207 protein-coding genes, 2 tRNA genes and 3 pseudogenes (2 of these 212 only partly in view) are annotated in these 226056 nt (G+C 67.9%); 128 read left to right on the forward strand and 84 right to left on the reverse strand.

Annotation, left to right across the window (positions count from 1 at the left end; genetic code table 11):
* From UAA55_RS20955 to UAA55_RS20980, 6 genes are all read right to left on the reverse strand, one after another.
* A protein-coding gene (locus UAA55_RS20955; RefSeq protein ID WP_322955116.1) for a helix-turn-helix transcriptional regulator crosses the window boundary here: on the reverse strand, window positions 1-510 show its 5' end (the start). The gene continues 528 nt to the left of window position 1, outside the view; 510 of the gene's 1038 nt are visible here — the first part of the coding sequence; its start codon is at window positions 508-510; its stop codon lies beyond the left edge, outside the window.
* A gap of 135 nt (window positions 511-645) precedes the next feature.
* The gene (locus UAA55_RS20960; RefSeq protein WP_322955118.1) at window positions 646-3489 is read right to left on the reverse strand and encodes a serine/threonine-protein kinase; all 2844 of its coding nucleotides are present in this window, start codon (window positions 3487-3489) and stop codon (window positions 646-648) included.
* A gap of 138 nt (window positions 3490-3627) precedes the next feature.
* The gene (locus tag UAA55_RS20965) at window positions 3628-5673 is read right to left on the reverse strand and encodes an alpha/beta hydrolase domain-containing protein (protein ID WP_322955120.1); all 2046 of its coding nucleotides are present in this window, start codon (window positions 5671-5673) and stop codon (window positions 3628-3630) included.
* A 71-nt stretch (window positions 5674-5744) separates the two neighbouring features.
* Window positions 5745-6929 carry an AGE family epimerase/isomerase gene (locus tag UAA55_RS20970; RefSeq protein ID WP_322955122.1) on the reverse strand — a complete coding sequence of 395 codons (1185 nt, stop codon included), beginning with the start codon at window positions 6927-6929 and terminating at the stop codon, window positions 5745-5747.
* A 25-nt stretch (window positions 6930-6954) separates the two neighbouring features.
* The gene (locus UAA55_RS20975; protein WP_322955123.1) at window positions 6955-7224 is read right to left on the reverse strand and encodes a hypothetical protein; all 270 of its coding nucleotides are present in this window, start codon (window positions 7222-7224) and stop codon (window positions 6955-6957) included.
* Complete coding sequence (locus tag UAA55_RS20980) at window positions 7221-8447, reverse strand: ROK family transcriptional regulator (RefSeq protein WP_322955125.1); 1227 nt, start codon at window positions 8445-8447, stop codon at window positions 7221-7223. Before UAA55_RS20980 ends, UAA55_RS20975 begins: the two co-directional genes overlap by 4 nt.
* Window positions 8448-8670: 223 nt before the next feature.
* Between UAA55_RS20980 and UAA55_RS20985 the strand changes: the two genes are divergently transcribed.
* Together UAA55_RS20985 and UAA55_RS20990 are read left to right on the forward strand one after the other, a co-directional pair.
* Entirely contained in the window at window positions 8671-10347 is a 1677-nt protein-coding gene (locus UAA55_RS20985) for an alpha-L-fucosidase (RefSeq protein WP_322955126.1), read from the forward strand.
* A 140-nt stretch (window positions 10348-10487) separates the two neighbouring features.
* Window positions 10488-11489, forward strand: a complete 1002-nt coding sequence (locus tag UAA55_RS20990; RefSeq protein WP_322955127.1) for a glycosyltransferase family 2 protein — start codon at window positions 10488-10490, stop codon at window positions 11487-11489.
* A gap of 238 nt (window positions 11490-11727) precedes the next feature.
* Here the strand turns inward: UAA55_RS20990 and mgrA are convergent, their stop codons facing one another.
* From mgrA to UAA55_RS21010, 4 genes are all read right to left on the reverse strand, one after another.
* Window positions 11728-12771, reverse strand: coding sequence for an L-glyceraldehyde 3-phosphate reductase (gene mgrA / locus UAA55_RS20995; protein WP_322955128.1), 1044 nt, complete (start codon window positions 12769-12771; stop codon window positions 11728-11730).
* A gap of 98 nt (window positions 12772-12869) precedes the next feature.
* Window positions 12870-14558 carry a methyl-accepting chemotaxis protein gene (locus tag UAA55_RS21000; RefSeq protein ID WP_322955129.1) on the reverse strand — a complete coding sequence of 563 codons (1689 nt, stop codon included), beginning with the start codon at window positions 14556-14558 and terminating at the stop codon, window positions 12870-12872.
* A gap of 284 nt (window positions 14559-14842) precedes the next feature.
* Complete coding sequence (locus UAA55_RS21005; protein ID WP_322955130.1) at window positions 14843-16525, reverse strand: methyl-accepting chemotaxis protein; 1683 nt, start codon at window positions 16523-16525, stop codon at window positions 14843-14845.
* Between the two features lie 186 nt (window positions 16526-16711).
* The gene (locus tag UAA55_RS21010) at window positions 16712-17221 is read right to left on the reverse strand and encodes a MarR family winged helix-turn-helix transcriptional regulator (protein ID WP_322955132.1); all 510 of its coding nucleotides are present in this window, start codon (window positions 17219-17221) and stop codon (window positions 16712-16714) included.
* 152 nt (window positions 17222-17373) lie between these two features.
* On the opposite strand from UAA55_RS21010, the gene UAA55_RS21015 reads away from it, so the two are divergent.
* The 4 genes from UAA55_RS21015 (at window position 17374) to UAA55_RS21030 (ending at window position 20717) form a co-directional block, all read left to right on the forward strand.
* On the forward strand, window positions 17374-17757 hold the full coding sequence (locus tag UAA55_RS21015; RefSeq protein WP_322955134.1) for a tautomerase family protein: 384 nt from the start codon (window positions 17374-17376) through the stop codon (window positions 17755-17757).
* Window positions 17754-18449, forward strand: coding sequence for an SDR family NAD(P)-dependent oxidoreductase (locus tag UAA55_RS21020; protein ID WP_322955135.1), 696 nt, complete (start codon window positions 17754-17756; stop codon window positions 18447-18449). The genes UAA55_RS21015 and UAA55_RS21020 overlap by 4 nt, the downstream gene beginning before the upstream one ends.
* A gap of 106 nt (window positions 18450-18555) precedes the next feature.
* The gene (locus tag UAA55_RS21025; RefSeq protein ID WP_322955136.1) at window positions 18556-19893 is read left to right on the forward strand and encodes an LLM class flavin-dependent oxidoreductase; all 1338 of its coding nucleotides are present in this window, start codon (window positions 18556-18558) and stop codon (window positions 19891-19893) included.
* A 152-nt stretch (window positions 19894-20045) separates the two neighbouring features.
* Complete coding sequence (locus UAA55_RS21030) at window positions 20046-20717, forward strand: hypothetical protein (protein ID WP_322955137.1); 672 nt, start codon at window positions 20046-20048, stop codon at window positions 20715-20717.
* A gap of 118 nt (window positions 20718-20835) precedes the next feature.
* On the opposite strand, the gene leuA is transcribed toward UAA55_RS21030, so the two are convergent.
* The 3 genes from leuA to UAA55_RS21045 all read right to left on the reverse strand — a co-directional run bounded on the left by leuA (window position 20836) and on the right by UAA55_RS21045 (window position 26039).
* A complete protein-coding gene (gene leuA, locus UAA55_RS21035) occupies window positions 20836-22503 on the reverse strand; it encodes a 2-isopropylmalate synthase (protein WP_322955138.1) in 1668 nt (555 codons plus the stop codon).
* A gap of 551 nt (window positions 22504-23054) precedes the next feature.
* On the reverse strand, window positions 23055-25199 hold the full coding sequence (locus tag UAA55_RS21040; RefSeq protein ID WP_322957733.1) for a TonB-dependent siderophore receptor: 2145 nt from the start codon (window positions 25197-25199) through the stop codon (window positions 23055-23057).
* A gap of 177 nt (window positions 25200-25376) precedes the next feature.
* Window positions 25377-26039, reverse strand: coding sequence for a TetR/AcrR family transcriptional regulator (locus tag UAA55_RS21045; protein ID WP_322955140.1), 663 nt, complete (start codon window positions 26037-26039; stop codon window positions 25377-25379).
* A 77-nt stretch (window positions 26040-26116) separates the two neighbouring features.
* On the opposite strand from UAA55_RS21045, the gene UAA55_RS21050 reads away from it, so the two are divergent.
* Window positions 26117-27100 carry an MBL fold metallo-hydrolase gene (locus UAA55_RS21050; protein WP_322955142.1) on the forward strand — a complete coding sequence of 328 codons (984 nt, stop codon included), beginning with the start codon at window positions 26117-26119 and terminating at the stop codon, window positions 27098-27100.
* Between the two features lie 581 nt (window positions 27101-27681).
* Window positions 27682-28584 carry an alpha/beta fold hydrolase gene (locus UAA55_RS21055; RefSeq protein WP_322955143.1) on the forward strand — a complete coding sequence of 301 codons (903 nt, stop codon included), beginning with the start codon at window positions 27682-27684 and terminating at the stop codon, window positions 28582-28584.
* Between the two features lie 236 nt (window positions 28585-28820).
* Here UAA55_RS21055 and UAA55_RS21060 read toward each other — a convergent pair whose 3' ends face one another.
* The 6 genes from UAA55_RS21060 to UAA55_RS21085 form a co-directional block, all read right to left on the reverse strand.
* Complete coding sequence (locus tag UAA55_RS21060) at window positions 28821-29819, reverse strand: hypothetical protein (RefSeq protein ID WP_322955144.1); 999 nt, start codon at window positions 29817-29819, stop codon at window positions 28821-28823.
* A 37-nt stretch (window positions 29820-29856) separates the two neighbouring features.
* A complete protein-coding gene (locus tag UAA55_RS21065; protein ID WP_322955145.1) occupies window positions 29857-31890 on the reverse strand; it encodes a S9 family peptidase in 2034 nt (677 codons plus the stop codon).
* A 124-nt stretch (window positions 31891-32014) separates the two neighbouring features.
* On the reverse strand, window positions 32015-33595 hold the full coding sequence (locus tag UAA55_RS21070) for a S10 family peptidase (RefSeq protein WP_322955146.1): 1581 nt from the start codon (window positions 33593-33595) through the stop codon (window positions 32015-32017).
* A 244-nt stretch (window positions 33596-33839) separates the two neighbouring features.
* Window positions 33840-35405 (reverse strand): S10 family peptidase, encoded by a 1566-nt coding sequence (locus UAA55_RS21075; protein WP_416235215.1) that lies wholly within the window; start codon window positions 35403-35405, stop codon window positions 33840-33842.
* Window positions 35406-35497: 92 nt separating this feature from the next.
* Window positions 35498-38821 (reverse strand): patatin-like phospholipase domain-containing protein, encoded by a 3324-nt coding sequence (locus UAA55_RS21080; RefSeq protein WP_322955148.1) that lies wholly within the window; start codon window positions 38819-38821, stop codon window positions 35498-35500.
* Between the two features lie 134 nt (window positions 38822-38955).
* Window positions 38956-39945 carry an NAD-dependent epimerase/dehydratase family protein gene (locus UAA55_RS21085; protein WP_322955150.1) on the reverse strand — a complete coding sequence of 330 codons (990 nt, stop codon included), beginning with the start codon at window positions 39943-39945 and terminating at the stop codon, window positions 38956-38958.
* Window positions 39946-40043: 98 nt separating this feature from the next.
* Here UAA55_RS21085 and UAA55_RS21090 point away from each other — a divergent pair.
* From UAA55_RS21090 to UAA55_RS21105, 4 genes and pseudogenes are all read left to right on the forward strand, one after another.
* A pseudogene (locus UAA55_RS21090) lies at window positions 40044-40181 on the forward strand (helix-turn-helix domain-containing protein); the annotation flags it as partial.
* Between the two features lie 233 nt (window positions 40182-40414).
* Entirely contained in the window at window positions 40415-40942 is a 528-nt protein-coding gene (locus tag UAA55_RS21095; RefSeq protein WP_322955151.1) for a LysR substrate-binding domain-containing protein, read from the forward strand.
* Between the two features lie 104 nt (window positions 40943-41046).
* Window positions 41047-41898 carry a 2,4-didehydro-3-deoxy-L-rhamnonate hydrolase gene (locus UAA55_RS21100; RefSeq protein WP_322955152.1) on the forward strand — a complete coding sequence of 284 codons (852 nt, stop codon included), beginning with the start codon at window positions 41047-41049 and terminating at the stop codon, window positions 41896-41898.
* A gap of 73 nt (window positions 41899-41971) precedes the next feature.
* Window positions 41972-42799: an NAD-dependent epimerase/dehydratase family protein gene (locus UAA55_RS21105; protein ID WP_322955153.1), complete on the forward strand. Its 828-nt coding sequence runs from the start codon at window positions 41972-41974 to the stop codon at window positions 42797-42799.
* Between the two features lie 3 nt (window positions 42800-42802).
* On the opposite strand, the gene UAA55_RS21110 is transcribed toward UAA55_RS21105, so the two are convergent.
* The 7 genes and pseudogenes from UAA55_RS21110 to UAA55_RS21140 all read right to left on the reverse strand — a co-directional run bounded on the left by UAA55_RS21110 (window position 42803) and on the right by UAA55_RS21140 (window position 50763).
* Window positions 42803-44833: a M13 family metallopeptidase gene (locus tag UAA55_RS21110; protein ID WP_322955154.1), complete on the reverse strand. Its 2031-nt coding sequence runs from the start codon at window positions 44831-44833 to the stop codon at window positions 42803-42805.
* Between the two features lie 129 nt (window positions 44834-44962).
* A complete protein-coding gene (locus tag UAA55_RS21115) occupies window positions 44963-46678 on the reverse strand; it encodes an ankyrin repeat domain-containing protein (RefSeq protein WP_322955155.1) in 1716 nt (571 codons plus the stop codon).
* 199 nt (window positions 46679-46877) lie between these two features.
* Window positions 46878-49595 carry a class I SAM-dependent DNA methyltransferase gene (locus tag UAA55_RS21120; RefSeq protein WP_416235241.1) on the reverse strand — a complete coding sequence of 906 codons (2718 nt, stop codon included), beginning with the start codon at window positions 49593-49595 and terminating at the stop codon, window positions 46878-46880.
* 90 nt (window positions 49596-49685) lie between these two features.
* Window positions 49686-49928: pseudogene (locus UAA55_RS31375) on the reverse strand (hypothetical protein); the annotation flags it as partial.
* Window positions 49826-50311, reverse strand: a complete 486-nt coding sequence (locus tag UAA55_RS21130) for a type IIL restriction-modification enzyme MmeI (RefSeq protein ID WP_322955156.1) — start codon at window positions 50309-50311, stop codon at window positions 49826-49828. The gene UAA55_RS21130 and the pseudogene UAA55_RS31375, both read right to left, overlap by 103 nt.
* Before the next feature lie 234 nt (window positions 50312-50545).
* Window positions 50546-50619 (reverse strand) — tRNA-Gln (locus UAA55_RS21135).
* A 70-nt stretch (window positions 50620-50689) separates the two neighbouring features.
* Window positions 50690-50763, reverse strand: a tRNA-Gln gene (locus UAA55_RS21140).
* Between the two features lie 417 nt (window positions 50764-51180).
* Between UAA55_RS21140 and UAA55_RS21145 the strand changes: the two genes are divergently transcribed.
* From UAA55_RS21145 to UAA55_RS21165, 5 genes are all read left to right on the forward strand, one after another.
* Entirely contained in the window at window positions 51181-52215 is a 1035-nt protein-coding gene (locus tag UAA55_RS21145; protein WP_322955157.1) for a Ppx/GppA phosphatase family protein, read from the forward strand.
* A 106-nt stretch (window positions 52216-52321) separates the two neighbouring features.
* Window positions 52322-53050: an RlmE family RNA methyltransferase gene (locus UAA55_RS21150; RefSeq protein WP_322955158.1), complete on the forward strand. Its 729-nt coding sequence runs from the start codon at window positions 52322-52324 to the stop codon at window positions 53048-53050.
* A gap of 233 nt (window positions 53051-53283) precedes the next feature.
* Window positions 53284-54759, forward strand: a complete 1476-nt coding sequence (gene guaB / locus UAA55_RS21155) for an IMP dehydrogenase (RefSeq protein ID WP_322955159.1) — start codon at window positions 53284-53286, stop codon at window positions 54757-54759.
* A 104-nt stretch (window positions 54760-54863) separates the two neighbouring features.
* On the forward strand, window positions 54864-56255 hold the full coding sequence (locus UAA55_RS21160; RefSeq protein WP_322955160.1) for an RsmB/NOP family class I SAM-dependent RNA methyltransferase: 1392 nt from the start codon (window positions 54864-54866) through the stop codon (window positions 56253-56255).
* A gap of 132 nt (window positions 56256-56387) precedes the next feature.
* Window positions 56388-56972, forward strand: a complete 585-nt coding sequence (locus UAA55_RS21165; RefSeq protein ID WP_322955161.1) for a GNAT family N-acetyltransferase — start codon at window positions 56388-56390, stop codon at window positions 56970-56972.
* Between the two features lie 10 nt (window positions 56973-56982).
* Here the strand turns inward: UAA55_RS21165 and UAA55_RS21170 are convergent, their stop codons facing one another.
* The gene (locus UAA55_RS21170; RefSeq protein WP_322955163.1) at window positions 56983-57669 is read right to left on the reverse strand and encodes a GNAT family N-acetyltransferase; all 687 of its coding nucleotides are present in this window, start codon (window positions 57667-57669) and stop codon (window positions 56983-56985) included.
* Between the two features lie 65 nt (window positions 57670-57734).
* On the reverse strand, window positions 57735-58733 hold the full coding sequence (locus UAA55_RS21175; RefSeq protein WP_322955164.1) for an alpha/beta hydrolase: 999 nt from the start codon (window positions 58731-58733) through the stop codon (window positions 57735-57737).
* Window positions 58734-58925: 192 nt separating this feature from the next.
* Between UAA55_RS21175 and guaA the strand changes: the two genes are divergently transcribed.
* Window positions 58926-60488: a glutamine-hydrolyzing GMP synthase gene (guaA, locus tag UAA55_RS21180; RefSeq protein WP_322955165.1), complete on the forward strand. Its 1563-nt coding sequence runs from the start codon at window positions 58926-58928 to the stop codon at window positions 60486-60488.
* A gap of 450 nt (window positions 60489-60938) precedes the next feature.
* Here the strand turns inward: guaA and UAA55_RS21185 are convergent, their stop codons facing one another.
* The 3 genes from UAA55_RS21185 to UAA55_RS21195 all read right to left on the reverse strand — a co-directional run bounded on the left by UAA55_RS21185 (window position 60939) and on the right by UAA55_RS21195 (window position 62887).
* Window positions 60939-61571: a class I SAM-dependent methyltransferase gene (locus UAA55_RS21185; RefSeq protein ID WP_322955167.1), complete on the reverse strand. Its 633-nt coding sequence runs from the start codon at window positions 61569-61571 to the stop codon at window positions 60939-60941.
* An 85-nt stretch (window positions 61572-61656) separates the two neighbouring features.
* Window positions 61657-62106, reverse strand: coding sequence for a nuclear transport factor 2 family protein (locus UAA55_RS21190; RefSeq protein ID WP_322955168.1), 450 nt, complete (start codon window positions 62104-62106; stop codon window positions 61657-61659).
* Between the two features lie 31 nt (window positions 62107-62137).
* On the reverse strand, window positions 62138-62887 hold the full coding sequence (locus UAA55_RS21195; RefSeq protein WP_322955169.1) for an SDR family NAD(P)-dependent oxidoreductase: 750 nt from the start codon (window positions 62885-62887) through the stop codon (window positions 62138-62140).
* A gap of 213 nt (window positions 62888-63100) precedes the next feature.
* Here UAA55_RS21195 and UAA55_RS21200 point away from each other — a divergent pair, with 213 nt between their 5' ends.
* Complete coding sequence (locus UAA55_RS21200; RefSeq protein WP_322955171.1) at window positions 63101-63997, forward strand: LysR family transcriptional regulator; 897 nt, start codon at window positions 63101-63103, stop codon at window positions 63995-63997.
* A 166-nt stretch (window positions 63998-64163) separates the two neighbouring features.
* Here the strand turns inward: UAA55_RS21200 and UAA55_RS21205 are convergent, their stop codons facing one another.
* Together UAA55_RS21205 and UAA55_RS21210 are read right to left on the reverse strand one after the other, a co-directional pair.
* On the reverse strand, window positions 64164-65897 hold the full coding sequence (locus tag UAA55_RS21205) for a phytoene desaturase family protein (protein WP_322957736.1): 1734 nt from the start codon (window positions 65895-65897) through the stop codon (window positions 64164-64166).
* Entirely contained in the window at window positions 65852-67051 is a 1200-nt protein-coding gene (locus tag UAA55_RS21210; RefSeq protein ID WP_322955173.1) for an aromatic ring-hydroxylating oxygenase subunit alpha, read from the reverse strand. The genes UAA55_RS21205 and UAA55_RS21210 overlap by 46 nt, the downstream gene beginning before the upstream one ends.
* Window positions 67052-67182: 131 nt before the next feature.
* On the opposite strand from UAA55_RS21210, the gene UAA55_RS21215 reads away from it, so the two are divergent.
* Window positions 67183-67821 carry a TetR/AcrR family transcriptional regulator gene (locus UAA55_RS21215; RefSeq protein WP_322955174.1) on the forward strand — a complete coding sequence of 213 codons (639 nt, stop codon included), beginning with the start codon at window positions 67183-67185 and terminating at the stop codon, window positions 67819-67821.
* On the opposite strand, the gene UAA55_RS21220 is transcribed toward UAA55_RS21215, so the two are convergent.
* The 5 genes from UAA55_RS21220 to UAA55_RS21240 all read right to left on the reverse strand — a co-directional run bounded on the left by UAA55_RS21220 (window position 67800) and on the right by UAA55_RS21240 (window position 71223).
* Window positions 67800-69098 (reverse strand): amino acid permease, encoded by a 1299-nt coding sequence (locus UAA55_RS21220; RefSeq protein ID WP_322955176.1) that lies wholly within the window; start codon window positions 69096-69098, stop codon window positions 67800-67802. The two genes, UAA55_RS21215 and UAA55_RS21220, sit on opposite strands and share 22 nt — an antisense overlap.
* 132 nt (window positions 69099-69230) lie before the next feature.
* Window positions 69231-69506 carry a hypothetical protein gene (locus tag UAA55_RS31380; RefSeq protein WP_416235216.1) on the reverse strand — a complete coding sequence of 92 codons (276 nt, stop codon included), beginning with the start codon at window positions 69504-69506 and terminating at the stop codon, window positions 69231-69233.
* Between the two features lie 25 nt (window positions 69507-69531).
* A complete protein-coding gene (locus UAA55_RS21230; protein ID WP_322955177.1) occupies window positions 69532-70362 on the reverse strand; it encodes a hypothetical protein in 831 nt (276 codons plus the stop codon).
* Window positions 70362-70583 carry a thioredoxin domain-containing protein gene (locus UAA55_RS21235; RefSeq protein ID WP_322955178.1) on the reverse strand — a complete coding sequence of 74 codons (222 nt, stop codon included), beginning with the start codon at window positions 70581-70583 and terminating at the stop codon, window positions 70362-70364. The genes UAA55_RS21230 and UAA55_RS21235 overlap by 1 nt, the downstream gene beginning before the upstream one ends.
* A gap of 214 nt (window positions 70584-70797) precedes the next feature.
* Window positions 70798-71223: a response regulator gene (locus tag UAA55_RS21240; protein WP_322955180.1), complete on the reverse strand. Its 426-nt coding sequence runs from the start codon at window positions 71221-71223 to the stop codon at window positions 70798-70800.
* A 426-nt stretch (window positions 71224-71649) separates the two neighbouring features.
* Here UAA55_RS21240 and nifH point away from each other — a divergent pair, with 426 nt between their 5' ends.
* The 11 genes from nifH to UAA55_RS21300 all read left to right on the forward strand — a co-directional run bounded on the left by nifH (window position 71650) and on the right by UAA55_RS21300 (window position 81410).
* The gene (nifH, locus tag UAA55_RS21245; RefSeq protein ID WP_322955182.1) at window positions 71650-72534 is read left to right on the forward strand and encodes a nitrogenase iron protein; all 885 of its coding nucleotides are present in this window, start codon (window positions 71650-71652) and stop codon (window positions 72532-72534) included.
* Between the two features lie 88 nt (window positions 72535-72622).
* Window positions 72623-74122, forward strand: a complete 1500-nt coding sequence (gene nifD, locus UAA55_RS21250) for a nitrogenase molybdenum-iron protein alpha chain (RefSeq protein WP_322955184.1) — start codon at window positions 72623-72625, stop codon at window positions 74120-74122.
* A 56-nt stretch (window positions 74123-74178) separates the two neighbouring features.
* Window positions 74179-75738, forward strand: a complete 1560-nt coding sequence (gene nifK, locus UAA55_RS21255; RefSeq protein WP_322955185.1) for a nitrogenase molybdenum-iron protein subunit beta — start codon at window positions 74179-74181, stop codon at window positions 75736-75738.
* Between the two features lie 137 nt (window positions 75739-75875).
* Window positions 75876-77534: a nitrogenase iron-molybdenum cofactor biosynthesis protein NifE gene (gene nifE / locus UAA55_RS21260; RefSeq protein ID WP_416235217.1), complete on the forward strand. Its 1659-nt coding sequence runs from the start codon at window positions 75876-75878 to the stop codon at window positions 77532-77534.
* A 5-nt stretch (window positions 77535-77539) separates the two neighbouring features.
* Window positions 77540-78910, forward strand: coding sequence for a nitrogenase iron-molybdenum cofactor biosynthesis protein NifN (gene nifN, locus UAA55_RS21270; protein ID WP_322955186.1), 1371 nt, complete (start codon window positions 77540-77542; stop codon window positions 78908-78910).
* A complete protein-coding gene (nifX, locus tag UAA55_RS21275) occupies window positions 78907-79455 on the forward strand; it encodes a nitrogen fixation protein NifX (protein WP_322955189.1) in 549 nt (182 codons plus the stop codon). Before nifN ends, nifX begins: the two co-directional genes overlap by 4 nt.
* On the forward strand, window positions 79410-79781 hold the full coding sequence (locus tag UAA55_RS21280; RefSeq protein ID WP_322955190.1) for a NifX-associated nitrogen fixation protein: 372 nt from the start codon (window positions 79410-79412) through the stop codon (window positions 79779-79781). Before nifX ends, UAA55_RS21280 begins: the two co-directional genes overlap by 46 nt.
* 17 nt (window positions 79782-79798) lie before the next feature.
* Complete coding sequence (locus UAA55_RS21285) at window positions 79799-80032, forward strand: CCE_0567 family metalloprotein (RefSeq protein WP_322955191.1); 234 nt, start codon at window positions 79799-79801, stop codon at window positions 80030-80032.
* A 16-nt stretch (window positions 80033-80048) separates the two neighbouring features.
* Complete coding sequence (fdxB, locus tag UAA55_RS21290; RefSeq protein WP_322955192.1) at window positions 80049-80351, forward strand: ferredoxin III, nif-specific; 303 nt, start codon at window positions 80049-80051, stop codon at window positions 80349-80351.
* An 8-nt stretch (window positions 80352-80359) separates the two neighbouring features.
* Window positions 80360-80977 (forward strand): nitrogen fixation protein NifQ, encoded by a 618-nt coding sequence (locus tag UAA55_RS21295; RefSeq protein WP_322955193.1) that lies wholly within the window; start codon window positions 80360-80362, stop codon window positions 80975-80977.
* Between the two features lie 25 nt (window positions 80978-81002).
* A complete protein-coding gene (locus UAA55_RS21300) occupies window positions 81003-81410 on the forward strand; it encodes a Rieske (2Fe-2S) protein (RefSeq protein WP_322955194.1) in 408 nt (135 codons plus the stop codon).
* Window positions 81411-81423: 13 nt separating this feature from the next.
* Here UAA55_RS21300 and UAA55_RS21305 read toward each other — a convergent pair whose 3' ends face one another.
* Window positions 81424-82014 carry a hypothetical protein gene (locus UAA55_RS21305; RefSeq protein WP_322955195.1) on the reverse strand — a complete coding sequence of 197 codons (591 nt, stop codon included), beginning with the start codon at window positions 82012-82014 and terminating at the stop codon, window positions 81424-81426.
* A gap of 287 nt (window positions 82015-82301) precedes the next feature.
* Here UAA55_RS21305 and UAA55_RS21310 point away from each other — a divergent pair, with 287 nt between their 5' ends.
* The 13 genes from UAA55_RS21310 (at window position 82302) to UAA55_RS21370 (ending at window position 93292) form a co-directional block, all read left to right on the forward strand.
* Window positions 82302-82622 carry a HesB/IscA family protein gene (locus UAA55_RS21310; protein WP_322955196.1) on the forward strand — a complete coding sequence of 107 codons (321 nt, stop codon included), beginning with the start codon at window positions 82302-82304 and terminating at the stop codon, window positions 82620-82622.
* Window positions 82623-82632: 10 nt separating this feature from the next.
* The gene (locus tag UAA55_RS21315; RefSeq protein ID WP_322955197.1) at window positions 82633-82938 is read left to right on the forward strand and encodes a NifU family protein; all 306 of its coding nucleotides are present in this window, start codon (window positions 82633-82635) and stop codon (window positions 82936-82938) included.
* A gap of 14 nt (window positions 82939-82952) precedes the next feature.
* Entirely contained in the window at window positions 82953-84134 is a 1182-nt protein-coding gene (nifS, locus tag UAA55_RS21320) for a cysteine desulfurase NifS (protein WP_322955198.1), read from the forward strand.
* A gap of 23 nt (window positions 84135-84157) precedes the next feature.
* Window positions 84158-85285, forward strand: a complete 1128-nt coding sequence (nifV, locus tag UAA55_RS21325; RefSeq protein WP_322955200.1) for a homocitrate synthase — start codon at window positions 84158-84160, stop codon at window positions 85283-85285.
* A gap of 24 nt (window positions 85286-85309) precedes the next feature.
* The gene (gene cysE, locus UAA55_RS21330; protein ID WP_322955202.1) at window positions 85310-86038 is read left to right on the forward strand and encodes a serine O-acetyltransferase; all 729 of its coding nucleotides are present in this window, start codon (window positions 85310-85312) and stop codon (window positions 86036-86038) included.
* Complete coding sequence (gene nifW / locus UAA55_RS21335; RefSeq protein ID WP_322955204.1) at window positions 86022-86372, forward strand: nitrogenase stabilizing/protective protein NifW; 351 nt, start codon at window positions 86022-86024, stop codon at window positions 86370-86372. The genes cysE and nifW overlap by 17 nt, the downstream gene beginning before the upstream one ends.
* A 174-nt stretch (window positions 86373-86546) precedes the next feature.
* Complete coding sequence (locus tag UAA55_RS21340; protein WP_322957738.1) at window positions 86547-87401, forward strand: electron transfer flavoprotein subunit beta/FixA family protein; 855 nt, start codon at window positions 86547-86549, stop codon at window positions 87399-87401.
* Between the two features lie 29 nt (window positions 87402-87430).
* On the forward strand, window positions 87431-88540 hold the full coding sequence (locus tag UAA55_RS21345) for an electron transfer flavoprotein subunit alpha/FixB family protein (protein WP_322955206.1): 1110 nt from the start codon (window positions 87431-87433) through the stop codon (window positions 88538-88540).
* A 14-nt stretch (window positions 88541-88554) separates the two neighbouring features.
* Window positions 88555-89859, forward strand: coding sequence for an FAD-dependent oxidoreductase (locus tag UAA55_RS21350; protein ID WP_322955208.1), 1305 nt, complete (start codon window positions 88555-88557; stop codon window positions 89857-89859).
* The gene (locus UAA55_RS21355) at window positions 89856-90182 is read left to right on the forward strand and encodes a ferredoxin family protein (RefSeq protein ID WP_416235218.1); all 327 of its coding nucleotides are present in this window, start codon (window positions 89856-89858) and stop codon (window positions 90180-90182) included. The genes UAA55_RS21350 and UAA55_RS21355 overlap by 4 nt, the downstream gene beginning before the upstream one ends.
* Window positions 90182-91057 carry a ModD protein gene (modD, locus tag UAA55_RS21360; protein ID WP_322955210.1) on the forward strand — a complete coding sequence of 292 codons (876 nt, stop codon included), beginning with the start codon at window positions 90182-90184 and terminating at the stop codon, window positions 91055-91057. The genes UAA55_RS21355 and modD overlap by 1 nt, the downstream gene beginning before the upstream one ends.
* Window positions 91058-91295: 238 nt before the next feature.
* Window positions 91296-93014: a nif-specific transcriptional activator NifA gene (gene nifA, locus UAA55_RS21365; RefSeq protein WP_322955211.1), complete on the forward strand. Its 1719-nt coding sequence runs from the start codon at window positions 91296-91298 to the stop codon at window positions 93012-93014.
* Window positions 93015-93082: 68 nt separating this feature from the next.
* Window positions 93083-93292, forward strand: coding sequence for a TOBE domain-containing protein (locus UAA55_RS21370; RefSeq protein WP_322955213.1), 210 nt, complete (start codon window positions 93083-93085; stop codon window positions 93290-93292).
* 50 nt (window positions 93293-93342) lie between these two features.
* Here the strand turns inward: UAA55_RS21370 and UAA55_RS21375 are convergent, their stop codons facing one another.
* Window positions 93343-93921: a DUF2478 domain-containing protein gene (locus UAA55_RS21375; RefSeq protein WP_322955215.1), complete on the reverse strand. Its 579-nt coding sequence runs from the start codon at window positions 93919-93921 to the stop codon at window positions 93343-93345.
* Between the two features lie 261 nt (window positions 93922-94182).
* On the opposite strand from UAA55_RS21375, the gene nifT reads away from it, so the two are divergent.
* The 14 genes from nifT (at window position 94183) to UAA55_RS21445 (ending at window position 102204) form a co-directional block, all read left to right on the forward strand.
* Complete coding sequence (nifT, locus tag UAA55_RS21380; protein WP_322955217.1) at window positions 94183-94398, forward strand: putative nitrogen fixation protein NifT; 216 nt, start codon at window positions 94183-94185, stop codon at window positions 94396-94398.
* A gap of 1 nt (window position 94399) precedes the next feature.
* The gene (locus UAA55_RS21385; RefSeq protein WP_322955220.1) at window positions 94400-95275 is read left to right on the forward strand and encodes an SIR2 family NAD-dependent protein deacylase; all 876 of its coding nucleotides are present in this window, start codon (window positions 94400-94402) and stop codon (window positions 95273-95275) included.
* Window positions 95276-95495: 220 nt separating this feature from the next.
* On the forward strand, window positions 95496-97055 hold the full coding sequence (gene nifB / locus UAA55_RS21390) for a nitrogenase cofactor biosynthesis protein NifB (protein ID WP_322955222.1): 1560 nt from the start codon (window positions 95496-95498) through the stop codon (window positions 97053-97055).
* 69 nt (window positions 97056-97124) lie between these two features.
* Window positions 97125-97349, forward strand: coding sequence for a 4Fe-4S binding protein (locus tag UAA55_RS21395; protein ID WP_322955224.1), 225 nt, complete (start codon window positions 97125-97127; stop codon window positions 97347-97349).
* 10 nt (window positions 97350-97359) lie between these two features.
* On the forward strand, window positions 97360-97692 hold the full coding sequence (locus UAA55_RS21400; RefSeq protein ID WP_322955226.1) for a HesB/IscA family protein: 333 nt from the start codon (window positions 97360-97362) through the stop codon (window positions 97690-97692).
* 40 nt (window positions 97693-97732) lie between these two features.
* Window positions 97733-98272 (forward strand): hypothetical protein, encoded by a 540-nt coding sequence (locus tag UAA55_RS21405; protein WP_322955228.1) that lies wholly within the window; start codon window positions 97733-97735, stop codon window positions 98270-98272.
* Entirely contained in the window at window positions 98265-99053 is a 789-nt protein-coding gene (locus UAA55_RS21410) for a 4Fe4S-binding leucine-rich repeat protein (protein WP_322955229.1), read from the forward strand. Before UAA55_RS21405 ends, UAA55_RS21410 begins: the two co-directional genes overlap by 8 nt.
* The gene (locus UAA55_RS21415; RefSeq protein WP_322955230.1) at window positions 99043-99396 is read left to right on the forward strand and encodes a nitrogen fixation protein NifZ; all 354 of its coding nucleotides are present in this window, start codon (window positions 99043-99045) and stop codon (window positions 99394-99396) included. The genes UAA55_RS21410 and UAA55_RS21415 overlap by 11 nt, the downstream gene beginning before the upstream one ends.
* Entirely contained in the window at window positions 99393-99632 is a 240-nt protein-coding gene (locus UAA55_RS21420) for a nitrogen fixation protein NifZ (RefSeq protein WP_322955232.1), read from the forward strand. The genes UAA55_RS21415 and UAA55_RS21420 overlap by 4 nt, the downstream gene beginning before the upstream one ends.
* A gap of 198 nt (window positions 99633-99830) precedes the next feature.
* Complete coding sequence (locus UAA55_RS21425; RefSeq protein ID WP_322955234.1) at window positions 99831-100175, forward strand: DUF3024 domain-containing protein; 345 nt, start codon at window positions 99831-99833, stop codon at window positions 100173-100175.
* Window positions 100172-100447, forward strand: coding sequence for a hypothetical protein (locus UAA55_RS21430; RefSeq protein ID WP_322955236.1), 276 nt, complete (start codon window positions 100172-100174; stop codon window positions 100445-100447). Before UAA55_RS21425 ends, UAA55_RS21430 begins: the two co-directional genes overlap by 4 nt.
* On the forward strand, window positions 100444-101619 hold the full coding sequence (locus tag UAA55_RS21435; protein WP_322955237.1) for a DegT/DnrJ/EryC1/StrS family aminotransferase: 1176 nt from the start codon (window positions 100444-100446) through the stop codon (window positions 101617-101619). The genes UAA55_RS21430 and UAA55_RS21435 overlap by 4 nt, the downstream gene beginning before the upstream one ends.
* A gap of 48 nt (window positions 101620-101667) precedes the next feature.
* On the forward strand, window positions 101668-101976 hold the full coding sequence (locus UAA55_RS21440; protein ID WP_322955238.1) for a 2Fe-2S iron-sulfur cluster-binding protein: 309 nt from the start codon (window positions 101668-101670) through the stop codon (window positions 101974-101976).
* 12 nt (window positions 101977-101988) lie between these two features.
* Window positions 101989-102204 (forward strand): hypothetical protein, encoded by a 216-nt coding sequence (locus tag UAA55_RS21445; protein ID WP_322955240.1) that lies wholly within the window; start codon window positions 101989-101991, stop codon window positions 102202-102204.
* 58 nt (window positions 102205-102262) lie between these two features.
* On the opposite strand, the gene UAA55_RS21450 is transcribed toward UAA55_RS21445, so the two are convergent.
* A complete protein-coding gene (locus tag UAA55_RS21450; protein ID WP_322955242.1) occupies window positions 102263-102682 on the reverse strand; it encodes a group II truncated hemoglobin in 420 nt (139 codons plus the stop codon).
* Between the two features lie 262 nt (window positions 102683-102944).
* Here UAA55_RS21450 and sufB point away from each other — a divergent pair, with 262 nt between their 5' ends.
* The 6 genes from sufB (at window position 102945) to UAA55_RS21480 (ending at window position 108680) form a co-directional block, all read left to right on the forward strand.
* Window positions 102945-104429 carry a Fe-S cluster assembly protein SufB gene (gene sufB, locus UAA55_RS21455; RefSeq protein ID WP_322955244.1) on the forward strand — a complete coding sequence of 495 codons (1485 nt, stop codon included), beginning with the start codon at window positions 102945-102947 and terminating at the stop codon, window positions 104427-104429.
* Between the two features lie 61 nt (window positions 104430-104490).
* A complete protein-coding gene (gene sufC, locus UAA55_RS21460; RefSeq protein ID WP_322957741.1) occupies window positions 104491-105240 on the forward strand; it encodes a Fe-S cluster assembly ATPase SufC in 750 nt (249 codons plus the stop codon).
* Window positions 105241-105253: 13 nt separating this feature from the next.
* Complete coding sequence (sufD, locus tag UAA55_RS21465; RefSeq protein WP_322955246.1) at window positions 105254-106570, forward strand: Fe-S cluster assembly protein SufD; 1317 nt, start codon at window positions 105254-105256, stop codon at window positions 106568-106570.
* Window positions 106567-107835, forward strand: coding sequence for an aminotransferase class V-fold PLP-dependent enzyme (locus UAA55_RS21470; protein WP_322955248.1), 1269 nt, complete (start codon window positions 106567-106569; stop codon window positions 107833-107835). Before sufD ends, UAA55_RS21470 begins: the two co-directional genes overlap by 4 nt.
* A 12-nt stretch (window positions 107836-107847) precedes the next feature.
* Entirely contained in the window at window positions 107848-108309 is a 462-nt protein-coding gene (gene sufU / locus UAA55_RS21475) for a Fe-S cluster assembly sulfur transfer protein SufU (protein ID WP_322955250.1), read from the forward strand.
* Window positions 108310-108320: 11 nt separating this feature from the next.
* Window positions 108321-108680 (forward strand): iron-sulfur cluster assembly protein, encoded by a 360-nt coding sequence (locus tag UAA55_RS21480; RefSeq protein ID WP_322955251.1) that lies wholly within the window; start codon window positions 108321-108323, stop codon window positions 108678-108680.
* Between the two features lie 42 nt (window positions 108681-108722).
* Here the strand turns inward: UAA55_RS21480 and UAA55_RS21485 are convergent, their stop codons facing one another.
* Window positions 108723-109364, reverse strand: coding sequence for a TetR/AcrR family transcriptional regulator (locus tag UAA55_RS21485; protein ID WP_322955252.1), 642 nt, complete (start codon window positions 109362-109364; stop codon window positions 108723-108725).
* A 104-nt stretch (window positions 109365-109468) separates the two neighbouring features.
* On the opposite strand from UAA55_RS21485, the gene UAA55_RS21490 reads away from it, so the two are divergent.
* From UAA55_RS21490 to UAA55_RS21505, 4 genes are all read left to right on the forward strand, one after another.
* Complete coding sequence (locus UAA55_RS21490; RefSeq protein ID WP_322955254.1) at window positions 109469-110188, forward strand: SDR family NAD(P)-dependent oxidoreductase; 720 nt, start codon at window positions 109469-109471, stop codon at window positions 110186-110188.
* A gap of 77 nt (window positions 110189-110265) precedes the next feature.
* Complete coding sequence (locus UAA55_RS21495) at window positions 110266-111609, forward strand: 8'-apo-carotenoid 13,14-cleaving dioxygenase (protein ID WP_322955255.1); 1344 nt, start codon at window positions 110266-110268, stop codon at window positions 111607-111609.
* Between the two features lie 71 nt (window positions 111610-111680).
* Window positions 111681-112448 (forward strand): alpha/beta fold hydrolase, encoded by a 768-nt coding sequence (locus UAA55_RS21500; protein WP_322955256.1) that lies wholly within the window; start codon window positions 111681-111683, stop codon window positions 112446-112448.
* A gap of 175 nt (window positions 112449-112623) precedes the next feature.
* Window positions 112624-113523, forward strand: coding sequence for a LysR family transcriptional regulator (locus UAA55_RS21505; protein ID WP_322955257.1), 900 nt, complete (start codon window positions 112624-112626; stop codon window positions 113521-113523).
* Between the two features lie 45 nt (window positions 113524-113568).
* Here UAA55_RS21505 and UAA55_RS21510 read toward each other — a convergent pair whose 3' ends face one another.
* From UAA55_RS21510 to UAA55_RS21530, 5 genes are all read right to left on the reverse strand, one after another.
* The gene (locus UAA55_RS21510; protein WP_322955258.1) at window positions 113569-113991 is read right to left on the reverse strand and encodes a putative quinol monooxygenase; all 423 of its coding nucleotides are present in this window, start codon (window positions 113989-113991) and stop codon (window positions 113569-113571) included.
* Between the two features lie 65 nt (window positions 113992-114056).
* Window positions 114057-114908 carry a VOC family protein gene (locus tag UAA55_RS21515; protein WP_322955259.1) on the reverse strand — a complete coding sequence of 284 codons (852 nt, stop codon included), beginning with the start codon at window positions 114906-114908 and terminating at the stop codon, window positions 114057-114059.
* A gap of 111 nt (window positions 114909-115019) precedes the next feature.
* Window positions 115020-116039, reverse strand: coding sequence for an aldo/keto reductase (locus UAA55_RS21520; RefSeq protein WP_322955260.1), 1020 nt, complete (start codon window positions 116037-116039; stop codon window positions 115020-115022).
* 275 nt (window positions 116040-116314) lie between these two features.
* Window positions 116315-116941 (reverse strand): amidohydrolase family protein, encoded by a 627-nt coding sequence (locus UAA55_RS21525; RefSeq protein ID WP_322955261.1) that lies wholly within the window; start codon window positions 116939-116941, stop codon window positions 116315-116317.
* A 2-nt stretch (window positions 116942-116943) separates the two neighbouring features.
* Entirely contained in the window at window positions 116944-117759 is an 816-nt protein-coding gene (locus tag UAA55_RS21530; protein WP_322955263.1) for an amidohydrolase family protein, read from the reverse strand.
* Between the two features lie 565 nt (window positions 117760-118324).
* On the opposite strand from UAA55_RS21530, the gene UAA55_RS21535 reads away from it, so the two are divergent.
* A complete protein-coding gene (locus UAA55_RS21535; protein WP_322955264.1) occupies window positions 118325-120502 on the forward strand; it encodes a TonB-dependent receptor in 2178 nt (725 codons plus the stop codon).
* A gap of 168 nt (window positions 120503-120670) precedes the next feature.
* On the opposite strand, the gene UAA55_RS21540 is transcribed toward UAA55_RS21535, so the two are convergent.
* Complete coding sequence (locus UAA55_RS21540; protein ID WP_322955266.1) at window positions 120671-121960, reverse strand: lipase family protein; 1290 nt, start codon at window positions 121958-121960, stop codon at window positions 120671-120673.
* A gap of 222 nt (window positions 121961-122182) precedes the next feature.
* Here UAA55_RS21540 and UAA55_RS21545 point away from each other — a divergent pair, with 222 nt between their 5' ends.
* Window positions 122183-123394, forward strand: coding sequence for an MFS transporter (locus UAA55_RS21545; protein WP_322955267.1), 1212 nt, complete (start codon window positions 122183-122185; stop codon window positions 123392-123394).
* A gap of 2 nt (window positions 123395-123396) precedes the next feature.
* Here UAA55_RS21545 and UAA55_RS21550 read toward each other — a convergent pair whose 3' ends face one another.
* Window positions 123397-124116 (reverse strand): SDR family NAD(P)-dependent oxidoreductase, encoded by a 720-nt coding sequence (locus UAA55_RS21550; protein ID WP_322955269.1) that lies wholly within the window; start codon window positions 124114-124116, stop codon window positions 123397-123399.
* Window positions 124117-124250: 134 nt separating this feature from the next.
* Here UAA55_RS21550 and UAA55_RS21555 point away from each other — a divergent pair, with 134 nt between their 5' ends.
* From UAA55_RS21555 to UAA55_RS21565, 3 genes are read left to right on the forward strand one after another with little or no spacing between them, the layout of a single operon-like run.
* Entirely contained in the window at window positions 124251-125078 is an 828-nt protein-coding gene (locus tag UAA55_RS21555) for a D-glutamate cyclase family protein (RefSeq protein ID WP_322955271.1), read from the forward strand.
* Between the two features lie 2 nt (window positions 125079-125080).
* Entirely contained in the window at window positions 125081-125938 is an 858-nt protein-coding gene (locus UAA55_RS21560; RefSeq protein ID WP_322955273.1) for a phytanoyl-CoA dioxygenase family protein, read from the forward strand.
* On the forward strand, window positions 125939-126742 hold the full coding sequence (locus tag UAA55_RS21565; protein WP_322955275.1) for an SDR family NAD(P)-dependent oxidoreductase: 804 nt from the start codon (window positions 125939-125941) through the stop codon (window positions 126740-126742).
* 114 nt (window positions 126743-126856) lie between these two features.
* On the opposite strand, the gene UAA55_RS21570 is transcribed toward UAA55_RS21565, so the two are convergent.
* Both UAA55_RS21570 and UAA55_RS21575 read right to left on the reverse strand, forming a co-directional pair.
* Complete coding sequence (locus UAA55_RS21570) at window positions 126857-128326, reverse strand: glutamine synthetase family protein (protein ID WP_322955276.1); 1470 nt, start codon at window positions 128324-128326, stop codon at window positions 126857-126859.
* Complete coding sequence (locus UAA55_RS21575) at window positions 128296-129621, reverse strand: aromatic ring-hydroxylating dioxygenase subunit alpha (RefSeq protein ID WP_322955277.1); 1326 nt, start codon at window positions 129619-129621, stop codon at window positions 128296-128298. Before UAA55_RS21575 ends, UAA55_RS21570 begins: the two co-directional genes overlap by 31 nt.
* A 291-nt stretch (window positions 129622-129912) precedes the next feature.
* On the opposite strand from UAA55_RS21575, the gene UAA55_RS21580 reads away from it, so the two are divergent.
* The gene (locus tag UAA55_RS21580) at window positions 129913-130515 is read left to right on the forward strand and encodes an LOG family protein (protein WP_322955279.1); all 603 of its coding nucleotides are present in this window, start codon (window positions 129913-129915) and stop codon (window positions 130513-130515) included.
* Between the two features lie 19 nt (window positions 130516-130534).
* Here the strand turns inward: UAA55_RS21580 and UAA55_RS21585 are convergent, their stop codons facing one another.
* Genes UAA55_RS21585 through UAA55_RS21600 form a run of 4 tightly spaced genes read right to left on the reverse strand, consistent with a single transcriptional unit; the run spans window position 130535 to window position 134492 of the window.
* Window positions 130535-132013: an aldehyde dehydrogenase family protein gene (locus UAA55_RS21585; protein WP_322955280.1), complete on the reverse strand. Its 1479-nt coding sequence runs from the start codon at window positions 132011-132013 to the stop codon at window positions 130535-130537.
* Complete coding sequence (locus UAA55_RS21590) at window positions 132010-132426, reverse strand: DUF3830 family protein (protein ID WP_088874452.1); 417 nt, start codon at window positions 132424-132426, stop codon at window positions 132010-132012. The genes UAA55_RS21585 and UAA55_RS21590 overlap by 4 nt, the downstream gene beginning before the upstream one ends.
* 30 nt (window positions 132427-132456) lie before the next feature.
* A complete protein-coding gene (gene metC, locus UAA55_RS21595) occupies window positions 132457-133653 on the reverse strand; it encodes a cystathionine beta-lyase (RefSeq protein WP_322955282.1) in 1197 nt (398 codons plus the stop codon).
* Between the two features lie 44 nt (window positions 133654-133697).
* Window positions 133698-134492 carry an SDR family NAD(P)-dependent oxidoreductase gene (locus UAA55_RS21600; protein ID WP_322955283.1) on the reverse strand — a complete coding sequence of 265 codons (795 nt, stop codon included), beginning with the start codon at window positions 134490-134492 and terminating at the stop codon, window positions 133698-133700.
* Window positions 134493-134684: 192 nt separating this feature from the next.
* On the opposite strand from UAA55_RS21600, the gene UAA55_RS21605 reads away from it, so the two are divergent.
* The 5 genes from UAA55_RS21605 (at window position 134685) to UAA55_RS21625 (ending at window position 141235) form a co-directional block, all read left to right on the forward strand.
* Window positions 134685-135914, forward strand: coding sequence for an NAD(P)/FAD-dependent oxidoreductase (locus tag UAA55_RS21605; protein WP_322955284.1), 1230 nt, complete (start codon window positions 134685-134687; stop codon window positions 135912-135914).
* A 60-nt stretch (window positions 135915-135974) separates the two neighbouring features.
* A complete protein-coding gene (locus UAA55_RS21610) occupies window positions 135975-136277 on the forward strand; it encodes a 2Fe-2S iron-sulfur cluster-binding protein (protein WP_088874456.1) in 303 nt (100 codons plus the stop codon).
* 194 nt (window positions 136278-136471) lie between these two features.
* Window positions 136472-137482 carry an isopenicillin N synthase family dioxygenase gene (locus UAA55_RS21615; protein WP_322955287.1) on the forward strand — a complete coding sequence of 337 codons (1011 nt, stop codon included), beginning with the start codon at window positions 136472-136474 and terminating at the stop codon, window positions 137480-137482.
* Window positions 137466-139571: a hydantoinase/oxoprolinase family protein gene (locus UAA55_RS21620; RefSeq protein WP_322955289.1), complete on the forward strand. Its 2106-nt coding sequence runs from the start codon at window positions 137466-137468 to the stop codon at window positions 139569-139571. The genes UAA55_RS21615 and UAA55_RS21620 overlap by 17 nt, the downstream gene beginning before the upstream one ends.
* Before the next feature lie 5 nt (window positions 139572-139576).
* Window positions 139577-141235 carry a hydantoinase B/oxoprolinase family protein gene (locus UAA55_RS21625; protein WP_322955290.1) on the forward strand — a complete coding sequence of 553 codons (1659 nt, stop codon included), beginning with the start codon at window positions 139577-139579 and terminating at the stop codon, window positions 141233-141235.
* Here UAA55_RS21625 and UAA55_RS21630 read toward each other — a convergent pair.
* Window positions 141214-142194 (reverse strand): LysR family transcriptional regulator, encoded by a 981-nt coding sequence (locus tag UAA55_RS21630; RefSeq protein ID WP_322955291.1) that lies wholly within the window; start codon window positions 142192-142194, stop codon window positions 141214-141216. The two genes, UAA55_RS21625 and UAA55_RS21630, sit on opposite strands and share 22 nt — an antisense overlap.
* A 172-nt stretch (window positions 142195-142366) precedes the next feature.
* On the opposite strand from UAA55_RS21630, the gene UAA55_RS21635 reads away from it, so the two are divergent.
* Both UAA55_RS21635 and allB read left to right on the forward strand, forming a co-directional pair.
* On the forward strand, window positions 142367-143158 hold the full coding sequence (locus UAA55_RS21635; RefSeq protein WP_322955292.1) for an SDR family NAD(P)-dependent oxidoreductase: 792 nt from the start codon (window positions 142367-142369) through the stop codon (window positions 143156-143158).
* 39 nt (window positions 143159-143197) lie between these two features.
* The gene (allB, locus tag UAA55_RS21640) at window positions 143198-144616 is read left to right on the forward strand and encodes an allantoinase AllB (RefSeq protein WP_322955293.1); all 1419 of its coding nucleotides are present in this window, start codon (window positions 143198-143200) and stop codon (window positions 144614-144616) included.
* A gap of 13 nt (window positions 144617-144629) precedes the next feature.
* Here allB and UAA55_RS21645 read toward each other — a convergent pair whose 3' ends face one another.
* The gene (locus UAA55_RS21645) at window positions 144630-145520 is read right to left on the reverse strand and encodes a TatD family hydrolase (RefSeq protein WP_322955295.1); all 891 of its coding nucleotides are present in this window, start codon (window positions 145518-145520) and stop codon (window positions 144630-144632) included.
* Window positions 145520-146314, reverse strand: a complete 795-nt coding sequence (locus tag UAA55_RS21650; RefSeq protein WP_322955297.1) for an EboA domain-containing protein — start codon at window positions 146312-146314, stop codon at window positions 145520-145522. The genes UAA55_RS21645 and UAA55_RS21650 overlap by 1 nt, the downstream gene beginning before the upstream one ends.
* Before the next feature lie 116 nt (window positions 146315-146430).
* Between UAA55_RS21650 and UAA55_RS21655 the strand changes: the two genes are divergently transcribed.
* Together UAA55_RS21655 and UAA55_RS21660 are read left to right on the forward strand one after the other, a co-directional pair.
* Window positions 146431-147813 carry an alkaline phosphatase family protein gene (locus tag UAA55_RS21655; protein ID WP_322955298.1) on the forward strand — a complete coding sequence of 461 codons (1383 nt, stop codon included), beginning with the start codon at window positions 146431-146433 and terminating at the stop codon, window positions 147811-147813.
* 40 nt (window positions 147814-147853) lie between these two features.
* On the forward strand, window positions 147854-148309 hold the full coding sequence (locus tag UAA55_RS21660; RefSeq protein WP_322955300.1) for a hypothetical protein: 456 nt from the start codon (window positions 147854-147856) through the stop codon (window positions 148307-148309).
* A gap of 19 nt (window positions 148310-148328) precedes the next feature.
* Here UAA55_RS21660 and UAA55_RS21665 read toward each other — a convergent pair whose 3' ends face one another.
* The 3 genes from UAA55_RS21665 to UAA55_RS21675 are packed head-to-tail and all read right to left on the reverse strand — an operon-like array spanning window position 148329 to window position 151650.
* Complete coding sequence (locus UAA55_RS21665; protein ID WP_322955301.1) at window positions 148329-149228, reverse strand: UbiA family prenyltransferase; 900 nt, start codon at window positions 149226-149228, stop codon at window positions 148329-148331.
* Entirely contained in the window at window positions 149204-150430 is a 1227-nt protein-coding gene (gene eboE, locus UAA55_RS21670; protein ID WP_322955302.1) for a metabolite traffic protein EboE, read from the reverse strand. Before eboE ends, UAA55_RS21665 begins: the two co-directional genes overlap by 25 nt.
* Window positions 150430-151650, reverse strand: coding sequence for a 3-dehydroquinate synthase (locus UAA55_RS21675; protein ID WP_322955303.1), 1221 nt, complete (start codon window positions 151648-151650; stop codon window positions 150430-150432). The genes eboE and UAA55_RS21675 overlap by 1 nt, the downstream gene beginning before the upstream one ends.
* A gap of 327 nt (window positions 151651-151977) precedes the next feature.
* Here UAA55_RS21675 and UAA55_RS21680 point away from each other — a divergent pair, with 327 nt between their 5' ends.
* The 10 genes and pseudogenes from UAA55_RS21680 to UAA55_RS21720 all read left to right on the forward strand — a co-directional run bounded on the left by UAA55_RS21680 (window position 151978) and on the right by UAA55_RS21720 (window position 162188).
* Window positions 151978-153972, forward strand: coding sequence for a hypothetical protein (locus tag UAA55_RS21680; RefSeq protein WP_322955304.1), 1995 nt, complete (start codon window positions 151978-151980; stop codon window positions 153970-153972).
* Between the two features lie 59 nt (window positions 153973-154031).
* Window positions 154032-155171 carry a ferritin-like domain-containing protein gene (locus UAA55_RS21685; protein ID WP_322955306.1) on the forward strand — a complete coding sequence of 380 codons (1140 nt, stop codon included), beginning with the start codon at window positions 154032-154034 and terminating at the stop codon, window positions 155169-155171.
* Window positions 155172-155222: 51 nt separating this feature from the next.
* Window positions 155223-156455, forward strand: a complete 1233-nt coding sequence (locus UAA55_RS21690) for a hypothetical protein (protein WP_322955307.1) — start codon at window positions 155223-155225, stop codon at window positions 156453-156455.
* 33 nt (window positions 156456-156488) lie between these two features.
* The gene (locus UAA55_RS21695) at window positions 156489-158258 is read left to right on the forward strand and encodes a hypothetical protein (RefSeq protein WP_322955309.1); all 1770 of its coding nucleotides are present in this window, start codon (window positions 156489-156491) and stop codon (window positions 158256-158258) included.
* Between the two features lie 305 nt (window positions 158259-158563).
* Window positions 158564-159214: a glutathione S-transferase family protein gene (locus UAA55_RS21700; RefSeq protein ID WP_322955310.1), complete on the forward strand. Its 651-nt coding sequence runs from the start codon at window positions 158564-158566 to the stop codon at window positions 159212-159214.
* A gap of 24 nt (window positions 159215-159238) precedes the next feature.
* Window positions 159239-159868 (forward strand): glutathione S-transferase family protein, encoded by a 630-nt coding sequence (locus UAA55_RS21705; RefSeq protein WP_322955311.1) that lies wholly within the window; start codon window positions 159239-159241, stop codon window positions 159866-159868.
* A 55-nt stretch (window positions 159869-159923) separates the two neighbouring features.
* A pseudogene (locus tag UAA55_RS31475) lies at window positions 159924-160061 on the forward strand (TetR/AcrR family transcriptional regulator); the annotation flags it as partial.
* 22 nt (window positions 160062-160083) lie between these two features.
* A complete protein-coding gene (locus UAA55_RS21710) occupies window positions 160084-160506 on the forward strand; it encodes a hypothetical protein (RefSeq protein ID WP_322955313.1) in 423 nt (140 codons plus the stop codon).
* 13 nt (window positions 160507-160519) lie between these two features.
* The gene (locus UAA55_RS21715) at window positions 160520-161107 is read left to right on the forward strand and encodes a hypothetical protein (RefSeq protein WP_322955315.1); all 588 of its coding nucleotides are present in this window, start codon (window positions 160520-160522) and stop codon (window positions 161105-161107) included.
* Between the two features lie 157 nt (window positions 161108-161264).
* Complete coding sequence (locus UAA55_RS21720) at window positions 161265-162188, forward strand: alpha/beta fold hydrolase (RefSeq protein ID WP_322955317.1); 924 nt, start codon at window positions 161265-161267, stop codon at window positions 162186-162188.
* Between the two features lie 35 nt (window positions 162189-162223).
* Here the strand turns inward: UAA55_RS21720 and UAA55_RS21725 are convergent, their stop codons facing one another.
* On the reverse strand, window positions 162224-162670 hold the full coding sequence (locus UAA55_RS21725) for an acetyltransferase (RefSeq protein WP_322955318.1): 447 nt from the start codon (window positions 162668-162670) through the stop codon (window positions 162224-162226).
* 128 nt (window positions 162671-162798) lie between these two features.
* Complete coding sequence (locus tag UAA55_RS21730) at window positions 162799-163728, reverse strand: alpha/beta hydrolase (RefSeq protein ID WP_322955320.1); 930 nt, start codon at window positions 163726-163728, stop codon at window positions 162799-162801.
* Window positions 163729-163870: 142 nt separating this feature from the next.
* Here UAA55_RS21730 and UAA55_RS21735 point away from each other — a divergent pair, with 142 nt between their 5' ends.
* The 4 genes from UAA55_RS21735 to UAA55_RS21750 all read left to right on the forward strand — a co-directional run bounded on the left by UAA55_RS21735 (window position 163871) and on the right by UAA55_RS21750 (window position 167619).
* Entirely contained in the window at window positions 163871-164764 is an 894-nt protein-coding gene (locus UAA55_RS21735; protein WP_322955322.1) for an AraC family transcriptional regulator, read from the forward strand.
* Entirely contained in the window at window positions 164764-165747 is a 984-nt protein-coding gene (locus tag UAA55_RS21740; protein WP_322955323.1) for a DNA polymerase beta superfamily protein, read from the forward strand. Before UAA55_RS21735 ends, UAA55_RS21740 begins: the two co-directional genes overlap by 1 nt.
* On the forward strand, window positions 165744-166547 hold the full coding sequence (locus UAA55_RS21745; protein ID WP_322955325.1) for a nucleotidyltransferase domain-containing protein: 804 nt from the start codon (window positions 165744-165746) through the stop codon (window positions 166545-166547). Before UAA55_RS21740 ends, UAA55_RS21745 begins: the two co-directional genes overlap by 4 nt.
* Window positions 166548-166755: 208 nt before the next feature.
* Complete coding sequence (locus UAA55_RS21750; RefSeq protein ID WP_145609669.1) at window positions 166756-167619, forward strand: oxidoreductase; 864 nt, start codon at window positions 166756-166758, stop codon at window positions 167617-167619.
* Between the two features lie 9 nt (window positions 167620-167628).
* Here the strand turns inward: UAA55_RS21750 and UAA55_RS21755 are convergent, their stop codons facing one another.
* Complete coding sequence (locus tag UAA55_RS21755) at window positions 167629-169323, reverse strand: carboxylesterase/lipase family protein (RefSeq protein ID WP_322955327.1); 1695 nt, start codon at window positions 169321-169323, stop codon at window positions 167629-167631.
* A gap of 163 nt (window positions 169324-169486) precedes the next feature.
* On the opposite strand from UAA55_RS21755, the gene UAA55_RS21760 reads away from it, so the two are divergent.
* The 7 genes from UAA55_RS21760 to UAA55_RS21790 all read left to right on the forward strand — a co-directional run bounded on the left by UAA55_RS21760 (window position 169487) and on the right by UAA55_RS21790 (window position 177570).
* The gene (locus UAA55_RS21760; protein WP_322955328.1) at window positions 169487-170773 is read left to right on the forward strand and encodes a Gfo/Idh/MocA family protein; all 1287 of its coding nucleotides are present in this window, start codon (window positions 169487-169489) and stop codon (window positions 170771-170773) included.
* 95 nt (window positions 170774-170868) lie between these two features.
* Window positions 170869-172320, forward strand: a complete 1452-nt coding sequence (locus tag UAA55_RS21765) for a glycoside hydrolase family 3 protein (protein ID WP_322955330.1) — start codon at window positions 170869-170871, stop codon at window positions 172318-172320.
* A 19-nt stretch (window positions 172321-172339) separates the two neighbouring features.
* Window positions 172340-173503: a glycoside hydrolase family 3 C-terminal domain-containing protein gene (locus UAA55_RS21770; RefSeq protein WP_322955331.1), complete on the forward strand. Its 1164-nt coding sequence runs from the start codon at window positions 172340-172342 to the stop codon at window positions 173501-173503.
* Between the two features lie 6 nt (window positions 173504-173509).
* Complete coding sequence (locus UAA55_RS21775) at window positions 173510-174802, forward strand: alpha-amylase family protein (RefSeq protein ID WP_322955332.1); 1293 nt, start codon at window positions 173510-173512, stop codon at window positions 174800-174802.
* Window positions 174803-174816: 14 nt separating this feature from the next.
* Window positions 174817-175758, forward strand: a complete 942-nt coding sequence (locus tag UAA55_RS21780) for a beta-galactosidase trimerization domain-containing protein (protein WP_322957742.1) — start codon at window positions 174817-174819, stop codon at window positions 175756-175758.
* Window positions 175759-175789: 31 nt separating this feature from the next.
* On the forward strand, window positions 175790-176716 hold the full coding sequence (locus tag UAA55_RS21785) for a VOC family protein (protein WP_322955334.1): 927 nt from the start codon (window positions 175790-175792) through the stop codon (window positions 176714-176716).
* 29 nt (window positions 176717-176745) lie between these two features.
* Window positions 176746-177570 carry a biopolymer transporter Tol gene (locus UAA55_RS21790; protein ID WP_322955335.1) on the forward strand — a complete coding sequence of 275 codons (825 nt, stop codon included), beginning with the start codon at window positions 176746-176748 and terminating at the stop codon, window positions 177568-177570.
* A 51-nt stretch (window positions 177571-177621) separates the two neighbouring features.
* Here the strand turns inward: UAA55_RS21790 and UAA55_RS21795 are convergent, their stop codons facing one another.
* The gene (locus UAA55_RS21795; protein ID WP_322955336.1) at window positions 177622-180702 is read right to left on the reverse strand and encodes a two-component regulator propeller domain-containing protein; all 3081 of its coding nucleotides are present in this window, start codon (window positions 180700-180702) and stop codon (window positions 177622-177624) included.
* A 243-nt stretch (window positions 180703-180945) separates the two neighbouring features.
* On the opposite strand from UAA55_RS21795, the gene UAA55_RS21800 reads away from it, so the two are divergent.
* The 3 genes from UAA55_RS21800 to UAA55_RS21810 all read left to right on the forward strand — a co-directional run bounded on the left by UAA55_RS21800 (window position 180946) and on the right by UAA55_RS21810 (window position 185397).
* Window positions 180946-183450: a zinc-dependent metalloprotease gene (locus tag UAA55_RS21800; RefSeq protein WP_322955337.1), complete on the forward strand. Its 2505-nt coding sequence runs from the start codon at window positions 180946-180948 to the stop codon at window positions 183448-183450.
* 110 nt (window positions 183451-183560) lie between these two features.
* On the forward strand, window positions 183561-184685 hold the full coding sequence (locus tag UAA55_RS21805) for an alpha/beta hydrolase (protein WP_322955339.1): 1125 nt from the start codon (window positions 183561-183563) through the stop codon (window positions 184683-184685).
* A 34-nt stretch (window positions 184686-184719) separates the two neighbouring features.
* Window positions 184720-185397 (forward strand): cupin domain-containing protein, encoded by a 678-nt coding sequence (locus tag UAA55_RS21810; RefSeq protein ID WP_322955341.1) that lies wholly within the window; start codon window positions 184720-184722, stop codon window positions 185395-185397.
* Here the strand turns inward: UAA55_RS21810 and UAA55_RS21815 are convergent, their stop codons facing one another.
* The 4 genes from UAA55_RS21815 to UAA55_RS21830 all read right to left on the reverse strand — a co-directional run bounded on the left by UAA55_RS21815 (window position 185398) and on the right by UAA55_RS21830 (window position 188652).
* Window positions 185398-185946: a DUF4199 domain-containing protein gene (locus UAA55_RS21815; RefSeq protein ID WP_145615473.1), complete on the reverse strand. Its 549-nt coding sequence runs from the start codon at window positions 185944-185946 to the stop codon at window positions 185398-185400.
* Window positions 185947-186050: 104 nt separating this feature from the next.
* Complete coding sequence (locus UAA55_RS21820) at window positions 186051-186545, reverse strand: helix-turn-helix transcriptional regulator (protein ID WP_322955344.1); 495 nt, start codon at window positions 186543-186545, stop codon at window positions 186051-186053.
* A 77-nt stretch (window positions 186546-186622) separates the two neighbouring features.
* Complete coding sequence (locus UAA55_RS21825; protein WP_322955346.1) at window positions 186623-187537, reverse strand: pseudouridine-5'-phosphate glycosidase; 915 nt, start codon at window positions 187535-187537, stop codon at window positions 186623-186625.
* 8 nt (window positions 187538-187545) lie between these two features.
* Entirely contained in the window at window positions 187546-188652 is a 1107-nt protein-coding gene (locus UAA55_RS21830) for a carbohydrate kinase (RefSeq protein WP_322955348.1), read from the reverse strand.
* A gap of 252 nt (window positions 188653-188904) precedes the next feature.
* Between UAA55_RS21830 and UAA55_RS21835 the strand changes: the two genes are divergently transcribed.
* From UAA55_RS21835 to UAA55_RS21850, 4 genes are all read left to right on the forward strand, one after another.
* Window positions 188905-191550 (forward strand): tyrosinase family protein, encoded by a 2646-nt coding sequence (locus UAA55_RS21835; protein WP_322955350.1) that lies wholly within the window; start codon window positions 188905-188907, stop codon window positions 191548-191550.
* A 77-nt stretch (window positions 191551-191627) separates the two neighbouring features.
* Complete coding sequence (locus tag UAA55_RS21840; protein WP_322955351.1) at window positions 191628-192035, forward strand: hypothetical protein; 408 nt, start codon at window positions 191628-191630, stop codon at window positions 192033-192035.
* 239 nt (window positions 192036-192274) lie between these two features.
* Window positions 192275-193780, forward strand: coding sequence for a S10 family peptidase (locus tag UAA55_RS21845; protein WP_322955352.1), 1506 nt, complete (start codon window positions 192275-192277; stop codon window positions 193778-193780).
* Window positions 193781-193853: 73 nt separating this feature from the next.
* The gene (locus UAA55_RS21850; protein ID WP_322955353.1) at window positions 193854-194543 is read left to right on the forward strand and encodes a DNA-3-methyladenine glycosylase I; all 690 of its coding nucleotides are present in this window, start codon (window positions 193854-193856) and stop codon (window positions 194541-194543) included.
* Here UAA55_RS21850 and UAA55_RS21855 read toward each other — a convergent pair.
* The 6 genes from UAA55_RS21855 to UAA55_RS21880 are packed head-to-tail and all read right to left on the reverse strand — an operon-like array spanning window position 194540 to window position 200523.
* Window positions 194540-195604 carry an ABC transporter ATP-binding protein gene (locus UAA55_RS21855; RefSeq protein WP_322955355.1) on the reverse strand — a complete coding sequence of 355 codons (1065 nt, stop codon included), beginning with the start codon at window positions 195602-195604 and terminating at the stop codon, window positions 194540-194542. The genes UAA55_RS21850 and UAA55_RS21855 overlap by 4 nt on opposite strands.
* Before the next feature lie 9 nt (window positions 195605-195613).
* Window positions 195614-196456 carry a carbohydrate ABC transporter permease gene (locus tag UAA55_RS21860; protein WP_322955357.1) on the reverse strand — a complete coding sequence of 281 codons (843 nt, stop codon included), beginning with the start codon at window positions 196454-196456 and terminating at the stop codon, window positions 195614-195616.
* On the reverse strand, window positions 196453-197340 hold the full coding sequence (locus UAA55_RS21865) for a carbohydrate ABC transporter permease (protein ID WP_322955359.1): 888 nt from the start codon (window positions 197338-197340) through the stop codon (window positions 196453-196455). The genes UAA55_RS21860 and UAA55_RS21865 overlap by 4 nt, the downstream gene beginning before the upstream one ends.
* Entirely contained in the window at window positions 197337-198602 is a 1266-nt protein-coding gene (locus UAA55_RS21870; protein ID WP_322955361.1) for an ABC transporter substrate-binding protein, read from the reverse strand. The genes UAA55_RS21865 and UAA55_RS21870 overlap by 4 nt, the downstream gene beginning before the upstream one ends.
* Window positions 198602-199777: a PLP-dependent transferase gene (locus UAA55_RS21875; protein ID WP_322955363.1), complete on the reverse strand. Its 1176-nt coding sequence runs from the start codon at window positions 199775-199777 to the stop codon at window positions 198602-198604. Before UAA55_RS21875 ends, UAA55_RS21870 begins: the two co-directional genes overlap by 1 nt.
* Window positions 199774-200523 carry a FadR/GntR family transcriptional regulator gene (locus UAA55_RS21880; protein ID WP_322955365.1) on the reverse strand — a complete coding sequence of 250 codons (750 nt, stop codon included), beginning with the start codon at window positions 200521-200523 and terminating at the stop codon, window positions 199774-199776. Before UAA55_RS21880 ends, UAA55_RS21875 begins: the two co-directional genes overlap by 4 nt.
* A 159-nt stretch (window positions 200524-200682) precedes the next feature.
* Here UAA55_RS21880 and UAA55_RS21885 point away from each other — a divergent pair, with 159 nt between their 5' ends.
* Window positions 200683-201060 (forward strand): DUF427 domain-containing protein, encoded by a 378-nt coding sequence (locus UAA55_RS21885; protein ID WP_322955366.1) that lies wholly within the window; start codon window positions 200683-200685, stop codon window positions 201058-201060.
* Window positions 201061-201078: 18 nt separating this feature from the next.
* On the opposite strand, the gene UAA55_RS21890 is transcribed toward UAA55_RS21885, so the two are convergent.
* From UAA55_RS21890 to UAA55_RS21915, 6 genes are all read right to left on the reverse strand, one after another.
* Window positions 201079-201816, reverse strand: coding sequence for an SDR family NAD(P)-dependent oxidoreductase (locus tag UAA55_RS21890; RefSeq protein WP_322955367.1), 738 nt, complete (start codon window positions 201814-201816; stop codon window positions 201079-201081).
* 70 nt (window positions 201817-201886) lie between these two features.
* Window positions 201887-203101, reverse strand: a complete 1215-nt coding sequence (locus UAA55_RS21895) for an NAD(P)/FAD-dependent oxidoreductase (RefSeq protein ID WP_322955369.1) — start codon at window positions 203099-203101, stop codon at window positions 201887-201889.
* A 291-nt stretch (window positions 203102-203392) separates the two neighbouring features.
* The gene (locus UAA55_RS21900) at window positions 203393-204082 is read right to left on the reverse strand and encodes a response regulator transcription factor (RefSeq protein WP_322955370.1); all 690 of its coding nucleotides are present in this window, start codon (window positions 204080-204082) and stop codon (window positions 203393-203395) included.
* Window positions 204079-204465, reverse strand: a complete 387-nt coding sequence (locus UAA55_RS21905; protein WP_322955371.1) for a response regulator transcription factor — start codon at window positions 204463-204465, stop codon at window positions 204079-204081. The genes UAA55_RS21900 and UAA55_RS21905 overlap by 4 nt, the downstream gene beginning before the upstream one ends.
* A gap of 25 nt (window positions 204466-204490) precedes the next feature.
* The gene (locus tag UAA55_RS21910) at window positions 204491-205132 is read right to left on the reverse strand and encodes a response regulator transcription factor (RefSeq protein ID WP_322955372.1); all 642 of its coding nucleotides are present in this window, start codon (window positions 205130-205132) and stop codon (window positions 204491-204493) included.
* Entirely contained in the window at window positions 205129-206385 is a 1257-nt protein-coding gene (locus UAA55_RS21915) for a sensor histidine kinase (protein WP_322955373.1), read from the reverse strand. The genes UAA55_RS21910 and UAA55_RS21915 overlap by 4 nt, the downstream gene beginning before the upstream one ends.
* 336 nt (window positions 206386-206721) lie before the next feature.
* Between UAA55_RS21915 and UAA55_RS21920 the strand changes: the two genes are divergently transcribed.
* The 4 genes from UAA55_RS21920 (at window position 206722) to UAA55_RS21935 (ending at window position 210269) form a co-directional block, all read left to right on the forward strand.
* Entirely contained in the window at window positions 206722-207921 is a 1200-nt protein-coding gene (locus UAA55_RS21920; protein WP_322955374.1) for a patatin-like phospholipase family protein, read from the forward strand.
* Window positions 207922-207949: 28 nt separating this feature from the next.
* Entirely contained in the window at window positions 207950-208687 is a 738-nt protein-coding gene (locus UAA55_RS21925; protein ID WP_322955375.1) for an acetoacetate decarboxylase, read from the forward strand.
* 37 nt (window positions 208688-208724) lie between these two features.
* Window positions 208725-209507, forward strand: coding sequence for a 3-hydroxybutyrate dehydrogenase (locus tag UAA55_RS21930; protein ID WP_322955378.1), 783 nt, complete (start codon window positions 208725-208727; stop codon window positions 209505-209507).
* Between the two features lie 165 nt (window positions 209508-209672).
* Complete coding sequence (locus tag UAA55_RS21935; RefSeq protein WP_322955379.1) at window positions 209673-210269, forward strand: helix-turn-helix domain-containing protein; 597 nt, start codon at window positions 209673-209675, stop codon at window positions 210267-210269.
* 3 nt (window positions 210270-210272) lie between these two features.
* Here UAA55_RS21935 and UAA55_RS21940 read toward each other — a convergent pair whose 3' ends face one another.
* Complete coding sequence (locus UAA55_RS21940; RefSeq protein WP_322955381.1) at window positions 210273-211220, reverse strand: LysR family transcriptional regulator; 948 nt, start codon at window positions 211218-211220, stop codon at window positions 210273-210275.
* Window positions 211221-211467: 247 nt separating this feature from the next.
* Between UAA55_RS21940 and UAA55_RS21945 the strand changes: the two genes are divergently transcribed.
* The 8 genes from UAA55_RS21945 to UAA55_RS21980 all read left to right on the forward strand — a co-directional run bounded on the left by UAA55_RS21945 (window position 211468) and on the right by UAA55_RS21980 (window position 221093).
* Window positions 211468-214413 (forward strand): TonB-dependent receptor domain-containing protein, encoded by a 2946-nt coding sequence (locus UAA55_RS21945; protein WP_322955383.1) that lies wholly within the window; start codon window positions 211468-211470, stop codon window positions 214411-214413.
* An 11-nt stretch (window positions 214414-214424) separates the two neighbouring features.
* Window positions 214425-215513 (forward strand): nucleoside hydrolase, encoded by a 1089-nt coding sequence (locus UAA55_RS21950; protein WP_322955385.1) that lies wholly within the window; start codon window positions 214425-214427, stop codon window positions 215511-215513.
* 11 nt (window positions 215514-215524) lie between these two features.
* Entirely contained in the window at window positions 215525-216841 is a 1317-nt protein-coding gene (locus UAA55_RS21955) for an NCS2 family permease (protein WP_322955387.1), read from the forward strand.
* A gap of 29 nt (window positions 216842-216870) precedes the next feature.
* A complete protein-coding gene (locus UAA55_RS21960) occupies window positions 216871-217995 on the forward strand; it encodes an adenosine deaminase family protein (RefSeq protein ID WP_322955389.1) in 1125 nt (374 codons plus the stop codon).
* Window positions 217992-219320 carry an MmgE/PrpD family protein gene (locus UAA55_RS21965; protein ID WP_322955390.1) on the forward strand — a complete coding sequence of 443 codons (1329 nt, stop codon included), beginning with the start codon at window positions 217992-217994 and terminating at the stop codon, window positions 219318-219320. The genes UAA55_RS21960 and UAA55_RS21965 overlap by 4 nt, the downstream gene beginning before the upstream one ends.
* Before the next feature lie 606 nt (window positions 219321-219926).
* Complete coding sequence (locus UAA55_RS21970; RefSeq protein ID WP_322955391.1) at window positions 219927-220307, forward strand: nuclear transport factor 2 family protein; 381 nt, start codon at window positions 219927-219929, stop codon at window positions 220305-220307.
* Window positions 220308-220316: 9 nt separating this feature from the next.
* On the forward strand, window positions 220317-220709 hold the full coding sequence (locus UAA55_RS21975) for an ArsC family reductase (protein ID WP_322955393.1): 393 nt from the start codon (window positions 220317-220319) through the stop codon (window positions 220707-220709).
* A 189-nt stretch (window positions 220710-220898) separates the two neighbouring features.
* The gene (locus tag UAA55_RS21980) at window positions 220899-221093 is read left to right on the forward strand and encodes a hypothetical protein (RefSeq protein WP_322955394.1); all 195 of its coding nucleotides are present in this window, start codon (window positions 220899-220901) and stop codon (window positions 221091-221093) included.
* A gap of 141 nt (window positions 221094-221234) precedes the next feature.
* On the opposite strand, the gene UAA55_RS21985 is transcribed toward UAA55_RS21980, so the two are convergent.
* On the reverse strand, window positions 221235-222302 hold the full coding sequence (locus UAA55_RS21985) for a hypothetical protein (protein ID WP_322955395.1): 1068 nt from the start codon (window positions 222300-222302) through the stop codon (window positions 221235-221237).
* 700 nt (window positions 222303-223002) lie between these two features.
* On the opposite strand from UAA55_RS21985, the gene UAA55_RS21990 reads away from it, so the two are divergent.
* A complete protein-coding gene (locus UAA55_RS21990; RefSeq protein WP_322955396.1) occupies window positions 223003-223263 on the forward strand; it encodes a hypothetical protein in 261 nt (86 codons plus the stop codon).
* A 36-nt stretch (window positions 223264-223299) separates the two neighbouring features.
* On the opposite strand, the gene UAA55_RS21995 is transcribed toward UAA55_RS21990, so the two are convergent.
* Window positions 223300-224232: an ROK family protein gene (locus UAA55_RS21995; RefSeq protein WP_322955398.1), complete on the reverse strand. Its 933-nt coding sequence runs from the start codon at window positions 224230-224232 to the stop codon at window positions 223300-223302.
* Between the two features lie 252 nt (window positions 224233-224484).
* Between UAA55_RS21995 and UAA55_RS22000 the strand changes: the two genes are divergently transcribed.
* The 3 genes from UAA55_RS22000 to UAA55_RS22010 all read left to right on the forward strand — a co-directional run.
* The gene (locus tag UAA55_RS22000) at window positions 224485-225189 is read left to right on the forward strand and encodes a hypothetical protein (RefSeq protein WP_322955400.1); all 705 of its coding nucleotides are present in this window, start codon (window positions 224485-224487) and stop codon (window positions 225187-225189) included.
* Window positions 225190-225396: 207 nt separating this feature from the next.
* Window positions 225397-225711, forward strand: coding sequence for a hypothetical protein (locus UAA55_RS22005; protein ID WP_322955402.1), 315 nt, complete (start codon window positions 225397-225399; stop codon window positions 225709-225711).
* Window positions 225712-226052: 341 nt separating this feature from the next.
* Window positions 226053-226056: the start of an OmpA family protein gene (locus UAA55_RS22010; protein WP_145609635.1), read on the forward strand. Its footprint extends 1067 nt past the window's final position; 4 of the gene's 1071 nt are visible here — the first part of the coding sequence; its start codon is at window positions 226053-226055; its stop codon lies off the right edge, out of view.

A 226056-nucleotide genomic window follows, 5' to 3' on the forward strand; every position in this document is an offset into this window, starting at 1 on the left:
TCGCCGCGACAGCTCGTTCAGCGCCGCCCGGGGCATGCAGACCGCCAGCATGTCGAAAGCGGATGGGATCAGCCAGCGGGGCCGCTGATCCAGATGGACGATGGAGACGCCGCCGGCGGCACAGGGACCGGCCACGGTCTCGCGCCCGCCGCGCCACGACCGATGGCCGGCCAGCGGGGTCAACTGCACCAGGACCAGGAAGGTGTCCTCAGGCTCGAACGGCAAGGTGGGACGCCCCTGGAGCCCCAGGCCGGCCACAGGGGAACGCAATCGTGTCACGCTCAAGCTGGCGTCGGCATGCCGGCAATCCACCGCCAGGCGCTTTCCCGCCGGCAGATGGAAACGCCGTGCCAGGTGGACGACCTGCGCGCTGGTCTTGTGGTCGCCCAGGCCGGCGCTATCGTTGACGGACAGGTCCGTGATCTCTTCCCAGGCCGCTTCCGGCGGCAGGGCGTAGGGCGGATTCAAGGGGGCCGCGGTATAGTCGGCCTGGAGGGCGGGATACGACATGTCCGGGACTTCCTTTCGGATGGCGCCGAGGCTTCCCCAATGGGCACTCCGTTCGGCCGGTGGGGTTCGGCGGGTGGGCACACCCGAGGAAAAACCCGGCCGCTGGACCAAACCGGACAGGGACATATAAATTTTTTAATGCGGTTGGCTTTCCTCCCCGGCGGCGGCCATCGCGTCGCGCGCTTGGCGGATGAGCGGACTGCCCGGCGCGTCGGTGCGCTGGGCGTCGGCTAGCGCCGTGGCCGCGTCCCGCGCGGCGCCCGCCCGGTCGCCACCGGCCAGGCGCACGGCGCTGCGGGTCAGCAGCAGGCTGGTGTGGATGCGGACGTCGTGCGCCGCGCGCAAGCCGTCGTAGGCGGCCTGGGCGCGTTCGACGTCAGCCGCCGCCTCCGCCGCCTTTCCTTGGCGCAGCATCAATCGCGCCCGCCCGGTCCAGGCCAGGGTCGGTGTGATGGAGGTGGGGCGCAGTCGCGTCTCGTCACGGATCGCCTCATCGAAGATCAGCGCCGCCTCCGCCGTGTTCCCTTGGGACAGCAGGTACCATCCCCACTGGCCGCGCAGATCCTGCGCGTCCTGGCCGTTGGGTTCCTTGGCCATGTTTTCCGCCAGCAGTTGGGACAGCAGGACGCGCGCGTCCTCCCGGCCGAGATTGGCGTGGGCCAGCGCCAGCGCCAATCTCAGTCGCCGCATGTCACGCGGGTCGTCGGGCTGGCTTTCAAAGATGGGCCGCAGCCGTTCCAGGATGGGCAAGGCATCGGCCGCCCGTCCTTCCGCCGTCAGGCTGTTGGCGTACAGAAGCTGGACCTGGGCGGCGGTGGTACGGATGCGGGGCGACTCCGGCGTGGGGTTGTCGCGGATTTGCGCCAGCAGCGTGTCGTAGAGCGCCAATGCCTCGGCGCGCCGGCCCAGCTTGTGCAGCAACTTCGCGCGCTGGGCCAAGGCGAACCAGTAAGAGGGACCGACGCCGTCAGCCGCCAAGGCCAGGGGGGCCGCCCGTTCGTAATTCCGCTCCGCCTCGCCGGTGCGGCCCAGGCGCTCGAAAATGACGGCCTGGTTGACCAGGATGGTGGCGATTCCGACGCCGCCCGCCCCGTCGGTCGCCAACCGGTGATCAAGGGCCTTCTGATAGAGCGTGGCCGCCTCGGCGTAGTCGCCCGCCTGCATGCGCAGGATCGCGGCGTTCTGCAGGGCCCTGATATAGTCCGGGTCGTCCGGCGCGTGCCGTTCATAGAGCGCCGTCGCCTGGTCCAGCGCCTGCCGCCGGGCCGTCTGGCTGTCGGGCTCGCCTTTCAGCCGCGCCGCCTCCGCCATCCACCATTGGGCGCGATACGCCGTGTCGTCGCGGCCGGAGGTGTGCAGCATGGCATCCAGGGTCGCCATGACTTGCCGCGCCTTGTCCATGTCATATGCGGTGATGGCGCCCCAGGCCTCATCAAACAGGGAGTCGATGACGACGGGAGCGTCCTCGCCGTAGAGCTTGCGCCCCAGGTCGGTTCGCCGCTCGGCGATCCGGGTGGCGCTTTCGGCGTCGTCCAGCGACTGATAAAGCTGGCGGGTGATGCCATACAGCTCCAGGGCCAGGCCGGGGTCCTGCGAGAATTCCCGCTCCACCCGCCGGGCCCCCAGATCCACCAGCGTTTCCGCTGGCACCTCGCGCCGGCGCCGGTCGGTCGGGAAACCGGCATCGGTGGCGCCGAACAGGCTGACGACGAAGGCCTTGATGGTCTCCGCCCGGGTCACGGCCCTTTGCGCCCGCAGATATTGCCAGGTGACGCCGCCAAGGCCACCCAGGATGGCCAATGTGAGCAGTCCAACGGCGGCCAGGGGCAGGCGATGGCGCTTCATGAAGCGGCCCAGGACGTAGCGCCGTGAACCCGACCGAGCGGAAATGGGCAGGCCGTCGCGCGTGCGCTCCACGTCCCGCGCCAGGGCGTCGACGGTCCCGTACCGCTGGGACGGCTCCTTGCGCAGGGCCTTGGCGACGATGGCGTCCAGGTCCCCCGCCAGCTTCCTCACCGGCACCGGCGGAGGGCCGTCGGCCCGCGCCGCGAATTGGGACAGGGGCGGGGGCACCTCCTGCAGGGCGGTGCGCACGGCCCGGGCCAGGGGCATGCCCTCCAACGTCCAGGGCCGGGCGCCGGCCAGCAATTCATAGAGCAGCATGCCCAGGGCGTAGGCGTCGGTGGCGGTGCTGACCGGCCCGCCCATCAACTGTTCCGGCGCCGCGTAGCCGGGGGTGAGGGGAGCCAGCAGGGTGTCGGGGTTGGCTTCCTGGCCGGTGACAATGCGCTTGGCGATGCCGAAATCCAGCAGCTTCACCTGGCCATCGGGGGTCACCAGCACGTTGCCGGGCTTCAGGTCGCGGTGGACGATCAGGTTGCGGTGGGCGTAGGCCACCGCGTCGCAGACCGCCAGGAACAGCGCCAGGCGGCCATCCAGCCCGACCTTGTGATCACGGCACCAGGCGGTGATGGGCTGGCCCTCCACCAGCTCCATGACCATGTAGGGTTGGCCGTCGTGCATCCCGCCGTCCAGGATGCGGGTGATGGTCGGGTGATCCAGGTTGGCCAGGATTTGCCGTTCCGCCTGGAAGCGGTCGATATGGTCGATGGCCTCCCGCCGGATGAGCTTCAGGGCCACCTGCTGTTCGAAATGGCCGTCGGCCCGTTCCGCCCGGTAGACCTCCCCCATGCCGCCCCGGCCGATGGGCTCAAGGATGCGGTAGGCGCCGACCCGCTGGCCGGTGCCCAAGCTGGTGTAAGGGATGGCCGGGCCGTCGGTGAGGAAAGCCTGCGCGGCCGGCTGGTCCAGCCATGTCTCGTCCCGCGTCGCCTGGTCCAGCAGCTTCCGCAGTTCGGCCAGGACCGTGGCGTCGCCGCCGGCCAGGCGCAGCAAGGCGGCCGGGCGGCTGCTGGTGGGCAGGTCCAGCAGCTGGTCCAGCGCGGCCTCGATGCGGGGCCAGTCAGCCTTGGCGTTCATCGATCCATGTCTCCCCACCTGGTGGCAACGGTCCACCATATCCGGCGGGAATATTGAAATCCCTAGATTATTCTGGGAATGAGCGTTGCGCTCGGCAAACTGGTTTTGTCCGCCGGGCGCCTTGATCGGGGCGGGGGCTCAGCCGGGGAAAAGATAGCCGCAACCGGTGTCGGCTGGATCGCGGGCCATGATGCGGTCATAGAGCGCGCCCTGGTCGGCCAACAGGTCGTCCGCCTCCTCCGCCAGCACCCAGCCGGCGGCGACCTCGCGGGCGATGGCGGCCCGCGCCTTGTCCAGGAAATCCTGGCGGGTGGGATAGCGGGCGGCCAGCGACGGCCGGGGATCATGGGCCGCCGCCCGCTCCGCCTCCGTGCGGGCGAAGGGCACGAAGGACCCGTCGAAGCGACCCTGGTAGGCGCCGAAGCCTGTCTCCGGCGCCCGCAGGTTCCAGCCGGTGTGCGTGCCCAGTGGCACCTCCAGCTCCACTTGCCGGATGCCGCCCCGGTCGTTGCCGTCGGAGTCAGGTGCGGGCACGCGGGTGGGGTAGGGCTGGCCCCGCGCGGGGGGCACGGTGTCGGCTATGCCCTGCGCATAGCGCGGACCGAAATCCAGGCGCGGCGGCATCAGGGGGCTGAGAGGCGGGGTGAGGCCGGGCACCTTGGCGAAGGCGGCCTTGTAGGCTTCGGCGCTGATGAGGGTGCCATCCGCCAGCTTGGGCACGGCGCTATCCGGCGGCGCCGCCTTGCCTTGCACCCAGTTGTCCAGCGCCACCACCAGCGCGCGCTCCACCGGATAATGGTTGGTGGTGTTGACGCAGGCGGCGTAGGGCCAGCGCTCATGGCTGCGGCCGACATAGTGCTGCGATCCCGCCAGCAGGTAGATGCGGGCGGACGGGTCGATGGCGGCGTCCGCCTTGCCATCCGGCGTGATGTGCAGCAGGGAGGCGGAACGGTTCCAGTACTCCGCCGAGGTGTTGGCGAAGATCATCTTGGGCAGCGGCCCGGCCGCCCGCGCGCCGTCCAACAGGGAGCCGGTTTGTTTCGTTACCGGGTCGGTCGAGGGCGTGGTGGTGAAGGGGAAGGCGTCGGAGAAGTAGATCTGCTCCACCAGCGGGCTGAAATGCCGGGTGGCCATGCCGAAGCGCTGGTTGAAGGCGCCCTTGCCAGCGCCGGGCACCTGGGCATAGGCGCCGTCGAAGGCCGGGCGTCCTTCCTCATCCCGGTTCCAGCCATTGTACAGCATGGTGTCGATGACGCGGCCGGACTGTGAGATGCCGAAGATCAGGGCGCGATCCAACGGTTGCTGCCCGGCGAAGGGCTGGGTCTTGAAGAAGGACAGCAGGTCGCGGATGCCGGCCAGGCCCACGCCGACCACATACGGGTCGCGGGAGGGGACGACCACCTCATAGATCTTGCCGGTCTGGAAGCCGTCTTCCATGCGCACCTCCACCGGCAGGCCGCCGTCGGGGTTCTCCACGAAGGTCCATTTGCCGCGGGCGATGGGGTGGCGTGGCGCGTCGGGTCCATCCCGCTCCGTCAGCACGGCGTCGGGCGCGCCCTCGGTGGCGAAGGGGTAGGGGGTGCCCTTCATGCCGACATAGGCCGCGGTCTTGGCCGGCTTGTCGACGATGAACTCGTAGGCGGCCTTGCCCAGGATGGGCTTGCCATCCTTCGCCTTGGCCACGGGGGGCTTCAGGATGAAGGGCCTGTCGCCCGGGCCACCCGGCTGCACGTCCCAGGTCCAGGCCGACCACAGCAAGGTGTATCCGCGCTTGAAGAAGAAGCGGTTGCCGGTGTCGGCCAGGGTGGTCGGGTCGTTGTGCGCCGGGACACGGCCGTTGACCTGGCCCAGGGCGGCGATGCCGCCCCGGTTGTTGACGTCATAAAACAGGGCGCCGTTGCGCCCCGCTGCGTTGGTGGGACGCAGCATCAGGAAGTCGGTGGCGAAGACGACGTGGCCGTGATCGTCCTGGGGCGCCAACCCCAAGTCGGTGATGCGGGCGTTGGCCGGCAGGGCGGGGTCCAGGGCGATCCAGGCCGTGCCCCGGATCTTTTCATAAGTGCCGACAGCGCCGAAGGGGACGCCGTCGGCCAGCACCGTGCGCTCCGTGATCTCCACCCGCTCCACCGCCGCCCAGGCGGGGATGGCCGTCAGCAAACCCATCAGGACGATCAGACGCCGCATTGTCACTGCCCCTGTTTATTCATTGTGGGGCGACCCTAATGCGGCGCCGGATGGGGATCAACAGGAGCGCTTCAGCCCGGGTGCCCCGCCATGGCCAGGCCTTGGTCCAGTTCCTGGATGGCGCAGACGATGTGGTAGAAGCTGCTGGCGGGTGCGGCCTCCTCGACGAAGGTTCCGTCGGGGTTCAGGCGATCGCGCCACAGGCCCTTCACGGGCGTGTCGAAATACTTCATCAGGCCGCGTCCGCCGTTGGCCGCCATGGTCCAGTAGGTGTCGCTGCGGTCGGCGTCGTCGCGGGTGGCGAGGGCCGCCAGCACGGCGCACTTGATGCGCTCCGTCTGCGGCCACAGGCGGGCGACGGGGTCGTGCGGGGTCAGGTCGTCCAGCAGGGCGTTCATGGCGACGCCGCGCGCTGGGTCCACGCCCGGCCCCTCGCCGATGGCGATCATGCGCCAGGCGGCGTCGGCGGCCGCCTTGCTGCCGGTCAGGGCGGCCCAGCGCAGCATCAGCCAGGACCATTCGAACTGGTGCCCCGGCTCGACGATGCGGCCGGGGGTGCCGGCCTGGGGCCGCCAGTCGCCGTCGAAGAACTCCTTCAGCCCGCCCATGTCGTCGTCGATGAAGCGGGTCAGGGCCAGGCCCACGATCTCTTCCGCCAGGTCGCGCCAGCCGCCGTCGCCGCCCTGCTCCATCCAGGCCAATGACGCTTCCAGCATGTGCATGTGGGGGTTGGACAGCAGGGGCAGGGTGCGGGGGTGGCTCTCCTCGAACCCGCCCTGGGCGTGGTGCAGCGTGTCCAGCAGCCGCTGGCGCAGGGCCACGGCCATCTCCTCCGCCCTGCGGTTCTCCGGCGTGGCGCTTTGCGCGGCGGCCAGCGCGAACAGGGCGAAGGCCTGGTCGTACAGCACCACGGTGTCATCCAGGGCGGTGCCGTCCGGCGCCACCTTGGTGCGGAACAGGCCGTCGGGCCGGCGGTAATGGTTGAGGAAGAACGTCAGGCCATGCTCCGCCGCCTCGCGCACCGGGCCGTTCCAGCCGGATTTGGCCGCGACGGAATAGGAATAGACCTGGCGGGCCTGCACCCGCGCCCGGCGGGCGTCGTTGGTGGGCTTGCCGTCCAGGTCCAGCTTCTCATGGAAGCCGCCGTTCACCCGATCCGCCCCCACCTCCCACCACAGGGGATAGGCCCGCTCCACCAGCCAGGCCTTCAACTGGCCCCGCACGGCGGCGGCGTCGAGGAGAGCGGTTGAGGGCATGGCAAGGGTTCCTTGAAGTCTGGAATCAGGCGATTTGTCGGGCGGGGGCGACTTTGGCGTCCCCCGTGTCGGTGAACAAGCGCGGGCGTACAGCCCGGGACACGCGGCCATTGTCGGCGGCCCGCGCCGCCGCCTCGATCGTGGTGCCGCCGAAATCCATGCCGACCTGAATCAAATCCTCGGCCAGCCAACGGCCACGCAGGGGAGGCAGGACCGTAGCGCGGCGTATCAAGAATGAAAATTGAAATATTAATCCCATAAGATGCCGGCCCTTGCCGGACTGGCGCACCATCACGCGGCGGCGGTCTTCATCAGGGCGGTGCGCGACGGCAGCAGGCGGTCGTTGAAGGGCAGGATGGCGGCACCCACCGCCGGCGCATCCATGGCGGTGGCGGCGCGATAAACCGGCGCGATGACGGGAATGGCGCCGGTGTGGGCCTGCAGCCGTTCGGTGATCAGTTGGGCCAGGCGGTCCAATTGGGTGGTGGGCAACCGCCCGCCCAGGAATACCGCTTCAGGATTCACCAGGCAGCTGACGGCGATGATGGGCACGGTCAGCAACTCGGCCGCCAAATCCAGCCACTGGGCGACCAACGCCTGGCCGGCGGCGTCCAGGCCGGCCAGCTCATCCGGCTGGCACAGCGGATAGCCATTGGCCTTGAGGAAGCCGAACAGGGCCGACAGCGACACCGCCTCCTGCAAGGAGGTCGCCGGCGTGCGGGGCGAGGAGACGGGCAGGAAGCCGATCTCACCGCTACGGCCCTGGGCGCCGCGGAAATACTGCCCATCGATGACCATGCCGCCACCCAGGCCCCGGCTGATCAGGATGTAGAAGAAGCTGGGGTCGTGCAGGCCGTGGCCGAACTGCAGCTCACCCAGGGCCGCCGCCGCCGCGTCATTCTCCAGGAACACCGGCAGGGGCAGGATGGCGGAGAACAGCCGGGCGACGTTGACGGTGTTCCAGGCCTCATAGCTGGCGGGGCGATTGGGCAGGTTCACCCGGCCCAGATCGTCGGGCATGGCGACACCGATGCCGACGATGCGATCCCGCGGGAAGGTGCCACCGGCCAGCAGCGTGTCCACCTGCTCCTTGAAGAAGGCGGCCACGGCGTCGGGCAAGGGGAAGTCCACATCCAAGGTGGCGCGATGGCGCACCTGGCCCAGAAGGTCCAGCACCAGCACGGTGACATGGTCGCGGTCGATGTTGACGCCGATGGAGTAGCAGCCGTCCGGGTTGATGGCCAGGCGCATGGCCGGCTGGCCGCGGGCGCCATGCAGGCGGCCCACTTCCATGATCAGGCCGTCGTTCAGCAGGCGCTTGGTGATGTTGGCGATGGCCGGCGCCGTCAGGCCGGTGATTGTGGCCAGTTCCGCCCGGGTGATGGGGCCGCTGACCCGGATGGCCTGTAGCATGACCCGCTGGTTGTGGTCCCCCGCCCGTTCCAGGTTCGTGCCCGACAGGCTCGCGCCCAGCGACGGGTGCAGGTCGGTGGCTCGGGAGGGCACAGGCGCGGACATCCGGGCAATTCCTTATTTAAATTTACAAAGTTTATGCGCCGGGATGGTGGGGCATCGGCGCCCTGGACACAATCCCGCATTTGAGGTCCGCACTTGAGGATCGTCACACCAGTGGGCCAAGGCGACGGTACGGGCGCGGTGACATGCGTGTTGGATGCAGCCGCACGACGGCCGATATGAGAGGCTGGTCCCGCTTCGCTCACAACGACGGATGGCACCGACCATGACGCCTTCATTCTTCCGCTGGGCGGGGCGCCGTTTCGGGCCTGCGGGCGCCCTGCTGTTGGGGGCCGCCTTCCTCACACCGGCCGGGGCCCTGGCCCAGGGCGCGCCGCCGGCCGCCCCGGCCCCCACTGCGGCCCCCACCGCGACCACCTCGACGCCGGAGCAGATGGACGCCACTTGGCGCCAGGCCTCGTCCAGGGCGGCGCGGGAGCGCGAGGCGCTGCTGAAGAAGGTGGCGGCAAGCGATGCCGCCGGCCCGTTTCGGCCCGATTGGATCTCCTTGCGTACCTGGCAGATGCCGGATTGGTATGCCGATGCCAAGTTCGGCATCTTCATCCACTGGGGCGTCTATTCCGTGCCCGCCTTCGGCAGTGAATGGTACTCGCGCCGCATGTACATCCAGGGCAGCAAGGAATACCAGCACCACCTGGCGGTCTACGGCACCCCGGACAAGTTCGGGTACAAGGACTTCATCCCCCAGTTCAAGGCGGAGAAGTTCGATCCCCGCGCGTGGGCCAGCCTGTTCCGGGCCTCCGGCGCCCGCTATGTCGTGCCGGTGGCGGAGCATCATGACGGCTTCGCCATGTACGCCACCCGCCTGTCCGACTGGTCGGCCCTGCGCATGGGCCCCAAGCGCGACCTTATCGGTGACTTGGTGCGGGCGGTGCGGGCCCAGGGCCTGCACCTGGGCCTGTCCTCGCACCGGGCGGAGCACGACTGGTTTTTCGGCGAGGGGCGCAAGATCGCCTCCGACGTGAACGACCCGCGCTACGCCGATCTCTATGGCCCGGCGGAGGCGCGGCTGACGGCGGAGGATACGGGCGACGCCCAGATGATGGGTGATTTCACCCACGTCTCGCCCGCCTGGCTGGACGATTGGCTGGCGCGCACGGCGGAGCTGGTGGAGGATTATCACCCCGACCTCATCTACTTCGACTGGTGGATCAGTCATCCGGCCTTCCGCACCACCCTGCCCAAGTTCCTGGCGTATTATTACAACACGCAAAGTCGGCGCGGCGGCTCGGCGGTGGTCAATTACAAGGAAGGGGCGTTGGCGGACGGCAGCGGCGTGGCCGACGTGGAAAGGGGCCTGATGCCCGACATCCAGCCCCGCGTCTGGCAGACCTGCACCTCGCTGGGCGACTACAGCTGGGGCTATATCGAGGGCGAGCGGTACAAGTCGCCGAAAAAGATCATCCACCTGCTGGCCGACATCGTTTCCAAGAATGGCAACCTGCTGCTGAACATCGGCCCCCGCGCCGACGGTACCATCCCGCAGGAGGCGCAGGACAGCCTGCTGGCCATCGGGGCCTGGCTGAAGACCAATGGCGAGGCGATCTACGGCACCCGACCCTGGCGCCAATTCGGCGAGGGGCCGGCCCGGATGGCCAGCGGCTCGTTCAAGGAGGGGGAGACTGACAAGCCCTTCGGACCTGAGGACTTCCGCTTCACGACCAAGGACGGCACCCTCTACGCCATCGAGATGGGCTGGCCGGAAGAGGGGAAGGCCATCATACACGCCCTGCCGGCGGGGGAACCGGTGAAGGCCGTCACCCTGCTGGATGGCGGGGCCGGCCAGGCCCTGGTCTTCCACCAGGATGAGGACGGCCTGCATTTGGTGGTGTCGAAGCGGGCGCCGGGCGACCACGCCTTCGTCTACCGTATCGAGCGCTGAGCGGTCGTCGCGTAAGGCGGCGATTTTCCGCAAAACTGTCACTGTTATGAAGTACGGGGTAGGGCGGAGGGATGATGGCACAACCATTGAGGCGCGACCTATAAACGCTTGGAACTAAACAAGCGCGGTGCCGCCCCTTTATGAGCAACATGCATGCGACCAAATATGCTGATGACTGGCGGTCGCATTGGCATGCGCTGGAGGTTGGGGAAGAGGTTGGCGCGCCCCGGGTCACCATCTGCGCCATCGTCAAGAACGAGGGCGCTTTCCTGCTGGAATGGGTGGCGTACCACCGTCTGATGGGCGTCGAGCGCTTCGTCATCTATAACAACGGCAGCAGCGACGACACCCGCGCCGTGCTGGACCGCATCGCCGGCCGGGCCGGTATCACCGTCATCGATTGGCCGTCGGCGCCCAGCAGCCGCAGCCTAGCCTTTTTCGAGGCCCGCGACCTGGTGCTGTCGCTCGACGACCCCCGCGACTTCAACTGGTGGGGGGACACGATGGTGGGGCCGCAGTTGCGGGCCTACAATCATTTCCTGACTTATTACGGACCGGACACGGACTGGGCGCTGTTCATCGACGCCGATGAGTTCGTCGTCAGCCGGCCGGGCCTGTCCCTGCCGGCGTCGGTGGCATCCTATGGCCGTGATCCCGCGGTGGGCGGCGTGGCGCTCAATTGGCGCTATTTCGGCTCCAGCGGTCATCAGCAGCCGGACGGCCGGCTGGTGATCGAGCGTTTCATCCGTTGCGCCCCCGCGATGTACCATGGGCATGTGCATATGAAGAGCTTGGTGCGGACGGCGGCGCTGGACCGCATGCTCATCCATTCCGGTCGCCTGCGGGACGGGTGCCACTATGTCGACGATACCGGAACGCCCGTGGAACTGCGCGATTTCGGCTTCACGCCCGCCATCTCCCACGCCCGGCTGTACATCCACCACTATTCCGTCAAATCTCGGATGGAATTCGATCGCAAACGGGCGCGGGGCCGCGCGCCATTCGCCGATGGCCATCCGCTCAAGCGCGACGGGCTGGATGATGAGTATTTCCGCAGGCAGGATCTGAATGACGAGGTGGATCTGATCCTGCTGCGCCGCGCGCCGGCCGTGAAAGCGGAGATGGCGCGCCTGTTGGGCTGACCCGGCAGGCCGACAAGGCGCCCCTTTCAGACAAAACATCCATAAGGCATGCAAGAGCGGCGGCCGCCACCTGGGGTAGCTTTTCCTTGCGGCGACGGGATGTCCCCCACACTCCCCATCACCCCGTCGCCTTCCTCCCCATGGGCGGTACCTGCGGCCCCCCGCCCGCACCGCCATACTGGATGCCCGCGCCCCATCCGGAGCGCGGGCATCACTTTGTCCGGGAAGCGTCCGGGCTTCACTCCGGTGTGCTGGCGTCGGAGGAGCGCTGCCAGATGTTCAGGCCGGTGTCCACCGCGTGGGCATCGATCTCCGCCAGCTCCGCATCCGTGAAGGCCAGGTTCCCCAGGGCATCCAGGCTGTCGTCCAGCTGGGCCACGGTGCGCGCGCCGATAAGGGCGGAGGTGACGCGCGTGTCGCGCAGCACCCAGGATATCGCCATCTGCGCCAGTGTCTGGCCGCGCCGCTCGGCGATGGCGTTCAGGGCGCGCACATGCTCCAGCGCGGCCGGCGTCAGCATGTCTTCCGTGAAGGACCCGCCCTTGGCGGCGCGGGCGTCGGCCGGCACCCCGCTCAGGTACTTGCTGGACAGGAGGCCCTGCGCCAGGGGGGAGAAGGCGATGCAGCCGATGCCTTCGTCCTTCAGCGTGTCCAGCAGGCCGCCTTCGATCCAGCGGTTCAGCATGGAATAGCTGGGCTGATGGATCAGGCAGGGCGTGCCCATCTCCTTCAGCAAGGCCGCGGCCCGCGCCGTCATGTCGGCTGAGTAGGAGGAGATGCCGACGTACAGCGCCTTGCCCTGGCGTACCACTTGGGCCAGAGCGCCCATGGTCTCTTCCAGCGGCGTGGTCGGGTCCACGCGGTGGGAATAGAAGATGTCGACATAATCCAGACCCATGCGGCGCAGGCTCTGGTCCAGGCTGGCGATCAGATACTTGCGCGATCCGCCGATACCGTAGGGGCCGGGCCACATGTCGTAGCCGGCCTTGGTGGAGATGATCATCTCATCCCGGTAGGGCTTGAAGTCGCCGGCCATCACCCGGCCGAAATTCTCCTCGGCCGAGCCGTAGGGCGGGCCGTAGTTGTTGGCCAGGTCGAAATGGGTGACGCCCCGGTCGAAGGCCCGGCGCAGGATGGCGCGGCCGGTCTCGAAGACGTCGGCGCCGCCGAAATTGTGCCACAGGCCCAGTGAGATGGCGGGCAGGTCCAGGCCGCTGCGCCCGCAGCGGCGATAGGGCATGGTCTCGTAACGGTCGTCGGCGGCGCGATAAAGGGACTGCATGTCTTGGGCTCCAGCTATGGGGCGGTAACCGGTGGCACCATACGGTGATCGCCGGCGCCCTCCAAGGCGGGAGTTGGTTAAGGTTATTCGGCGGTGGCCTAAGCGGCTTTAACGCCGTTGATGAACGTCGCGATCTCGCGGTTGAGGGTTTCCGCCCGGCGGGACAGCTGGCCCGACGCGTCGACGATCTGGCCGGCGGCGTCGCCCGTGGTGATGGCGGCGTGGTTCACGTCGGTGATGGTGGTGGAGACGTCGCCCACGCCCCGCGCCGCCTCGTTCACGTTGCGGGCGATCTCGTTGGTGGCGGCGGTTTGCTCCTCCACGGCCGAGGCGATGACCACGGCGATTCCCGACAGGGTGGCGATGGTGCCGTTGATGTGGTCGATGGCGCCCACGGTGCGGCCGGTCAGGGCCTGGATCTCCGCGATCCGGCCGGCGATCTCGTCCGTGGCCTTGGACGTCTGCGTCGCCAGCGACTTCACCTCGTTGGCGACGATGACGAAACCGCGGCCGGCGTCGCCCGCCCGCGCCGCCTCGATGGTGGCGTTCAGCGCCAGCAGGTTGGTCTGTGCCGCGATGCCGGCGATAAGCTGGGCGATGCCGCCGATGCGTTGGGCGGCGTCGGCCAGCTGGGCCACCGTGACGCGGGTGTCCTCCGCATCCACTTGCGCCTGGTCGGCGATGTCGCGGGAATGGGCGACCTGCTGCGCGATCTCCTTCACCGACAGGGCCAGCTCCTCCGTCGCGGCGGCCACCGTCTGCACGTTCAGCGCCGCTTGGTGCGAGGCGCTGGCGACGGCGCCGGAGCGCTGGTTGGTCTGGTCGGCCAGGCCGGCCATGGAGGTGGCGGTGGCCTCCATCTCCGTCGCGGCGCTGGCCAGCATGTGCACCAGGTCGGCCGACCGGGCCTCGAAATGGGCGACCAGGCCCTCCAGCGCTTCCGCCCGGCGGGCCTTGGCCTGCTGCTCGGCGGCCTGGGCGGTGCGCAGGCGGTCGGCCTCCCGCGCGTTGTTGCGGAACACCAGGGCGGCGCGGCCGATGTCGCCGATCTCATCCCCTCGGTCGGCGCAGGGCACCTCGGCCTCCAGCTTGCCGTCGGCCAGGTTCCGCAGACTGCCCACCACCAGGGTGATGGGGCGCAACAGGCCGTGCCGGGCCACCAGCCAGCCCACCGCCAGGCCGGCGGCGATACCCAATGCCGCGAGCAGCACCATCAGGCGGGTGGCCAGCCGGGCCGCGCGCTGGGCGCCCTCATTCACGGCGACGGACCGTTGCTCCAACGTGTCCACCAGCGCCTTCATCTTGTCCTGCAAGGCGGCGACATGGGCGCGCGAGTTGTGGATGGCGTCCACCAGGCCGGCGCGCGTGTCGCCCCCACTGTCGCGGGCCCGGCGCACCTTGTCGAACAGCGTCCCCATCACCGGGGCGTAGTCGGCATAGGCCGCGCGCACCGCGTCCAACTGCGGCCGCTCATTCGGGGTCACCAGCGTTTCCAGGGCGTCCAGCCGGCCCAGCAGGGTGGCCGTCGCCACGTCCTTGGCCTTGACCGCGTCTTCCCATTCCTCCGGCAGGGCCAGCGCCCTGTACTCCAGCCGGTTGATGGTCGACAGTTCGCGGCTCATGCGCGCGCTCAGGGTGGCGGCGTTGCCGGCGGCTTGGATCTCGGTGGCGTTGTCCGCCATGGTGCGCAGTCCGATCAGCCCGGCGGCGCCGATGCCGCCGGCCGCCAGGCCCATGGCGGCGACGATGATGACGATCTTCCATAAAATGCGGACGTTGGAAAACATCGGCGGCCTCCGGGTGGTCAAGATGATCCGAAGTATTGGGGCTCTGTCTTAAGTCCTTATTAATTAATGCATTAATGTTGCGCGCCCGCACCCGCGCGGCGCCATCTCTTTCCGGGTAACTCGAGGGGATGGGTTTCTTTTGGGGGAAATCTCGCGCCCCGCCAATGGGCGGGGCCATCGTCCGAGGGGGGACCTGCCGGAGCCGACCCTGGCCAACAACGCCGGCCGCTGCCCTGACAAGGGAACGCGGGCGGCGGGCCATCGCCCACCGCCGGCTTTCGTGCTCACGTGGCTTTGATGGCGGCCAGGAAGCGGCTGACGTGGGTCTGCAGCACGCCGGACTGTTCCGACAGATCGTGGGCGGCGCCCAGCACCTGGGTGGCGGCCACGCCGGCTTGGGCTGCGGCTTCCGTCACGGCACCCAGCGCGTCGGCCACGCCTTGGGTGCCGGTGGCGGCCTGGCCCACGTTGCGGCTGATCTCCGTCGTCGAGGCGCCCTGCTGCTCCATGGCGGCGGCGATGGAGGTGGAGATGCCGTTGACCTCCTCGATCACCGCGCCGATGGCCTGGATGGCGGTGGAGGTGCGGGCGGAGACCTGTTGCACGGCCATGATTTGCGCCGCGATATCCCCCGTCGCCTTGGCCGTCTGGTTGGCCAAGCCCTTGACCTCCGCCGCCACGACGGCGAAGCCCTTGCCGGCCTCACCCGCCCGCGCCGCCTCGATGGTGGCGTTGAGCGCCAGCAGGTTGGTCTGTTCGGCGATGGCCTGGATCAGGGTCACCACCTCGCCGATGCGCTGGGTGGCGTCGGTCAGGCCGGCGACGGTGGCCATGGTCTCGCGCGCGTCCAGGCTGGCGCGGCTGGCGATGGCCTGGGCGTGCACCACCTGTCGGTTGATCTCGGCGATGCTGGCCGCCATCTCTTCCGCCGCCGCGGCCACGGTCTGGACGTTGGCGGTGGTCTGGTCGGCGGCGGCCGCGGCGCTGGCCGACTGGCGGTTGGTTTCCTCCGCCACGCCGGACATGCTCTGCGCCGCGGTGTCCAGCTCGGCGGCGGCGCCACTGAACTGGTGCAGGATATGCGAGGACTGACGATCAAAATCGCTGACCAGGCTGTCGATGGCGGCGACGCGCCGGGCCTTGGCCGCCTCCGCCTCCCGCTGGACGGCTGCCAGGCGGTCGGCCTCCACCAGGCCGTCGCGGAACACCTCGACGGCACGGGCCATGGCGCCGATCTCATCCTGCCGGTCGGTGCCGGGGATGGCGGTGTCCAGTTGGCGCTCGCTCAGCCGCGTCATCGCCGCCGTCAGAAGGCGGGTGGGGCGGCCGGTGGTCAGCACCGTGACGGCGCCGGCGGTGAAGGCCATGGCCAGGGCCAAGGCCAGCGCCAGCACCGTGCCCAGGCGTGAGATGCCGGTGGTGTGGCTCAGCAGCGCATAGGCGTCCTGGCCGGCGCGGTAGTTCAGGTCCGCCGTCTCCGTCAGCACCTTTATCAGAGCGCGGGTCTGTTCCCGGTTCTCCCCGGCGTACAGCTTCAGCGCCGTTTCCCGGTCACCCTTGTGCAGGGCATCGATGACCTGGGTGGAGGAGGCGAGGAACCGCGGCCACAGCGTGTCGAACTGGTCCATCTGTGGTCGCTCGATGGTGATCAGCGGGTCGTAGGCCCGGCGACCCTTGGCCACACGGTCCAGTTCCTGGGCCACCGTCTTTTCCTGCTCGGCTCGCGCCGCGTCATCGGTGGCCAGCAGCATTCCCTGCTGGAAGCGCCGGGCCTCCAGCACGCCCTGCAGCAATTCATTGCTGGCGACGATGGAGGGCAGGGCGTCGGTGCCGAGGTCGGCGGCGGCTCGCTCGATGCGGGACAGGCGCTCCAGGGCGAACAGCCCCAGGCCCAGGGTCACCAGCAGGACCAAAGCGAAGGCCGAGAAGATGCGGGTGCGCAAAGAAAGGTCGACAAGGCGCGGCATGGCGGCTCCGGTAGCGGATTGCGCTGGGGTCCCTGTCTATTTCCCACAAGGGATACCCCTTTATTGGAAGAAACATGGGACCTACCTATCCGATTGCCACCCCCGTTAACCCAATCTCCTGTCGCGTGCCGGCGTACTGCGGCGTTCTGCCGCTATCTTGATATCGTTATATTGGATTTTATTTAATCACTGGTGGTCAGGACTAACCGCCGGCTGCCTTTTATTATCCGATTCCGCCAGGTTCGCCGTCTCCACCTGGCGCAGCACGGTGCGTAGGGCGAGGGCGTTGTCGCTGCCGAAGGCCTGCTCGAACTGTCGCTGCGCCACCGTCCACAGGGGCTGGGCCTGGGCGACCAGCTCCTGCCCCTCCGCCGTCAGCACCAGCACCCGGCGGCGCTTGTCCGCTGGCGTGATGGTCAGGCGCACCAGGTTGCGCTTCTCCAGTGGGCGCAGCAGATGGCCCAGGGTGGAACGGTCCATGGCCAGCATGGCGGCCAGTTCCTGGATGCCCTTGGGGCCGTGGCGGTTCAGGCGGGACAGGATGGAGTACTGGTTGATGCCCAGGCCGGTGGACGCCAGCGCCGCGTCATAAAACTTGGTCAGCCGGCGGGAGGCCTGACGCAAGGCGGCGCAGTTGCACTGGGTGGACTCTGGCATGTCGGTCGGGCGGGTATCGGGGGCGGTGGTGTCAGGCATGAACGGTCCCGGGGAAAAGGGCGCAAGCCTATCAGGCGCGCCGACGCGGCCGCTGTCAACGACCATATGGGCAATTACCCGTAAATCAGGCATGCTTCGTCCGCGCCCCGAAACCGAACCGGGCAGGGGCCGCCTGAACCGGAGGAACATCCATGCCGCTCGCCCGCATCGACCTGGTCAAAGGCAAATCAGCCGAGTACCGCCACGCCATCGGCGAGGTGATCTATGAGGCCATGCTCAGCACCCTGAACGTGCCCAAGGACGACCGCTTCCAGATCATCACCGAACATGGTGACAGCGACTTCGTGGCCGACCCGACCTACCTGGGCATTAACCGCACCCGCGACACGGTGATCATCCAAATCACCCTGAACCAGGGCCGCACGGTGGAGGTGAAGAAGGCCTTCTACAAGGCGGTGGCCGACGGCCTGCACGCCCGGTTGGGACTGCGGCGCGAGGACGTGTTCATCAACCTGGTCGAGGTGCCCAAGGAGAACTGGTCCTTCGGCAACGGCGAAGCGCAGTACGCGTCATGACCCGGAAATCAGCGCTGATCGTTGGCGCGGGCAAGGGCATCAGCGCCTCTTTGGCCCGCTTGCTGACCCATGAGGGTTACCGTGTGGCCCTGGCCGCGCGCAACACGGACAAGCTGGCCGACCTGGTGGCGGAAACGGGGGCCCGGGCCTATGCCGTTGATGCCGCCGAGCCCGAGGCGGTGGGCCGCCTCTTCGAGCTGGTCGACACCGACCTGGGCGTGCCGGAGCTGGTGGTGTTCAACGCCAGCACCCGGGCGCGCGGCGCCGTGCAGGATCTGGACCCCGGCCAGGTCTTGGACAGCCTGCGCGTCTCCGCCTACGCCGGTTTCCTGGTGGCGCAGGCCGCCGCCGTGCGCATGCGGGCGCTGGGGCGGGGCAGCATCCTGCTGACCGGCGCCACCGCCAGCGTGAAGGGCCTGGCCGGCTCCACACCTTTCGCCATGGGAAAGTTCGCTTTACGCGGCATGGCGCAAAGCCTGGCGCGGGAGCTGGCGCCGCAGAACATCCACGTCGCCCATTTCATCATCGACGGCGGTGTGGCCAGCAGCTGGTCCAGACCGGGCGAGGACGGGCCGGCGGACAAGTGGCTGGACCCTGACGCCATCGCCCGGGAATACCTGCACGTCCACACCCAGCATCGCAGCGCCTGGACCTGGGAAGTGGAACTGCGCCCGTGGGTGGAGAAGTTCTGACAACCAACCATTCCCGGCGCCACTCAACGGTCACATTGAGAAGACTTGTTTGTGTGGCGCCGGTTCGGCCCGGATGCTGACCGCCTCGATTTCAGCGGAGGCGATCATGAGTGCGGGCAAGCGGTTGAAACTGGGCTTCATCCTTCATGGCGTGGGCCGCACCTGGGGTGACTGGCGCCACCCGGACGCCCAGCCCGACGCCAGCACCAACTTCGCCTTCTACAAGCGCCAGGCGCAGGTGGCGGAGAAGGGCAAGTTCGACTTCCTGTTCGTGGCCGACAGCGTCTACATCACCGAGAAGTCCAGCCCCCATTACCTGAACCGGTTCGAGCCGCTGACCATCCTGTCAGCGCTGGCCGGCGCCACCAGCCATATCGGTCTGGTCGGCACCCTGACCGTCAGCTACAGCGAACCTTACAACGTGGCGCGGCAGTTCGCCTCGCTGGACCATATCAGCGGCGGCCGCGCGGGCTGGAACGTGGTCACCAGCTGGCTGGAGGGCAGCGCCGCCAACTACAGCAAGGCGCAGCACCTCGCCCACGACCAGCGCTATCGCCTGGCGGCCGAGTATCTGGACGTGGTCCAGGGCCTGTGGGACAGTTGGGAGGATGACGCCCTGGTCCATGACAAGGAAAGCGGCGTCTTCTTCGACCCGAAGAAGCTGAACACCCTGGACCACAAAGGGGAGTTCTTCCAGGTGCGGGGGCCATTGAACATCGCCCGTTCGCCCCAGGGACAGCCGGTGATCTTCCAGGCCGGCGCGTCGGACGATGGCAAGAACTTCGCCGCCAAGCACGCCGACGCCATCTTCGTCGGCCAGGACGACCTGGTGGAGGCCCAGGCTTACTACGCCGACGTGAAGGCGCGGGCCGCCGGCTTCGGCCGCGATCCGGACAAGGTGTTCATCCTCCCGGGCGTGGCGCCGGTGGTGGGCGCCACCGAGGCGGAAGCCGAGGCCAAGTATCAGGAACTGGCCAACCTGGTGTCCATCGAGAATGCCCTGTCCATGCTGGGCCGGCCGTTCAACGACCACGATTTTAGCCAGTACGACTTGGACGCTCCATTCCCCGAGGTCGGGGCCGATGCGTACAACAGCACCCAGAGTGCCGTGCTGAAGATCGTGGCGGCCGCCAAGGCGGACAACCTGACCCTGCGCCAGGTCGCCCAGCGCTTCGCCACCCCGCGCGGCAATTTCGTCGGCACGCCGGAACAGATCGCCGACAAGTTCCAGCAGTGGCTGGAGGCCAAGGCCGCCGACGGCTTCGTCTTCTTCGAGGCGCTGCCCAAGCAGTTGGACGTGTTCGTGGAGACGGTGGTGCCCATCCTCCAGGACCGCGGCCTGCTGCGCCGGGAGTATGAGGGCGAGACCTTCCGCGACAATCTGGGGCTGGAGATCCCCGTCAATCGCTTCACCGCGCGCAAGGCGGAAAAAGGCGCGGCGTAGACGGCAGGGGGCGGCGGGCAGGGGGGAGGTTCGCACGGCGCCCAACCCCTTCGCACGATTGATGGCCTAATGAAAAGTTGTATCCACCCGGAGACATTGCGCCGCCGCCCTTGGGATGGACATGCTGTGCCATCCATTGGGGGGAGTGGCTTATGGGCAAAGCATATGCTGTCGGGGCTGTTGTCGCCGCCATGCTGGTGGCTGGTCCCGCCTTCGGACAGGCGACCGCCCGGCCTTGCGGCGTGGAGGAGGCGGCCGGCCCCGCCTGCCTGATGGCCCACCAGAACATCGCCGCCCTGCCGGAAGGCGACATTTATTGGCACTTGGACACCTTCCCCTCCAAGGCGGCGGCGGAGGCGGTGGCCAGCAAGACGGGCAGCGTCGTCGCCGCTTTCGGCAAGGTCTGGCTGTTCACCATCGAAGGGAGAGGATGGCGGCCCCCGCAGGGCAGTACGCATGTGGCAGACATCGGGCCCCTGCCGGTGACCTCCGCGGCCTCCTATTCGGCGGAATATCTGCGTTCGGTCTTCACGCCCGGCATGACGGCGCCCCTGCACGTGCATTCTGGACCGGAGGCCTTCTACGCGCTGACCGGGGATACATGCCTGGAGACGCCGGCCGGTGCGCGGCAGGAGCGGGGACCGGGCAACAGCCTGGTGGTCGAAGGCGGCCCGCCGATGCTGCTCATGGCCATCGGCACGGCGCCGCGCCATGGCTTCGCCCTGATCCTGCACGATGCCGCCCGGCCGCCGACCACCCTGATCCAGGATTGGAAGCCGCAAGGGCTGTGCGCGCAGCAGTTCGCGCGCGATCAGGCGCAATAGCGACGGGACGGCCCTCCTCGAAGGATCGGCCCATTTGCTCACCCGCCTGCGCGCTTTCATCGACTTAGCGCAGGCGCCAGGGTCGTCCGCAGGCGGGACGACCCTGAACCATGGTTGATCAGCCCGCCCCGTTGGCGGCGCTGAGCACGGCGCGGACGGAGGCGGTGGCGACGTCGGTGTCGATGCCGACGCCGAAGACCTTGCGGCCGTCGCCGGTGCGGCATTCGACATAAGCCGCGGCGCGGGCGTCGCCGCCGTGGCCGATGGCGTGTTCCTGGTAATCGACGATGTCCAGGTCCACGCCGCAATCGACCTTCAGGGCGGCCAGCACGCTGGACAGCAGACCATTGCCCCGGCCGCTGATGCTGCGTTCCTCCCGGCCCACGCTGACGCGGCCGACGAACATACGCTCCTTGCTGCCGGCGGTGCCCGTCTCCTGATAGTCGATCAGCTCGAAACGCTGCAGGCCGGTGAGGCAGTAGGTGTCCTGGAAGATGGACCAGATGTCGGCGGCGGTCAGCTCGCGGCTGGTCTCGTCGGCGTAGCCCTGGATCACCCGGCTGAAGTCGATCTGCAGGGGGCGGGGCAGCTTCAGGCCCTTGTCCTGTTCGATGACCCAGGCGATGCCGCCCTTGCCCGACTGGCTGTTGACGCGGATGACGGCCTCATAGCCGCAGCCCAGGTCGGTGGGGTCGATGGGCAGGTAGGGCACGTCCCAGAACTGATCGTTGCGGCCGGCCTGCGCCGCGAAGCCCTTCTTGATGGCGTCCTGGTGCGATCCGGAGAAGGCGGTGAACACCAGCTCACCGGCATAGGGGTGGCGGGGGTGCACCGGGATCTGATTGCAGTACTGCACCGTCTGCACGACCGACTGGATGTCGGAGAAGTCCAGGCCCGGGTCCACGCCCTGGGTGTACAGGTTCAGGCCCAGGGTCACCAGGTCGACATTGCCCGTGCGCTCGCCATTGCCGAACAGGCAGCCCTCGACACGGTCGGCACCGGCCTGCACCGCCAGTTCCGCCGCCGCCACGCCGGTGCCCCGGTCGTTGTGCGGGTGGACGCTGATGATGACGCTGTCGCGGCGGCTGATCTGGCGGCAGAAGCGCTCGATCTGGTCGGCGTAGATGTGGGGGCCGGCGGCCTCCACCGTCGCCGGCAGGTTCAGGATGACGGGCTTGTCGGGCGTGGGCTGCAGCACGTCCAGCACGGCCTCGCACACCTCCAGGGCGAAATCGGGCTCGGCGGTGCTGAAGGTCTCGGGCGAGTATTCGAAGATCCAGTCGGTCTCGGGATACTTCTTCGCCTGCTCGCGCATGATGGTCACGCCCTTGACGGCGATGTCCTTGATGCCGGCCCGGTCCATGCCGAAGACGATGCGGCGCCAGGCGGGGGAGATGGCGTTGTACATGTGGACGATGGCGCGGGGGGCGCCCCGCAGGCTCTCGAACGTGCGCTCGATCAGGTCGCGGCGCGCCTGGGTCAGCACCTGGACGGTGACGTCGTCGGGGACCTTGCCGCCCTCCACCAGGCTGCGGACGAAATCGAATTCGGTCTGCGAGGCGGAGGGGAAGCCGACCTCGATCTCCTTGAAGCCGATCCTCACCAGCATGTCGAAGAAGCGCTGCTTCTTCTCCGCGTCCATGGGATCGATCAGGGCCTGGTTGCCGTCGCGCAGGTCGGTGGACAGCCAGCGCGGCGCTTGGGTGATGGCGCAGGACGGCCAGGTGCGGTCGGGCAGGTCCGCGTGGGCGAAGGGGCGGTATTTGGTGGAGGGATCGCGCAACATGGTCAGGGCGTCTCTGCTGCTATGTATTCAGTCGGGGGAGGTGAATACGGCCAAGGGTACAGCCGCCGGATGGCCGTCAGGCCCGGCGACCGCCGGTAAGGAGCGGGCGCGCGGCGAGGCTCAGCGGCTGGGCGCTGGCGGCGGTGCTGGCTTTGGCAGAAAAGCCCCTGGGGGCGGCATGACACGACATTTGGGAAACTCGCGAACCTTGCGCAGACTTATGACGAAATCCCCGGTCCTCTCAGGAGGCCGGGTTCATAAGAAGCAGCAGGGTGGTCGCGAAGTCGGTCATGATGGGCAGGATAAAAGCGGCATCCGGCGGGCGTGTCAAGCGAACACGCTCACGAAATTTCAAGGGCGGCCATGCCCCGGCATCAAAGGGTCGATGCCGGGCCGTTGGCGACAATCTTTGGTCGCTCAGCCTAATGTCGGCGGCACGAGATAAAGACTCGTGCCGCCGTAGCCCGCGACCGCGGGCGCCGGAGTGAGCACCGGAGGAGCGGAACGAGGACAGCCAAAGGCCCGGACGAGCCTGCCGGCGCCTGAGGAACTCACAAATCAAGCGTGGCTGAGAAGCGCACGGTGGCCGGCATGCCCGAGTAGAGCGTGGGGCCGCCGGTAGCCCAGTAGCGCTCATTGGTCACGTTGTCGGCGTTGACGCGCAGGGTCAGGCCATTCCCCTGCACCTGGGTCTTGTAGCTGGCCCCCAGGCTCAGCGTGGTGTAGGCGGGCAGGGTGGCGCGATTCTGCGCATCCGCCGCGCGGTCGCCGGTATAGTAGACGCCGGCGTTCAGGCCCACGCCGTCCAGGAAATCCGGATGGTATTCCGCGAAGACGGAACCGGACCAGCGCGGCGTGTTCTCCACCCGCCTGCCATCCTGGTAGACGCTGCCGGTGTTCTCCTGAAGGGCGTTCAGGTACTGGCCGCTGACCATGATCGACAGGTCGGGCAGCACCTCCCCCTGGATGGAGGCTTCGACGCCCTGGTGGATGGCCTGGCCGTTCAGGACGTAGGTGTTGTGGATGTCGGTGTAGGCCAGGCCCCGGTCGATGTGGAACCAGGCCAGCGACATCATGGCGCCGGCCACCTCCATGCGGCCGCCCACCTCCACCTGCTTGCTGACGATGGGATTCAGGATGCTGCCGGCATTGGTGGTGCCGTCGGGCGCGGTGCCCGCACTCTCCAGCCCCTCGATATAGGTCGCGTACAGGCTGGACTTGGGCGTCAGCTTATAAACCAGGCCGGCCGTGGGGGTGACCGTCTGCACGGCGTAATTGCTGGTGGCGGAAGAGGTGTCGTAATCGACATAGCGGGCGCCGGCGATCAGCAGCCAGCTTTCGCCCAGGTGCGCCATGTCCATGATGTAGCCGCCGGTGTCGATGTTCACGCTGCCCGCCTGCAAGCGGGTGGTGGTGAACTTCAGCGTGTCGTAAGCGACATCCACGGGATCGTACAGGTTCTGCTTGATCGCGGTGTAGGACTGCTGGTGCTGGTCTTCCTGCGTCTGGCGGTTGCGGCTGAAGCCCACCAGCAGCTCATGGCTGATGGGGCCGGTGTCAAGCTTGCCCGATACCTCCAGCCGCAGGTTCTGGTTGCGGTATTCCTGGTCGGGCGTATAGGTGCCGCTGATGGTGCCGGCGCCGGTGGCCAGGTTGATGCCGCCGAGGTTGGCGATGGTGCGTTGCCGCCGGGTGGAGGCGACGCCGAACTCCGCACGGGCGGACCAGTCGTCGGTGATGGCGTAATCGGCGCGGCCCACCACGTTGGTCGCCCAGGTGTTGTAGGGTGGGTTCAGGGGGGCGAAGCGCAGGCTGGGGTCCGGGATGGACGGCAGGATGATGGTGCCGCCGTTGCCGCCCTTGGCGCCCACGGCGGTGGGCAGGGTGATGCCGCCCGGCTCATCCATTTCGCGGCGGTAGTATTCGGCGTCCAGCTTAAAGGTCAGGCGCTCGCTGGCGCGCCAGTCGAAGGCGCCGCTCATCAGCCAGCGCCGGCCGTCGACATCATTCACCGGCGTGCCAATGCGCGAGGCATAGCCGTTGATGCGCGCGCCGTATTCGTTGTGGTCGCCAAATTCGCGCCCGATGTCGAAGCCGCTGCCGAAACTGCCGTTGTTGTCACCGTTCAGGGTGTAGCTGGTGACGGGGTCGGATCCCGCCCGCTTGGTCACCACGTTGACGATGCCCGACGGCGTGCTGATGCCGTAGTAGAGCGCCGACACGCCCTTCAGCAACTCAACCCGCTGCTTGTTCTCGATGGGGATGGGGCCCAGGTTGATGATGGGCAGCGAGCCGTTCAGGCGATAATTGGTGCGGGCGTTCATCAGCACGCCGCGTGAGACGAAGTTGTTGCTGGTCAGGGGGCTGGTGGCTTGCTGCGTCACGCCGGGGGTGTTGCGCAGCGCGTCGTCCAGTCCTTGCGCCCCCTGGGCGTCCAGCAGGGCGCGCGGCAGGATGGACACGGTCAGTGGCGTGTCCAGCAACGACTGGTTCCGGAAGGCGCCGACCTGCACCACCTCCGCCTTGAAGGAGGGGGTCTGGGTGCCGGTCACGATGATGTCGTCCAGGGCCTTTTCCTGGCCGGCGTCGGTGGCGGCGGCCGTCGTGTCCACGGCGGCGTCCATCGCTTCCGTGGCCATCGCTTCCGTGGCCTGGGCCCGCAAGGGGGCCTGCATCGCCGCCAACAGGGCAAGCATCGACACGGCGCACTTTTTCATCGTGTTTCCATTATTCAGTCAGGATCGGTCGGCACCCTGATACTGATAATGAGAAACGATCGCAACATCGATTTTAACAAGATCGTTAGGCGCTTTTGACAGGGGCGGGGATGAACCGGCGCTCGGGACCGATCAGGTCAGGAAGGGATTGGCGCCTCAAGGTTCGTGCGGATTGGAAGTGGGTTGCTCCCTCCCCAACTCCGCAACAGCTTCCCGGGCGGCCAGTTCCGCCCGCCTGCGCATGTCCTGCTCCGACGGGGCCGGCAGCCCAAGTAGCACGCGATAGTCATCGAGACCGACCAACCGCTCGAAGAAATCACGGCCGATCTTGCGCCGTCGCTCCACCGGCATGCTGGAGGTCTCGGCCCGAGTTGACAGAAAAGAGTCCAGCCTTTCGACGTGCGCGTTGATCAGGCCATCGTACGCCAACGCACCAAGGTGCGGAAATCGTCGTATTTCGGTCATGACGACCCGGAGCAGGTTGGTCGTCTTCTCGCCGCGAATGCGCTCCTGGAACATCACGCCGATAAATAGAAGAATCTCCGCGAGCGGATTCTTCAAAGCCTCCTCGATCTTGACCAACTCTTCCATATCGGCCGGGTGGCACGCGCTTTCCATTACCGCGGCGAAGAGATCGTCTTTGGTTTGAGCATGGCGGTACAACGTCATGATTGAAACGCCAGCTTCACGGGCGATGCTCTCCATTCCACTGCCGGCATAGCCGTCCCGCACGAACGCCTGCTCGGCGGCCGCCACGATTGCGGCGCGCTTACGCGCCATCACTTTCGCTCTCGGATGATCGGGGGACCAATCCCTCATGCCTGTTGACTCCTAACGATAGTCATCGCTATCGTTATAGCGATAATGTGCGTTATTGTTACACGAAAGGCAGATCAATGGCCCAGGCTATCGAAGGCGGGAACCCGCTTTTGGCGCGGATGCATCGCCACCCGATCAACAGCACGCTGATCGGGCTCGCGATACTGCTCTTGGGGGTGCTGCTCTGGTTCGCCTGGACTTTCGCACCGGTCCGGCTCGATGTGCCGCAAGTCGATGTCGGGGCGCTGCCGCCAGCCACACCTCCGGCGGCCATGTCGATCAGTGCGATGCCGACAGGAACATACGAAACCCCCGCGGCGTTGGCATTTCGGGGCGGTTCGTGGAGCGAGAAGCGCGCATTCGCCGCGAGCGGCGTCCTCGTGCGGCATCCCAAGGGGAACCTGCTGATCGACACGGGGTTCGGGCGGAATGTCGAGCAGCAATTGAAACTGCTGCCCTCGCTCCAACAGTCGCCTCACCACCTTGGCACGCCCATCATCGATCAGTTGGCCGGGGGGGCTGCCGACACGGTTACCGCGATCATTCCGACCCATGCTCACTGGGACCACATCAGCGGTGTGGACGATTTCCACGGCATACCCGTCCTGGTAGATGATGATGGCCAGCGCTTTATCGGCTCGCATGGTGAGGGCACCGAGGTGCTCAACAGCTTTCATGGGGTCACCTATCAGGCCTATCACTTCGATGGCGGCCCCTATCTCGGTTTCCCAAGCAGCCACGACGTCTACGGTGACGGCTCGGTTGTGATCGTGCCGGCACCCGGCCATACACCGGACTCGGTCGTCGTCTTCGTCAACCTGCCCTCGGGCAAGCGCTATGCCTTTGTCGGTGATCTCGTTTGGCAGATGGAAGGGCTGACGCGGCCAGCGGAAAAGCCTTGGATGATGCGGTTCCTGATTGGCGAAAATCGCGCCGAAATACAGATGGCCATCGCGCGCATCCGCGCGGCAACCACGCTCTATCCCCAGATCACGGCCGTTCCCGCGCATGACGGTCGCGCGTTCAGCTCTATCGCCGTCTATCCAGCGTCAACCCGCTGACGCGGTAAAAGTCGTTTGACTCAAAGACGCGCCGGATGCGGGGGTAAATCGGCGTGGATTATTTCGCCGCCGGTGTCCCGCCGTCCGGGGCGAGGACGCTGGTCTTGAGGCTGTCCAGCATGTGGGTGGCGATGGTGGCGCGCTGCAGCTGCTGACCGCGTCCGGGGCGACGGAATAGAGCCCTTCCAGGCGGCGGCGGCGGCCGTCGTGTCCATGGCGGCCTCCATCGCTTCCGTAGCCTGGGCCGGCAAGGGGGCTGGCATCGCCGCCAATAGGGCAAGCAATTTTAACAAAATCGTTAGGCGCTTTTGGCAGGGACGGCGGTGCGGTCATGCCGGTTGGTTGAGTGCAGCCATATACGCTGAGGACGTCGCGGATCTTATCTGGTCGCGTCGATTTCCGGCCCGGTCGGCTTTGCCCGGGTCAACGGCCACTGGGAGGTCGCGGTCCGGTGGAGAACCGCTGTTCATGCGAACCTGGAGGCTCGCCGTGAGTTTCCTTTGTGTAAGTAAAGCGCAGATGAGCGATTGCGATTCTAATGCGTGACACTTGCCGTAATAACAAGCGGTTGAGGTTGCATCATGGAGCAGCAGACGACGAAAACAGTCGATACAGAGTTTTTGCGGATAGCATATCTGGAGGACGGCCCGTCAGACGGCTGGCCAGTTATACTGGTCCACGGCTATCCATATGACGTCCATGCTTTCGAGGCCGACGCTGGAATTCTCGCGGCTGAGGGCGCGAGAGTACTCCGACCTTATGTGCGTGGGTACGGTCCAACACGCTTTCTATCCGGCGAGACGAGGCGAAATGGGCAGCAAGCTGCCCGCGCGCTCGACGTGATTCAGTTTTCGAGTGCCCTTGGACTGGCGCGGCCGATTTTAGGAGGCTTCGATTGGGGCGGTAACGCGTGCTGCGTGGCCGCTGCCCTCTGGCCGGATCAGGTGGGAGGGCTCGTCTCTTATGCGGGTTACGACGTGATCGACGTTGAGAAGCAGAGGTCTCCCGTCGAGGTGTCGCTAGAACGCGTGTGCTGGTATCAGCACCTCTTCCAGACGGAACGTGGACGGATGTGCCTGCAGAAAAGCCGGGCTGACATCGGCCGCACCTTATGGCGTGAATGGTCCCCCAATTGGGCGTTCGATGAGGAGACCTTCGAGCGGACGGCCGCGGCCTTCGACAATCCGGACTTCGTGGACATCGTAATAAGCGCATATCGCATCATGCATGGCAATGAACGCGGCGATCCGCTGCTGCAACCGCTGGAGGACCGACTAGCGCAACATCCTCCTATAATCGTTCCGTCGATCACCATCGATGGGACTGCCGATCCGCTGAAGCCCGGCGGAACGGCTGATCATGCCCCTTTGTTTACCGGCCCACACGAACATCGAAGTCTGTCTGTCGGGCACAATGTCCCGCAGGAGGCGCCGGGCGAGTTCGCGAAAGCCGTTTTGAAGATCCGAAGAGGCATGGTGGATTAGCCGATGACGCACGATGAACTGTTGAGCGCTTACTGACAGAAGAGCAGGGTCCCGGTTGGCAGCGGCCGGAACCCTGCGCTCAATGCAATTCCTGCCGATTGTCAGGCTGTTAAGCGCGATCAAGCTCAGGGCGCCCTTTGGGTTCTGACGCAACGTGGTGATCGGCAGATCATCCGGCGCCGATGGCGCGGGCCTGGAGCAGGTCGAGTTTCCCGCATCCATTTTGAGTCGAAGCCTTATTTCGCCGCCGGTGTCCCGCCGTCCGCGGCGAGGGCGCTGGTCCTGAGGCTGTCCAGCATGTGGGTGGCGATGGTGGCGCGCTGCAGGTTGCCGACCGCATCGGGGGCAACGGAATAGAGCCCCTCCAAGTAGGCCTTGTCCGCCGGGCTCAGCGACCGGACCCGCTGTGCCGATGGGCAGGCGTCGGAGAACAAGCTCAGGATGCTGGGCAGGGGGTTGCATTGGCCCACGGCGCTGGCGGGCTGGGCCAGGACCAGCATGGCCAGGTAATCGGCCAGGCTGCCGAACGTCTCCCCCTCGATCTTGGTGGTGTCCACGATGACGACGATATTGTCGAAGACGCTGGCCATGTCGTGGGAAAGCCGGCTGCCGCCGTTGCCGTGGAACTGGTCCTTCAAGGGATCGTCGGAATGCATGCCTGAGGCGTAATACGGGTCATCCACCACGGTGACCGCGCCGTCGCGCACGGCGGTCACGTACCATGCCTGGATGGCCTGGGTGACCTTGCTCACGGTCTTGGTCTGGTTGACGAAGTGATAGCCCAGCAGGAATGAGCGTTTGTCCGCGACGGCATCCATCACGGCCTGGGGCGTGTCGGAGAAGATGATCTCGATATCACGCTTGCAGCCGTCTCGGGTCGGCGCGCCCACTTGGCCCGCCACCGTCTTGATGCGGGTGGTGAGGAAGGCGGCCACGTCGGCCGGCACGTTGATCGCCTCCGGGCAGACGGGACGTTCCCACCGGGTCAACTGGTTCAGCCGGGGGGAGGGGTGGCCGTGATCCTGGACGAAACCTTCCGTCGCCCGGGTCAGTGTCTCGACGGTGAAGCGGTTGCCGGTGATGGTGACGGTGGGTGGGCTGTCGGGGGCGGCCGACGTGTCGGCCGCGGTTTGCGCCGTCGCCGGCAAGGATAGGGCCGGCAGGGATAGGAAAAGAAGCAGGGCCGCCGCCATGCTCACCCGATGCGCCCGTGCCCGGCTCGCCGCCATACCCATCACCCCCCCTTGCCCCATTACTTGTCCCGTTACACGCTTACTTGGCCGCCAGCGCCGCCTGCAGTCCCGGTGTGAACTGCGCCCCGTCGGGCACGGTGATGCTGGAGCCCTTGAAGGCGGCGCCGAAGGGCTCCGCCCGGCCGCCCAGGCAGGCGCCCAGGAACTGTTCGGCGGCGGCGTTGAAGGCGATGCTGTTCTCCGGCCGGGCGAAGCCGTGGCCCTCGTCGGGGAACAGGATGTAGGTGACGGGGATGTTCTTCTCCTTCATCGCCTTCACGATCTGGTCCGACTCCGCCTGGTTGACGCGGGGGTCGTTGGCGCCCTGGCCGATCAGCAGCGGCTTCCTGATGTCCGCCGCCTTGAACAGGGGGGAGGCGTCGTGCAGCAGTTGGCGGCCGTCCTCTGTCGTCGGGTCGCCCATGCGCTTGTAGAACTGCTGCTTGCCCGCCTCCCAATAGGGCGGGATGGTCTTCAGCAGGGTGGCCAGGTTGCTGGGGCCGACGATGTCCACGCCGCAGGCGAAGGCGTCGGGGGTGAAGGTCAGGCCGGCCAGGGTGGCATAGCCGCCGTAGGACCCGCCCATGATGGCCACCTTGTCCTTGGTGGTGATGCCCTGCTTGACCGCCCAGTCGACGGCGTCGATCAGGTCGTCATGCATCTTGCGGCCCCATTGCAGGTTGCCGGCGGTGATGAAGTTCTTCCCGAAGCCGGTGGAGCCGCGATAGTTGACCGACAGCACGGCATAGCCCCGGTTGGCCAGCCACTGATGATAGCCGTTGTAGCCGTAACCGTCGCGCGCCCAAGGGCCACCGTGGACGAACAGCACCATGGGCAGGGGCTGGTCGGGATGCCCGTCGCCCTTGCCGTCGGTGCCCGCCGGCAGGGTGAGGTAGGACACCAGCGTCAGACCGTCGCGCGCCTTGATCTCCACCGGGTGCATGGCGGCCAGGTCGGCGCCCTCCAGCTCCGGCCGGTTCACGAACAGCTTGGTCAGGGTGTGGGCCTTGCGGTCGAAGCGGTATGTCGCCGCCGGCGCCGTGACCGGATCCACCACCACGGTCCAGGCGCCGTCGTCGTCGGTGCGGCTGGTGACGTGTATATCGCCCTTCAGCTGGGTCTTCAGGAAGTCCAACTCCGCGCCGATCTTGGGATCCAGCGCCGTCCATTCCGTGCGCAGGTAATCGACGGCATAGGCCTGGACCACCCCCGTCTTGGGATCGGCCAGGATGTCGCCCACATCGGCCTTGTCGCTCTGGCCCACCACCCGGGTGGCGCCGGTGGCGGCGTCCTGGGCGATCAGGGCGGCGGTGTCGCGGCCGCGGCTGTCGATCCAGTACAGCGTCTTGCCGTCCTCGGTATAGCCCAGGGGGTTGGTGGTCAGGCTGTCCTCCAGCCCGACCGCACCCAGAGGCTGGGCTTCAACCTTATTGTCAGCCACGCGGAAGAAGTCGGTTCCGCCGTCGGGCCGCGACTTGGCCGCCAGGCGCAGCTTCAGGGACTCGTCCGCGACGAAACCGGCATAGCCCTCGTTCTTGAACACCAGGGTCAGTTTGCCCTTGGCCAAGTCCAGGCTGTAGACGTCGAACCATTTGGGGTCGCGGTTGTTCAGGCCAACCAGGATGCGGTCCTTGATGTGGTGGCTGGTGCCGATGATATCGACGCGCGTCTTTTCCTGCGGCGTCAGGGTGCGCTGCTCGCCCGTGGCGACATTGACGCCGTACAACACGAAATTCTCGTCCCCGCCCTTGTCGTTGACGAACAGGATCATCTTGCCGTCGGGGGACCAGAAATGCTGGCGGATGGGGCGGGTCTTCTCCGCCGTCAGGGCTTTGGCCTTGGTGGGGTCCCTGGCTGGGGCCACCCAGATGTTCAGCACGCCGTCGCGCGGCGCGATCCACGACAGCCACTTGCCGTCGGGGCTCAGCTTGCCTTGGGTCCGGCTGGGATTGCCGAAGAATTTGGCGCGCTCGATCAGGGGGGCGGCCGGGCTGGTGGCCGGCGGGGGCGGGGCCGCCGCCGTGAGGGAGGTCGTGCCCAGGATCACGGTCAACGCCAGAACGGCAGCGCGCATCGCTTACCCCAATCGTTGTTGGCCGCCGGCATCCCGGGGGACGCCGGCGGCGGAATGGACCGAAGATGGGGCCAAGCCCATCACCGGGCAAGTGCCTGTTGGGCCAGGGTAAAGCGGTTCGCCCTTATGCGCCGCCCGAGGTAGCCTTATCGTAGAAGGCATCCAGGTCGACGACCAGCTGCTTCAGCGCGTCCGGGTTCAGGTAGATCATGTGCCCGGACGGATAGTACTTGAACGTCACGTTCTTTCGCTGCGCCGGTTCCAGCGCCATGTGGTTGATGTCGTACTCCGTGTTGAAGAACGGCGTCGCCATGTCGTAATAGCCGTTCAGCGACAGCAGCTGCAGGTGCGGGTTCTGGCGCATGGCCAGGCTGAGGTCCAACGCCACGTCCGGCACCTCCAGCTTGCCGACGTTGGGCACCTTGTGGTGCCAGTCCCACTGCTCGTTGGCGTCGTCCGACCCCGCGCGGTACTCCAGGTCTGTCTTGTAGCCCAGGTCGCCGGCCAGGTAGGCGCGCAGGCTGGAGATGAAGGCGCTGTTGATGGCGCTGTCGGACGGGTCGTACTCCGGCCCTTCGCCGGCGGCGTCCGTGTCCACGCCCAGGAAGCGGCTGTCGAAGCGGCCCACCGTCTGCCGCTTGTCGCGCAACAGCTCCTTCTGGAAGCGGAACAGGTCGATGCGCAGCTTGGCGCGCTTCAGGTAGTCCGGGGACAGGCCGGTGAAGGTGGCCAGCTGCTTGGCCACAGCGTCCTCTTCCTCCGCCGATATGGTCTGGCCTTTGGCCAGCGCGGCGGCATAGGGGCCGCGCGCGAAGACACGCGCCTGCTGCACGAAGGCGGCCAGGTCGGCCGGCTTGTTGGGGATGCGGTTGTGGTACCAGGCGGTGGCGGCGTAGCTGGGCAGGAAGGCGATGTAGCCCTCGTCATAGCCTGGCTGCAGGATGCCGTAGTTCAGGATGGACGACAGCAGGATGACGCCGTTCAGGTCCATGCCGTCCTGCTGCAGCCGGTTGGACAGGGCCGCCGACCGGGTGGTGCCGTAGGACTCGCCAAACAGGAATTTGGGGGAGTTCCAGCGGTTGTTGAGGCTGACATAGCGGCTGATGGCGCGGGCGAAGCCGTCCACGTCCTGATCCACGCCCCAGAAATCCTTGCCCTTGGCCTCGCCCAGGGGACGGGAATAGCCGGTGCCGATGGCGTCGATGAACACCAGGTCGGTCTTGTCCAGCAGGCTGTCGTCGTTGGCGGTGAAAGTGTAGGGCGCCGGGGCGTTGTTGTCCGGGCTGGCCGTGCGCACGCGGATGGGCCCGAACGATCCCATGTGCAGCCACAGGCTGGCCGAGCCGGGGCCGCCGTTATAAAGGAAGGTCACCGGCCGCTTGGCGGCGGGCGCGCCCTCGGCCGTGTAGGCGACATAGAAGACGCTGGCCGTGGGCTTGCCGTCATTGTCGCGGATGGTCAGGGTGCCGGCGGTGGCTTGATAGCGGATGCTCTTGCCCTTGATGGTGACCGTGTGCGACGTGGTCTTGGCGGTCTCGGTCACGGGCGCACGGGCGGTGGCCGCCTCGATCTGTTCCGCCACCTTGCCCTTGGGCGCATCGTCGTCGCCCTTGTCCTTCTTGTCGCCCGGCCCACTTGCCGCCCATCCGGCCACGGCGACGGAGGTCAGCAGCACCACCGTCAACGCCACGATCGTCTTACGCATCCCCAAGCTCCCTGTTGCGGGTTGTCATCAAATTCTTTGATGTTTGATGACAACGCCGCTGTCCAGCCCATTGCTTGGGGGGGGCGACATCATGACCTTGTGCGTATTGCCTCAGATGCCGGGCGGCCGCATCCGCGGCCTTGGCTTCCTCGCTCCGTTTCTTCGGTACCCGCTCCAGCGGCCCCCGTCGGGGCCTACAACGGCGTGAGGCTGGGCCCCACGCCGTTGGTTCGGACGGGGCGCTTTACGGGGCCACAGGCGCTGCCTTGTCGTAGAAGGTGTCCAGGTCGGCGATCATCTGCTTCAGTGCTTCGGGGTTCAGATAGACCATGTGGCCCGAGGGGTAGTACTTGAAGGTCACGTTCTTGCGCTGGGCGGGTTCCAGCTGCATGTGGCCGATGTCGTATTCCGTGCCGAAGAACGGGGTGGCCATGTCGTACCAGCCGTTCAGCGACAACAGCTGCAGGTGCGGGTTCTGGCGCATGGCCTCCGCCAGGTCCAGGGCCACGTCAGGCGTCTCCATGCGGTGGTTACCGATCTTGTGGTGCCAATCCCACTGGCCGATGGCGCCCTCGGCGCTGCGGCGATAATCCAGGTCCGTCTTGTAGCCCAGGTCGCCAGTGATGTAGGCGCGCTGGCTGGAGATGAAGGCGCTGGTGACCGCGCTGGACGAGGCGTCGTACTCCGGCCCCTCGCCGGCGGCGTCGCTGTCCACACCCAGGAAGCGGCTGTCGAAACGCCCCACCGTCTGCTCCTTGTCGCGCAGCAGTTCCTTGCGGAAGCGCTGCAGGCCGACGCGCAGCTTGGCGTGCTTCAGGTAGTCCACCGACAGGCCGGTGTAGGCCGACAGCTGCTTGGCCACCGCGTCCTCTTCCTCGGGCGTGATGTCCTGGCCCTTGGCCAGCGCCACGGTGTAGGGCCCGCGCGCGTAATCCCGCACCTTCTGCAGGAAGGCGGGCAGGTCGGCCGGCTTGTTGGGGATGCGGTTATGATACCAGGCGGTGGCGGCGTAGCTGGGCAGGTAGGAGACGAAGATGTTGTCGAAGCCCGGCTGGCGGATGCCGTAGTTCAGGATGGAGGACAGCAGGATGACGCCGTTCAGGTCCATGCCGTCCTGCTGCAGCCGGTTGGACAGGGCCGCCGATCGGGTGGTGCCGTAGGACTCGCCGAACAGGAACTTGGGGGAGTTCCAGCGGTTGTTGAGGCTGACATAGCGGTTGATGGCGCGGGCGAAGGCGTCGATGTCCTGGTCGACGCCCCAGAAATCCTTGCCCTTGGCCTCGCCCAGCACGCGGGAATAGCCGGTTTCCACGGCGTCGATGAAGACCAGGTCGGTCTTGTCCAGCAGGCTGTCCTCATTGGCGGAATAGACGTAGGGGGCGGGCGGCGTGTTGTCCGGCGCGTTGGTGCGCACGCGCACCGGCCCCAGCCCCATGTGCAGCCACAGGCTGGCCGAGCCGGGACCGCCGTTGTAGAGGAAGGTCACCGGCCGCTTGGCGGCGGGCGCGCCCTCGGCGGTGTAGGCGACGTAGAAGACGCTTGCCGTTGGTTTGCCGTTGTCGTCCCGGATGGTCAAGGTCCCGGCGGTTGCCTGGTAGCGGATGCTTTTGCCCTTGATGGTGACGCTGTGGGCGCTGCTCTTGGCCGTCTCGGCGATGGGCGCGCGGGCGGTGGCGGCCTCGATTTGCTCCGCGATCTTGTTGGCCTTGGGCCCGTCCTCGCCGCCCTTTTCCTTCTTGTCCTCGGCCCAGCCCTTGGCCGCCACGCCGGCCATCAGCACCGTGGCCAACGCCGCGGCCGCCAGTTTCACTCCTGCCATCCTGTTCATTCCCTGCTCCTGATTGGGGATTTTGTATCCAATCTTTCTTGTGGGAACGGGGGCGGGATGTCCAGCTTCAAGCATCAGGAGGTGGCTTTCTTCGGTCCTGGATCCCCGCTTTCGTTTGCCGGTTTAGACGGTGCCATATCGACTTGAGCGCGGCCTGAGGAGGATTGTGGATACTGCGCGCAATGTCGCTCTGCGGCCTCGATTAAATCCTGAGCACGTCTGGCTCTGTCCGACCGACCAACTGCAAATCCGTTGGCTTCGCCCGCGCTCTTGAAGACGGCATCGCCAATGTGCTGGCCTAGTCGACGATAGCTTTCGAACTGCCGCTCGGTGAAGAACTGGTTCATTGTTGTTTCATGGGGAAACGCGTCATTGTCGGCGGCATAGCTCAATACGTCCTCAGGCTCCGTGCCATGGAGTGCGGGCTTCAGGTAAATAAGGACGCCGTCTTGGCTGGAATCATTTTCCATCGGGTATTTAATGTCGGCGATGGCGCAATAGGGAAGGGTGTTCCCGGCCTTGATGTCGTTTACCAACCCCAATCGGCCTTTCGCGGTTTGGGAGGCCAGAGGCCTGGGGCGGAACGTGATCTCAATGCCGAGATCAATGCGGGCCTTGGCCACGGCGTTGCCCAGATCCACGAACGTCGACCCTGAATCGCAACCGGCATCCACGGCGATGATGGTGCGGCACTGCCGGCGCAGCATTTCGTAGATGCCTAAGTTTTCAAAATGACCGCCGTCGCTGAGATAGACATAACGGCTTCTGGCATTCGTCAAGCCGAGAAGTTCCTCAAGAATAGGGCCGATGGAAAAGAAGGGACCAGCCTTTTGCCAAGCTTTCTTTTTCGGATTTCCCAGCCACCAGCCTAGCCTCACATTGAAAAGCGTCATGAGGAAAGAAACGGTGGGTTGGGAATGATAGCCCATGCTGGGGCTCAACGCCGCGCCGGAAATTGCTGTAGCGGTGCCTAAGCTAATTCCGTCACCGTATCCGCGATCCTTCGTGAACTGGGGAAGCAGCCGTCGGGGGGCGTTGCTTTCCCTCCGATCTATGCTCGCCTGAGGATTGGGTTCCATCCGGACTGAGGGGCCGGTTCGGCGATATCCCACCTCCGGGCTGCCGGCTTTGAACTGGGAAACGGTGAACGAAGACGCCTTTCGATCCTGCCAGGCCAGTCGCTCACCATGCACAAGGTTCAGGGCCATGTTGATGATGTGGAGAGGTCCTGGGAGCGGGGACCTTTTCGTCGAGGTTTCCGGCGCATTTTCGCTTTTTGGGACCCTTTGACCAAGCTGGCACATGGCGATGTTGTCCCATTCGTCGAAGCCGGTGAATCGGTTCGGCTGCCGCTCATCCTGGTCGGTGATATGCCGGCCTTGTTTTTTTGATGCACCGAGATAGGCGCGGATGAGGCGGTTTCGATAAAAGGCATGTAGCGAGAATTTGTTGACGTTGATCGCCCAGGACGTGATGAACAGGATAAGTCCGACAATAAGAAGGGCCATGCCATATTGGATGGCACTGAATGCACCGGCGGAATTACCGTCAGTATAAGGTGCGATCCGCGTCGCGACGTCTGCAGCCAATGGTGCCAGGCTGGGTAGAAACTGATCCACTGCCCGGGATACGGTCATCAGCAGAACGGCGAAGAAAAGGATGGCACCGATGGCGGCCAAGCGCGCCCAGGGGAAGCGGGCCATGACACCTTTGCTGTTGGAGTCCGTCTTGGGCGCGATGGGGGCGACGGCCCCGAAAAGCGCAGCGCCGACGCCTGCGAGGCCGCCGATAGCCGTGAAAGTGCTTTCCGCCCATTCACCAACCATCCTTGTCTCAACACCCGTGGGCAAAGGGTCCCATAGGACGAGCAGCGAAACGACCAGCCACATTAGCCCGGGAAGCAGGAAACCGGCGTTCAAACGTGCCAGCCACTCCCGAAGGGCATCATGATTATGAAGAGGGCTGCTGATGGCGACGAAGGCCGTGTCCGCCAGAAACTGTCCCATAAGCCAAAGATTGGCACCGAAGACGACAACCAACCGGGGATCATGGCAGAGTGCATTCCAAGACCTGCTCGTCCACTCGCCGAAACTGATCGCATCAGCAGAGGAGGGAAAGGACCGCCCGTCTGTGGAAAGTGACAACAGCAGTGGCAGCGCATCGGCGAGAATAGCGCCAAGGACAAGACCACCACAGGCCCGGGCGAAAACAATGACCAGTAGTCTACTGATCTGGCGGAGGGCTTCGAATGGAGCATCGGCGGCGGCAATAATCCCCAATTTTTTTTTCTGATGTTGATACTCGACATATCGGAAGATGAGGACAGACAGAAAGGGCAAACCCCAAAGCACGCCGCCGATGCTCAGGAACCACGGCCAGAGGACGCTCGGCTCCGTTAGGGGAGCCCCTGTCGCCATCAACCGAACAAGAGCGGTGATGCCCAGGCATCCGGCAACGTAGGTGGGGAGCAGTATCAAGATCAGGATATGGAGCCATCCGGCCTTCTGCAAATCATAGCGCAGCCTGATCAAATAAGTGGCCCTATGTATTTGGTCGCGCCGCTCTGCCAGTGCGCCCAGGATGGCCTGATTAGACAATTGCCAAGCAGTATATATCTGGGAAATAGCATACAAAACCCCAGAAGATCCTAATAATAACCACGTCCATACGTTGGATGTGCCGCTGCCATTGCCTGTATTCCATTGATAAAAGGCGTAGGTCAGTTTGGGTATCAGGGCGATCAAGGCAAAGACTGGCAGGAAAATCAGCCAGTTTAATATCAAGTTGCGGATGACGATGGCCCCGGCCGAAGCGGTGTCCAAGGAGAACAAGCCCCGCTCTGGGGTGAGATAGGATGTGAATTGGCGCAGTGTCGTTACGGGCTGTGGTTCGGAATTTCCGGCTAACTCTGTTTCGACGTCGACGATGCCACGGTCATACTGAGTACACCAGGCGGACAGCCATGCGCCAGTATATCCGCCACCCGAGACGGTGGAAAGATAGTCAAAGCTGTGCAACCGCTTGAATTTCGCCAGACTTTGTATGATTCCCAAGGCGAAGCTGGCGCTGCGAATACCGCCACCGGACAAGCAAAGCGCCGACAGGTTGGCTGCATGCAGGCATTCCTTCAGGGCGTTGCTCAAATGAGCGGGGTCCAGGTGCGCTCGGTTTTCCGGCTGTGGCGGTTGGAAACTCTCACCCGCGAGCAGATATAGCCTCTGCAACTCTTCAGCCAAGGCGGCATGCAAGCTGGTATCGTCGTTCAGGGGGACGGAGTCAGTTTGCTCGCAGGTGCTTGGTGGGGGCTCGGAGACAGTTTCATCGCCGGTGCAGGATGAGGTCCGCAACTCCTCGACTAAGGTATCGTGCAGGCTGATGGCGTCGGATGGGATTGTCATGGGGCGGTTCCAGGTGGCTAGCTGCTATCAAAGCGGGATCAGGCGCACCAGGCATATATCTAAAGTAGAGTACTCCTATATATTTCCCCATTCCATAGATTTTACGAAAAAGCCGGACTCCGGATGACCGGCGCTCACGCCGGCACGCACCCCAGATCCGCCAGCGCGGTGGCGACCGCCGTATCCAGCGGCGTGTGCGGCTCGGCGCCCAGGAAGGCCTTGAGTTTGGCGTTCTCCAGCCGCACGGGCCGTTGCCACAGGTAGCGCATCTCCCGCATTTCGCGGAACACGGTGACGAAGGGGGAGGCCAGGGTCACCAGCCACCAGGGGAAGGATTTGAGGGCCGGCCGCGCGCCGCCCCGGGCCTCCACCACGCGCTGGATGGCCCGGGCCATTTCCACGCCGGGCTCCAGCCAGTGCCCGCCGAAGTGGAAGGTTTCGAACGTCGCCAGGTCGTTTTCCCGCGCCAGCAGGCGGGCCACCGTTTCCGCCACGTCGGGCAGGTAGGCCCAGGCGTGGCCGACGGGGTGGGGGCCGGGGTAGGGGATGGAGGTCACCGTCCTGCCTGGCTTAACCAGCCCCTGGCCGAACCAGTTGTTGCCGGCGCGGGGCCCGAAGAAGTCGCCGCAGCGCAGGATCAGGACGCGGCCACCCTCGGTCGACGCTTGGCGCAGCCGCCGCTCCATGGCCACGCGGATGCCGCCTTTCACCGTGACGGGATTCTGCGGCGACTCCTCCGTCAGGTTGGGCAGGGCATCAGGACCATAATTGTAGACCGTGCCGGGCAGAACGATGCGGGCGCCCACGGCCTTGGCGGCGGCGATGGTGTTGTCCAGCATGGGCAGCACCAGCTTGTCCCAGTCCTTGTAGCCCGGCGGGTTCACGGCATGGACGATGACGTCCACGCCGGCGGCGGCCTTGGCCACATCGGCGGTGTTCATGGCGTCGCCCTGGATCCATTGGGCGGCGGCCAAGTCCGGCCGCGCCCCCCGATCCCCCGCGCCCTGGCCCCTTGCCAGGGCCTTCACCGTCCAGCCATCGGCTAGCAGGCGGGCCGCCACCGCGCCCCCCACGCCGCCCTTGGCCCCGATCACCAGAACCGTCTTGCCGTTCGTCCGCGCCATCTCATCCTCCGTCTGCAGCGGTTGCGATGCCAGGAAGGTGAGGGCGCGGGCAGCTAAACGGAATTGCGCAATATCTTTGGATTGATATACATAAATTTATGACTAGATCCGAACCCGGCTGGGAACTCTACCGCTCCTTCCTGGCGGTGCTGCGCGAAGGCAGCCTGTCGGCGGCGGGGCGCGCGCTGGGGCTGACCCAGCCCAGCGTCGGCCGCCATGTGGAGGAATTGGAGCGCGCGCTGGGCGCCACCCTGTTCACCCGCTCTCCCCAGGGACTGACGCCGACCGAAACGGCACTAGAGCTTCGCGGCCATGCCGAGGTGATGGCCGCCGCCGCCGCCGCCCTGTTGCGCGCGGCGTCGGGGCCGGCCGATGAGGTGGCGGGCAGCGTGCGTGTCACGGCCAGCGTGGTGGTGGGGGTGGAGGTGCTGCCCCCATCCTGGCCGCTTTCCGCCGCGCCCATCCCAAGGTGGCGGTCGAGCTGTCCCTGTCCAACGAGACGGAGGACCTGCTGCGGCGCGACGCCGATATCGCCGTCCGCATGGTGCGCCCCACGCAAGGCGCGCTGGTGGCCCGGCACCTGGGCGTCATCGCGTTGGGGCTTCATGCCCACCGCCGTTATCTGGAAACGCACGGCACCCCGGCCTGCTGGGACGATCTGGCCAACCACAGCCTGATCGGTTTCGATACCGAAACAGCTGTCATCCGCACCCTGCGCGCCCGGGGGCGGTATTTCGGCCGTGAGCATTTCGCCTTCCGGGCCGACAGCGACGTGGCCCAGCTGGCCGCCATCCGCGCCGGTTTCGGCATTGGCATTTGCCAGGTGGGGCTGGGGCGGCGCGACCCTGACCTGGTGCACCTGCTGCCCGGCACCCTGGGCTTCGACCTCGATACCTGGTTGGTCACGCATCCGGACCTGAAGTCCAGCCGGCGCGTGCGTCTGCTGTACGATCATCTGGCGCTGGGTTTGGCGGATTATATCCGCAACGGCCAGTAACGCGGGGGGCGCCATGAAAGGATCGGCATTGCCAGCGGTGTCAGATTGGAAGAAAACTGCGACCGCTAACAGAGCGCCTTTCTAATCAGGGACAGGACTTTCCCATGAAGCTGCTGCGTTACGGCCCGGTGGGCCAGGAGAAACCCGGCCTGCTGGATGCCGCCGGCCAGATCCGCGACTTGTCGGGCCATGTGGCCGACATCGGCCCCGCCCAGCTGTCGGCCGAGGGCTTGGCCGCCCTGGCGGCGCTGGACATCGCCAGCCTGCCCGTCGTGTCCGGCAGCCCGCGCCTGGGCGTGCCCTACACCGGGACGCCCAAGTTCCTGGCCGTGGGCCTGAACTACGCCGACCATGCCGCTGAATCCAATCTGCCCCTGCCCAAGGAGCCGGTGCTGTTCACCAAGGCCATCAGCTGCCTGAACGGCCCCAATGACGACGTCATGCTGCCCCAGGACAGCGTGAAGAGCGATTGGGAGGTGGAGCTGGGCATCGTCATCGGCAAGACCGCCCGCTATGTCGATGAGGCCGACGCGCTGAGCCATGTGGCCGGTTACGTCCTGGTCAACGACGTGTCGGAGCGTGAGTACCAGATCGAGCGGGGCGGCACCTGGGACAAGGGCAAGGGCTGCGACACCTTCGGCCCCGTCGGTCCCTGGCTGGTGACGGCGGATGAGATCGCCGACCCGCAGAACATCGACCTGTGGCTGGACGTGAACGGCGTCCGCCGCCAGACCGGCAACACCAACACCATGATCTTCGGCGTGGCGACGCTGGTCAGCTACATCAGCCGCTTCGTCACGCTGCAGCCGGGCGACCTGATCACCACCGGCACCCCGCCGGGCGTGGGCATGGGCATGAAGCCGGAGCCAACCTTCCTGAAGGCTGGCGACGTCATGCGCCTGGGTTCCGACCTGCTGGGCACGCAACAGCAGACGGTCGTGGCCTGGCGCCGCTGAGCGCGTCCGCCGCGACGGGTGTAAAAGCGGGGGACGGGGAAACCTGTCCCCGCCCGCTTTTGGGGCCGCCGTCATGCGCATCCTCGTCACCGGTTCCTCCGGTCCCCTGGGCGCCGCCATCGTGCGCCAGGGGCTGGCGTGCGGCTGGGCGGTGACGGGGCTGGACATCCGGGCGGGCGCCACCACCGATATCGAGGCCGACGTGGCGGATGCCGGTGCGCTGGCACGGGCGGTCGAGGGCCAGGACGCCGTCATCCACGTCGCGGCCTTGCATGCGCCGCAGGTGGGGCGGCTGCCGAATGCCGACTTCCACCATGTGAACGTCCAGGCGACGGCGACGTTGCTGCGCCTGGCGGCTGAGGCGGGCGTGCGGCGTGTCGTCTACACCTCCACCACCTCGCTCTACGGCCACAGCCTGGTGCCGCCGCCGGGCGGCTTGGTCTGGGTGGATGAGCAGATGCCGGTTCGGCCGCGCGACATCTATGACGAAACCAAACAGGCGGCCGAGGGCCTGTGCGCCAAGGCGGCGCCCCGCTTTCCCCAGGGCTTGGCCATCCTGCGCATCGCCCGCTGTTTCCGCGAGGCCGCCCCCGTTCGCGCCGTCCACCGCCTGCACCGGGGGCTCGGCATGGCCGACGCGGCCGCCGCCCATGTGCACGCGGCGGCGGTGGGCATATCCGGCACCTTCGTCATCTCCGCCCTCACGCCCTTCCGGCGGGAGGATGCGCCGGCGCTGGCGACGGACGCCGAGGGCCTCATCCGGACCCGCCTGCCCCGGGTGGCCACCCTGTTCGACCGCCGGGGCTGGCCCCTGCCGGCTCGGCTGGACCGGGTGTACGACGCGGGGCGGGCAGCCACGGTGATGGGCTTCCGCCCGCGCTTCGATTTTTCGGGCTGGTAAGCCTCACCAGACACGCACCCTGTCCCCGGGCGGCAGGTAAAGCGCGGCGTCGGGGCTCACGCCGAAGGCGGCGTACCAGCCGTCCAGGTGGCGTACGGCTTGGTTCACGCGGCAGGCATCCGGGGTATGGGGGTCGTTGGCCACGTCCGCCCGCAACGCTTCCGGTCGCCGTTTGCCACGCCGCAGGCGGGCGAAGGCAAGGAAGAAACGCTGGTCGCCCGTCAGGCCGTTGATGACCGGAGCTTCCTGGTCCGCTGTCGCCATGTGATAGGCCGCATAGGCCAATTGCAATCCGCCCACGTCGGCCAGATTCTCGCCCAGGGTCAGGCGGCCGTTGACCGTCAGGCCGGGGGCCGCTTGGCAGGCGCCATAAAGGGCGACCAGGCGCTCGGCCAGGGTGTTGAACCGGGCGGTATCGGCCCCGGTCCACCAGTCGCGGGCACGGCCGGCCGCGTCGTACAGGCGGCCCTGGTCGTCGAAGGCATGGGTCAGTTCGTGCCCGATGATGGCGCCGATCCCGCCATAGGTTTCCGCCAGGTCCGCCTTGGAATCGAAGGCCGGTGGTTGCAGCAGGGCGGCGGTGAACACGATCGCCAGCGCGGCCCCGTCATTGTAGGCGTTCACCGTCTGTGGCGTGATGCTCCAGGCTGCCGGATCCACCGGCTGGGAAAGTCGCCGACGGTCCCGTTCCCAGGCCTGGGCGGTGGCGCGCGCCGCGTCGCCATACAGATCATCACGCCGCAGGACCAAACCGTCGTAGTGGTCCCCCGATGCCGGCGCGCCTATCATGATGCGATAGGCATCCACCTTGCGCGCCGCTTCGGCCTTGGCTTGGGCGGACATCCAGGTGGAGGTGGCAATGCGCTCCCTCAACGCGGCCTTGATGCGGTCCACGAGATCGGCCAGCGTTCGCCGCGCCTGGGGATCGAACCACCGGGCGGTATAAAGCCGGCCGACCGCGTCGCCGATGGCGCCACGGCTGTGGGTGATGTCCTTCCAGCCGCCCCCCGAAATCTGGGCCACGGCCTGACGCCAGCGCGGGGGCGCGGCCTTCTTGCCCTCCACCGCGCGGCCGTGGAAATCAAACCAGGCGTCAGCATACTCCGTGGACAGCACGGGCGCGGCGTTGTCCACCAGGTGAAAGGCGGCCCACGCCCGCAGCGCCGGCAACGGCGTGATCGCGAACAGGTGGGCCAGGGGGGGCAGGGCCGTCCGCTCCATCACCACGATGCGGTCGATCCGGTCCAACCCCGCCGCCTTCAAATAGGCGCCCCAGGGGAAACCGGGAGCCAGGCGGGTCAATTGCGCCGGCGTCATGGGGTTGTAGATGGCCCGCTCATCCCGTTGCTGGGTGGGGGGCCAACTGGCGTTCGCGATCTTGGTTTCCAACGCCAGGATGTCATCCGCCCGCGATTCCGCCTGCGGCCAGTTGGCCAGGGCGAGCAGCCGCGCGATATGGGCGCGATAGGCCGCGCGCTGCGGGGCGGTGGCGGCGTCCAGGTAGAAGGCGCGGTCCAGGCTGCCCAGGCCGCCCTGGCCCAGGTACAGGGCGTGGCGGGTGACGTCGCGGCTGTCACGGTCCACCGACAGTTGGAACCACGACCCCTGCAGGCTGGCGTTGGCCCGCCCCATGACCTCCGCCAGGGTGGTGCGCGTCGCCGCCAGACGCAGGCGCGCCAGTTCGTCATGAACGGGGCGCCCTCCCAGCGCATTCACGCGCGCCGTGTCCATGAAAGCAGCGTAGTAGGCCCCGACCTGTTCCGTTTCGCCTGTGGCGGCTGACCCGGCGCGCGCGGCTTCTTCCAAGAGGTCATGCACCCGCGCTTCCGCCAACTGCGTCAGTTGAGTGGCGGTGGAATAGCCTGGGCGGCTCGCCGGAATGGCCGTTTCATCCAGCCACCCGCCATTGGCGTGGCGGAAGAAATCCTGGCCGGGCGCGATCCCAGGGGCACCGCCCGGCCAGGGCGACGGCTGGGCGAGCGCCGCGCCCTTCATCATCAGAGTCACCACCAGGAGCGTAACGGCGAGACGCATGGCCAGCACAACCATGGCAAATGGGAAAAGGCGGCGGCATCGTAGCAGAACAGGTCGTCCAAGATCAGGAGGCCGCTCTTGCCACCTCCACCCCCACAGGGGTGGCCGCCGGTGGTCGCGTGGGCGCCATCACCCCTCCGCCGCCACCTCGATCAGGTCGGCGGCGTCGTCCAGGCCCCGGCGGCGGGCGACCTCGGCCGGCGTCTGGCCCACGGGGTTGCGGAAGGCGGGATCGGCGCCGAAAGACAGCAGCAATTCCGCAACCTCCACCGCCGACTCCTGATCATCCGGCAGGCAGAACAGGGCGGGCTCGCCCGGCCTATCCTGGCGGTTGGCGCGGTCCGGCTCTTCCGTCAGCAGGTCGCGCAGCCGGTCGACCTTGCCGGCGAAGCACAGGCCGCGGAAGTTGCGGCTGTGTCCGGCCAGGAAGTCCACCATCGCCCGCTGCCCATGATAGACGGCGTGGGTGAGGGGGGAACCGCCGTGGCGGCCGTCGAAGGGGTCGACCGCCGCCCCACGCGCGATCAGCAGCCGGCCGATGTCCACGGCGCCGGCATGGGCGGCGAAGTGCAGGGCGCGGCAGTTGTGGTCGTCGGCGATGTCGGGCGACATGCCGAGATCCAGCAACGCCGCCACCATGGCGACGTTGCGCGCCCGGATGGCGGCCATCATGGGATGGACGAGTCGCAGGAACTCCGGATGCGCCCGCGCCAGCCGGCGCAGGGTGGCGGTATCGCCGGCGGCGACGGCGGCCACGAACGCCTCATCCTCCGTCAGTGTCGCGCGCGTGGCGCCGTGGCGCGCCAGCAGGTCCGCCATGGCGGTGTGGCCGCCCAGCACGGCGTGCTTGATGACCGGCCGGCGGGAATAGAAGTTGACGTCGTCGGCGCGGGCGCCACGCTCCAGCAGCCATTCCGCGCGTCGCAAGTGGTTGTTGGCCACGGCGTTGCCCAGCAGATAGGCCATCGCGCTGCGGGATTTTTCCCCGCCCAGGGCGTTGGGCGCGGGGCCGGTCCATTTGGCCGTCTCCCCCCGCTGGGCCGATCGCGCCCACAGGAACTCCAGCCAATAAGTCGAATCCTCGGCCAGCGAGGTGTTGTATAGCGCCTGGGCGGCCAGGGGATCGGCGCCACGGTCGATCAGCAGGCGGGCGAACTCTTCCGCCTGCGGATGGGGCGCCTGACCGCCTTCGCCCTCCCCGATGACGCCGACCAAGGGCGTGAACTCCGGGTTCTGGTCCGACCAGCCGGCATCCGGGTCGGCGCCGGCGTCCAGCAGCAGGGTGGCGATGGCCAGCGCGTCCGCGCCCTCAATGGGCAGCCGCGCGTAGGCCAGGCGGGTCAGCGGCGTCCAGCCGTCGAAATCGCTGCGGTCATGCACCAGGCCCGGGTCCCTGGCGATGAAGCCGCGCACCGCGTCCAGGTCATGCGCCGCCACGGCGGTGTGGATGCTGGCCCGCGCGATCTCCGGATGCCGCGCCAGCAGGCGGGCCGCCACGGCGCCCCGGCTGCCGCCGTCGCGCTCATAGTCACCCCATTTCCGCGTGGCGGGGTCGGTGCCGTAGCGGTTGACCGACTTCTCCAGGAATAGGCGCACGCGCTCTTCCATGGTGCGGGCGCGATCCGCCAGTTCCTGCGCCAAGGCGGCCCAGGTGGGAAAGCCGTACTCGCGCGCCAGCGCATGCTGCACCTCGCGCAGCTTGGGCGCCGTGGCATGCCCGGGGAACACGGTGAGGAAGCGCGCGGCGGCATCGGCCTCGCCGGCGCCGATGGCCTTCAGCCAGCGTTTGGCCTCGCGGCGCAGGCCGTCGACGGTCGTGCGCGCGGATAGGATGCGAGAAGACATGGGACCTTCCTTCCGAAAGACGCCCGATGTCCGCTGCAAAGGGCCGGAAGAAGGGATATGGGAGGTACGGACGAAGCCGAATGGGTGGAGGCCAGGCCCCCTTGCCGCGGACAGGTGGCGCCCCAATGCGCACTGGCATTGAGAAGACGTCGAACGCCGGCGGATGTCAACAGAGCAGCATAGAGCCGCGTGAGCGGATTTAGAAGAAGTACCGCGCTTGATCAGGGGCGACGCGGCGGATTTGCCCCAGATCAGCCATGACCTGCAAGACCTCGGCCACCCGATCCCGCTTGGCGCGGGTGAACAGGCGCGCCAGATCCTCTGGCTGGGCAGGTTGGGTTTGCGAGGCCAAAGCCCACCGCAGCACGCCTACTTGGTCCGGCAGCATCTTGGGCCAAGGGCGGCGCGCGGTGGCGGCGGCCAAAGGCACCATGTCGCCAATGTCCAGGTTGCCCTGCACGGCGACGCTGTCGGGGGCTTGGTATTCAGGCCGCAGCCAGCGCACGTGCCCCGCCTCTTCCTCCGCCGCGCGCCGGCGGTTCAGCGCTACCACCCGCTCCAGGATAGCTTCGTCATCCAAGTCGCGCGGCCAGCCATAGGCAGCGGCCACCACTCTATCCAACTGATCGTGCAGATCGGCCAGGGTGCTGCCCAGTGCCTGTTCGTTCAGCGCCCGCAGTGCGTCATCCAGCGGCCGGCCGGCACGGATGGCTTCCACCACATTGTACATGGCGGTGAGGGTCAGCTCCGGATGCAGGGCCTTTTGCCGCCAACGGTGGCGATCGATCCGCTCCGCGATGTCCCGGATGCGCTGGCGCGTGGTGTGGTCACAATCGGGGAAAGGGAAGGGATCGAAGCAGCGGGTTTTGACGTAGACGGGATCGTTGCCTTGACCCAAATGGCCACCGGCAGCCAGCGCCCAAACGATATGGATGTGACTGGAAAGGACACCGAGGGTAAAGGCGTCATCAGATGCGATATTCAGGAGCTTGTTGTCTGGCAGAATTGATTGGTCAAGGAAAACGAACAAGCGGTGCTTTGCCGTTTCGGCTGTGGAGATATAACGTGCAAGTCCTTTCAGAGCAGGTCGAAATTCTTTTCTTGGCTCGCCAGCTATCCACCAGTTATCTCGGTAGGATGCTCGATTGTTCTGGTCGCGCTCAGGTTTAACGCGGTCATGGATCCGTTGGTACACAGCCGAATAACGATCCAACACATCGGTTTCGGATAATCCCAATAAATCAATAGCCATCAATCCTCGAGCTTTTCCCGTCAGATCGCGGCCATTCAGATATGATCTGATGTGCTTCTCAAGGCCGGGGATGTACCCCAAACCCAGTTGTCTGGCCTCCTCAGGTGTCACCATGAAGCCAGCGCCGTGCAACTTCACACCAGGCGAACATAAGGCGTCATTGGCCCGTAAAGACTTGGCGCTGGCGACGTTCGCGCCAATGCGTAAATCGGCCATGATGACGCCGATTGTTTGCCGTGTGTCCACCGCCACGTCACCCTGTCCCGTGGGCCTCTCACCGACCACCTCCACCAGCCGTCCCATTCCCTGGCCGCGCTCCGCCACCGTCATGGCGATGCGCACGGCGGCGGCTCCTGAGCCGTCGGCCCAGGGATGGTCGGGCACGGCGTAGACCAGGGACAGGGGTGTCTTGCCCTCCAGATGGGCCTGGACGATACGCCGGCTGAAAACCTGGTTCAGGCTGTTGGTGGTGATGAAGCCGAAGCGCCGCGTGCGGCCGCTGGCCACCGCTTGGGCGGCCCTGTGCCACCAGTACATGACATAATCGGCGGAAGCGGGCAGGTCTTTGTACGTGGCCCACAAGGCTTCGGTATAGCCGTCACCCAGGTCGGTGCGCAGGTCCTTGCCGGCGATGAAGGGCGGATTGCCCACGATGAAGTCTGCCTTCGGCCAGGGAGCCGTCTTGGGTTGGATGTAGCGGTATTGCTCCACCCTGGCCGTTTCGTCGGGTACCCGCTCGCCGGTGACTGGATGGACCTTGAGGGTCTTGCCGTCCCAGTGGGTTACAGGGCGTTGCTGCGCGTCGCGCTGCAGCTCCTGCCGCTCCCAGGTCAGCAAGGCGTCGCAATGACGGATGTTGGCGAAGTTGCGCAGCACCGGCTGGGCCGGCAGCGTTTTGCCCCGGGTGCGGAAGTGCCATTGCAGATAGCCAATCCACAGGACCAGCTCGGCGATGACGGCGGCGCGAGGGTTCTTCTCCAGGCCCAGGAATTGGTGGGGGTCGACCGTCTCACCCCGGATGTCCAGCCGATCCTGGCGTTCGCCCAAGCTGGCCCGCATCTCCAGTACTTCGCCTTCCAGGCGCTTCATATGCTCCATGGCGACATAGAGGAAATTGGCGGAGCCGCAGGCCGGATCGAGGACCGTCACGGTGCAGAGTTTGTGATGGAAGGCCTGCACTTCCATCAGGGCTTCCGTGTGGCGCCCGCTGTCCGCCAGCAGCAAGGCGGCAGCTTTCACATTGTCCCAGTCTGCGCGCAGAGGTTCGATGACCGTGGGAAAGACCAGGCGTTCGACGTAGGCGCGGGGTGTGTAATGCAAGCCGAAGCGGTGCCGCTCGTCGGCGTCCAGCGCGTTTTCCAGCAGGGTGCCGAAGATGGCGGGTTCGACGTCCCGCCAATCGGCCCGCGCCGCCTCAAGCAGCAGGTCGATCTGGGGTTGGGTTAGGGCCAGGGCGTCGGCGTTATGGAACAGGCCGCCGTTGAAGTGCAGCAAGTCCTCCGCCAAGGCGGGAGAGAAGCCGCCCTTGTCCATGGTTCGCCAAAGGTCGGCTGCCATGGGACGAAACTTGTCCGGCTTATGCCGCAGTTCCCGCAGCAGTCCGGTGAAGGACTCGAGCGGCAACAGCCCTACGTCCTCGGCGAACATGGTGAACAGGCAGCGCATCAGGAATTCGGCAACGGTGCGGGCGTCATGGTCGCGTTCCAGCGACTTGGCCAGCAAGGCCAGGCGTTGGGCGATTTCCCGCGTTGCTTTGGCCCGCACCTTGGTGGGGTCCAGTGAGGTCGGATTCTGCCAGACGGCGCGAAGCCGCCCCTGGATGTCCGGGCGGGCCAGATCGTCCATGCGGACACGATAAGAGGTGGCGTCGGGGAACTGCGTGTAATGCTTTCCGGTCAGAGTGAAGTCGGCGAACAGCTCGATGGAATGGCCCACGTCCACCACGACCAGGAAGGGTGGGTATCCTTCCGCCGACGGCAGGGCACGGGCATATCCCTCCGCCTGTCCTCGCGCCTTGACCATGGCGTCGTCCCAGCGGTGGGTGCCACGTGTGGCGCGGCCGCGGGCGTGCTTGAGCGGCTTCTCCCCAAACAGGTCTTGTCCTTCGCCGACCTGGGGGAGGCCAGCTGTTTTGCCTCCAGCACGAAGCAACCGCGTTTATACAGGTCGATGCGGCCAGCGCTTTGACTCTCGTCCGGATGGTGGAAGATCACCCGGCGTTCGAAGACATAGGCGTCGGTGTCGGGATCACCGGTCGCGGGATCGGGGCGGGGGAGATTCAGCGCGTCGCACAGGCCGGTCAGGAACAACCCGTAATTGGCGATTTCCGATCCGCTAACGCCGTTCCAAGTCGCGATGAAAGCGGCCATGCGGCCGTCCATTTCCCTGTTTTCCAAGGCCTTCCCCCACGCATCCCTCTGGCGCCGCCCCTCGTCGCCACGCGTGGTACTATGACTCTCATAGGTAGTTTATCTCAATAGAAATAAATCTATAAGTATATATTCCAAAAATTGCGCGGCTTCGCTCGGAATCAAACCATGGGTGTGGCAACCAACCTTGAACGTCGGGCCATTGGAGGGGGGGCATTGCCAGGTGGATAATCAGGGAAAGCCGTTTGGCTGGGGGACTTGGATTCGAACCAAGGTTGACGGAGTCAGAGTTCGTAGTCCTACCGCTAGACGATCCCCCAGCAGGACGGGCCGCGATGGCGCCTGGATCGGCGCCGGTGCTCAGGCAAGCGGAGCTGTCGCGGAAGAAATTGGCTGGGGGACTTGGATTCGAACCAAGGTTGACGGAGTCAGAGTCCGTAGTCCTACCGCTAGACGATCCCCCAGCAGAACGAACGCGGCGGCGCTGGCCACCATGTCCGTCGGACGGCGCGGCTTATAACACCCCTCTTTGGGGATGGGTAGCCCTTTCTTGGAAATTTTTTGACGGTCCGGACAAGGGGCGGGACATGCGGCAACGGGGGGCGCCGGGGAACGGTGAGGCGGTGGGGGGATGCAAGGCCCATCCATGGTCGAATTGCGGGGCGCAGACGCGTGCGCGAGGGTGGTGGTGCGGCGACGCTCTCATAGTCTAGAGTAATACCCGTGTGCCGCAGCGGCGCCGGGGCGCCCCCGAAGACCATCCGGTCCAGGGCGGCTGACCGGGTACCGGCCTGGCGGCGGTGATGCCCCCGAGGGGCGTACCCAATGGCCGTCCCTGAAGGGCATGGCCGCTGGGTGTGAAGGAAAAGGCTGGTTCGGCGATGAGTGAGACGGGCGTTCAGCCCCTGCCGGAAACCCGCGCCCCCCGGGGCGCTGGCCCGGGTGAGCCTGTGCGGCGGCCGGTTCTGGCCGCCTTGGACCTTGGCACCAACAACTGCCGCCTGCTGATCGCCCGCCCGGGACGGGAGGGCTTCCGCATCATCGACGCCTTCTCCCGCATCGTGCGGTTGGGCGAGGGGTTGAGCCGCACCAACGCCCTGTCGGACGAGGCCATGGCCCGCACCGTGGCGGCGCTCAAGATCTGCGGCAACAAGATGCGTCGGCGCGGCGTCACCGACGTGCGCGCGGTGGCGACGGAGGCCTGCCGCCGCGCCGCCAACTGTGGCGCCTTCATCGATCGCGTGGCGGAAGAGACCGGCATCCGCATCGAGATCATCTCGGCGGAGGAGGAGGCGCGGCTGGCGCTGGCCGGTTGCGCCGCCCTGCTGAACCGTCGCATCCCCCGCGCCCTGGTGTTCGACATCGGCGGCGGCTCCACCGAAATCATGTGGCTGTCCTTCAACCGGGGCCGGCCCACGCTGATCGATCAGGTCTCCGTGCCCCAGGGCGTCGTCAGCCTGACGGAGACCTTCGGCGGCGACCGCGTGCTGCCCGAGGCCTATCGCGGCATGGTGGACACGGTGGGCGCCGCGCTGGCCAACTTCGACGCCCGCAACGATATCCGGCGCGAGGTCGCGGCCGGCCGGGTGCAGATGCTGGGCACGTCCGGCACCGTCACCACCCTGGCCGGCATCCGCCTGGGCCTCACCCGCTATGACCGGTCGCAGGTCGACGGCTCCTGGCTGGGGCTGGACGAGGCGCGGGCGATCAGCAAGTCGCTGCTGTGCCTGGACTATGCCGGCCGTTCCGCCCATCCCTGCATCGGCCATGACCGGGCCGACCTGGTCATCGCCGGCTGCGCCGTGCTGGAAGCCATCTGGGAACGCTGGCCGGTGGAGAATTTGCGCATCGCCGACCGGGGCGTGCGTGAGGGCATTCTCACCGAGTTGATGGCTGCCACGCGCGGGAGAGGTTGAGGTTTCACTTGCCTTTGGCGGCGCCGGCACCAATATGCGCCGCTTCGAATCGATGTCGAGAGATGACGGGGCCGTGGGCCCGGCTCGGCCAAACCGGGTGTTCACCATGACCAAGTCCAAAGGCACGGGTAGCCAACTCAGCGGTCGCGGCCTGACCGTGCGCGTGAAGACGGCGGCCAAGCGTTCCGTCTCCTCCGCCCGCTGGCTGGAGCGCCAGCTGAACGATCCCTATGTGGCGGAGGCCAAGAAGCGCGGCTATCGCTCGCGCGCGGCCTTCAAGCTGCTGCAGCTGGATGAGAAGTATCACCTGCTGAAGCCCGGCACGCGCGTGGTGGACCTGGGTGCCGCCCCCGGCGGCTGGACCCAGGTGGCGGTGGAGAAGGTGCGCGGCGCCAAGGTCGTGGGCCTGGACATCCTGGGCATGGAGGACGTGCCCGGCGCCATCACCATGCAGATGGACTTCCTGCTGCCCGAGGCGCCGGACCAGCTGAAGGCGGCCCTGGGCGGCCCGGCCGACGTGGTGCTGTCCGACATGGCGGCGCCCACCACCGGCCATCCCAAGACCGACCACCTGCGCATCATGGCCCTGGCCGACGCGGCCTATGCCTTCGCGGCCGAGGTGCTGGCCCCCGGCGGCGCCTTCGTGGCCAAGCTGTTCCAGGGCGGGGCGGAGCGCAGCCTGCTGGACCTGCTGAAGCGCGACTTCGCCGTGGTGCGCCACGCCAAGCCGCCGGCCAGCCGCGCCGACAGCTCGGAAACCTATGTCGTCGCCACCGGCTTCCGCGGCGCCACCACTCGGCGCGACGATGCCGCCGCCGAGGGTGGCGAGGACTAAATCCTTAACCTTTCCACCCCGCGAGGGGTGAGGCGCGCGCAAGTCTGCCATGGCGGATTTGACCCATATGTGGTGGGTTCACAAGCGGGCAAGCGCGTGTATAGTGCATCGAACCTTAAGCCCTGGATGACGCGGCCGGCCCCATGTGTGGGGGCGGACGGGTCGTCCCATACCCGTATCTGACGCCCGGGCCCGCCTACGTCCCATGGCCGGCCCGACTAGGGAGATGGTTCATGACCCGTGCGCTCCAAATCCGCGAAGCCCTGACCTTCGACGACGTCCTGCTGGAGCCCGCGGCGTCCAGTGTGATGCCGGCCGAGGTGGACACCCGCACGCGGCTGACCAAGACCATCGAACTGGGCATTCCCCTGATGTCCGCCGCCATGGACACCGTGACGGAATCGGCCCTGGCCATCGCCATGGCCCAGGCCGGCGGCATGGGCGTCGTCCATCGCAACATGGACATCGAGCGCCAGGCGGAGGAAGTGCGCAAGGTGAAGCGTTTCGAGTCCGGCATGGTGGTCAACCCCATCACCATCGCGGCCGACGCGACCCTGGCCGACGCCCTGGGCCTGATGGCCCGCTACCGCATCTCCGGCATCCCGGTGGTGGAGAACGGAGGTGCCGGCAAGCTGGTCGGCATCCTGACGAACCGCGACGTGCGCTTCGCCACCAACCCGCACCAGCCCGTGTCGGAGCTGATGACGCACCAGAACCTGATCACCGTGCGCGAAGGGGTGGGCAAGGACGAGGCCAAGCGCCTGCTGCACACCAACCGCATCGAGAAGCTGCTGGTGGTGGACGACAGCTACCGCTGCATCGGCCTGATCACGGTGAAGGACATCGAGAAGGCGCAGTCGCACCCCAACGCCTGCAAGGATGAGAAGGGCCGCCTGCGTGTGGCCGCCGCCACCGGCACCGGCCCGGACGGCCTGGCCCGTGCCGAGGCCCTGTTCGATGCCCAGGTTGACGTGCTGGTGGTCGACACCGCCCATGGCCACTCCAGCAAGGTGGCCGACCAGGTGCGCGCCGCCCGCGCCCTGTCGAACTACACCCAGGTCATCGCCGGCAACGTCGCCACCGGTGACGCCGCCCGCGCCCTGATCGACGCCGGCGCGGACGCCATCAAGGTGGGCATCGGTCCCGGGTCCATCTGCACCACCCGCATCGTCGCCGGCGTGGGCGTGCCCCAGCTGACCGCCGTGATGGACGTGGTCGACGCCTGCCGTGAGCGCGGCATCCCCGTCATCGCCGACGGCGGCATCAAGTACTCCGGCGACCTGGCCAAGGCCATCGCCGCCGGTGCCGACGTCGCCATGCTGGGCAGCATGTTCGCCGGCACGGACGAAAGCCCGGGCGAGGTCATCCTGTACCAGGGCCGCAGCTACAAGAGCTATCGCGGCATGGGCTCGGTGGGCGCCATGGCCCGCGGTTCCGCCGACCGCTACTTCCAGGCCGAGGTCACCAACACTCTGAAGCTGGTGCCCGAGGGCGTGGAAGGCCGCGTGCCGTACAAGGGCCCGGTGGGCAGCGTGATCCACCAGCTGGTGGGCGGCCTGCGCGCCGCCATGGGCTACACCGGCAACGCCACCTTGGCCGACATGCAGCAGAACTGCCGCTTCGTGCGCATCACCAACGCGGGCCTGCGCGAAAGCCATGTCCACGACATCCAGATCACCAACGAGTCGCCGAACTACCGTCCGGGTTGATTTCCGGCGGCGTCGCGCCTTGATATTCGGAGCCGGCTGCGTTCAATGCGAACCGCAGCCGGCTCTGTTGTTTTTAGACCGCTCCAGAAAGAAGAAGTTCCGCGATGACTCCGACCGCCCGCCTGCAGGCGGCCATCGACCTTCTGGCGGAGGTGCTGGCAACGCCGCGTCCCGCCGATGCCGTGGCCAGCGCCTTTTTCCGCGCCCGCCGCTACATCGGCGCCAAGGACCGCACTGACGTGGCCGAGAAGGTCTACGGCATCTTGCGGCGCTGGGCCCGGCTGCACTGGTGGCTGAGCCGGTCAGGCTATGGTGGAGAGGGCCAGCCGGCGGTGGATGCCCGCGCCCTGCTGATCGCCGATGAGCTGCTGACCCGGGGCCGCAGCGCCTCTTCCGTGGCGGAGCATTTCAACGGCGGCAAGTTCGCGCCGGCACCGCTGGAGGCGCATGAGCGCGCCCTGATCCAGGCGCTGGAGACCCACACGCTGGATCATCCGCAGCAGCCCGACGCCGTGGTGGCGGAGGTGCCGGACTGGGCGGCGGATACCCTGCGCAACGCCCTGGGCGAGCGTTTCGTGCCGGAGATGCAGGCCATGCTGGGGGCGGCCCCCATGGATCTGCGGGTGAACCCGGTGAAGGGCACGCGGGAGCAGGCGCTGGCGGCCTTGGCCAAGGCCGGCGTGCAGGCGGAGCCGACCAAGATCTCCGCCCTGGGCATCCGGGTGCGCAACCGCTTCCCCATCGCCACGCTGAAGGCCTTCCAGGACGGCCTGCTGGAAATCCAGGACGAGGGCTCGCAGCTGGTGGCCTTCGCCGCCAATCCGCAGCCGGGCCAGCAGGTGGTGGACTTCTGCGCCGGCGCCGGCGGCAAGACGCTGGCCATCGCCGCCATGATGAACAACAAGGGCCGTGTCGTCGCCTGCGACGTGCTGGACGGCCGGCTGAAGCGCGCGCAGGAGCGGTTCCGCCGGGCCGGCCTGCACAACATCGAGACGCGGCCTATCAAGTCGGCCCGCGATCCCTGGGTGAAGCGGCACAAGGGCCGCTTCGACCGCGTGGTGGTGGACGCGCCCTGCAGCGGCACCGGCACCTGGCGCCGCAACCCGGACGCCCGCTGGCGCCAGCTGGGCCCTGGCCTGTCGGAGCTGCTGCCGCTGCAGGCGGAAATCCTGGACAGCGCCGCCCGCCTGGTGCGCCCGGGTGGCCGCCTGGTCTACGCCACCTGCTCCCTGCTGCCGGAGGAGAACCAGGACCAGGTGACCGGCTTCCTGGCCGGCCATCCGGACTTCACCCTGCTGCCCATCACCGAGGCCTGGCCCGAGGGCATGGGCATCCCGCCCAGCACCAACGGCATGCTGTCGCTGTCCCCGGCCCGCCATGACACCGACGGCTTCTTCGCCGCCGTCATGGTGCGCAAGGAGGCCGCCGCCGGTACCGTCGCCGCTGACGAGCCGGAAGGGGTGGAAGAGGCGGGCGAGGACGCCGCCGAGGCCTGACCACCCGCCCGGTCCCGCCCTCTCGCCACCATCCTTGTTCCATTTGGGTTCCGTTTGGCGCGTCCCCCTCTGGCGGGGCGCGCGCTTCTGCGGCAGGATGGTGGGGACGGTAACGGGAACGAGGGGCGGCGCATGGCTCACGGTTCGGCGGAAATCGGTTTGGTGCGGCCTGCCACCGTGGCGGACGCCGCGGCCATCGCCCGCGTCCATGTCGCCAGCTGGCGCACGACCTATCCGGGGCAATTGCCTGACGATTACCTGGTGGGCTTGTCGCCCGAGGCGCATGCCTCGCGCTGGCGCGGCTTGCTGGCCGGGCGCCAGCGCCGCACCTTCGTCGCCATGGGGGAGAACATCGCCGCCGACGGCCTGCCGGCCACGGGCGTGGTGGGCTTCGCCACCTGCGGGCCCCAGCGCACCGACATGCGGGGGTATGAGGGTGAATTCTACGCCATCTACCTCTACGACCACGCCCAGAACCAGGGCCACGGCCGCCGCCTGATGGCCGCCATGGCGACCGAACTGATGAGTTCCGGTATGCGCTCCGCCTGCGTCTGGGTGCTGCGCGACAACCCCGCCCGCTGGTTCTATGAGCGCTTAGGGGGAAGTCGTCTGGCGGAACAGCCCATCACCTTCGCCGGCGCCCGCCTGACCGAGGTCGCCTACGGCTGGCTGGACCTGGCGCCACTCGCCCGGCTGTCGTCGTACAGCGAGGGGTGAGTGGTTAGGATCAGAGCCGCCGTAATACGATGAAGTGCACAGCCCGCCGCACACGGAAGCCCAGCTTCTCATAGACCCGCTTGGCGCCCTCGTTCTCGGTCTTGACGTGCAGGAAGGGTGTGTCGCCCTCCGCGACGATACCGGCGGCAACGGCGCTGACCAGGGCCAAGGCCAGTCCCCGGCCCCGGAAATCCGGATCGGTGCAGACGGCGCTGACCTCGCGCAAGCCGCGCAGGCGCATGCGCTGGCCGGTCATGGCCATCAGCCGCCCGTCCGGGCTGCGCAGGCCGTAATAGGCACCCATGCGGATGGTGCCGTCCAGGAAGGGCCCGGGCTCCGTCCGCTTGGCCAAGTCCACCATGTCGGGCACGTCGTCGGTGGTCAGGCGGATCAGAGGTATCGCGGGCTGCGGTGTCAGGGTCTCGCACACCATCTGGTCCACCTCCCGTGCGCGCAGCACCTGCCAGTCGCCGGGCGGGATGTCGAGGGCCGCCGGGCTGACCAGGCCGATGCCCCGGCCCGCCGGCACCAGGGCCGCCAGGTCGGCCAGCGCCGCCGGGGAGGGCTCGCCCAGGCCGGCGAGGGGGGAGATGTCATCCTGATAGCGCGCGGCCAGGCTATGGACCCGCCCCAGGGACTGGTGGGCGGTGGTCAGCGCGTTCCAGACGGGATTGTCGAGCAGGCTCAGGTCGGCCAAGGCGTGTCCCCCAATCGGTTTCGCTATGGATGGGGATAGTCCCGCCCGGGTGCAAGGGGCGGTTGCTAATTCCCCGGCGCCGCCTTGTGGATGAAGCCGGTGATGGCGTCCATGACGCCGGGCGCCAGGGGGAGCGTAGGGTCGGCGTATGTGGCGATGTTGGCCTTGGGCTCGGCCGGTGCTGCCTTCAGCATGTGGTTGGCGCCGGGGATGAGGGCCAGGGTGGCGGCCGGCTGCGCCTGCGCCAGCAGGCGGGCGTCCTCGACCGTCACCTGCAGGTCGGTGTCGCCTTGCAGCACCAGCAGCGGCACCGTCAGGGCGGCGGCCGCCTGCGTCGGGCTGGTGGCCCCCTGGGAGATGACATAGGGCTGGATGGCGGGGCGGTAGAGCACCTGCAGGACCGGCGGCACGTCGTCCACCGTGCGGCCTTCCTTCAGCGCGGCCTCGATCGCCGCCACCTTGTCCAGGATGGCCGGCGGCGCGCCCCGGTCGCGGATCTGCTGCAGGCGGATATCGCGGAAGGGCCGCCCGGCGCCGGCCAGCGACAGCACGCCGCAGACGGGCACTTTCTCCTTGGCCAGTTGCGCCGCCGCCAGGGTGGCGATGGTCGCCCCCTCCGAATGGCCCAGCAGCATGACGCAGCGCACCTGGGGTTGGCGCGCGAGATAGCGGGCCCAGGCCGCCATGTCATCGACATAGGTCGAGAAGCGCAGCTTGTCCTCGCTGGGGCAGGCGGCGGCACTCCTGGCGATGCAGCGCTTGTCCACCCGCAGGCTGGCGACGCCCTTGGCGGCCAGCCCTTGGGCGATCAGCTTCAGCACATTGCCGCGCACCGTCAGGATGGTGGAATTGCCGTCGCGGTCCGAGGGGCCGGACCCCGCCTGCATCAGCACCGCCACCCCACCCTTCCAGTTCGCCGGCCGCATCAGGGAGCCGTACAGGGACGAACCGCCGCCGCTCTCCAGGCTGACTTCGGTATCGGACGTGTCGGGGGATTGGGCCAATGCCGTCGGCGCCGTGAGGATCAGGGCGGCGGCCAGCAAACGACGGAGGAGGGGACGCATGGATGCTCCACGGGAAAGGCTATAGTTCGTTATTTAGCAAAATAACAAATCAAAGTCCAGCCGGTCAAGTCCGGCCGGTCGTTCTCCCGCGTTCGGCGCGGGGGCCCCTTGCCTGTCCAACGCTTGCCGTGCCGGGGTGCCTTGGACTAGCGTGCGGCCACCCTCGCAACCCCCAATGATAGGGATAAGCCCATGGCCACAGAGACGACGTCCGATCGGGTCCTCATTCTCGATTTCGGGTCGCAGGTGACCCAGCTCATCGCCCGTCGGGTGCGCGAGGCGGGGGTGTATTGCGAGATCCACCCCTATTCCATGAGCGAGGCGGCCATCCAGGCCTATGGGCCCAAGGCCATCATCCTGTCGGGCAGCCCGGCCTCGGTGACGGAAGAGGCCAGCCCGCGCGCGCCCGGCATCGTCTTCACCGCTGGCGTGCCCGTGCTGGGCATCTGCTATGGCCAGCAGACGATGTGCGAGCAGCTGGGCGGCAAGGTCGAGCCGGGCGAGACCCGGGAGTTCGGCCGCGCCTTCGTCGATGTGAAGGAGCCTTGCGCCCTGTTCGAGGGCGTGTGGCAGGTGGGCGCGCGCGAGCAGGTGTGGATGAGCCACGGCGACCGCGTCGCCAAGCTGCCGGACGGCTTCCGCATCGTGGCGACCAGCGAGGGCGCGCCCTACGCCATCATCGCCGACGACAGCCGCCGCTTCTATGCCGTGCAGTTCCATCCGGAGGTGGTGCACACCCCGCACGGCGACGCGCTGATCCGCAATTTCCTGTTCTCCGTCTCCGGCCTGTCGGGCAGCTGGACCATGGCCGCCTTCAAGGCCCAGGCCATCGAGAAGATCCGCGCCCAGGTCGGCACCGGCAAGGTCATCTGCGGCCTGTCCGGCGGCGTCGACAGCTCCGTCGCCGCCGTGCTGATCCATGAGGCCATCGGCGACCAACTGACCTGCATCTTCGTCGACACCGGCCTGATGCGCGCCGGTGAGGCGGATGAGGTGGTGACGCTGTTCCGCGACCACTACAACATCCCGCTGGTGCATGTGGACGCGGCCGACCTGTTCCTGGGCAAGCTGGCCGGCGTCAGCGACCCGGAGGTGAAGCGCAAGACCATCGGCGCCACCTTCATCGAGATCTTCGATGCCGAGGCCAAGAAGATCGGCGGCGCCGGCTTCCTGGCCCAGGGCACGCTGTACCCCGACGTGATCGAAAGCGTCAGCTTCACCGGCGGCCCCAGCGTCACCATCAAGTCGCACCACAATGTGGGCGGTTTGCCGGAGCGCATGAACCTGAAGCTGGTGGAGCCGCTGCGCGAGCTGTTCAAGGACGAGGTGCGCCGCCTGGGCGTGGAGCTGGGCCTGCCCAAGGCCTTCATCGGCCGCCATCCCTTCCCGGGCCCTGGCCTGGCCATCCGCATTCCTGGCGAGATCACGCCGGAGAAGCTGGAGATCCTGCGCAAGGCCGACACGGTCTACCTGGAGGAAATCCGCAGCGCCGGCCTGTACGATGTGATTTGGCAGGCCTTCGCCGTGCTGCTGCCGGTGCGCACCGTCGGCGTGATGGGCGACGGCCGCTCCTACGACTACGCCTGCGCGCTGCGCGCCGTGACCTCCGTCGACGGCATGACCGCCGACTACTACCCCTTCAGCCACGAGTTCCTGGGCCGCGTGGCCACCCGCATCATCAACGAGGTGCGCGGCATCAACCGCGTGACCTACGACATCACCAGCAAGCCGCCGGGCACCATCGAGTGGGAGTGAGGGGCGTATCGCGGGATAGTGTCGGATAGTAGAGGACACTCGAGCGATCCTGGGCCATCGATAGCAGTCGATAAATTCTAGGTGACCGGCAGATCTGCCGCTCTCCCGGCGTCTCCCGCTCTTCGAAAGGCGCCCATACGCCGTCAGGCGCACCCCGACCTTCGCGACTTTGTGGCATTCAAAATATTTGGTCGCGCGCTGCTCAAAGAAGTAAGCGCGCGACCGCTTCTCGGCGTCGATCATCCGCTTGCGAGAGCTGATCTCATACGCGCGGCATTTGATCGTGACCGCTCAAATGCCCCCTCAGTCGCCGGGCGCCAGCATCCGCTGACGTGGCTATCCTCGCTCCGCTCCTGCGGTGCTCGCTCCGGCGGACGCGGTCGCGTCCTACAGCGGCACGAGTTCACAATCTCGTGCCGCTGGTATCATTGCGGCGGAAATGACTTACTGTCAGGGCTTCACAAACCGATAGACGAAACGATCTGTCTCGCCCTTGACCGTGGGATCGAACACCCTGATCGAGTGCGGATCGTCCTTGTTCGCAAGCAAGGTGCTTACCGCATCCAGCACGAAGCCGGCCGCCTCGACCTCTTCGCGGACGGTCGCAGGGTCGATCCGGTGCAGCGACTGGGTATCGCTCGTGCCCGATCCAGCGGCGGCGGCATGGTCGATGATGACGTAGCGCCCACCGGGCTTCAGCTGTTCGTAGACGGCTCGATTGAACGCGTCCGCCGTCGCGCCCTTGTCCTGGATCAGCGCGGTGTGGAGATCGTGATAGAACAGGTGCATCCACAGGATATCCGCGGGCGGCGTGGCCTCCGGCATCGTGACGAGGTTCGCCGAGACGGCGTCGACGTTCTCCCGGCCCGGCTCCTTCGCGAGCGTTCGCATAAGGCCGACCGGATCGTTCTTGAAGTGGGCGACTTCGGCCGGCACGAAGCTGTAGACCCGACCTTCGGGTCCCACGACGTCGGAGAAGAGGCGGGTCCAGTCGCCGTCGCCCGGGTAAACGTCGATGACGGTGGAGCCCGCATCGATGCGGGCGAACCGGATCAACTCGGATTGCTTGGCTTGGTCGTACATCGGAATCTCCGTTACGATTGGGCATTCGATGAACGCGCGGCGTGCGAGACGGCGACCCGCGGCTCGATGGGCGTATTCGTAAGCCTTATAAGGCCCGTTGTGCGGCTCTAGATTCGGTGGGCGAGCGCGTCAGGTCCGTGTCCGCCTCGGAAGCCCGCGCCAGTGCTTGCGTGTCGATATACTCCCGGATGCTGACCAGCTTGCCGTCTCGAACCGTGATGGCGAAGATCCAGTCATCCTCGAACGGCTTGTTCGTGGTCTTCACCTTCCCCCTGGCGAAGCCGATCACCAGCACCCGGTCTCCCCGGGCGACGAACTCCCGGGGTTCCGTCGACGTCTCCAGCGACCGGGATGCGGTCTCCAGCAAATTCACCAGGCCCGCGTGTCCGCGGTGCGTTCCGGCCAGCGGCCAATCCTTGCCTGGAATAATCCACTCGATGTCTTCGGCGACCAGCGCCAGCAGAGCCTCCCTGTCACCGCGGCCGATCGCGGCGAAGAAGTCCTTCACGGTCTGGACGTTTTGCTCGGTGGGCATGGGAGGCTCTCCGATCTTGTGTGATGACGGGTCAGACCTGGGCCATGCCTCCATCGACGGCAAGGTCCACGCCGGTGATGTAAGAGCTTTCATCGGAGGCGAGGAACAAGACGGCGGCTGCGATTTCCTCAGGTTTACCTCTGCGACCGAGCGGCACTTGCGAGGCGAAATGAGCGATCGCCTGTTCCACCTGTTCAGCGGTGAGGCCCACCTTCTCCAGAGCCGGAGTTTCGATTGGGCCAGGACTTATGGAATTCACCCGAATCTTCCGATCCTTCAGCTCCATCGTCCAGCCGCGGGCGAAGCAGCGCACGGCTGCCTTGGCAGCGGCGTAGGCGGTAAAGGCTGCATCCCCCCTCACGTTCGCGACTGAAGAGGTCAGGATGATCGAGCCTCCATCTCTGAAGAGGGGAAGGGACTTCTGCACCGTGAAGAACGTTCCCTTGGCGTTTAAGTCGAAGGTCTTGTCGAAATGCGCTTCGGTGGCCGCTACAAGCGGTGCGACCTCACCCCAGCCGGCGTTCGCGAAGAGCACGTCGATGTGACCGTGTTTCTCCTTCACGACGGCATAGAGCCGGTCCAAATCCTCCAGGCGCGTTACGTCGCCCGTGACCGCCGTGACGTTTCTCCCGATCAAGTCTGCGGCTTCTTTCAGCTCTTTCTCTCGTCGGCCAGTAATCACGACGTGCGCACCTTCATCCACGAAGCGTTTAGCCGTTGCCAAGCCAATCCCGCTGTTGCCACCCGTGATGACGGCGACCTTGCCCTCTAGCTTGTTCATAGCCTTCTATCCTTCGATGTGTGTGGTCGGGGAGGTCCCCTGAGCCCTTCCAGATGGGGGCGCCTAAGTCGTTCCATGAGTGTGAAACCACGCACAGCGGTGGTGCGAAAACGAACCGGCGAGATGGCTGACGGCCCAGTTGAACTCGCACTTTTCGCTTTTGCAGGCTAAAAACGGACTTTGAAGGCGCACCGCGCGGCGCGATAATGCACCATGATCGACTGGGATGACGTTCGCTACTTTCTTGCCACCGCGCGCGGGGGATCAGTGCGTACCGCCGCCAGGCGCCTCGGGGTAAACCACGCAACCGTGCTGCGACGCATCGCTCAGCTCGAGGAGCGTCTCGGTGCGCAGATGTTCGAAAAGCTCCCCGCGGGCTATCGCCTGACGCCTGCGGGCGAGGAGGTCCTGGAGCTCGCGAACCAGATGGAAGCCACGTCGCACCAGCTGGAAACGCGTGTCTTCGGGCTTGATCAGGACGTGCGCGGGCTCCTGCGGGTGACACTGCCTCCGTTCCTTGCGACACACCTGCTCATGCCGGATCTCGCCGATTTTGCGGGTGCGTATCCGGACATTGAAATGGAGATCGTGTCGACAGGCGAGGTGGCAAATCTGACCAACCGAGAGGCGGACGTCGCGATCCGCATCGTCTCCGATCGCAAGACCCTGCCGCTCAATCTCCATGGCCTGAAGGGTCCGGAGCTGTTCTCAGGCGTCTATATGTCCCGCGATCGCCTGGCCGCGTGGCGCGCGGGCGCACCGGGTCCCATCCGGCTCATCGTCATCGGCGGTCATGGCGCTCCGGACTGGGCCGGCGAGGGCGAGGTTCGTGTGACAGGCGTTCCATTCAGGGCCCCGGACGCCGACGCGCAGATCGCCGCGGTGCGGCAAGGGATCGGCATGACCAGACTGCCATGTTTTGTCGGAGACACCGATCGCCTACTGACGAGGGTTCCGGGTATCGATCTGAAAACACACCCAACGCTCTGGCTTCTCACTCATGGGGAAACGCGCAAGACGAAGCGCGTGCGGCTCTTCACGGAGTTCATATCCCGCAGGCTCGGCGCCTACGCGCCGCTTCTCGCGGGGCTTTCAATATCGCGCGACTGACGCGCGGCAGGTCGCCGATGGCGCTGGTCGCGCGTATCGCTGTATCGATTACGCGGCCCAATGCAAAATCTCGCGAAGGGCTCATGCGATAGACAGCCTCGTGACGGTCTCTTGGGGAACTGGTCGGAACTGGTGAGGGTCATGTCGGCCGCCCGGGGCCGGGGCGTCAGCCGCCGCGGGTCAGCCGCCGCCGCTTCAAATCGGCGACAATCTCCCGCGCGGCGTTGTGGCCGGGCGCGCCGGTCACGCCGCCGCCGGGGTGGGTGCCGGCGCCGCACATGTACAGGCCCGCCACGGGCGTGCGGTAGTCGGCATGGCCCAGCATGGGGCGGGCGGAGAAGATCTGGTTCAGGTCCAGGGCGCCGTGGAAGATGTCGCCCCCCACCAGGCCGAAGGTGCGTTCCAGATCCAGCGGGCTGTTGATCTGCCGGCCCAGCACCGCGCCTTTGAAATTGGGGGCGTGGCGCGTGACCGTGTCGATCATCAGATCCGCCACCTTTTCCCGGTGATCGTCCCATGAGGAACCATCGGGCAGGGTCGGGGAAACGTGCTGGCAGAACAGGCTGGCCACGTGCTGGCCCGGCGGGGCCAGCGTGGGATCGAGGGTGGAGGGGATCAACACCTCCACAATGGGGTTGGCCGACCAGCCGTCGCGCCGCGCGTCCATGTAGGCGCGGTCCATGTAGTCCAGGCTGGGCGCGATGATGATGCCGGCGGTGTGATGCGGGGCCCGGGCCTTGCCGGGCAGGGCGGTGAAGTCCGGCAGTTCCGACAGCGCCACGTTCATGCGGAAGGTGCCGGAGCCGCAGCGCCAGCCGCTTATGCGATGGTGGAAATCCGCCGGCTGCGCCGCCGGGTCCACCAGCGTGCCGAACAGTAGCTTGGGGTTCAGGTTGGACACCACCACGTCGGCGCGGAAGACGCGGCCGTCGGTGGTGACGGCGCCGGCCGCCCGGCCCTTCTCCACGATGACCTCCTTGACCGGGGCGCTGGTGTGGATCTCCACGCCCAGGGACTGGGCCGACTTGGCCATGGCCTGGGTGATGGCGCCCATGCCGCCGATGGCGTGGCCCCAGGCGCCCTTCTTGCCGTTCACCTCGCCGAAGACGTGGTGCAGCAGCACATAGGCCGAGCCGGGGGTGTAGGGGCTGGCGAAGTTGCCGACGATGCTGTCGAAGCCGTAGGCCGCCTTGATGGGCGCGCTCTCGAACCAGCGGTCCAGGTAATGGCCGGCGGACATGGCGAACAGGTCCAGCAGTTCCCGCTGCAGGTCCAGGCCCAGGCCACGCAGCCGCTGGGCCACGCGCCCGCCCTTTATCAGTTCGGGCAGGGCCGCGAACAGCCCGCCGGACACCACGTTGGGTGGGGTCCGCAGCACCAGGTCGCGCAGCACGTCGGCCACCGCTTCCGTCCGCGCGCCGTAATCGTCCAACCGCTCGGCGTCGCGGATGGAGAACTTGGCGACCTCCTGCTTGGTGATGCCGGCGCCCGTCTTCAGATAGCGGCCATCGTCCAGGGGCAGGAAGTTGGCGACCTCCCGCTCCACCACCGTCAGGCCGTGGCGGGGCAGGTCCAGGTCGCGGATGACCTTGGGGTTCAGCAGCGAGACGGTGTAGGCCGCGACCGAGTTGCGGAATCCGGGGTGGAACTCCTCCGTCACGGCGGCCCCGCCCACCACCGGGCGCTGCTCCAGGACCGTGACCTTCAGCCCGGCCATCGCCAGGTAGGCGGCGCAAACCAGGCCGTTATGCCCGCCCCCGACGATCACGACGTCACGCATGGGTCCGCTTCCTTTCATTTCGCCCTCAATCCGCCTTCGGCTCTCCGGAAAGCTCCGGCGGACGCGGTCGCGTCCTATGACCGCACTGCCGGTTGTGCCGCTTCCCGATGGCGGGACCAGCCGGGGGACGGGGCCTGGGGCAGGCGGCTTTCCGGGATCAGCGCGCGCATGCGGTTGGCGAAGCCGCGCAGGCTGACCTCGTTCAGGCCCAGGGGCCCGGTGGCATAGCTGCTGCCGGTCATGCCGTCCTGCACCCGCTCGATCAACGCCTTGTCCTCCAGGCTGACTTGGCGGTTGATGCGCCAGTTGGCGTAGCGCACGGCCCGCATCTCCCGCCGGTCGTCAGGCAGGACATAGGCGATCTCCCGCACCAGGGTCTCGGTGGGCGAGATGGGCAGCCACTGCATGAAGTCGACCTGGTCCGGGTAGATATCGAAGGCGATGTTGGGCCACAGCTTGAAATAGGTCCACAGCCGCTTGCGCTCCGGCGGCAGGTGGCCCACGTCCGGCAGATAGGTCTGGTAGAACCGCTCCGATCGTGAGATGGACGGTGTGTCGACCAGGGCGCCCCACATCTTGTCCACCCACTCCTTCGCCTCCAGCCCATAGCCTGCGCCGAACAGTCGGGTCAGGCCGGGATGGGCCACGGTGATGTGCAGGCTATCGGAATAATTGTCGCCCACGTTCTTCCAGTTCACCGAGCGTGGCCGCCAGGTGACGCGGCCGAGGGGCGTCAGCTCCTCGAAGCGGTAGGGTGCCAACTCATGCAGGTAGGGCGCCATCATGCGCGCCACCGAAGCCCCGGGGCCGGGGGCCAGGCGAATGAAGATGAAGCCCAGGAATATCTCATGCTCCACCGGGGGCAGGGGATAGTCCGCCATGCTGAATTCCGGGAAGGTCTGGCGGTGGGGCACCCCTAGCAGCGCGCCATCCAGCCCATAGGACCAGGCGTGGTAGGGGCAGACGATACGGCTGCCACAGCGGCCCTTGTCCCCGTCCAGCAGCCGGGCGGCACGGTGGCGGCACACATTATGGAAGGCGCGGATCTGCCCGTCCCGGTCCCGCACCACGGCGATGTTCTCCCCCAGGAAACGGAAGGTGTGATAGTCGCCTGGATCGGGGATGTCGTTCACATGGCAGACGATCTGCCAGGAAGGGCGGAAGATCGCCTCCCGCTCCACCTCGAGGAAGTCCGGGTCGCGATAAATCCAGCCCGGCAGGCTCATCGCCTCTTCCGCCCCGTCCTGCATCCGCGCGACGATGGCTTCGGCCATGGTCTTTCCCTGCTTCGATTGCTGAACGTGTGTAAAGTTATCTGTGGGGGCTGTCAATCGTTCCGTCCGACGCTTGCCCCCGTCGGGCGGGATGCGTCATGAAAGGGGCGCCGCCCATAGGGAACCCGACAATGACGCGACCCGCCCGCAAGTTCAGCCGCATCCAGCCGGAGCTGCGCCGGGAACATCTGGTGGAGGCGGCGCTGCGCTGCCTGGCGGATCATGGGCACGCCGGGGTTTCCGTGCGCAAGATCGCGGCTGAGGCCGGGGTTTCCATTGGCCTGATCAATCACCACTATGACAGCATCGACCAGCTGATCGCCCATGCCTATGAGACGCTGGCCGCCGGCATCTTCAACCGGGTGACGCGCGCCGTCGACCCCACGGCCGGCACGGCGCGGGAGAAATTCAGCGCCTTTTTCCGCGCCTATTTCTCCCCCGATGTCTTCGATCCCAAACTGCTGGGCGTGTGGGTGGTTTTCTGGAGCATGATCCGCCATTCGCCGGCGATCAAAGCCGCCCATGACCGCACCAACGCCGGTTATACCCGGGTGCTGGAAGGATACCTGACGGATCTGGCGGCGGAAAATGGCCAGTCCCCCGCCACCGTCCGCCTGGCGGTGGTGGGCCTGTCGGCGCTGCTGGACGGCATTTGGCTGCAATGGTGCCTGACGCCGGAGCAGGCGTTCACCATCCCCGAGGCCATCGCCGTGGCGGAAAGCTGGATCGACGGCCTGGCCCACGGCGCCTATGGGCGGCTGGCTTCCTGACCACCGCCGGCGGCGTTGCGCAGCATGTACAGCGGCACGCCGATCAGCAGCAGGCCCACGGCCACCAGCAGCGATCGCGCCCCGGTGGTGACCAGCACGCCAATACAGAACAGCATGCCGCCGCCCGCCACCCACAGGTCACGGCCCCGGCCGGGCGACAGGCGCAGCAGGGCGGCGCAGGCGCAGGCGTAGACGATGACGTTCAGCACCACGGCCATGTTGACCACGGTGTCGAACTGCTGTCCCAGGGTGGGCGACATGGTGGCCAGGCAGACCACGCTCATCAGCACCGCCATGAACATCAAATTGCGTACGGGCGCGCCGTGGCGGTTGATGCCCGACAGGGCGCGGGGGAACAGGCCCAGGCGGGCGCCGGCTTCCGCGGTCTCCGCCCCCACCAGCATCCATCCCGCCAGCGTGCCGGCGGCCTTGGCCATGGCGCAGATGGCCAGCAGGCTGCCCGCCATCGGGCCCCAGATGCGGGTGGCCACGTCGGCGAAAGGCGCGGTGGACGTGCGCAACTCCTCCGCGGTCAGCACGCCGGTCAGGGCGGTGCAGGCGGTGATGTAGACCAGGCCGGCGGCGGCGATGCCACCCATGGTGGCGATGGGGACGTTGCGTTCCGGCTGCCGCACCACGGCGGCGACCACGGCGGCGCTCTCCAGCCCCAGGAACGCCCAGATGATGGAGCCCAGCGAGGTGGCGATGGCGCCGCCAGCGGATTGGCCGGTGACGTTCCAGGACGCGACGAAGATTTTGGGATCGAACCACCACCAGCCCAGCACCGCGACCAGCAGCACGGGCGCCAACCCCTGGACCAGGGCCGCCCCCTCGAACCGGGCGGTGAAGCGCACGCCGGCCAGGTTGCCCAGCGACACCGCCCAGATGACGGCCACCGTCGCCAGGGTCAGGATCAGCGGCGCCTTCAAGGCCGGCAGCAGGGCCGCCAGATATCCCGTGACGGCCAGCGCGATGGCGACGTTGCCGAACCAGGTGGACACCCAATAGAGGAAAGCCGCCTGGAAGCCCAGCGGCGCGCCCAGCCCGACGCGGACGTAGCCCGTCAACCCGGCCCCACTGGGGCACAGCGCGCTGAGGCGGGAGCAGACCAGGCCGACCAGCAGGGCGCCCACCAGGACCACCATCCAGCCGACGATGGCGATGGACCCGATCTCCCCCAGGCTGGCCGGCAGCAGGAAGATCCCCGACCCGATCATGTTGCCGGCAACGATGAAGCCCGCCGCCAGCGGGCCGATCTTGGTACGCTCGTCCCGCATGCCCGTTCCTGTTCGTGATGTTCTTGGCCGTCGCCTGTTGGCGCCCTTGGATGGAGCCGCCCGTTTCCGGCGACCACTCCATTCCGGCCCGTCCCAGGGGCGGCGTTGATGGCATCAGGATTGATCGGTCGTTCAGCAATGGCAACGGAAAGTTTTGGCCACCGCATCGGTCGGAAAGGGCCTGGTGACGCGGACGGCCAGTCCTGGCGGTGGGTGGGCGGACTGGCCTGGTCCCTGGCCTTGCAGCAGGCCCGCCAGGCGTTCCTCCCCTAGACGCGTGCGCCGGCGGGACATCCATCGCCGATCGAAGGGCAGGTCGTGGCCGAAGACCTTCTCGGCACAGAAGGGCTGGAAATAAGGGTTTTCCGCCCAGCGAACCGTCAGCACCTTGTCCGGCAGGCTGCGCATGCGCTCTCCCTGCCAAGAGGGCATCTCAGGGGACAGGTACCGGGCGGAATGGCTGCTTGGGCCTGTGCGCCGCCAGGGCCATGCCCACGGCCTGGGCGATGGCTTGGGCGCGGTCGTCGATGCCGGCCCAAACGGCGCCCCGGCCACGGGGATCGACCTCCAGCAGCTTGACGCCGGCGGGCACCTCCGTTCCATCCCGCACCACGCCGCGCAGGATGCCGTCGAAGGGTGCTTGGACGGCGCTTCCCCCCAGGTAGCCGACGACGTAATCCTTGAAGACGCGGGACCCGATTTCCATCGCCGTGTGCCAGCGGCCGGAGACGTCCGAATAGACGAAACGCTCCGCCCCCCGGTTGCCCAGGGGGCGGACGATGCCGTCCGCCGGCGCCGTCGTGCCCTCACGCACCAGGGCGCCCTGCCGGTCGGGTTTGGTCTCGATGGCGAAGTCGCAATTCGCCCCGGCTGTGAAACCGGGGCCCAAGCCGACGGTGACGCGGGCCAGGCGGCGGAGGTCGGGCGTGGTGCTGTATTTCTGCAGCCGGGCGTCGACCAGCAGGTCCAGCGTGCGGATGACGATCAGATCCAACAGGCCCAGTTCGGTGATGGCCACGCCCTGGCGGCGGGCCAGCGCCGCCGCCGCGGCCATGCCGCTCTCCACCCGCTCGGCGGCGATGCCCGCGAGGGTCACGGGATCGTCGAACAGCGCGTCGTGGAACGACATCTTGCGCCGAATGACGGGCGGTGACGGATCATGGGACATGATGACGCCGTACCCCTGCTGATGGAGCCGGATCGCCACCGCCGAGGCGATCTCATTGGTGCCCAGGATGATGGCGTAAGGCGCACGATCGGTCATCACGGCGTTCCGTCGGTTTCGGGAGCGGGGATTCCGGGGGTGGGGCAGGGGCTGTGCGGGTGGGAACAGCCGGTGGGGATGGCGTCCAGGTCGGCCGGCAGGCCCAACCGATCGCGCAAGCCCTCGAATCCGGCGTAGCGCTGGCCCTCCACCTCCGCCAGCGGTCGGCGGATCAGCAGCGGATCGGCCAGCATGCGGGCCAGGGCCGAGGCGGCGTCCATGCCGGCCGGGTCGACGCTTCCCGTCTTGACGGCCGGGGCCGCCGGGTTGAACCAGGAGGCGACGGGCGCTTGGCCGAAGAAACCGCGCAGCCGGCCGCCGTCCAGGGTTCGGCCAACAGGTCGCGGACCAGCACCGTGTGTCCCGCCGCTTCCAGCGCCCGCCGCTGGCGGGCGTTGGTGCGGCAGCCGGGCTTTTCATAGAAGACGATGGTACTCATGCGAGTTGCACCAGCGCGGCGCCGCCGGCGCGGCCCAGCACGGTGTCAACCTTGCGGCGCACCTCCGCCAGGGTCAGCGGCTTGACCAGCGCGCCATGGGCGCCGGCGGCCAGGGCCTGCAGCGCCAGCGCCTCTTCCGCCCGGGCGCAGACGATCAGCACCCGCACGCCGGGGAAGGCGCGCAGGAGGTCGCCCACCAGGGCCGTCCCGCGTTCCGCCAGGAAAGCCGCGCCCAGCAGCACCACGTCGGGTTTCAGCCAGTCCGCGCCCTTGGCATAGGCTTCTTCCGGGGTGGCCAACTCATGCGCCTCGATCTCGTCATGCAGCATGAACTGCAAGGCGGCACGGATGATCTCATCGTGATCCACGATGAAGACCCGCCTCTGGTCCACGGCCTTGGCGGTCTCGACGCCGATCTGCATGGCGCGCCCTTTCGTTTGATGGGCTGCCCATCCCGGGCATCAGGGTGCCCAGAGCAATTTCCGTTCCGTTGGCGCACACGCGCCGAAAGTCCAGGCGGGCCGGGCCTCTCCCACACGGGGCGGGGCGAAGGCGGCTTGTTCCGTTTGCGACAGCCGCACACCCGCTGTCGGGTTCGGCACATCTTTGTCGGATGTGAGGGGGTGATATAAATCGACGCGATATCAATGGGTTGGTGAAAACTCGCCACTTGGCACACCGGTTGCTGAAATGCCGGTCGGCTAGTGAGGGCTGAGTACACGCCTACGCGCTGTCGAGCGATGTGCTCCTTCCCGAAATCCGCGAGCCAGCTTCTGCGAACGAGGATCGCCCCGGCCTCAACCGGGGCATTGGCAATCGGCTCAACAATCGGTTCAAGGAGATCTTGAATGTCGGCTCTTCGGCAAATCGCGTTTTACGGCAAGGGTGGTATCGGCAAGTCCACCACCTCCCAGAACACCCTGGCGGCCCTGGCGGAAATGGGCCACCGCATCCTGATCGTCGGCTGTGACCCCAAGGCGGATTCCACCCGCCTGATCCTGCACGCCAAGGCCCAGGACACCATCCTCAGCCTGGCCGCCGCCGCCGGCAGCGTGGAGGATCTGGAGATCGAGGATGTCATGAAGGTCGGCTACCAGGACATCCGCTGCGTGGAGTCCGGCGGGCCGGAACCGGGCGTGGGCTGCGCCGGCCGCGGCGTCATCACCTCCATCAACTTCCTGGAGGAGAACGGCGCCTACGAGGACATCGACTACGTTTCCTACGATGTGCTGGGCGACGTGGTGTGCGGCGGCTTCGCGATGCCCATCCGCGAGAACAAGGCGCAGGAAATCTACATCGTCATGTCCGGTGAGATGATGGCCATGTACGCGGCCAACAACATCTCCAAGGGCATCCTGAAGTACGCCGTGTCCGGCGGCGTCCGCCTGGGCGGCCTGATCTGCAACGAGCGCCAGACCGACAAGGAACTGGAGCTGGCGGAGAACCTGGCCAAGAAGCTGGGCACCCAGCTGATCTACTTCGTGCCGCGCGACAACATCGTGCAGCACGCGGAACTGCGCCGCATGACGGTGCTGGAATACGCGCCGGACAGCGTCCAGGCCAACCACTACCGTAACCTGGCCACCCGCATCCACAACAACGCCGGCAAGGGCATCATCCCCACCCCCATCACCATGGACGAGCTGGAGGACATGCTGATGGAGCACGGGATCATGAAGGCCGTGGACGAAAGCATGGTCGGCCGGACCGCCGCCCAGCTGGAAATCGCCTGATCGATCATGGCCGCCGGCGCCGCCCGTCCCGTCCCGCATGGCGGGCCGGGCGGCTGCGGCCCCCCCGGGTAAACACGAGGACAACGAAATGAGTATGTCGGAGACGCAGAGCGTTGCGGAGATCAAGGAACGCAACCGGGAATTGATCGCCGAGGTCTTGCAGGTTTACCCGGAGAAGACCGCCAAGCGGCGCGCCAAGCATCTGAACGTGCATGAGGCCGGCAAGTCAGACTGCGGCGTGAAATCCAACCTGAAGTCCATTCCGGGCGTCATGACCATCCGCGGCTGCGCCTACGCCGGGTCCAAGGGCGTGGTGTGGGGCCCCATCAAGGACATGATCCACATCAGCCACGGGCCCGTCGGCTGCGGCCAATATTCCTGGGCCGCGCGACGCAACTACTACATCGGCACCACGGGCATCGACACCTTCGTGACCATGCAGTTCACGTCCGACTTCCAGGAGAAGGACATCGTCTTCGGCGGCGACAAGAAGCTGGCCAAGATCATGGATGAGATCCAGGAGCTGTTCCCCCTGAACAACGGCATCAGCGTCCAGTCGGAATGCCCCATCGGCCTGATCGGGGACGACATCGAGGCCGTGTCCAAGGCCAAATCCAAGGAATACGGCGGCAAGACCATCGTGCCGGTGCGCTGCGAGGGTTTCCGCGGCGTGTCCCAGTCGCTGGGCCACCACGTCGCCAACGACGCCATCCGCGACTGGGTGTTCGACAAGTCGGAAGGCAAGCCCGCCGCCTTCGAGTCCAGCCCCTATGACGTGGCGATCATCGGCGACTACAACATCGGCGGTGACGCCTGGTCGTCCCGCATCCTGCTGGAGGAGATGGGCCTGCGCGTCATCGCCCAGTGGTCGGGCGACGGTACCCTGGCGGAGCTGGAGAACACACCCAAGGCCAAGCTGAACGTCCTGCACTGCTACCGCTCGATGAACTACATCTCGCGGCATATGGAAGAGAAGTACGGGATTCCCTGGTGTGAATACAATTTCTTCGGCCCCAGCAAGATCGCCGAATCCCTGCGCAAGATCGCCAGCTACTTCGATGACAAGATCAAGGAAGGGGCGGAGCGCGTCATCGCCAAGTACCAGGCGCTGGTGGACGACGTCATCGCCAAGTATCGCCCCCGCCTGGAAGGCAAGACGGTGATGCTGTTCGTGGGCGGCCTGCGCCCCCGCCATGTCATCGGCGCCTATGAGGATTTGGGCATGGAGGTCGTGGGCACGGGCTATGAATTCGGCCACAACGACGACTACCAGCGCACGGCCCAGCACTACGTCAAGGACGGCACGCTGATCTACGACGACGTGACGGGGTACGAGTTCGAAAAGTTCGTGGAACGCATCCAACCAGACCTGGTGGGGTCCGGCATCAAGGAGAAATACGTCTTCCAAAAGATGGGCGTGCCTTTCCGCCAGATGCATTCCTGGGACTATTCCGGCCCCTATCACGGCTATGACGGCTTCGCCATCTTCGCCCGCGACATGGACATGGCCATCAACGCCCCCGTCTGGAAGATGGCCAAGGCGCCCTGGAAGGGCAGCGCCCAACCCCGCCTGCTGGCCGCCGAATAAGGCGGCCCGCCCGGGCGACGCCGTACCGGGCGATGTTCTTCGGAAAGGTTTCCATCATGACGCAGAGTGCAGAACACGTGCTCGATCATTTCGAGCTGTTCCGTGGCCCCGAATACCAGGAGATGCTGGCCAACAAGCGCCAGCAGTTCGAGAACCGGCGCGACCCGGCGGAGGTCGAGCGCATCCGGGAATGGGCCAAGACGCCCGAGTACCAGGAAAAGAACTTCGCCCGCGAGGCGCTGACCATCAACCCGGCCAAGGCCTGCCAGCCATTGGGCGCCGTCTTCGCCGCCGTGGGTTTTGAGAGCACGCTGCCCTTCGTGCACGGGTCGCAGGGTTGCGTCGCCTATTACCGCAGCCATTTCTCCCGCCATTTCAAGGAACCGTCGTCCTGCGTGTCGTCATCGATGACCGAGGACGCGGCCGTGTTCGGCGGGCTGAACAACATGATCGACGGCCTGGCCAACGCCTATTCCATGTACAAGCCCAAGATGATCGCCGTTTCCACCACCTGCATGGCCGAGGTGATCGGCGACGATTTGAACGCCTTCATCAAGACGGCCAAGGAAAAGGGCTCCGTCCCCGCCGAATACGACGTGCCCTTCGCCCACACGCCCGCCTTCGTCGGCAGCCACGTCACCGGCTACGACAACGTGATGAAGGGCATCCTGGAGCATTTCTGGGATGGCAAGGCCGGCACCGCGCCCAAGCTGGAACGCCAGCCCAACGGCAAGATCAACTTCATCGGCGGCTTCGACGGCTACACCGTCGGCAACCTGCGCGAGATCAAGCGCATCTTCGGCCTGATGGGCATCGACTACACCATCCTGGGCGACAGCAGCGACGTCTGGGACACCCCCACGGACGGGGAGTTCCGCATGTACGACGGCGGCACCACCCTGGAGGCGGCGGCCAACGCCCTCCACGCCAAGGCCACCATTTCCATGCAGGAATACTGCACGGAGAAGACGCTGCCCTTCATCAAGGCGCATGGGCAGGAGGTGGTGGCCTTCAACCACCCGGTGGGCGTGGCTGGCACGGACCGCTTCCTGATGGCGCTGGCGAACCTCGCCGGCGTGGAAATCCCCGAGGCGCTGGAGCGTGAGCGTGGGCGGCTGGTCGACGCCATCGCCGACAGCAGCGCCCACATCCATGGCAAGAAGTTCGCCATCTACGGCGACCCGGATCTGTGCCTGGGCCTGGCCGCCTTCCTGCTGGAGCTTGGGGCGGAACCGACGCATGTGCTGGCCACCAATGGCGGCAAGGCGTGGGCGGAGAAGGTGCAGGCGCTGTTCGACAGCTCCCCCTTCGGGAAGAATTGCCACGTCTACCCCGGCCGCGACCTGTGGCACCTGCGGTCCCTGCTGTTCACCGAGCCGGTGGATTTCCTGATCGGCAACACCTACGGCAAGTACCTGGAGCGCGACACCGGCACGCCGTTGATCCGCATCGGCTTCCCCATCTTCGACCGGCACCATCACCACCGCTATCCGCTGTGGGGGTATCAGGGCGGGCTGAACGTGCTGGTGACGATCCTGGACAAGCTTTTCGACGAGATCGACCGCAGCACCAACGTGCCGTCGAAGAGCGACTACAGCTTCGACATCATCCGCTGACGGCGGTCTCGGCCTCTCCGTGGCGTCTTCCCCAAAGGCGCTCGCGTCCTGGCCGCGCCGCTTTGTCCCCCCTGGGGTTTCCCCATCGGGGCTGGCGGCGCGGCGCTTCTTGACCCGTTCAGGTGAGGAACACGGAAATGAGTTCGCTGTCCGCCACCATCCAGGACGTCTTCAACGAGCCCGGTTGCGCCAAGAACGCCGGCAAGTCGGCGGCGGAGCGCAAGAAAGGCTGCACCAAGCAGCTGCAGCCGGGCGGGGCGGCGGGCGGCTGCGCCTTCGACGGCGCCAAGATCGCGCTGCAGCCCCTGACGGACGTGGCCCATCTGGTCCATGGGCCCATCGCCTGCGAGGGCAACTCCTGGGACAACCGCGGCGCCAAGTCGTCCGGCCCCACCCTGTGGCGGACAGGCTTCACCACCGACATGAACGAGACGGACATCGTCTTCGGCGGGGAAAAGCGCTTGTACAAGGCCATCCGCGAGGTCGTCGAGAAATACGATCCGCCGGCCGTCTTCGTCTACCAGACCTGTATCCCGGCCATGAGCGGTGACGACATCAACGCCGTTTGCAAGGCGGCGCGGGAGAAGTTCGGCAAGCCGGTCATCCCCATCAACTCGCCGGGCTTCGTCGGCCCGAAGAACCTGGGCAACAAGCTCGCGGGCGAGGCCCTGCTGGACCATGTCATCGGCACGGAGGAGCCGGACGAGACGACGCCCTACGACATCAACATCATCGGCGAATACAACCTGTCGGGCGAGCTGTGGCAGGTGAAGCCCCTGCTGGACGAATTGGGCATCCGTATCCTGTCGTGCATTTCCGGTGATGGGCGCTATCGCGAGGTGGCCTATTCCCACCGGGCGCGGGCGGCGATGATGGTCTGTTCCAAGGCCATGATCAACGTGGCCCGCAAGATGGAGGAACGCTACGGCATCCCCTTCTTCGAGGGATCGTTCTACGGCATCGAGGACACCAGCGACAGCCTGCGCCAGATCGCCCGCCTGCTGGTGGATCGGGGCGCCCCGGCCGAGCTGCTGGACCGGGTTGAGGCCGTGGTGGCGCGGGAGGAGACGCGCGCCTGGGCCGCCATCGCGCCCTACAAGCCCCGCTTCCAGGGCAAGAAGGTGTTGCTGATCACCGGCGGGGTGAAGTCCTGGTCGGTGGTGGCCGCCCTGCAGGAGGCCGGGCTGGAGCTGGTGGGCACCAGCGTCAAGAAATCCACCAAGGAAGACAAGGAACGCATCAAGGAACTGATGGGCCAGGACGCCCACATGATCGAGGACATGACCCCGCGGGAGATGTATCGCCTGCTGAAGGACGCCAAGGCGGACATCATGCTGTCGGGCGGCCGGTCGCAGTTCATCGCCCTGAAGGCCGCCATGCCTTGGCTGGACATCAACCAGGAACGCCACCACGCCTACATGGGCTATGTCGGCATGGTGAAGCTGGTGGAGGAGATCGCCAAGACGCTGTTCAACCCGGTGTGGGAACAGGTGCGGCGACCGGCCCCCTGGGACGACCCGGCCGACACCTGGCAGGCCCGCGCCGACGCCCAGCTGATGGCGGAGGCGGAAGCGCTGGCGGCTGATCCGGGGGCGGCGGAACAGGCGCGACGCTCGGGGGCGGTCTGCACCTGCAAGGGCGTGGACCGGGGCACGATGGAGGACGCGATCCGCGCCCACGGCCTGTCCAGCGTGGAGGATGTGCGCCGGCACACGGCGGCCGGCACCGGCTGCGGCGGCTGCGCCGGCCGGGTGGCGGACGTGCTGGCGTCCTTGCCGGCCCTGGCGGCGGAGTAGGGGCCATGGCGACCGTCACCCACATCAAGAAGGCCTGCACCGTCAACCCGCTGAAGATGAGCCAGCCCATCGGCGCCGCCCTGGCCTTCATGGGCCTGCGCGGCGCCATGCCCCTGCTGCACGGGTCGCAGGGCTGCACCTCCTTCGGGCTGGTGCTGTTCGTCCGCCACTTCAAGGAGGCCATCCCCTTGCAGACGACGGCGATGAGCGAGGTCGCCACCGTGCTGGGCGGTTACGACAACGTTGAACAGGCCATCCTGAACATCCACAAGCGCACCAAGCCGGAGATCATCGGCATCTGTTCCACCGGCGTCACCGAGATCAAGGGCGACGATGTGGAGGGTTACATCCGCCAGGTGCGGGCGACCCATGCCGAGGTGGCGGACCTGCCGCTGGTCTATGTCTCCACCCCCGATTTCAAGGACGCCTTCCAGGACGGCTGGTCCAAGGCCGTCACCCGCATGGTGCAGGAACTGGTGGCGCCGCCGCCGGCCAATACCGTGCGCGACCCGGCCAAGGTGGCCGTCCTGCCCGGTTGCCACATGACGCCGGGCGACCTGGACGAACTGCGCGCCATCTTCGAGGATTTCGGCCTTGAGCCCCGTTTCCTGCCCGACCTGGCGGGATCGCTGGATGGCCACATCCCGGACGACTTCACGCCCACCACCATCGGCGGCATCGGCGTGGACGAGGTGAGGGGCCTGGGCGACGCCGCTTGGGCCATCGCCATCGGCGAGCAGATGCGGCCGGCGGCCCAGGCCCTGCATGACAGGGCCGGCGTCCCCTTCCGCCTGTTCCAGCGTCTGTGTGGCCTGGGTCCGGCGGACGAGTTCATCATGGCGCTGTCGGAGATCAGCGGCCGTCCGGTGCCGCCCAAGTACCGGCGGCAGCGCGGACAGCTGGTGGACGCCATGCTGGACGGACATTTCCACATTGGTGGCCGCAAGCTGGCCATCGGGGCGGAGCCGGACCTTCTGGCCGACGTGGGCGGCATGCTGCACGGGATGGGCGCGCACATCACGGCGGCCGTCACCACCACCCATTCGGCCGTGCTGGCCGGCGTGCCGGCGGATGAGGTGCTGATCGGCGACCTGGAGGATCTGGAGCGGCGGGCGGCGGAGCGCGGTTGCGATCTGCTGGTCACCCATTCCCATGGCCGCCAGGCGGCGGAACGGCTGGGCATCCCCTTCTTCCGCATGGGTCTGCCGATGTTCGACCGCCTGGGGGCGGGACACCTGGTGTCGGTGGGGTATCGCGGCACCCGCGACCTGATCTTCGCCATCAGCAACCTGCTGATCGCCGACCATGAGCGCCACCACGAACCCACACCCGACAGTTGGCGGGTGGTGGAGGATGAGAAAGGGGAAGCCGCATGAAGGTCGCCTTCGCCACCCAGGACATGAAGCGGGTCGACGCCCATTTCGGCTGGGCCCGCAACATCGCCATCTACGAACTGGATCCCGACGGCTATCGCCTGCTGCAGGCGGTGGAGTTCGCCGGTGATTTGCAGGAGGACGGCAACGAGGACAAGCTGGCGCCCAAGATCGAGGCGATCAAGGACTGCGCCATCCTCTACGTCGCCGCCATCGGCGGGTCGGGGGCGGCCCGCGTCGTCGCCAGCAACATCCACCCCATGAAGGTCACCCAGCCCGAACCCATCGAGGATCTGCTGGAACGGCTGCGCGCCGTCCTGAACGGCACGCCGCCGCCCTGGCTGCGCAAAGCCATGGCCAAGGGGGCGCCCGCCCCCTGGATTTGGAGGATTGAGGGAAGACCATGTCCGACGTTCTGGAATTGCCGCCCGATGTGGCGGCGGCGCAAAGCCCGTTCATCCGCACCCTGGTCATGGTCTGGCGCGCCCAGGATGCCCATGGCATGTGGGAGGGGAAGCCCGACCTGGATCTGCTGGCCCCCTATGTGATCGATCGGGAAAAGCGCCGGCAACTGCCCATCCTGGGCGATCCCGACCCCGAGACCCTCTGGCGGCTGGAGCTGTTCTTCAACGCCGTGGCGCTCGGCATCGAGCAGGCGACGGGCGTGATGGTGTCGCCCATGCTGAAGATGAGCCACGAGGGCTTCGGCCGCATGGTGCTGATCGGCGGCCGGCTGGTGGCGGTGAACAAGCAACTGCGCGACGTCCATCGCTTCGGTTTCGACACCCTGGCCAAGCTGGCGGAGGAGGGGGCGAAATACGTCCAGGCGGGCGTGGACATGATCGGGCGCTTCCCCGAAGTCGCCCGGTATTGAACAAGGGGGAGGATGGCATGAGTGACGTCGAGGCGTTGAAGGCCGAGATCAAGAAGCTGTCGGCCAAGGCCATGCAGGCCAAGATGGACCTGCACGACCTGTCGGAGGAACTGCCCGTCAACTGGCCATCCATCCTGGACGTGGCCCAGCGCGCCCATGAGGCCTTCGCCGTGCTGGAACGCAAACGCGCCGACCTGAAGACGGCGGAAGCCGCCTGGGCCGGCGCCGGCCAGCTGTCCGTGGCACCGTGAGGAGGAGGGAAAGCCCATGTCATCCCTGACCCGCGACGGCCGCGCCTGGCAGCCGGACTTCCTGATCGCCATCGACGCCAAGCGCTGCATCGGCTGCGGCCGGTGCTTCAAGGTCTGTGGCCGGGGGGTGATGGTGCTGAAGGGCATCACCGAGGACGGCGAGATGGTCGACCTCGGCGGCGACGACGACGATGACGAGATCGAGAAGAAGGTGATGGTCATGGATGACGCCGGCGCCTGCGTCGGCTGCCGGGCCTGCGCCCGCGTCTGTCCCGCCAACTGCCAGACCCACGCGCCCCTGGCGGCGGACGCCGCGTGAGGTCGCCGATGCGCCCCGCCGATGCCTATGGCCTGTTGATGGGGCGGGCGGTGGCGGCGGGTGACCCGTTCGACCTGCACGTCACCGCCAGCATCCTGTCGCTGGCCTGGACCGAGGCGGTGATGGGCGCGGGGTCGTTGCCGGCGCGCGCCGGGTTGGACGGGGCCGCCCTGGAAAGCCTGGTCCGCCGCCTGTTCCCGGGCGCGTGGCCGGCCATCGCCGCGTTGGCCGGCGGTCCCGCCAACCTGGGTGATGATGAGATGGCGGTGCGGGATCTGCTGTGGATGTACGCGGGCGACGGCAATGACCTGCAGCGCGACCTGGCGGCCATGGTGGCCCGGCGGTGCAGCCGCCCCAACCACCTCTGGCAGGATCTGGGATTGCGCGACCGCGGGGAGCTGTCGGCGCTGATGCGCCGCCACTTCGGTGGCTTGGCGGATCGCAACCGCCAGGACATGAAATGGAAGAAGTTCCTGTACCGGATGATCTGCCGGGCGGAGGGCTTCACCCTGTGCACCGCCCCGGTCTGCACCGATTGCGACGACTTCGACACCTGCTTCGGGGCGGAGGATGGCGAGGCCATGTTGGCCCACGTCCGCTCCGGCCGCCCCGTGCCCGCCTTTTGACCGCTGCCATCGGAGGTGCCCGCCCATGACCGCCGCGCTGCCGTCCGCCGATCCGGATTTGGCTTACGTCCTTTGCCGGCTGGACGAGATCCCCAGCCGCAAGGCCTGGGGGTTCCAGCTGCTGCGCGTCGACGGCGACGGCACGCACCGCCCCTGGGCCATCGTCGTGGTGCGGTGGGGGCGCCAGGTGGTGGGGTACGTCAACCGCTGCCCGCACAACGACGTGCATCTGGATTGGGAGCGTAACCAGTTCCTGGACGGTGACGGCACGCGGCTGATGTGCGGCAAGCACGGCGCCCTGTTCGACCTGGCCACCGGCGTGTGCGTGGACGGCCCGTGCAAAGGGCGGGGCCTGGTGCCGGTGGCGCTGTCCGTCGTCGACGGGGATATCTGCGTCACCGGCGTCACCCTGGTGGAGGAGGCGGGGGCGTAAGGCGGCCCTGGCCTCAAACCGGCCGGTTCTCGTTGCGGTTCCTCACCGGCAGCATCTGCGCCACACCGTCCTCAAAGCTCAGCGCCGGATAGCGCCGGTCGAAGCGCAGGCTGATTTCCAGCAACACATCCAGCTTGCCGGCGGTGTCCAGCTTCTTGATGTCGTTCTTGTCGACGCCCATCAGATCCATCATCTCCTTCCATACGGTGGATTTATCGCAAGGCAGGACCGTGTAGGGGATGCCGTCCAGCGTGACCTGGTAGCCGGCCAGCAGATCGATGTTGTTGCAGAAGATGAAGTACTTGCCATTGGGCCGCAGCAGGCCGGCCAGCACCTCCGCCACGTCCTTCAGGTAGGCGAAGGAATGGATGTAGCCCGCCAGGACGGGGATGGTCGCCTCCCCCTCCTGCGCGAAGGTCAGCACCTGTTCCAGCTTGTACTCGGGCGGGCGCTTTTCATCGGCGATGTGCGGCTGGAACTTCAGCGCGATGTCGCCACGAAAGCCGAAGCGGCCGGGCTTCGTGGTCGGTGCCTTCAGCACGGCGTTCATCAGCCGGTCTTCCTTGGCCAGACGGGCCAGGGCGGTGTTCTCGATGGTGGTCAACGGGGGCTCCTGCTTCTTGGAATGGCCCGCGGGATCGGGCCCCGGTGTTCCCCTTTGCAAGCGCTTTGCCGGCCGACGCGCGCCGGCCGTACCCCTTGGTTTCGCGGGGTTTCCTGCGCCGTCCCCCGTCCGCTTGCAGGAAACGCCCCTGTCGCAAACCCGACATCGTCGGGGTAAAGGCAACAGCGTTTTGCCGGGAAAATTCATATATTCCAACGATCTGCCTTCTGGCATGCACCTTGCTGAGGCTGAGGGTCACCAACCCGCAACCATCGCAGGTGTCCCTCATGATCACCTTGACCTCCAGCGCTTTGAACGCCGTCCGCAGCGCCATCGCCGGCGCCGCAAACCCCGCGGGGGGCCTGCGCATCAGCGTCGATGCCGGCGGGTGCGCCGGCTACAAATACATGATGGGCCTGGCGGGCGAGGCCGAGGCGGACGACACCGTCATCGACCAGGATGGCGTCAAGGTCTTCGTCGACACCAAAAGCCATGAGCTGCTGAACGGCACCACCATCGATTTCGTCGTGGCGCTGGAAGGGTCCGGTTTCACCTTCGACAACCCCAACGCCAAGTCCGCCTGCGGCTGCGGCAAGTCCTTCGGTTGAGGGGCCGCCCATGCTGACCCCCACGACCGATGATCTGGCCGCCGACCGGGCGGTCATGGACGGTGCCGAGGACCGCCGCGTGCGGATCATCCGCGACGCCATCGCCGAAATCCGCCCCGGTCTTCAGCGCGACGGCGGCGACTGCGAACTGCTGGAGGTGGACGGCGACATCGTGCGCGTCCGGCTGACCGGCGCCTGCGTCCTGTGCCGGCTCAGCGCCACCACGCTGGATGGCATCCAGGCCCGGGTGGTGGAGCGATTGGGCGCCTTCGTGCGCCTGGTCCCCGTCTTGGGCCGGGGTGTGGAACCGCACTGAGGGGAGGAGGTGTCATGCGGCCCGTCTACCTCGACAACAACGCGACCACCCGCACCGATCCCGAAGTGGTGGCGGCCATGCTGCCCTATTTCACGGAGCGGTATGGCAACGCCTCGTCCGGCCATGCCTTTGGGGCGACGGCGGCGGATGGGGTGCGGTTGGCGCGGCGGCAGGTGCAGGCCCTGCTGGGGGCGGGCCATGATCATGAGATCGTCTTCACCTCCGGCGGGACGGAGGCCAACAGCACCGCCATCCTGTCGGCCCTGGAAAGCCAGCCTGGCCGGGATGAGATTGTGACGACGGCGGTGGAACACCCGGCCGTGCTGGCCCTGGTGGCGCATCTGGAAAAGACGCGCGGCATCAAGGTGCACGTGGTCGGGGTGGACGGCGACGGCCGCCTGGACATGGACGATTTCGAGCGGGCGCTGGGGCCGCGCACGGCCCTGGTCTCCGTCATGTGGGCCAATAACGAGACGGGGAGCCTGTTCCCGGTGGAGGCGCTGGCGCGGCAGGCGCGCGCCGCCGGCGCCTTGTTCCACACCGATGCCGTGCAGGGTGTGGGCCGCCTGCCTCTCCGCCTTCAGGACACGGCCATCGACATGTTGTCGCTGTCGGGCCACAAGCTGCACGGGCCCAAGGGCATCGGTGGCCTGTATTTGCGCAAGGGGGTGGCCTTCCGGCCCCTGCTGCGCGGCGGCCGGCAGGAACGGGGCCGTCGCGCCGGCACCGAAAACGTGCCCGGCATCGTTGGCCTGGGCAGGGCGGCGGAATTGGCCGCGCGTTATTTGGAAACGGAACAGGGTTGGATCGGCGGCTTGCGCGACCGGCTGGAACAGGGGGTGCTGGCCCGTATCGGCCACGCCCGCGTCCTTGGCAACCTGGCCGACCGCCTGCCCAACACGGCCTGCATCGCCTTCGACTATGTCGACGCCGACGCCGTGCTGCTGATGCTGGACCGGGCGGGCATCGCCGTATCGTCCGGCTCAGCCTGCGCGTCCGGCGGGATGGAGCCGTCGCACGTGCTGCGCGCCATGCGCGTGCCGGCCGGCGCCATCCGCGGCGCCATCCGCTTCTCGTTCTCCCGCGACAGCGCCGGCCCGGACGTGGATGCCGTCCTGGACACGCTGCCCGATATCATCGGCCGGCTGCGCGCCGCGTCGCCGCTTTGGCGGGACCGCACCCCCACCTTCGCCTGAACCCGGATTCAAGGAGACGCGACATGCTCAAGGCCCCGCCCATCGTCATCAATGACAGCACGTTGCGCGATGGCGAACAGGCGCCCGGCGTCGCCTTCACCGTGGCGGAGAAAGTGGCCATCGCCCACAAGCTTGAGGCCGCCGGCGTGGACGAGATCGAGGCCGGCATCCCCGCCATGGGTCCGGCCGAGATCGACGCCATGGCCGAGGTCGGCGCCGCCCTGGGCCAGGCCGCCGCCATCGCCTGGTGCCGCATGACCGAGGCCGACGTGGACGCGGCCCTGCGCACCGGGCTGAAGCGGGTCAACCTGTCCGTCCCCGTCTCCGACCGTCAGATCCGGGTGAAGCTGCAGGTCAGCCGGCAGGACATCATTCCCCGTATCCGGCGGGTGGTGTCCTACGCCCGCGACCGCGGCCTGGCGGTGGCCGTGGGCGGCGAGGATTCCAGCCGGGCCGACATGGACTTCCTGCTGCGCGTCGTCGCGGCGGTGGAGGAGGCGGGCGCCCACCGCTTCCGTTTCGCCGACACGGTGGGCATCCTCGACCCCTTCCGCACGCATGAGATTTTCCGCCAGCTGTGCGCCGAGACGGACCTGGAGCTGGAATTCCACGGCCACGACGATCTGGGCCTGGCCACGGCCAACACGCTGGCGGCGGTGCGCGGTGGCGCCACGCACGCCAGCGTCTGCGTCCTGGGCCTGGGGGAGCGGGCGGGCAACGCCGCGCTGGAAGAGGTGGTGGCGGCCCTGGGCCCCATTGCCGGACGGCGCACGGGCGTGGATCTGACACAGCTGACGGGCCTGGCCGAACTGGTGGCCGCCGCCGCCGGCCGTCCCATTCCGGTGGCCAAGTCCATCGTCGGTTCCGCCGTATTCGCCCATGAATCCGGCATCCATGTTTCCGGCCTGCTGCGCGACCCGGAAAGCTATGAGGCGATCGACCCCGCCTGGTTCGGCCGTGTCCGGTCCATCGTGCTGGGCAAGCATTCGGGCATGGCGGCCATCAACAACGCCCTCGCGGCGCTGGGCCTGTCGCCCGACGAGGCTCGCGCCCGCCGCGTGCTGGATGAGGTGCGCAACTGCGCCGTGGCGTGGAAGCGCCCCATCAACGAGGGCGAGTTGCTGAAGTTCTATGAGGCCGCCGGCGATTGAGCCGGCCAGCGGGAGGGGGGTGTCATGACACGTGGCAACGGACTGTGGCGCCTGGTGGCCGAGGACGTCGCCTGTGTGAAGGCGCGTGATCCCGCCGCCCGCCACGGCCTGGAAATCGTCCTGACCTATCCGGGGCTGCACGCCGTCATCCATCACCGGGTGGCGCACCGGCTGTGGCGGCGGGGCCTGCGGTTTCCGGCCCGCCTGCTGTCCTGGTTCGCGCGGCTGGTGACCAATGTGGACATCCACCCGGGCGCCCGTATCGGCCGGCGCTTCTTCATCGACCACGGCGCCGGCGTGGTGATCGGCGAGACGGCGGAGGTGGGTGACGACGTGACCCTTTATCACGGCGTCACCCTGGGGGGCACCAGCTGGTCGCCGGGCAAGCGTCACCCCACCATCGGGTCGGGCGTGCTGATCGGCGCGGGGGCCAAGGTGCTGGGGCCCATCCGCGTGGGCGCGGGGGCCCGCATCGGCGCCAATTCCGTGGTGGTGGAGGATGTGCCGCCGGAGATGACCGTGGTCGGCATTCCCGGCCGGCTGGTGCGCGCCCCGCGCGCCCGCCGGGGTGCCGCCGGCCGCCCCGGCGGGCGCATAAACCTGGACCATCACCTGATCCCCGATCCGGTGGGCGAGGCGTTGACCCTGATGCTGGACCGCATCGCCTTCCTGGAGGTGCGCCTGGCCCACACCCAGGGCCGGCTTTCATACGAACCCGAACCTGAGGACAGGGACCATGGGCGTGTTGGATGAGCTGTCGCGGCTGTCATCGGCCGAGGATTTCTTCGTGTTCCTGGAGGTGCCGTACGATGCCGCCGTCGTCGGCGTGGCGCGGTTGCACATCCTGCGCCGCATGGGCCAGTACCTGCGCGGCAGCGAGGCCGAGGATGCCTTCACCGGCCTGGATGAGGCTGACATCCGGATGCTGTGCCGGAGCCATCTGGAGCAGGCCTACCAGGATTTCGTGGCCTCCACCCCCATCGCGGAACGCCTGTTCAAGGTGCATCGCGACGCCGTGGCGCCCAAGCAACCGGCGCCCAAGCCCTTCGTGCCGCTGGCGGCGCTGGAACCGGCGAAGGGGACGTAGGCCGATTGGGGCGGAGAGACGACACAGGCCTGTCGCCTATCCGACAAAATGGCGGGGCCGCCAAACCCGCCGCGATGGGTTCCCTAGAAATTCCAATGGCTTAGATGCTTCTTCCCAGTTGGCACGGCCCTTGCCAACCAATGGACGTAACGGTCAAGGGAAAGGACCCCCGTGATGCACATCGTCGTCTGCATGAAGCAGGTACCGGACAGCGCGCAGATCCGCGTCCATCCCGTTACCAACACCATCATGCGCCAGGGGGTGCCCACCATCATCAATCCCTATGACCTGTTCGCGCTGGAAGAGGCCTTGCGCCTGCGCGACCGGCTGGGGGGCGAGGTGACGGTCCTGACCATGGGCCCGGTCATGGCGGAGGAGTCGCTGCGCAAGGCGCTGACCTTCGGCGCCGACCGCGCCGTGCTGCTGACCGACCGGGCGTTCGCCGGGTCCGACACGCTGGCCACCAGCTTCGCCCTGGCCGCCGCGCTGGCCAAGATCGGGCGGGAGTTCGGCGAGGTGCCCATCGTCTTCACCGGCAAGCAGACCATCGACGGCGACACCGCCCAGGTGGGGCCCGGCATCGCCAAGCGCTTGGGCCTGAACCAGCTGACCTATGTCGCCCGCATCGCCGACCTTGATCCGGCCGCCGGCACCATCACGGTGGAACGGCGGGCCGAGGGCGGCATGCAGGTGCTGGCCACCCGCATGCCGGTGCTGATCACCATGCTGGAAGGGGTGAACGAAATCCGCCGGGGCAGCCTGGACGACGCCTATCGCGCCGCTCGTGCCCCGGTGGTGCGGTGGAGCGCGGCGGATGCCGGCATCACCGAGCTGGCGCGGTGCGGCCTGAAAGGGTCGCCCACCATCGTCAAGAAGGTGTTCGCCCCCCAGGCGCGGGCGGAAAAGGTGCAGCAGGTGCCCACGGCCGACCGTTCCGCCGACGAGCTGGCGGTCGAGGTCATGACCACGATTTTCCGGACCCGGCCGATGCTGGAAGAGGACCTGTTGCGGTTCGCCGCCGGCCAGTGAGCCCGGCCGCCCCGAGGGAGAGCAAGACGATGACCGACGCACCCAACGCCGCCCCACCCAGGCCCGCCCCCGCCGCCGGCCGGGCGGGCACCAAGCGCGAGCTGCCCGAACACTTCAAGGCCTACCGCCATGTCTGGGTGGTGGTCGAATGCGAGCACGGCATCGTCCACCCGGTGTCCCTCGAACTGTTGGGCGAGGGGCGCAAGCTGGCCGACAAGCGCGGCGTGGAACTGGCGGGTGTCATCCTGTCCGGGGACAGCCTGACGGCGGCCACCACCTCCGCCGCGGCGTTCGAGCATGGCGCCGACCTGGTCTACACGGTGACGGACCCCGTCCTGGCCCATTACCGCAACGAGACCTACACCCGGGCCATGACCGATTTGGTCAACACCCACCAGCCGGAAATCCTGCTGCTGGGCGCCACCAACCTGGGGCGTGATCTGGCGGGGTCCGTCGCCACCACGTTGCAGACGGGCCTGACGGCCGACTGCACGGAACTGGCCATCGACGACGAGGGCTCGCTGGCCGCCACCCGGCCCACCTTCGGCGGGTCCCTGTTGTGCACCATCCTGACGCTGAACTACCGGCCGCAGATGGCCACCGTGCGCCCGCGCGTCATGGCCATGCCGGCGCGGGAACCGGGGCGCTGGGGCCGTATCGTCGAACACCCGCTGAACCTGGCGGAGGAGGACGTGGTCACCAAGGTGCTGCGCTTCATCGCCGACCGCGAAAGCGACAAGGCGCAGCTGGCCTACGCCGACATCGTTGTCGCCGGCGGCCTGGGCCTGCGTTCGGCGGAGAACTTCCAGCTGGTCCGGGCGCTGGCCGAGGTGCTGGGCGGCGACTATGGCGGGTCGCGCCCCCTGGTGCAGAAGGGCTGGATCACGGCGGACCGCCAGATCGGCCAGACGGGCAAGACCATCCGGCCCAAGCTGTACATCGCCGCCGGCATCTCCGGCGCCATCCAGCACCGCGTGGGGGTGGAGGGGGCGGATACCATCGTCGCCATCAACACCGACCCCAACGCCCCCATTTTCGAATTCGCCCACCTGGGCGTGGTGGCGGACGCGATTGAGCTGCTGCCGGCCTTGACCCGGGCGTTCCAGGCGCATCTGTCGGTCAACCGCCTCGCCGGCTGAAGGAGGCCCCCGTGATGATCAAGGACAAGTTCGACGCCATCGTGGTGGGGGCCGGTCCCTCCGGCAACGCCGCGGCCTACACCATGGCCAAGGAAGGCCTGAAGGTCCTGCAATTGGAGCGGGGGGAATATCCGGGGTCCAAGAACGTGCAGGGGGCCATCCTGTACGCCGACGCCCTGGAAAAGATCATCCCCGATTTCCGCGAGGACGCGCCGCTGGAACGTCATGTGATCGAGCAGCGCCTGTGGACCATGGACGACACCTCCTACGTCGGCATGCATTACCGGTCCGACGACTTCAATGAGGAAAAGCCCAACCGCTACACCATCATCCGCGCCCAGTTCGACAAGTGGTTCAGCGGCAAGGTGCGCGAGGCCGGCGCCGTCCTGCTGTGCGAGACGACGGTGACGGAGCTGCTGCGCGATCCGCAGGGGCGGGTGATCGGCGTGCGCACCGATCGCCAGGGCGGCACGGCCTTCGCCGACGTCGTCATCCTGGGCGAAGGCGTGAACGGCCTGGTGGGACAGCGCTCCGGCCTGCGTCCGGAGCTGAAGCCGGACACGGTGGCCCTGGCGGTCAAGGAGATGCATTTCCTGCCGCGCGAGGTGATTGAAAGCCGCTTCAACCTGACGGGCAACGAGGGCGTGGTGATCGAGGCCATGGGCACCATCACCGACGGCATGACCGGCACCGGCTTCATCTACACCAACCAGGAATCCATCTCGATCGGCATCGGCTGCATCGTGTCCGACTTCGCCGAAAGCGGTCGCACGCCGTACGGCCTGCTGGAGGCGTTCAAGCGGCATCCCAGCGTCCGGCCCCTGCTGGAGGGCTCGGAGTGCAAGGAGTACGCCGCCCACCTGATCCCCGAGGGCGGTTACAACGCCATGCCCCAGCTGTACGGCGACGGCTGGATCGTGGTGGGGGACGCGGGGCAGTTCGTCAACGCGGTGCATCGCGAGGGCTCCAACCTCGCCATGACCACGGGCCGCATCGCCGGGGAGACGGTGGTGTGGCTGAAGCGGCGGCGGGAGGTGGCGACAGAGGCCAACCTGGCCGAATACCAGCGCCGGCTGGAGGAGACCTTCGTCATGAAGGATTTGAAGAAATACCGCCGCATCCCGAATTTCCTTCACCGCAACAAGCAGATCTTCGGCGTCTATCCCAGGCTGCTCAGCGCCGCCGCGCAGACATGGTTCCGGGTGGACGGTGTCGATAAGCGGGCCAAGGAAAAGCAGATTTTCCAATCGTTCCGCAAGGGTCGGAGCCTACCCGGCCTGATCGGAGACGCCTTCAAGCTGGCGAGGTCATGGCGATGATGAACACGACTGAGGGGGGCGCGGGCGCCCCTGGCGTCCCGCCCGTCAAGGTGGAGGAGCGCCTGTTCCAGAACCGTTACCTGGTGGATGCGGGGCGCCCGCACATCAGGATCAAACCCCATGCCGAGCCTTCCAAGGCCCTGCTGGCGCTGACCCACCTCTGTCCCGCCGGCTGCTACAGCCTGACCGACAAGGGGCAGGTGGAGGCGGTGGTGGATGGTTGCGTCGAATGCGGCACCTGCCGCGTGCTGACCGCCAAGACCGGGGAGGTGGAGTGGAACTATCCCCGGGGTGGCTTCGGCGTGCTGTTCAAGTTCGGCTGATGGCCATCGAGGCGGGCGTCGGTGACCCGCTGCACCTCCCCGAGGACGCCATCGAACGGCTGCTGGAAGAGGATGTGCGCTTCGGCGACCTGACCACCCGTGCCCTGGGCATCGGTGATCGGCCGGGCCGCATGCGCTTCCAGGCCCGCGCGGACATGGTGCTGTCCGGCGTGGACGAGGCCGCCCGCCTGCTGGTCCGGCTGGGCGCCGTGGTGACCGCCAGGGCACCCGCCGGATGCCGTTACGGCGGGAATGCCGTGCTGCTGGAGGCCACCGGTTCCGCAGCCGCCCTGCACGCCGGGTGGAAGGTGGCCCAGACCCTGATGGAGTGGGCGTCGGGCCTGGCCAGCGAGACCCGCGCCATCGTCGATGCCGCGCGGGTGGTCAACCCGGGCATCGCGGTGCTGTGCACCCGCAAATCCGTTCCCTACACGCGCCAGCTGGCATGCAAGGCGGTGCTGGCGGGGGGTGGGGACATTCACCGTCTGGGACTTTCCGACACCATCCTGCTGTTCCCCGAACATCGGGTCTTTTTCGATCCGCCGCATGACTTGGCGGCGGCGATCGCCCGGCTGAAGCGGACGGCGCCGGAGCGCGCGGTCATGGTGGAGGTGACCAGCGAGGAGGATGCTCTGGCCGCCGCCGCCGCGCACGCCGATGTCATCCAACTGGAGAAGTTTCCGCCCGAGGCGGTGCACCGGCTGGTGCGCCGGTTGCCCCGGCGCGTGGACGGCCGGCCGGTCGTCGCCGCGGCCGGTGGCGTCACCGCCCAGAACGCGGGTGCGTATGCGAAAGCGGGTGCCGACACGCTGGTCACCTCGTCCCCCTTCTTCGCCAAGCCACGCGATATACAGGTGACTATAACGGCCTTGTGAATCAGAGGGCTTCGAAAGAATAGTTTGGTGGCTGAACATAGTATTTTGCTGATTTGAATATTATGAATTCACTTGCGGTCTCGTGTTGCACCTGCGAAGCTTGCTTGCAGGTACTTGACTGGACGGGCAGTTGGCAGGGGCTGCGCCGCCGCATCGGCAGGCCTCGGGACACGAAAGGATTCGTGCGATGCCTATGACTGGTTCTGCCTCTCATGCGTCCGCGACATCCCGGCCGCCCTTGGCGGCCGATCGGTCGCGCGCCGGCGAATTCTCCTCCCGCGCGGAAATAGCGCTCCACGGGGTCTATGAGATTTCCAAGATCCTGGCGGTGCCCGCCCGCCTGGAAACGACACTGTCCAACGTCCTGGCGCTGCTTTCCAGCTTCCTGGAAATGCATCACGGCATCATCGCCCTGCTGGGTGACGACGGTTCGCCCCAGGTGGTGGTGGGCCTGGGCTGGACGGAAAAGAACGCCAAGAGCCATTTCGACCGGCTGCCCGAACGGGCCATCGGCCAGATCGTCACGACCCAGATGCCGGTCGTGGTGGAAAACGTCGCCGACAATCCTCTGTTCGACGACTGGTCGGCGACGGAATGGGGGGCTGGCTCCCGCGTGTCCTTCATCGGCGTCCCCATCAAGGAAAGGGACCGCGTCATCGGGACCCTGACGCTGGACCGCATCTGGGAAGGCAGGGCGACCTTCCGCTTGGACGAGGACGTGCGCTTCCTGGTCATGATCGCCAACCTGGTGGGCCAGACGGTGCGCCTGCACGACCTGATCGGCCGGGATCGCGAACGGCTGATGAGCACGCAGCGCCGGCTGGAAAAGGAATTGTCGGAAACCGCCCGGCCGGAACGCGAGGCGCGGCCCCAGGGCATCGTCGGCAACAGCCCCGCCATCCGGTCGGTCATCGAGAAGATCAGGATCGTGGCGCGCAGCCATTCCACCGTGCTGCTGCGGGGGGAATCCGGCACCGGCAAGGAACTGTTCGCGCGGGCGACGCACGACCTGTCGCCCCGGCGAGCCGGCCCGTTCGTGAAGCTGAACTGCGCCGCCCTGCCGGAAAGCATGCTGGAATCCGAGCTGTTCGGCCATGAGAAGGGGGCGTTCACCGGCGCGCTGAGCCAGCGCAAGGGCCGGTTCGAGCTGGCGCATCGCGGCACGCTGTTCCTGGATGAGATCGGGGAGATTTCGGCATCCTTCCAGGCCAAGCTGCTGCGCGTGCTGCAGGAGGGGGAATTCGAGCGTGTCGGCGGAACGAACACCCTGAAGGTGGATGTGCGGCTGGTGGCCGCCACCAACAAGAACCTGGAGGAGGCGGTGGCGCGGGGCGAATTCCGCGCCGACCTCTATTACCGCATCAACGTGGTTTCCATCTTCCTGCCGGCGGTGCGCGACCGCCGGGAAGACATCACCCTGCTGGCCTGCGAGTTCCTGAAGCGTTTCAACGAGGAGCACGGCACCCGCAAGAGCCTGACGGCGTCGGCCTATTCCGTCCTGGAAAGCTGCTACTTCCCCGGCAACGTGCGCGAGTTGGAGAACTGCGTGCGGCGGACGGCCACTCTGTCGCGGGAACCCGGGATCATCGCCGACGACTTCGCCTGCCGGCACGACGAATGCCTGTCCTCCACCCTGTGGAAGGGGGCCATCGGGCCGGGCAGCGCCTTCAAGATCATGTCCCGCCCGTCGGCGCCCACACCCCTGCCGCCCCGCCAGCCGCCGCCGGCCGAGGCGGCCGCCGCGCTGGAGGACGGGGGCGCCCCCGCGGCCACCTGCCCGCAGGCGGGAACCTGCGCGGCGGCGCAGGGCGACGGCCTGTCGGAACGGGAACGTTTGATCCAGGCGATGGAGACGGCGGGATGGGTACAGGCCAAGGCCGCCCGGTTGCTGAACCTGACGCCGCGCCAGGTGGGCTACGCCCTGATCAAACACAACATCCCGGTGAAGAAGTTCTGAATTCCCGCCAAGGCCAGGAGCGGGTGCCTTCGGTCCCGATGGACCAATGACTTGAGGATGAAACAGGAATGAAGCTGAGCGCGCGCAACGTCATCGCCGGCAAGGTCGTGGCCGTCACCAAAGGGGCGACCACCGCCCATGTGAAGATCGAGATCGCCGCCGGTCGGGTCATCACTTCATCGATCACGAATGAATTGGTCGACGATCTGGATCTGAAGGTGGGCGACAGCGTTTCCGCCATCATCAAGTCGTCGGACGTGATCATTGGCAAGGAATAAGCGGGCCGCCGATGCGTCGGGGCCGGTGCTGGCACCGGCCCTTCCCATTGTCAGTTCGCGGCGGGCACCGCGTTCCCCCGCCGCCAATCGGCACGGCGGGCCCAATCCTCCCACCAGGTGGTGACCACCCCGGTGTCGCACACCAGGGTGGTGCCGTATCCGCCGGTGAAGGCCTTCCACGCGTCGTAAAAGCGCCAGGGCACGGCGGTCAGCACGGGCAGGCCGGCATCGATGGCGGCGGCGATTTCCGCCCGTAGGCCGCGGCCCTCGGCCTCCGTCTTGCCGAACTTGTTGACCATCACCAGTTCCACCCGGTCGGCGACGGCCTGGGCGACCGCCAGGGCCGCGTCCGCCAGCCCGCCGGTGTCCAGGCGGCAGGCGGCCGATCCCGGGCCCAGGTTCTGGCAGATGGGGATGACGCGGTCGCTGCGCAGGTCCAACACCTCCATCAGCTTGACCGGCCCGCACTCGCCCTTGCGGTTGCGTTGGACAACGCCGCCCACCCGCCGCCCGCGGTCGCGCAGGTCCAGGGCGAAATCGGCCAGCAGGGTGTCCACGTCATCCTCCGGCTGATAGATCACGGCGGCCAGGTTCAGCAGGTTGTCGGTGTAGGCGACGCTGTCGGGCATGAGGACCTCCTGTCCGGGGAAGTGTTCCCGGCGCGGCCGCCGGATCAAGAAGGGACTTGCACCCCTCATGCCACGCCATGGGCCGCGGTGAGGGGCCGTTTCCCTGGGGAAAGCATCCATCGGCGGTAGGGGACGCGACAGGCCTTGTCGGGTTTCCAACGCGATGGCGCATGGGAAGACGTTGATTTCCAACGCTTCCGCGCGTGGCACGGCCCTTGCTGAAACGATGGGGCACGCTTCCAGTGACAAGGACCGGTCCCGATGAAAGTGATGATCCGCCATTCGCCTGAGATCGGCCTTTCCGTCTATGTGCCGAAGAAGGACCTGGAGGAGCCGGTGGTGGAGGCCGAGCGCGAGGATCTGTGGGGTGGCTGGATCCGCATCGCCAACGGCTGGGTCCTGGACTTGCCGGAGATGGCGGCCGACACGCGTCTGCCGGTGACGGTCAATGCCCGCAAGCGGGGGGAGGACGAGTGAGATGACGGCCCTGGCAACCATTCCCCCGGCATCGGAGGGACTTGAGGCCGAACGCCTGCTGGCCGATCTGGCCAGGCTGTTGCGTTCGGGTGCCCTGGTTCCCTACCTGGGCCCGGCGCTGGCCCGCCTGTCCCCGGTGGCGGCGCCCACCACGCATGAGGCGCTGGCCGATTTCTTCGCGGCCAAGGTGGCGCTGCCCCGTCGCGCCAAAGGCAACGCCTGGGCCGCGGCCCAGCACATCGAAAGCACCCGGCACCGCTCCACCGTATCCGCCCTGATGGCGGAGGCGTTCCGGTCGCCGGTGGCGCCCACGGCCCTGCATCATCACCTGGCGGCCTCTGGCGCGCCGCTGATCGTCGACACCTGGTATGATGGCGCCATGCGCGCCGCCCTGGCGGCCTCCACCGCCAATTGGGGGGAAGTGCAGGGCATCACCCGTGCCGGCATCGGCGAGGACCGCTGGTATCGCTTCTACGACGCCGGGGGGAGGGAGACGGCGCGCGACGCCGCGGAGACGTGGGAAACGGTGTTGTACAAGCCGCACGGCGGCGTGGACCCCGTACGCAATTTCCTGATTTCCGACGCCGACTATGTCGAGGTCCTGACGGAGATCGACATCCAGACCCCCATTCCCGACATCGTGAAGGAACGCCGGCGCGGCCGGGGCTTCCTGTTCGTCGGTTGCCGCTTCCACGACCAGTTGTTGCGGACTTACGCCCGGCAGGTTTCCAAGCGGTCGGGCGATCGGCACTACGTGGTGGTGGAACCGGCGGACCTGACCCGGAACGAGGTCAAGTTCTTCGCGGCCCAGGGCCTGACGCCTGTCGCCGTGCCGTTGGCGCGGGCGGTCGGGATCCTGTGCGGGGCTGTCGGTTAGCGGACGCCTTGTCCGATCCCCCGCGAGGTTTGTCGGTAACCGCACGTCCGGGTAGGGGCGCCGAACCCACGGCTTCCGCCCGGTTTCCGGAAATCGAGGGGTGGCACGGCCTTTGCTGAAGTGTGGGACGGGTTCAGGTGGCTTTGGTCAAAATGTGTAAAGCAAGCTTTCCAGTCACGATCGCCGCGCCTGGGCGCCGGCCCCAACATGAGGAACGGACATGCACGCATCGACACCGCAGGACGGGGCCGCTGGCGGTCTGGTCACCATCGACGCCGTGATGCAGCAGGTGGCTGAGCACAAGGGCTGCGGTACCCAGGGTGGCAGCGGCAAGGCCAGCTGCGGCTCCGCCGCCGGCCAGGGCGACCTGCCGACGGAGATCTGGGAAAAGGTGAAGAACCATCCCTGCTACAGCGAGGAGGCGCATCACCACTACGCCCGCATGCATGTGGCCGTGGCGCCCGCCTGCAACATCCAGTGCAACTACTGCAATCGCAAGTACGACTGCGCCAACGAATCCCGCCCCGGCGTGGTGAGCGAGCGGCTGACGCCGGAGCAGGCGGCGAGGAAGGTGCTGGCCGTCGCCTCCACCATCCCGCAGATGACGGTGCTGGGCATCGCCGGGCCGGGCGATCCGCTGGCCAACCCGGCCAAGACGTTCAAGACCTTCGAGTTGATCGCCGAGACGGCGCCGGACATCAAGCTGTGCCTGTCGACCAACGGCCTGGCCTTGCCGGACTACGTCGACACCATCGCCCGCTACAACATCGACCACGTCACCATCACCATCAACATGGTGGATCCCGAGGTGGGGGCGAAAATCTATCCGTGGGTGTTCTGGAACCACCAGCGCTACACGGGCGTGGAGGGCGCGCGGCTACTCACCGAGCGCCAGCTGCGCGGCCTGGAGATGCTGACCGAGCGGGGGATCCTGTGCAAGGTCAACTCCGTCATGATCCCCGGGGTCAATGACCAACATCTGGTGGAGGTGAACCGGGCGGTGAAGTCGCGCGGCGCCTTCCTGCACAACATCATGCCCCTGATCTCCGCCCCCGAGCACGGCACCGTCTTCGGCCTGACGGGGCAGCGCGGCCCCACGGCCCAGGAGCTGAAGGCCCTGCAGGACGCCTGCGAGGGCGAGATGAACATGATGCGGCATTGCCGCCAGTGCCGGGCCGACGCCGTGGGCCTGCTGGGCGAGGACCGCAGCGCCGAGTTCACCACCGAAAAGATCATGGAGATGGAGGTCGCCTACGATCTGGACGGGCGCAAGGCCTACCAGGCGCGGGTGGAGGAGGAACGCGTGGCCAAGGTCGCCGCCAAGCATGAGGAACTGGCGACGCTGGCCGGCGCGCAGAGCGACGTCACCCTGCTGGTGGCGGTGGCCACCAAGGGTTCCGGCCTGATCAACGAGCATTTCGGCCACGCCAAGGAATTCCAGGTGTACGAGCTGTCCACCACCGGGGCCAAGTTCGTGGGCCACCGGCGCGTCGACCTCTATTGCCAGGGCGGCTACGGCGATGAGGACAGCCTGCAGACCGTCATCCGCGCCATCAACGACTGTCACGCGGTTTTCGTCGCCAAGATCGGCGGCTGTCCCAAGGCGGATCTGGTGAAGGCGGGCATCGAGCCCGTGGACCAATACGCCCATGAGTTCATCGAGAAATCGGCCATCGCCTGGTTCAAGGCCTACCTGGAAAAGGTCGCCGCCGGGGAGATCACGCACGCGCCGCGCGGTGACGCCGCCATCCGCCAGGGCGCCCTGACGGTGGCCGCCTGACCCATGTTCCGCATGGCCGGGGCCGGCCGCATCCGGCCCCGGTCTTTCCGCAAGGGAGTACCTTCAGCCATGGCTTTCAAGATCATCGCGTCGCAATGCACCAGCTGCTCCGCCTGCGAGGCGGAGTGCCCGAACGTGGCCATCTCGGAAAAGGGTGGCACCTTCGTCATCAATCCGAAGAAATGCACCGAATGCATCGGCTATTTCGACGTGCCGCAGTGTGTCGCTGTCTGCCCGGTGGACAACACCTGCGTGATCGACACGGCCTATCCCCGCTATCAGGCGGCCAGCTGAGGGGATGGCGATGACCTTCACGATCACACCCGCGGCCAGCCGTTTCATCCGTTTCATGCTACGCGCCGATGGCGGGCCGGAGGCCGGCTTCCGCCTGGTGCTGAGCCCCGGCGGCTGCTCCGGCCTGTCCGCCGACATGAGCGTGCGCGCGAGCCCGGAGCCGGGTGACGCGGTGGTGGAGCGCGATGACGTCCGGCTGTTCCTGCCGGCGGAAAGCCGCCTGCTGCTGGATGGCGTCACCATCGATTTCGCGGACGGCGCCGCGCAGTCGGGCCTGGTGTTCCGCGACCCCAGGGCCGCGTCCTGCGCCACGGCCCCGACACCGATCGTGCGCCTGCAATAGCCGGGGGTGGGGCGGGACCATGTGGGCAGGGGAAACAGCCGTGGTATTGCCAGATGAGGGGGATGGGCCGGCGCCCCTCCCCGATGACGAATGGCTGGCCGCCGCGGTGCTGGGGGGCGGATTGCCGCCGGAGGTGACGCACCACCTGTCCGCAGCCGCCCGGGCGTATCACCTGGATGAAGTGGCGGAACGCCATCTGCGCCAGGCGCGCCTGGCCGCCCCGGGGCATGCCGCCGTCCTGATCGCCCTCTACCGCTTCTATTTCTACAAAGGCCGGCTGAAGGACGCCCTGGATATCGCTCGTCTCTGCCTGGCCAAGGCGGCACAGGACAACAAACTCCCCGCCGACTGGCGCCAGGTTGTCGCCACGGACGCGGATTTCAGCCGCTTCGACGCGCCGTTGCCCCGCTTCTTCCTGTTCACCCTCAAGGGCTACGCCTACCTGCAGATGCGCACGGGTGGCCTGGACGAGGGACTGGCGGCCGTCCTGAAGCTGCTGGAACTGGATCCCAGCGACAAGGTCGGGGCCCAGGTGCTGCTGAATGTCATCCAGCGCATGGGGCAGGATGATCATGACTGACATCGACGAGGCTATCGATTGGATGGGGCGGCCGGTTTCGTGCGGCGCCTGCGGGCACGGCGACCTGCTGGCCGCCGGGCGGTGCCGTCTGAAGCATGCTTGCGTGAATGACCGTTACGCCCGCCGCATCGACCGCTTCTTCACCTGGAACCCGGCCTTGGCCGACACCTACGTCGGCCACCCGCATTTCGAGGTGCGGGCCATCGCCGCCAAGCATGCGGATGTCTTCCTGTTGCCGCCCATGCTGGACGACCCGGAGGAGACGGTGCGCTGGAATGCCGCGCGCCGGTTGCCCAAGCGCTATGCCCGGCGTCTGCGGGACGATCCCCACCGCGAGGTGCGCATCCGTGTCGCCACGCTGCTGGACGAGGCCGACCTGATCCCCATGGTCCAGGACCCCGACTATTACGTGCGCCTGGTGGTGGCCCGCCGCGTCGGCCCCGGCCTGCTGGCCCGCATGATCGAGGACAAGGAGCCGGAGGTGCGCCGCATGGTCGCCGTCCGCGCGCCGGTCGAGTGGCTGATCCGCATGGCGGCCGATGCCGACGCCGATGTGCGGTACGAGGTGTCCAAGCGCCTGCCGGGCGATCTGCTGGCCCGCCTGAAGCGCGATCCCGACTGGCGCGTGCGGTTCGAGGTCGCCAGCCGCCTGCCCGCGGCGGAGATCGCCGACCTCGCCCGGGATGAGGACATCCTGGTGCGGGAAATGGTGGCCTCGCGCCTGTCGCCGCCAACAACGGCCCCGATGCTGGAGCCCCCCGTGCTGGAGGTTGTGTCATGAGCAACATCGTCCGCGACAGCGACGTGGTGGAGATCGTCGATCCGCCGACCTTCACCTACGGGGAAAAGGTGCGCTCCCGGCGACCGTCCGCAACGACGGCACCTACGCCGGCAAGGAGATCGGCGACATTCTGGCCAGGAAGGGGGAGGAGGGCTACGTCGTCAGCATCGGCACCTTCCTGCAGCAATTCTACATCTACGGTGTCGAATTCCTGGGCAGCGGCAACCGCGTGGGTATGAAGCGCAAGGAACTGGAGGCCGTGCTGGCGGTCGCCGACGAGGACGACATGCCCCTGCCCACCGCCCTGCCGGTGCCAGGCCAGCCCGCCGGTGGCCGGCCATGATCGAACCCCGTCAACCCCTGTACCGGTGGGGACAGCGCATGCGCACGGTCATCGACCTGGTCAACGACGGCACCTATCCCGACGCGCCCGCCGACGCCCTGCTGGAACCGGCGGGCACGATGGGGGAGATCGTGCAGGTCGGCGCCCATGTGGAAAGCGGAACGCCCGTCTACCTGGTCGAATTCGCCGACCAGCGGGTGATCGGCTGCCTGGAGGAAGAGATCGTTCCTGTCTGATACCAGCGGCACGAGACAGTGGCTCGTGCCGCCGTAGCCCACGACGGCGGGCGCCGGAGATTTCCGGGGAGCCGGAGGCGGACTGGAAATCGAGGAGAAGCCAGGCCAGCGGATGCTGGCGCCCGGCGTCTGAGGGGCATTTGAGCGGTCACGATCAAATGCCGTTGTCATGAGAAAGCCAGAGGAGGGGCAATGTGCATGATGGCGACGTCGCAAGAGTCCTCCGTGGCGGGGCATCCCAACGATGTGGACCGCAAGCGCATCGAACGCGCGTTGCAGGCGCGCCAGCGCTACCTCTACGTCCGGCCCAGCGTCGTGCCGGTGCAGGGCGGCTATCGCGTCGAAAGCCCCTGCTGTTCCCGCAACGTGGATCGCGACGGCGGGATCATCGACGTGGCGCTGATCCGGTTCAGCCAGGGCGCCTGGCGGCTCTATCGCAAGGACCACGCCCGGGACACCTGGGATCCGCACGGCGTCTTCGGCCGGCTGGGCGATCTGCTGGACCTGCTGAACGTGGATGCCGACCGGCAGTTCTGGCAATGACGGGGGATGACATGGCGGTGAGCGTGGATGACTTGGGGACGATGGACGCCGTCCTGGGCGCGCCGGCGGAGGACGCCTTCGCCACCCTGCGCCGCCGGCTGCCCCATCTGGCCTGGACGCGCTGCGATTCCTCGGACGTGACGGAGGATCCTTTCCGTCGCTACAGCGGTTTCGACGTGCATTTGCTGGACGGCAGCGGGCATTGCGTGCGCCTGACGGATGAGCCCGCCACCGCCACTGGCGTCCTGCTGGCCCGGCGGGTGGGATCATGACCGCCCTGGCTATCGAGGCGCTTGAGGGGGGAGAACTGATACGCCTCAGCGACCCCGACATCACGCCGGCGGAACTGGCGGCGGTGGAGCGGGTGCTGCGCACCCCCACCCTGGCCGCCGGGGCGGTGACGGAGACGTTCGAGGAGGCGTTCGCCGCTTATCTCGGCCGGCGCCACGCCGTGGCGGTGGCCAGCGGCACGCTGGGCCTGCTGATGGCGTTGCGGGCCCACGGCGTCCGTCCGGGGCAGGAGGTCGTCGTTTCCCCCTATGGCTTCCGCGAGACGCAACACGCCGTCAGCCTGTCGGGTGCGCGGCCCGTGTTCGCGGACATCGACTATTGGGCGGGGACGCTGGCGCCGGACAAGGTGGCCGCCCGCATCACGCCCGACACGCGCGCCATCGTGGCCGCCAACACCAACGGCCACCCGGCCGCCTGGGGGCCCCTGCGCGACCTGGCGACCGAACACGGCCTCATCCTGATCGAGGATAGCACCGAGGCCATCGGATCCCGCTATCGCGACGCCCTGGTCGGCACCTTCGGCGACACGGCCGTGTTCGATTTCTCCCAACCCGGCGCGCTGTGCTGTGGCGAGGGCGGCATGGTGGTGACCGACAACACGGACGTCGCCATGGCCCTGCGCCGGCAGTGCCGCCACCGCCTGACCGAACGCACCTCCGTGGTGGTGGGCGGCACGGCGCCCTATCAGGCGGCCTTGAGCGATCTGGCGTCCGCCCTGGGCTTGGCGCAGCTGCGCCGCCTGGATGAGATCCTGGAGAAGCGCCGGGGCGTGCAGCACCTGTATTTCAAGTACATCCAGTCCTTCGAGGGCATCAAGGATCCCTATATCGGGCCGGACGTCACCGAGGTGAACTGGTTCCTCTACCTGGTGCAGCTGGGCACCCGCTTCTCCCGTTCCAGCCGCGATGCCATCGTGGAGGATTTGCGCCTGGCGGAGGTCGAGGCCGCCGCCTTTTGCCAGCCGCTGCATCTGCAACGCCACTACTTCGACCTGGGCTACCGCCGCGGTGACTTCTTCGTCACGGAGAAGGTCGCGGACCGCGCGGTCGCCTTGCCGTTCCACACCCACCTCGGCGAGGACCGGATCGCCCACATCGTGGAGACGATGAAGGACGCGTCCATCAACGTCGGCGCCGGGGCCGCGATCTACTGACCCCTTCTCTTTTCCCACACACGACAAGACTTCCAGGAGCTATCCCCCATGTCGCTGGTCACCATCCTGCCGTCCGGCAAAACCATAGACGCCGCCGAAGGCATGACCCTGCTGGCCGCCATCCTGGCGGCTGACGAGACACTGACCCACAAGTGCAATGGCAACGCGTCGTGTGGCACCTGCCATGTCTTCGTGCAGGAGGGGCGCAAAGGCCTGTCCCGCATCGCGCGGGAGGAGAACGAGCGTTTGGACAGCATGGTGGGGGTGGGATCGAAGTCACGCCTGGCCTGCCAGGCCAAGGTCCTGGGAACCGAAGCCATCAAGGTCGAACTGCTGGGCTTCGGCTCGGGATTCTGAACGGAGGATGACATGCAAGTCGAAACGGTGATGATCCATGTCCGCTTCGCGCCGGACGGCACGGTGACGGAAATCGCGGAGCGGCCGGCCGGCGTCACGGCCCAGGCCTGGTTCAACCTGCTGAGCTTGAAGGCGTCCGGCCAGTACCAGACCTACGCCGGCGGGCGGGGTGTTTTCCGGTTGGCCCGGCCCGAGATCGAGAACCTGAAGGTGGGGGCCGCCGCCTAAAGCCATCGCCTTCCAGGGGGTGGCCGCGTCCGGCTTGATCGCCGGGCGCGGCGCCGCCTCACCCTTCGGGCTGGTTGCGCATCCAATCCGCCAGGGGCGCCAGCGCCCCCCGTATTTCCGCGCGCACCTGCGCGTCCTCGACCGTGTCATCCAGCGCCTGGCCCATGCACAACAGCCAAGCGTCGCGTTCCGCCGTGCCGATGCTGAAGCCCATGTGCCGCGCCCGAAGGCGCGGGTGGCCCCGCTCGGCCGAATAGGCGGCCGGGCCGCCCGTCCACTGCGCCAGGTACAGCTTGAGCACCCGCTTGGTTTCGGTCAGGTCGGGCGCGTGCATGGCCCGGAGGTCGCGCGCCGCCGGCAGCGTGTCCATCAGGTGGTAGAAGCGCTCCACCAATCGGTCGATGGCCATTTGTCCGCCTATGAGCGCGTAGGTCGGCTTCTCGGGGATCGCCTTCTCGGGCGCGGCGTCGTTCAACATGGGGATGTCCTTTCTTCCCGGGGCGGACGGGGCCGCGCCTGTCCAGCCATGGTGCAGAAATCATGCCGCGCCTCATCGGTCGCGGTTGCGTCGTTCAAGGGAGCCTTCGTTTCAAACCGCCCTGTCGGGATTGTGACAAACGTCCGGTTACGAACGCGGCAGGCCTTTGAAATGGCGCGGAAAAGCTTGGTTCCCGGGCTGGCACGGCCATTGCTGAACAGTTTTGGCAGAGACCCAGACACGACCGGGGACATCGACCGCCATGTCGGAAATCGACACCGCCGACCGCCCAGCCAGCGCCACGCCGCCCGACATCCTGGACAGCATCGTCCAGGGCGAGGGCTACAAGTACGGCTTCGTCACCGATATCGAGGCGGAGGAGGCGCCGCCGGGCCTGAACGAGGACACGGTGCGCTTCATCTCCGCCAAGAAGGGGGAGCCCGCGTGGCTGCTGGACTGGCGGCTGAAGGCCTTCCGCCGCTGGCAGGCGATGGAGGCGCCCGACTGGGCCAAGCTGGACATCGCTCCCATCGACTACCAGGCCGCCAGCTATTACTCCGCGCCCAAGGCCGCGAAGGACGGGCCCAAGAGCCTGGACGAGGTCGATCCCGAACTGCTGAAAACATACGAGAAGCTGGGCATCCCCCTGGGGGAACGCGCGGCCCTGGCCGGGGTGGCGGTGGACGCCGTGTTCGACAGCGTGTCGGTCGCCACCACCTTCAAGGACAAGCTGGCCGACCTGGGCATCATCTTCTGTTCCTTCGGTGAGGCGGTGCGTGAGCACGCCGAGCTGGTGCGGCGCTACCTGGGCTCCGTCGTGCCGCAGGGCGACAATTTCTTCGCGGCGCTCAATTCGGCGGTGTTCAGCGACGGCTCCTTCGTCTACGTGCCGCCGGGTGTGCGCTGCCCCATGGAACTGTCCACGTATTTCCGCATCAACGCCGCCAAGACCGGCCAGTTCGAGCGCACCCTGCTGATCGCCGACAAGGGCGCCTATGTCAGTTACCTGGAAGGTTGCACCGCCCCGCAGCGGGACGAAAACCAGCTGCACGCCGCCGTGGTGGAACTGGTGGCGCTGGAAGACGCGGAGATCAAATACGCCACGGTCCAGAACTGGTACCCCGGTGATGAGAACGGCAAGGGCGGCATCTACAACTTCGTCACCAAGCGCGGCGCCTGCCGGGGCGCCCGGTCCAAGATCAGCTGGGCGCAGGTGGAGACGGGCAGCGCCATCACCTGGAAGTATCCCAGCTGCCTGCTGGAGGGCGACGGGTCGGTGGGGGCCTTCTATTCCGTGGCCATCACCAACAATCGCCAGCAGGCCGACACCGGCACGAAGATGATCCACATCGGGCGCGACACCAGCTCAACCGTCATTTCCAAGGGCATCTCCGCCGGCCGGGGGCAGAACACCTATCGGGGGCAGATCAAGGTGCTGTCCGCGGCGGAGGGCGCCCGCAATTACACCCAGTGCGACAGCCTGCTGATCGGCAAGCGCTGCGGCGCCCACACCGTGCCCTACATCGACGTGCGCCATCCGGGCGCCAAGGTGGAGCATGAGGCGACCACCTCGAAGATCAGCGAAGACCAGATGTTCTATTGCCAGCAGCGCGGCCTGACGGCGGAGGATGCCTTGTCGCTGATCGTGAACGGCTTCTGCAAGGAAGTGCTGAACGAACTGCCCATGGAGTTCGCGGTCGAGGCGCAAAAGCTGCTGGCCGTCAGCCTGGAAGGCAGCGTCGGCTGAACCGTCCGCCGCCGCGCGGCCCCCAACACCCCATCCTGGGAGAGGACCCATCATGAGCAAGCTGCTGGAAATCCGTGGGCTGCGCGCCCGCATCCCGGGGGGACGCGAGGTGCTGAAGGGCATCGACCTGGACGTGGGTGCCGGTGAGGTGCACGCCATCATGGGGCCCAATGGCGCGGGCAAGAGCACCCTGTCCAGCGTCCTGGCCGGCAAGCCCGGCTATGAGGTGACGGCGGGTACGGTGCTGTACCGGGGCCGGGACCTGCTGGCGATGCCGGCTGACGAACGCGCCAGGGAGGGGGTGTTCCTGGCCTTCCAGTACCCGGTGGAGATACCGGGCGTGAACAACATGTATTTCCTGCGCGCCGCCCTGAACGCTGGCCGCCGTCAGCGCGGCCAGGCCGAACTGGACGCGCAGCAATTCCTGAAAGCGGTGCGGGAACGGCTGAAGCTGCTGGACATCGGCGACGATTTGTTGCGGCGCGCGGTCAATGTCGGCTTCTCCGGCGGGGAGAAGAAACGCAACGAGATCTTCCAGATGGCCATGCTGGAACCGGCGCTGGCGATCCTGGATGAAACCGACAGCGGCCTGGACATCGACGCCCTGCGCGCCGTGTCCGATGGCGTGAACCGTTTGCGCGATCCCGCCCGCGCCATCGTCATGATCACCCATTATCAGCGGCTGCTGGACTACATCGTGCCCGACCGGGTGCATGTGCTGGCCGACGGCCGCATCGTCGCCTCGGGCGACAAGACCTTCGCCACCGAACTGGAACGCACCGGCTACGCTCATCTGGGCGACGCGGCTTGAGGGGGGCCATTCCATGCTGATGACCGACGACAGCGCGCCCTTCCGGGCAGCCTTCGACCGCTTGCGGGCGACGGCGGACGAACCGGTCTGGCTCACCACCCACCGGGGGAGGGCGATGGATCGCTTCGCCCTGATGGGCTTCCCCACCCGGCGGCAGGAGGCCTGGCGCTTCACCGATCTTGAGCCGCTGACGGCGGCACCGCCCCTGCCGGCCGCGGCTGGGGACGGCGACCTGCCGACGCCCGCGTCGCTGGCGCCCTGGCTGCTGCCCGTCGCCACGCATCGGCTGGTGCTGGTGAACGGCCGGTTCGCCCCGGCGCTGTCGGCCGGGCCGGTCCTGCCGGCCGGTGTGTGGCTGGCGTCGGTCGCGGAGACGTTGCGACAACGGCCGGACCTGCTGGACGGCGCGTTCAGGGGCAGGGCTGGGGGCGGGGCCGAGGGCGGGGAGGAAGCCTTCGCCACCCTGAACGCCGCCCTGTTCACCGATGGCGTCGTCCTGGTGCTGGAACCGGGCACGGTGCTGGAAACGCCGGTGGAGATCATCCACCACATCACGTCCGCCGCCGCCCACGCCCGTCTGCACATCGTCCTGGGCGCTGGTGCCCGCGCCACCGTGGTGGAGACGGCGACGGGCGGCGGGGCGGGCTGGGCCAACACGGTCGGCGTCGTCACGCTGGACGCGGGCGCGGTGCTGACCCACCTGCATATCCAGGCGGAGGACCGGGCCGCCTGCCATACGGCGGTGATGCGGGCCGTGCTTGCGGACAGGGCCCGGTATGAGGCCTGCGCGCTGATCACCGGCGGGCGCCTGTCGCGGCGGGACGTGGCGGTCACCCTGGCTGGTGACGCCGCCGAGTTCCGCCTGCATTGCGCCTATCTGCTGGATGGCGGACAAGAGGCGACGCTGTCCGTCCGCGCCGATCATCTGGGCCTGGGCTGCCGCACGGAAGAGGTGGTGAAAGGCGTGCTGGCGGGGGCGTCCCATGGGGTGTTCCTGGGCACCGTGGCCGTGGCGCCGGGTGCCGACGGCACCGACGCGCGCCAGTTGAACCGCAACCTGCTGCTGAGCCCCCAGGCCCGGGTGGACACGAAGCCGGAACTGCAAATCCTGGCGGACGATGTCAAGTGCAGCCATGGCGCCACGGTCGGCAGCCTGGATGAGGCGTCGCTGTTCTATCTCCAGGCGCGCGGAATTGATCCTGAAACCGCCCGCCGCATGCTGGTGGAGGCCTTTGCCGTCGACGCCATCGATGCCGCCGGCCTGTCGGAGCCACTGGCCGACCTGGCTCGCCGGCACCTGCGGCGCTGGCTGGACGGGGGTGCGTCATGACCCTGCTGCTGGAAGACCGGGCCGCGATCCGGCCCGATGGCGCCACGTTCGATCCGATGGCCGTCCGCCGCCAGTTTCCCATCTTCGGGCGCAATCCCGGCCTGACCTTCCTGGACACGGCCGCCAGCGCGCAGAAGCCGCGCGCCGTGATCGACGGCATGGCCGAATTCTACCGCACCGACTATGCCAACGTGCATCGCGGCGTCTATGGCCTGAGCGCCCGCTCCACCGCCCGGTTCGAGGCGGCGCGGGAAACGGTGGCGCGTTTCCTGAACGCCACCGACGCGTCGGAGGTCGTCTTCGTGCGCGGTGCCACGGAGGGCATCAACCTGGTGGCGCAAAGCTGGGGGCCGGCCCACCTGCGCCCCGGTGACCAGGTGGTGGTGTCCGAGTTGGAGCACCATTCCAATATCGTGCCGTGGCAGATGCTGCGCCAGCGCCTGGGGATAGAGCTGGTGGTGGCCCCCATCGGTGCCGATGGCGCCCTGGATCTGGTGGCGTTCCAGGGCCTGCTGGGGCCGCGCACCCGGCTGGTGGCCCTGACCCACTTGGCCAATGTCACCGGCCATGTCGTGGCGGTGGAGGCGGTGGTGCGCCTGGCCCACGCCCACGGCGCCCTGGTCCTGCTGGATGGATGCCAGGCGGTGCCGCGCCTGCCCGTTGACGTGCGGGCGCTGGATTGCGACTTCTACGTCTTCTCTGGCCACAAATGCTATGGCCCTACCGGCATCGGCGTGCTGTACGCCAAGCGTGCGCTGCTGGACGCCATGCCCCCCTGGCAGGGCGGCGGCGACATGATCCGCACCGTCAGCTTCGCTGAGACCACCTACCAGGACGCCCCGCAGCGGTTCGAGGCCGGGACGCCCGACATCGCCGGCGCCATCGGCCTGGCCCTGGCGCTGGACTTCATGGAGGGGCTGGGCCGCGCCGCCATCCGTGACCATGAGGCCGCCCTGACCCGTTATGCCGAGGCGCTGTTGACGGAAATCCCCGGTGTTGGCCTGGTGGCGGCGGGCGGCAGCCGGCTGGGCGCCCTGTCCTTCCTGGTGGACGGCATCCATCCGCACGACCTGGCCACCATTTTCGATCAGCACGACGTCGCGGTGCGCGCCGGCCACCATTGCGCCCAGCCCCTGATGGACCGGCTGGACCTGCCGGCGACGGTTCGCGCGTCCTTCGGGGTCTACAGCACCGAGGCGGACGTGGACCGCCTGGCCGAGGCCATCCGCGCGGCGCAGAAGCTGTTCGGCGTCGTGGCCCGATAGAAGGGGTGTCCCATGGATTTGCGCGATCTCTACCAGGACATCATCCTGGATCACGGCCGCTCCCCGCGGAATTTCCGGGCGCTGGGGGAACCCAGCCACTTCGCCCATGGCCACAACCCGCTGTGCGGCGACAAGGTCACCATCTTCCTGCGGCTGGAGGGTGATCGCATCGTGGACGTCAGTTTCGAGGGGAGGGGCTGCGCCATCTCCACCGCGTCCGCCTCCCTGATGACGGAGGTCGTGCTGAACAAGACGCTGGCGGAGGCCGAGGCCCTGTTCGGCCACTTCCACGGCACCGTGACGGGCGGCGGCGGTGATTTGCCCGATGCCCTGGCGGAGGAGGGGGAGCGGCTGCAGCCCCTGACGGGGGTCAAGGCCTACCCCACGCGGGTGAAGTGCGCGACCTTGGCCTGGCACACGCTGGAGGCGGCGGTGAAAGGCGGCGGCCTGCCCGTGCCGGTGAAGACGGAATAGGGGCGGCATCCATGCGTGTCATCCGGGAAGAACCACTGCTGGCGGACGGGACGGCGGACGACGGCGACCCCGCCTTGATGGCGGCGGTGTTCGAGGCGCTGCGCACCGTCCGCGATCCGGAGATACCGGTCAACTTGGTCGACCTTGGCCTGATCTATCGGGTGCTGGTCCGCCGTGACGGCCTGGTCCATATCGACATGACCCTGACCACACCCGCTTGTCCTGTGGCCACCACGTTGCCGGGCCAGGTCCAGAACCTGGTCTCGCTGGTGCCGGGGGTGAGCGTTGTGCTGGTCGACATGGTCTGGGACCCGCCCTGGACCCGGGAGCGTATGACCGAGACGGCACGCTTGGAACTGGGGCTGATTTAGGAGGCGGGACGGCGGCCGTGGCGGGCGAGACCTGGTCCGCCCCTATCCGGGGCGCCGGGCGGGCGAGGCGCCCAGTTCCCTGACCGCCTCCAGCCCCTCGAGCAGGATCTGGAGCGCCGCTTCGGCCGCGTGTTCGGATCTGATCACATCCGGTCCGAGCAATCCATCAATCGTCAGAAGGGTGACGCCATGCAGCTGAGCCCAGCCGGCGCCCACCTGCTCGTACACCTCCCGCTTGCGCAACCAGCCGGCACGCTGGCCCTCCTCGATCAGGTCGACAAGCACGGCCAGGGCGGCGGCGCCATGTTCCTTGAGCCGCTCGCTCGCGGCCGCGCGCGCGTCCGCGCTGAACATGAGGCGATAGAGGTTCGGGTTCGCCGACCCGAACCGGACATAGGCGCGCGACATTTCGAGAAACTGATCGCGTAGGCTCGAGGGGGCCGGGGGCCGGGCCGCGAGAAGCGCCACGCGCAGCTTATCGAAGCCGATCAGCGCCAGTTCGGCGAGCAACGCCGCCTTGTCGGGGAAGTGTTTGTAGGAGGCGGTGTGGCTCACCCCCGCACGTCTCGCCAGCTCGCGCAGGGTGAATTGCCAGCCATTGTCCTCGGCCAGCATGTCCATGGCGGTGTCGAGCATCGCGCGGCGCAGGTCGCCGTGATGATAGGGCTTGGGTACGTCGTTCATGTCCTTAAGTTAGCATCGGAAACATATGTTGACAACGGTAACTTCGAGGCGTAGATCCATTCGAAGTGACCGATGGTCACATTAGCTGACGAAAGGATCCCCCCATGCGACTGAACAACAAAATCGCCCTGGTCACCGGTGCCGCCAGCGGCATCGGCCACGCCGTCACCGACCTGTTCGCCCAGGAAGGCGCCACCGTCATCGCCGCCGACATAAAGGCACCGGACCAGCCCTACGCCGCCGGTGTCGAGACCGTGACCCTGGATGTCACCAGCGAAACCGACTGGGAAGCGGCCGTCGCCGCGATCGTCGAAAAGCATGGCCGCCTCGACGTGCTGATCAACAACGCCGGCATTATCGCCTATGAGCCACTGCACGAACTGAGCGTCGAGGCCTGGAGCCGGATGGTCGCTGTCGACCAGACCGGCGTGTTCCTGGGCATGCGCGAAGCCGTTCGGGCGATGCGCGGCAAGAACCCCGGCTCGATCGTCAACATCTCGTCGATCTGGGGCGCGGCCGGCGTGGCCGGGGCGCACTCGTACCAGGCCGCCAAGAGCGCGGTGCGCAACATGACGAAGAACGCGGCCATCACCTACGCCACGGACGGCATCCGCGCCAACGCGGTGCTGCCGGGCTTCATCCACACCCCGCTGACCGACGCCCAGGCCGCCGACCTGAACGCGGCCACCATCGGCGCCACGCCGATGAAGCGCGGCGGCACGGCCAGGGAGATCGCCTATGGCGCGCTCTTCCTGGCCTCGGACGAAGCCAGCTTCGTGACCGGCGCCGAACTGGTGATCGACGGCGGCTACCTCGCCCAATGAGCGCGGACGGCCCGGCCGGCGAGTGTCGGCTGGGCCGTTCCTTCTTTCATCCCCGCTGCCCGCTGAAGGAGATCGCCATGTTCCGCACCGACAAGATCGCCAATCCCTTCCTCGCCGGTGTGCACACGCCGATGCAGGCGGAACTGACCATCGAGGATCTCGCCGTCACTGGCACGATCCCTCCCGCGCTCGACGGCCGCTATCTACGCATGGGCCCCAATCCCATGTCCGCCGCCAAGCCGGCCAAGCGTCACTGGTTCGCTGGTGACGGCATGATCCATGGCCTGCGCATCGAGAATGGCCGCGCGCTCTGGTATCGTAACCGCTGGATCCGCTCCGACGACGTGACCAAGGCGCTCGGCGAGCCCCGCACGCCCGGACCACGCCACCTGTTCGACACGGTCAACACCAATGCCATCGGCTTTGCCGGCAAGACGTTCGGGCTGATCGAAGCGGGTGGCACGCCGGTCGAGATTGGCGAGACGCTGGAGACGCTGCGCTACACCGATTTCGACGGAGGCCTGCATGGCGGCTTCGCCGCGCATCCGCATGTCGACCCCGCGACCGGTGAGATGCTCGCGGTCTGCTATGACGCCAAGAACTGGCGCGAACTGCGCTTTGTCGCCGTGACGCCCGAGGGCCAGGTGCGACGCGAGGTCAAGATCCCGGTCAAGCACGGCCCGATGATCCATGACTTCGCCTTCACCCGGCGCTTCGCCATCATCCTCGATCTGCCCGTGACCTTCTCGCTCCGCGCGGCGATCACGGGCTACAGCTTCCCTTATCGCTGGAACGACGCCCATAAGCCGCGCATCGGCCTGCTGCCGCGCGAGGGCGAGGCGAAGGATATCGTCTGGATCCCGGTCGACCCCTGTTTCGTCTTCCACACGGTCAATGCCTATGACCGCGCCGACGGTTCGCTGGTGATCGATCTTGTCGTCCACGACCGTATATTCGCGACCAGCAAGGTCGGGCCGGATTCGCGGCATTGCGCCCTGGAGCGCTGGATCGTCGATCCGGCGAAAGGCGCCATCGAGCGGATCGTCATCGACGATACGCCACAGGAATTTCCCCGGCCCGACGAGCGGCGCCTCGGTCGGCCCTATCGCTACGCCTACACGATGGCGATGGTCGGCGACTTCCTCGGCGCGGGCCTGTTCAAGCACGACCTGGAGGCCGGTACGCGTCAGATCCATGACTTTGGGCCGAACCGTCATCCCTGCGAGTTCGTGTTCGTACCCACGCACGCGGAAGCTGAGGAGGACGAGGGCTGGCTGATCGGCCTCGTCATCGACGCGGCGGCGAAGACCACCGACCTCGTGATCCTCAATGCCCGCGACTTCGCGGGCGAGCCCCAGGCAAGCATCCGTCTGCCTCACATCGTGCCGCCCGGCTTTCACGGCAATTGGGTCGCCAACTGACTTGGGCCGTCGCCGGGGCGGTCCCTTGATCCTCGGCATTCCCTCCACCTGCATTACAAAGGATATTGGACATGAAGAAAGTTGCCGCCGCGCTGGCCGCGCTGGCCTTGACCGCCGCACCAGTCTCCCTTAAGGCCGCGCCATCCGACACTCGTCCGACCATCGTCCTGGTCCATGGGGCTTTTGTCGACGGTTCCGGTTGGGCGGGCGTTCACCGCATCCTGACGGCCGATGGCTACAAGGTCGTCGTCGTCCAGAACCCGACGACCTCCCTCGCCGATGATGTCGCCACCACAAAGCGCGCCGTCGCGTCCGCCAACGGCCAGGTCGTCCTTGTCGGCCACAGCTATGGTGGCGTCGTCATCACCGAAGCCGGGACCGATCCCAAGGTTGCCGCCCTCGTCTATGTCGCGGCCTTCGCGCCCGATGCGAACGAGTCGGTGGCCAAGCTCGTGCCGCCGCCAGCGCCCGACGCGCCACCCTCGCCGATCCTGGCGCCGGTTGACGGGTTCCTGTCCATCGACACGCCGGCGTTCCCGGCCGCTTTCGCCGCGGATGTCGATCCGCAGGTCGCGCGGTTCATGGCGGACTCGCAGGTTCCGTGGGGCGTACAGGCCTTCGCCGGCCAAGTCACGCTTCCGGCTTGGAAATCCAGGCCAAGCTGGTACCTGATCCCCAGGGACGATCGCATCATCCCGCCGGCGGCTCAGCGAGCCATGGCGGGGCGCGCCCACGCGAAGGTCGAGGAAGCCGCGGGCAGCCACGCGATCTATGTCGCCGATCCGAAGGCGACCGCCACCGTGATCGAAGAGGCCGCGGCGGCTATAGCGCGGCATTGAGCCGGTGCCCCGACGGGGTGATGAAGGCGCGGGTTACCCAACACCAGCGATGCGGACTTGCTCATTATCAACCCCCGTGGGTGTATGGTGTGCCCCCGGCAAGATGGCCGCGTATCGGTGGGCTCAATCGGCCAGGTTCACGGGATTTTGGGGGAAATCAGGTCACAGGCAGCATATGGACAACCGCGCAGGCGAAATGATGGTGTTCGTTCGGGTCGTCGAGGCGGGCAGCTTTTCCGAAGCCGCCCGGCTGATGCTGATGACGCCCTCAACCGTGTCCAAGCTGATCGCCCGACTGGAAGCGCGGCTTGGGGTTCGACTTATCGAGCGTTCGACGCGCCGGTTGGCGCTGACCGAGGAAGGGCGGTTCTATTATGAGCGCAGCCAGATTCTGCTCGGCCAGCTTGACGAGACGGAGCAACAGATCGCGCATGGCGGCGCCGAGGCCGAGGGCGTTGTCCGTGTCACTTCGTCGGTGAGTTTCGGCACGACGGCGCTCGAAGCATTGCTGCCGGCCTTTTTCGAGGCTTATCCGAAGGTGGTCGTCGATCTTTCGCTCTCGGACGAGGTGGTCGATCTCTATCTCGACCGCACCGATGTCGCGATCCGCGTCGGCAAGCTGGTGGATTCGAACCTGATGGCGCGCAAGATCGGTGAGACAAAGCGGCGCATCGTGGCGTCACCCGCCTATCTCAAACGCCATGGAACGCCGAAGACACCGGAAGATCTGGTCCACCACAATTGCCTGGGCTTCAATTTCCGCCGCGCGATGCCGGTTTGGCCGATGCGCGAGGGGGGACGGATCGTCGAGCGGATGCTGACCGGATCGCTGCTGGTCAACAACGGCGACACGCTGCGTCGGATGGCGATCGCCGGCGTCGGGATCATCCGGCTGGCCGATTATCATTTGCGCGACCCCATCGAGCGGGGCGAACTGGTCGAGCTTCTCGCCGACAGTGACATCGGCGTGGTGGACGAGGTCCATGCCCTGTTTCGCGGATCGCAGTTCCTGCCGGCGCGGGTGAGAAGCTTCCTCGACTTCATGGTGCCTCGTATGCAGAAGTTCCTGGAGTGAGTGAGGCGACCAAGCCGCCTGGGAAGGCAAACCGGCCGCCTGCGTTCAACGCTGGCGCTGTCCCAGCACCTCCATGCGCATCACGTCCACGCCGCCTTCCGCCAATTCGGGCAGCTTCGCGAACCATGCCTGGACGTAAGGTTTGGCGTTATGGGCCTCGAAATCCTCGCGCGTCGCGAAGATCTCGTAGAAGATGAAATGCCCTGGTTTGGCCCGGTCTTCTTGCAGGAAATATACGAGGTTCTTGGGGTCGCCGCGGACCAATGCCACCAGGGGCAGCGTGGCTTCGCGCAGTTCGGCGGCCTTGCCCGGTTTCGCCCGGACCTGGGCAACGATCGACCAGGCCCCCTGGGGGATCCGGGTGTAGACGTGCGCCTTGGGCGCGGCGCTTTCCTGTGCCGCCGCTGCCGGGGAGGTGGCCGCCATCATGAGGGCGGGGATCGCGAGCGTGATGAACGGGATGCGCATGTTGATTCCCTCATCTTGATGCTGTGGGAAATCGGGGCGGAGCGCCTGCTTCCGCCCCGCGATGATCACAGGCCCGAGCGTGCGCGCTGCCGTCCCGCGAGAGCATTGGCGAAGCGCTGCTTCACCGGTCCGAGCGCCTTGACGAACTCGAGCTGTTCACCTTCCGGCCCCTTGCAGTAGATCAGCTCCCAGCCATCGGAAGGCGCCACGGTGACCTTGTTGGTGTTGGTATTCTGGGGCGCGGCACGCCGTTCGGACTCGCTGCGCACGCGGATGGTACGGTTCGCGCGCACCTGCGTCATGCCGCGACGCGCGGACTCGGCCTCGAGATCGGTGATGAACTTGTTGAAGTCGACGTCATCGGCGACATGGAAGCAGATGTGCATCATCCGCGGGAACGCCGGGCTCATATTCTCCAGCGGCGGCGCGAAGCTGTTGGGACCACCCATCGGTTCGTCGGCATTGCGATATTGCAACAGCTCGATCACCACATTGTCGAACTGAATGAAACGGACGTCGAGGCGCTGGTCGCCATCGCGAAGGTTCGGCACGCCGATCGTGGCCGGGCTGACGTTCAACTCATGGGCACGGATTTCCTGATCGGCGAGCAGCGTGTTCTGGACCGGATCACCCTGGAAATCGCCGTGACGGAACACCTCGGCACCACCAAGCACCTCGGTATAGAACTCATAGGCCCGCTCCATATTCTGCACGGTCAGGCCGAAATGCTGAACGCCCTGAAGCCGTAGGCCGAGCGGCGCGCCGTTGCGGGCGGCGGCCGACATGCTGCCTGCGGTTTGCGCCATGGCCTGGCCACCAAGGCCAGCCGCGGCGCCGATGGCCAGAGTGGCGCCGGTTGCGCGAAGCACATCCCGTCGTCCGAGAGCGGTGGCGTCGCTTTTACGCGTAGCGTCCATGATCATTCTCCTTCTGCTCGATTGGGAAGCGCCGGAAAAAAAGGCGCGGAGGAGGCGTCCGGTCACGGCAGGGTGCGGCAACCGGGGAAGCGTTGGGATGGGAGGAGGCGCTCAGTCCGCGACGGGAAGCGGAGCCGCCGGATTGACGAGACCGTTGTCGCGCAACTCGCGCCAGAATTCCGCCGGCACGACCTCATCGAGCGCGGCGCGATCTTCGGCGATACGACCAGGGCGGCTGGCGCCGGGGATCACCGCCGCGACGGCGGGATTGGCGAGCGCGAATTGCAGTCCCGCCGCCTTCATCGACGTGCCGTGACGATCGGCGATCGCCTTGATCGCGGCGACTTTCGCCAGGATGCCCGGTGTGGCGGGCGCATATTCGAAGTTCGGTCCACCAACCAGCGCGCCGGAGCTATAGGGGCCGCCAACCACGATTCCCAGCCCGCGCTCCGCCACCGTCGGCATGACGCGCTGGAGTGCGCGGTCATGATCGAGGAGCGAGTAACGCCCGGCCAATAGGAAGCCGTCGGGCCGCGGGCCCTCAAGGTCGAGCAACAGTTCGATCGGCTCGACGCGATTGACACCCAGGCCCCAGGCCTTGATCACGCCCTCGTCGCGCATCCGGTCCAGCGCACGGAACGCGCCGCGCCGCGCCTGCTCGAACATGGCGAGCCATTCGTCACCATAGAAATCCTGCGCGATATCATGGACCCAGACGATGTCGACATGATCGGTCCGCATGCGCTCAAGGCTGTCTTCGATCGAGCGGTAGGTGGCCTCTTCCGAATAATTGTTCACGATCTTGTTCGGACGGCCATGTTTGAAGACGTCGCCCTTCTCGCCCAAGTCGCGGGCACTCACATCCTCGATCTCGTCGAGAATGATACGGCCGACCTTGGTGCTGATGACGAAATCGCCGCGCGGTTTGTCGGCAAGTGCCGCGCCCATGCGGATCTCCGCGAGACCCGCGCCGTAGAAGGGCGCATTGTCATAATAGCGGATGCCGTCGTTCCAGGCCGCTGCGACCGTCGCAAGGGCTTCCGCTTCGGGAATGTCGCGGAACATATTGCCCAGCGGCGCCGCGCCAAACCCGAGTTTCCCCGGCAGGATATCCTTGAGTGCCATCGTCATGAACCTTCTTTCCGTGCTGAACCCCGTGCCCAGCGTCGAAAGAAGAAATATGCGCGGCGAGGAACCGGCAGTAGCCAGGTCACGATCGCAGAACTTTGGAAGACGGTTCACAGGTGAGGTTTGACGGTGCTTTTGCGCGCGTTCGTGGCCCGAATCTCGGCTCTGGGAAGGCGCGTCGAGACCCGATGCTCATTGATAGATGGTTTGCGCGGGCAAGCGGAAATGATTGACAAATAATTGAGAGGGGATGAGAGGGCGAGCGATGAACGGACCTGCTATATATTGTAGTATAATCTCATGAGTGATTTTGTTTCAGTTATTTTCTTAACTTTTTCTGGCGTGAGCGCGCTGTCTTCAAAGAGCGCGGTGTTGGAAATGGATGCGCTTGAGGACGACTTCGAACCCCATGCCCCGTCAACGACGGTCCGGCCACCGACGATAAGCAGCCGGACGTGGCGCTTTTGCGCACGGCCTATCAGCAGGGAAAGGACGTCGGACCTGGATGTCATGGCGTCGTGAGCGAGGGCGGCAAAATCGATGCCCATGATATCGGCCGGGGCGCCCTCCACAATGCGTCCCCCGCCATCGTCACCGACAATGGTGTGGCGCCCCGTTTCCCAGACGCCCTTCAACACGTCCGTCGGCGATAGCGCCTCACCGTCGGCCGCCGCCGCGCTCGCCAGATGATAAGCGAGGCGCATCTCCCGCAGCATATCCTCGTCATCGTCCAAGCTCATCCCGTCCAGTCCGAAGGCGAGGGGTGTCCCGGCTTGCGCCAGCAGCCGCATGGGCGGCAGGCCGGACCGCAGACGCAGGTTGGAGGAGGTGTTGACGACCACCGTGACCCCCCGATCAGCCAGCAGGGCGCCTTCATCCGGGCGCAGCCAGACGCCGTGCGCCACCGTCAGGCGGGGGAAAGCAGGCCGATGGCGTCGAAATGGCGGAGGAGGCCGTCGGGGTAGCGCTGGTCCGCCCAGGCCCTCTGGTGGCGTGTCTCCAGCAAATGCATATGCACGCGGCGGCCGTCCTCCGTCGACGCGCGGGCGATCGCCGCCAGCGTGGCGGGCTGGACCCACTGCGGCCCGACGGGATGGTATTGCAGGGTGAACAGCGCATGCTCGAAGGCGCGTGCCTGGTCCATCAGGGCCAAGTTGGTGGCGCAGTCGCGCATGCTGGCCTCCCGACCCTTCAGCTCCTGGAATTCCGCCGCGTCCATATGCGCGGCCAGGGGCGCCAGATCCCCATAAACGAAAGGATTGGCATCGAAGAAGGGCCAGCAGAAGGCCACGCGGACGCCCACGTCCCGCGCCGCCCGCGATACCGCCTCGGCCTCGGCCAGCAAGGTCTGGCTGCTTTGCGTATTGTGGCAATGGTTGACGCAGCCGACGCCGGATTCCGCCATGCGGGAAAAGGCGGTGGCGGCGCATCGATAAAAGTCCAGCGGCGGCTGGCGGGCCAAGTCGGGCAGCCAGGTCTCCAGGGGCTGGTCCGCCGCGCCGAAGGCCAGGGGCCCGAGACCGCGGCCATGGTCATGGGCGTTGGCCAGGGCCGGCATCAGCAGCAGGCGGGTCTCGTCGGACGTCAGCCGGCCATGGTCCACGGGGCGGACGTTCACGACCCTGCCGTGTGCGATGACCACCTCATGCGGGCCGGCGGGGGCCTGGTCGGCAGAGGCGATAAGGTGCCCGGCCCGCACGACCAGGGCGGTCTCATCTGACATGCTTGCTCCGACGGTTGCGGCTGCGGCCCACCATGATAATGCGGCGGGGCGATGAGGGTATCGGAAACGGGGCCCCCCTCGGTTGCCGGTTCCGCAGCGCCGGTGTGCGCTTCCGACAACGGCATTCCATCGCACGGATTTAGCAACGGGACTGTTCCGTTCTTGCAATGGCCTTGGCCGCGTTTTCCCCGGACGATGAGGGTCGACGGGACATGCGGCGCCAACCACCGGCCAGCGCACCAGTCAGCGGACGATAGCGGAACTGGTGAAAATCACGGTCCTGGTGGACGGATGCCGAAATAACCGCAGTCGCATCCAAGGTCCCGTGCCGCAAGGTGCGCGGCCAACAAGCGACATAATAAATAGCAGGGGGCACTAATGTTTCAGGTAAGGGGAACTCTTTATGTCTGAACGTCATCCATGTACCAACCGTCTGCCGGTTCGTCGCGCCGGCCTGGCCTTTCTTGTTCTGTCAGCTGCCCCGGCTGGCCTGGTCGTTGGCGCCACGGCGGCTTGGGCTCAGGCTGCGCCGGCGTCGGATGCGGACGGGCTCACCGAAATCATCGTGACCGCGCAGCGTCGCGGTGAAAGCATCAGCAAGGTTCCGCTGTCCGTCGCGTCCCTGAGCCAGGACCAGATGGACCAGGAGGGCATCCGCAAGATCGACGATATCGCCCGGGTGACGCCCGCGCTTCGCTTCGCACCGTCGGCGGGCGTCACCGCGAACAACGGCACCAACATCTACATCCGCGGCTTGTCGTCGGACGTCGGCTCCGCCACCACCGCCATCTATATCGACGACACGCCCATCCAGATCCGTAACGTCGGCTATTACGGCGGCAACCCGTATCCCAAGGTGTTCGATCTGGAGCGGGTGGAGGTGCTGCGCGGGCCGCAAGGCACGTTGTTCGGCGCCAGTGCGGAAGGCGGCGCCGTGCGCTTCATCACGCCCCAGCCCAGCTTCGACAAGCTCGAGATCTACTCCCGGGCGGAGGTGGCCTCCACCTACAACGGCGCCGCCAGCTATGAGGCTGGTTCCGCCGTCGGCGGGCCGATTTCCGACACCCTGGCGGTGCGTGCCAGCGCCTGGTACCAGCATAGCGGCGGCTATATCGACCAGTTGAAGCAGGGCACCAACACCGTCATCGACAAGGACGTCAACTTCAGCGACACGCGGGAGGCCCGCCTGGCCGCCTCCTGGCGGCCGATCGAGGACCTGACGATCACGCCCAGCATCTATTATCAGTTGGAAAAGTCCAACGCCCGCAACGACTACTGGGAAGGCTACGGCAACACCGGGGACGCCGACTACAAGACCGGTGTCGCCAACCTGGAACCGACCCGCGACCGCTTCACCATGCCGGCCCTGGCGATGAAGTACCGCTGGGACAACATCGACATCATCTCCAACACCTCCTATTTCGAGCGCCAGCAGAACCAGACGCTGGACTATGGCACGTACTTTTCCTTCCTGCGGTCGGGCAAGCCCTTCGGCACCTATTCCAACAAGGATCTGTCCAACACGGCCGATTACCTGACGCTGAACCAGCGCAACCTGACCCAGGAACTGCGGGCGCAGTCCTACGACAACAAGTATGTGGACTGGACGGTGGGCGCCTATTACTCGCGTACCCGGCAGTACTTCACCAACTACACGGGCTCGGGTCGCTTTCCGGGCGTGCTGGTCAACGGCTACAAACAGTACGACAACCGCTACAGCTACGTGAACCTGGTCTCCGCCAACGACCGCCAGTACGCCGGCTATGGCGCCGTCGACATCAAGCCGATGGAGGATCTGAAGGTCACCCTGGCGGTGCGCTACACCCTGGATGAGTTCAACTTCACCGACACCAAGGATGGTCCCACCAACGCCGGTGTCCGCACCGTCAAGACGGTGGGGCAGAACGAGGGCGCCTGGACGCCCAAGGTCGGCGTGTCCTACCAGTTGGACACGGACCACATGGTGTACGCCTCCGCCACCGAGGGCTTCCGTCCCGGCGGCGCCCAGGCGGCGGTCGCCAGCGAGTTCTGCGCCGCCGACCTCAAGACCCTCGGCCTGACCTCCAGCCCTACCGGCTATGAGTCCGACAACCTCTGGTCCTACGAGGGTGGCAGCAAGAACAAGTTGTTCGGCGGCATGGTGAGCCTGGACGCCAGCGGCTACCTGCTGAAGTGGAAGAACATCCAGCAGTCCATCCGCCTGCCGACCTGCAGCTTCTCCTACATCTCCAACCTGGGTGAGGCCACCGGCAAGGGCATGGAGCTGTCCGCCGCCATCCGGCCCATGCACGGCCTGACCTTCGGCACGGAACTGGGCTACACCCACATCACCTATGACGAGAACATCTATGGTGGCAACCATCTTTTGTTGAAGGCGGCCGACCAGCGCATCGGCGGGCCGCTGTGGTCTGGCCACGTCTATGGCGAGGGGGAGTTCCCGGTGAACGAGAACGTCGTCGGCTACCTGCGCGCCGACTACAGCTTCGCCAGCAAGAACATCCAGCAGAACATCCAGGGCACCTACGGCTATGACGCCGGCCTCTACGCCCTGGGGGCCACCAACTACCTGTCCTTGCGGGCCGGCGCGCGGTTCTCTGGCTTGGATTTGTCGCTGTTCGTCGACAACGTCACCAACTCCACCGACGTGCTGGCGCGTAACCACGACGGTGTCGGCGGCACGCTGTACTACGATCAAGGCTATCGTCCCCGCACCATCGGTTTGACGGCGCAGTACCGCTACTGATGGGCGCCGCCGCTGATCATGGTCGATCAGCGGCGGCATACTGCGGCGGCATGAGGCACGTCCTCACGCCGCTGGTTTGATCCGTGTTCCCAAGTTTTCCCGAAGGCTTGAACTGGGGCGGCGGCATCGTGATGGTGCCGCCGCCCTTTTTGTCACCGGGGAACGACATCAGTCGTTGAAAGGCACGCCCGGCGTTGGCGCCTGCACGGGGCCGGGCGGGGTGATGTCCGCGCAGTTGCCCTTGGGCACCCCGCCCTTCAGCAGGGCCTGGACGAAGGGCAGGCTGTCGGTCAGGGAGCCGTTGACGGCGCCGTTGTGGCTGAGGCCGGGATAGACGTGCCATTGCACCGTGGTGCCGGCGTCGCACATGGCTTTGACGGCGTTGTACTGCCCGGCGGTGCCCGCCATGCCGTCGGCCAGGCCCGTGCCGGCGAAGATGGGCACGGTCATCCTCGCGACCGGCAGGACGAAGTTGGGCTCCATGTCCGCGTCCAGCGGTTTCAGGTCGGGAACGAAGGCCTCTTCCCCCGTCAGGCCCCTTTCCTTGGACAGGGCGAACAGGTCATGCAGGCAGGAGGTGCGCGCGGCGTCCAGCAGGGGGCGGCCCTTGGCCGTGACGAAATCGGCGGGGTCCAGTTCCGGATGCAGGGCGCGGTCGATGCCGCCGATGCGCAGCATGGCGAAGCCCGGATCCATCTGGCGCGGGTCGGTGTACTGCTCCGGCTTCTTCACATAGCCATCGCCCTGGGGGCCGGCGAAGGTGACCACCAGGCCGGTGGCGACGGTGCCTAGGACATGTAGGTCCGGCGCGTAGTCGGGCGCCAGGTAGGTGGCCCCCAGGGCGGCGCCGGAGCCCTGGGACTGCCCGGCGATGACCACCTGGTTGCGCAGCACGCCCGGCTTGGCCTTCAGGGCCGCGCGCACGCCGTCCAGGATGGACCGGCCCTCAGACTTCCACAGCAGGTAGGGGTGGACGCCCTTGGTCCCCAACCCCTCATAGTCGGTGGCGATCACGGCGAAACCGGCCTCCATCCAGCGCTGCAGATAGGCCACGTCCCGTGCCGGCTGGCCCCGCCAGGAGGGGGCGCAGACGTCGGCGAAACCGGTGGTGCCGTGGGCCCAGGCCAGGATGGGCCAGCCACCCGGGGGCGGCGCGCCGGCGGGAAGGTAGACGATGCCGGACACGGGCACCAGGCCGCGCCCGACGCCGCTGGTGGCGGTGTAAAGGATGCGCAACGCCGTCCCGGCCATCTTGGGCCGCGACAGGGTGGCCGGCAACGTCTCCTCCCGCAAGGGCAGGCCCGGCTGGGTGATCGCCGCGTCCCAGCGGTAAAAGGCCGAAACGCCGCCGTCGCCATCGATGTCGGGCGCGCTATGCGTCGCGGCCCGCGCCAGGGCCGTTCCCGACAGCAGCGCCAGGGAAAAGTACAGAAGCGCGCGCTTGGAAATCCTGACCATACGTCGTCCGATCTTTTTGTCGTGGTGGTGGATGGTCCACAGCCTAGGGCCGCATCCCCATTTCCCCCGTGTCCGTTTCCACCATGGCCCGTTGCCCGGGCGACAACGCGGCCGTGGTGCGGTTTTTGTGAACGGCCCGGTGCTAATCCCGTACCCGGCTTGCTTGGGATGCGCCGGCGCCTCACAGTTGGCGTCTGAGGACCCACGTGGGAAAGCGGCACGATGATGGCGACGGCGGTAAAGCGGGGCGGATGGCTGGCCATCCTGGTGGTGTACGGCATCGGGCTGGGCGCCATGTCGCTGGTCGGCATCCTGTCGCCGCTGACGGTGCGCATCACCGCCGACCTGCAGGCCCCGGCCGCCGCCATCGGCCTGACCATCGCCCTGTTCTCCCTGCCGGCGGCCATCATGGCCATGGTGGGCGGCGGTATCGTCGACCGCATCGGGCCGCGTCGGACCCTGGTGTTGGCCGCGCCGGTGCTGGCCCTGGCCGATGCTGTGGTTTTCCTGGCCCGGGACGTTTGGCTGCTGGACGTTGGCGTGTTGCTGGCCGGCGTCGGCTATGTCGGGGTGCTGAACGGCGGTGCCGCCATGCTGATGGGCGGCCTGGACGGCGCCACCCGCACCAGGGCCATGGCGCTATGGTCCACCTACGCCCCCGTCGGCTTTTCCCTGGGCTTGCTGGTCGCGGCGCCGTTCACCACCGCGGCCGACTGGCGGGTGGCGCCGGCGCTGCACGGCGCCTTCATGCTGCTGTGTTGCGTCGGCACCGTGTTCCTGCCCCAGGTGCCGCCGCGCAAGGCCGACGGCGTGCCCGTCCGCCAACAGGTCGGCCGCCTGTTCGCCGCCTTGCGGCGCCGGGACGTGCTGCAACTGGCGGTCAGCGCCGCCCTGCCCAGCATGATCTCCTATGGCACCAGCCTGGTGGCCGCCACCTACCTGGCCAAGGTGCATGGCGTGTCCCTGGCGGCGTCCGCCAGCATCGTCGCGGTGGCGAAGATCGCGGCCGTCCTGCTGGGGGGCACCGTGACCGGCACCCTGCTGGCCCGCGACTTTCCGCCCCGCACTTTGTTCACCATCATGGTGGGCGTGGGCATGGTGGCGCAGTTCCTGCTGTTCTTCCCCGGCAGTCCGCTGGTGCTGGCGGTGGCGGGGCTGATGGGCTGGCTGTTCACGTTCGGCGCCCTGTCAGGCGTGTGTATGGCCGCCATGCCGCTGGTCGCCGGCCAGGCGCTGGGGGGCGGCACGATGGCCGGCACCGTCAACCAATTCGTCTCCCTGGCGTCGTTCCTGACGCCCACCCTCTACTTCGCGTCATCGGCCTGGGGTGTTTATGTCGCCATCGCCCTGGCCGGCCTGGTGGTGGCCCTGGTGGCGTTACCGGGCGTGGTGGGCGCGCAGCGCCGGTCGGCACCGGCCGTTTCAGCCTCTTGAATTCAAACCGCCGTGTCGCCGCCGTCCACCGGGATCATGGTGCCGGTGATGTAGGACGCTGCGGGGGAGATGAGGTAGCGGACCAGGGCCGCCGCTTCCTCCGCCTGGCCATGGCGGCGCAGGGGGATGCGGCTGTCCACCGCCTGGCGCGCCGCGTCGGCGTCTTCCTGTTCCGACCAGAAGGCCTGCGTCTGCGGCGTGTCCACCCAGCCGACCAAGGTCCCATTGACCCGGATGCCCCTGGGGCCCAGCTCCGCCGCCAGGCTGCGGACCAACCCGGCCAGCCCCGCCTTGGTCGCCTGATAGGCATGGGTGAGGGGTTGCCCGCGCAGCGTGGCCGTGGAGGAGATGAAGATGATGCTGGCATTGGGGGAGGCGCCCAGTAAATCCAGGGCCGCCTGCGCCGCCAGGAAGGGCAGGCGCAGGTTGACGGCCGCCGCCTCATCCCACATCGCCGCCGTCCACTGGCCCACCGGGGCGGCCTGCACCAGCGAGGCGGCGACCACCACGGCGTCCAGCGCCCCCTGGTCGGCCCGGATGGCTTCCATGGCGCGGGCGGGGGCTTCCGGATCCGCCGGATTTACGGGAATGTACAAGTCCCAGGGGCCGGTGGCGTCGGTGGCGCCATCCGCCATGGCGACCCAGTCGCCGTCGGTCCGGCATCGTTGCGCCACCGTCCGCCCCAGGCCGGCCGAACCGCCGATGATCAGGATGCGCGCCATGGTCCGTGCCCCGATGGTGATGGTGTTGCACCACCCATACTCTGGCCACCGCATAAACCCAGGGCCGCTTCGGCAACGGCCGGGGCAAAAAATAGCAACTCCCGGCAACACCCTCGCTGGATATGATCGACGCCATGAGCTTGATGTCACATCCTGACGCGATGGCCGGCGTGGCCGGTGCGTTCGACCCCGCCGACCCGGTGGCCGTGCGCCGGGCCATACGGGAACGCCGTTTCACCGGCTTCACCAACCTGGTGGCGCGCACCGTGGTGCAGGGCAACCTCGTGGCCGTGCCGGCGGAATATGCCGACGCGTTCGAGGCCTACTGCCGCGCCAATCCACAGGCGCTGCCCCTGCTGGGCCGCAGCGCACCGGGGGAACGGACCATCCCGTCCCTGGCTCAGGACATGGACATTGCCCGGGACACCGGCGGCTATATGATCTTCCGCGATGGGGAACTGGTGGACACGCCGGTCGACGCCAGCGCCGCCTGGCGCGATGACCTGGTGGCTTTCGTCCTGGGCTGCTCCTTCTCCTTCGAGGCGCTGCTGCAGCGTCATGGGGTGCGGCTGCGCCACTTGGATGAGGGCAACGTCTCGGCCATGTATGTGACCGACCGCGACACCACACCCGTCGGTCCGTTCGCCGGCAAGCTGGTGGTGTCCATGCGGGCCTTGCGGCCGGCCGACGCCATCAAGGCCACCATCCTGTCGGCCCGCTACCCGGCCTTCCATGGCGCGCCGGTGTCCTTGGGCTTGCCCGGCGATCTGGGCATTGAGGATTTGGGACGGAGCTATGGCGGCCATGGCCTCACCCGGCTCAACCCCGACGAGGTTCCGGTTTTCTGGGCCTGCGGCGCCACCGGGCAGATCGCCGCCCGCGCCGCCCGCCTGCCGCTCTGCATCACGCACTACAAGGCGCACATGGTCGTCACCGACCTGCCTTTGCCGAAGGAAGATTGAGGATGAACGTCGACGAAATCGTCTCTCATTACGACACCCACGGCTACGCCGTCGCGCCGGCCCTGCTGGCCGGTCCGGTGCTGGATGAACTGCTGGAGCTGACCGCCCGGATCGAGGCGCGCGCGGCCGACAGCATCGCCGACGACGCCTGGTTCGACTTCGACCAGGACGCCAGTGGCAAGCGCACCATCCAGCGCATCAAGAAGCCCAACCGCATCGATCCCTTCTACGCCCGCCTGGCCGGCCATCCCAAGATCGTCGACGTGCTGAACCGGCTGATCGGGCCCAACATCCGCCTGAACCACACCAAGATGAACATGAAGGCGGCCAACGGCGGCGCAGCACTGGAATGGCATCAGGACTGGGCCTTCGCCCCCCACACCAACATGTCCACCTGTGTCGCCTCCATCATGCTGGACGGCGCTTCGGCCGAGAACGGCGCCATGCAGGTCATCCCCGGCAGCCACAAGGGGCCGCTGCTGGACCACCATGACGAGGAAGGCTATTTCGCCGGCGCCGTGGATGTGGGCCAGGTCGCGCTGGACAAGGCCGCCCTGCTGGCCGGCCCGCCGGGCACCGTCAGCTTTCACCACCCCATGACCCTGCATGGCTCCAGCGTCAACCGTTCCGGCAGGTCGCGCCGCATCCTGTTCTACGAATACGCCGCCACCGACGCCTTCCCCCTGTTCTACAAGCTGGATTGGGAGGAGTACGACAGCCGCATCGTCGCCGGCCCGCCGACCAGCGAGGTGCGGTTCGAGCAGAACTACGTGAAGCTGCCGTTCCCGTCGCGCGCCGGCAGCTCCATCTACAAGATCCAGGCGGAATCCAACCGCCGCTATTTCGCGGAGGCGATGTAAGTGGCCCTCCAAGGGACGACGCGTGAACGGCCCGTGGCCCTGGTCACGGGCGCCAGTGCGGGCACCGGCAGCGAGATAGCCCTGGCGCTGGGCGCCGCCGGCTATGACGTCGCCATCACCAGCCGCCGGACGGCGGCGCTGGAGGAACTGGCCGGCCAACTGCGGGGGCAGGGGGGCGACGCCCTGGTCCTGACGGTGGACGTGCGTGACGCCGAGGCGCTGGACCAGGCGCTGACCCGCTTCCTGGAATGGACGGGCGGCCGGGTGGACGTGGTGGTCAACGCCGCGGGTACCACCGGGCCGCTGTCCCCGCCCATCGGCGAATTCAGCGTGGCGGATTTCGACAACGTCATCGCCACCAACCTGCGCGCGCCCTTCATCGTGCTGTCGCGCCTGCTGCCCGTCATGCGGGCGGCCAAGGGTGGGCGCGTCGTCAACATCGGCGGCAACCACGGCATGCGCGGCCGCGCCGGCCGGTCCAGCTACAGCGCGTCCAAATGGGGCCTGCGCGGCCTGTCGCGCAGCGCCGCGCTGGAGGCGGGGCCCGACGGCGTCACGGTGAACTACATCGCCCCCGGCCCCGTGGCCGTGCCCCGCATGAAGGCCGCCTGGCGCGCCCGGGCGGAGCAGGACGGCATCAGCGAGGATGAGGCGCTGACCCGCTACGTCGCCAACATGGGCATCCCGCTTGGCCGTCCAAGCGAACCGTCGGACGTCGTCGCCATGGTCCTGTACCTGGTGGGCCCCGGTGGTCGGAACATCACCGGCCAGGAAATGGTCATTGACGGCGGGGCGACACTTTAGTTTCGCCCTTCGGTACTCGCTCTGGCGGATGCAGTCGCATCCTAGGAAAAGTGAGGCGCCAGCAAAGAAAAACGCCCCGATCGGCTGACCGGGGCGTTTCACTTTCCGGCATCTTCAGTACAAATCGAAATATTCGCGGTGTTCCCAGTCGGTCACCGTGCTGTTGTAGCGGGCGACTTCGGCGCGCTTGATCATCAGGAAGTGATCGACGAAGCCGTCGCCAAAGCCGCGGCGCAGCAGGTCACTGCGGTCCAGCAACGCCAGCGCGGATTCCAGGCTGGTGGGCAGGGCCTCGGCCTCGGCCATATAGGGGCTGTCGACGGCAGGGGGCGGTTCCTCCCCGGCCTCGATACCGGCCAGGCCGGTCAGCATCTGGGAGGACAGGTAGAGGTAGGGGTTGGCCGCCGGCTCGCCGATGCGGTTCTCGATGCGGGTGGCCCCGGGTTCCCCACGCGCCAGCACGCGCAGCAGGGCGCCCCGGTTGTCCTCCCCCCAGGCCACCCGGTCGGGCGCCAGGCTGTTGGCGCGGTAGCGCTTGTAGCCGTTGATGGTGGGGGTGCTGAAGGGCGTGGCCGCTGCGGCACCCCGCAGCAGGCCGGCCAGGAACAGCCGGCCGATGCGGGACAGCCTGGGCGCGCCATCCGCCGCCGCGAACGCGTTGGCGCCGGTCCTGCGGTCGCGCAGGGACTGGTGCAGGTGCCAGCCGCTGGACATGGCGTTGGGCAACTGTGGCCGGCACATGAAGCTGGCGTGGTAGCCGTGGCGCCGGGCGATCTGTTTCACCGCGTTGCGGAACAGGATCATGTCGTCGGCCGGCTGGATGCCGTCGCCGGGGCTGAACACGAACTCACACTGGCTGGGCCCGAACTCCAGTTCCAGCGAATGCAGCGGCAGGCCCAGGGCCAGGCAGTCGCGCCGCAGGATGTCCAGCACCGGCTCGATCTGGTCGAAGCGCTGCTCGGTCAGGTAGGCGTAGCCCTGGTGCAGCAGGGTGACCTCCGGCGGCGTGCCCGGTTGCCCGGAATCCGCCGGCGCCAGCTTGGGATCCACCAGCCGGGTCAGATGGAATTCCACCTCCAGCCCGCTGACATAGTCGAAGCCGAGATCGGCCAGCCGCGCCGCCGCCGCCTGCGCGATCCGCCGGGTGGACAGGGCCACCGGCCGGCCGTCGGCGTGGTAAAGGTCGCACATCATCCAGGCGGTGCCCGGCGCCCAGGGCAGGTGCCGGAAGGTGGCGGGATCGGGCACCATGACCACGTCGCCGCCGCCCTGCAGGTCAGCGTTGCCGATGCCGGCCCCAGCGGTGAATACCGGCACCACCGTGCGGTGGGCGGTGTCCTTCAGCAACAGGGTGGAGGTGATGGCGCAGCCGTCGCGCAGGGCCCCGGGCATCGCGCCGGGCAGCAGCGTCTTGCCGCGCAGCAGGCCGTGCATGTCGGGGAAGGACAGGCGCACCTGACGCACGTCCCCGCCCTTGAGCCGGGCCAGCACCTCATCCGCCTGGCGCCGCTGGTCGTCCGTCCACAGGCCGTGGCGTTCGATGAAGGCCGGCATCAGGCGCTGGCCTTCACGGGCGCGGTCCATGGCGCCTGCGCCCGGCGGCGGGCGTCGGTGCGCTGCCAATAGGCCTGGATGTCCTCGCCCGCTTTGGCGACACCGTCCACCGTGGCGGGGCCGGTGACGCCGGCCGCGGCGGCCGCGTCCAGCACCAGCAGGGGCGCCTCGCCCTGGTCGGACTTGCGCATCTGGCTCATCAGCATCATGCGGTAGGCGACGATGGCCTTGTCGGTCGTGCCCAGGTGCTCGCGCGTGCGGTCCTGGATGCGGCCCTGGCTTTCCACCGCCCACTGGTCGTGGACGTTGATGTCCTCACCCATGCCGGTGTAGGTGCGGCTGCGCTGTTCCACCACGTCATAGCCGTAGTCGTTGTGGCGGCCCAGGCGCGGCTTGTAGTCGGGCAGGGTGTAGAGCTGCAGGCGCTGGCGGCGCATCTCTTCCTTGTTCACGGGCTCCGCGAAGCCGGTGAAGGCGGCGTACCAATAGCAGCTGACGTCGTCGATGGGCACATGCCACTGGGTGATGGTCATCGTCTCCGACAAGGGGATGACGAAGGCCTGGGGAAACAGCAGGTTGGTGACGCGCACATGCGTGTCGCCGGTGTTCAGCGCGCGCAGCGAGGTCAGGCGCAGGCCGATGTCCGTCTTCTCCACGCTGATGTCGGGATTCTCATACTCCCGCAGCACCTGGGTCATGGTCATGTCGCTGTCAGCGGACTGGGCGCGGAACTGGCGGCCATAGCTGCCGGCCGCGTCCTCATCCTCGAAGAAGCGGTGCAGGAAGCTGGCGTGCGCGGGGTCGATGCCCACCTCCAGCGCCTGCAGCCAGTTGCAGTCCAGATAGCCCTTGAAGGCGAAGACGTGGCTGTCCGGGGCGATGAAGCAGTCCAGGTCCGGGAAGGCCGGCGCCTCACCCTCACCCAGATAGCCGAAGACCATGCCGCTCTTCTCCACCACCGGATAGGCGCGCTGGTGGATACGGGTGCACAGCTTGCTGCCCGCCGGCTCACCCGGGGTTTCGATGCAGTTGCCGTTCACGTCGAACAGCCAGCCGTGGAACAGGCAGCGCAGGCCGCCACCCTCCAGCCGGCCGAAGGCCAGGTCGGCGTTACGGTGGGGGCAGTCGCGGTCCAGCAGGCCCAGGCGCCCGGCCTCATCGCGGAACAGCACCATGTCCTGGCCCAGCACACGCACCGCCTTGGCGGGACGGGCGCCCTCCAGCTCCTCCACCAGGGCGATCGGCTGCCAATAGCGCCGCAGCAGCGTGCCCAGCGATGTGTCGGGGCCTGACCGGGTGATCAGCGCGTTCTGTTCGGGAGTCATGCGGTTGCTCCTGTTCTTCCTTGGTGCCAGGCGGCCCTATGCGGCGCCGCGTGCGGATTCGTGCCCGCGTGCGGCCGGTTGTGTGTTCGGTTGAAAGCGGGACCCGTGCCAGTAATTCGCGGACGGCTTGGTACGCCCGCGTGGTTTTCCATAGTATGCACCCGGGGACACACCGGTCCCGTTGCCTAAACGGCGGCAGGGCGGTGCCGAAACAAACCGGCCGTCGCGTTGTATAGGCCCCCGCCATGACCTATGCTTTGACTGTCCGTTCCACTAGGGATGCCTCACGACATGGGTGTAGAAACGCCGGCCGCCGCCACGCGGACGTTGAAGAATATTGCGATTTTCTGTGGGTCGAACACCGGCCTGGGCGACGCGTTCAAGGACGCCGCCGCGCAGCTGGGCGCCACGCTGGCGCGCCGGGGCATCGGCATCGTCTATGGCGGCACGCATAAGGGCCTGATGGGCATCCTGGCCGATGCCGCCTTGGCGGAGGGCGGGCGCGTCCACGGCGTCATCACCCGCCGCCTGTTCGAAAAGGACCACCTGCATCCCACGCTCAGCCTGCATGAGATCGTGGACGGCATGCGGGCGCGCAAAGAACGGATGCTGACCCTGGCCGACGCCTGCATCGCCCTGCCGGGCGGCATCGGCACCACCGAGGAGTTTATGGAGGCCTGGACCCTGAACCAGCTGGGCGACATCGACAAGCCGGTGGGCCTGCTGAATGTCGGCGGCTATTTCGACGCCTTCATGGCCTTTGTCGACACCATGATCGCCCAACGCTTCCTGCCACCTGAGCATCGCGCCGGCATCGCCCTGGCTCCGGATGCCGACGGCCTGATCGACCAACTGCAAGTGTTCCGGAAGCCCACCGTGGCCAAGTGGCTGTAGCCTCCGGCGCCTGAGGGGATCAGCGAGAGCTGATCCACAGGCTTTTCGTCTCCAGATGCTCATCCAGGTGGGCCCGGCCGTATTCCCGGCCGTAGCCGCTGGCCTTCATGCCGCCCGAGGGCATGGCCGGATCGATGGCGTTGTAGCAGTTGACCCAGACCGATCCGGCGCGCAGGCGCCGGCCCAGGCGATGGGCCCGGCCCACGTCGCGCGTCCACACTCCGGCGCCCAGGCCGAAGGGGGTGGCGTTGGCACGGGTGACGACCTCATCCTCGGTGGTGAAGGGCAGGGTGGCCAGGATGGGGCCGAAAATCTCCTCCCGCACCGCGCGCATGTCGTCGCGCGCGTCCACCAGCACGGTGGGCGGGAAGAAGAAGCCCTGGTTATAGCCGGCGCCGGTCAGGCGGCCGCCGCCGCTGATGGCCGTGGCGCCGGCGGCCCGGGCGTCGTCCATATGCCCGCAGACGCGGCCCAGCTGGCGGGCGCTGACCAGGGGGCCCAGATCGGTGTCCGGATCCATGCCGTCGCCGATGCGCAAGGTCTGGGCGATCCGCGCCACCCGCTCGGCGAACTCCCGATGCACGGACTGCTCCACGAACAGGCGGGTGCCGGCGCTGCACACCTGCCCGGAATTGGCGAAGGCGGCGATGACAGCGGTGCGGGCGGCCGCGTCCAGGTCGGCGTCGGCGAAGATGATGTTGGGCGACTTGCCGCCCAGTTCCAGCGACAGCTTCGTCAGGTTGGCGCCCGCGGCGGCGGCGATGGCGCGGCCGGTGGTGTCCGATCCGGTGAAGGCCAACTTGTCGATGCCCGGATGGGCCGCCAGGGCGGCGCCCGCCTCAGCCCCGAGACCGGTGACGACGTTGAAGACGCCGGGCGGAACGCCGGCCTCCTCCGCCAGGCGCGCCAGCATCAGCGGTGCCAGCGAGGCGTCCTCCGCCGGCTTCAACACCAGGGTGCAGCCGGTGGCCAGCACGGGGCCGAGCTTGAGGACGGAGGCCCACAGCGGCCCGTTCCACGGGATGATGGCGCCGCAGACGCCCACGGGCTCCCGCAGGGTGCAGGCGAACATGTCGGGGTCGGACGGCTGGGCCGTCAGCCCTTCGATCCCCCGCGCCATGCCGGCGTAATAGCGCAGCAGATCGACCAGCAGGGCCACGCTGCCGCGCGTGTGCCGGATGGGCGATCCCATTTCCAAGGTGTCGATGCGGGCGAAATCTTCCGCATCCCGTTCCAGCAGGTCCGCCAGGCGCAGCAGCAGGCGCTGCCGGTCGGCGGGGGAGAAGCGGGGCCAGGCGCCATCCTCGAACGCCGTGCGGGCGGCGGTGACGGCGGCGTCGACCTCCCGCGGCGTGCCGCGCGCGACGGTGGCCAGCACCTGGCCGTTGGCGGGGTTGCGCGTCTCGAAGGTCGCGTCGGTCACCTGCCAGCGGCCGCCGATGAACAGGGCCTTGGGCTGGCCGTCCAGGAAGGGGTGCGCGGGGAGGGGCGCGCTCATGCGCGGGGCCGGAAGCTGATGGCTTGCGCCCCTTCCCACAGGACCTTGCGGCCCAGGGCCGGCAACTGCTGCTGGCCCTCGACGATGGTCAGGAAGTGGTTGCCGGCCAGCGGGCCCAGCTTGCTGGCGAAGGCGACGCCCCCGTAGGCCAGCAGGATCTCGGTTTCGCTGTAGCCGCCGGGATAGAAGATGAACTGCCCGGGGGCGGGATGGCGGGTGGCGTTCTCCCATGGCAGGTCATAGGGCGTGTCGCCCATGGGGATCCAGCAGCCCTCGCCGCTCCACCGCACGTGGATCAGCTTCTCGTCATAGGGCTGCATGGCCAGGAAGCGGGCGCAGGTGACGGGCGCCAGCTCTTCCTCCAACCGGGCGGCGAAGCGAAAGCCGCCGGCGGTGATGTCGATCAGGGTCATGGGATATTCCTAGGGCTTTAGGGCTTGGGGTCAGCAGGCAGCGGCCAGGCGGGCAAAGCCCCGTTCCAGGTCGGCGATCAGATCCTCCGGATCCTCCAGGCCGACATGCAGGCGCAGCGAGGGGCCCGGCGCCTCCCACGTCACGGCGGAGCGCAGGTCGGACGGGTAGGTCGGCACCACCAGGCTTTCATACCCGCCCCAGCTGTAGCCCAGCTTGAACAGGTCCATATGGTCCAGCATGGCGGCGAACTGCGCGTCCGTGCAGGCGTTCAGCACCACGCCGAACAGGCCCGACGCGCCGTCATAGTCGCGCTTCCAGATGGCATGGCCGGGGTCGTCGGGCAGGGCCGGGTACATCACCCGCGCCACCTCCGGGCGCCGCTGCAGCCACAGGGCCACGCGCAGGGCCGATTCCTGGTGCCGCTTCATGCGCAGCGCCAGGGTGCGCAGGCCGCGCAGGGCCATGTAGACGTCGTCCGGCCCGCCGCAATAGCCGGAGCCCGAGGCCGTCTTCTTCACCGGGATGAAGGCTTCCTCCGTGCAGACGGCGATGCCCAGCATCAGGTCGGAATGGCCGGAGATGTACTTGGTGGCGGCGTTGACCGAGACGTCGACGCCATGTTCCAGCGGCCGGAAGCACACGGGCGAGGCCCAGGTGTTGTCCATGATGGTCTTGATGCCCCGCGCCCGGCACAGCTTGGTGATGGCCGGCACGTCCGTCATCTCGAAGGTCAGGGAGCCGGGGGATTCCAGATAGACGACCTTGGTGTTGGGCTGGAACAGCGCCTCGATCCCGGCGCCGATGGTCGGGCGGTAATAGGTGATCTCCACGCCGAATTTGCGCAGGAAGTCCTCACAAAAGGCCCGCGCCGGGCCGTACAGGCTGTCCACGATCAGCAGGTGGTCGCCCGCCGACAGGAAGGCGGTGAGCGACGCGCAGATGGCCCCCAGCCCGCAGGAGGTGGTGACGGCGCGGTAGCCGCCCTCCAGCAGGGTCACGGCGTCCTCGAAAGCGCGGGTCGTCTCCGTGCCCTCACGGCCGTAGGTGAAGCCGACATAGGCGCCCGAGGCGCGGTCCCGCCGCGTTTCCAGCAGCGCTTCCACGCTGTCGAACAGGACGGTGGAGCAATGGTAGACGGGCGGATTCACGACGCCGTGATTGGCCTTCGGGTCACGGCCCGCGTGCAGGATCTGCGTTTCGCGCCGAAAGCCGCTCAAATCGCTCATGTCTCAAGCTCTCCCTGGATAACCATGCCCTAAACGACCATGACTTAAACGACCATACCGGCATCGACGACGATGTCCTGGCCCGTCATCATCCGCCCGCCCGGGCCCAGCAGGTGCAGCATGGCGGCGGCGACGTCATCCTCGCCCACCAGCCGCCCCAGCGCCGTGCCGGCGGTGAAGCGCTTCAGCGGCGCGTCCTCAGGCTCGCCGTTGGCCGCCGCCGACTGGCGGAACAGGCGGCGCAGCCGTTCGCCGTCCACGCCGCCGGGCGAGATCATGTTGATCGTGACGCCATGCGGTGCCGCGTCCAGCGCGGCGGACCTCACCAGCCCGCGCAGCGCCCATTTCGAGGCGGCGTAGACGGAGAAGCCGGCCACCCCCTTGTGCCCATAGGTGCCGCCGATAACGATGACCTTGCCGCCGCCGCGCGCCACCATGCCGGGCAGGGTGGCCGTCAGGCTGTTCAACACACCCAGCACATTGGTGTCGAAGCAGTGACGGTACGTGTCGGCGGAATTGGTCCAGATGGGCGCGCGCGGCGAACTGACGCCTGCGGCGCAGATGGTGATGTCCAGCGGGCCCAAGCGTGCCTCGGCCTCGGCGGCGGCGGCCTTCATCGCCTGTTCGTCGGTGACGTCGGCGCTGAGCGCGCAGACCGGGCCGCCCCGGGCCTGCAGGTCATCGAAGGCGCTCGCCCCCGCGTGCGGATCGCGGCCGATCACGGCGACGGCGCAGCCGGCATCCGCCAGGGTGCGCGCCAGCATCAGGCCCAGCCCCCGCGTTCCCCCCGTCACCAGTGCGGCTTTGCCCGCCAATGCGCCCGTCAGTGCCCGTTCCATGGTTCGACCCGAAATCCCTTTGTTCCATAGAATCACTAATGCGCCGGCAGGGTCGGGAAAAAGTGATCATTTGGCCACGGCGCCTGTAGAAAAAAGCACCGCCCCGGCCTCTTGTGTTGCCGTAATCATCAACAGGACCGCCCGCCAGACCCGGCCGGCGGCGTCACAAGGCCGTTTGGCGGATAGGGTAACATGCAGCACGACGTCCTGATCGTCGGCGCTGGGCACGGTGGTGCCCAGGTGGCCATCACGCTGCGCCAGCGGGGTTACACCGGCGGCATCGCCCTGGTCGGGGATGAGCCGGAACTCCCCTACGAACGCCCGCCCTTGACCAAGGACTACCTGTCCGGCGCCAAGCCGTTCGAGCGCATCCTGATCCGCCCCGCCGCCTTTTGGCAGACGCGCGGCGTCACCTTGCTGCCGGGGCGGCGGGTGGTGGCGGTGGACGCGGCGGCCCATACCGTGACCACGGCCGGGGGCGAGGTCTTCGGCTATGGCCAGCTGGTCTGGGCGGCCGGCGGCCAGGCCCGGCGCCTGGCCTGTGCGGGCGGCGATCTGGCCGGCGTGCACACCGTGCGCACCCGCGCCGACGCCGATGCCCTGCGGGCGGAGCTGCCGGCGGTGGAGCGGGTGGTGGTGATCGGCGGCGGCTATGTCGGGCTGGAGGCGGCGGCGGTGCTGCGCGCGGCGGGCAAGTCCGTCGTCCTGCTGGAACAGGCGGACCGCGTGCTGGCCCGTGTGGCGGGGGCTGCACTGTCCCGCTTCTATGCGGATGAACACCGCGCGCAGGGCGTGGACCTGCGCCTGGGCGGCCAGGTGAAGGATATCGTTGGCGACGGGCGGCGGGTGACCGGCGTGCGGCTGGCGGACGGCGCCCTGATCCCGGCGCAGATGGTGGTGGCGGGCATCGGCATCACGCCGGCGGTGGAGCCTTTGCTGGCGGCGGGGGCCGAGGGCGGCGACGGTGTCGCGGTCGACGCGTTCTGCCGTACCTCGCTGCCCGATATCCGCGCCATCGGCGATTGCGCCCTGCACGCCAACGCCTATGCCGACGGCCGGCGCATCCGCCTGGAATCGGTGCAGAACGCCAACGACATGGCGATCACCGTGGCCAAGGCGCTGACCGGGGCGGCGGAGCCCTATCACGCGGTGCCGTGGTTCTGGTCCAACCAATATGACCTGAAGCTGCAGACCGTGGGCCTGTCGGCCGGCCATGACGCGGCGGTGCTGCGGGGCGACCCGGCGGCACGCAGCTTTTCCATCGTCTATTTCCGCGCGGGCCGGGTGGTGGCGTTGGATTGCGTCAACGCCATCCGCGACTACACCCAGGGCCGCGCCCTGGTGGAGGGTGGTGCCCGCTGTGACCCGGCCGCCGTGGCCGACATCAGCGTTCCGCTGAAGGACCTGGCCACCGCCGCGTGACCGGTTTCATTTCTTGCCTGGTCTTGCCTGGCTTCATTTTTCCTGGGGATAGGGACACCCATGCCGATTATCACCGTTGTCAGCCGGGACGGCACCGGCCGCGCCGTCGAGATGGACACGGGCACGACCCTGATGGAGGGCTTGCGCGACCATGGCTTCGATGAGGTGCTGGCCATGTGTGGCGGCTGCTGTTCCTGCGCCACCTGTCACGTCTATGTCGAGCCGGCATCGACGGCGACGGAGGAGGAGGACGCGCTACTGGCCCTGTCCGCGCATCGCCGGGATAATTCGCGGCTGTCCTGCCAGATCACGCTGGCGCCGGACCATGACGGCCTGCGGGTGGAAATTCCACCGGAGGATTGATTGGTATTCTGCGAACCGAACCAAATATTGCGTTGGCGGGATACTGCAACAGTGATCATTCGGCCACGGCGTCGTCAGGAAAAAGCACCGCATTGCCTTGCCGTGTTGCCGTAATCATCATCGCAACGGACCGTCCGTCCTGAGCACTGGGCCGCCTGACGGGGTAGGTTCAAAGAATAGTCTCGGAGGTTGAAATGAGCAGAAGCGAACGCAGCGCGGACGATATTGCCGCCGCCAGCGCCATTTCCCTGGCTGAATTACCTTTGATCGATTTCGCGCCCTTCCTGTCGGGTGATGCGGCCGCGCGCCGCCGGGTGGCCGCCGAGATCGCGCACGCCTGTGAGGAGATCGGCTTCTTCTACTTGGCGGGTCACGGTGTGCCGCAGGCGACGGTAGACGGCATCTTCGGCCAAGCCGATGCCTTCTTCTCCCGCGACAAGGCGGACCGCCACACAGCCATGGCGACGCCGGACTGGTATCGCGGCTGGATCCCCGCGCCGGAGGCCCAGCCCTTGTCGCGCAACACCCGCATGTTCGAGCAGTATCGCCTGCAGCACGAATGGCCGGCCAACCCGCGCGACATGCGGCACGCCGACATCTTCGACAAGCCCAACCGCTGGCCCGACGACATGCCGGCCTTCAAGCAGGCCAGCGAGGACTACCTGGCGGCCATGCTGACCTTCTCCCGCGAGCTGCTGCGCGCCTTCGCCCTGGGCCTGGGCGTGGCGGAGGACCGTTTCGACGATTGCTTCCATCAGCCGGCCTCGCAGCTGAGCATGAACTACTATCCCCAGCTCCCCATGGATGCGCAGGACGAGGTGTCCAACATGGTGGCCCACACGGACGAAGGGCCGTTCACCGTCCTGGCGCAGCAGGATGTCGGCGGGCTGGAGGTGAAGCGCCGCGACGGCGTGTGGATCCAGGCGCCGCCGGTGCACGGTGCCTTCACCATCAATGTCGGCGACATGATGATGTGGTGGTCCAACGGCCGCTTCTTGTCCAACTATCACCGCGTGCGCAACCGCGACGGCGCCCGCCGCTTCTCCGTGCCCTACTTCGCCAACCCCGATCGCGAGGTCGTTGTGGCCCCGCTGCCCGAGCTGCTGGCGGGTGCCGAGCCGAAGTACAAACCCGTGCGCGTCGCCGACCATCTGGCCCGCTTCTATTCCACGCTGTCCAAGAATCCCCATGACATCTACAACTGACCGCGGCCCCTCCACGCCCAAGGGCGCGCGTATCGGCGCCGACATCGGCGGCACCTTCACCGACATCGTGCTGGAGGTGGGCGACCGCCGGCATTCCACCAAGCTGCTGACCACCTATGACGCGCCGGAGCGGGCCTTGCTGGACGGCGTGCGCCTGCTGCTGGACGAGGCGGGCGTGGCGCCGGCCGAGGTGTCGCTGGTGGTGCACGGCACCACGCTGGCGACCAACGCCCTGATCGAACGGCGGGGCGTGCCCACCGCCCTGCTGACCACCGAGGGTTTCCGCGATGTCCTGGCCCTGGGCAGCGAAAGCCGCTTCGACCAGTACGACATCGGCATGGAAAAGCCCCAGCCCCTGGTGCCGCGCCGGCTGCGCGTGGGCGTGGCGGAGCGTATGGACGCGCGCGGCCAGGTGCTGGTGCCGCTGGACGGCGATGCGGTGCGCGCCGCGGCGGCGCAGTGGCGGGAGCAGGGCATCCGCAGCGTGGCCATCGCCTTCCTGCACAGCTACGCCAACGACAGCCATGAGCGTCGGGCGGCGGAGATCCTGGCGGCGGAGATGCCGGGCGTCAGCCTGTCGCTGTCGTCGGAGGTCTCGCCCGAGATGCGGGAGTATGAGCGCTTCTCCACCACCGTCGCCAACGCCTACGTCCAGCCGCTGGTCGATGCCTATCTGCACCGCCTGGATGACAAGCTGAAGGCCATGGGCTTCGGCTGCCCGCTGTACCTGATGCTGTCGTCCGGCGGCCTCACCACTGTGGAGGCCGCCGCCCGCTATCCCGTGCGGCTGGTGGAAAGCGGACCCGCCGGCGGCGCCATCTTCGCGGCGTCGGTGGCGGCGGAGCGGGGCGTGGGCCAGGTGGTGGCCCTGGACGTTGGCGGCACCACCGCCAAGATCTGCCTGATCAACGACGGCATGCCCCAAACCTCGCAGGTGTTCGAGGTCGGCCGCGCCCACCGCTTCCGCAAGGGCAGCGGCCTGCCGTTGCGCATCCCGGTGGTGGAGATGGTGGAGATCGGCGCCGGCGGCGGCTCCATCGCCTCGGTCGACAACGCCGGCCGCCTGGCGGTGGGCCCGCACAGCGCCGGATCCGAGCCCGGGCCGGCGGCCTATGGCCGGGGCGGCACCCGCCCCACCGTGACGGACGCCGACATCACCCTGGGCCGCATCGACCCGTCGCGCTTCGCCGGCGGCAAGGTCACGCTGAACGCCGGCGCCTCCCACGACGCCCTGGCGGCCTTGGGCATCTGGGACGGCAAGGCGGAGACGCTGGCCATCGGCGTCAGCGAGATCGTGGACGAGACCATGGCCAGTGCCGCCCGCGTCCACGCCGTGGAACAGGGCATGACCCTGGACGACCGCAGCCTGATCGCCTTCGGGGGCGCCGCCCCCCTGCATGCCGCGCGCTTCGCCGAGAAGCTGGGCATCCGCGAGGTCATCATCCCGTCGGGTGCCGGTGTCGGCTCCGCCATCGGCTTCCTGCGGGCGCCGGTGTCCTATGAGATGGCGCGCAGCCTGACCCTGCGGCTGGATCAACTGGACCTCGACCGGCTTAACAGCCTGCTGGACGGCATGACGGCCGAGGCACGGGCCCTGGTGGAGGCGGGCGCTCCGGGGGCGGCCCAGGTGGAACGGCGCACCTGCCTGGCCCGCTACAAGGGCCAGGGCTATGAAATCCCCTTCGAGATCCCGGCCCGCACCCTGGTGCCTGAGGATGTGGACCTGCTGCGCGCGGCGTTCGAGACGGCCTACCGCACCCAGTACGGTGGCGTGACCCTGGACCTGCCCATCGAGGCGCTGATCTGGCGGGTCACCGTGGGATCGCCGGCCTGGAAGCCTAAGGATAGGGCGGTGGTGACGGCCACCCGCGACGTGGAGGTCACGCAGCGGCGGCCGGTGATCGACCCCGACAGCGGCGTCGCGCTGTCCTTCGCCCTGGTGCGGCGCGAGGCCATGCGGCCGGGCGACCGGGTGCAGGGCCCGGCGCTGATCACCGAGCGTGAGACCACCACGGTGGTCTCCCCCCGTTTCGATGCCTGGATGGACGCCAACGGCTATCTCATCCTGACCCGGCGTGAGGAAGGTTAACCGCCATGACGGCAGCGTTGAATGAACTGCGCACCCAGGTGATCTGGACCCGCCTGATCTCCATCGTGGAGGAACAGGCCCAGACCCTGATGCGCACGGCCTTTTCCACCACCGTGCGCGACGCCGGCGACCTGTCGGCCGCCCTGTTCGACCTGCAGGGCCGGCTGATCGCGGAGGCCGTGACCGGCACCCCTGGCCACGTCAACTCCATGGCCGCCGGCGTGCGCCATTTCCTGGCCAAGTTCCCCGTGGCGACGATGGCGGAGGGGGATCACTTCATCACCAACGACCCCTGGCTGACGGCCGGCCACCTGCATGACGTCACCGTGCTGTCGCCGGCCTTCCACCAGGGGCGCATCGTCGGGTTGTTCGGCGTCTGCTGCCACCAGGTGGACATCGGCGGCCTGGGCCAGGGGCCGGACGGCCGGTCGGTTTTCGAGGAGGGGTTGCAGATCCCGCTGATGAAGCTGGCCAGCCGGGGCGTGCTGAACCAGGACCTGCTGGACATCCTGTGCCTGAACGTGCGCACACCCCTGCAGGTGCGGGGCGACGTGCTGTCCTACATCTCCAGCAACGAGTCAGCGGCGCGGCGGCTCAGCGCCATGCTGGCGGAATTCCGGCTGGAGGATCTGGCCAGCGTCGCCGACTATATCGTCGACCGCTCGCTGGCCGCCACGCGGGCGGAGATCGCCAAGCTGCCCCAGGGCAGTTGGACCAGCAGTCTGACCATCGACGGCTATGACCATCCTATCACGCTGCGCGCCCGCCTGACCATCGAGGGCGAGCGCATCCTGGTGGACTACCAGGGCACCGACGCCTGCGTGCCGCGCGGCATCAACGTGGTGCTCAATTACTGCCGCGCCTATACCATCTTCGGCCTGCGCTGCGTCATCTCGCCGGAGGTGCCGAACAATTACGGCGCGCTGCTGCCGTTCGAGGTGGTGGCGCCGGAGGGCAGCATCGTCAACGTCCAGCGGCCCTGGCCGGTGGCCGCCCGCCATGTCATCGGCCAGATGCTACCCGACCTGGTGTTCGGCTGTTTGTCGCAGGCCATCCCGGACCGGGTGCCGGCGGAGGGCAGCTCCTGCCTGTGGAGCGTGCAACTGCGCGGCCGCCAGCCGGCGGGTGAGCCCCAGGCCGGCGACAGTTTCGACGCCATCTTCTTCAACAGCGGCGGTTCGGGCGCGCGTCCCCGCCAGGATGGCCTGTCCGGCACCGCCTTCCCCAGCGGCGTGCGCGCCATGCCGGTGGAGATCACCGAGAACAGCGCCCCCATCGTCATCTGGCGCAAGGAGCTGCTGACCGACAGCGGCGGCATCGGCGAGCGCCGAGGCGGCCTGGGCCAGCGGGTGGAGGTGGCCATGCGCGACGGCAGCGCCTTCGAGGTGCTGGCCATGTTCGAGCGTGTGGACCATCCCGCCCAGGGCCGCGACGGCGGCGGTGACGGTTCGCAAGGGTCGGTGCGCCTGGCGTCGGGCAAGGCGATGCAGGCCAAGGGCCTTCAGCAAATCCCGGCAGGCGATAGGCTGATATTGGACATTCCCGGCGGCGCCGGCCTGGGGGCGGCCACATCGCGCGCCGCGGACCTGGTGGCGCGCGATGTGGAGGAGGGCTTCGTTTCCGCCGAAGCGGCCGCCCGCTTTTACGGAAGCGGCGTCGGCTGACCCTCGAAGGGCACCTGCTCCTCCTCCGGATAATAGTCACCCAGCGTGGGCAGCGACCGGCAGTCGTTGAGTTCGCGGGCCATCTGCTCGGCGAACTTGGCGGCGGCCAGGGGCAGGGGGCGGCCCTTCAGCTGGCCCAGGACCAGCGGCCCATAGGTGCGGTCCAGGTCGCTGATGCGGCGCACGGCGTAGCGCGGGTCGTTGCGCCACAAATCGGCGCCGATGTCGATCTGGAAGGCGATCAGGTTGGACACCGCCACCAGGTCGCCCAGCAGGTCGAAGCTGTTGGACTCCACGCCGATGGACAGCTTGGCGGAGCTGGCCGCCAGGCGGTTCTCGATGATCTCACGCCCGCCGAACGATGACTTCGGCATGGCGGTCTCATACTCCGCGCACTCGCGCAGCCGCAGGATGTCCTTGGCCGCCAAGGGGTGGTCGGCGCTCATGATGGCGACCAGGCCCTGGCCGATCGACATGATCGGGTGCAGTTCGGGGTGGCGCAGCGGGCGGAAGATCAGCACCAGGTCGATCTCGAACGCGGTCAACTGGCGCATGGCCGTCGAATGGTCGGTGACCGTGATCTTGAAGCGCACGTTGGGGTGTTTCTTGCGGAAGGCGGCCACCTGCCGCAGCACGAAGCCGCGCGCCACCGCCTGGCTGCAGGCCAGCCTGATCTCGCCCCGCTGCAGGCCGGATAGTTCCTCGATCTCCGAATAGACCCGGCGCAGATCCGCCGATTGCGAGCGGATCCAGCGGATCAGCACCTCTCCGGCCGCCGTCAGGCGGACGCCGGAGGAATGGCGTTCGAAAATGGGGGCGCCCAGGTCGTGTTCCACATCCTGGATACGTCGCAGCAGGGCGGAGGGCGTGACGTTCAGGCGTTCCGCCGCCTGGCGAACCGATCCGATGCGGGCGACCTCGTTTATGTAGATCCAAATTCGCTGATTGCGCAGAGCCATGATGGGTCCCTGTTCGTTTTTGGCTACGCCCCACCCCAGCTTTAGCACAACTGCGGCAACGGCATATCTTTAATGTCAATGGGGTGGGTGCTGCCCATCCGACCTTGAATTCCAGATTGATCTAAATCTGACCAAATATCCATAGTTGCCTGAAGCAATATAGAGGAATGAAATGGATCTGTTCCTTGCGGGAAAGAAGATTCTTGTCACAGGTGCTGGCAAGGGCATGGGGCCAGAAATCTGTCTTTCTTTTGCGGAGGAGGGGGCGGATATTGCCATTTTAGGGCGAGATATGGCGCCACTGAATGATCTGGCGGCAAAAATAGAAGGGCTGGGCGTGCGCGCGCTGGTGCTGTCGTGCGATGTGCTGGACGCCGCGCAATGCGATGCCGCCGTTTCGGCAACGGTCGAAGCGTTCGGCCAGGTGGACGTGCTGGTCAACGTGGCGGGCGGCACCGGCCCGGTGGGGACCACCGCGTGGGACACCACGCCGGAGGCCTTTGACGAGATCGTGCGTTTGAACATGACCGGCTGCTTCAACACCATGCGCGCCGTGCTGCCGGGCATGATCGCGCGCCGCTATGGCAAGATCGTCAATGTCGGCGGCACCTTCGGCTTGCGCGGCCGCGCCGGCCGCATGGCTTATTCGGCTTCCAAATGGGGCCTGCGCGGCATCACCAAGTCCACCGCCATCGAGGCCGGGCCGTACAACGTCAATGTCAACATCGTCGCCCCCGGCATGGTGGACGGACCCCGCTTCCGCACCAAGGTCATGCCCGCCGTGGCCAAGGCCCGTAGCCTGACCGAGGAGGAGGTGATCGCGGAACACGCGGCCGAATATGCGCTACGCCGGATCAGCACGGCGCGCGACGTGGCCGCCGCCTGCCTGTTCCTGGCGTCCGACGTTTCGAAGCAGATCACGGGTGTCGACCTGCCCGTCGACGGCGGCTGGGCAGCGCTCTGATCCATCCATTCGGTTTAGCGTTCTTGCGGGAAAAGCATCATGAAGGCAGACATCGTCATCAACGGCGCCACGCTGGTTACCGACAGCGCCCAGTTCCAGGCCTCGATCGCCATCAAGGACGGCGCCATCCTGTCCATCGGCGCCGCTGAATCCATGCCCGAGGCAACCGAAGTGGTGGACGCCGGGGGCAAATACATCCTACCTGGCGCCATCGACGCCCATGTGCATTTTCGCGACCCCGGCTACACCCACAAGGAGACGTGGGAGACGGGCACGGCCAGTGCGGCCATGGGTGGTGTGACCACCGTGTTCGAGATGCCCAACACCAACCCGCCCACCGGCACGGTGGAAGCCTTGAACCTGAAGCTGAAGTCCGCCGAGCAGGCTTACGTTGATTTTGGCATTTACGGCCTGCTGGGCGAAGAGAACCTGGGTGAGTTGGAAGCCTTGATCGAGGGCGGTGTCGCCGGGTTCAAGTGCTTCATGGGGAACACCTTCGGCAACCTGCCGTCGCCGCCCACCGGCGCCATCCTGGAAGGCTTCGAGATCGTCGCCAAGCACGGCTACCGCATCGCCCTGCACGCCGAAAACGCCTCCATCATGGCGCGCCGGTCCAAGAAGCTGCGGGAAGCCGGCCGCTGCGACCCGCTGGCCCACCTGGACGCCCGGCCGGCCGTGGTGGCGACGGAGGCGGTGTCCCGCGCCGCCATCCTGGCGGAGTGGACCGGCGCCCGCATCCACATCCTGCATGTCTCCTCGGGTGACGAGTTGCGTCCCTTGCGGGAGGCGAAGGCGCGCGGCGTGGACATCACGGCGGAGACCTGCCCGCATTACCTGCTGCTGGATGAGCGCGCCTACACCGAGAAGAAGTCGCTGATCCGCGTGAACCCGCCGGTGCGCGAGAAGACGCACCAGGACCAGCTGTGGGTCGCCGTGCAGGATGGCACCATCGACATGATCGCCACCGACCACGCCCCCCATTCGCATGAGGAAAAGCATCGCGACGACATCTGGACGACGGATTGCGGTTTCACGGGCGTGCAGACGCAGATGCCGCTGATGCTGACGCAAGTGGGCGCCGGCCGGCTGTCGCTGACCGACTATGTGCGCATGACCTCGCTGGCCCCGGCCAAGGCCTTTGGCCTCTACCCGCGCAAGGGCGCCCTGTTGCCGGGATCGGATGCCGACCTGGTGATCATCGACATGGAACGGGAGACCCAGGTGGATTCGACCAAACTGAAATCCAAGGGCTCCAGCACACCCTTCCACGGGCACGCGGCCAAGGGGGCGCCGGTGCACACCTTGGTTCGCGGCCGCTTCGTCATGCGGGATGGCGCCTTGGTGACGGAGGCCAAGGGCCACGGCCGCAACGTCCGCCGCATCCAGCAGATGCCGACGCCCAAGCCCCGCAACGTCGAGACGACCACGGCCGCCATCATCAAAAAGAAGCGCGGATAGCCAAAAAACGAAATCAGGTTCCCGTGACGACGGCTTCCCGCCCGCCCCGCAGGATGGAGTTGCCGGCGAAGGACGTGCGCTGGTCGATGACCGCCGGGCCGGCCCAGTCGGTTTCCGCGATCTGGCCGCTGGGGGCGAAGGCCGCCAGGGCGTTGGCGTAGCAGGCCAGGCGCACGTGCTCGGCGGGCACACCCTGTTCCAGGGCGAGGCGCGCCGTCTTCGGCACCGCCAGGGGGTCGGAAATGCCCCAGTCGCAGGCCGAATTGACGATGACCCGGTCAGCGCCGTAGCGCTTCAGGATCTCCACCATGCGGGCGTCGCCCATCTTGGTGCTGGGATAGATCGAGAAGGCGGCCCAGAAGCCCTGGTCCAGGACGGCGCCCACCGTCTCCTCATTATTGTGGTCCACCACCACCTGGGCCGGCGACAGGCCGTGCTCCAGGCAGACGGCCATGGACCGCAGGGTGCCCTGCTTCTTGTCGCGGTGGGGGGTATGAATCATGACGGGCAGCGACAGCTCCCGCGCCAGATCGAGCTGCTGGCGGAAATAGCGGTCCTCCAGCGCCGTCTGCTCGTCATAGCCGATCTCACCGATGGCGACGACGCCGTCCTTCTGTGCGAACAGGGGCAGGATCTCCATCACCGCCTCCGCCAGCGCCTCGTCGTTCGCCTCCTTGGAGTTGAGGCCGATTGTGCAGTAGTGGCGGATGCCGAACTGGCTGGCGCGGAAGCGCTCGAATCCGAGGATGGCGGACAGGTAATCGGCATAGCTGGCGACATGGGTGCGCGGCTGGCCCACCCAGAAGGCGGGCTCGATGACCGCCACAACGCCGGCGGCCGCCATCGCCTGGTAGTCGTCGGTGGTCCGCGAGATCATGTGGGCGTGCGGGTCGATAAACTGCATCAGAACCGATTCCTTTCCATCCAGGCGCCGGCCGCGGCGCGCTCTTCCGGGTCATCGCTGCGCGCCGCCAGCGCGAGGTCGTCCATCCCCCCGATCTCGGCGGCGTAGGGGCCGAGGCAGCGCCACAGCTCCGGCGAGATGCGCCGGCCCGCCGCCCGCCGTTCGCGCGCGTAGTCGCGCAGGATGCGGGCCAGGCCGGGGTTGGCGCGCGCGTCCAACCCCTGGATGGGCGCCAGCGTGCTGTCCACGAACAGGGCCTTCAGCACCATGTGGTTCCAGCGATGCTCATCCATCCGCTCCCGGGGATAGGGACTGTCGTGGGCGATGGCCTCGAACACCGGGCGCATGTTGGTGCGCAGGCCTTCCCCCACCTCGTCCGCCAGGACATCCGGGTCGGCATAAAGCGGCAGTCCCTGGAACAGGGCCACCTGTTCCGCCGGGTCCGCCACCCGCCGCAGCCGGCGGAAGCGCGCGCTGAAGATGCCGGGGGCCGAGGGCGGGCAGCGCAACAGCAACAAGATGCGCGCGGCGCCCTCCAGGCTCCACCCCTGGGGCCGCCAGCCGGGCCGTGCCGCGTCCGCGGTGGCCAAATCGGCGGGCGTCAGGGCCAGGGGGCCGCGTCCCAGTTGGCGCGCCACCTGGCCGAAGGCGATGTCGAAGGCCCGTTCGGCGGCCGGGTCGCCCGGTGTCATGGTGGCGATCTGGTCCAGCCGCGCCTCCAGCCACTGCCGCCCGGGGGCCGGCGCCCGCCGGACGATCCATTCCCACATCAAATCCTGAGGAGCACCGTTCATGCGCAGGCCTGCATACTTACGGTTTTAATCAACGCTAATCACATATCATAATGATATACTATGGCGGCCAATGGCATGCAAAAAACGATTCAATGGCGACAGGGCAGCCGAAAAATATGCATCGCACCGTTGTTCTGCTTGTCGTGGGGCTGACCCCCGATCTGGTGGGGGCCGACACCCCGCATCTCGCGGCCTTGGCGTCCCGGGGCGGGCTGCGGCCCCTGGAAACGGTGACGCCGGCGGTGACCTGCACGGTCCAGTCCACGCTGGTCACCGGCCTGCCGCCCGCCGGCCACGGCGCCGTGGCCAACGGCTGGTATTTCCGCGATCAGGCGGAGGTGATGCTGTGGCGCCAGTCCAACCGCCTGGTGCAGGGGGAAAAGCTGTGGGAGGCGGGCAAGGCCCGGGACCCCGCCTTCACCTGCGCCAAGCTGTTCTGGTGGTACAATATGTACGCTTCGGCGGATTGGAGCGTGACGCCCCGGCCCCTATATCCGGCGGACGGCCGCAAGATACCGGACTGCTACACCCACCCGCCGGAGTTGCGCGACACCCTGACCGGCCGGCTGGGGGCCTTCCCGCTGTTCCGCTTCTGGGGGCCGCTGGCCGATATCACCGCCAGCCGCTGGATCGCCGAGGCCACCCGCCACGTCATGGCGGCGCATGAGCCGACCCTGACCCTGACCTATCTGCCGCACCTGGACTATGACCTGCAGCGGTTCGGACCCGACCCCGCCCACCCGGCGGTGCGCCAGGCCCTGCGCGACGTCGACGCCCTGGCCGGCGACCTGATCGCGGATGCGGAGGCCGCGGGCGCCCGCGTGATCGTCGTGTCGGAATACGGCATCACGCCGGTGACCGAGGCCATCTTCATCAACCGTGCGCTGCGCGCGGCGGGGCTGATCGCCGTCCGGTCGGAACTGGGCCGCGACGTCTTCGACGCCGGCGCGTCCGCCGCCTTCGCCCTGGCCGATCATCAGGTGGCGCATGTCTACGTCCGCGATTCCCGGGACATCGACCGCGTGCGGGACCTGGTGGCGGGCCTGGACGGGGTCGAGGCGGTGTGGGGGGCGGCGGAAAAGCGCGCCCAGGGGCTGGATCATCCCCGCGCCGGCGAACTGGTGGCGATCAGCCGGCCCGACCGCTGGTTCGCCTATCACTACTGGATCGATCCCGCCCACGCGCCCGACTACGCCCGGACCGTCGATATCCACCGCAAGCCGGGCTACGACCCGGTGGAGCTGTTCTTCGACCCTGGCCTGCGCTGGCCCAAGCTGGCTTCCGCCTGGCGGTTGGCATTACGCAAGCTGGGCCAGCGCCGCCTGATGGACGTCATCTCCGCCGGGGACACGGCGCTGGTGCGGGGATCGCACGGCCGCGTCACCGATGATCCGGCGCTGGGGCCGCTGGTCATCAGCTCGGCCCCCCATCTGCTGCCGGCGGGCGCCCTGGCCGCCACCGACTTCAAGGCGCTGGTGCTGGCGCATGTGTTCGATTGATCGCCGGAGGGCCGGCGCATCCAGCAAGGGAGGGAACGCGATGAGGAGCTATGCATGGGGCGTGATGGTGGCGGCGCTGCTGACGGCGCCGCTTCCGGTGGCCGCGCGGGCGGCGGACTGCCCGCAGCCGCTGCAGATCGTGGGCCTGTACCAGTGCACCGGGGAATGCGTGGTGACGGCCGGGGACGGCACCCAGTCGGTGACGGAGGTGGCGGGCGAGACCAACACCATCCAGCCCTATCCAGGCTCCAAGCACGGCCTGTACCGGATCAGCATCCAGGCCGCCGGCTTCACGGAGACGGAGGTCGGGCCGCTGCACGGGCAGACGCTCTATACCGCCACCAGCCAGGTGTCCGATGGGCACTATCCGGTGCTGGAGGACTATCTGTTCGACGTCAAGGTGTGCCGCGTGCACGGCTACACCAAGATCGTCCGCAACCCCAGCCAGGCGACCTACAAGTCCTGCGCGGTCCAGTGCGTCAAGGCCGTGCAGTAGCCCAGGACGGGAGCATCCCTCACGTCCCGGGGATCACGCGCTGCAGGGTCAAGGTGAGGGGGAAGCACATGGCCGCCACCGCCACGGCGGCCGTGTCGCCGCCCGCCGCCGCGATCAGGGCCGCGTCATACAGGGCGATGGCCGCGATCAGCAGGGCCACCGCCCGGGGCACATCGCCGGGCGCGCGGCGGAAAAAGCGGCGGAGGCCGGCGGCGATGGCCAAGCCCAGCGCCAGGCTTAAGGCCAGGGCCAAGGGGGCCAGGGCCAGCGGGGCGGTCTCCCCGCCTGTCAGCGCGGCGCCGATGGCGACGGCCAGCGGCAAGGCCAGCACAGCCAGCGGCCAGACGGCGCCCAGGCGGTCGTACGCCTCCTGCCGGGCGGCGTAGGTCAGGCCCACGACCAGGCAGAACAGGCCGGCGCCGCCGGCCAACAGGGCGGGGGCGTCCAGGCGCCCGCCGGCCATGGCCGCCGCCGTGCCGTAGCACAGCAGGCGGCAGAGGCCCATGACCAGGGGGGCCGCCGCTGTGCGCTTGTGCATCCAGTCATAAAGCAGGATGGCCGCCGCCAGCGCGCCCGCCGCCAGGCCGCCGCGCGGGCCCGTCGCCGCTGCCAGGGCCAGGCCCAGGGCCAGCAGGGCGAAGCCGGCGGTGAACACCGCCGCGCGGGAGGCGTCGCCCCGGGGGATGGGGCGGCTGGGCCGTTCCCGCGCGTCGATCTCCACATCCATGGCGTCGTTCAGGTACATGCCGCCAATATAGAACAGCGCCAGCGCCAGGACGGCGCGGGCGGCATCAGGCCAGGCGCCGCCGGACAGGATGATGCCGGCCAGCGCGTTGGACAGCACCGTGGGCAGGTTCGAGACCCGGCCCAGGATCAGGACGGCGCGGGGCCGGATCAGGACAGCTGGCGCAGAACCCATTCCAATTCCCTCTCGATGCCCGTGGTGACGTCGCCCGCGGTGATGGCGGTGGTTTCGCCGGACGCCGCCATCAGGCCGGTGCCGGTGGGCAGCACGTCCCAGGTATAGGTCTCGACCTCCAGGTGGGCGGAGATCGGTTGCGCCCGGTGCAGGGCCAGCACCCGCTCCAGCACCGGCCGGGTGGACCCCAGCGGCGGGCGCGGGTTCGTGAACACCGGCACATGAAAGTGGATGCGCCATTCCTCACCATCGCCACCGGCGGCAAGCGCTTCCGGAAGGTCCAGGAAGCGGCGGGTGGCGCCGCCGTCCGAGCGGGTCACCACCTGGTGCAGGTAGACGGCGTCCTTGAAGGCCGCCACCTGCCGCCGGGCTTCACCATCCATGCGTTCTATCCGCAGGGCGGCGCTCAGCTGGATTTTGTGGATGGGGATGCCGGCCTGGGCCAGGGCCGCCAGCGTTTCCTCCGGCGTCTCGAACGCCACCGCCATGTGGCAGACGTCCAGGCATAGGCCCAGGTGCCGGGGCAGGGCGGCGGCGGCCTCATCGGGCGTAAGGCCGCTCAGCGCGGCCAGGCGCCGCGCCGCCGCCGGGGTGAACAGCCAATCCCTGAAGAAGGTCACGGCGTCCTGGGTGGTTTCCAGCAGGCACCACGGCTCCGGCTCCAGGGCCAGGGCCACCGTGCGGCCGGTCTGGCGCCGCAGGGCCACCAGGTCGGCCACGCCGCGCAGCAGACCGTCGGCCACCGCGTCCTGGCGGTCACGGGTGCTCTCGGCGAAGCCGCCGGGCACGGTGCTGATGGTGGCGGTGGCGCCTGCCGGGACCAGGGCCGCCATGACGCGGGCCAGGTTGGCGGTGTAGTGCCGCCGCTGCGGCGTGGTCCAGTCCGGCTGGTACACGTCCGTCTTGACGCTGACCCCGTGGAAGCGGCCGTAGGGGAAGCCGTTCATGGTGTAGGCGACATAGCCTTCGGCCGCGAACAGGGCGGACAGCTCGGCCGCCGCCGCGTCCGGGTCGGCGGCGGCTTCGGCCGACAGGCGCAGGCCCACGGCGAAGGGGGCGTCGGGGCTGAGCCGCCGCTTGATCTCCCGCACCGGGCCCTGCAGGGCGGCCTTGACCTCGGCCATGGTCTGGGTGGGGTGGACGTTCAGGCAATAGCCCAGCCAGCCCTGTTTTCCGGCATCTTGTCTTCCAGGCAGGCGCATTAGGGGGCCTCCCGTCCGGCCAGCCAGTCCAGGGCCTGGGCGATCAGGGCGGGGTTCATCTCATGCACCTCCACCCCCTGGCCCAGTCCGGCCAGCAGGGTGATGGTCAGTTCCCCGCCCAGATGCTCGCGAAATTCCTCCAGTGCCGCCAGGACCAGGGCCCGCACCTCCGCCGCCGGCCGCGACAGGACCGGGTGCCACAGACGGAAACCCAGATGCTCCAGCAGGACGGCGACACGGGTTTCCGACCCCGGCGGCAGCATTCCCGCCAGCACCGAGTAGCGGGTGTCCAGCGCCAGGCCGATGGCCACCGCCTCACCATGGCGCAGGTGGTGGCGGCTCAGGCTCTCCAGCTTGTGCGCGATCCAATGGCCGTAATCCAGGGGACGGGCGCTGCCCTGTTCGAAGGGGTCGCCGCCGCGGGCGATCTGCGCCATGTGCAGCTCGGCGCAGCGCCGGATCATCCAGTCGGTCGCCGCCGGTTCGAACAGCGCGAGGGCGTCGGCGTTATGCTCCAGCCACTGGAAGAAGGCGCCGTCACGGATCAGGGCCACCTTCACCGCTTCGGCCATGCCGGCGACGCGATCGCGGGCGGACAGGGTATCCAGGAAGGCGGCGTCGTTCACCACCGCCCAGGGGGGCGCGAAGGTGCCGATCTGATTCTTGGCGCCGTTGCGGTTGATGGCCGTCTTCACGCCCACGCCGCTGTCGTTCTGGGCCAGGACGGTGGTGGGCACCCGCACCATGCGGACCCCCCGGTGGGCGGTGGACGCCGCCAGGCCGACCGCATCCAGGAAGGCGCCGCCGCCCACGGCCAGCACGTAGGAATGGCGGTCGATGCCGGCGTCGAAAATGGCGTCGTGCATCCGGCCGATATAGTGGGCCTCGTTCTTCACCGCCTCGCCCCCGGGCAGGGCGATGGGGGGCCGCGCCAGTGCCGGCACGTCGTCGCGGGCGGCGAAATAGGCGCTGATGGCGTCGGGCAGGTCCGGCCGCCGCTCCATCACGCCCATGTCCACGAAGACCAGGCACCGCGCCCGGGGACCAGGCCCGGCGGCCAGCACGGCGGCCAGGGCCCCGTTGTCCGGATGGAAGCAGTGGCGGGTGAAGGCGACGGCGTAGTCGTAGGTGACCGCGAAGCGCTGACGGACGATGCCGTCGCCGCCGGCAAGGCCGGAGAGGGCCGCAGCCGTGGTCACAGCCACAGATTGATGATCCATGCGTGCAAATGCCTTTTATGATGCTCGATAAAATGGTATAGCCACACAAACAATCAATCAACGGCGTATATGATCACCGCGTAGATCGAACCAAGCGTGGCGGAAGCCGACAACACGTACGCTTTAATTGTGGCTTTCTGAAACAGGGGTGGCGATCGCCGCTGGGGTGTCACGCCCGCCACCGGCCGCGATTCCGGGGCGGGCCCCATTTCCGTGCGATGTCGCGACGCGGGGCGTCGGGCCCCCGCCTGCGACCACCTTTGCCAGCGTTTTCTTGCCGCAGCGGTTCAACCGCATTGGCGCACCTTCACGACAAGGGCCAACGCCATGAGTTATTTGAACGCGATCAGGCTGGTGTTCTCCGGCCGCTTCCAGGCCGATCCGTCGACGGTGAACAACGACGTTCGCCATTACGACAACGCCAGTTTCCAACCGGAATACCAGGATTATCAGAAGGGTACGGTGGCCGAGGGCTGGTGGAACCCGTCCGGGTCGGGCGCCTTCCGCTTTCTCGATTGCGTCGTGCGCTCGGTTCACTACGCCGACGGTTCGTCCATCGACGACCCGACCATAGACCCGGTCATCGGCCTGTCGATCCTGGACGCCAACAGCCGCACCAGCGGCAAGATCGTCGACATCGACCCCCAGTGGCAGCTCGCTTCCGAGTTGTGGGGGCTGACGGTGCGCCTGGCCAAGGTCACCGACACCGGGGCCACCACCTATGTCGGCGGCAAGTACGCCCCCAACCCCTTCCGCGACCTGTGGTTCAGCCGCGCCTCCGGCCTGGGCGGGGATGCCGCCGCCTCCGCCCTGTTCCAGTCGGTGCTGACCGGGGTGGACTGGGCTGACGATCTGCCGGACAGCCGCTTCCTGCGGGAATTGCGGGGCAAGACCCAGGGCGGCAAGCTTTCCATCCGCCTGGTCACCTACGCCTACAAGGATGACCACACCCAGCCGGGCTTCACCTTCGGCACGGTTTCCGGCGTCATCGGCCCCTATCTGGAAGGGGAGCCTGAGTTGATCATCGTGGGCCGCCGGTTCGCGCCGCAGAACGGCCAGACCACCTGGAACAACATCGGCTTTTTCACCGGCGTGCTGGGGGACGACAACCGGCTGCTGCTGGATTTGTGCAACGCCCTGCCCATCGACGCCAACGCCCAGCCCCTGGACCTGGGCGTCATGACCGTGGGCTCGCTGCTGGCACCCACCACGCCGGAAGGATCGCCCATCGGCGTGGGCAACTACCAGCCCATCGGCCCCGTGGCATACCAGTCCCCGGATTGGCTGCTGAAGGACGGCGGCATCGCCGAATTCCTGCTGACGCAGGATCAACTGGCCAACCAGTCGGCCGACGGTCAGTTCACCCCCCTGGCGGTGGCGACCCAGCCCGCGGGCGCCGGCGTGCCCATGGTCGCCATCCGTGAGACGGTGGACGGGCTGTTCGTGGGGGCGGAACCCTTCGTGCTGCGCATCGACAGCAGCGACACCGGGCCGGTCAACGCCACGACGACCCTCTACGCTTCCATCTATGGCCAGCCCGCGCAGACGACCGAACTGCTGCTGAAGCAGTCGGGACCAATGCCCAACCTGGGCGGCGGCTACGGAACGGACCAGCCCACCGCTGATATCCCCCTGGCCGGCGTGCCCGAGAAGGCGCTGAGCTTCCCCCACGCGGTGGAGACCGGGGCCGCCGGCACGACCGCCGTCACCATCCAGGCGACGCCGCCCCGCAACCCGCGTGGCTACATCGACGGCCAGCTGTACAACATCCTCTACCGGATGAAGCACCAGACCCGGCAGGCCTTCGGCCAGTTCGAGGTGATCGCGCTGCATCTGCGCGACGCCTACCCCGTGCCGGAACGGCCCACCTGGCTGGGCGACATCAAGCCCATCTTCCAGCAGTACGCCAACCTGTACCCCATCATGAGCCAGCGGCTGGTCCATCTGAACGACCCGCTGTCGGTCTACCGGCACCGTGAGATCCTGAGCCTGGCGTTCTCGCTGGACATCACCGATCCCAACTACATGCCGGTGACCCGCGACCTGTCGGAAGGCAAGCGGCAGACCATCGTCAAATGGCTGCGGCACCTGGATCAGGACCAGCCCTTTCTGGAGCTGTGCGCCCAGGCCCCGGCCGTTCCCACCCAGCAGCCCCCAGCTCAGCAGCGCTCGGCTCAGCAACCCTCCGGCCAGCAACCCAAGGCCAGGCGGCCGGTTGCCGCCACGGCCGAGGCGGCGTCGCCGCCCGCCGGCGGCAAGACCACCTTCGCCGGTTCCTACGCCAAGGCCATCGCCCGCGCGAAGTTCACCAGCGGCGAGTGACCGCGGCCGCTGCCCGCGCCGAACGGCGCGCCCGATACCGTTTCATTGGAGACGCCCTCATGTCGACCAGCGCGACCCCGGTGGTAACCATCCGCACCGACATCCTCAACCGCGTCAAGGCCGCCACCTGTGCGGATGACCTCTATCCCTTCCTGCAGTCGGCCGTTGAACTGGAACACGCGACCATTCCGGCCTATCTCACCGCCCTCTATTCGATCAAGCTGGGGACCAACACCGCCGTCGCGCAGATCATCCACTCCATCGTGGTGGAGGAGATGCTGCACATGACCATCGCTGCCAACGTCCTGAACGCCATCGGCGGCCAGCCCAGCATCAACCATCCCGGGTTCATTCCCAAATATCCCGGCCCCCTGCCCATGAGCGTGGACGATGGCCTGATCGTCCCCCTGGCGCCCGTCAGCCTGGATCTGGTCCAGAACGTGTTCATGCGCATCGAACTGCCGGAAACGCCGCGGCACTATCCCAGTTTCGCCTTGGGTTACGCCCAGCGCGGCTACGCCACCATCGGCGAGTTCTACGACGCCATCATCGAGCGCATCCTGTTCCTGGGGCCGTCCATCTTCACCGGCGACCCGGCGCGACAGGTGGTGGACAACACCTGGTTCCCGCCGAACCAGCTGTTCCCCATCACCGACGTGGAATCGGCCGTGCGCGGCCTGAACGTCATCAAGCGCCAGGGGGAGGGCACGCCCGACGACCCGCTGGAGAGCGACGGCCAGCCGGCCCACTATTACCGGTTCGAGGAGATCGTGAGGGGCCGCCGCCTGGTGAAGGACGACCGTGTGCCCGAGGGTTATTCCTTCACCGGTGACGCCGTGCCCTTCCATCCCGAGGGGGTCATCAACCTGGTGCGGAACAGCAAGCTGGCCGACTACCAGAAGGGCAGCCTGGCCTACGCCGGGGTGGAGCAGGCGAATTACACCTACACCAGCCTGCTGAACGCCTTGCACACCACCTTCAACGGCCAGCCCGGGACGCTGCGGGCCTCGCTGGGCCTGATGTTCGAACTGCGGCTGGTGGTGCTGGAAAAGGTGGTCAACCAGCTGGTGATCGATCCGGACGCGCCTCACTACGGCCAGTTCGCGGCACCGGCCTTCCAGTTCGCGGCGCCGGCGGCCACCGCCGACTTCGTGGCCGTGCCCGTCGTGACGGCGGAGACCGCGCTGGTCCCATCCTGACCGATCCCGCCGGCGAGAACGGCGCAACATCCCTGCACAATGGGGGCTTTCATGAAACGGACAGCGATCGCCACCGCCACGGCCCTGGTACTGGGCCTCGGCACCCTTCCGGCCCAGGCGCAACAGACGGGCGCGCCGCTCACCCCGAGCGGCGCGGCTTGTGAGTTCCCCACCACCACGCCGCCGCCCAGCGGCGACGCCAAGGCCTTCGCCACCTATGCCTGGCAGATGTTCATCGCGCTGAGTTGGACGCCCAAGGTGGGCGACCGCGGTGTGCCGGACTGCGCCAAGCCGCTGGGGGGCAGCACGGCCGGTACCGTCTGGCAGACCTACAAGACGGCGGATGAGATTTTCCTGCCCAATGCCCAGAACCCCGGGCCCTGGAACTCCTCCCTGACACCCATATTGTTCAAGCAGACGGCCAAGGCATCCACCGCCGTCCAGAAAAGCGCGCTGGGCTCCATCATGCAGCCGGTGGGCGGCTGGCTGATCGACCAACGGGGCAACCCCACCTATTACGAGGTGGCGGCCAACCGCGTCTCCTACGACTACATCGTCGCCAACGGCTTCTACAACGCCAACACCGTCAACGCGGCCCGCAACATCGCCTTCCCCGACTGGGCGACCGAGGTGAAGGCCAGCTGGCGCATCCTGACCGCGCAGGACGACAAGTCACGCTACCTGACCCTGGCGGCGACGGTGGAGACCTTCGACGCCAACGGCAAGCCCAACGGCACCAAGCCAGCGACCTTGGGCCTCGTGGGCCTGCACATCATCGTCAAGGCCAAGGGCTATCCGCAGTGGATCTGGTCCACCTTCGAACAGGTGGACAACGTGACGCCGGCCCCGAACGGCAAGGCGTCCTATTTCGATCCCAACGCGAAGCCCGGCGATGTGAACCAGTCCCCCTGCAAGGTCGGCGTGCTGCCGTGCACGCCCAAGCCGGGAAAGACCTTCCAGACGCCGGACCCCCTGACCCGCGTGACCGCCATCCCCTCGGCCGTGGCGGCCGTCAGCCAGCAGATCCAGGCCCAGTATGGTTCCACCTTCGTGAAATACTATGAGCTGGTGGGTACCCAGCACCCGGCCGACCCCAGCGACCCCGGCAATCCCCTGGGCACGCCGACGACCAACCTGTTGGCCAACGTGACCTTGGAAAGCTACCTGCAGCCGACCAGCAGCTGCATGGCCTGCCATTCCACGGCCGTCTCCGGCCCCAGCCGCTACAAGTCCGACTTCTCCTTCCTGTTCATCCATGCCCAGGCCCCCAAAAGCGGACACTGAGGCGGCATCAACGCGGATAAAGGGAGCGCAAACATGGGCATTCTGAACGGACCCCGGATCAACTTCTGGGGCGGCATCCGGACCAACGTCTGCACGGCCAACAATTCGGATACGGTCACGGTGGGAAGCAGCAAGCTGCAAATCCTGGATTTGGCGGCATCCAAGGTGAACCCCAAATACGCCGGAGATACGGACGAACAGCTCATCAATTACCTGCGCCAGGACCCCGGCAGCTGGAACTATTACGGCGATTACCTGGTGAATCTGGTGGATGCCCAAGTCAGCAGCCAAGGTCCCGCCGGTGGCGTGGTGGAGGGGGGCGACCTGACGGGGCAGCCTGTGTATCTCCTGGGGTCCGTCGATCCCGTGACCAAGCAGCCTCCCGTTTTCGGCGCCGTCATGGTCGACCTGGACCCCAGCGGGGTGACCAGCACCCAGATTTTCGTGGGCGGCCTGCAGATCGGCGCGTCGACGGCGCCTAAGCTGCTGATCCACCATGACGCCGTCTGCTCAAGCCACTCGGTGGCCCTGCGCATCCCCGGGGGGCCGGGCTCGGGCGCGTTCAGCGGCACGTTCCAGGTGACCTTCCCCAAGTCGGCGGTGACGCAATACGACACCAGCAGTCCCGTCATCGCCGCCATCATGAACGACGCGCGGGCCACGGGCTTCGTGCTGCGCTTTTCGATGTTCGAGATGGCGCCGCCGCTGTCCACGGCGGAACGCCTTCAGGCCTATGAGGCTAATACCAATCCCTCCAACCCCAGCTCGGGGCGGGTCATCGGCACCTTGGGGCCGCATTACCAGGGCGAGCCCGATACCTGCCCGCCCGGACGGCTGTTGCTGAACAAGGCCGCGCCAGGGATTGCCCAAGGATACTATGCCGAGGGCTACGCCATCGTCGACGCGGCATCGAACATGCTCAGCATCGACACCGTCAATCTGATGATGAAGCAGGCCTTCCGCGCCAACGTCAAAGACATCTCGGGGCCCATCGGGCCCAATGTCGACTATGGCCCCATCGCCGTCGGCGTCGGTTCCACCAAAGGGTCGCTTGGCGTCACGTTCAATGCCCGGCCGACGGACTACTACAAATATGGCGGCATCGTCGATGTGCCGCTGACCGAGCAGCAGGCGCAGCTGGCGGCGGCCCTGCCCATCACACTGACGGGCCGCAACGGTGCCAACAGTCTCGACGTCACCGAGGAGTCGCTGCGCATCTACGGCGACGCCCGCAACATCTACCTGGATGACCTGCCCGGCAGCCAGGCGGTCTACTCTTTCATTGTCGCCTACCTGGGCGGGCCGCTGCCGGTGGACATGACATTCAACCTCACCAGTTCCAGCTCCGGCACTATAGCCAATCCGAATTACCTGACCTTCCCGCCCCACGTGGCGGTGCAGAAGGGGCAGAGCAGGCTCAGCTTCACCGTCGGCGACCAGGGCAACGCCAATTTCGGCTTCGAGTGCCTGACCATCAAGAACGGTTCGAGCGCGTACTTCGTCAATTTCCGCAAGTATCAGAAAACGGACTTCGGCATTCCCAAGGGCGCCACGGTCACATGGCAGCAGGCCTACGAATACGCCTTGCGCTTCCACTACATCGTCTTCCCGGCCATGTCGTTGCGCCTGCCGCTTAACGACATGGGGACGGTGGTCGCCACGGCCGACCAGTTCCTGGCCCGCCTGTCCCCGGCCTATCGCCACACCACGCTGTGCATGCCCATCACCCGCAGTCTGTCGCCCAGCCAGATCCAGCTGATGGACTGCTTCCTGTCCAACAAGCCTTGGGCCCCGCTTCCCTGAGCGGTCGCCGATCATTCCATGACGATGGCCCGCTCTCGGGTTCGAGGGCGGGCCTTGTTCATTCCTGGCGCAACCCGCGCCATTGATTGCGCGACGCGCACGAAAATTGTTGAGGTGGGTGTCGGTTCCCGGCGGCGCCGTTCGTCGTTCCACTGAGAGGCTCCAAGGCGCGGGCTCAAACGAGGGAGGCGGACGATGCGGGTCATGGTGTTCGCGAAGGCCACCGAGGACAGGGGGAGGGGCGTGCCGCCCGGGGGCACCGGGTCTCGCCTGATGACATCGTGCATAGGCAAGGGAGGCTGCCGATGAACCCCACCATCACCGCCTTTGAGCTGTCGCCTGACCGCGGCAGGGGACTGGCGCGGGACATGCGCGTGCGTTGGGCATTGGAAGAGACGGGGCGGCCTTATGACGTGCGGCTGCTGTCATTCAGCGCCATGAAGGAGCCGGCCCATCGGGCGCGCCATCCGTTCGGGCAAATTCCCACCTATGAGGACGGCGGCCTGGTGCTGTTCGAGTCCGGGGCCATCGTGCTCCACATCGCGCAATGCCACGCTGGCCTGTTGCCCGGCGAGGCTGGTGCCCGGGCGCGGGCCATCAGCTGGATGTTCGCGGCGCTCAACACGGTTGAGCCGCCCATCCTCGACCTCCAGACCGTCATGTTCCTGGAACGCGACAAAAGCTGGTTCGAGGAACGCCGGGCGATGGTCAAGGATGGCATCCGCCGGCGCCTGGATGAGCTTTCCAGTTATCTGGGCGATGCCGACTGGCTGGATGGCGCGTTCAGCGCCGGCGACCTGCTGATGGTGTCGGTGCTGTTGCGGGTGAAGGCGGCCGGCATCCTGGATGAGTATCCCACCCTTGCCGCCTATGTCGCCCGCGGCGAAGCCCGGCCGGCCTACCAGCGCGCCTTCGCCGCCCAGCTGGCGGTCTTCACCGCCGCGTCGGGCGGCTGACAGGGCAGGGAGGGGCACGGAAGGATGATCAGGGTGTTCGGTGGAGGGACCTCGCGGTCGTTACGGGTCGCGTGGTTGCTGGAGGAGATGGGCATTCCTTATCTCATCAGGCCGGTGGACCTGCTGGCCGGTGGTGAGGACGCGGAGTTCCGGGCGGTCAATCCCGCCGGGTTCATCCCGGTGATGCAGGATGGCGACGTCACCATGGTCGAATCCATCGCGATCATGGAGTATCTGATGGCCCGCTACGGCCCGACGCCGCTGGCGCCAGCCCCGGATCATCCCACCTTCCCCCTGTATCAGCAGTTCCTGCACCTGGGCGAAGCCGGCCTGGCCGCCTCCATCTACTTCGTCGGCGGCAGCCGCCATTTCGCGCCCGAGGCCGAGCGGCGCAACTGGACCGCCCGCCAGGCGCTGGACGTGTTCGAGAGCCGGCTGGGGCTGGTGACCCGGCAACTGGCGCGCGCGCCCTACCTCGCGGGCGAGACGTTCACGGCGGCCGATATCTCCGTGGCCTACGCCCGGGATTTGGCCCAACGGTTCGGCGACTTGGTCCTGGGCGAGGGGGAGCGGGCCTATATGGCGCGCACCAACGGGCGCGATGCTTACCAGCGGGCCTTGGCGACATCCCGGGCGGCGATGGGGGGCGCCTAGCCGAGGGGGCGTCACGAGGCTTGACACGCAACCTACTAGAAGGTAGGTTTTGCGCATGAGCAATCTTACCTCCACAGCGGATGAGATTCTGGCCTGCGCGCGGTCGCTGGTCATGGCGGGCGGCTACAACGGCTTCAGCTACGCTGACATCGCCGCGGTTGTCGGCATCCGCAAGGCCAGCATCCACCACCACTTTCCCAACAAGGTGGATTCTGGTGCGCACCCTTGTCGCCCGCTACCGCGAGGAGGCGCGGGTCGGGATCGCGGATCTGGAGCGCCATGTTCCCGACCCCCTCGGGCAACTGCGGAGCTACGCCGGGTATTGGGAGGGATGCATCACGGACGCCAGCGCCTCCTTCTGCATCTGCGCCCTGCTGGCCAGTGAACTGCCTATCCTGCCGGAAGAGGTGGCGCTGGAGGTCCGGGCGCATTTCCGTTTCCTGTCGGCCTGGCTGACCTCCGTGTTCGAGCGTGGGGCGCAGCAGAAGCTGTTCCACCTCGCCGGGGCACCGCGGGCGGAGGCGGAGACGTTCATGGCCGCCATCCACGGGGCCATGCTGTCCGCGCGAGCCTATGGCGACCCCAAGATGTTCGGGGTCGTCACGACCCCCCTGCTTGATCGGCTTTCCGCGCGGTAGGAATGCCACCCTGATGCCGGGCGGCGTATTCGCGTGCCTGAAATACCTACCTACTAGTCGGATGTTATCGTGGCGTCCGTATTTCCCCTTTTCCGAACTCATGGAGATCGACATGTTTGGAATTTCACCCCTGGGCTGGGTGCACACGCTCGGCAGCCTTCCCGCCATTCCGCTGGCCTTGTACATGTTCGCGCGTCACGGGCGGATCGTGCCGCGGTCGGGGCCTGGCGCCGTCTATTTCGTGTCGATGCTGATCGGGGCCGTCACGGTGTTTCTGGTCGCCCATCAACCCGTCAGCTACGGCATCGCGGTGGTGACCATCCTGGTGCTGCTGGCCGGATATGGGGTCGGGCGCGTTCCCGGCCTGGGTCGCGCGGCCAGGTATCTGGAGACGATTTTCCTCAGCCTGACGGCCTTCCTGCTGATGGTGCCGACGGTCAGCGAAACCCTGCGCCGCGTCCCCGATGGCCACCCCCTGGTCACCGACCTGAAGTCGCCGCTTCTGCTCGGCGCCCAGGCGGCCCTTTTCGCCATGTTGGTCATCGGCGTGGCCGCCCAGATCCTCTTCCTGCGCCGGCAGGGCAAGGCCGCCGTCTCATGACGGCCGCGCCCCTGGCCGCCTACGCTGCCAACAAAAACCACCGGCATCGTCCAAACGGGACATGTATCTACAATCACAGGTGCCGCAAGACGGTATAGGCATGGCGAAACAACCAGGCGAGGGGTTCGGGCCCCTCCGTTTCGCGAGGACCGCCCCCATGCTGAAACTGCTTGCCGCGAGTGTGGCCGCCTTATGGTGCCTTGGCGTCGGTGCCGCCAGCGCCAAGGTCATGCCGTTCCCGTCCACTTGCCACGCGCGGCAGGTCCCGGCCAACGGCACCACCCTGCACGTCCGCGTCTGCGGCAGCGGCCCCGCCGTCGTCCTGGTGCATGGCTATGGGGAGACTGGCGACATGTGGGCACCGCTGGCTGCCGACCTGATGCGCGATCACACCGTGATCGTGCCCGACCTGCGCGGCATGGGCCTGTCCGCGCGCGCCACCAGCGGTTTCGACAAGAAGACGCAAGGCCAGGATATCGCGGGCGTGCTGGACGCGCTGGGTATCGGCAAGGTCGATCTGGTCACCCACGACATCGGCAACATGGTGGGCTACGCCTTCGCGGCCCAGAACCGCGATCGCGTCACCCGCTTCGTTCTGATGGACGCGCCCATTCCCGGCGTCGGCCCATGGGACGAGATCCTGAAAAGCCCGCTGCTTTGGCATTTCCGCTTCGGCGGCCCGGACATGGAACGGCTGGTGGCGGGGCGGGAGCGCATCTATCTCGACCGCTTCTGGAACGAGTTCTCCGCCGATCCGCGCAAGTTCGATGAGGCCTCACGCCAGCATTACGCGGCCCTCTACGCCCGGCCCGGCGCCATGCATGCCGGGTTCGAGCAATTCAAGGCCTTCGACCAGGATGTGAAGGACGACCAGGCCTTCCTGGCCCAGGGGCCGCTGACCATGCCGGTCCTGGCCATTGGCGGCGACCATTCCTTCGGTCCCACCATGGCGGTGGTGGCGCGCGCCGCCGCCAGCAATGTGCAGGAACTGGTCATTCCTCAATCCGGCCATTGGCTGATGGAGGAACAGCCGGCGGCGACGGTCGCCGCCATCCGCGCCTTCCTGGATGCCAAGGTGTGAAGCCCCGGTGGGGCGCCCCGGCGTGATCTTGGCGGTCAATCGCCCGATCGTAGATGAATCAGCGGATAGCTCCGCCCCTGGCCGTCGAGGGCGGAGCGTCCGGTGGGGCGGAAGCCCAACCGCTCATAAAAACCCACGGCCTGACCGTTCTGCTCGTTCACGTCGGTGGTGAGGACGGAATGCAGGGTCAGGGCATGGGCCACCAGCCGGCGCCCGACCCCTGCCCCCCTGTGGTCGGGATCGACGAACAGCGCTTCCATATGCGCGCCGTTCAGCAGCATGAAGCCGATGGGCCGGTCGGTGGCATCGACCGCCAGCCACAGCGGGGCCGCGGGCAGGAAGCCCGCCACCTCCGCATCGATGGCCGCCCTGTCCGAGGGTGTCAGGAAGTGGTGGGTGGCGTCGACTGCCCGGCGCCAGATGTCGAGGATCCTGACCCCGTCGCGAGGGGTGGACGGCCTAATAGTGATTGGGTTGATCAATGGTTGCCCCTCGGCCGTTGTGAATGGCCGGTGAGGACACACGCCCCTCCATTCTACTGTCACTGACGGCCGTCACTCCCGCCCAGCCGGTGCCGATCGCACGTCTCCAGGAGGGGAAGACGGCTTGGTTACCCCACCTCATCCCGGCCGGCCAGGTTCGCGGCGAAGAATGCGGAAAGCTTTTCCACCGCCGCCGTGACGGGCACCTCCCTGTCATAGAGGTCAACGTGGGTGGCGCCCTCGATCCAGGCCCACTGCTTGGGTTCCCGCGCCAGGCGGAAGGCCTCCTGCGCCATCCAGGCGGTGACCGCCTCGCTGCCCACCACCAGCAGCAGGGGGCGGGGCGCGATCATGTCGATGAAGCGGAAGGCGTCGAAGGCGGCGATGCGGTCGATGCTGCTCCAGGTCAGGGTCTTGGCGGAACGGGGGTGCCGGCCCCGGTCAGTACAATAGTACTCATAGCCCTCGAAGGCGTGCCGGCCTTGGGCCTGAGCCTCGTCCGCCGTGGCCGGGAACAGGGGCAGGGCGCCCATGCCGTCGCCCCGCGCTTCCGCCGTGCGGGCGGTGGTGGCGGCATCGAGCATCTGCCGCAGCACGGCGGGGGATAGCGTGCCATCGGCGCCGTGGCGGAAATGGCGGCCGATGTCCGCGGCGCTGACCGTCGCCACCGCCCGGATACGGGTATCGGTGGCCGCCGCCGCTATGACGTAGCCGCCCGAGGCGCAAATACCCAGGGCGCCGATGCGGGCCGGGTCGACGGTGTCCAGCGCGCTCAAGTAGGAGGTGGCGGCCTTGAAGTCCTCCACCCGTTGCGCCGGATCTTCCAGGCCCCGGGGCAGCCCTTCGCTCTCGCCCTGATGGGCGGCGTCGAAGGCCAGGGTGATGAAGCCCTGGTCCGCCAGGTGGCGGGCGTAGAGGCCGGCTGTCTGCTCCTTCACCGCGCTACCGGGATGGCCGACGATGATGGCGGGACGCGGCTGCGCCGTGGGGGCGTCCGGCATGTAAAGGTGCGCCGCGATTTTCAGGCCGGCACTTGGGAAGCTGACATCCGTTCTCATGGGAAGACTCCATTTCAGGTACCCCCATGGGATCAAAGAACCAGCCGCGGGCGGTAGAACGGGCCTGCCGAATAAATGCATGATCCTGCCAAAATGGAGAGGATCACACACAAGCGCCCGCGCATGCGCTATGGTTGCCGGCATGGACCCCTTCCTGCTGACCGACCTGCAACGGCTGATGACCTGCCATGGCAAACTGGACGCCCCGGCGTTCCAGGCGCTGCCGGGCCTCACCCTGCTATCGGCCAGCGCGCCCACGCCGCCCATCGCGGAGGTGAGCGAACCGGTGTTCGCCCTGGTGGCGCGCGGCGCCAAGCGGGTCTGCCTGGGCGACCGCGTCTTCAGCTATGGCGCCGGCCAGTACCTGATCGTCTCCGTCGACCTGCCGCTGGAAGCGCATGTGGCGGAGGCGTCGATTGAGGCCCCTTACCTGGGCCTGGGCATCACCCTGCGGGCAGAGGCCATCGCGTCGCTGTTGCTGGAGGTGGGAAGCGGGCCGGTGCCCAAGTCCGGCCCGCCCGGCATCGCCGTGAGCGACCTCAGCGATGACTTGGTGGAGCCCGTCATCCGCCTGCTGCGCCTGGTGGATCGGCCGGCCGACCTGCCGGTGCTGGGGGCGGCCATCGAGCGGGAAATCCTTTGGCGCCTGATCAACGGGCCGCAAGGGGCCATGGTGCGCCAGATCGGCCTCGCCGACAGCCGCATGGCCCAGATCGGCCGCGCCATCCGCTGGATCCGCGCCCACTTCGCCGAGGCCTTCCGCATCGAGGATCTGGCGCGCTTGACGGGCATGAGCGTCACCTCCTTCCACCGGCATTTCCAGGGCGTCACCTCCATGACCCCCATCCAGTATCAGAAGCAGATACGGCTGCAGACGGCGCGGTCGCGGCTGATGGCGTCGGCGGAGGACGTGGCCGCCGTCGGCTTCGCCGTGGGCTACGATAGCCCCTCGCAGTTCAGCCGGGAATACCGCCGGCAGTTCGGCCAGGCGCCGGGACGGGACGGCAAGAGGCTGCGGAGAGTTGGGGGAAACTGATGACGGACCTTATAGTCGACATGCGTTTCGGCTCACATCTCTACGGCACCGCCACGGCATCGTCCGATCTGGATTACAAGGCTGTTTACCTGCCGCAGGGGCGTGACATCCTGTTGGGCCGGATACGCGGCAGCGTGATGTTGCTGCCACCGAAGCCCAATGGGGAGAAGAACGGTCCGGGTGATGTCGACCATGAGGCTTACAGCCTGCAACGCTATCTGGAACTGGTGGCGGAGGGCCAGCCGGTGGCGTTCGACATGCTGTTCGCGCCCGAGGCTGCGATGATGCGCGCGCCGTCCCCCCTGTGGCGGGAGATACAGGCCAACAGCCATCGGCTGGTGTCGCGCCAGGCCAAATCCTTTCTACGCTATGGCCGGCAGCAGGCGACCAAGTTCAGCCTGCGCGGGGCCCGGGTCATCACCGCCCAGCGCGGCCTGGCGGTGCTGGAGGCGGCGGAGGCCACCTATGGGGCGCTGGCCAGGTTGGGAGAGGCCCGGGCGGACCTGACTGACTATGTCGCAAATGTCCAGGATGCCGCCCTATTGGACCTGGCGTCCGCCAACGGGCAGCCGCTGACCCATCTGGAGGTCTGCGGCAAGCGCGTGCCCTTCAGCGCGTCCATTCGCACGGCGCGGGAGATCGTCCAGCGGCTGGTGGCCGACTACGGTCAGCGCGCATTGCTGGCCGCACGGAATGACGGCGTCGATTGGAAAGGCATGTCGCACGCCGTGCGCATCGGGCGGGAAGCGCTGGAGCTGTTCGACACAGGCCGTATCGTCTTTCCCTTGGCCTATGCGCCAGAGATTCTGGCCATCAAGCGGGGGGAGCGATCTTACGATGCCGTCGCGGCCGCCATCGAGGCGCTGCTCGCCGAGGTGGAGGCCGCCGCAGCCCGGTCCACCTTGCCGGATGAACCGGATAAGATGTTCATCGAGGACCTCGTGGTGCGCAGCCACCGGGCCAAGGTTCTGGAGGCGGTGTGACCGACTTTTCCGATCCTTTCGTCGATCCGGCGATCCATACCCGCATCCAGGCGGAGTTGGGTGCCGTGGAGCAGGAAGAGGGCGTGCGTATCCTGCTGGCCATCGAATCCGGCAGCCGGGGATGGCGCTTCCCGTCCCAGGATAGCGACTATGATGTGCGTTTCCTCTATTTGCGCCCATTGTCCAGCTATCTGACCGTCACTGATCAGCGGGACGTGATCGAACGGCCGGTCGACGCGGTGTTCGACGTTAGTGGCTGGGACCTGCGCAAGGCCTTCCAGTTGGCGCTGCGGTCCAACGCCGTGCTGATCGAGTGGCTATGCTCGCCCGTGCGTTATCGTGAGCTTGGGCCGGCGGCGGCCCGTTTGCTGAACTTCGCGCGTGCCAGCGTGGACCTGACCGCTGTCGCCTACCACTACGACCGGCAGGCGCGGCGTATGTTCAACGACGTGCTGGCGGCGGAGGCCCCCCGGCTCAAGACCTATTGCTATGCCCTGCGATCGGCCTTGGCCTTGCAGTGGGTGCGCGAGCGGCGCGACGTGCCGCCCATGGATTTGCCCGCCTTGCTGCGGGGGCTGTTCCTATCGGCCGAAGTCGCTGATGAAATCGCCGCTTTGGTGGCGCGTAAGCTGCCCTCGACCGAGCGTGACACCACCGCCCGCCTGCCCATCCTTGACCACTTGATTGGCAATGTCCTGGCTCAGCCTGTCCCGGCCATGCGGGGCGAGGCCCGGCGGGAAGTGGGCCGGAGGGCTGACGCCCTGTTCGCCGAACTGGTTCTGGACGCCTACGCCAACTGACTCAAAACTCGCGCCAGCATCGAGGCGGTGCACCTGCGGCCGGGCTCCGCGATCGCCACTTTGCCGGCCGCGCCGACCGTCTGCGCCGGGCGCGCGCGGGAGGCAACGAAGTGCCACAGGCCTATGTCGCCTTGGCCATTGGACGGGGATGGGGGCGCTGCTTTAGGGTGGTGGCCCCTGGTACCGATCCCATTCCGGAGCGACCCGCATGGCTGACACCCGCACGCCCGCCTTGGAAACCCCCGTCTGGCTCATCACCGGCTGTTCCACCGGCTTCGGCCGCATCCTGGCGCAACGGGTGCTGGCGCGCGGCTGGCGGGTGGTCGTCACGGCGCGCGACGCGGCGCAGGTGATCGACATCGTGGCGACGGCGGATGACCGGGCCATGCCGGCGGCGCTGGACGTCACCCGGTACGACCAGATCGACGCCGTCGTGGCGGCGGCGCAAGAGCGGTTCGGCCGCATCGACGTGCTGGTGAACAATGCCGGCTACGGCTACCAAAGCGCGATCGAGGAGGGGGTGGAGGCTGAGATCCGCGCCCAGTTCGACACCAACGTCTTCGGCCTGTTCGCCATGACGCGGGCGGTGCTGCCCCTGATGCGGGCGCAAGGCGGCGGGCGCATCCTCAACATCACCTCCGTCGCCGGCCTGGTGGGTTACCCCGGTTCCGGCTACTACGCCGCGTCCAAGCACGCGGTGGAGGGCTGGTCCGACAGCTTGCGGGCGGAGGTGGAACCGCTGGGCATCGGCGTCACCTGCGTGGAGCCGGGACCCTTCCGCACCGACTGGGCTGGCCGTTCCCTGCGCCAGACGGCCAGCCGCATCCCGGATTACGCCGACACGGCGGCCAAGCGCCTGGCCGCCACCAAGGACATCAGCGGCACCCAGGCCGGCGACCCCGTGCGGGCCAGCGACATCATGATCGAGATCACACAGCGGCCGATCCCGCCCCGCCATGTGGTGCTGGGCGCCTGGGGCCAGGATGCGGTGGTGACGCGGCTGCGCCAGCGGCTGGAGGAAATCGAGGGCCAGCGCGACCAGGCGCTGTCCGCCGATTTCCCCAATCCTTGAGGCAGGCGCTCACACCCCCATCGCCTGCCACATCTCCCGCTCCCGCCCGTCGGGATCCAGGGCCACCTGGCATTGGCTGTTCAGCAGCATGACGGCGCGGTCCTTGGTCTCATACCGGGGCCAGTCCGGCTGGCCGGCGGCGGTGGGCACGCCGCTGCGGGCGAAGCTGGTGAAATAGCCGCTGACGGCCTTGGACGCCTCCACCAGGCCGGGGCCATCGCCCTGTAGGTCCGGCATCTCCGTGTTCAGGAAGGTGATGGAGATGTCGATGGCATGGCCGGCGCGCAGGGTCCAGTCCGTGCCCTTGATGGGGATGTTGGACTGGAAGTCGTTGCGGTAGCGGTAGACGGGGGCGCTTTGCGCCGCCTTGCGGTCGGCCAGGGTCGCGGTGCCGGCGCCCATGGACAGGGCGGTTTCGATGGCGATGCCCTGTTCCACCGGCGTGGCGTTGGGGCGGGTTTGGCGGTAGGTGGCCAGGATGCGCTCCGCGTCCTGGCCGAAGGCCTGCTGGGCCCGCGCGGTCAGGCTAGCCGCGTCCATGTGGAAGAACTCCGGATGGTCGCGCTCGAAGAAGGCGGCCTCGTCCCGCATATTGCCGATCAGCAGGGGAATGCCGGCCACCATCGCGGGCGCCGCCGGGTCGAAGGGATGGTGGGGCAGGACGGTGCCGTCCACCACCGGGCCCCAGCCGCCGGGCTTGGGCGCGCGGTTGGCCGCCAGGCTGGGCTTGGGCGGGGGGTGGCCGGCCTGCCACTCCTTGGTGGCCACGGTCAGGGGGCCCTGGCCCTTCTCTGCCGCCAGCTGCAGGTCGATGAACTTCTGTGCCGGCACGTCGTGCAGCTTGGCGAAATCCTTCGGATGGATGTCGAAGGCGGCCAGGACGCGGCGCGTGGTCTCCGTGGCCACCTCCTTGGGCAGTCCGCGTAGCATGGGGCCGCTCTGCATCCCCGCCTTGTGGTACAGGCCCTGGGCGGCGGGCATGCCCATGACGGCGCAGGTCTTGGCGCTGCCGCCGGACTTGCCGAACACCATGACGTTGCCGGGGTCGCCGCCGAAGGTGGCGATGTTCTCCTTGATCCAGCCGAGTGCCGCGATGATGTCCAGGATGCCCTGGTTGCCGGAGGTGGCGTAGTCCGCCCCGCCCAGGTCGCCCAGGTAGAGATAGCCCAGCAGGCCCAGGCGGTGGTTGGTCGCCACCACCACCACATCGTAGGTGGCAGCCAGCCGGGCGCCGTCCTGGATGCGCTGGCCGCCGCTGCCGGTGGTGAAGCCGCCGCCGTGGCAGTAAACCATGACCGGCCGCTTGGCCCCGTCGTTGACCGCCGGGGTCCAGACGTTCAGCACCAGGCAGTCTTCGCCGTAGGCCGGTTCATGCTCGCCATAGGTGGTGCCTGGGCCCTGCATGGCGGGCGGACCCAGGCGGGTGGCGTCGCGCACGCCGGTCCACGGCGTCACTTTGGGCGGGGCCTTGAAACGGTTCTTGCCCGAGGCCGGGCCGGCGTAGGGGATGCCCTTGAAGGCCAGGGCGCCACGGTCGTGTCCACCCCGGAGTCGGCCGGCCGATGTCTCGACTTCCACGAAGGGCCCCACGGTTTGCGTGAACCAGACGCCATCGTCGGCGCGGGCGGGAACCCAGAAATAGGGTGCGGCGACGGCGGCGGCACCGGCCTGCAACAGGGTGCGGCGGTTGAGGGATAGGGCCATGATTTTCCTCCCGGTTTTATTCTTCGGCAACTCGGGTGCCCGGGCCGCGTCGAGGGAGCTGGAACTGGCCGGGCGAAGGGACGCCGCCAGCCGGTCCCTTTTCAACGCGGGGTAAACGGCGTATGAGTCTCTGATAACGGTAACATAAAAACCGGGAGGAACAATGAGCGTCCGGAGAACAGGGCCGGGGATTCCTGCGCGCATTCCGGCGGCCGGGACCGATCCCATTTCCCTCGACAGCGCCCCGACCGATGGCGGTTCGGGCGCCGACGAATTGGCCATTTCCCGCCGTCTTCTCATGGGCTTGGGGGCCGCCGGCGCCGGCACGCTGCTGATGCGCCCGGCCTTCGCGTCACCCGCCGCCAGTCCGGCGGAAGGGGAGGGGGTGGGCTTCGCCGTCGTCGGCCTGGGCCGTTTGTCGCAGGGGCAGATCCTGCCCGGCTTCCGCAACGCCAAGCGGGCCAAGCTGACCGCCCTGGTCAGCGGCCACCCTGACAAGGCCACGCGACTCGCCGCCAAACACGGCGTGGCCAGGGACGCGATCTACACTTACGAGAATTACGACCGCATCGTGGACGACCCGCGCATCCAGGTCGTCTACATCGTCCTGCCTAACAGCATGCATGCGGAGTTCACGATCCGCGCGCTGAAGGCTGGCAAGCATGTGCTGTGCGAGAAGCCCATGGCGACCAGCGTGGCGGATGCGGAGGCCATGATCGCCGCCGCGAAGGCCGCCGACCGCAAGTTGATGATCGCCTACCGCTGCCATTATGAGCCGCTGAACCTGGCCGCGATGCGCCTGATCCGTTCGGGCAAGCTGGGCAAGCCCCGGATGGTGGTCACGCAAATGGGGCGCCAGGCCTCGCTCAGCGATCCGGCGGACGTGTGGCGGCTGGACATGAAGATGTCCGGCGGTGGTGCCCTGGCCGACATGGGCATCTACGGCATCAACGGCGCCCGCTACCTGCTGAATGAAGAGCCGGTGGAGGTGCGCGCCTGGGCGCAGACCGACCGCAAGGACCCGCGCTTCCGCGAGGTGGAGGACCTGATCGCCTGGCAGTTCCGTTTCCCCAGCGGCGCCGTCGCCAACGGGTCCACCAGTTTCGACTACGCCCCCACCATGTCCTACCAGGTGGAGTGCGCGCAGGGGCGGCTGGTGGCCGACCCCGGCGCCTTCTACAACGGCAACCGCCTGACGGTGCAGACCGGGTACCAGTCGCAGGTGCAGGCCATCCACGAGATCGACCAGTTCGCGCGGGAGATGGACTGGATGGCCGATGTGGTGCGGGGCAAGGCGCCGCTGGTCTCCACCGGCGAGGAAGGGCTGCAGGACATGCGGCTGATGAAGGCCATCCTGGACTCGGTCGCCCAGGGGGGCGCCACCGTGTCCACCGCCTTCGGCTACACTCGCGCGGTCGACCCGGCCAAGGCCGTCGACGTGCCGGCCTGACCGGCGACCGTAAAGCACAGCTGTCTTGATGGCGCGGTCACAATCCCAGGACCGTTCCGGACTTAAAATGATAACGCTAACAATGGGAGGGGCGGATGGGTCGTTCTGTGTTCGGGGTCGCCATGCTGACGGCCCTGGCTGTGGTGGCGGGCGCGGGGAGCGTTCATGCGCAGGAGGCGGTGAAGCCGGCCTACCTGGACCCCAGCCTGCCGGTGGAACGCCGGGTGGATGACCTGGTCGGCCGCCTGACGCCGGAGGAGAAGGCGGCGCAGCTGACCAACCAGGCCCGGGCCATCCCACGCCTGAACATCCCCGCCTACAACTGGTGGAGCGAGGCGCTGCACGGCGTCGCCCGCAATGGCGAGGCCACGGTGTTCCCCGAGCCCATCGGCCTTGCCGCCACCTTCGACCCCGCCGCCATCCGCCAGATGGGGGTGGCCATCGGCACCGAGGCGCGGGTGAAGTTCAACCGCGTGGAAAAGGCGGGGGCGGAGCACCGCATCTACCAGGGCCTGGATTTCTGGTCGCCCAACATCAACATCTTCCGCGACCCGCGCTGGGGCCGGGGGCAGGAGACCTATGGCGAGGACCCGTACCTGACCGGCAAGCTGGGAACCGCTTTCGTCCAAGGCATGCAGGGCGATGATCCCAAATATTACCGGGTGATCGCCACCGCCAAGCACTACGCCGTGCACAGCGGGCCGGAGCCGACGCGCCACGAGGTGGACGTGGCCGCCAACCGGCATGACATGGTGGATACCTACCTGCCGGCCTTCCGCGAGCTGGTGACGGCGGGCAAGGTGGCCTCCGTCATGTGCGCCTACAACCGCGTCAACGGCCAGCCGGCCTGCGCCAGCGACTTCCTGCTGACCGACCAGTTGCGCCAGCGCTGGGGCTTCACCGGCTATGTCGTGTCCGACTGCGACGCCATCGCCGACATCCAGCGCGGCCACCGCTACACCAAGACCCTGGCGGAGGCGGCGGCCGTGTCGCTGAAGCTGGGCGTGGACAACGACTGCACCCAGTACAACCGCCCGCCGGATGAGCCGGACGATTTCGACCTCTACCGTGATGCCATCACCCAAGGGCTGGTGTCGCAGGACGTGGTGGACACCAGCCTGCGCCGCCTGTTCACGGCCCGCATGCGCCTGGGCCTGTTCGACCCGCCGGCCAGCGTGCCCTACGCCCAGGTGGATGACGCGCAGTTGAACTCGCCGGAGCATGTGGCGCTGGCTCTGCGCCTGGCCAATGAGTCCATGGTGCTGCTGAAGAACAACGGTGTGCTGCCGGTGAAACCGGCGGTGAAGAAGATCGCCGTGATCGGTCCGCTGGCCGACCAAGTGGATGTGCTGCTGGGCAACTACAACGGCCAGCCCATCCACCCGGTGACGGCGCTGGACGGCATCCGTGCCGCCTTCCCCAACGCCCAGATCGTCTATGAGCCGGGCAGCAACTTCCTGCGCTCCGCGTCCACCATTCCGGCCAGCGCCCTCAGCTGGTCCGGATGGCAAGCCCGGCCTGAAGGGGGAGTACTGGGGCAACCGTGACTTCAGCGGCGCCCCGGCCGTGACCCGCACCGACGGCACCCTGAACCTGGACCGCGACATGACCCCGGTGGTGGAGGGCGCCGCCATCTCCGCCCGCTGGACAGGCTTCGTCACCGTGCCGGCGACGGGTGAGTACAACATTGGCCTCAGCGGCGCCAACGCCACCCTGTGGGTGGAGGGGGCCGAGGCGGTGAAGAACGGTGACCGCCAGCGCACGCCGCAGATGAAGGCCCTGCATTTCGAGGCCGGGCGCCGCTATGCCATCCGCATCGACCAGACGCCGGCCAAGGGCCCCGTCATCCGCCTGGTGTGGAACCCGGTGGTGGCCGACCCGCTGAACCGCGCCGTCGTCGCCGCCAAGGCGGCCGACCTGGTGGTGGCCGTGGCCGGCATCAGCTCCGCCCTGGAGGGGGAGGAGATGACGGTGACCGTCCCCGGCTTCAAGGGCGGTGACCGCACCAGCCTGGACATGCCGGCGGAGGAGGAGAACCTGCTGAAGGCGGTCAGGGCCACGGGCAGGCCCATGGCCCTGGTGCTGATGAACGGGTCCGCCCTGTCGGTGAACTGGGCCGCGGCGCACGTCGACGCCATCATCGACGCCTGGTACCCGGGCGAACAGGGCGGCATGGCCATCGGTCAGACGCTGTCGGGCGTCAACAACCCCTCCGGCCGCCTGCCGGTGACCTTCTACACGGGCGTGGACGGCCTGCCACCCTTCGAGGATTACAGCATGAGGGGGCGGACCTACCGCTACTTCACCGGCAAGCCGCTATACGCCTTCGGCCATGGCCTAAGCTACACCACCTTCGCCTACACCCCTCCGGCCCTGTCCGCCGCCACGCTGAAGGCGGGCGAGACGCTGGGCGTGGATGCCCAGGTGCGCAACGCCGGCGCGGTGGCGGGGGATGAGGTGGTGCAGCTGTACCTGGGCTTCCCGCAGGTTCCGGGCGCGCCCATCCGGGCCCTGCGCGCCTTCGCCCGCGTCCACTTGGCGCCGGGTGAAAGCAAGAAGGTCCATTTCGACCTCGACCCCCGCGACCTGTCCAGCGTGACGGAGGCGGGCGACCGGGTGGTGGCCGGTGGCGCCTACACCCTGACCGTGGGCGGCGGCCAGCCCGGCACCGGCATGCCCGGCGCCACGGCGGGATTCACCATCGCCGGCACGGCGCCCGTGGCGGAGTGAGAACCCATGACCTTGATCCATGGCATGGAACCCACCCGCCGTGAGTTCGCCCTGATGGCCGGGGCGGCGCTGGCCGCCGCCAGCACCGGCACGGCTGTCGCCGCGCCCAGGCCGGGGGCGGGCGTCTACCCGCCCGACGCCTGGCACCAGCGCATGAAGCGCATCGTCCACGTCAATTTCAACGAGCGTGATCCCGAGACCTTCGACGTCGAGAGGTGGGCCGACTACCTGGCCTCCTGCCAGGCGCAGATGACCTATCTCAGCGGCACCAACGTGGTGGCCTTTTATCCCACGGGCCTGCCGGACCTGCCGGTCAGCGCCTGGCTGAAGGGCCGGGACGTGTTCGGGGAATGTGTGGCGGCGGCCAAGGCGCGGGGCATCCGCGTCATGGGCCGCTTCAGCATCGATATCGCCAAGAGCCAGCTGGCGGACAGGCATCCCGACTGGTTTTGCCGCACCCAGGATGGCGCCCTGGTCCGCCGCTCCCTGGTGGGGGCGCCGGACGACCCGTCGGCCTCGTCGGAGTTCGCGCCCACCTGCCAGTTCAGCGACTATTACACCACTTTCGTGCCGGCCCTGTTCGATGAGGTGCTCAGCCGCTACCCCATCGACGGCATCTACAGCAACGGTTGGCCCAGCCCGGACGCCGTCGTCTGCTATTGCCCCATCTGCCGCACCATCGGCGACCCGCACAGCCGGGCGTATGAGGATGCTTTCCTGAAGCGGGCGGTGGAGCTGTGGGGCCGCTACGACGCCCTGGTGAAGAAGCATGACGCCCGGCTGATCTTCACCGGCAACCTGGGCGGCGGCTTCCGCGGCGGCACCCTGGACCTGTCGGCCCTGGCCGCCACGGCACCCTGGTTCATGGCTGACAACCAGGGGCGCGGCGGCATCGGCGCCCCCGCCTGGGACGCCAGCCAGCAGACCCGCATCGGCAAGGCGATCGTTGGCAATTCCCCTGGTGGAAAAGGGGGGACCGCCCCGTCACCAACATCACGGCGGGGTATGAGATCGCCGGCGACATCCGCTGGCGCAACGTCACCGGCAACGCGGTGGAGGTGCGCTCGCGCATCCACCAGACGCTGGCGGCGGGCGGGGTGGTCCACTACCACTGGCTGGGCTATCAGCAGGGTTTCGTCGAGGATCGGCGCTGGCAGAAGGTGGGGCGGGAGGTGCTGGCCTGGCAGGCCGCCAACGACCGTCATTTCCACAACCGTCGTTCGATCGCCGGCGTGGCCCTGGTGGTGTCCCAGCGCGGCAACCGCCTGTACGACCCGCCGGCGGGCACGGACACGCTAGACGCCGTCCAGGGCATGTACCAGCTGCTGACCGAGGCGCGCATCCCCTTCGACGTGGTGCTGGACCGTGACCTGAACGCGGCCACGCTCAGCCGATACCAGACCCTGGTGCTGCCCAACATCGCACTGATGGGCGACGCCCAGGCCGCCGCCGTGACGGCCTTCGCCAAGGCGGGCGGCGGCGTGCTGGCGACCTTCGAGACCGGGCTGTACGACGAGGGCGGCCGCCCCCGTGACGATTTTGCCTTGGGCGCCCTGTTCGGCATGCGCCGGGCGGGCAAGCGCGAAAGCTTCGGCCAGGTGGCCACGCCCAATCAGCCGCGCTTCCCCGGGTCCAGCGCCATCCAGCGCATCGAGCGGCGCCATCCCATCCTGGCGGGGTTCGAGGAGACGGATTGGATCCAGGGCTCCAGCTGCCGCGTGCCCATCACCATCGACGGCCCGCCCCTGCTGACCCATGTGGCGCAGTATCCCTGGTACCCGACGGAAGGGGTCTACAGCCGCCAGCCGCACACCGACCAGCCCACCATCGCAGTGCGCGAGGCGGGTGGGGCGCGTCTGGTGTACCTGGCGGCGGATGTGGAGGCCGGCTACTGGCGCTCCGGCGCCGCCGACCTGGGCGATCTTGTCACCAACGCCCTGCGCTGGCTGGCCCCGGCGCCGTCCATCACCGTTCAGGGCCCGGGCCTGGTGGAGGTGTTCGGGTGGGAGACGGAGCCGGGCTACGCCCTGCATCTGGTCAACCACACCTACCCCGGATTCCGCGCCACCGCCGCCCGCGGGTTGAGCCCGCTGGGGCCGCAATTGGTGCGCATGACCCTGCCGTCACCAGGGCCCATCCGGCAGGCGAGCCTGCTGCGCGCCGGCCAGCCGCTGCCCTTTCGGCAGGAGGGCGCGGTGGTGGAATTCACCGTGCCCAGCCTGGACGAATACGAAGTGGTGGCGCTGGAAATTTGATCTTCAACGTAAAACAAAACAGGGAGGAACCATGAAAGGAACGATCATCGGCACGCTGGTGCTTGCGGGTTTGTGCGGCATGGCGCAGGCGGCCACCCCGGCGCGGCCGCCCATCGTCGCCGTCTCGCATCTGGCGATCTACGCGGCGGACATGGCGAAGTCGGAGGCGTTCTACGTCCACGACCTGGGCGCCACCAAGCTGCCGGATCCGGAAAATCCGGCCGGCGTGCGCTATTACTTCAGCCCCACGCAGTTCGTGGAGGTGCTGCCCCTGCCGGCGGGGTACACCGGCATCAACCGCCTGGCCCATGGCGCCTTCAACACCCCCGACGTCGCCGCCATGCGCGACTATCTGATCGCCAAGAAGATCGCGGTGCCGGGCAAGGTGCGGCAGGGGTCGGACGGCAGCCGCTGGTTCGACGTGACCGATCCCGAGGGCACGGTGATGCAGTTCGTGCAGGCGCCGGCCACGCCGCCCAGCATCCCGGTCAACGCGCTCTCCAGTCATATGATGCATTTCGGCTTCATCGTCCATAACCGGGCCCTGGAAGACGGCTTCTACCAGCAGATCCTAGGCCTGCATCCCTATTGGGCCGGCGGGATGGAGGATGACAAGCCGACCTGGATTTCCCTGCAGCTGCCCGATGGCCGCGACTGGATCGAATACATGGTGGTGGGCACGCCGGACACGAAAGGCATCCCGCCGGACCTGTCGCAGGCCACCCTGGGTGTCTTCAACCATTTCGCCCTGGCCATCCCCAACGCGGAGGCCGCCTACACCCTGCTGTGGAATGGCGACCGGCTGAAGGGCCAGGACAACCTGCCCAAGATCGGGCGCGACGCGAAGTGGCAGATGAACCTGATCGACCCCGACGGGACCCGGGCGGAACTGATGGAGCTGCACGCCGTCGGCACGCCCTGCTGCACCCCGTTCGGCGCGCCGGATCCGGAGAAGTGAGCGGCGTCCTCAAGATTGGGAAGAACGAGATGAAGCATCGCATGACCGCGCTGGCCGTTCTGATGGCTCTGGCCACCACGCCGGCCTGGGCGCAAGAGGTGCCCGGCACCTCGCCCGCCAACAGCGCGCCCGGCACGCCCACGGCGCCGGACTGGGCCTATCCCGACTATCCCGGCCACCGCCAGGTGGCCCCGCCGGCGGACTTCCACCGCCCATCGCGCGTTGAGGACACGCCCATCGGCCTGTTCGACGGCCAGGCGGACGTGGGCGGCGCCCTGGTGCCGGGGCAGGGAACGGTCCAGGACGGCCGCTACACCATCACTTCGGCCGGCTACAACATGTGGTACGGCCGGGATGAGTTCCGTTTCCTGTGGAAGAAGATGTCCGGCGACGTGTCGCTGGCGGCGGACGTCGCATTCCCCAATCCGGTGGGCTACGGCGACCGCAAGGCGCTGCTGGTCATCCGCCAGAGCCTGGACGACGACGCGCCGGAGATGGTGGTGGGCCTGCACGGCACCGGCATGTTCCACATCGCCTGGCGCCCGGCCAAGGGGGCCGAGATGGTCGACATGGAATACAAGGTCGGCAGCCGCGGCGCCCTGAAGGGCGAGGCCGTCGGCGGCTTGGTCACCCTGCACCCCCAGCGCATCGGCATCGAAAAGAAGGGCGACGCCTTCACCCTGTGGGTCAGCGAACAGGGCGAACCCATGCATCCCTATGGCGCCCCCATCCCCCTGCACCTGACCGAACCCTTCTACGCCGGCATCGGCTTCGTCTCCCACCTGCCGACCACACCCGACACGGCGGTGCTGTCGGGCGTCGTGCTGGAGAATGTGGCTGGCAAGGTGCGGTAGGACCTGGGTAAGGGACGCTCCTGCCTGGGGAGAGCCTGAACGGTCTCCGCCTCACCCCACGGTGCGCGTCATCTCCACCCGGTTGCGGCCGGATTGTTTGGCGCGGTAGAGGGCGGCGTCGGCGCGGACGTAGAGGGCGTCCAGATCTTCGCCGCTGTTCAGTTCGGCCAGGCCCAGGCTGGCGGTGACGCGGATACTGGCGCCGCCCTCGATCGCCACGCACTCGTCGCCGATGGCCTGGCGCAGGCGGTCGGCCAGCAGGCGGGCGCCGTGGGCGGCGGTGTGGGGCATCAGCAGCGCGAACTCCTCCCCGCCGATGCGGCCCACCAGGTCGGTGGAGCGGACATGGCCGGCGATGATGCGCCCGGTGAGGGCCAGCACCGCGTCGCCGCCGGGATGGCCGTGGGTGTCGTTCACGTGCTTGAACTCGTCCAGGTCCAGGATGGCCAGGGTCAGGGGCGTGCCGTGGCGGCTGGCGAGCGCGATCATGTCGCGCGCCCGCTCCATGAAATGGTGGCGGTTGGCGCAGCCGGTCAGCGGGTCGGTGGTGGCCAGGTGGGTCAGGCGGTCGTTGGCGGCGCGCAGGTCGGCCGTGCGATCGGCGATCTGGCTTTCCAGCTCCGCCTGGCGGCGGCGGAGGTAGGCGGTGCGCCAGCGCACCAGCAGCGTCACCGCCACCACCACCAGCGCGCCCGCCAGCAGGCGCACCCCCAGGCGCTGATACCAGGCGGGCATGACGCGCAAGGGCAGGGTCAGATCCCGTTCCGCCCACACGCCGTCGCGGTTGCTGCCCCGCAGGCGCAGGGTGTAATCGCCCGGCGGCAGGTTGCTGTAAACGGCCAGGCGGCGGTTGACGTCCGCCTGGATCCAGTCGGTGTCATACCCCTCCAGCCGGTAGGCGTAGCGGTTGCGGCCGGGGGCGGTGTAGTCCAGGGCGGCGAATTCCGCCGCCAGGCTGTTGGTTTCGGGCGTCAGCACCAGCGGCCCGGCGGCGGCCCTGGCCACGGGCATGGGGTGGCCGCCCACCCGCAGGTCGGTGATGACCACCGGGGCGGGGAAGCGCCAGGGCGGCAGCGTGCCGGGGCGTACCACGGTCATTCCGCCCTTGGAGCCGAACAGCGCCTCTCCCGCCGGGGTGGCGGTGCTGGCGCCCACGAAATAGTCGACCAGGGCGGAGCCGTCGGCGCGGCGCACCGCGCGCACCTCCAGCGTCTCGGGGTCGATGCGGGCCAGCCCGTCGTCGGTGCCGGCCCAGATCACGCCGTCGCCGTCCATCTCCAGGCTGCAGACATTGGGGTGGGGCATGCCCTGGGCCAGACCGAAGCGGCGGAACCGCGGCTTGTCGTCCGGGCCGCGTCCGGTCATCAGCGCCAGGCCGCCGCCGAAGGTGCCCACCCACAGCCGGCCCTGCCGGTCCACCAGCAGGCTGGTGACATAGGGGTCGGGCAAGCCCTTCGGATCGCCGGGCGCCGGCGGGATTTGCTCCACCGCGCCGGTGGCGATGTCGATGTGGTTCAGGCCGTTGCGGGTTCCCACCCAAAGATCCCGCCCGGTGCCCGCCAGCAGGGCGCGGATGGTGCGGTCGGACAGCCTGTCCTGGTCGGCGGGCGCGCTGCCGAACATCAGGCGGCCAGGGGTGCCGCCGGGACCGTCCAGGGTGTAGCTGTGCAGCCCGTCCTCCTCCCCGCCCAGCCACAACAGGCCGTCGCGGATGATCACCGACATGGCGGGGGCGGCGGGGTCGCGGCCGCCGGGCAGGGCGACGCGATGCACGGCGTTGGCCGCCGGGTCGGCGCGGTACAGCCCCCGGCGCGTGGCGATGTAGACCCGGCCGGCCTCATCCTGGGCCATGCGGAAGACGATGTCGGGGGGCAGGGCGTCTTCCGGCCGGTTGGGGTCGGGGCGCAACGCGGTGATCCGGCCCCCTTGCGGATCGACCACGTCGATGCCGCCGTCGAAGAAGCCCATCCAGACCCGGCCGTCGTGTGCCGACAGCACGGCGAACACGTCGCTGGCGCTCAAGCCTTCCGCCCGGCTGCCGCCGAACACCGTGGCGATCAGGCCGGCGTCGTGGGGATGGTAGCTGAGGCCGCCGGTGCCGCCCACCCACAGGGAACCGGCGCTGTCCCGCATCAGGGCCCAGATGTCGTCGTGGGCTAGGCTGCTGGGCTGGGTGCGGTCATGGCGGATGGCGCGCATGGCGCCGGAGCGGGTGTCGATGGCGATGATGCTGCGATTGCGCAGGCCCACCCAAATCTCGTGCGGACCCGCGGCGCAGATGGCGGAGATCCAGCCCGTCAGGTCGGTGGCGCCGGGGTTCATCGCGCGGGGGGCGGCGCCAGGCCGGTCGATGACGAACAGGCCATAGCGGATGGTGCCGATCCAGATGCGCCCGTCGCCATCCTGGAACAGGACGGAGACGTTGGTCCGCGCCGGATCCCCGGCTGGCGTCCGCTCGGCATCGCCCAATGGCACCGCCGTGAAGCCGGCCCCGCCCGGCTTACGGTAGGCCAGTCCCTGGGCCGTGCCCACCCACAGGCCGCCGGTGCCGTCGCGCAGCACGGCCTGCACCCGGCCGCCGGGCAGGCCGCCCGCCTCCGGCGTCCCGGCGCGCAGCACGGTCACGGCCCGGCTGTCGATGTCCAGGTGGCGCAGGCTGTCGTCGGTGCCGATCCACAGGCCACCGGTGCCGTCGTCGGTGATGACGCCGATGTCGGGCCGCCCGTTGATGGCACCCAGGGGTATGGTTTCGAACCGGTCGGCGGCGGCGTCATACAGCGCCAGGCTGTTGGCGCCCACCCACAGCCGGCCCTGGGGGTCGACGAACAGGCTTTTGATGAAGTCGCTGGGCAGGCTGCCCGGCACCTCAAGGCTGGCCGTGTAGCTTTTGAAGCGGTAGCCGTCCCAGCGGGCGAGGCCACCCTGGGTTCCCACCCAGATGAACCCGTCGTGGTCCTGCACCAGGGCGGTGGGCACGGGGTGGGGCAGGCCCTGGTCGCGGCCATAGTTCTGGAACACCGTTTCCGCCAGGCCGGACCAGCGGGCCGTCGTCGCGGCGCCCGCGGCCGACGGAAGGACGGTCAAGCCCAGCAACAGGACAACGCCGCACAGCCGTAAGCCGTCGAGGAACAACCCGCCTAACCGCGTCCCGCTCAAGATGCCGCCGCCCATCATCCATTCGATAGGGGAACCATAACAGGTAAAGCGTGCCTTGGCACCGGCCGGTCGCTACCAGGACGCTATCTTCAGGTCAGGGCATTATGAATATGCGTCAGATACGAAATGGTTTTTCAACGGACTAATCGAGCCGGCCCTTGTGCCGCCGGGGCGTTTCGGCCCATCGTGCCCCCAAACAGGGGAACATGGGGGCATCCGTTGCGCACGTCATTGCTGGCCGCGTTGGCCTTGGCACTGGTTTCTTCCGCCGCGCCCGTCGCGCTGGGCGCGCCACCGGCGGGGGCGCCAACCGCCGGGGCGTCACCCGGGCCAGCCTCGGCCCTGCAGAACCTGCCGGCGCAGGACGGTCTGATGCCGGTGCGCGTCGACAAGGGCCAGGGCAAGATCTTCCTGACCCTGCCGGCGCCGGGGACCGACGGCGTGATGGCCCGGTACCTTTACACGCCGGCGCTGCGCACGGGCCTGGGCTCCGCCCCCACCTTCCTGGACCGGGGGCGCATCGGGCAGACGCAGGTGCTGGCCTTCCGCCTGCTGGGCGCCAAGGTCGCCGTCCAGTTCGAAAACCCGCGCTTCCGCAACCCCACGGCGTCCGGCCCCAGCGCCGACTTCGCCACCTCCATCGTGTGGATGGGGGACGCCGTGCCCTTGCCTGACGGGCGGGTGGCGGTGGACATCGCCAAGTTCCTGACCGCCGACATGCTGGGCATCGCCAAGTCGCTGGGGCAGGAGGGCGACGCCATCGGCACCGGCGGCGCGCCGCAGGGTGCCGGCAAGGGCTTCAGGCTGGACGGGGGCCTCAGCGCCGCCGACCCCGCCTCGCTCAAGCTGTTTCCCGACAATCTGGAGGTCGACGCCATCCAGACCTACACCTCCGACCATCCGGGGGCTGAGGTGGAGAACATCGCTCCCGATGCCCGCCAGGTCAGCTTCACCGTGCACCACAGCTTCGTGCGCTTGCCGGGCCCCGGCTTCACCTCGCGCGCCTTCGATCCGCGCCTGGGTGGCTTCTCCACCCAGGCGGTGGATTACGGCCGGTCCCTGGGCCAGGACGTGGTGCATGACGTGGCCAACCGCTTCCGCCTGGAGAAGGTGGACCCGGCCGCCGCCCGGTCCCGCGTCAAGAAACCCATCGTCTTCTACCTGGACCGCACGGTGCCGGAGCCGATGCGTACCGCCCTGCTGGAAGGCATCAACTGGTGGGCCCAGGCCTTTGAGGCCGCCGGCTACATCGACGCCTTCCGGGCGGAACCACTGCCCGACGGCGTGGACCCCATGGACGTGCGCTATAACATCGTCAACTGGGTGGATCGCGCCACCCGCGGCTGGTCCTATGGGCAGGAGATCGTGGACCCGCGCACGGGGGAGATCGTGAAGGGCATGGTGGTCCTGGGCTCCGAACGGGTGCGGCAGGACATCCTGATCTTCGAAGGCCTGGTGGGGGCGGACAAGGTGGGGGCCGGCGGACCCAACGATCCGGTCCAGGTGGCGCTGGCCCGGCTGCGCCAGCTGGGCGCGCATGAGGTGGGGCACGCCCTGGGCTTCGCTCACAATTTTGCCGCCAGCACGCAGGGCCGCGCCTCGGTCATGGACTATCCCGCCCCGCGCATCGGCTTGGTTGATGGCCATCCTGACCTGTCGGACGCCTATGGCACCGGCGTGGGTGCCTGGGATAAGGCGACGGTGGACTGGCTGTACGGGACCGCGCCCGCCGGCCAGGACGATCAGGCGGCGGCCGATGCCAAGGCCGCGGCGACGGTGGCCGCCGGCCTGCGCTATGTCCAGGACGACAATGCCCGCCGCCCGGACACGGCCCAGCCTTGGGGCGGGCTGTGGGACGACGGCGCCGATCCGGTGGCGGAGCTGATCCGCCTGATGGGCGTGCGCCGCGCCGCCATCGACCAGTTCGGCCTGAAGGCCCTGGCGCCGGGTGAGGCGGTGGCGGAGCTGCGCCGGCGCTTCGTGCCCATCTGGCTGCTGCATCGTTATCAGGTCAACGCCGCCGCCAAGTCGGTGGGCGGCGTCACCTTCGCCTATTCGGTGAAGGGCGACGGGCGGGAGGCGTCTGCGCCCGTGGCCGCCGCCGCCCAGCGTGCCGCCCTGTCGGCCCTGCTCTCCACCCTGTCGGCCGACCAACTGCGTGTGCCGGCCGGCCTGTTGCCCCTGCTGTCCGCCGCCCGCAACGGCAGCGACAACCGCCAGTTCGATATCGAGCTGTTCGCCACCGCCGGCGGCCCGGTGTTCGACCCGCTGGTGGCTGCGGACGTCGCGGCCTCCATCACCCTCAACACCCTGCTGGCGCCCACGCGTCTCGCCCGGCTGGCGGCGCAGCACGCCGCCGACCCGCAGGCGCTGGGGGTGGCTGAGGTGCTGGAGCGGCTGACCGCCGCCGCGCTGCCGGACAGGAGCGACGCCGTCAGCCGCCGCGTCGCCTATCGCGCCATCGTTACCATGGCCCAGGTGGCCCGCCGTCCCGGCACCACGCCGGAGGTGGCGGCCCTGCTGGACCAGCGGGTGCAAGAGGTGGCGGAGACCCTGGCGAAAGGCCGGGGCGACACCGACGAGCGCGCCTGGGCCCTCAGCCTGTCGCGGCAGCTGCTGGACCCGCAGCAGGCGGACAAGCTGCTGGCCGACCATCCGCGCTCGGTGGAGGTGCCGCCGGGCGATCCCATCGGCGGGGAAAGCGACTGGATGGATTTGCCCTGAGCAGGAAGGATCGGATGCGGGGTGGCGGCAGGGGCCAGTCGCTTTTTTCCCGTGCCCCCGCGATGCTCGGCCGCTAGGGTCGTCGCAAAACTGTTGAGTGGGAGAAGCGTATGCCTGGTCCAAGCCTGAAATCCGTGGTCTTCGCGATGGCCTTTACGGCCCTGGCGGTGCCGGCGCTGGCGTCACCGCCGCCGGACACCCGCGCCATCCTGGGCACGGTGGGCAAGGTGGTCTCGGCCAACGGCATCGATGAGGCCAAGGCGGTGGAGATCGGCGGCATCCAGCAATGGATCACCGTGCGCGGCAAGGACAGGCGCAACCCCATCCTGCTGGTCATCCACGGCGGCCCGGCGGCGCCCGAGCTGCCCACCCGCTATCTGTTCGAAGCGCCGTGGACCGACTATTTCACGGTGGTGGAATGGGACCAGCGCGGGTCGGGCAAGACTTACCTGCTGAACGACCCGGCCAAGATCGCGCCCACCTTGAGCGCCGACCGCATCGTGCGCGACGCGGAGGAACTGGTGGATTACCTCCGTGCCACTTACGGCAAGCGCAAGGTCTTCGCCATCGGCCATTCCTGGGGCACGATCATCGGCCTGAACCTGGCGGCCCGTCGGCCCGACTGGCTGTACGCCTATATCGGCGCCGGCCAGATCATCGACACGGTGGCGGCGGAAAAGGTGAACTACGCCTGGGTGCTGGATGAGGCGCGGCGGCGGGATGAGACCCAGGCGCTGAAGGAGCTGGAGGGCATCACCCCCTATCCGGAAAAGGACGGCAGCCTGCCCATCGACAAGCTGGGGGTGGAGCGCAAATGGTCCGTGAAGTTCGGTGGCCTGACCTATGGCCGCGACAATTACGACTATTGGGAAAACGCCGAAAGGATTTCGCCGGACTACTCCGACGCCGACTTCAAGGCCATCGACCAGGGCAGCGGCTTTTCACTGCCTAAGCTGCTGCCCGACCTGGCCGGGGCCAACTTCACCGGCCTGACGAAGCTGGATTGCCCTCTCATCATCTTCGCCGGCCGGCATGACTACACCACGCCGTCGGAACCGGTGCAGGCCTGGTTCCGCAAGCTGTCGGCGCCGTCCAAGCGCTTCGTCTGGTTCGAGAACTCCGCCCATATGATGTATGGCGAGGAACCGGGCCGGGTGCTAGTCCACCTGGTGCAGGACGCCCGGCCGCTGGCGGCGGCCGTGGGCGACGTGGCGCCGGAGGCGGAGGGCCCGTGAGTTGAGATGCCCATGAGGTGAAGGAGGGCGGGCGATGATGCGGCTGAACGACGACCTTGCCGTGCGCACGGCGGTGCATGCCGGTGGCATGGATTGGGTGCCCAGCCCGTCGCCGGGCGTGGACCGCCGCATGCTGTCGCGCGTCGGGGATGAGAAGGCGCGCGCCACCTCCATCGTCCGCTATGCCGCCGGCAGCCGCTTCCCCACACACGGCCATCCGGGCGGAGAGGAGTTCCTGGTGCTGGACGGCGTGTTCCAGGATGAAACGGGCGATTTCCCCGCCGGCACCTATGTCCGTAACCCGCCGGGCACGGCCCATGCCCCCGGTTCCGTCCCCGGCTGCGTCATCTTCGTGAAGCTGTGGCAGTTCCGGGCCGATGACCACGCCCGCGTTGTCCTCCAGCCGGGCGAGGGGGAGGCGTTGCCGACCCGCCCCGGCGTTGAGCGCGCCCTGAGCCTGTTCACCGATCGGCATGAGGAGGTGCGGCTGGAGGACTGGGGGCCGGACTCCGAGGTGCGTGTGACCAATCCGCAGGGCCTGGAACTGCTGGTCGTGGCCGGCGGCTTCACCGAGGGGGGCGAGGCGTTCCACCCCCAGTCCTGGCTGCGCCTGCCCGCCGGCCAGGACCTGATGGTCCATACCGGCGGGCGGGGCGCCCGCGTCTGGTTGAAGGCCGGGCCGCTGCTGCACCCCGATGTCTGCGCCTTCTGATCAGGCCAGGACCGGCGCGCGCCGGGCGGGCCAGAAGCGGCTGTTGCGCAGCAGGCCGGCGGAAACCAGCGACACCAGCACGCCCACGGGGAAGATCTCATTGAAGGTCAAGGATAGGCGGTAGAAGGGGTTGGCGTACTTCGCCCTCATCTTGTCCATCTCCGCCGTCAGGGCGGCCAGGGCCTCGTCCGAGGCGCCCTTGGCCTTCTCCTGGCTGATCATGGCCTGGGCGTAGTCGTTGACATAGTCCATGTGGTTCACGGCCTGCGTCACCTCCCACGCCAGGGCGTAGATCACCCCGCCGACGACGCTGATGCCCAGGCCCAGGAACAGGGCGGGCCAGAAACGGATGACGCCGCCCAGGGCGGTGTCGCGGTGGCGCTTCACCGCCAGGAAAATGGTGCTGAGCGCCACCAGCATGGTGGCGTAACCCAGGGCCATCTCCACCGCCATGGGCAGGTGGCCGTGCGGGACCGTGGTCAGCACCCCCATGGCCAGGCCGGAGATGAGGCCGGCGGCCAGGCCGTAGGTCAGGATTTTGCGCAGCATGCGAATGCCCCTTTGGTTCCGTGTGGTCCGTGCCCCTCAGTGCCCCGCAAATCCGGTCGCGGGCAATCGCCCGAACGGGTGATTTGGCCGGAATCACCCTTTATTCAGGGCACTAGACCCAACTCCCGGGCGCGGTTGACGGCGTCGGTGCGGCGTTGGGCGCCCAGCTTCTCGAACAGGCGGGCCAGGTGCGTCTTCACCGTGTTGGGCGAGATGTCCAGCACCAGCGCGATCTCCTTGTTGGACCGTCCGGCCGCCAGCTCACGCAACACGGCCATCTCGCGCGCGCTGATGCCCAGGCCGGCCTGGGCCTGGACGTTGCCCTCCGCCGGCAGCGGCGGGGCGGGGCGCATGAGCCGCATCCCTACCATCACGCCCAGGGCCAGGAAGGCCGCCGCGATCAGGAGGATATAGATGTCGTCGGAATGGGCGCGGGCCAGGCGCTGGTAATCCAGCCACTGCAGGGCCGCCGTGCCGATGGCCAGCGCCAGGCCGTAGAGCGCCACGCGCCGCGCGGCCGGCAGCCAGTCCGCCCGGCGCTGGAGCGCCGCCCGCACTCGCTGCGGCAACAGGCGCTGCGGCAACAGGCGACGGCGCATGGCTTTCCTTCAGGCTGATCGGACCAGTCGCCATGAAGGTCCGCCGGGGCCACTCCCGCTGTCAAGTTGGCCCGCTGTCAGCCGGCGGCGTAGGCCACGGCGATACGGGCGGCCAATGCCGCGTTGTTCTTCACCAGGGCGATGTTGGCCCTCAGGCTGCGGCCGCCCGACAGTTCGTTGATGCGGGCCAGCAGGAAGGGTGTCAGGTCCTTGCGGCTGATGCCCCGGGCTTCGGCCTCCGCCACCGCGTCCGTGATGGTGCCGTCGATGAAGGCGGGGTCCAGGGCGTCGGCCTCGGGGATGGGGTTGGCGATCATGATGCCGGTGCCGCAGCCCAGATCCCGATGCAGGCGCATGGTGGCGGCGATCTCCTCCGCGCTGTCCAGGCGATGGTCGGCCTTGTGGCCGCTGCTGCGGGTGAAGAAGGCGGGGAAGTCGTCGCTGCCATAGGCGATGACGGGCACGCGCTGGGTTTCCAGGAACTCCAGCGTCTTGGGGATGTCCAGAATGGACTTCACGCCGGCGCAGACCACGGTGGTGGGCGTGCGGCCCAGCTCCGTCAGGTCGGCGGAGATGTCGAAGGTGGCCTCCGCCCCCCGGTGCACGCCGCCCACGCCGCCGGTGGCGAACAGGGTGATGCCGGCCAGGTCGGCGAGGCGCATGGTGGCGGACACGGTGGTGCCGGCGCTGCCCCGCCGCACCATGACGGCGGCGAGGTCCCGGCTGGACGCCTTCACGACACCCTTGGCCTGGGCCAAATCCTCAAGCTCCGCCGCCGTCAGGCCGGCGCGGGCCACGCCCCGCACCAAGGCGATGGTGGCGGGCACGGCGCCGTTGGCGCGCACCACATCCTCCACCGCCAGCGCTGTTTCCAGATTGGCGGGATAGGGCATGCCGTGGGTGATGATGGTGGATTCCAGCGCCACCACCGGGTGGCCGGCGGGCAGCGCATCGGCGACCTCGGGGCTGAGGACGGGCTTCAGGAGGGACATCGGGAACCTCAAATCGTCAGGCGGTGCAGGTTGGCGGCCAGCAATTGCGGCGACAGGCCGGGATGGACGCTGGCTTTGCTTTCGGTGGTCAGCGCCCCCACCAAGGCGCCCATCCTGGCGGCGGCCAGCAGGCCATCGCCGGCCACCAGGCGGTGCAGGGTGCCGGCAATCATGGCGTCGCCGGCGCCGGTGGTGTCGAGGGCCTGGGCGGGTACGGCCGCGAAGGTGGCGGCTGTGTCGTCGCCAGCGACGGCTGTGCCCTGGGCGCCCAGGGTGACGACGGCGCCGGCCGCCCCGTGGGCGCGCAATCCGTGGGCGGCCGCCTGGGCGCCCTCCAGCCCCGCATGGCGGGTGCCTAGCAGGGCGTTGGCCTCATCCAGATTCATGAACAGCAGGTCGATGCCGGTCAGGTCTCGCGGCAGGCGCGCCAGCTTGGGGATGGAGACGGCGTCGATGGCCAGGCGGAAGCGGGCGCCCCGCCGCCGCGTGACCAGGGCCGCCACCGTTTCCGCCGGCAGGTTGCAGTCGGCGAAGACCCAGCTGGCCGCCGCCAGGTGTGGCCAGGCGCGATCCAGCAAGGCGGGGGTGAACAGGTCGAAGATGCGCATGTCGGCGGCTGCCACCGCCAGGTCGCCGTCCGGGCCCAGGATGGCGGCGTATTCTGCGGTGGGCGCTTCCGCCGTCGCCGCCGCCTGGCTGACGTCGACGCCGAGGGCGCGCAGATGGTTCAGGATTTCGCGGCCGGCCTCATCCTCCCCCACCAGGGAGACCAAGGCGGTGGGCACCGCCAGGCGGGCCAGGTTCTCCGCCACATTGCGGGCGACGCCGCCGGGGCTGCGCACGCCGGTCACCGGGTTGGAGGTGGCCGGGACCAGGGGGGCCAGCGCCTGGTACTTGCGGTCCAGCACCGCCCCGCCCAGGCAGACCACGCGGCGCCCGGCCGGCAGGATATAGCCCCGGCCCAGCAGCCGGCCCTTCTGCGTCAGGCTGACCACGTGGGCGGCGACGGTGGAACGGGCCAGGCCCAAGGTGTCGGCCATGTCCTGCTGGCTGACGAAGGGGTTGGCCTCGATGGCGGCCAATACCGCGCGTTCCTGGTCGCTGAGGTCGGTCATGGGCTGTCCGGCGGGGAAGATCACAAGGAGTTATAAACATATGTTCTGAAGAAAACATATGTTTTATGGCGACCTCGATCACACCCCGAACCGTCGTGCCGGTTCTCTCAGGTTGAGTATCTGTATTGTAAGAACTCATGACACAATACCCTCTTGGCCGAACGCGCGGCGGCATTCATACTCCAGGTTGTTAATTTAATTATTAATGCGTTCATGGCGGGTAAATTACCGAACGCTCTGGAGGGGGACGGGATGCGGCGATCGATGAAGGCGGTGGCCCGGCGGGCCTGCATGTGCGCGGCCGTGGCGCTGGGAGTGGGGCTGTCGATGGCGGCCGGCGCGCAGACCGTGGCCGATGGCGCGAGCGCGCAGGTGGAAATCCTGGTCCATGGCGATGCCCGGACGGGCGCACATTTCGACTATGTCACCTGGGCACCCAGCCCGACTTTGGTGCGCGTCCGCCCCGGCACCCTGCCGCCGGGGGCGACCGTCACCGTGGTGCTGACCAACGGCGCCGCCCCGGCCGAGGGCAAGGGCCACGTCAACTTCGCCCTGACGGCGGACGAGTACAAAAAGGCGGTGGAGGGCGGCGGTGCCAAGGACCAGATCACCCTGACGCTGAAGGGCGACGGCACGCCCCAGCCCATCGTGGTGGCCGGCGACTTCCCGCACTTCAGCCGCGACGATAAGGACACGGCCATCCTCGCCCACCAGGGCACGGCCACGGGGCCGGTGGTGGGCGGCGCCCAGGTCATGGTGCGCGTGCGCCGCAATGAGGAGACGCTGAGCGCCGAGGAGCGCGGCCGCTTCCTCTGGGCGCTGGCGGCCCTGCGCTTCCAGAAATCGCCCGACCCGCGCTGGCGGGACACCTACACCTTCCTGGTGGACATGCACGACATCGGCGCCCGCGGCTTCGCGGAGCCGGCGGACATCGGCTATCCGGACCAGGAGCACAAGGCGGCCGCCTTCGTCGCCTGGCACCGCGCCTTCCTGTTGGAGCTGGAGCGGGCGCTGCAGAAGGTGGACCCCTCTGTCACGCTGCCCTACTGGCCCATGTACTATTCGCCGGGCAAGGATGGGGCGACGGTGTTCCACGCCGACTTCACCGGCGCCAACACCGTGGCCGGCGACCCGGACTTCATGGCGACGGACCTGATCCGCTTCGACGCCGGCAACCCGCTGTACGGCTGGAACATGCCGGGCCGCGGGCCGCTGATGCGCTGGCGGCAGGACCGCAACAACGTCAAGCTGTTCAACACGCCGGGCATGCTGCTGGACAAATCCAAGGCGGGGCTGAAGTCCAACTATTCCTTCATGGCCGGCTCGGTGGAGGCCAACCCCCATAACATCGGCCACGGCTGGTCCGGCGTGTGGATGTCCAACTGCATGATCTCGCCCAGCGATCCCATGTTCTGGCCCTTCCACACCTATTTCGACTGGCTGTGGGCGGCCTGGCAGCAGCATTACGACCGCTTCCGCTCCGACGGCGCCGACCCCGCCCAGTATTGGCCCAACGACGCCTATGCCGACGGCAAGCCCAGCAACAAGACCAATCCGCTGGGCCACCACTTGCGCGACACCATGTGGCCGTGGAACGAGGAGATCCAGCCCAAGCCGGTGGCGACCTTCAGCGCCCGCCGGCCGCCGCAGACCGTGGGCGGACCCTTCGCGCCCTCCGGCGTGCCGGGCCTGTGGCCGCAGGCGCCGGCCAAGCCCACGCCGGGTGAGCTGATCGACTATGCCGGCTACGTCACGCCCGATACCGACGCCGGCGTCGGCTATGACAACCTGCCCTGGTCGCCCAAACAGCAGAGCCTGCCCTTCCAGGGCGACGTGGCGCCCACCGCCACGGCCTTGACCACCTTCCTGGCCAAGGACCGCCCGGTGGCGGAACGGGTGGAGCAAGCGGCGCAGGTGGATCTGGCGGCGGCGTCCGACACGTCGGCCAAGTCCGCCATCCAGACGGTGGCGCTGGCGACGGCCGAGGATGCGGAGGTGCGCGCGGCCGCCCTGGACATCCTCGCCCGCGTCGATACGGCTTACGCGGTGGAGACGGCCTACAAGGTTGAGGGCGATGCCAAGCACCCCACGCTGGCCCATGCCGTGGAACGAGTGCGCGCCATGGAGATGTTTGCCAACCGCCCGGTCGACATGGCGGCGGAAACGGCGCCGCCACCTGCGCCCAAGACGGTGTCGATGCTGGACAAGGGCCTGTACGCCACCGCCCGCAACGGCGTGCCCGACAATAACCCATGCGTCGTGGGCGGCCTGACGGTGGAGTTGCAGCACTTCCTGGCCAAGCCCACCGACGCCGTACGCATCTTCCCGCAGGACGCGACGGCCTTCGTCGCCTCCACCAACCTGTTCGAGGCGGTGCCGGCCGCGAACAGCCACCATGTCCATGGCAAGGCCAACGCCAGCTGCGCCACGCCCTTTGACAAGGCCGTGACCTTGGACACCATGCGTGGCCTTCTGAAGGCCCGCGCGACGACGCCCACCAGCGTGGGCATTGACTGGTGGAAGACCAAGGCGCTGGCCGCCACCGTGCTGGCCCACATCGGCGACGCGGCCACCATCAGCCTGGTGAAGGGGCTGGCGGCGGACGCCAAGGCCACGGTTGACGCCCGCGCCGCGGCCGTGAACAGCCTGCGCCACCTGAACGAAGCGGCCTTCGAGACCGTGGTGGCCAGCCTGGACCGGGACCGGACGGCGCCGGCGGAGCTGAAGGCCCAGGCCATCGCCGCCGTCGGCGCCTATGTCCTGGACCACGGCCGCGACCTGCCGGCGAGCCGGCGCGCCCGCCTGGCCCACCTGCTGGACGTCCTGTCGGCCACGTCGCCAGCGGAGCAGGCGGCGCTGAAGACCGCACGGCACATGCTGGCGCTGGCCGCCGGCTGACCCATACATCTCTCCCACCCGGGCGGCGCGTGACCCGCAGACCCAGCCGCCCGGCCCGCACATGAAGGAATATCCCCATGGCCAACCCGCCGACCTTCGCCGACGTGCAGACCATCCTGTTCACCATCACCGCGTCCCAGGACGATATCCAGGAGCGGTTCGAGATCTATGGCCGCCACGATGCCCAGGGCCGCTATAGTTGGGAAAGCGAGCCGGAACTGCTGGCCTCCATCGCCAACCCCTATGGCGGCGGGCAGGCTAGCAGCGATATCCAGCTCATTCCGGACCTGCCCTATGCGACCCTGAGCGACGCCCAGATCACGGCGCAGTGCGCGCTGGTGCGCATGTTGTCGCCCGGCGCGGACGGCAGCCCGGCGCGCATGCCGGTGCTGAGCCCTGCCACGGCCCGGCGCCATGCCACCGCCGATGAGCTGGCGACCATACGCGACTGGCTGCGCACCCTGCCGTATCCGCGCGGCACCTGAGGGCCGGCGGACGCGACTCACACGGCTGTCGACGGATACGGTATCCCCATTACCGGCGGGGCGGAGGTCCCGCTGGTTGCGCCGCAGGGGCCCGTGGGGCCATTCATCAACCCAAGGTCCGGTGTAACTGGCACCCCGATGCCGCAGGAGATGCCCCAGGCTTGCGGGGGCGGTGGCGACCATGGTCTAAAAGTCGCCATCAGGCACAAAGATGCCGACCGATCAGGGAACCATCCTTCATGCGCATCACTACGTTCGTCTCGTGCTTCGCCCTGTTGATGGCCATGGGCGCGCCCACCTATGCCGCCGACAAACCCGCCGACAAGCCGGGCAAGGAGGCGCCGAAGGATGACGGCGAGCTGGCGCCGTTCCCGGCCCCGAAGTCGATCAAGCAGACGGCCACCATCGCCGGCAAGCGCGTCGAGTACACGGCCACCGTCGGCTCCCTGCCGGTGAAGGACGAGAAGGGCAAGACCATCGGCGAGGTGGTGTACACCGCCTACACCGTCGCCGGTTCCGGCGCCGCCGCGCGCCCGGTGACCTTCGCCTTCAACGGCGGCCCCGGCGCCTCCTCCGTCTATCTGAACCTGGGGGCCATCGGCCCGAAGCAGGTGGCCTTCGGCAAGGCCGGCGACAGCCCGTCCGACCCGGCCATCCTGAAGGACAACGCCAACAGCTGGCTGGACTTCACCGACCTGGTCTTCATCGACCCCATCGGCACCGGCTTCTCCCGCACCAAGGTGGATGAGGAACAGACGAAGAAGGCCTTCTACACCGCCGATTCCGACATCCATTACCTCAGCCGCATCATCTATGACTGGCTGCTGACCAACAACCGCCTGACCAGCAAGAAGTACCTGGTGGGCGAGAGCTACGGCGGCTATCGCCTGCCGCGCCTGGCCTATTACCTGCAGAGCCGCATCGGCGTGGGCGTGTCGGGCATGACCCTGGTGTCGCCCTACCTGGACCCGCCGGCCATCGGTGAGGCTGACGCCCTGTCGCCCCTGCCGTGGATGATCAACCTGACCGCCATGGCCGCCGGCAATTTCGAGCGCCAGGGCAAACCCCTGAACGAGACCACCATGGGCCCGGTGGAGAAGTACGACCGCACCGAGTTCATGCAGGATCTGATGGCCGGCCCGCGCGACAAGGCCGCCACCGACCGCCTGTCCGCCAAGGTGGCGGAGCTGACCGGCCTGGACCCCAAGCTGGTGCGCCGCATGAACGGCCGGGTGGACATCGGCACCTACCTGCGTGAAATCCACCGGGCCGAGGGCAAGGTGGGCTCGGTCTACGACAGCAACGTCACCGCCTTCGACCCGTTCCCCTCCAGCGCCGACGCCCGCTACAACGATCCGCTGCTAGACGGCCTGATCGCCCCCACCACCTCGGCCATGGCGGACTTCGTCACCAACCAGGTCGGCTGGAAGGTGGAGGCGCGCTACAACGCCCTGTCGTATGAGGTCAACAAGCTGTGGGACCGGGACGACACCGACAACCCCGTCACCGACCTGCGCAAGGCCATCGCCAACGACCCCAAGATGGCGGTGACCATCGTCCACGGCTGGAACGACCTGTCCTGTCCCTATTTCGGCTCGCGCATGCTGATCGACCAGATGCCGACCTACGGCGTCGCGGAGCGGGTGAAGCTGCGCATGTACCCCGGCGGCCACATGTTCTACGCCCGCCCCGACAGCGGCGCGTCCTTCCGCAAGGACGTGATGGCGATGTACGACGCCAAGTGAGGTTGAACCTGATGTAAAGTGAACGCCGGCCGGGACACGCTCCCGGCCGGCTTTTCATTTGGGGGGGATGGGCATGTCGGATTTCGATGCGGTCGTGGCGCTGGCGGCGGCCCGCCATGGGGGCATGGATGCGCTGGAGGCCAAGCTGGCCGACCACCGGTCGCGCACTGCTGATGCCATCGCCGCCATCCCCGACGCCCGCATCCTGGCGGAGATGACGCGCCACCTGTTCCAGGGCGGCTTCTCCTGGAAGGTCATCAACGCCAAATGGCCCGGCTTCGAAGAGGCGTTCGAAGGCTTCGACGTCCACCGCTGCGCGGCCATGTCGGAAGAGTGGTTCGACGCGCTGTTGAAGGACACGCGCATCATCCGCAACGCCGCCAAGGTGCGGGCGGTGCAAGCGAACGCCCAGTTCCTGCTGGACCTGGCGGCCGAGCACGGCAGTGCGGCCCGCTTCTTCGCCGGCTGGCCCGACGCCGACTTCGTGGGTTTGCTGGACGTGCTGAAGAAACGCGCCAGCCGCCTGGGCGGCGAGACCGGCATGCGCTTCCTGCGCACCCTGGGCAAGCCCGCTTTCATCCTCACCCAGGACGTGGTGACGGCCCTGATCCGCGAAGGCGTGCTGACCAAGGCGCCGGGCGGCAAGGGCGACATGGCCAAGGTGCAGCAGGCGTTCAACACGTGGTCGGCGGAGACCGGCCGCGATCTGACGGCACTGAGCCGACTCCTGGCGATGAGTGTCGAAAGCGGGCCCTATCACTAAGACAGGCGGGCGCCGTTCACCGGATCGAACAGCAGCGGCGCGCCCGACGGCACGACCAGGCCCATAACGTCACCTGGCGCTAGTGGGCGCGGGTCCATGGTGAACAGCTTCAGGCGTTGCGGGCCGAGGGCCAGGTGCACCACCCGGCCGGTGCCCGTGGTCTCCACCACGTCAACGCGGACAGCCGTGCCCTCCGTTGGAGTGGTCAGGGCCAGGCGCTCCGGCCGCAGGCCCAGGGTGAGGGTGGTCCCGGCCGCCAGACCGGCGGGCGGGGAGATGCGGGCCAGCGTCTGGCCCTCCACCACCAGGGCGCCGTCGGGCGCCAGCGTCGCGTCCAGGAAGTTCATGGGCGGAGAGCCCAGGAAGCCGGCCACGAACAGGTTGGCGGGCTGGTCGTAGAGATCCTGGGGGCTGCCCACCTGCTGGATGGCGCCGTCATTCAGGGCGACGATGCGGTCGGCCATGGTCATGGCCTCCACCTGGTCGTGGGTGACATAGACGCTGGTGGCGCCCAGCTCGCGGTGCAGTTTGCGGATCTCATAGCGCATCTGCTCGCGCAGGCGGGCGTCCAGGTTGGACAGGGGCTCATCGAACAGGAAGGCCTTGGGGTTGCGCACGATGGCGCGGCCCATGGCCACGCGCTGGCGCTGGCCGCCCGACAGGGCCTTGGGCTTGCGTTCCAGCAGGCCGGTCAGGCCCAGCTTGACGGCGGCGGCCTCCACCGCTGCCTTGATCTCCGCCGGCGGCAGGCGGCGTTGCTTCAGGGCGAAGCTCATGTTTTCCCGCACCGTCATGTGGGGATAGAGGGCGTAGGACTGGAACACCATGGCCAGGTCCCGGTCCTTGGGCGCCACCTCGTTCACCCGCCGGCCGTCGATGCGGATCTCGCCGCCGCTGGGCTCCTCCAGCCCGGCGATCAGGCGCAGCAGGGTGGACTTGCCGCAGCCCGACGGCCCCATCAAGGCCACGAACTCCCCCTCGCGGATCTCCAGGTCAATGCCGCGCAGCACCGGGCCGCCGCCGTAATCCTTGTCGACGTTGGAAAGCGTGATGGTGGCCATGGGGATGGGTCAGCCTTTCACGGCGCCGGCCGTCAGGCCCTGCACCAGATAGCGTTGGATCAGCAGGAAGAAGGCGCCGACCGGCAGCAGGGCCAGCACGCCGGCCGCCATCATCTGCCCGAAGTCGACCGAGAATTTGGAGACGAAGCCCAGCAGCCCGGCGGGGAAGGTGCTGACGGCGGTGGAGGAGTTCAGCATCAAGCTGAACAGCAACTCGCTCCACGCCGCGGTGAAGACGAAGCCGCCGGTGGCCGCCAGCCCCGGCAGGGTCAGGGGCAGGATGACCCGCCGCAGGGCCTGGAAGCGGGTGGCGCCGTCCATCATCGCCGCCTCCTCCAAATCCTTCGGAATGGCCTCGAAGAAGGACTGCATGAGGAAGGCGGCGAAGGGCGTGTTGAAGGCGGTGTAGACCAGCACCAGGCCGGTCAGGCTGTTGGTCAGGCCCAGCGGCGCCAGCAGGCGGAAGATGGGCGCCACGATGATGACCAGGGGGAACATCTGGCTGATCAGCATGACCCCCACCACCCAGGCCTTGCCCCGGAAGCGGAAGCGCGAGAAGGCGTAGCCGGCGGCCGACGCGGCGGCGGTGGCCAGCAGGCCGGTCGCGGCGGAGACGATCAGGCTGTTGCGGAAAAAGAGCGGAAACTGGCTGTGGCGCAGGACGGCCCCGTAATGGTCCAGCGTCACGCGGGAGGGCCACAGCCGCACGCCCTCGCCATACATCAAATCATCGGGCGTCAGCGACACCTTCAGCAGCCAGAACAGGGGGAACAGGGCGAAGGCGACGAAGGCCGCCAGCGCCAGGGCGTGCAGGACGCGGGCCCCAATAATGTGGGTGGCGGTCTTGTTCATGCCCGCTCCGTCATCGCGTGGCGCAGCACCATGACGGCAGCGGCGTAGGCCAGCAGCAACAGCAGCAGCACGGCCGCCACGGCGGAGGCGTAGCCGAAGTCCAGGCGCTGGAAGGCCAGGGTGAAGATGTAGCTGGACAGGATTTGGGTGGCGTCGGCCGGCCCGCCCTTGGTCATGACCACGATCAGCTCGGCGAAATTGGCCACCCACACGGTGCGCAGCATGACGGTGATGGCAATGGTGGGGGCCAGCAGGGGCAGGGTGACGCGGCGGAAGCGCAGCAACGGGCCGGCGCCGTCCATGGCCGCCGCCTCATAGATGTCCTTGGGGATGGACTGCAGGGCCGCCAACAGCGTGATGGCGAAGAAGGGGATGCCCCACCACACATTGGCGGCGATGGGCCCCCACAACGCCAGGTACGGGTCGGACAGGATGTTCTCCGGCGTGGCCAGCAGGCCCAGCCCGTGCAGCCAGTGGGGCAGGGGACCGATCACCGGGTTGAACAGCCAGGCCCAGGTGAGGCCGGACAGGAAGCCCGGCACCGCCCAGGGCAGGAAGACCAGGGCCTGCACCAGACCGCGTCCGGGGAACGGCCGGTTCAGCAGCAGCGCCAGGATGAGGCCGAAGGTGAATTGCAGGGCCACCGACACCGCCGTCCACACCACCGTGTTGCGCAGCGCCGTCCAGAAGCCGTCGTCGTCCAGCATCTCCCGGAAATGATCCAGGCCGACGAAGTCGCCGCTCAGGGGGTCCAGCAAGATCAGGTCATGGAAGGCGTAGGATAGGCCGGTGACCAGCGGTACCAGCATGATGGCGGCGATCAGCAGCAGTGACGGTGCCGCGTAGAAATAGGGTTCCAGCTTCAGGGCCAGGGCGCGGCTCATGGTTTCACACCTTCCGCCTGCTTGCGCCGGGCCTTGGTCAGGTAGGCGGCCCACTGCTTGTTCATGGTGGTGGGGCTGATCTGGCCCAGCAAGGCCTGCTGGCTGCTGCGCACCACCAGGCTGTCGGCGAAATAGGCGAAGCCCGGCAGGTATGTGGGCATGAGGGTGGGCACCACGTCCGGGTCGGCCAGTTCGGCGAACCAGCCCTGATAGATGGCGCCGGCGTACAGCGGGTCGTGCGCGGCGGCGGTATAGATGGGCAGGGCGCCGGTCTGCTGGTTCCAGGCCAGGTTGCCGGCCGGGTCGTTCAGCGCCACCACCAGGTCCCAGGCCAAATCCTTGTGGGTGGACCGTTTGAAGATGGACCAGCCGGCGAAGCCCAGGGTGGGATAGGCCTTGCCGTTGGGGCCCTTGGGCCAGGGCGCCACGCCGAAATCCTCCGCCTTCATGCGGGCCTTCAGGGCGATCAGGGCATCAGGATCCTGGTCCACCATGGCGCACGCGCCGGTGTAGAAGCCGGCCACCACCTCGTTGAAGCCCCAGTTGACGCTGTCCTTGGGTGCCAGGCCCTTCTGGTACAGGTCGATCAGCCAGCTGGTGCCGGCCACCCAGCCGGGATCGTTCAGGGTGCTGGTGCCGTCCTCATGAAAGAAGGCGTTGCCGCCCGCGATGCTGGCCCCGAACATGACCCAGCCGTTCAGGCCGCCCGGCCCGCCGCGCAGGCAATAGCCGGACTTGCCCGGCAGCTGGGCGATCCGGGCGGCGTCGGCGCGCAGCTCCTCGAGCGTCTTCGGCGGCTCGGCGATGCCGGCCTGGCGGAACACCGCCTTGTTGTAATAGAGCGCCCTTAAGTAAAAGCCGTAGGGCAGCATGTAGGCGGTGTCGGCCACCGAACGCGCCACGGTCAGGGCCCGGTCGTTCAGGCCCTGGGTCTCCGGCCAGCGCGCCAGATAGGGCTCCAGGCTTTCCAGCTGGCCGTTGCCTGCGTACAGCGACAGCCAGCGGTCCGGCATCTCCACCACGTCGGGGATATCGCCCGCCGCCACCATGGTGGCCAGCTTCTCGAACGCCGATCCCCAGGCCAGGGAGGTGATCTCCACATGGGTGCCGGGGTGGCGGGCCTCGAACCCCGTCACCAGCCGCTTCAGCGTCTCCGTTCGCTCCGGGCTGCTCAGTACCTCCACCAGCCGCAGCTCTTCGGCGCGGGCCGTGACCGCCGGCAGAAGCAGGGTGAGGGTGAGGAGCAGCCGCTTCAGCATCATCAGCGTTTGGCCACCGTCAAGGCCTGGTCCAGGTCGGCCCACAGCGCCTCCGTGCCCTCCAGCCCGACATGCAGCCGCACCATGGTGGCCGGCACGTCGAAATCGAGGGCGGAGTTGGGGCCGGCGGCCTGGACATGGGTTACCAGCGCCGGCACCACGAGGCTTTCGTGCCCGCCCCAGCTGACGCCCAGGTGGAACAGGGCCAGCGCGTCGCACAGGGCGGGAATGTCGATGCCGTCGTCCACGGTGAAGGAGAACAGGCCCGAGGTGCCGGTCAGGCCCGGGGGCAGGGGGGCCATCAGCGCCGGATGGTGCACCTTGGTGACGTTGGGATGCTCGGCCAGCCGCTGCGCCAGGGTCAAGGCCGACGCCTCATGCGCCTTCATGCGGATGGGCAGGGTGCGCAAACCGCGCAGCAGCAGCCAGGCTTCGAATGGCCCCAGCTTGGCGCCGATATAGGGGCAGATGGTACGGCGGATGAGGCCGGTCAGTTCCAGCCGCCCGGCCACCGCGCCCGCCACCGTGTCGCTGTGACCGCCGATGTATTTGGAGGCGGAGTGCAGCACCAAATCGACCCCCAGCGTCGCCGGCCGCTGGAAGACGGGTGTCGCCCAGGAATTGTCGATCAGGCTGACGGCGCCGTGCTTCCTGGCCAAGGTGGAGAGGGCGGCCACGTCATGCGCCTCCATCATCCAGCTGTTGGGGCTTTCCAGGTACAGCAGACGGGCGCCGGGCAAGGCGGCGTCCACGGCGGCCAGGTCGGCGCCATCGACGTAGGTGGTGGTGACGCCCCATTTCTTCAGCAGCGTCTCGAACAGGCGGTAGGCATCCGGGTAGACATGGCGGACGCAGACGATGCGGTCGCCCGGCCGCACCAGCGCCAGCACGGCGCCGGAGATGGCGGCCATGCCACTGGGGAAGCCGATGGCGTCCTCCGTCCCCTCCAGCGCCGCCATCTTGCGCTCGAACTCCGTCACCGTGGGGTTGGTGGTGCGGGAATAGACGTTGCGCGCGCGCTTGCCGGCATAGGTGTCCGCCATCTCCTGGAAATTGGGGAAGGTGAACAGCGAGGTCTGGACGATGGCCGGCACCACCGCCTCATAGGCGTGGGTCATCTCATCATGCGCCACCAGGCGCTGGGCCAGGGATACGGGGTCTTCGGTGGTGTCGATCATGGGACGGTGCCGGTTGTGGGGGACATGGCCTGGATGTCTTCTTCGACGATGGCGAGGATGCCGAGGGTTTTCAGCCGTGCGGCCTCCGGATCGCCGGCGCGGATGGCGTCGAACAGCTCGCGGTGCAGGGCGAAGGATCGGCGGGCGAAGTCGGGGCGGTCGAACGGCTTGTCGAAGAAATGCTCGAACGTCTCGCGGAACTGCTCCAGCAACTGGCGGAACAGCGGGTTGTGGGTGGCGTCGTAGATCGCCAAGTGGAACTGCAAATCCTCCGGCCCGGCGGTGCCCTGCTCCAGGTGCACGCGCTCCATGGCCTCCAGCTTTTCCTCCAGGACGGCCAGGTCGGCCGGGGTGGCGCGGCGGGCGGCGGCCTCGCTGGCGGCGACCTCCAGCCCCCGGCGGATCTCCAGGGTCTGCAACAGCCGGTCGCGCAGCAGCCCGGCATCTATTGTCAGCGAGACATGGACGGCGCCGGGCGTTATGGCCCGCAGCAGATAGGTGCCGCTGCCCTTGCGCGTCTCCACCAGGCCCCGCGCCTGGAATTGGCGGATGACCTCCCGCACCGTGGACCGGCCCACGGCCAGGCGGGCCATCAGCTCCCGCTCCGTCGGCAGGCGCTCGCCCGGCTGCAAGGCCCCCTCGGCGATGAAGGCCGCCAGGGCGGCGCTGACCGCCGCGATGCGGTCGGCGCTGGGCAGCGGCCGCAGGGCCGTGCTGGTGGGTAGGGGGGCGGCGGGCGGAACCACGGCACCTCGATGTCGCGCGGGGCTTCAGCGTTGTCCCGACGCCGCCCCAAATTGGTCTGACATCTGATGATTGGTCGCGGGGGCAGGGGCTGTCAAGCGGGTCTCGACGCCTGGGAGCACCGGCCCCATATCCTTGGAAGCGACCGCAGGAGGCAGCCCATGTCCGACAAGACGATCAAGATACCGGGGCCCGATCATCCCATCACCATCGAGCGCAACCCCAGACGGGTCGTCGTGACGCTGGGCGGCAAGGTGATCGCCGACACGCGTGAGGCGCTCAGCCTGCGGGAGGCGCGCTATCCCGCCGTCCAGTACATCCCGCGCAAGGATGCCGACATGGCGGCGCTGGAACGCACGGACCACAGCACCCACTGCCCCTACAAGGGCGACGCCTCCTATTTCAGCATCCCCGCCGGCGGGCCGCGATCGGTGAACGCCATCTGGACCTATGAGACGCCGCACGCCGCCGTCGCGGCGATCAAGGACCATCTGGCCTTTTATCCGGACCGGGTGGATTCCATCGCCGAGAGCGACTGACGCTCAGACGGGTGGCGCTCACAGGCCGAAGCCGCCGTCGACGCCCAGGATCTGTCCGGTGACCCAGCCGGCGCCGGGGGCGGCCAGTGTCATGACCCAGTGGGCGACGTCCTCGGGGACGCCGCGCCGCCCCAGCGGGATCATCTCCACCTCCTTGGCCTTGATCACCGCGATCTCTTCCTCCGAAAAGCCCATGCGGTCCCGTAGGAAGTCGCTTTCCACCGGGCCGGGGGCGATGGCGTTGACCCGGATGCCCAGGGGCGCCAGTTCCAGCGCCCACGTGCGGGTCATCTGCTCCAGCGCCGCCTTGCTGGCGGCGTAGGCGGAGAAGCCGGCGACGGGTTTGCGCGCCAGCGTGCTGGACAGGTTGATGATCGCTCCACGGGTTTCCCGGAGATGGGGCAGGGCCGCCCGCGCCAGCAGGGCCGGGCCGAAGACGTTGACCTTGAAGACGGCCCCGACGCTTTCCGGCGACATCTCCGCCAGCGGCTGGGGCAGGCCGGCGCCGGCGTTGTTGACAAGGACGTCCAGCCGGCCCCAGCGTTCGATGGCCGCCGCCACGGTCGCCTCGGCATCGGCGGCGCTGGCGGCATCGGCGACGAAGCTGTCGATGGCCGGGTGGGCGACGGCCTTGAGCGCATCCGCGCGCCGGCCGGTGATCAGTACCCGGGCGCCGTTGTCCGCCAGGGTGCGCGCGATGGCCAAGCCGATGCCGGCCCCGCCGCCGGTCACGATGGCCACGGTGTCCTTCAACATGATTGCTGGTTCTCCCGGATCCAATGAGGGGGCGCCGGGCGGGGATTACCGCCCGGCGCGTTGTCAGGCCTTATGACAGGTTGGTCACCTGCTCCGGATCGGCGGCGGCCAGGGCCGCGGCGCGCTCGGCCGGCGGCGGGTAGATCCAGACGGTGTTGATCTGCCGCTTGTAGTCCTTGGCCTGGGCCCCCACGAACTCCACCGCGCGGTCCCAGCCTCGGGTGAAGACGGCACCGGCCCCGCCCAGATCCAGGCAAGTCACGTAAGCCTCCTGGTGGTAGGGCAGCGGGGGCAGGCCCAGCAGATCCGCCGCCGCGTTGTTGCCGGCGAAGGCGCCCATGCGCGTGGCGTGCTGGCACGACATCAGGGCGTGGTTGCCAACGGCGTCGCAGACGGCTTTGGCCGCGTCCCCGGTGGCGTAGACCTCGGGCACGGTGGGAACGCGCAGGGTCGCGTCCACCACCAGCCGGCCGAAATTGTCCCGTTCCGCCGGGATCTGCCCGGTCAGCGGAGCCGCCCGCATGCCGGCCGCCCAGATCACCGTGGCGCTGTCGATGCGCGCGCCGTCCGACAGCGTGACGCCGCCCGCGTCCACCGCCGTGACGCCCACGCCCACGCGGGTCTCGATGCCCAGCTCCCGCAGCGCCCCTTCCACGATGGGGCGAGGTCCCGGCCCCATGTCGGGCGCGACGGACGCGTTGCGCTCCACCAGGATGACGCGGATCTTCTGGTCAGGGCCTAGGATGTCGCGCAGCCGCGCCGGCAGTTCCGTTGCCGCCTCGATGCCGGTGAAGCCGGCACCGGCCACGACGATGGTGTCCCGGGTGGGGGAGGGTGGCCGCTGCGCCAGGCCGTGCAGATGACGGTCCAGTTCCATGGCTTCATCCAACTGGTCGACGCTGAAGGCATGCTCCGCCAGGCCCGGGATGGGAGGGCGGAACAGGCGGCTGCCCGTCGCCAGCACCAGACGGTCATAATCCAGCGTCCGATGCGATCCGGCACCGGCGTCGATCTCCAGCGACCGTCCCTGGGTGTCGATGCGCCGCACCTCCCCCCGCACATAGCCGACGTCGACGGCCTTCAGGACATCGTCCAGAGGGGCGGTCAGGGTCTCGGGCTTGGGCTCGTACAGGCGGGGCCGGATGACCAGCGTCGGCTCCGGGGCCACCAGAATGATCTCAAGGTCCGTGGAGGAAGCGCCGTTCGCGTCGCGCAGGCGGGCGGCGGAAAGGGCCGCGTACATGCCCGCGAAGCCGGCGCCGATGATCACCAGTCTCTGTCCCATGATGGGGCTGCATCCTTCTGCATGGTGGACGCCACCGCCGGGAGGAACCCAGGCGCGTGGCTGGCGGACGGGGCGTTCCAGTGCCGGCCGTCCTTGGAGGTGCGGGGATGATCGCCAATGGGGCCAAGGCCCCGATACTATGCCCGGAGATAGGTTCCCCTCGCGAAACGCCACCCCACGCCAGCCCCCGGTATGGCCGCCCGGATCGGGGCGGGCTTCCCCCGCCCTCCCTGCCGGTGAGGGCGGGGGAAGCCGCCGGCGGCGGAGCCTCCGATGAAGCCGAAGCGGGAATCAGGCCGCAGGCAGGTCGCGCAGGCCCGGCGGTAGCAGGTCCCATGCCCGGAACAGCCCCACGATGGAGGTGACCTCCATCTTGCGCATGACGCTGCTGCGGTGCAGTTTGACCGTGACCTCGCTGATGCCCAGATCGAAGGCGATCTGTTTATTGATGCGTCCCCGCGCGATCTGGTACAGCACCTCGCGTTCACGGGGCGTCAGCTTGCGGAAGCGGTCGATGGTGCGGTTCACCACCGCCGCCTCTTCCCGCCGCGCGGTGTCCAGGGTGATGGCCGCGACCACGGCGTCCAGCAGGGTCTGGTCCCGCACCGGCTTGGTCAGGAAGTCCACCGCGCCGGCCTTCATCGCCTGCACCGTCATGGGGATGTCGCCATACCCGGTCAGGAAGATGATGGGCTTGGGGTTGCCGGTCTGCGCCAGGTGGCGTTGCAGGTCCAGCCCGCTGGCCCCTGGCATGCGCACGTCCACGATCAGGCAGCCGGGCCGGTCCAGCACGTCGGCCTCCAGCAACTCCCGGGTCGAGGCGAAGCAGGCCGGCTGCAGCCCCGCCGACGCGATCAGGTCCGCCAGCGCTTCACGCAGGGAGGCGTCGTCGTCGACGATGGTGACAAGCGGCCTTTGCCCCCGGTCCAGCGCCGATGACGCCGGTCCTGGTCCGCGCGGGAGCGATTGTTCAACCCTCATACTCCCTCCTCCCTCTCCCGGTCGCGTCCTTGGTCGCACCTGTGGCTGCTCAAGGCGTCGCCGATGGCGGCGAGCAGGGCCGGGGCGTCGAACGGCTTGCGGAAAAAACCATGGATGTCCTGGGCCCGATCCTGGTCCGCGATCTCGTGGCGGCCGGTGATGAGGAAAACCGGCAGCTCCGGCCGCGCCTTCACCACCAGGTCGCGCAGTTGAAAGCCGTCGGTGCCGGGCATGCCGATGTCGGTGATCAGCAGATCCATGTCCGACAGGCCCCGGGCTAGCAGCGCGCGGGCGGACGGGAAGCCGCGCGCCACGTAGCCCGCCGATTCCAGCAGATCCTGCAGCGATTCCAGCAGCCTTGGATCATCATCGACAATCGCCACGACGGACACGCCTGGTGTTCACGGCTCAGTTCCTTTCCGCGCGGCGCGCGTGGGTGATGGGGACGCCCAGCTGCTGGGCGATACGCACCAGGTCGGCCAGCGAGGGGGCGGCCATTTTCCGCATGACGTTGCGGCGGTGGATTTGCAGGGTGACCTCGCTGATCCCCAGTTCGGCGGCCGCTTGCTTGTTCAGCAGGCCGCTGATGACCAGGGGCAGCACCTCCCGCTCGCGCGGCGTCAGGTCCTGGTAACGCTGGCGCCACAGGGCGCGTTCGGCGCGCGCCGTCCTCTTCTCCCGGTCCTGAGCTACCGCCGAGTGGATGGCGGCCAGCAGGTCGGCGTCGCTGAAGGGCTTGGTCAGAAAGTCCACCGCCCCCCGCTTGATCGCCTGGACGGAGGAGGGGATGTCGCCATAGCCGGTGATGAACACGATGGGCGGGTGGTCCCCCGCCGCGATCTGCTTTTGCAGGTCCAGGCCGTTGATGTCGGGCAGTTCGACGTCCAGGATCAGGCAGGCCGGCATATCGGGCTTGTCCGCGCCGACATAGGCGCCGGCCGACCCGAAAGCCAGGGCGCGCATGCCGACGGACGCCAGCAGTTCCTCGAGCGCCTCCCGGATACGCGCGTCATCATCCACGATGAAGACGATATGGTCATCCATCGTCATGATTTCTTGTTCACTTCCGCCGGCAACGTGAAGATGAATTTCGCTCCCTGTGGTTCATTCTTCTCTACCCACAAGCGTCCGCCGTGAGATTCGACAATCGAACGGCTGATCGCGAGGCCCATGCCCATACCATAACCTTTCGTCGTATAGAACGGTTCGAATATTTCTTCCGGATGATCGACGCCTGGACCACGATCACTGACCTCGATCGTTACGTAACCCTCAGTTCTGTACGCGAATATTCCCAATACCCGGTCGCCGGGCACGTCACTCATCGCCTCCATGCCATTGCGAATCAGGTTCACCAGGACCTGCTGCACCTGCACGCGGTCGAACGCGACCAGGGGCAGGTCGTCCGCGATCCCGACATCCAGGCGGACGCGCCGCCGTACCGCCTGGTCGGCCACCAGGTCGCGCGCCTCGATGATGACGCCGTCCAGCGCCGTGCAGTTGCGCACCTTTTCCGATTGGCTGAACAGGGCGCGGATGCGGCCGACGACATCGGCGGCGGCGTTGGCGTCGCGGATGATGCGGTCCACCGTCTTCTGCGCCCTCTGGATGTTGGGCGGATCGGCCAGCAGCCAGCGCTGGCAGGCGTTGGAGTTGGCGACGATAGCGGCCAGGGGCTGGTTGACCTCATGCGCGATGGAGGCCGACAGCTCGGCCAGGCTGGCGGCCTGGCTGGCGCGCGTCAGGTTCTCCTGCACCAGGTGCAGATCCGCCTGCACGCGCATCTGGTCCTCGATGTCGAAACAGATGCCATTCCACTGCACGATTTCGCCCGCCGCGTTGCGCATGGCGATGGCGCGCGTCTCCACCCGCCGGTATTCGCCATCGAAGCGGCGGTGGCGGTGCTTCACCGCATAGGGCGCCCCCGTCTTGAGCGAATGCGCGAACATCTTGCGCACGGTGGCCAAGTCATCGGGGTGGATGACCGTGTCCAGGATGCCGGAGAGGCGCGACGCGCCGGCGCTGTCCTTCTGGTCGACATCGAAGCCGTAGAAGTCGCGCAGTTGCCGGCTGAAATAGATGGGTTCGCCATCCGGCCGGGTGCACCAGATCAGGGCCGGCAGCGCTTCGATCAGATCCTGAACGGGAACGCCGGTCCAGGGGGCCGATGCCGCTCTGTCGCTTGGGCGGGGGGACACTCCGCCACCCAGGCCTCGGATCATCGCCATGGCCGCCGCGACGAGGTCGGTGATGGACGCCGCGATCACGCGAACCATTTGATGCCGGGGAAGCACTACCGTCATGACCGGCCGCTCCTGCCGCATGGGGGAAACCTGGCACCGCGTTATCCGACGCATTTGCCGCGCCTATCCTAGCCGGGCCCCCGGCTGACCGCACCTTATGGAAATCCATGTATTGCCCGGGAGCGTGCGCGGGGACGCGTCCCGCCGCGCGGCTCACACCAAGGGGCAACCACCCCTGACGACTGGCGACCCGAACCTATCTGCAGGGTTGGTATCGGCGGCGGCGGGAAGCACGCGATCATCCGGCCGCTTAACCAAGATCAGACCCCGACATCAGACAGCGGTGCGCCGATGCCGGCCGTCGCGTGTCCGGGTATCGAGACGAAAGCCGAGATCATGACGCGGACAGATGAAACAGCGCCCCCCCCGGGGCGCAAGAGCAAGACGCACCGCGTGGGCCAGCGGCCGCCTTTCGACTGCGTGGCGCTGGTCCTGCAGGGTGGCGGCGCCCTGGGGGCCTACCAGGGGGGCGTATACCAGGGCCTGGCGGAAGCCGGGCTGCATCCCGACTGGGTGGCGGGCATTTCCATCGGCGCCATCAACGCCGCCCTCATCGCCGGCAACCCGCCAGAAGCCCGCGTCGCCCGGCTGCGCGAATTCTGGGAGCTGATCACCACCAATCCCCGGGGCGGCTGGCTGGACGCCTTCGGCTCCAGTCTGGGGCGGGGCGATCTGGCGCGCGGCGCGTTCAGCCAGATCGCGGCGGCCAACGCGCTGATGAACGGTGCGCCGGGCTTTTTCAGCCCTCGCCAACCCAACCCCTGGTTCCATCCGACCGGCACGCCGGAGGCGACCAGCTACTACGACACCACGCCCCTGAAGGCGACGCTGGAACGGCTGGTCGATTTCGACCGCATCAACGCGCCCGGGCAGATGCAGTTCAGCGTTGGCGCCGTGAACGTGCGCACCGGCAACTTCGCCTACTTCAACTCCCGCACCCATCACATCCGGGCGGAACACATCATGGCCAGCGGCGCGCTGCCGCCCGGCTTTCCCGCCGTGGAGATCGATGGGGAGCCCTATTGGGACGGCGGCTTGGTGTCCAACACCCCGCTGGAGTGGGTGACGGAGCGGGAAGGGCACCGGGACATGCTCATCTTCCAGGTCGATCTGTGGAACGCGCGCGGCGAAGACCCCACCACCGTGGCCAACGTCCTGTCGCGGGAAAAGGAAATCCGCTTCTCCAGCCGCACCCGGGCGGCGACCAACGCCGTCCGCCGGCGGCGCCGGCTGGGGAGCGCGCTGGCCACCCTGCTGGAGCGCCTGCCGCCCGACCTCAAGGCCGGGCCGGAGATGGGTGTGCTGGAGGATGCCGCCGACCTCAGCGTCTACAACATCATCCAGCTGATCCACCGCGCCCGGACCTTCGAGCACGCCTCGAAGGACTACGAATTCTCCCGTGCGACGATGGAGGAGCACTGGGCGGCCGGCTACCACGACGCCATCCGAACCCTGCGCCATCCCGAGGTGCTGCAACGCCCTGCCACCCTCGACGGTGTCTTCACCTTCGACCTGGCGGTCGACGGCCGCGAATAACCCTCCCCAACAGCAGAAAGTGCCTTCAATGGACGCGCATGACATCCGCCGGCGCGCATTCGCCATGCCGCTGACCAGCCCGGCCTATCCGCCCGGCCCCTACCGTTTCGTGGACCGCGAATACCTCATCATCACCTACCGCACCGATCCCGACCGGCTGCGCGCCCTGGTGCCGGAGCCGCTGCGCATCGATGAACCGCTGGTGAAGTACGAATTCATCCGCATGCCGGATTCCACCGGCTTCGGTGACTACACGGAAAGCGGCCAGGTCATCCCCGTGACGCTGGACGGGCGCCGGGGCAACTACACCCACTGCATGTTCCTGGATGACGAGGCGCCCATCGCCGCCGGCCGGGAGATCTGGGGCTTCCCCAAGAAGCTGGCCAGCCCGCGCCTGCGCGTCGAGGCCGATACCCTGGTCGCCACGCTGGACTACGGCCCCGTGCGGGTCGCCACCGCGACCATGGGCTACAAGCACCGTGCCGCCGATGTCGAGGCCATGCGCGCCTCCTTCGACGTGCCCAACTTCCTGCTGAAGGTCATCCCGCACGTCGACGGCACCCCGCGCATCTGCGAGCTGGTGGAATACCCGCTGGTGGACGTGACGGTGAAGGGGGCCTGGACGGGGCCTGGCGCCCTGTCGCTGGCCCCGCACGCCCTGGCACCGGTGGCCGAGCTGCCGGTGCTGGAGGTGGTGTCGGCCACGCACATCCTGGCCGACCTGACGCTGGGCCTGGGCGCGGTCGCCCACGACTACCTGGCCTGATGCCCTTTCAACCCCCTGATCGAGAAGGAACACACCCATGCGTCTCAAGGACAAGGTCGCCGTCGTCACCGGTGCCGCCAGCGGCATCGGCAAGGAAATCGCCCTGCTCTACGCCAGGGAGGGCGCCAAGGTCGTGATCGCCGACCTGAACCTGGCGGCGGCGGAGGCCACCGCGGCCGAGATCGGCGGCCGGGGCGGGCGGGCCATCGGCGTGGGCATGGACGTGACCAGCGAGGACCAGGTCGCCGCCGGCATGGCCCACGCCGTCGCCACCTTCGGCGGGATCGACGTGCTGGTCAGCAACGCCGGCATCCAGACGGTGGCGTCGCTGGATGAATTCGACTTCGCCAAGTGGCGGCAGTTGCTGTCCATCCACCTGGACGGTGCCTTCCTGACGACGCGGGCGGCGCTGCGCGAGATGTACCGCGGCGGCCGGGGCGGCAGCATCATCTACATGGGCTCCGTCCATTCCAAGGAAGCTTCCGCGCTCAAGGCGCCTTACGTGACGGCCAAGCACGGTCTGATCGGCCTGGCCAAGGTGGTGGCGAAGGAAGGGGCGAAGCACGGCGTGCGTGCCAACGTCATCTGCCCCGGCTTCGTCCGCACCCCGCTGGTGGACAAGCAGATCCCCGAACAGGCCCGCGCTCTGGGCATTTCGGAGGCCGAGGTCGTGCGTACCATCATGCTGAAGGAAACCGTCGACGGCGAATTCACCACGGCCGACGACGTGGCGCAGGCGGCGCTGTTCTTCGCCGGCTTCGGCTCCAACGCGCTGACCGGCCAGTCGCTGGTGGTCAGCCACGGCTGGTTCATGCAGTAGGCGAGGGCTGGAGGGCGCGTTCGATGGATCGGGAGCTGACGCTGGACGAACTGCTGGACGCGCCCATCGTCCGCCTGCTGATGCGCCGCGACGGGATTGAGGCGGACGCGGTGAGGGGCTTGATGGCGGCCATGCGGCAGCGCGGTGAATTGGCAGGAGTGGACGATGTATCAGGACCCACGGACATCGATGAAGAAGGAGGCGGGCGGGGGACTTTTCCTTCGCGGCGGGTTGTTGCGGGAACAGACATCCAAGATCGCGGCCTTGGCCCGGAATGCCAGGGCGGCCCTGACCAGCGACATCCGGGTGGCGCGGCGCTGCCTCGATGAGATCACCGATGTCCTGGATGGTGTGGACCATGACGCCGGCTGGTCGGACGGCCTTCCGCCCCTGCGGCTCCCGCCCACGGCGGCCGCCTTGTGCAAAGGCGGCCTGGCGCCCTGGCAGCTGCGGCAGGTATTGAGCTATGTCGAGCAGAACATGACCGCGCTGATCACCGTCGGGGATCTGTCGGGCGTGGTTGGTCTCAGCCGCTCCTACTTCGCGCGGGCGTTCAAGATCTCCACGGGCGAGACGGTGCGCGACTTCATCAACAGGCAACGCATCCGCCGGGCCCAGGCGCTGATGGTTTCCAGCGATGCGGCCCTGTGCGCCATCGCCGTCGCCTGCGGCTTCAGCGACCAGGCGCACTTTTCCCGCCGTTTCCGCCAGATGGTGGGGGAGACGCCCCGGCGGTGGCGCCGCACCTGGCCGGGGGAATAGGGTTCAGGGCAGGCGGTTGGCCGACAGCTTGTCACGCAGCTTGGCGGTCAGCCTCTGCGCGAATTCCACGCCGCGCGGATGCTCCTCCCGCAATTGCGGGCGGTGCAGCAGGCGCAACTGGCGGCGCACGGTGGGGCCGTCCAGGCGGATGCGCCGCAGGCGGTCCTCGGGGAAGCCCAGGGTGTACAGCCAGGGCATGACCCCGATGGCCAGGCCGCTCAGCACCAGGCCGTAGAGGGAATTGACCTGGTCCACACGGTACCGGGTGGACGGCGCCAGATCGTTCTGTTGCAGGGCGGCCGAGGTCAGCTCGCCGATGCTGCCGCCGGCGAAATGCACGATCTCCTGGCCGGCCAGGGCGCGCCACGGCAGGCGGTCGTGGGCGGCCAGGGGATGGTCGGCCCGTGCCACCAGCAGCATCTCGTCCTCGAACAGGGGCACGCCTTCCAGGTCGTCATCGGGCAGGGCCTGCACTGTCACCACCAGGTCATAGGTGCCGCCGCGCAAGCCCCGGATCAGCTGGTCGGCGCGCCCGTCATGCAGGTGGGGGACGACGCCCGGCATGTCGCGCGCCAGCTCCGCCAGGGAGGCGGCCACCGCCTCCATCGCCGTGGGGATGGCGCCGATGCGCACCGTGGCGATTTCCCGCCCGGCGACCTCATGCATATCGCTGAAGGCGTTGGCCGCCGTCGTCAGCAGGCGCTGGGCGTGCGGCAGCAGCGAGATGCCGGCGTCGGTCAGCGTCACCTTGTGCGTCGTGCGGTCGAACAGACGTACGCCCAGGTGCGCCTCGATCTGGCGGATACCGGCGCTGATCGCCGGCTGGGACACCGACATCTCCTCCGCCGCGCGGCAGAAGTTCCCCGTGCGCGCCAGTTCCACAAAGAAGCGGAGCTGGCGCAGCGAGACGGGATTCTTCCAGGCGGGGGGCGCGTCGATCGTCCGGGACATGATGATTTTTGTAATAAGGCAAACTTATAAAAACATAAATGTAAAAACTTTCCCCTCTGAAGTCGGCCGCGTCATACTACGTACATAGTCCAAACGGGGGCGGGCCTGAACAGGGCAAGCACGGTGGCGGGCAGCCACCGGGCGCCGCACGGATTGGACGGGCGACGGGCGGAAAGCCTCGCGCCACCTCGGGGGAGGAACCGCCGACCGGGCAAGTGTCGGGCGCAAAAAAACGGACGGGGGCTCCATGTCAATCAGCAGGAAGGCGCGTGCGCGCGCCGGGCGTTTCACCGCGACCATCGTCGCCATCGCCGCGGGGCCGCTGGCCGCCGGCCCAGCCACGGCGCAGACCGCGTCCAGCGACACGGCGCTGACCGAGATCATCGTCACCGGCTCGCGCATCCGCAGCCCCGACGCCACCAGCGTCAGCCCCATCAGCACGGTCAGCGGCGAGGAGCTGCAGCAACGCGGCGTGACGCGGGTCGAGGATCTGATCAACACCCTGCCGCAGGCCTATGCCGACCAGGGCGCCGGCAACCGCGGCGGCACGGTGGGCGCCAGCGGCACCGCCACCATCAACCTGCGCAACCTGGGCAACCAGCGCACCCTGGTGCTGATCGACGGCCGCCGCCTGATGCAGGGCGACCCGGACCGCACGGCGGCGCAGGCGCCGGATATCAACAACGTTCCGGCGGCGCTGATTGAGCGCATCGACGTGGTCACCGGCGGCGCTTCCGCCGTCTACGGCTCGGACGCCCTGGCCGGCGTCGTCAATTTCGTCCTCAAGAAGGATTTCGACGGCGTCCAGGTCGACACCACCAACGGCTTCTACAGCCACACCAACAACAACCCCATCCGGGCCGTTTCGGCGGCGGCCAAGCAGGCCTATCCCGGTGGTGCCACCTTCGACGGCCCGCAGGACGACGTCTCGATCACCGCCGGCAAGAACTTCGCCGGCGGGCGGGGCAACATCACGGGCTTCTTCAGCTACCGCCATGCCGAGGGGGTGGGGACGTCGGCCCGCGACTTCTCCATCTGCGGCCTGTCGGCGGGCGCCAGCGGTTACTCCTGCTCACTGTCCAGCGCGACCTACCCGGCCCAGTTCCAGCCGCTGAACCCGAAGACCGGCGCGGCGCGCGGCACCTACACGCTGGACAGCGCCACCGGCAACACCCTGCGCACCTACAAGACGTCGGACGGCTTCAACAACGGCCCCACCTACGACCTGCAGTCGCCCGACCAGCGCTATAACCTGGACCTGTTCGGCCACTATGAATACGCGCCCGGCCACCAGGTTTATGGCGAGTTCATGTTCATGCGGGATGAGGCCGACATCCGCCTGTCGCCCACCGCCGTGTTCAGCGTGGCGGAGAAGGTCAACTGCAACAATCCCTACCTGTCGGCGCAGGAGGTCAGCGTCTTCTGCACCACGGCGGGGCTGACCTCCGCCCAGACCGCCAACGTGGTGGTGTCGGAACGCGACGTGCAGGCCGGCTCGCGCCACGACTACACCACCCACACCGCCTATCGCGGTGTGCTGGGGGCCAAGGGCGACATCAGCGACGACTGGCAGTACGACGTCTACGCCCAGTACGGCCGCACCAATTATGACTTGCGGCTGACCGGCGACATTTCGCTGTCCAACTTCGCCAACGCGCTGCAGGCCGTGACCAATTCCAGCGGCCAGATCGTGTGCAAGACCGGCGCTGCCGGCTGCGTGCCCATCAACATCTTCGCCATCGGCGGCATCACGCCGGCGGCGCTGGGCTATGTGCAGCAGGATTTCTACCGCACCGGCTTCACCCAGGAAGTGGTGGCCAGCGGCGCCGTCACCGGCCAGCTGTCGGCCCTCACCAGCCCCCTGGCCCACAGCCCGCTGGGCGTGGCCTTCGGCACGGAATACCGCCGGGAGTCGATTGGCCTGACGCCGGACAGCCACTATTCCTCCAAGGACGTGGCGGGCAATTCGGGCGGTGAGTTCCCCATCTCCGGCGCCTTCGACGTGAAGGAACTGTTCGCCGAGGTGACCGCGCCGCTGGTCCAGGACCGGCCCTTCTTCCACAGCCTGTCCCTGAACGCCGGCGCCCGCTATTCCGACTACAGCACCGCTGGCGACACCACTGCCTACAAGGCCGGCGGCGAGTGGGCGCCGGACACCGACATCCGTTTCCGGGGCAGCTTCCAGCGCGCGGTGCGCGCCCCCAACCTGGTGGAACTGTACGGGCCGCAGCAGATCACCACCGCCAACCTGACCGATCCCTGCGAAGGCGCCCATCCCACCGCCAGCCTGGCGGCCTGCCAGGCCTCCGGCGTGACGGTCACGCAGTACGGCAACATCGCTCCGGCGGCGGGGCAGAAGTCCGGCGCCATGATCGGCGGCAACCCGGGCCTGAAGCCGGAAGAGTCCAACACGGTGTCGTTCGGGACCCAGATCACCCCGTCCTTCCTGCCGGGCGTTACGCTTACCGCCGATTATTTCGATATCGATGTGAAAAAGCTGATCTCGACGGTGCCCGCCACGATCGAACTCAGCCAGTGCATCGCCACCGGCACCTTCTGCAACCTGGTGGTCCGCAACCCCACCACCGGCTCGCTGGTCACCAGCGGATATGTCGTCACCACCTACATCAACGCCGGCTACCTCGACACCTCGGGCGTCGATTTCTCGCTCTCGGCCAAGTATGACGTGGCCGACCTGATCGGGGTGAACGGCCTGGGCCGGGTGGGGCTGAACTTCTCTGGCACCTTCACCGACAAGTATGAGATCCAGGTGCTGCCCAACACCCCGTCCTACCGGTGCGAGGGCTACTTCGGCGTCACCTGCGGCATGCCCATCCCCAAATGGCGCCACCGCATGGTGGTCGACTGGAGCCTGCCGGACGGCGTGGACCTGATGGCGACCTGGCGCTACATCGGCGGCACCCGCAACGACAAGTCCAGCAGCGCCGTCTACCTGGCGGGCGCCTACCAGCCCTATGACGCCACGCTGCCCAGCGTCAGTTATCTGGACCTGGGCGTGTCGCTGGCCCTGACTGACGACATCAGCCTGCGGGTGGGCGTCAACAACGTGTTCGACAAGGACCCGCCCCTGACCGCCAGCACCGGTGGCCAGGTTTCCAATGGCGCTTTCTACAGCGGCATCTACGATGCCCTGGGGCGCTATGTCTTCACCAACGTGAGCGCGCGGTTCTGATGGGGGCATCGATGAAGCTCGTTCATGCCGCGCGCGCCGCGGCGCTGGTCCTCTTCCTGGGTGCGGCCTCTGGGGGCGCGGCGGTTCCGGCCGCCGCGTCCGACAAGACCCTGGTCTATTTCGACAATGATTTCCTGGGGCCTGGCCAGAGCAACATCCAGGCGATGATCCCGCTGCTGCGGGACCCCAAGGTCGAACTGCTGGGGGTGGGCGTCGTCACTGGCGACGCCTGGCTGGAGGAGGAGACGCGGCACCTGCTGCGTTTCCTGGAGATCGCCGGCCGGCCGGACGTTCCGGTGGCCAAGGGGGCGGAGATGCCCCTGCTGCGCACCCAGGGCGAGATGCGGGCCTGGGAACAGCGCTACGGCGCCATCCCCTGGAAGGGGGCGTGGAACGCGCCGCGCCCGGGCCGGAGCTATCATCCCGACGACCCGGCGCTGGTGCCGCCCATGCCCGAGGGCGAACCCCAGGTCGCGGCGGTGCCGGAAGACGCGGCGCACCTGCTGATCAGCCTGGTGCGGGCCCACCCGGGAGAGGTCACCGTCATCACCGCCGGGCCGCTGACCGACATCGCCCTGGCGCTGCGCCTGGCGCCCGACCTGCCGGCGCTGGCCAAGGAGATCGTGGTGGAGGGCGGCGGGCTGGACCTGGCCGTGGCCCGGGTCACCGGCAACACCGACTACGCCACCGACTTCAACTTCCTGTTCGATCCCGAGGCGGCGCACATCGTGCTGACCGCGCCGTGGAAGAAGATCACCGTCATGGGCAACGTCACCGGCGGTGTGAAGGTGACGCCGGAGCTGGTGGGGCAGGTGGCATCCGCCGGCACGCCGCTGGCCCGCTATTTCCATGACTACGCCAAGGTCGGCCAGCCGCTGTGGGATGAGCTGACCGCCGCCGTCGCCATCGACCGCTCCCTGGTCACGGAGGAACTGGTGGCCCGCATGGACGTCGACCTGCTGCCGGGGCCGGCCTATGGCACCGCGCAGATCTGGAAGGACGAATTCGCCCCGCACCAGGGCGAGCAGACGGTGCACATCGTGCAGAAGGTGGACACCGCCCGTTTCCTGTCCGCGTTCACGGCCCAGGCCCGGCGATGAGGGGCCCCGCGATGAGGGCGCTGCTCGATCGCCGCTTCCGCCTGGCGGAGCGCGGCACCAGCGTGGGGCGCGAGGGCGTGGCCGGCCTGACCGCCTTCATGGCGGCGGCCTACCTGATCGTGGTGATCCCGTCGCTGCTGTCCAGCGGCGGCATGGACCGGGGGGCCGCCACCACCGCCGCCATCGTCGTCATGGCCGTGGGCAGCCTGTTCATGGGGTTTTACGGCAACCTGCCCTTCATCGTCGGGCCGGGCCTGGGCGGGTCGGCCATCCTGGGCATCACCCTGGCGCAGACCGAGCACATTCCCTGGCCGGCGGGCCTGGGCATCGCCCTGCTGTCGGGTGTCCTGTTCCTGGTGATGACCCTGACGGGCGCGCGCACCCTGGTGATGCGGCTGGTGCCGGCCCCCATCAAGCTGGGCTTGGGGGCGTCGCTGGGCCTGTTTATCGCCCTGCTGGGCTGCCGCGACGCCGGCATGGTGGCGCTGAACACCAAGAGCGTGGCGCTCTCGCTGGGGGATTTCAGCCAGCCTGGCCCCATCGTCGCCCTGATCGGCCTGGGTGTCGCCGTGGCCCTGCAGGCGCGCCGGCTGCCGGGCGCCATGCTGGCGGGCATTGTGGCGGCGACGCTGGCGGGCATCCCGCTGGGGCTGACGGTGTTGCCGTCCTCCCTCGTGGCCTTGCCCCGGTCCTTCCAGCCGATCTCGTTCCAGATCGATATCGGCAGCGCCTTTTCGCTCACGGCCTTGCCCTACCTGTTCGCCTTCTTCGCTGGGGAGTTCTTCTCCACCCTGGGCACCACGCTGGCCGTGGGCGCCAAGGCGTCGCTGACCGATGAGCACGGCAACCTGCCGGGCATCGAGCGGCCCTTCCTGGTGGATTCCGTGATGGCCACGCTGGGGCCGCTGATCGGAATCCCGTCGGGCACCGCCCTGGTGGAATCCGCCGCCGGGGTGGAGGCGGGCGGGCGAACCGGCCTGACCTCGGCCTGGGCGGCGCTGTGCTTCCTCGCCACCCTGCTGGTGACCCCCCTGGTGATGGCGGTGCCCCGGCAGGCGACGGCGCCGGTGCTGATCCTGACCGGCCTGTCGATGTTCGGCACCATCCGCCACCTGGTGGCCGATGAGATCGGCGACCTGATGCCGGCCCTGGTGATGGTGCTGGTCACCCTGGTGGCCAACAATTTCGGCACGGGCATCGCCGCCGGCATCCTGGCCTACGTCCTGGTCCAGATCCTGGCCGGGCGGGTGGCCCGCGTGCCGGTCGGGCTGCTGATCCTATCCGTTCCGCTCGGCTACTACTTCTATGTCGCCGCGACCCGGCATTAAGCCGCCGTGGCGCTTATCATGGGCCTTTCATGACCATTCCCATTACCGACACGCTTGCCACCGTGCCGCCGGCGCGAACCGGCCGCACGGTCACCGAGGCGCAGCGTGCCTTCTTCCGCGCCATGCCCAAGGTGGAGCTGCATTGCCACCTGCTGGGCGCGGTGCGAGCCCAAACCTTCGCCGACCTGGCCGCCAAGCACGGCGCGCCGCTGAGCGCGGCGGAGATCGAGGCGTTCTACCGGCGGGGTGACAAGCCGGTGGGCGTCCTGCATGTGCTGCGCGCGCTGGAACGCCACCTGCTGCTGGAGCCGGACGACTTCCGCCGCATCGCCTACGAATACCTTGAGGATGCGGCGGCGGAGAATGTGCGCCATGCCGAGTTCTTCTGGAACCCGACGGCCACCCTGCGCGACACCGGCCTGGCCTATCATGAGGTGCAGGCGGCCCTGGTCGCCGGCATCACCGAGGCGGCGGCTGATCATGGCATCAGCGGCCTGCTGATCCCATCCATCGACCGTGAGGCCGATCCGGCCGCAGCGCTGGAGATGGTGGAACTGATGGCCGCCGCCCGCCATCCGCTGGTGCCCGGCATCGGCATCGATTATCGCGAGACGGACCGCCCGCCCGAGCTGTTCGCCGAGGCCTATGCCCTGGCCCGCCGTAAAGGCTTGCGCCTGACCGCCCACGCCGGGGAGTTCGGCACGCCCTGGCACAACGTGGAAACCGTGGTCGACCGCCTGCGGGTGGACCGGGTTGACCACGGCTACAGCATCGTCGACAACCCCGACCTGATGCGCCATTACGCCGACCGCCGCATGGTCTTCACGGTGGTGCCGACCAACTCCTACTACCTGCGCACCCTGGCGCCGGAGCGGTGGGCGGCCGAGCACCCCATCCGCCGCATGGCCGCCGCCGGCCTGGCCATCCACCCCAACACCGACGACCCGACCCTGCACCGCGTCAGCCCGGCCGGCGCGTGGGAGCTGATGTACAGCCACCTGGGCTTTGGCATTCCGGACCTGCGCGGCATGATGACCGCCGGCATCGCCGGCAGCTGGGCCGATGCCGGGCAGCGGCTCGCCTGGCACGCCCAGTGGCCGGCGCTGTTCGACACCCTGGCGGCGGGGCTGGATTGGGAACCCTCGACCCTATGACCGGCGCCACCCTCCAGGTCATCCGCCTCAGCCGGACCGCCGCCGCGTCGGTGCCGCCCGTGACGGCGGCGATGGTCCGCCGCTGCATCCTGGATTGGTTCGGCCTGGCGATCGCGGGGGCGGACGAACCTGTCTGCCGCGCACTGCGGGCCATCGCCCTGGCCGAAGGCGGCCGGCCGGCGGCCACCGTCATGGGTTGCCAAGGCGGCCAGGGCGTGACCGTGCGCCAGGCGGCCTTCCTCAATGCCGTGGCGGGCCATGCGCTGGATTATGACGACGTCTCGCTGGCCATGCATGTCCACCCAACCACCGTCATCCTGCCGCCGCTGCTGGCGCTGGCGGAGGAACGGGCGTTGACGGGCGGGGCGGTGATGGCCGCCTTCGTCGCCGGTTATGAGGCGGCGGGCATGATCGGGCGCTGGCTGGGGGTGGGGCCCTATGACCGCGGCTTCCACATGACCGGCACCCTGGGAGCCTTAGGCGCGGCGGCGGCCTGCGCCCATCTGCTGGGTCTGGGCGAGGAGGCGACGGCGCGGGCCTACGGCCTGGCGGCGTCGCAGGCGGCGGGCTTGAAGGCGCAGTTCGGCACCATGACCAAGCCCATCCATGCCGGCCGGGCGGCGGAGGCGGGGCTGTGCGCCGCCCTGTGGGCCGGGGCGGGGATTTCCAGTTGCACCGACATCCTGGAGGCGCCCCAAGGCTACGCCGCCACCCAATCCGCCATCCCCGCCAGCCCCATCACCTGGCACGGCTATGAGCTGGACCGCAATTCCTTCAAGTACCACGCCTCCTGCTTCGGCACCCATGGCGCCATCGAGGCGATCGCGGCGCTACGCGCCCAAGGTCTGGAGCCGGGGGATGTGCGGCGGGTGCGCCTGACCGTCGATGCCGGTGCCGACCGGATGTGCAACATCGCCGCCCCCCGCACCGCGACCGAGGCCAAATTCAGCCTGCGCTTCGCCGCCGCCTTGGCCCTTGCGGGCGCGGATACCAGCATGCCCGGGCTTTTCACCGACGAGGCGACGGCGCGGCCGGATCTCGTAGCCCTGCGCGACCGGGTGACGGTGGCATTCGGCCCGCCGGACTGGCCGCCCGACCTGACGGCGGTGGAGGTCACGCTGGCCGATGGATCGCGCCGTCAGGCGCGCTGCGACACCAGCCTGATCGGTGCCGACGACACCCGCCTGCGCGCCAAGTTCCTGAACTTGGCTCAGGTTCTGCCGGATGGGACGGCCCATCGGCTGGCGGAACGGGTGGCGGCTTTCGAGACCGAGAATGATCTCGGCGGGCTGTGCCGTCTGGCGGCGAAGGCGGGGCAAGGCTGAGGTCCCTCGGCCCTTGCCATGGCTTGGGTCCGCAGGGACGGAGGTCGCCCGTTTTTTCAACGATGGGGCGAATTGGGCCTTATGCCCGCCACAATCCGGCGGCCATGATCCTGGCAATCCTGTTCGACAACCCGAGGGCGAAAGCCCTGGAGAGGCGGCCTTGCGCGGTGGGGCGCTGGGCCGTTACAATATTGCATAAATTGGGGAATGGAATGCGCGACAGGCTGATCATACGCTGGGGCATGGGGCGTGCGGTCTGGGTGCTGCTGACGGTGGCGGCCTTCCTGTGCCTTCTGTTCTGGGCGCGCACCGGCGGTGCCACGCCCGTGCGGACCCACAGTCCTGAATTGGTGGCCCGCAACCACATGGCCCCGTACCCTGGGCCTGTCGCCCACCGATCATCCACAGGCTGGGCGGAGACTGGACCGAGCGCCAGCGGCGCCGCTTCGACCCGGGCCATGCCGGTCCCCATGCCTGATTGGCGGCGCCATTAGACGGAATTTCACGGTCGCGGGGAATAGGCGGCATGCCGAATACGGGCGACGGCCAGGCGCCCTCATGTCGGATAAGGGAGATGCATCCACCGCCTTGAGGACCACACCCGCCATGACCCCGGCCCCGCCGTCTTCGACCCTGGCGCCCGAGCAAGTGGTGGACGGCCAGTTGCGCGCCTACAACGCCAAGGACATCGACGCCTTCATGGCCTATTGGGCGGAGGACGCCCGCATCTACCAGCATCCCGACACCCTGCTGGCCAGCGGGGCGGGGGAGATCCGGGCGCGCCATGTCATCCGCTTCCAGGAGCCCAACCTGCACGGCCGGCTGCTGCATCGCCTGGCGGTGGGTGCCACCGTGGTGGACCATGAGGTGGTGACCCGCACGTTTCCGGATGGTCCCGGCACGGTGGAAGTCATCGGCATTTATGAGGTGACGGCCGGCCGCATCAGCCGTGCCTGGTTCACCACAGGCTCGCCCGTATTGGGGTGAGAGGGCATCATGTCATCCGCACGCGACGAAGGAGCCCCGGCCGTGGCCGTGACCATCTATGGCATCAAGAACTGCGACACCATGAAGAAGGCCCGCGACTGGCTGGACCGGCGGGGCATCGACTACGCGTTCCATGACTACAAGGCGGTGGGCGTCGACCAGGACCGGCTGCGCGCGTGGTGCGGCGCGCTGGGTTGGGAAACGGTGCTGAACCGTGCCGGCACCACCTTCCGCGCGCTGCCCGACGCCGACAAGCAGAACCTGGACGCCGCCAAGGCGGTGGCCTTGATGGCGGCCCAGCTGTCCATGATCAAGCGCCCGATTCTGGACCTGGACGGCACGCTCCTGGCCGGTTTCAAGCCGGAGCGGTATGAGGAGGCGTTCGCCGCCGCTGGTCGCTGATTCCATTCCTGGGGGCTTAGGCGCGATCCAGCCCCCAGGGATTGAATGTTCTCATTGCGAGGTCCAAAAACGGAACATGATGAGAACATTTCTGCTTGTGGTTCTTGGAACGTTCTGGCAACACTAAGCCCATGAACGGCCGGGCGTAAGGGTACGCCGGCCCCGGATAGACAAACGGTGGAGGGGTAAATGGCGTACATTGCGGTCCACGACACGATGCACGGTGTCGGTTTTGCCCCGAAATCGACCCTGCTGCGCCGCCGCGCGCTGGGCCGGGCCGGCGCCAATGGCGGCCGCCTGGTGCGGGACTTCCTGGCGCTGGCCAGCCTGTTCGCCACCCTATACGGCGCCGTTTTGATCCTGGGCGCCACCATGGGCGTCTGACGTCACCAGCCTTTGCCTGGCCGCCGCTCCCCGGGCGGGCGGCCCGAAAGCAAACACCCCGCCCGAGTCTCCTCAGGCGGGGTGTTTTTTCGCATCCGGCGCTGGTGGGGCGCTGAAAGCCGGGGTGTCCTCCCCGACGGTTCAGCGGCGCTGGGCGCGGTGGTAGGGGATGGGGATGGGCCGGGCCGCATGCTCTTCCTTGCGGCTGGCGGACATCTCGATCTCCATGCGGGCGATCACTTTGCGCAGTTCATGCAGCGCGTCGGTCAGGCCCTGCATGCCACCCTCGGGGTTGGCCTTCCAGGCGGTGTAGGCTTCGGCGCTGCGCTGGGCGGCGACGGTCATGCGCTGATCGGCCGGCTCCGTCGGGGCCTCGGCCGCTTCCAGGCGGGCGGCGTTGCGCTGCTGTTGGCGGTAGGGATATTCCGAACCCACTGGGCGGTCGCTGTTGTAGGGACGGTCCAGCAGCTGGTCCATGCTTTCCGTTTCGGACGCCGCGCCCACGGGCGCGCGGTTCCCCTGGCGGTCGCCATAGGGGCGCTGGCCTTGGCTGACGGCCGGCGGCTGGCTGCGCTCCTGGGCGGCGTTGGCCACGGCGGCGCCGGTCAGGGTGCGACGCTCGCCCCGCTGCGGACGATCGCCAAAGCGGTCGCCCCTAGGCTGTTCACCGTCGGCGCGCTCTGCCCGGGGCTCACGCTCCGGACGGCCTTCACGGCCTTCCTGAGACCGTCCTTCATGGGAACGCATGGGACGCTCGCCGCGGGGGCCACGCTCGCCGGCGGCGCGCGGGGCGCGCTGCGGCTGCTCGAGGGCCGGGGCGGTTTCCACCGGGGCGGGGGCCGCCGGCGTCTCGGTCACCGCTGGCTGCTCCAGCGGCAGGGCCGGGGCGGGAGTGGGGGCCTCCGCCTTGGGCGCGCGGGCGGGTTTGGGCGCGGGGGGCGTTTCCGCGACCGGCGCGGGAGCGTCGCCGCCCTCACCGGGTTGAGCCGTTTCGGCCTTGCGCACGATGTACGAGATGGCGCTGGGCGTGCAGTCGAATTCGCGGGCGATGGCCGACAGCGTGGCCCCGGCGCGATAGCGCTCCAGAATGGACGGCCAGGCCGACTGCGGGATGCGGCCGCGCCGCTTCGGGGCGTCGCCGTCGGCTTCCTTCTCGACGCCGTCCTGGTTCTGGATGTCGCTGGGCTGCCACAGGGGCTCTTGGGTCATGTCTGTCACACATCATTCAAAGGGCCGGCAGCCGAACGATGGGGGCTGACCCGGCAGTCGCGGACGGGGTGTGCCAAGGCGCGCCGGAAGCGCGGGCCAAAGCCCGCCGTAGGGCACCCCCTGATGTCGCCGCCGTCATTTATATGACAGCCGGACCACACCTTTAAAAAGCGATATTCAAAACCTCGAAGTATTCAGATGTCTTTATAAACAAAGACAAGGAATACCAACGCCACGCCATGCGGGTTTCCGCCCGAGAGGCAGCGGCGCGAGGTTCATGAAAATCCAGTTGAACTGAAGTGCCGGGTCGCCGTTGCGAATGTCCGCCAGGGCTGGCCGATGACACCCAAGTCCTGATCTTTATTTAAAAGAAAATCCCCGGACTGCAAGCGCTGATTCCACCGTCATCGCTCTTTTTTAAAAACTCCATTCGCCAACTCGCCGGCAGCCCCCTGGACGGCGGTGCCGATGGATGTGCCGGGCGGGTTGCCGGCCTAGGCGAAATCGAGGAGTCTCAACCGCAAGCCGGAATCTCGGCGCGTTTTTGGCGTCGGGTTCCCCCTGCGCGCCGCCGCCACCGTCGCCTCCATCCATTCCGCCCGCGACTCAGGGGTGGCGAGGCGGCCCGCCTTGCCGGCCGGGGGTGGCGCTGCTATGCCCTTGGGCCATGGCCAAGCGATCCTCACAATCCCGTTCCGCCGTGTCCGCCCGTCAGGGCGGCAACCGCCAGAAAGGCGACCGGCGCTCTCCCCGGCCCACCCGCAAGGGGACGCCGGTCGCCTCCCCGCCGATGTCGGTTCGCATCACGTCCCGGGCGCGCTGGCATATGGCGGCGGCTGCCCAGGTGATCGCCGGCGCCGCCCTGATCCTGGCGTCATCGGCGCTGTGGGCGGCCATCATCGCCCTGCTGTTGTTCGCGACGGCCGCCGGCACCCTGGTCTGGGCCCGGTGGCAGGCATAAAGTCCGGATACGCTGAGTCGGGCCCCAGTCGAAACGTCAGCCCTGCGCGGGCCAGAGCCAGGCGGCGCCACGCACGCCGCTCGAGTCGCCGTGCCGCGCCGGGCGGATGGGCGTGGTGACGTCGGGGGAGAAGCACCAGGCGGCCAGCCGTTCCGGCAAGCGCTCATAAAGATGCGCCATGTTGGACAGGCCGCCGCCCAGCACGATGACGTCCGGGTCCAGCAGGTTGACCACGCCGGCCAGTCCGCGCGCCAGCCGGTCGACGTGGCGGTCCAGGGCCGCCCGCGCCGGACCGTCGCCGGCCGCGGCCAGGGCCGCCACCTCCACCGCCGGCAGGACGCGGCCGGTGGCGCGGGTGTGGTCGTCGGCCAGTCCTGGACCGGACAGCCAGGTCTCCAGGCAGCCCTGGTGGCCGCAGTAACAGGCGGGGCCTGGCCGCTCATCCTCCCTGCCGTGCGCCCCGGGCGGCTGCGGCCAGGGCAGGGGGCTGTGGCCCCATTCGCCAGCGGCGGCGTGCCGGCCGGTGATGATGCGCCCGTCCACCACCACGCCCCCGCCGCATCCGGTGCCCAGGATGGCGGCGAAGACGGTGCCGCAGCCGGCGCCGGCGCCGTCGGCGGCCTCCGACAGGGCCAGGCAGTTGGCGTCGTTCTGCAGCCGCACGGGCCGGCCTATGCTGGCCGTCAGGTCGCGGTCCAGGGGGTGGCCGTTCAGCCAGGTCGAATTGGCGTTCTTCACCAGGCCGGTCAGGGCCGACAGCGCGCCAGGTATGCCCACGCCCACGCTGGCGGGGACCGGCGAATTGACCACACCGTCCAGCCAGGCGACCAGCCCCGCCACGGCGGCCAAGGTCGCGCCGTAATCGTCGCGGGGAGCGGAAATGCGGCGCCGGGCCAACTCCTCGCCCCGGTCGCCCAGGGCCAGCCCTTCGATTTTCGTGCCGCCCAGGTCGATGCCGATACGGGCCATGGCGTTTTCCTCATTTTTGTCGGCGGCACGCTCATGGACGTCCCCGGGGTCTCGCGCTTATGGGCTATGTCGCGCGCCAACTCTTGCTCATGGTGGGCGCGCGGGGCTAAATGTACAAGATGTGGTGGAAGCGGGGGCCTGATCGCGGGCGTTCCTCCAGGCCTTGACCGGCTTGGAGGATGTCTTCATGGGGATGCGCCGCGCCGCCGCCACGATGCCGATCGTCCTTATACTGCTATGGATACCCGCGCCATGACGCGTGCCCGTTTGCTCGCCGCTCCCCTCCTGTCTTTCGCCCTGGCCGCCGCCATGAGTGGTCCAGCCTTCGCCGCCGACAAGACGACCCCGGTCAAGAAAGCCGCCGCCGCCAAGAAGGCGGCACCGGAGAAGGCCGCCAAGACGCCCCCGAAGGCGGCCAAGGTGTCCGGCCCCTGCTATTCCCCGGCGGAGTTCGACGCGGAGCAGGCCATCCGCTATCACACCCGCCTGATGGTCATCGGCCTGACCTGCCAGCAGCTGGGCGGCAATTACGAAGGGCTGTACGTGCGCTACAAGAAGTTCACGCTGGCGCACAGGACGCAGATCATCGCCTGGGAAGATTCGCTGATCGCCCATTACCGCAAGACCACCAAGGGCAATCCGAATCGCGCGCTGGACACCCTGCGTACCCATCTGGCCAATGAGATGTCGCAGCACATCGCGGCCGTTTCCACGGACATCTACTGCGCCCAGCATGTCGACCTGCTGGCCCAGGCGGAGTTGATGAGCGACGCCGACGTGGTGAAGACCATCAGCAACGACGCCGTGGTCCGGGTGTCTGAACTGCCGCGCTGCGATCTGCCGCCCCCGGTCATGGCCGCCGCCACCGCCGGCGACCGCATCACCGGCCCGACGCCGGCCGTCGCGGCCGCCCCAGCGAAGGACGCCGCCGGGGCGGCCAGCGGCGCATCGCACTGACGGCAACCCCGCAGGTCATAAGGCCCATGCCCGAATTTCCGGGTATGGGCCTAGGCGCCAGCCCAGGCGGGGGATGACAAAGGGCTGGTGACAAAGTAACGCTATGCCCATAAGCGTGGTGGAAATCGTAATGCCGGGGATTGTTTAATCCGCTCCGCAAGTCGGCGCCCCCCGAGGGAGACGCGCCCGATTAAAGGAGAACGGGTTATGCCCAATAGAATAGCTCTCCATGAGGCCACGGATATTGTGCCAGCCAGTGGTGAGCCTATTGAATTTCCGGCCGCCGGTGACCACGGGGCAAACGTTGCCGGCGCGGCCCGCCAGACCGGATCGGCGCTGCCCGATCCCACGGCGTATGTCATTGAAATCGACGAGGAAGCGGTGGGCCTGGTGACCGTGCACCCCGAGGGCATGGCGTTCCACGCGGTGCATATGCGGGCCCAGGTCCTGGACGGGCAAGTCTTCACCGACGCGGCGGCGGCCCGCGCTGCGGCAGAATCGGCATTTTACGGCCGTGAATGACATTGGGGCTAACTAAAGCCCTAAGACCGTGCAATATGCGAATGGCGGATGGGGCCTCCGCTACTTATGCAAACCGGGCCCCTTGAAAATCGCTGCCTCAGTTTAACCTTATTTCCATCCGATCAACGGCGTGTCCTGACGGGCCGAACGGCGTAGCTCACAAGGCTGGGTTGCTCACCGTACGGTGTTGAAGGATTGAATTAACTCAGGACGTTGTCTAACCCTGCCGATTGGCGGGACAATCAAAGGCGCCACGTCCTGGCGCGAAGGGTAGTCTCAATTCAACCGAGGGTTCCTTTGGGGAGACGTAACCCCTCGGTCAGAAGGAGGAGAAACGACGAATGA

Source organism: Nitrospirillum guanabarense (assembly GCF_034653355.1).
Lineage (GTDB): Bacteria > Pseudomonadota > Alphaproteobacteria > Azospirillales > Azospirillaceae > Nitrospirillum.

Coding starts and splice junctions, on each gene's coding strand:
- UAA55_RS20960 (WP_322955118.1), bottom strand. CDS start 3,489: ATGAACGCCAAGGCTGACTGGCCCCGCATCGAGGCCGCGCTGGACCAG.
- UAA55_RS20965 (WP_322955120.1), bottom strand. CDS start 5,673: ATGCGGCGTCTGATCGTCCTGATGGGTTTGCTGACGGCCATCCCCGCC.
- UAA55_RS20970 (WP_322955122.1), bottom strand. CDS start 6,929: ATGCCCTCAACCGCTCTCCTCGACGCCGCCGCCGTGCGGGGCCAGTTG.
- UAA55_RS20980 (WP_322955125.1), bottom strand. CDS start 8,447: ATGTCCGCGCCTGTGCCCTCCCGAGCCACCGACCTGCACCCGTCGCTG.
- UAA55_RS20985 (WP_322955126.1), top strand. CDS start 8,671: ATGACGCCTTCATTCTTCCGCTGGGCGGGGCGCCGTTTCGGGCCTGCG.
- UAA55_RS20990 (WP_322955127.1), top strand. CDS start 10,488: ATGAGCAACATGCATGCGACCAAATATGCTGATGACTGGCGGTCGCAT.
- mgrA (WP_322955128.1), bottom strand. CDS start 12,771: ATGCAGTCCCTTTATCGCGCCGCCGACGACCGTTACGAGACCATGCCC.
- UAA55_RS21000 (WP_322955129.1), bottom strand. CDS start 14,558: ATGTTTTCCAACGTCCGCATTTTATGGAAGATCGTCATCATCGTCGCC.
- UAA55_RS21005 (WP_322955130.1), bottom strand. CDS start 16,525: ATGCCGCGCCTTGTCGACCTTTCTTTGCGCACCCGCATCTTCTCGGCC.
- UAA55_RS21010 (WP_322955132.1), bottom strand. CDS start 17,221: ATGCCTGACACCACCGCCCCCGATACCCGCCCGACCGACATGCCAGAG.
- UAA55_RS21015 (WP_322955134.1), top strand. CDS start 17,374: ATGCCGCTCGCCCGCATCGACCTGGTCAAAGGCAAATCAGCCGAGTAC.
- UAA55_RS21020 (WP_322955135.1), top strand. CDS start 17,754: ATGACCCGGAAATCAGCGCTGATCGTTGGCGCGGGCAAGGGCATCAGC.
- UAA55_RS21025 (WP_322955136.1), top strand. CDS start 18,556: ATGAGTGCGGGCAAGCGGTTGAAACTGGGCTTCATCCTTCATGGCGTG.
- UAA55_RS21030 (WP_322955137.1), top strand. CDS start 20,046: ATGGGCAAAGCATATGCTGTCGGGGCTGTTGTCGCCGCCATGCTGGTG.
- leuA (WP_322955138.1), bottom strand. CDS start 22,503: ATGTTGCGCGATCCCTCCACCAAATACCGCCCCTTCGCCCACGCGGAC.
- UAA55_RS21040 (WP_322957733.1), bottom strand. CDS start 25,199: ATGCTTGCCCTGTTGGCGGCGATGCAGGCCCCCTTGCGGGCCCAGGCC.
- UAA55_RS21045 (WP_322955140.1), bottom strand. CDS start 26,039: ATGAGGGATTGGTCCCCCGATCATCCGAGAGCGAAAGTGATGGCGCGT.
- UAA55_RS21050 (WP_322955142.1), top strand. CDS start 26,117: ATGGCCCAGGCTATCGAAGGCGGGAACCCGCTTTTGGCGCGGATGCAT.
- UAA55_RS21055 (WP_322955143.1), top strand. CDS start 27,682: ATGGAGCAGCAGACGACGAAAACAGTCGATACAGAGTTTTTGCGGATA.
- UAA55_RS21060 (WP_322955144.1), bottom strand. CDS start 29,819: ATGGGTATGGCGGCGAGCCGGGCACGGGCGCATCGGGTGAGCATGGCG.
- UAA55_RS21065 (WP_322955145.1), bottom strand. CDS start 31,890: ATGCGCGCTGCCGTTCTGGCGTTGACCGTGATCCTGGGCACGACCTCC.
- UAA55_RS21070 (WP_322955146.1), bottom strand. CDS start 33,595: ATGCGTAAGACGATCGTGGCGTTGACGGTGGTGCTGCTGACCTCCGTC.
- UAA55_RS21080 (WP_322955148.1), bottom strand. CDS start 38,821: ATGACAATCCCATCCGACGCCATCAGCCTGCACGATACCTTAGTCGAG.
- UAA55_RS21085 (WP_322955150.1), bottom strand. CDS start 39,945: ATGGCGCGGACGAACGGCAAGACGGTTCTGGTGATCGGGGCCAAGGGC.
- UAA55_RS21100 (WP_322955152.1), top strand. CDS start 41,047: ATGAAGCTGCTGCGTTACGGCCCGGTGGGCCAGGAGAAACCCGGCCTG.
- UAA55_RS21105 (WP_322955153.1), top strand. CDS start 41,972: ATGCGCATCCTCGTCACCGGTTCCTCCGGTCCCCTGGGCGCCGCCATC.
- UAA55_RS21110 (WP_322955154.1), bottom strand. CDS start 44,833: ATGCGTCTCGCCGTTACGCTCCTGGTGGTGACTCTGATGATGAAGGGC.
- UAA55_RS21115 (WP_322955155.1), bottom strand. CDS start 46,678: ATGTCTTCTCGCATCCTATCCGCGCGCACGACCGTCGACGGCCTGCGC.
- UAA55_RS21120 (WP_416235241.1), bottom strand. CDS start 49,595: ATGCGCTGCCTGTTCACCATGTTCGCCGAGGACGTAGGGCTGTTGCCG.
- UAA55_RS21130 (WP_322955156.1), bottom strand. CDS start 50,311: ATGGACGGCCGCATGGCCGCTTTCATCGCGACTTGGAACGGCGTTAGC.
- UAA55_RS21145 (WP_322955157.1), top strand. CDS start 51,181: ATGAGTGAGACGGGCGTTCAGCCCCTGCCGGAAACCCGCGCCCCCCGG.
- UAA55_RS21150 (WP_322955158.1), top strand. CDS start 52,322: ATGACCAAGTCCAAAGGCACGGGTAGCCAACTCAGCGGTCGCGGCCTG.
- guaB (WP_322955159.1), top strand. CDS start 53,284: ATGACCCGTGCGCTCCAAATCCGCGAAGCCCTGACCTTCGACGACGTC.
- UAA55_RS21160 (WP_322955160.1), top strand. CDS start 54,864: ATGACTCCGACCGCCCGCCTGCAGGCGGCCATCGACCTTCTGGCGGAG.
- UAA55_RS21165 (WP_322955161.1), top strand. CDS start 56,388: ATGGCTCACGGTTCGGCGGAAATCGGTTTGGTGCGGCCTGCCACCGTG.
- UAA55_RS21175 (WP_322955164.1), bottom strand. CDS start 58,733: ATGCGTCCCCTCCTCCGTCGTTTGCTGGCCGCCGCCCTGATCCTCACG.
- guaA (WP_322955165.1), top strand. CDS start 58,926: ATGGCCACAGAGACGACGTCCGATCGGGTCCTCATTCTCGATTTCGGG.
- UAA55_RS21185 (WP_322955167.1), bottom strand. CDS start 61,571: ATGTACGACCAAGCCAAGCAATCCGAGTTGATCCGGTTCGCCCGCATC.
- UAA55_RS21190 (WP_322955168.1), bottom strand. CDS start 62,106: ATGCCCACCGAGCAAAACGTCCAGACCGTGAAGGACTTCTTCGCCGCG.
- UAA55_RS21195 (WP_322955169.1), bottom strand. CDS start 62,887: ATGAACAAGCTAGAGGGCAAGGTCGCCGTCATCACGGGTGGCAACAGC.
- UAA55_RS21200 (WP_322955171.1), top strand. CDS start 63,101: ATGATCGACTGGGATGACGTTCGCTACTTTCTTGCCACCGCGCGCGGG.
- UAA55_RS21210 (WP_322955173.1), bottom strand. CDS start 67,051: ATGGCCGAAGCCATCGTCGCGCGGATGCAGGACGGGGCGGAAGAGGCG.
- UAA55_RS21215 (WP_322955174.1), top strand. CDS start 67,183: ATGACGCGACCCGCCCGCAAGTTCAGCCGCATCCAGCCGGAGCTGCGC.
- UAA55_RS21220 (WP_322955176.1), bottom strand. CDS start 69,098: ATGCGGGACGAGCGTACCAAGATCGGCCCGCTGGCGGCGGGCTTCATC.
- UAA55_RS31380 (WP_416235216.1), bottom strand. CDS start 69,506: ATGCGCAGCCTGCCGGACAAGGTGCTGACGGTTCGCTGGGCGGAAAAC.
- UAA55_RS21230 (WP_322955177.1), bottom strand. CDS start 70,362: ATGACCGATCGTGCGCCTTACGCCATCATCCTGGGCACCAATGAGATC.
- UAA55_RS21235 (WP_322955178.1), bottom strand. CDS start 70,583: ATGGACGCCGCCTCGGCCCTGGCCCGCATGCTGGCCGATCCGCTGCTG.
- UAA55_RS21240 (WP_322955180.1), bottom strand. CDS start 71,223: ATGCAGATCGGCGTCGAGACCGCCAAGGCCGTGGACCAGAGGCGGGTC.
- nifH (WP_322955182.1), top strand. CDS start 71,650: ATGTCGGCTCTTCGGCAAATCGCGTTTTACGGCAAGGGTGGTATCGGC.
- nifD (WP_322955184.1), top strand. CDS start 72,623: ATGAGTATGTCGGAGACGCAGAGCGTTGCGGAGATCAAGGAACGCAAC.
- nifK (WP_322955185.1), top strand. CDS start 74,179: ATGACGCAGAGTGCAGAACACGTGCTCGATCATTTCGAGCTGTTCCGT.
- nifE (WP_416235217.1), top strand. CDS start 75,876: ATGAGTTCGCTGTCCGCCACCATCCAGGACGTCTTCAACGAGCCCGGT.
- nifN (WP_322955186.1), top strand. CDS start 77,540: ATGGCGACCGTCACCCACATCAAGAAGGCCTGCACCGTCAACCCGCTG.
- nifX (WP_322955189.1), top strand. CDS start 78,907: ATGAAGGTCGCCTTCGCCACCCAGGACATGAAGCGGGTCGACGCCCAT.
- UAA55_RS21280 (WP_322955190.1), top strand. CDS start 79,410: ATGTGGGAGGGGAAGCCCGACCTGGATCTGCTGGCCCCCTATGTGATC.
- UAA55_RS21285 (WP_322955191.1), top strand. CDS start 79,799: ATGAGTGACGTCGAGGCGTTGAAGGCCGAGATCAAGAAGCTGTCGGCC.
- fdxB (WP_322955192.1), top strand. CDS start 80,049: ATGTCATCCCTGACCCGCGACGGCCGCGCCTGGCAGCCGGACTTCCTG.
- UAA55_RS21295 (WP_322955193.1), top strand. CDS start 80,360: ATGCGCCCCGCCGATGCCTATGGCCTGTTGATGGGGCGGGCGGTGGCG.
- UAA55_RS21300 (WP_322955194.1), top strand. CDS start 81,003: ATGACCGCCGCGCTGCCGTCCGCCGATCCGGATTTGGCTTACGTCCTT.
- UAA55_RS21310 (WP_322955196.1), top strand. CDS start 82,302: ATGATCACCTTGACCTCCAGCGCTTTGAACGCCGTCCGCAGCGCCATC.
- UAA55_RS21315 (WP_322955197.1), top strand. CDS start 82,633: ATGCTGACCCCCACGACCGATGATCTGGCCGCCGACCGGGCGGTCATG.
- nifS (WP_322955198.1), top strand. CDS start 82,953: ATGCGGCCCGTCTACCTCGACAACAACGCGACCACCCGCACCGATCCC.
- nifV (WP_322955200.1), top strand. CDS start 84,158: ATGCTCAAGGCCCCGCCCATCGTCATCAATGACAGCACGTTGCGCGAT.
- cysE (WP_322955202.1), top strand. CDS start 85,310: ATGACACGTGGCAACGGACTGTGGCGCCTGGTGGCCGAGGACGTCGCC.
- nifW (WP_322955204.1), top strand. CDS start 86,022: ATGGGCGTGTTGGATGAGCTGTCGCGGCTGTCATCGGCCGAGGATTTC.
- UAA55_RS21340 (WP_322957738.1), top strand. CDS start 86,547: ATGCACATCGTCGTCTGCATGAAGCAGGTACCGGACAGCGCGCAGATC.
- UAA55_RS21345 (WP_322955206.1), top strand. CDS start 87,431: ATGACCGACGCACCCAACGCCGCCCCACCCAGGCCCGCCCCCGCCGCC.
- UAA55_RS21350 (WP_322955208.1), top strand. CDS start 88,555: ATGATCAAGGACAAGTTCGACGCCATCGTGGTGGGGGCCGGTCCCTCC.
- UAA55_RS21355 (WP_416235218.1), top strand. CDS start 89,856: ATGATGAACACGACTGAGGGGGGCGCGGGCGCCCCTGGCGTCCCGCCC.
- modD (WP_322955210.1), top strand. CDS start 90,182: ATGGCCATCGAGGCGGGCGTCGGTGACCCGCTGCACCTCCCCGAGGAC.
- UAA55_RS21370 (WP_322955213.1), top strand. CDS start 93,083: ATGAAGCTGAGCGCGCGCAACGTCATCGCCGGCAAGGTCGTGGCCGTC.
- UAA55_RS21375 (WP_322955215.1), bottom strand. CDS start 93,921: ATGCCCGACAGCGTCGCCTACACCGACAACCTGCTGAACCTGGCCGCC.
- nifT (WP_322955217.1), top strand. CDS start 94,183: ATGAAAGTGATGATCCGCCATTCGCCTGAGATCGGCCTTTCCGTCTAT.
- UAA55_RS21385 (WP_322955220.1), top strand. CDS start 94,400: ATGACGGCCCTGGCAACCATTCCCCCGGCATCGGAGGGACTTGAGGCC.
- nifB (WP_322955222.1), top strand. CDS start 95,496: ATGCACGCATCGACACCGCAGGACGGGGCCGCTGGCGGTCTGGTCACC.
- UAA55_RS21395 (WP_322955224.1), top strand. CDS start 97,125: ATGGCTTTCAAGATCATCGCGTCGCAATGCACCAGCTGCTCCGCCTGC.
- UAA55_RS21400 (WP_322955226.1), top strand. CDS start 97,360: ATGACCTTCACGATCACACCCGCGGCCAGCCGTTTCATCCGTTTCATG.
- UAA55_RS21410 (WP_322955229.1), top strand. CDS start 98,265: ATGACTGACATCGACGAGGCTATCGATTGGATGGGGCGGCCGGTTTCG.
- UAA55_RS21420 (WP_322955232.1), top strand. CDS start 99,393: ATGATCGAACCCCGTCAACCCCTGTACCGGTGGGGACAGCGCATGCGC.
- UAA55_RS21425 (WP_322955234.1), top strand. CDS start 99,831: ATGATGGCGACGTCGCAAGAGTCCTCCGTGGCGGGGCATCCCAACGAT.
- UAA55_RS21430 (WP_322955236.1), top strand. CDS start 100,172: ATGACGGGGGATGACATGGCGGTGAGCGTGGATGACTTGGGGACGATG.
- UAA55_RS21435 (WP_322955237.1), top strand. CDS start 100,444: ATGACCGCCCTGGCTATCGAGGCGCTTGAGGGGGGAGAACTGATACGC.
- UAA55_RS21440 (WP_322955238.1), top strand. CDS start 101,668: ATGTCGCTGGTCACCATCCTGCCGTCCGGCAAAACCATAGACGCCGCC.
- UAA55_RS21445 (WP_322955240.1), top strand. CDS start 101,989: ATGCAAGTCGAAACGGTGATGATCCATGTCCGCTTCGCGCCGGACGGC.
- UAA55_RS21450 (WP_322955242.1), bottom strand. CDS start 102,682: ATGTTGAACGACGCCGCGCCCGAGAAGGCGATCCCCGAGAAGCCGACC.
- sufB (WP_322955244.1), top strand. CDS start 102,945: ATGTCGGAAATCGACACCGCCGACCGCCCAGCCAGCGCCACGCCGCCC.
- sufD (WP_322955246.1), top strand. CDS start 105,254: ATGCTGATGACCGACGACAGCGCGCCCTTCCGGGCAGCCTTCGACCGC.
- UAA55_RS21470 (WP_322955248.1), top strand. CDS start 106,567: ATGACCCTGCTGCTGGAAGACCGGGCCGCGATCCGGCCCGATGGCGCC.
- sufU (WP_322955250.1), top strand. CDS start 107,848: ATGGATTTGCGCGATCTCTACCAGGACATCATCCTGGATCACGGCCGC.
- UAA55_RS21480 (WP_322955251.1), top strand. CDS start 108,321: ATGCGTGTCATCCGGGAAGAACCACTGCTGGCGGACGGGACGGCGGAC.
- UAA55_RS21485 (WP_322955252.1), bottom strand. CDS start 109,364: ATGAACGACGTACCCAAGCCCTATCATCACGGCGACCTGCGCCGCGCG.
- UAA55_RS21490 (WP_322955254.1), top strand. CDS start 109,469: ATGCGACTGAACAACAAAATCGCCCTGGTCACCGGTGCCGCCAGCGGC.
- UAA55_RS21495 (WP_322955255.1), top strand. CDS start 110,266: ATGTTCCGCACCGACAAGATCGCCAATCCCTTCCTCGCCGGTGTGCAC.
- UAA55_RS21500 (WP_322955256.1), top strand. CDS start 111,681: ATGAAGAAAGTTGCCGCCGCGCTGGCCGCGCTGGCCTTGACCGCCGCA.
- UAA55_RS21505 (WP_322955257.1), top strand. CDS start 112,624: ATGGACAACCGCGCAGGCGAAATGATGGTGTTCGTTCGGGTCGTCGAG.
- UAA55_RS21510 (WP_322955258.1), bottom strand. CDS start 113,991: ATGCGCATCCCGTTCATCACGCTCGCGATCCCCGCCCTCATGATGGCG.
- UAA55_RS21515 (WP_322955259.1), bottom strand. CDS start 114,908: ATGGACGCTACGCGTAAAAGCGACGCCACCGCTCTCGGACGACGGGAT.
- UAA55_RS21520 (WP_322955260.1), bottom strand. CDS start 116,039: ATGACGATGGCACTCAAGGATATCCTGCCGGGGAAACTCGGGTTTGGC.
- UAA55_RS21530 (WP_322955263.1), bottom strand. CDS start 117,759: ATGTCAGATGAGACCGCCCTGGTCGTGCGGGCCGGGCACCTTATCGCC.
- UAA55_RS21540 (WP_322955266.1), bottom strand. CDS start 121,960: ATGGTCAGGATTTCCAAGCGCGCGCTTCTGTACTTTTCCCTGGCGCTG.
- UAA55_RS21545 (WP_322955267.1), top strand. CDS start 122,183: ATGATGGCGACGGCGGTAAAGCGGGGCGGATGGCTGGCCATCCTGGTG.
- UAA55_RS21550 (WP_322955269.1), bottom strand. CDS start 124,116: ATGGCGCGCATCCTGATCATCGGCGGTTCGGCCGGCCTGGGGCGGACG.
- UAA55_RS21555 (WP_322955271.1), top strand. CDS start 124,251: ATGAGCTTGATGTCACATCCTGACGCGATGGCCGGCGTGGCCGGTGCG.
- UAA55_RS21560 (WP_322955273.1), top strand. CDS start 125,081: ATGAACGTCGACGAAATCGTCTCTCATTACGACACCCACGGCTACGCC.
- UAA55_RS21570 (WP_322955276.1), bottom strand. CDS start 128,326: ATGGACCGCGCCCGTGAAGGCCAGCGCCTGATGCCGGCCTTCATCGAA.
- UAA55_RS21575 (WP_322955277.1), bottom strand. CDS start 129,621: ATGACTCCCGAACAGAACGCGCTGATCACCCGGTCAGGCCCCGACACA.
- UAA55_RS21580 (WP_322955279.1), top strand. CDS start 129,913: ATGGGTGTAGAAACGCCGGCCGCCGCCACGCGGACGTTGAAGAATATT.
- UAA55_RS21585 (WP_322955280.1), bottom strand. CDS start 132,013: ATGAGCGCGCCCCTCCCCGCGCACCCCTTCCTGGACGGCCAGCCCAAG.
- UAA55_RS21590 (WP_088874452.1), bottom strand. CDS start 132,426: ATGACCCTGATCGACATCACCGCCGGCGGCTTTCGCTTCGCCGCCCGG.
- metC (WP_322955282.1), bottom strand. CDS start 133,653: ATGAGCGATTTGAGCGGCTTTCGGCGCGAAACGCAGATCCTGCACGCG.
- UAA55_RS21600 (WP_322955283.1), bottom strand. CDS start 134,492: ATGGAACGGGCACTGACGGGCGCATTGGCGGGCAAAGCCGCACTGGTG.
- UAA55_RS21605 (WP_322955284.1), top strand. CDS start 134,685: ATGCAGCACGACGTCCTGATCGTCGGCGCTGGGCACGGTGGTGCCCAG.
- UAA55_RS21610 (WP_088874456.1), top strand. CDS start 135,975: ATGCCGATTATCACCGTTGTCAGCCGGGACGGCACCGGCCGCGCCGTC.
- UAA55_RS21615 (WP_322955287.1), top strand. CDS start 136,472: ATGAGCAGAAGCGAACGCAGCGCGGACGATATTGCCGCCGCCAGCGCC.
- UAA55_RS21620 (WP_322955289.1), top strand. CDS start 137,466: ATGACATCTACAACTGACCGCGGCCCCTCCACGCCCAAGGGCGCGCGT.
- UAA55_RS21625 (WP_322955290.1), top strand. CDS start 139,577: ATGACGGCAGCGTTGAATGAACTGCGCACCCAGGTGATCTGGACCCGC.
- UAA55_RS21630 (WP_322955291.1), bottom strand. CDS start 142,194: ATGGCTCTGCGCAATCAGCGAATTTGGATCTACATAAACGAGGTCGCC.
- UAA55_RS21635 (WP_322955292.1), top strand. CDS start 142,367: ATGGATCTGTTCCTTGCGGGAAAGAAGATTCTTGTCACAGGTGCTGGC.
- allB (WP_322955293.1), top strand. CDS start 143,198: ATGAAGGCAGACATCGTCATCAACGGCGCCACGCTGGTTACCGACAGC.
- UAA55_RS21645 (WP_322955295.1), bottom strand. CDS start 145,520: ATGCAGTTTATCGACCCGCACGCCCACATGATCTCGCGGACCACCGAC.
- UAA55_RS21650 (WP_322955297.1), bottom strand. CDS start 146,314: ATGAACGGTGCTCCTCAGGATTTGATGTGGGAATGGATCGTCCGGCGG.
- UAA55_RS21655 (WP_322955298.1), top strand. CDS start 146,431: ATGCATCGCACCGTTGTTCTGCTTGTCGTGGGGCTGACCCCCGATCTG.
- UAA55_RS21660 (WP_322955300.1), top strand. CDS start 147,854: ATGAGGAGCTATGCATGGGGCGTGATGGTGGCGGCGCTGCTGACGGCG.
- UAA55_RS21665 (WP_322955301.1), bottom strand. CDS start 149,228: ATGGGTTCTGCGCCAGCTGTCCTGATCCGGCCCCGCGCCGTCCTGATC.
- eboE (WP_322955302.1), bottom strand. CDS start 150,430: ATGCGCCTGCCTGGAAGACAAGATGCCGGAAAACAGGGCTGGCTGGGC.
- UAA55_RS21675 (WP_322955303.1), bottom strand. CDS start 151,650: ATGGATCATCAATCTGTGGCTGTGACCACGGCTGCGGCCCTCTCCGGC.
- UAA55_RS21680 (WP_322955304.1), top strand. CDS start 151,978: ATGAGTTATTTGAACGCGATCAGGCTGGTGTTCTCCGGCCGCTTCCAG.
- UAA55_RS21685 (WP_322955306.1), top strand. CDS start 154,032: ATGTCGACCAGCGCGACCCCGGTGGTAACCATCCGCACCGACATCCTC.
- UAA55_RS21690 (WP_322955307.1), top strand. CDS start 155,223: ATGAAACGGACAGCGATCGCCACCGCCACGGCCCTGGTACTGGGCCTC.
- UAA55_RS21695 (WP_322955309.1), top strand. CDS start 156,489: ATGGGCATTCTGAACGGACCCCGGATCAACTTCTGGGGCGGCATCCGG.
- UAA55_RS21700 (WP_322955310.1), top strand. CDS start 158,564: ATGAACCCCACCATCACCGCCTTTGAGCTGTCGCCTGACCGCGGCAGG.
- UAA55_RS21705 (WP_322955311.1), top strand. CDS start 159,239: ATGATCAGGGTGTTCGGTGGAGGGACCTCGCGGTCGTTACGGGTCGCG.
- UAA55_RS21715 (WP_322955315.1), top strand. CDS start 160,520: ATGCCGGGCGGCGTATTCGCGTGCCTGAAATACCTACCTACTAGTCGG.
- UAA55_RS21720 (WP_322955317.1), top strand. CDS start 161,265: ATGCTGAAACTGCTTGCCGCGAGTGTGGCCGCCTTATGGTGCCTTGGC.
- UAA55_RS21730 (WP_322955320.1), bottom strand. CDS start 163,728: ATGAGAACGGATGTCAGCTTCCCAAGTGCCGGCCTGAAAATCGCGGCG.
- UAA55_RS21735 (WP_322955322.1), top strand. CDS start 163,871: ATGGACCCCTTCCTGCTGACCGACCTGCAACGGCTGATGACCTGCCAT.
- UAA55_RS21740 (WP_322955323.1), top strand. CDS start 164,764: ATGACGGACCTTATAGTCGACATGCGTTTCGGCTCACATCTCTACGGC.
- UAA55_RS21750 (WP_145609669.1), top strand. CDS start 166,756: ATGGCTGACACCCGCACGCCCGCCTTGGAAACCCCCGTCTGGCTCATC.
- UAA55_RS21755 (WP_322955327.1), bottom strand. CDS start 169,323: ATGGCCCTATCCCTCAACCGCCGCACCCTGTTGCAGGCCGGTGCCGCC.
- UAA55_RS21760 (WP_322955328.1), top strand. CDS start 169,487: ATGAGCGTCCGGAGAACAGGGCCGGGGATTCCTGCGCGCATTCCGGCG.
- UAA55_RS21765 (WP_322955330.1), top strand. CDS start 170,869: ATGGGTCGTTCTGTGTTCGGGGTCGCCATGCTGACGGCCCTGGCTGTG.
- UAA55_RS21775 (WP_322955332.1), top strand. CDS start 173,510: ATGACCTTGATCCATGGCATGGAACCCACCCGCCGTGAGTTCGCCCTG.
- UAA55_RS21780 (WP_322957742.1), top strand. CDS start 174,817: ATGTACCAGCTGCTGACCGAGGCGCGCATCCCCTTCGACGTGGTGCTG.
- UAA55_RS21785 (WP_322955334.1), top strand. CDS start 175,790: ATGAAAGGAACGATCATCGGCACGCTGGTGCTTGCGGGTTTGTGCGGC.
- UAA55_RS21790 (WP_322955335.1), top strand. CDS start 176,746: ATGAAGCATCGCATGACCGCGCTGGCCGTTCTGATGGCTCTGGCCACC.
- UAA55_RS21805 (WP_322955339.1), top strand. CDS start 183,561: ATGCCTGGTCCAAGCCTGAAATCCGTGGTCTTCGCGATGGCCTTTACG.
- UAA55_RS21810 (WP_322955341.1), top strand. CDS start 184,720: ATGATGCGGCTGAACGACGACCTTGCCGTGCGCACGGCGGTGCATGCC.
- UAA55_RS21815 (WP_145615473.1), bottom strand. CDS start 185,946: ATGCTGCGCAAAATCCTGACCTACGGCCTGGCCGCCGGCCTCATCTCC.
- UAA55_RS21820 (WP_322955344.1), bottom strand. CDS start 186,545: ATGCGCCGTCGCCTGTTGCCGCAGCGCCTGTTGCCGCAGCGAGTGCGG.
- UAA55_RS21825 (WP_322955346.1), bottom strand. CDS start 187,537: ATGTCCCTCCTGAAGCCCGTCCTCAGCCCCGAGGTCGCCGATGCGCTG.
- UAA55_RS21830 (WP_322955348.1), bottom strand. CDS start 188,652: ATGACCGACCTCAGCGACCAGGAACGCGCGGTATTGGCCGCCATCGAG.
- UAA55_RS21835 (WP_322955350.1), top strand. CDS start 188,905: ATGCGGCGATCGATGAAGGCGGTGGCCCGGCGGGCCTGCATGTGCGCG.
- UAA55_RS21840 (WP_322955351.1), top strand. CDS start 191,628: ATGGCCAACCCGCCGACCTTCGCCGACGTGCAGACCATCCTGTTCACC.
- UAA55_RS21845 (WP_322955352.1), top strand. CDS start 192,275: ATGCGCATCACTACGTTCGTCTCGTGCTTCGCCCTGTTGATGGCCATG.
- UAA55_RS21850 (WP_322955353.1), top strand. CDS start 193,854: ATGTCGGATTTCGATGCGGTCGTGGCGCTGGCGGCGGCCCGCCATGGG.
- UAA55_RS21855 (WP_322955355.1), bottom strand. CDS start 195,604: ATGGCCACCATCACGCTTTCCAACGTCGACAAGGATTACGGCGGCGGC.
- UAA55_RS21860 (WP_322955357.1), bottom strand. CDS start 196,456: ATGAACAAGACCGCCACCCACATTATTGGGGCCCGCGTCCTGCACGCC.
- UAA55_RS21865 (WP_322955359.1), bottom strand. CDS start 197,340: ATGAGCCGCGCCCTGGCCCTGAAGCTGGAACCCTATTTCTACGCGGCA.
- UAA55_RS21870 (WP_322955361.1), bottom strand. CDS start 198,602: ATGATGCTGAAGCGGCTGCTCCTCACCCTCACCCTGCTTCTGCCGGCG.
- UAA55_RS21875 (WP_322955363.1), bottom strand. CDS start 199,777: ATGATCGACACCACCGAAGACCCCGTATCCCTGGCCCAGCGCCTGGTG.
- UAA55_RS21885 (WP_322955366.1), top strand. CDS start 200,683: ATGTCCGACAAGACGATCAAGATACCGGGGCCCGATCATCCCATCACC.
- UAA55_RS21890 (WP_322955367.1), bottom strand. CDS start 201,816: ATGTTGAAGGACACCGTGGCCATCGTGACCGGCGGCGGGGCCGGCATC.
- UAA55_RS21895 (WP_322955369.1), bottom strand. CDS start 203,101: ATGGGACAGAGACTGGTGATCATCGGCGCCGGCTTCGCGGGCATGTAC.
- UAA55_RS21900 (WP_322955370.1), bottom strand. CDS start 204,082: ATGAGGGTTGAACAATCGCTCCCGCGCGGACCAGGACCGGCGTCATCG.
- UAA55_RS21910 (WP_322955372.1), bottom strand. CDS start 205,132: ATGACGATGGATGACCATATCGTCTTCATCGTGGATGATGACGCGCGT.
- UAA55_RS21915 (WP_322955373.1), bottom strand. CDS start 206,385: ATGACGGTAGTGCTTCCCCGGCATCAAATGGTTCGCGTGATCGCGGCG.
- UAA55_RS21920 (WP_322955374.1), top strand. CDS start 206,722: ATGACGCGGACAGATGAAACAGCGCCCCCCCCGGGGCGCAAGAGCAAG.
- UAA55_RS21925 (WP_322955375.1), top strand. CDS start 207,950: ATGGACGCGCATGACATCCGCCGGCGCGCATTCGCCATGCCGCTGACC.
- UAA55_RS21930 (WP_322955378.1), top strand. CDS start 208,725: ATGCGTCTCAAGGACAAGGTCGCCGTCGTCACCGGTGCCGCCAGCGGC.
- UAA55_RS21935 (WP_322955379.1), top strand. CDS start 209,673: ATGTATCAGGACCCACGGACATCGATGAAGAAGGAGGCGGGCGGGGGA.
- UAA55_RS21940 (WP_322955381.1), bottom strand. CDS start 211,220: ATGTCCCGGACGATCGACGCGCCCCCCGCCTGGAAGAATCCCGTCTCG.
- UAA55_RS21945 (WP_322955383.1), top strand. CDS start 211,468: ATGTCAATCAGCAGGAAGGCGCGTGCGCGCGCCGGGCGTTTCACCGCG.
- UAA55_RS21950 (WP_322955385.1), top strand. CDS start 214,425: ATGAAGCTCGTTCATGCCGCGCGCGCCGCGGCGCTGGTCCTCTTCCTG.
- UAA55_RS21955 (WP_322955387.1), top strand. CDS start 215,525: ATGAGGGCGCTGCTCGATCGCCGCTTCCGCCTGGCGGAGCGCGGCACC.
- UAA55_RS21960 (WP_322955389.1), top strand. CDS start 216,871: ATGACCATTCCCATTACCGACACGCTTGCCACCGTGCCGCCGGCGCGA.
- UAA55_RS21965 (WP_322955390.1), top strand. CDS start 217,992: ATGACCGGCGCCACCCTCCAGGTCATCCGCCTCAGCCGGACCGCCGCC.
- UAA55_RS21970 (WP_322955391.1), top strand. CDS start 219,927: ATGACCCCGGCCCCGCCGTCTTCGACCCTGGCGCCCGAGCAAGTGGTG.
- UAA55_RS21975 (WP_322955393.1), top strand. CDS start 220,317: ATGTCATCCGCACGCGACGAAGGAGCCCCGGCCGTGGCCGTGACCATC.
- UAA55_RS21980 (WP_322955394.1), top strand. CDS start 220,899: ATGGCGTACATTGCGGTCCACGACACGATGCACGGTGTCGGTTTTGCC.
- UAA55_RS21985 (WP_322955395.1), bottom strand. CDS start 222,302: ATGACCCAAGAGCCCCTGTGGCAGCCCAGCGACATCCAGAACCAGGAC.
- UAA55_RS21995 (WP_322955398.1), bottom strand. CDS start 224,232: ATGGCCCGTATCGGCATCGACCTGGGCGGCACGAAAATCGAAGGGCTG.
- UAA55_RS22000 (WP_322955400.1), top strand. CDS start 224,485: ATGACGCGTGCCCGTTTGCTCGCCGCTCCCCTCCTGTCTTTCGCCCTG.
- UAA55_RS22005 (WP_322955402.1), top strand. CDS start 225,397: ATGCCCAATAGAATAGCTCTCCATGAGGCCACGGATATTGTGCCAGCC.